The following is a 230,686-nucleotide window of genomic DNA, read 5'->3' as shown; positions in this document are numbered from 1 at the left end:
GGTTTTTGTGAAGAGTCATGCCCGGTCGATTCGATCGTTGAAACACATGTGCTTGAATATCATGGTGAGAAACGAGGCGATTTGTACTTTACAAAAGAAATGTTACTGGCCGTTGGTGATCGCTACGAGCCTCAAATCGCAGCAGCACGTGCTGCTGATGCCGCTTACCGCTAATTGGAACGATTTCGATATGGAATTTACCACCGTATTATTTTATGTTTTCTCAGCAATTCTCGTGCTTGCTGCTACTCAGGTGATTACAGCGCGCAACCCCGTTCATGCTGCTTTATTTCTGGTTTTGTCATTTTTTACTGCTGCGGGAATCTGGTTATTGTTGAAAGCTGAATTCCTGGCCATCGTACTGGTGTTGGTCTACGTTGGTGCAGTCATGGTGCTGTTCCTGTTCGTTGTGATGATGCTCGATATTAATCTGGATAAACTCCGTGCAGGTTTCTGGAGCCACTTTCCGTTGGCCGCGACTGTAGGCGTGGTGATTGTTCTTGAAATGTCTGCTGTATTGTGGAAAGGTTTTTTACGTCCGGAAAATCATATCCCTGCGTCAGCCGAGACAATCGGTAACACTAAAAATCTCGGTATCGTCATTTTTACTCACTATCAACTGGCATTTGAAGTTGCTGCTGCAATTTTGCTACTCGCAATTGTCGCTGCAGTGGCGCTGACATTACGGAAACGTAAAGACAGTAAATATATTGATCCCGCTCAAGCAGTGAAAGTGAAAAGCACGGATCGTATCCGTATCGTGAACATGAAGGCTGAGTCTGCGCGTAACTCAATCGTAGCAGCAGACAAGCAGGAGAGCTGATATGGCGTTGACATTGACACATTACCTGATTTTAGGGGCGATTTTATTCGCGATTTCTATCGTAGGTATTTTCCTGAATCGTAAGAACATTATTGTGCTGCTGATGGCAATCGAATTAATGCTATTAGCTGTGAATATGAATTTCATCGCATTTTCCCACTATCTGGGCGATGCAGCAGGACAGATTTTCGTATTTTTTATTCTGACTGTTGCTGCTGCTGAGTCCGCGATTGGTCTGGCGATTCTGGTTGTGTTGTTCCGTAATCTCGATACGATCAATGTCGAGGATCTGGACACACTCAAAGGATAAAATCGGCAGGCTGATGACAAATTGTCAGCCTGTGTATTGCTGGTGATGTAGAAAAAGTAATAAGCTAAAAAGGGTCATCATGGCGGGGCAACTTAACCCACAACTATTATTGGCAGTACCTCTGGCTCCATTGGCAGGATCTGCCATTGCAGGCTTGTTAGGCACTCGGTTTTTTGGTAACGTCGTCGGGCGAAAAGTCTCACACACTGCAACCATACTTGGCGTATTGATTGCTTTTGTGATTTCTTTCATGACCTTAATGGCACTTAAGGATGGTACCCCGGCATATAACGCTACCTTGTATCAATGGATGCAGGTGGCTGGTTTAAAACTGGAAGTTGGTTTTTTGGTCGATAATCTGACTGCCATGATGATGTGCGTGGTAACTTTCGTTTCGCTGATGGTGCACATTTATACGATTGGCTACATGGAAGAAGACGAGGGCTACAACCGCTTCTTCTCATATATTTCGCTGTTCACTTTCTCCATGCTGATGCTAGTCATGAGCAACAACTTCCTGCAACTGTTCTTCGGTTGGGAAGCGGTCGGCCTGGTGTCTTATCTGCTGATCGGTTTCTGGTACACCAGACCGACGGCCATCTACGCCAACATGAAAGCCTTTCTAGTCAACCGCGTTGGCGACTTCGGTTTCATTCTGGGCATAGGTCTGTTGTTAGCATATGCCGGTTCCATGAACTACATGGAAGTCTTCGCGAAAAAAGAAGAGCTGGCGAAACTGATGTTCCCGGGTACCGACTGGATGCTGATCACCGTAGCCTGTATCTGTCTGTTCATCGGCGCGATGGGTAAATCTGCGCAGTTCCCGTTGCACGTGTGGCTGCCTGATTCGATGGAAGGCCCGACCCCGATCTCCGCGCTGATTCACGCGGCGACCATGGTGACTGCCGGTATCTTCATGGTATCCCGTATGTCGCCGCTGTTTGAATTATCCGATACCGCCTTGTCCTTCATCATGGTCATCGGTGCGATTACCGCACTGTTCATGGGCTTCCTCGGCATCATCCAGAACGACATCAAACGCGTGGTGGCGTATTCGACGCTGTCGCAGCTCGGTTACATGACTGTTGCGCTCGGTGCCTCCGCTTACTCCGTTGCTGTGTTCCACCTGATGACGCATGCTTTCTTCAAAGCCTTGCTGTTCCTGGCGGCCGGCTCCGTTATTATCGGCATGCACCACGATCAGGATATTCGCAATATGGGTGGCCTGCGTAAATATATGCCGATTACCTGGATCACTTCCTTGCTCGGTTCGCTGGCACTGATTGGCACGCCTTTCTTCTCCGGTTTCTATTCGAAAGACAGCATCATTGAAGCTGTGATGGAAAGCCATCTGGCAGGCGCCGGCTTCGCTAAATTCGCCGTGCTGGCCGGTGTGTTCGTAACGGCTTTCTACTCCTTCCGCATGTACTTCCTGGTGTTCCACGGCGAAGAGCGTTTCGGTAAAGCTCATGCTCATCACGACCATCACGATCACCATGACGACGAAGAAGGCGACCATGGCCATCACGGTCTGGCGCCGGGACAAAAACCGCACGAGTCTCCGCTGGTCGTGACTCTGCCGCTGATCCTGCTGGCGATTCCTTCGGTGATTATCGGTTTCTTTGCGATTGAGCCAATGTTGTTTGGCAACTTCTTCAAAGGCGTGATTTTTGTCGATGAAACACATCATGCGATGGAAGCACTGAAAGAAGAATTCCACGGCGCCGTACCGATGGCAATCCATGCGCTGACGTCGTTGCCGTTCTGGCTGGCTCTGGCGGGTGTGGTAATTTCTTACGTGTTCTACATGGTCAAACCGGCGATTCCGGCTGCGATCAAGAAAAATGTCGGCATTATCTACAACGTGCTGGACAATAAGTATTACATGGACCGTTTTAATGAAATCGTCTTTGCTGGTGGCGCGCGCGTGCTCGGTACTGGCTTATGGAATGTTGGTGATAAGGGGCTGATTGATGGATTGATTGTGAATGGAAGCGCCACAGTGGTAGCCTGGTTCTCCCGTGCAATTCGTTTGTTCCAAAGCGGTTATATCTATCACTATGCTTTCGTAATGATTTTGGGTGTGCTGGCATTTCTTGTGTATTTCATGCCTTTCCCTTTTGCTAAATAAGTGACCTCGGCCATAAAAATATAATCATGATGCAGTCAACCTCCTCTTTACTCAGCCTGGCGATTTGGTGTCCGATCGCGTTTGGTATCTTTGTATTAGCCTTTGGTCGAGACAGTAATCCTGGCTTGGTGCGCGGAGTTTCATTAATTGGCTCATTAGCCAGTTTTCTGGTAACTATCCCTTTAATTCTGAATTTTGATAATGCTGCGCATGGCATGCAGTTTGTTGAGAAGCATGAGTGGATTGAAAAATTTAATATTTTTTATGCACTCGGCATTGACGGCATCTCTCTCTGGCTGGTTCCTCTGACTGCATTCATTACTGTCATCGTTGTGATCGCCGCGTGGGAAGTCATTGAAAGACAAGTTGCCCAATATATGGGCGCATTTCTGATTCTTTCCGGGCTCATGATCGGGGTGTTCTGTGCAACGGATGGTATGTTGTTCTATGTTTTCTTTGAGGCAACATTGATACCTATGTATATTATTGTAGGTATCTGGGGTGGTCCAAATCGCGTCTATGCTGCGTTTAAATTTTTCCTGTACACCTTGCTCGGATCATTACTGACCTTGGTGGCTATTATTTATCTGTATCTGAAGTCGGGGCACTCTTTCGATATCCTCACCTGGCATAAGCTCCCGCTGCCACTCTCAACACAGATTATGATTTTCTGTGCGTTCCTGATGGCTTTTGCTGTGAAGGTGCCAATGTGGCCTGTGCATACATGGTTACCAGATGCGCACGTTGAGGCGCCAACCGGCGGCTCGGTGGTGCTGGCGGCCATTATGCTGAAGCTCGGTGCTTATGGTTTTCTCCGTTTCTCATTGCCGATTGCACCTGATGCAAGCCATTACATGGGTGGTTTTATTATTACCTTGTCGTTGATTGCCGTTATCTATATTGGGCTTGTTGCATTGGTCCAGACAGATATGAAAAAGCTGGTTGCTTACTCTTCCATCGCACACATGGGGTTCGTGACGCTCGGTTTCTTCATGTTTAACGATATGTCAGTGCAGGGTGCAATCGTACAGATGATTTCTCACGGCTTTATCTCTGGCGCCATGTTCTTGTGTATCGGTGTTTTGTATGACCGCGTTCATTCCCGTCAGATTGCTGATTATGGTGGCGTTGTAAACAAGATGCCTAAATTTGCAGCCTTATTCGTTTTGTTTTCGATGGCGAACTGCGGGCTTCCTGCGACATCAGGTTTTGTCGGTGAATTTATGGTGATTCTGGGTGCTGTAAAATTCAACTTCTGGATAGGAATGCTTGCTGCAACAGCTTTGATTTTTGGCGCGGCATATTCGTTGTGGATGGTTAAGCGGGTTGTGTTTGGGAAAATTTCAAATGATCATGTCGCACATTTGAGTGATATCAACAAACGTGAGTTCTTTATGTTAGGTATTTTGGCAATTGCCGTGATTGCGATGGGCTTATATCCGGCACCATTTACCGACGCAATGCAAGTGTCTGTAACAGATCTTCTGAAACACGTGGCAACATCAAAGTTACCGCTCTGATTTAACAAATGAAAGCAGACCGTTGCTCATTTTTATCGAATAGCGCAACAGCAGATCAATGCTAGTAAACTGAATAATATGAACTTCACACCACTTTATCCTGAAATATTTTTGCTGCTGGCAACCTGTGTCATCTTGCTGGTCGACATGTTTATTGCAGACAGTAAACGCAATCTGACCTATGTGCTGACTATCATTACATTAGGTATTTCTGGGGTATTGACCGTTGTGACGGCTAGTGAGGGGACTTCCGCATATGTCAGTCATAATATGTTCGTGTCTGATCCGATGTCGATGGTTCTCAAGTTATTCTCTTATCTTGCGGTAGGTATGACACTGGTTTATTCCCGGCAATATGTTACTGATCGTGGCATGAGCAATGGTAAGTTGGGCGGAGAATTTTACGTTCTTGCCTTGTTCTCTTTATTAGGTCAGATGGTTATGATTTCGGGAAATAATTTCCTGATCATTTACCTCGGACTGGAGTTAATGTCTTTAGCATTATATGCATTGGTTGCATTGCGCCGTGATCATACGGTGTCTACAGAGGCCGCGATGAAGTATTTCATTCTCGGTGCATTGGCATCCGGGTTTATGTTGTACGGTATCTCTATGTTGTATGGTGCGACAGGGTCATTGGAATTGGCAGAAGTTGCCAAAGTCGCGTCCTCTCCTGCCGCGAATAAAACTATTCTGGTGTTTGGCATCGTATTTTTGGTGGCTGGTCTGGCATTTAAACTCGGTGTTGTGCCGTTCCACATGTGGGTTCCCGATGTGTATCAGGGGTCTCCAACGGCTGTGACTCTGTTATTAGGTGGTGCACCCAAATTAGCGGCGTTTGCGATTACTTTCCGCTTATTGGTTGAAGGTTTATTTCCTCAGGCTGTGGACTGGCAGCAAATGCTGGTCGTACTGGCCGTTCTTTCGATGGCAATCGGTAATCTGACGGCAATTGCACAGACGAATCTGAAGCGTATGCTGGCGTATTCAACAATTTCCCAGATGGGTTTTATGTTACTGGGAATGTTGTCCGGTGTGGCTCAGGGCAATGTCAGCTTTGCCGCAGACGCATATAGTTCTGCAATGTTTTACAGCATTACCTATGTTTTAACGACGCTGGGAACTTTTGGCGTCATTATGCTGATGGCGCGTTCCGGGTTTGAAGCTGAAAATCTGGAAGACTTGAAAGGACTGAATAAGCGTTCCCCTTGGTTTGCGTTTGTGATGCTGCTGCTCATGTTCTCATTGGCAGGTATTCCTCCAATGATGGGCTTTTATGCCAAATTATCCGTATTGCAAGCTGTCGTCGCAACTGGTCAAATCTGGCTGGCTGTTGTTGCAGTTTTGTTTTCTCTGATCGGTACTTTCTATTATCTGCGCGTTGTAAAACTGATGTACTTTGATGAAGCTGTGGATAATGCCGTCATTAATCCAAGTGCGGATGTACGTATCGTATTGAGTCTGAATGGTGCAGCGGTACTATTGTTGGGCTTGATGCCAGGCGGTCTGATGAACATATGTTTAAAAGCAATTGTTAAAACGCTGGCATCCTGAGGCTTAAATTTTTTGAGTAGCATGACTTCAATTTGGTTAATAGTGATATTGGCAGTGTTAGCTGCCAATACACCATTTATGAACGAACGCTGTTTCGCAATCATTGCGGTACAGCGTTTTTCTTTTAGTAAACCGTTATGGTGCCGGGCTTTAGAGTTACTGATACTTTATTTTGTCGTTGGTGGCATTGGGATGTTATTAGAAAGAAATGCCGGAAATAGATTTCAGCAAGGCTGGGAATTTTATGCCATAACATTGTGCTTGTTTTTGGTTCTGGCATTTCCAGGATTTGTATTTCGTTATCTGAGAAAAAGACATGGCTGACCTTTTATCAGATCGTCATTTACGAGAAACGAAAATTCATGGTGAACTGGTGTACGAAGGCGACTTTCTGCATATTCAGAAAGATATTATTACCTTACCTGATGGCAAAAAGGCATCAAGAGAATTCATCAGGCACCCTGGAGCTGTCGTTGTTATTCCCTTGTTATCCGATGGAACCGTTTTGATGGAGCGGCAATTCCGCTACCCACTGAATCGTGTATTTATTGAGTTTCCAGCCGGAAAAATTGATCCCGGTGAAGATCCCTTAATCTGCGCACAACGAGAACTGAAAGAAGAAACAGGATATAGTGCGGCTCAATGGCGCCATCTGTGCACAATTCATAATGCCATAGCATATTCAGACGAACATCTTGAAATTTATATTGCTGAAGAATTGACACAAGGAACGGCGACACTGGATGATGAGGAATTTCTCGAAACTTTTAGTGCATCTCATGCTGAATTGATGCAGTGGGTACGGGATGGAACAATCACTGATGTGAAAACGGTGATCGGAATATTCTGGCTGGAGAAAATTTTGAGTTCAATCTGGTAAAACAAGTACAAGACTAAAAAAGCCGCTGATATCAGCGGCTTTTTTTGCATTTACATATTGGGATAGTTTGGTCCGCCGCCACCTTCAGGTGTTACCCAGATGATGTTTTGAGTCGGGTCTTTGATGTCGCAGGTTTTGCAATGCACGCAGTTTTGTGCATTGATTTGCAACTTATCCTGACCATCGTCAGTTTTTATAAACTCATATACACCGGCTGGACAATAACGAGACTCAGGGCCTGCATACTTCGCCAGATTAATTGCCACCGGCGTATTGGCATTTTTTAAGGTCAGATGAATCGGCTGGTCTTCAGCATGATTTGTATTTGAAATAAATACTGAAGATAGCCGGTCAAATGTCAATTTTCCATCAGGCTTCGGATAGACGATCGGTTGAAATTCTGAGGCAGGCCGCAGACATTCATGATCAGCATGGGTATGCTTTAGCGTCCATGGTGCTTTTCCACCAAAAACTATCTGATCAATTCCAACCATCAGAGAACCAAAATACAGACCTTTACTCATCCACGGTTTAAAGTTGCGGGCACGGTGCAATTCGTCGTGTAACCATGATGCTTCAAAAGCTGTACTGTATGCAGTGACTTCATCGTGCTGACGGTTTTCACCCAATGCATTAAAGACGGCTGTTGCTGCCAGCATGCCAGTCTTAATTGCTGCGTGGCTGCCTTTAATGCGGCTGGCATTCAGAAAGCCGGCATCGCATCCAATTAAGGCTCCACCAGGGAAAGTGAGTTTGGGTAAGGATTGCAAGCCGCCGGCAGTAATGGCACGCGCTCCATAAGCAATTCGCTTGCCGCCTTCGAAAAATTTTCTGATTTCAGGATGCGTTTTATAGCGCTGAAATTCTTCATAAGGGGATAGGTACGGGTTTTCGTACGAAAGTCCGACAACATAACCGACTGCTACCTGATTATTTTCAAGGTGATAGAGGAAAGAGCCGCCATAAGTACTGCTGTCAAGCGGCCACCCTGCGGAATGAATAACCAGCCCCGGCTGGTGCTTGGCCGGATCAATTTCCCATAGTTCTTTAATTCCAATACCGTACGTTTGCGGGTTTTTGCCTTTGTTCAGATCAAATTGACTGATTAACTGTTTGCCAAGATGGCCTCTGGCACCTTCTGCAAACAAGGTATATTTGGCATGTAATTCCATTCCAAGCTGAAAAGCAGGTCCGGGTTCCCCTTCACGATTCACCCCCATATTGCCGGTGGCGACTCCTTTTACCGAGCCATCGTCGTTATAGAGAATTTCTGCGGCAGCAAATCCCGGAAATATCTCGATACCCAGCGATTCTGCCTGCTGACCCAGCCAGCGAACGACGTTGGCGAGCGAGATGACGTAATTACCGTGATTCTGAAAACAGCCGGGCAACATCCAGTTTGGTGTTTTGTAGGCTTTGGTTTCTGTTAAGAAAAGAAAACGGTCTTCTTTTACTTCTGTGTTTAACGGAGCACCTAATTCCTTCCAGTTCGGAAACAATTCCGTTAAAGCCTGCGGATCCATAACTGCCCCGGAAAGAATGTGCGCGCCCAGTTCGCCGCCTTTTTCCAGAACGCAGACAGAGACTTCGTTGCCTTTTTCCGCTGCCATCTGTTTTAATTTGATTGCGGCTGACAGACCGGCAGGACCGCCGCCAACGATAACGACATCGTATTCCATCGCATCGCGGGGACCGTACTGTTCAAAAATGTTTTGTGTCATGGCTGTAATCGCTTTCTGAAATTTTTCGAACGAACGTGCTAAATTATTTTCAGCATGTTATCTGTGGAACTGGCAATGTGCAAGCAGCCAATTAGACGAAGGTATCAATTGCTGAACAGGCAGATTCAGGTTGGATTATGGCAGACCGTCCGGTTAAACGCATCTGTTGCATGACCAAAGAGATTGAATTCCAGCTGGAATATTCGTTCGGTTTAAAAATCAATGCAACATTATCCTGCCGCTATGTCATGATAATGGATTAGATGATTAAAGCACATGGGCGTATAGCTAAATTCTGACGGAGATACAGATGGGAATAGAAGTTAACTTTGAGGGTAAGGTAGCGTTGATTACCGGTGCATCGAGTGGTCTGGGCGCACGGTTTGCCAAAGTGCTGGCACAAGCCGGGGCCCAGGTGGTACTGGCTTCGCGAAGGATCGACAGGCTTAAGGAGTTGCGTGCAGAGATTGAGGCTGAGGGTGGTGCTGCGCATGTCGTTGCTTTGGATGTCACTGATTATTCCAGCATTAAATCTGCAATCGCGCATGCTGAAACGGAGGCTGGACCGATTGATATTCTGATCAATAATTCAGGTGTCTCGACTACACAACGATTGGTAGATGTGACGCCTGATGACTATGCTTATGTGATGGACACGAATCAGCGTGGGGCATTTTTTGTTGCACAGGAAGCGGCAAAACGTATGATTGCTCGACATAAGGGCGATGTCCGCAAACAACACCGGATCATTAATATCGCTTCAGTTGCCGGCTTGCGAGTGCTTCCGCAGATTGGTATTTACTGCATGAGTAAAGCTGCTGTCATTCATATGACCAAGGCAATGGCAGTTGAGTGGGGGAAATACGGTATCAATGTCAATGCAATTTGCCCTGGTTATATTTCAACTGAAATTAATCAGGAATATTTTGATACTGAACAGGGTCAGAAACTGATTGATATGTTGCCCCGCAAACGGGTTGGTACACCGGAAGATCTGGATGGCTTATTGTTACTGCTGGCCGCGGAAGAGTCACGATTTATTAATGGCGCTATTGTGGCAGCAGATGATGGAATGAGTGTGCAATGATCGGGGAGAAGTTCGCCGATAAGAAGCTGGTTTACACCGTTACGATCCCTGTTCGCTGGGGGGATATGGATGCGATGAGCCACGTAAATAACACCATTTATTTTCGTTACATGGAGCAGGCTCGTATTGAGTGGCTGACTATGATGGGATGTGCGCCAGACATACAGGGAAACAGTGCAGTCATTGTTAATGCCCATTGCACTTTTAAAAAACCCTTAACTTACCCGGATCAGGTGGAAGTCTGCACTTATATCGCAGCATTGGGGCGCAGCAGCTTTGAAACCATACAGGAAATGCGTTCAGTCGGTGACGGCTATTCTTTGTATGCAGAGGGTGGTGCAAAGGTAGTGTGGGTCGATGCAAAGACTGGAAAGTCAACACCATTACCGGAGCCGATCCGGCTGAAGTTTAATGAGCTCAAGACGATGGCGCGGCGCCGGCGCTAATGTTCAGACACATCAACAGAGTGGTGTTACAACATGATGCCCAGCAGCTTATGCACCAGTTCGCTGGAAGTGGAGGCAGCAAATTTTTTCATTAATTTTGCCCGGTGCATTTCGACCGTTCTCGGACTTAAACTGATCTGGCGTGCGATGAGCTTACTCGTCTTGCCTTCGACCAGCAGAGCTGCAATTTCCCGTTCTCTGGGAGTCAGTTCAGCGGTGACCGAGCGTTTGGAACTCAGGTCTTCAAATGTCCAGATACCTGCTGCATGGGGATTGTCTTTTGCCAGGCCACGACCTGAAACGTGACACCAGAATAGCTCTTGATTGGCACGTTTCATAATCCGCTCGTCAGAGTAATAACCTTTCGCATTCATGATTGGGGTAATGCGAGCACCGGTTCTTTCAAATTCGTCATGGCTGGGATACAGAATCTGAAATGACTGGCCAATCAATTCTTCTTGCCGGTAACCAAACATTCTGGCGAGATCGTGATTGCAGGCATGAATGATACGATGCTGAGAAACACACATACCTATTGGCGCTTGTTGAAAAATGTTAGCAAAATCAATGGTCGGTTTTTCATTCATAGCGCTGTTTTTGATTGAGAATTTATATCAATTTGTTCAGGTAGTTTTACGGTATTGCGGAGTATAGCGCAGCATTTTATGCTGAATGCTTATTTAAAGAATAAACATTCAACGGCAGATTGTGCCGGAGTTTGCACAGATTTAACGATCTTCAGAAATGAATACAGGGGACAACAATGAATAAGGTTTTTCCAGATGCTGCCAGCGCGTTGGCAGGCATTGTCCAGGATGGGCAAACAATTGCAGTCGGCGGATTCGGTTTATGCGGGATTCCTGAGGCATTGATCCTTGCTTTACGCGATTCAGGGGTAAAGCAATTAACGGCTATCTCTAATAATGCAGGCGTCGATGGCTTCGGACTGGGGCAATTGTTGAGTACGCGTCAGATACGGAAAATGATTTCTTCCTATGTTGGTGAAAATAAGGAATTTGAGCGCCAGTATCTGGCCGGTGAGCTGGAACTGGAATTCACGCCACAAGGAACTTTGGCTGAAAAGTTGCGCGCTGGAGGCGCTGGTATTCCTGCATTTTTTACTAAAACAGGTGTGGGCACGATCGTTGCTGAAGGTAAGGAAATTCGTGAATTTGATGGACATAGTTATGTGATGGAGCGTTCCCTTGTTTCAGACGTGTCTCTGGTGAAAGCATGGAAGGCAGACAAAGCAGGCAATCTGGTTTATCGCAAAACAGCGCGCAACTTTAATCCGAATGTTGCCATGGCAGGCAAAATTACTGTCGCAGAGGTTGAGGTATTGGTTGAAACTGGTGAATTGGATCCCGATGAGATTCATACGCCCGGCATTTTCGTTCAGCGCATTGTTGTCAATGCTCATCCGGAAAAGCGCATTGAGCAGCGTACTACACGCCCTACAAAATAAACTGGCAGGAGACAAAACATGGCTTGGAATCGTGATGAAATGGCTGCGCGCGCAGCCCAGGAATTGCAGGATGGTTTTTATGTGAATCTGGGAATTGGTTTGCCGACTATGGTAGCGAACCATGTCCCTGCCGGAATGGAGGTTTGGCTGCAATCTGAAAATGGTTTGCTGGGAATCGGACCATTTCCGACCGAGGATGAAGTAGATCCTGACATGATTAATGCCGGCAAACAGACAGTGACTACATTACCTGGTTCTTCCATTTTCAGTTCTGCTGATTCGTTTGCGATGATACGGGGTGGCAAAATTAATCTGGCAATTCTGGGGGCGATGCAGGTGAGTGAGCATGGCGATCTTGCTAACTGGATGATCCCGGGTAAGATGGTCAAAGGGATGGGGGGCGCCATGGATCTCGTGGCAGGTGTCGGACGCGTGGTTGTTTTGATGGAGCATGTGGCAAAGGGTGATGCGCACAAGATTCTGAAAAAATGTGATTTGCCGTTGACCGGTGTTGGTGTCGTTAATCGGATTATTACCGATCTTGGTGTGATTGATGTCACGCCTCAAGGTTTAAAGCTGGTTGAGCTGGCTGGTGGAGTTTCTGTTGGTGAAATCGTGGTAAAAACAGGTACTATGCTGGATGTCAGCGCATTCAGTTAATTTGCTGGGTCGGCACTGAATAAGTGAATCAAGTGATCGGCACACAGTTTGCAAGGAGATAAAAAAGCCAGCTTAAGCTGGCTTTTTTTAACATCATCTGAATTATTGCGCAACCCAGCCGCCATCCATATTCCATGCAACACCGCGAATCTGGCTGGCCGCATCGCTGCAGAAAAATACCGCCAGAGCCCCCAGCTGTTCAGGTGTGACGAAATCCCCGGAAGGTTGTTTTTCCGCCAGTAGTGCTTTCTTTGCCTCGTCGTTCGTCAGGCCATCCTTGAGTGCTCTGGCATCTACTTGCTTTTGCACCAGCGGAGTCAGTACCCAACCAGGGCAGATGGCGTTGCATGTGATGCCTGTTTGTGCATTTTCAAGCGCAGTAGTTTTGGTCAGTCCTACCAGGCCGTGCTTGGCTGCAACATAGGCTGATTTTTGTGCTGAAGCGACCAGCCCATGCACGGATGCCAGATTAATGATGCGCCCCCAATTTTTTGATTTCATATAGGGTAGAGCCAGACGGGTGGTGTGGAAGCAAGAGGTCAGATTAATAGCGATGATGGCATCCCATTTCTCAGTCGGAAAATCTTCAATATTGGCGACATATTGAATTCCTGCGTTATTCACCAGGATATCGATGCCGCCGAACTCAGTGGCTGCAAAATTCATCATGGCTTCGATTTCCGATGCTTTGCTGATGTCTGCGTTGTGATAAGCCGTCTTTACCGCATATTCAGTCTCTACAGTTTGTCGGATCGCAGCGATATCGGCAGCGTCGCCAAATCCGTTGAAAACGATATTGGCACCCTGAGCAGCCAATGCCTTGGCGATTCCCAGACCGATACCGGAAGTCGAGCCCGTGACGAGTACTGTTTTTCCGGACAAAATAGATGCATGCATGCTGACTCCTGAGTTTGTTATTGAATAAATCATGCGGTAGAAAGCGAATATCAATGATTTTAAGCGTAACGCTCGGTAAAATGTGTGCTTATTCCAGTAGTAAAAATACTGTCCCAATATCCCCTTACAAGGACTCCTGATGCAGCCAAGACGCAAACAAGTTCAATGCTTATCTCCTTCGGGATTGCACTTCATGTCTTATAAGGAATGGGGAGATGAGGATAATCCGCGTGTGTTGATTTGTGTGCATGGTGTGACGCGTGTAGCGGATGATTTTGATGCAGTTGCAATGGTCATGCAGGATCATTATCGTGTCATTTGTCCGGATGTCGTCGGGCGTGGATTTTCGGGAAGATTGCGTAATCCCATGCATTACCAATTGCCACAATATGTCAGCGACATGGTGACTTTGCTGGCACGCGCGGATGCAGAAACGGTGGACTGGCTTGGTACCTCCATGGGAGGATTAATCGGTATGGGAATTGCATCTCTGGCAGATAACCCGGTGCGACAACTGATTCTCAACGATGTGGGGCCGACATTGAATGTGGATGCGCTGGCACGTATTGGTGACTATATCGGTGAAGAACTACAGTTTGATTCCTTTGAGCAGGCATCCGCATACATCCGTACGATATCCGCTTCTTTTGGGAGTCATACTGAAAGCCAGTGGGATAAGCTGGCACGGGATGTGCTGCGCCAGAATGATCAGGGTAAGTGGGTGAAGCATTACGACCTGGCGCTTGCTGAGGCCTTCAGGGCAACGACGCCGGAAATGATGGTCGCCGGGCAGAATCTTCTGTGGGCTGCTTATGAGTCAATCAAATGCAGAACGCTGTTGGTGCGCGGTGCGGATTCAGATCTGCTCTCTGCTGATACCGCACATAAAATGACGCAACAGGGACCACATGCGCAACTGGTCGAAATACCTGCCGTCGGGCATGCACCAACATTCGTGAATGATGATCAGATCAAAATTCTTCGGGATTTTTTGCTTAATCAATAAATAGATAGAAAGTTCGGCAGAGAGATGGAAATTAAAAGATTACATGTGGGTGCTCGCTTGTCAGAAGTAGCGATCCATAACGGGGTGGTGTATCTGGCCGGGCAGATTCCTGAAGATATCAGCCAGGGAATTACAGGACAAACCCGAGAGGTGCTGGACCATGTTGAGCGTTTGTTGCAAGAGGCCGGCAGTCATAAATCACGTATTTTGTCCTGTCAGATTTTTCTGAGTGATATCAGTCTGATTGCTGAAATGAATCTGGTTTGGGATGCCTGGGTGACTCCGGGAAATACGCCTCCGCGCGCCACAGTGGAAGCACGTCTGGCTAATCCGGACTGGTTGATTGAAGTGGTTGTTATCGCCGCGCAGAATTAAAGAGTACATATCGTTATGGTGTCTATATCCGTTGCCGCATCGGAATCCCAATTGCTGGAAGGCTTGTCAGATACCGAGAAAGAACGTCTGCTTTCTGCCCTGGAATTTGTGACGCCGTATTATTCAGAACGTCACGTCGTGACACAGCAGAATGCGCTGGAATTCGCACGTGCTGTGGTATCAACCTTGTCGATGTTACGTACTGATGTTGATTCCCGTATCGCTGGTTTGTTGTTTGAATTACCGGAATTATGTCCGCAGGCGGCTGAGCAGATTGAAGTTCGTTTCGGTAAAGAAATCGGTGATCTGGTCAGTGGTATCCGCCGGCTGATGAAGTTGCGCGAAGCCGCTTTGACCCAGCATGATATCGGCAGAAGTAAGGATGCTGCGGAAAAAGCAGCAGCGCAAATGGAAACCTTGCGCAAAATGGTACTTGCGATGGCGACGGATATGCGGGTTGTTCTGGTTCGCCTTGCCTCGCGGGTCACGACTTTGCGCTATTTTGCCGAATGCAAAAGAGAGGATGGCGCCGCACAGCAATATGCCAGTGAGACTATGGATTTATATGCCCCACTGGCCAACCGGCTGGGGGTCTGGCAATTAAAATGGGAGCTGGAAGATTTATCTTTCCGCTTTCTGGAGCCCGCGCAATATAAGCGTATCGCCAAAATGCTTGAAGAAAAGCGGGTTGAGCGTGAAAGTTTTGTTGTCAATGCGATTGCATTACTGAATTCAGAGTTAAAAGCTGCCGGAGTTAAAGCAGAAGTCAGTGGCCGGCCAAAGCACATTTTCAGTATCTGGAAGAAAATGAAAGGCAAAGCGGTTGATTTTGATGAATTATATGATGTTCGCGCTTTCCGTGTCGTAGTTGACGATATTAAAGATTGCTATACCGTACTCGGTATTGTTCATAATCTCTGGGCTCCGATTCCTAAGGAATTTGATGACTATATTTCCAGGCCAAAATCGAATGGTTATAAGTCACTGCACACGGTTGTCGTCGTCGAGGACGGGCGTCCGCTCGAGGTGCAGATACGTACCAGGGAGATGCATCAGTTTGCTGAGTATGGCGTTGCGGCGCACTGGCGATATAAGGAAAGCGGTGGCTCTAATTTCACAGCGCAGGAATACGACGAGAAAATTGCCTGGCTGAGGCAGCTGCTGGCCTGGAAAACCGATGTAACGGATGCAGTCGTTGAACAGGAGGCCGTGCAGCGTGAATGGGTGGAAAAACTGAAGTCTGCCAGTCTGGATGACAGAATTTATGTTTTAACTCCGCAAGCAAGAGTGATCGAATTACCTTCCAATGCCACTCCGGTGGACTTTGCTTATCAATTGCATACCGATGTCGGGCATCGGTGCCGTGGTGCGCGCGTGGATCATGTGATGGTGCCTCTCAATACCAGATTGAAAAATGGTCAGACAGTAGAGATCATTACTCTGAAAGCTGGATCTGCGCAAACAGGTCCGTCCCGGGACTGGCTTAATCCGGAGTATTCGGTCAGTACCCGCACGCGCAGCAAGATCCGTGCATGGTTCAATGCGATTGATCAGCAGGAAACTTTGGCTGCTGGTCGCGTGCTGGTAGAAAAAACGTTGCAGCGGGAGGGTAAGACTTCCGTCAATCTGGAGGATCTGGCGCGGAAGCTGGGATTTTCTGCGCTGGATGATCTTTTTCTGTCAGTAGGAAAAGAAGAATTCAGTTTGCGGCAGATAGAGGCCGTGTTGCGCGACCACGTTGTTCCTGAAGAAACTGATGAGGTGGCGATTACCAATAAAAGCCGGGCTTCCAGTGTTATTCAGGGAGCAAAGTCCGGTGTTCTGGTGGTCGGAACCGACGGTTTGATGACGCAATTGGCCAGATGCTGCAAACCCGCGCCACCTGATAACATCGTTGGTTTTGTGACCCGCGGTAAAGGCGTTTCTATACATAGGGCATCTTGTAAAAATTTCGCAGAAATGCGTGCGAAAGCGCCAGAGCGTGTGATCCAGACAACTTGGGGAGAGCACGGCAAAGATACTGTTTACCCGGTTGATATTTTTGTGTTGGCACAAGACAGGCAGGGGTTGTTACGGGATATTTCAGAGGTATTTTCAAGAGAGAAAATTAATGTCATCGGGGTGAATACGCAAAGTGCCAGATCTCAGGCAAAAATGTCGTTTACGGTGGAAATAGGTGGCACCACACAATTGCAAAAAGCGCTGTCAGTCATTCGTGAGGTGGGTGGGGTGGTTGAGGTCCGGAGGCAATAAGACTGGCAGAAATACGAGGTCGATTTTCTGCAGGATGTTGATGTGATCAAAAAGTTCGTTACCGGTACTAGCATTTTTATCCAGGCCTCTGCTATAATCTTGTTTCTTTAGACGCGTAGCTCAGCTGGTTAGAGCACTACCTTGACATGGTAGGGGTCGTTGGTTCGAGTCCAATCGTGTCTACCAAATTTCAGAAGTATTCAACTTCTTAGATAAGAGCGAGAAAGGCATCCTGGTTATGACACCGCGAACTACCACGAAAATGGTTTGGGAGCGACTCTAGTCGGGGATCTTTTTCGTCTGTATTGAATGAGAAAAGCACGGCTAGCCGTGCTTTTTTTTCGTCCAGATTTTTTCAAATTTTCAATTACACATTTTCGGCAAATTTCTGCCACTTTGGAGAGTGACATGGTCTCAGTAAAACTTCCTGATGGTTCGCAGCGTCAATTCGATGCGCCAGTCACGGTTGCGCAAGTGGCTGCCAGCATTGGTGCTGGACTGGCTAAAGCAGCGCTGGCCGGGCGTGTGGATGGTCAATTGGTGGATACCTCCTTTCTGATTGAAAAAGATGCGGAACTGGCGATTGTGACTGATAAAGATGCGGATGGTCTGGATGTGATTCGTCATTCGACTGCGCACTTGCTGGCTTACGCCGTGAAAGAATTGTTTCCAGAAGCGCAGGTAACTATTGGTCCTGTAATTGAAAACGGTTTTTATTATGACTTTTCCTACAAGCGTCCCTTTACCCCGGATGATCTGGTGGCTATTGAAAAGAAGATGCTGGAGCTTGCTAAAAAAGATGAGCAGGTTGTGCGTAAGGTATTGCCACGCGACGAGGCGGTTGCTTACTTTAAGTCGGTTGGTGAGGCTTACAAGGCTGAGATTATTGAATCCATTCCAGCCGATCAGGAAGTTTCCTTGTATTCGGAGGGTAATTTCACCGATCTGTGCCGCGGTCCGCACGTACCGTCGACTGGGAAGTTGAAGGTGTTTAAGCTGATGAAGCTGGCTGGAGCATATTGGCGCGGTGATTCAAAAAACGAAATGCTGCAGCGGATTTACGGGACGGCATTTGCAAAGAAGGAAGATCAGGAGCAATACCTGCACATGCTGGAAGAGGCGGAGAAGCGTGATCACCGTAAGTTAGGCAAAGCGTTGGACCTGTTTCATTTTCAGGATGAAGCTCCAGGTTTGGTGTTCTGGCATGCAAAGGGTTGGACGATATGGCAGCAGGTTGAGCAGTATATGCGCAGGGTTTATCAGGATTGCGGCTATCAGGAGGTAAAAGGGCCTCAGATTCTGGACAGCAGCCTGTGGGGTAAAACCGGTCACTGGGATAACTATAAAGACAATATGTTTGTCACTGAATCGGAAAATCGTACTTATGCGCTAAAGCCGATGAATTGCCCCGGTCATGTGCAAATATTTAACTCCGGTATGAAGAGCTATCGTGATCTGCCGCTGCGCTTCGGTGAATTCGGTCAGTGTCATCGCAACGAGCCATCTGGCGCTCTGCACGGCATCATGCGTGTGCGCGGTTTTACGCAGGACGATGGTCATATCTTCTGTACCGAAGAGCAGATTCAGTCAGAAGTAACTGCATTTCATCCGCAAGCGATGAAAGTGTATAAAGATTTTGGCTTTGAGAATATCGCGATCAAGCTCGCGCTGCGTCCGGAAAACCGGATTGGTACTGATGAGGTCTGGGATAGGGCGGAAGATACTTTGCGCGCCGGCCTGCGTGCTTGTGGTGTGGAGTCTTGGGAGGAGTTACCTGGAGAGGGAGCATTCTATGGCCCTAAGATTGAATATCATCTGAAAGATAGTTTGGGACGGCCATGGCAGGTCGGAACCATGCAGGTGGACTTCTTTATGCCCGGTCGTTTGGGCGCTGAGTATGTGACGGATGATAATAGTCGCAAGGTTCCTGTCATGTTGCATCGTGCGATCGTTGGCTCGATGGAACGTTTTATTGGTATTTTGATAGAAAATTTTGCCGGAGCGATGCCTTTGTGGTTGTCTCCGGTACAAGTTTCAGTCCTGAATATCTCTGAGTCGCAGGCTGAATATGCAAAAAATGTTGCAGAAATCCTGAAGAAACAAGGGTTTAGAGTCAATACTGATTTGCGCAATGAGAAAATAACCTATAAAATACGCGAGCATTCAATCCAGAAAATGCCTTATATCATTGTCGTAGGTGATAAAGAGCGGGATGCAAACACCGTGGCTGTGCGTACGCGTGGCAATCTGGATCTGGGGGTAATGCCTCTGGATACCTTCATTTCTCGTTTGCAAAACGAGACTGCAACTAAGGTTTAACAGATAAGCTCGGCAATCTTTCCTCAGGCAAGATCGCACGGTAAAGATTTTATTTTTTTAAAGGAAACTGCAATAGCTACCGAAAGAACACATCGTATCAACGGTGAAGTGACGGCACCAGAAGTGCGTCTGTCTGGTGTTGATAACGAACCTCTGGGTATCGTAAAACTGGGTGAGGCGTTTCGCTTAGCCGAAGAGGCTAATGTGGATTTGGTTGAAATTGCACCGAATGCACAACCACCAGTTTGTCGTTTGATGGATTACGGCAAGTTTAAGTATCAGGAGCAGAAAAAAGCTCATGAAGCCAAACTGAAGCAAAAAGTCATTTTGGTCAAAGAGGTTAAATTCCGCCCTGGTACCGACGATGGTGATTACAACATCAAGCTGCGTAATCTGGTCAAATTTCTTGATGATGGCGATAAAACCAAAATCACCCTGCGCTTTCGCGGACGTGAAATGGCGCATCAGGAAATCGGTATGCGTATGCTGGAACGTCTGAAGCTGGATCTGGAGCCGTACGGTCAGGTTGAGCAGTTTCCAAAAATGGAAGGTCGTCAGATGGTCATGATTCTGGCGCCAAAGAAAAAGAAATAAGTATTTTGCAGTACCTGCGTTGGCGGGAACTGCGATAGACAGGTTCAGTGATGAACCTGTCACAATAAGTGAGAAGTAGGCATCCAAGAGTAGCGATCGTTGCTGCCACCTACCATCATATAAAACTGGAGCTGTCTTAACAGACAGATAGTGTTATGCCAAAAATGAAGACGAAAAGCAGCGCAAAAAAGCGCTTCCGCGTCCGTCCAGGTGGTACCGTTAAACGCGGTCAGGCTTTTAAGCGTCACATCCTGACTAAGAAAACGACCAAAAACAAACGTCAATTGCGTGGTGCTGTAGGTGTTCATGACACCAACATGGTTTCCGTTATGCGCATGATGCCAAGTGCTTAACCTCATACTCATTATTTAAGGAGTTATTATGCCTAGAGTAAAACGTGGGGTTACAGCTCGTGCCCGTCATAAAAAAGTACTGAACCTTGCTAAAGGTTACCGTGGTCGTCGCAGTAAAGTATTCCGTATTGCCAAGCAAGCTGTTATGCGTGCTGGTCAGTACGCATACCGCGATCGCCGCAACAAGAAACGTGTATTCCGCGCGTTGTGGATCACGCGTATCAATGCAGCGACACGTCAACACGGTATGACTTACAGCGTATTCATGAACGGCCTGAAAAAAGCTGCGATTGAACTCGACCGTAAGGTATTGGCTGACATGGCAGTGACTGACAAACCAGCATTTGCTGCGATTGTTAATCAAGTCAAAGCCAACCTGGCAGCGTAATACAGCAAAATACTGAAGCAGTCTGCTTGCAGGCTGCTCTGGCAAGCGGGGCAGAGGTTGATTCCTATGCCCCGTTTTGTTTTCAGCTCATTATTTCAGCTTCTATGTAAGCGGGAACAACGCATGAACCCATTAGATCAAATCGTCAGCCAGGCATGTGCTGATTTTCTGGCGGCTGCCGATGCCGCAGCACTGGAAAATGCTAAAGCTTTATATCTGGGTAAAAGTGGCCAGATTACCGAACAGATGAAAAGCCTGGGGAAGCTTTCTCCGGATGAGCGTAAGACACAGGGTGCCGTCATCAACGCGGCTAAAGTACAGATTGAAAATGCCCTGACTGAGCGCCGTGAGGCCTTAGCCAATGCGCAGTTGCAGGCACGTCTGAGTGCGGAAGCAATTGATGTGACCTTGCCCGGCCGTGGTCGTGGTGTCGGCGGCATACACCCCGTCATGCGCACCTGGCAAAGAGTGGAAGAGATTTTCCGTTCTATCGGATTTGACGTGGCCGATGGCCCGGAAATTGAAACCGACTGGACCAACTTTACTGCTCTGAACAGTCCGGAAAACCATCCTGCGCGCTCCATGCAGGATACCTTCTATGTGGATGGTAGGGATAGTGAGGGTAAGCAGTTATTGTTGCGTACACATACCAGTCCGATGCAGGTGCGCTATGCGCGCATGAATCAGCCACCCATCAAAGTCATTGCTCCAGGACGCACTTACCGTGTCGACAGTGATGCAACTCATTCACCGATGTTTCATCAGGTTGAGGGACTATGGATTGCTGAGGATATCAGCTTCGCAGACCTGAAAGGGGTGTACCTGAATTTTGTAAAAGCTTTCTTCGAGACGAACGATTTACAGGTACGTTTCCGTCCATCTTATTTCCCATTCACAGAGCCGTCGGCTGAGATTGATATTGCCTTCGGCAGCGGTCCTCTGAAAGGGCGCTGGCTCGAAGTTTCTGGTTCCGGGCAGGTACATCCTGCGGTGATCCGTAATATGGGATTGGATCCTGAAAAATATATTGGCTTTGCATTTGGTTCAGGTTTGGAGCGTTTGACGATGCTGCGTTATGGCGTTAACGATCTGAGATTGTTTTATGAGGGCGATCTGCGCTTCCTGAAGCAATTTAACTGATAAATTCTGAATCAATCTGAACGCGGGGCGTTCAAATATCCAACATGAGACGGCTGAATTATGCAATTTTCTGAAAACTGGCTCCGTACTATGGTCGATCCGAAGATGACTTCGGATGAGCTATCCCATTTGTTGACCATGTCTGGTTTAGAGGTCGAAGAGGTGGAGCCGGTCGCTCCTCCGTTTTCTAATGTCGTGGTCGCCGAGATCCGGGAAATTAATAAACATCCTGATGCCGATCGCCTGAATGTATGTCAGGTCGATGTCGGTACCGGCACACTGCTCAGCATCGTATGCGGTGCACCGAATGTGCGTGTCGGTATGCGTGTGCCGTGCGCGATGGCGGGTGCAGTGCTCCCGCCTGGTCCGGATGGTAAGCCTTTTCTGATTAAAGTCGGCAAACTGCGTGGCGTCGAGTCTCAGGGTATGCTCTGCTCCGCGCGTGAACTGAAATTGTCTGAAGATCACGGCGGCTTGATGGACCTGCCATCGGATGCCCCGGTCGGGAAAAATTTCCGCGATTATTATCAACTCAATGACCTGAAGTTTACGATCAAGCTGACGCCGAATAAAGCAGACTGCCTGTCTGTTCTTGGTGTCGCACGCGAGGTTTCTGCGCTGACGGGTACACCGATACACCTTCCGACAACGAAGGCTTTGACGGTTGAATTGAATGAAAAACTTCCTGTCAACATATCCGCTCCAGATTTATGTGGCCGTTTCTGCGGTCGCGTAATCCGTGGCGTAAATGCAAAAGCGCCCACCCCCGAATGGATGAAGCAGCGCCTTGAGCGTAGCGGCCAGCGCCCGATCTCTGCTTTGGTCGACATTTCCAATTATGTGATGCTGGAGTTAGGCAGGCCAACCCATGTATTTGATCTGGATAAAATTCATGGCGGCCTTGACGTGCGCTGGGGAAGAGCCGGCGAGTCGCTCAAGTTATTAAATGGCAATACTGTTGATATTGACGAATGGGTCGGCGTGATTGCAGACGAGCGGGAAATCGAATCCCTGGCGGGCATTATGGGTGGTGATGCGACAGCTGTGACATTGAATACCCAGAATATTTATCTGGAAGCCGCATTCTGGTGGCCAAATGCGATTCAGGGACGTGCGCGCCGGTATAACTTCTCGACAGATGCTGCACATCGCTTTGAGCGGGGTGTTGATTTTGACAATATCGTTGAGCACATTGAACGTATCAGTGCGCTGATCGTAGAAATTTGTGGTGGTGCTGAGCAGGTCAGGCTGGGACCTGTTGATGATCAGATCGTTAATCTTCCGCAGCGTGCACCGGTCAGACTGCGTACCGCCCGTGCACAGAAAGTCATCGGTGTTCCACTGTCCGATGCGATGATTGCCGATATTTTTACACGCTTGAATTTACAGTTTACCCATCAGGAGGGGGAGTTCCTGGTGACGCCGCCATCCTATCGCTTCGACATTGAGATCGAAGAAGATCTGATTGAAGAAGTAGCCCGCGTATATGGTTTTGAAAATATTCCGGCATTACCCCCTGTTGCCGCTAATGCGATGCGGATTGCTCCCGAAAATCATCGCACATTGTTTGCCATCCGGCGTCTGATTGCTGACCGTGATTATCAGGAAGTGATTAATTACAGTTTTGTGGATGAGTCCTGGGAAGCTGATTTTGCCGGAAATGCTAAACCGGTACGCGTGGTTAATCCGATCGCCAGTCAGATGAGTGTTATGCGCACCAGCCTGCTTGGCAGTCTCATTGCAAATGCCCGATACAATCTGAATCGTAAGGTCAGCAGGGTTCGCGTATTTGAGATTGGTGCAGTTTATCTGCAGGATCCGACGGTGCAGGACGGTCCATTGACCGTTGCCGGCTATCACCAGCCTAAACATCTTGCTGCGCTTGCTTATGGAGCTGTTGTTGAAGAGCAGTGGGGTCAGGTAACGCGGAATGTAGATTTTTTCGATATTAAAGCAGATCTGGAAGCCTTGTTTGCACCTAAGATTTTGCGTTTCGTCAAAACTGAGCATGTTGCCTTGCACCCAGGGCGCAGTGCCCGGATTGAATGCGATGGTCAGATAGTCGGTTATATCGGTGAGCTTCATCCGCGTCTGCAGCAGAAATATGATTTGCCACTGGCGCCAGTGGTATTTGAGGTCAATGTGGATGCTTTGCAGAATGTGACTGTCCCTGTCTACGAAGAAATTTCCAAATTCCAGGCGGTGACCCGAGACTTGGCGCTGGTTGTGCGGCAAGATGTTCCTGCGCAGGAGTTATTGGATATCTTTCATGCAGAAGCTCAGGGAAATCCAGTTTGCCGTATCATGCAAGCCGTTGTTTTATTTGATGAATATCGTGGAAAGGGATTGAACGAGGATGAGAAAAGCCTTGCTTTCCGGTTTAGCTTGCAAGATACTCAAGCTACCTTACAGGATGAAAAAGTTGAAGCTGCAATGAGTGCATTAGCGCATGCAGCCTGTGCAAAATTTGCAGCCAGATTGCGATAAGTGTTGTGGCTGGAACAGTATAGATAAATGAGTTCGATCATGAATGATGTAAATTCTGCGGAATTTCAATCGGTATTGGATGCAGATCTGAATCGTGCAATGCAGGAGGCACGGGCTCGTTCTCAAGCAGAAAAAGAGTTGCCCACTTTAACTAAGGCGGAATTAGCCGAACTGTTATTTGAACAGGTCGGATTAAACAAACGCGAAGCGAAAGATATGGTGGAAACTTTTTTTGATGAAATCCGGGACGCATTGGAAAGAGGGTCTGCGGTGAAATTGTCCGGTTTTGGCAATTTTCAGCTACGGGACAAGCCACAGCGCCCGGGGCGCAATCCGAAAACAGGAGAAGAAATTCCGATTACAGCGCGCCGCGTCGTCACTTTTCATGCCAGTCAAAAATTGAAGGGTATGGTTGACGAGGCGGGCGGCCAAACACTTGCTCATGCCGCCTGAGTATGACTGATATCAAAATTGAGACCAGCAGCTTGCCAGCTATTCCTGCCAAGCGTTATTTCACAATCGGCGAGGTGAGCGAGTTGTGCGGTGTTAAACCGCATGTACTTCGCTATTGGGAGCAGGAGTTTTCTCAACTGAAGCCGGTCAAGCGTCGCGGAAACCGGCGCTATTATCAACATCATGAGGTTCTGCTGATTCGTCGTATACGTGAGTTATTGTATGAACAGGGATTTACGATTAATGGCGCAAGAAATAAGTTAGGTTCCCATTCTTCACGTGCTGTACAGGAGGTGTTTATCGTAGATCCGGCCATTAGTTTGCCGCAGATACGCGATGAATTACAGGCTGTGCTGACTTTACTGAAAATCTGAATTTATCCGGAGATGGTATTTACCATCGTCCCGGACAAATTTCCATAATGTTTTAACCGCGTAGGATTTTTTTCTGCGATTGCTTGAAAGCAGCGACTTGATGTGTCGCTGCTTTTTTCTTTTGGATTGCCTGGATCGAGATGACCGGTGCATTTTTTTCAGACACCGCACTGATCCTGAATATGCTGACCGCAGTACTCAGGGACATCGCCTGCTGCTCCAGCTTATTGGTGGATGCTGTTGCTTGCTCTACGAGGCTGGCGTTGTGCTGGGTGATTTCATCAATACGGGTAATGGCCTGATTTACACTGGAAATACCCTTACTTTGTTCCTGGCTTGCATCGCTGACGTGTTTGATCAGGTGTGTGACCTGTTTTACATTGGTTGCGATTTCCTGCATGGTTTTACCAGCAGAATTAATCATGTTGCTACCTTGTTCTATGGCTGTTCCTGAGGTCGTGATCAGGGCTTTGATTTCTTTGGCCGCATTTGCACTTCGCTGTGCCAGATTTCTCACCTCACTGGCAACAACCGCAAAGCCACGCCCCTCCTGACCTGCCCGTGCGGCTTCAACCGCGGCATTCAATGCAAGAATATTGGTCTGAAATGAAATGCTATCCATGACGCCGATAATTTCAGAAATCTTTTTCGAATTGTGAGTAACGGACTGCATGCTGTCGATGGCTTTTTCCATGACTTCCAGACCTTGATTCACATGGGTGGCCGAGCTATGAATCAAGCTGCTCGCCTGGGCCAGATTGGCGGCATTTTCCTGAATAGTGCCGGTCAGTTGCTCAACCGAGCTGGCGGTCTGTTGTAATGCTCCGGCCTGGTGATCCGTACGGCTCGCCAGATCAACGGTCTCTTCGTGAATTTCATGGGCAATGTCATTGACTGTGACGGCGTCTGAACGAATTCCTGCAATGAGTTGACTCAGGCTCTGATTCATTGTGGATACTGCATTCGTCAGTTGGGCAAATTCGTCTTTACCTGCATGCTGATGAATATTGGAAAAATCTCCGGAAGCTGTTTTTTCTATTGCTTCGGTCAGTACCTGAATTTCCTTAGATAAAGTCAGATAAATCGCCATCAGGAAATAACTGGCAATCAGTATCAGGACGATGATGGCTGAAAACATTTTAATGATTTTCAGATTTAACTGGCTGATCGATTCTCCCAAGCGTTGATCAATCAGGTGCGCTACATTAGTGCCTGCTGTATTCAGTTGCTGGATAGTGACATCACCAGCTTCGGAAAATGCTTTGCCAGAACTTTGATTCACAGATGCCAGCACTTCATCCTGAGCGCGGTCAAAATATTTTTGCACGTTCGTCAGCGCGGTCTGCAGATTGTCCAGCGGAGTTTTATACTCTATGTTTTCTTTTTTATACTGACTAACTGCGTTGCTTAACTGCCCAAGCTCAACTTTCACGCTCATTTGCAGTGAATTCAGCATGACATCTTCACCGGCCTCAAATAAACCCGTATCAATGTAAGCCGCCCCGCGGGATGCCATCACGGAGATTTTTTCCTCAATAGCGGGCAGGGATTTCAAATATAAAGAACTCAGTTCATTCGTCGTGAAATCACTGTCGAGAGACAATTTTGAATTGTTTGCCAGCTGAGCCGTTTTCAGATTAATCGAGTCCAGCAGTTGGGTGTGGGCTTTAAAGCTGTCAGGAGCTTTCATCGTCATGACCGCGCTGCTCAGATTGCCCCATTGTTTTTTCAGGTCGCTGTTTGGCGCTGCAGTATCAATTGCTTGAGTGATGGTGGTTTCAAGCGGTTTGATGCGGTCAGTGACTTGTTTATTACCCGTCAGCTGCAGGTGGAGCAAAGTGCGATGCTGGCGTATTAAGGTGGCGAGTGCCTGGTTTTGTTGAATCAACTGGAGGCTATGTTGTTTATTTTTTGCTGATGCAACCTCGATGCGAAGTTCACTGAACAACAGTGCCAGAACGATGAACAAAGGAATTGCAAAACCAGCGGAAATAAAGGCAATTTTCTGGCTGATGCGCAGGTTTTGCATCAGGCGGATAGCCGGAGAAAAGAGGGAGCGCATAAATAATGGGATATAAGAGGAAGAAAAACTTGATTTACGGAAATTTTATGCTCCGAATATGACCCGCCTATGACGTTTTATTCTTATTTATGGAGAGTTTGGGGTCGCAACCTTAATTGCGGTACCGGAAAGCGGCAGGGATTGCATATCTTTGTGCCACGCTGATAATGTGATGTGATCTACAAATCAAGTGTTGTCATGTAATCAATTTTATTGTATTGGGATACATGAATAAATAACGTAACGCTAATATCCCTGCTGAATTGAACTAAGCAACTGCCAGGTAGAATAGGGGAGGGGGGGCTGAACCGGGAGAATCTGTCACAGAAAAACGATGGCATGCTAGGCATTACAAATGGGGATGTATCTGCAGCTACATCGGCATTACGTAAAACTGGTTGCCGGTGACTTTCATCATGTTGACATCAGAGTTTTTTACGCACTGACAGCAGATTCAATCATCGTTAACGCACTCGGGGTCGTAATTGTTACGACCCCGTAAAAATGATCTATGAACGAATAATTCACAGTAATTACTTGGCTCCCCGACCTGGACTCGAACCAGGGACCTGCGGATTAACAGTCCGTCGCTCTACCGACTGAGCTATCAGGGAACAGAAGATATGAAGGTCTTCAAAAAACTTGATTTGCAGTGATTTTTTAATGAAGTTCACTGCCTACTTGAAATTCTTGGCTCCCCGACCTGGACTCGAACCAGGGACCTGCGGATTAACAGTCCGTCGCTCTACCGACTGAGCTATCAGGGAACAGAGACAAAGATTATATGCTTTGCCTCATTACCTGTCAATAACTTGGCAAACCAAAATTACAAGACACTGGCGATCGCATCAATGACGCCGTCAATATTTTTACTGTTTAAGGCAGCCACACAGATACGGCCGGTATCGACTGCATAGATGGAATGTTTGTCACGCAATTGCGCAACCTGCCCCTTGCTCAGTCCGGAGTAGGAGAACATACCGCGTTGCTGGATCACAAAATCAAAATTCTGTGCCGGTACTTTTGTTTTGAGTTTGCTGACAAAGGCATTGCGCATTTCACGGATACGAACACGCATTCCTGCCAACTCGTCCTCCCACAGCTGGCGCAACTCCGGTATTGCTAATACGGTTGCGACCACCTGGCCGCCATGCGATGGTGGATTCGAGTAATTCGTACGGATCACTCGCTTGAGCTGCGACATGATGCGTGATGCTTCTTCTGCGCTGGATGCTGCAATGCTCAGTGCACCAACCCGCTCACCATACAACGAGAAGGATTTGGAAAATGAATTTGAAACAAATAGCGCGCCGCCGGCTTCGGCAAAGCGCCGTACAACCTGGCCGTCAGCTTCAATACCATCGCCGAAGCCCTGATAAGCCATATCCAGGAACGGGATCAGTCCCCGGCTTGTAACAACTTCAATTACCTGTGTCCATTGTTCATCCGACAGGTCTGCACCGGTAGGGTTATGGCAGCAGGCATGCAGCAAGATGATGGAGCCAGCAGGCATGGTTTGCAGCGCATTTAACATACCTGCAAAATTGACGCCGCGTGTTGCTGCATCGTAGTAAGGATAAGCATTGACTTTGAAGCCCGCAGATTCAAACAGGGCGCGGTGGTTTTCCCAGCTTGGATCACTGATCCAGACTTCGGAATCAGGAGCGAACCGCTGTAAAAAGTCGGCTCCCAGCTTCAATGCTCCGGTGCCACCGATAGCCTGGGCTGTGACAGCCCGTTTTTCTTTGACAACGGCACTGTCTGCGCCAAATACCAGATCCTGTACTGCACGGTCGTAGGCCGCGAGCCCTTCAATTGGCAGATAGGTGCGCGGTGCATATTTTTCGATCAGGATCGCTTCTGCTTTTTTGACGCATTCAAGCAAAGGTACTTTGCCGTTGTCGTCGTAATAGACGCCGACGCCAAGGTTAACCTTAGCCGGATTCTGATCGGCATTATAGGCTTCCGTGATGCCAAGAATCGGATCGCGCGGTGCCATCTCGATGGCGGAAAACAGGGGGGAGGAGGCTGGAGCAGTCATCGTGATAATATGAAATTAAACAGTCGTCGCCGACAGTTACGGTTGGAATAAAGTAAAAATGCAAAAATCATAAGATTTACGTAAAATGACTTCAGCAAGGTATGCTGTGCAAGACTGTATGAAGCACGGATACGTACCAGGGCAGCGTAACGGATGATTGCGCCTTTAGTCTGTTGTTTTGCGTAAATCCTATTCAGCCTCACATTTTAACAAAGGTTCTGCACGATGGCAGTCGCACCAGTGAATTCAGTCCCTTTATCCGAGCAATTGGATGAAGACAAATTTATTTCTTTTCCGGATTCTCCCTATCAGCTCTATCAGATGTTTCCACCAGCAGGTGATCAGCCGGCAGCGATTGCACAATTGGTGGAGGGAATTCGGGACGGCTTATTTTTTCAGACCCTGCTGGGAGTGACCGGTTCAGGGAAAACCTACACTATGGCCAATGTGATCGCGCGCACAGGTCGCCCAGCTATCGTGTTTGCACCTAACAAGACGTTAGCAGCACAGTTGTATAGTGAATTCAGGGAATTTTTTCCGCGCAACGCCGTTGAATACTTTGTTTCTTACTACGACTATTATCAGCCTGAGGCTTATGTGCCGCAGCGTGACTTGTTTATTGAAAAAGATTCAGCGATCAATGAGCATATTGAGCAGATGCGCCTGTCCTGTACCAAATCGTTGATGGAACGCCGTGACGTGATTATCGTCGCAACGGTTTCAGCGATTTACGGTATTGGCAATCCGAATGAATATCATCAGATGATTCTGACTCTGCGTGCCAGGGACAAGGTCAGTCAGCGCGATATCATTGCGCGCCTGATTCAGATGCAATACACCAGAAATGAAATCGATTTTGGCCGTGGTACTTTTCGCGTCCGCGGCGATACGATTGACATTTTCCCTGCCGAACATGCTGAGCTGGCAGTCAGGGTCGAGATGTTTGATGATGAAATTGAAAATCTGCAGTTATTCGATCCGCTGACCGGGCGAATTAAACAAAAAATTCCGCGCTTTACCGTTTATCCTGGTTCTCATTATGTGACCCCCAGAGAAACGGTGTTGCGCGCCATCGAAACAATCAAGGAAGAGCTGCGTGAACGGCTGGATTTTTTCCGTCGCGAGAATAAGCTGATTGAAGAGCAGCGTATTGAACAGCGTACCCGCTTTGATCTGGAAATGATGGCCGAGATTGGATTCACTAAAGGAATTGAAAATTATTCACGGCACCTGAGCGGCGCCTTGCCGGGCGAGCCGCCACCGACTCTGGTGGATTATCTGCCACCGGATGCCTTGATGTTTCTGGATGAGTCCCATGTACTGACCGGTCAGCTCAATGGTATGTATAACGGTGACCGGGCACGTAAGACCAACCTGGTTGACTACGGATTTCGTTTGCCTTCGGCGTTGGACAACCGGCCACTGAAATTCGCCGAGTTTGAAAGCAAAATGCGGCAGACGGTTTTTGTTTCGGCAACGCCGGGCGATTACGAACATGCCCATGCCGATCAGACAGTTGAGCAGGTGGTGCGCCCGACCGGACTGGTTGATCCCGAAGTAGAGGTACGTCCTGCATTGACGCAGGTGGACGACCTGATCGGTGAAATCACGGAGCGGATCAAAAAGAATGAACGGGTGCTGGTGACAACACTGACCAAACGCATGGCTGAACAACTGACCGAATTTTTGGGAGATAACGGAATTAAAGTTCGTTATCTGCACAGCGATATCGATACGGTAGAGCGGGTCGAAATTATCCGGGATTTACGGCTCGGCACTTTTGACGTGCTGGTCGGTATCAACCTGTTACGCGAAGGTCTGGATATTCCTGAGGTGTCTCTGGTCGCCATTCTGGATGCGGATAAAGAGGGATTCCTGCGTTCGGAGCGCAGCCTGATCCAGACCATCGGGCGAGCGGCACGGAATCTGCATGGCAAAGCGATTTTGTATGCCGATAAAATCACCGATTCCATGCGCAGGGCAATGGGTGAAACCGAGCGTCGCCGCCAGAAACAACTGATTTTTAATTCGGAAAACAATATCACGCCGACCGGCATTCGTAAGCAGATTAAAGATATTATTGACGGCGTTTATCATCAGCAGGATGCGCGTGATAATCTGGTTGCTGCACAGGAGCAGGCCAAATATGAAGTCATGAGCGAGAAGCAGATCAGCCGTGAGATCAAGCGCCTGGAAAAACTCATGACGGAGCATGCGAAAAATCTGGAGTTTGAAAAAGCAGCTCAGGTACGTGATCAGTTGGCGCACCTGAAGCAGATGCTGTTTGGTGCGGGAGGGGCAGATTCGCTGCCATCCGCCTGACATCAGCTGAATCAGGATGAAACCGGATGGGCGACAAAGTTTCAGAATCACGAAATATCAGTCTCTCAATCCCCTGTTGTGCACGCATGATGCGAATGAAAATCAGGTTCATAATACAAGAACTGGTGCACTATATACCGGCTTCATGGAGCGGAACAAATGCATGACGAACCATGGTTTTCGAACGAACAACTGGCGACGATTCTCAAAGCGCTACCTGACCCCGCTTTCATCCTGACGCGCAGTGGTCGTTATGCGGCTATTTTTGGCGGCTCCGATTCACGCTACTATCATGATGGCAGTGTACTGATCGGAAAGTGGATTTCTGATGTGCTGAGTGATGAGAAAACCGCGTGGTTTATGCAGGAAATCGGCAAGGCGCTGGAATCCCGGAATCTTCATGTGGTGGAGTATGGTCTTTCCGGTCAGGATGTCCGTGGTTTGCCGCCTGGCGGCCCTTCCAGTGTGATTTGGTTCGAGGGACGGGTGCAGGCGCTGGCATTTCAGGTTCAGGGCGAGGATGCAGTGTTGTGGGTGGCAAGCAATATCACTGTACGCAATGATTATGAAGTCAGGTTACGTATTCAGAGCGAAACAGATCCGTTGACGGGCTTATTCAATCGTCGCAAATTAATGGAGGCACTGAGCGATCAGTATGAGATGTTTACACGTTACGGAACGCCAATGTCGCTCCTGATGTTTGATATCGATGACTTTAAGCGTGTGAACGATGAATACGGGCATCTGAATGGTGACCGTGCAATTCAGGTCGCTGCCGAAGTTTGCAGGAGTGAATTCCGCAGTACGGATATTCCTGCGCGTTTTGGCGGAGATGAATTCGTGATTCTGATGCCGCATACTGATCTGGCGCAGGCAGTTCCGATTGCCGGCCGTTTGCGATTGCGTATTGCCGAGGCATTGCGTCTGACGGGGGATTTGGGTGAGGGTGCAACGATCAGCGGTGGCCTGAGTCAACTGCTGCCGATGGATGTCTCCTGCCATGAAGTACTGAAACGCGCGGACGATGCTTTGTATCAGGCCAAACGTGCAGGGCGCAATTGCATCATCAGTCAATAGCAGAGTGACCCCGCGTACTCAAGAAAGATGGCGGTGTCGTAATGCGGATGTTAAGTAGCTGGAAGCTGGCTGCAGATCTGATTGCGTCCATGCTGCTTGGCTTCATACAGCATGGCATCCGCTCGCAAAAACAGGTCATTTTCTGATGCATAGTCCGGGAAACCTGCCATTCCGCCGCTGAAGCTGAAATATTTTTGTTCTCCTGGCTTGACCTCAAATGCAACCTTGGTGAAGCTTTCGCGCATGGCATCCAGTTTTTGCCGGCCTTGTTCCAAAGAACAGTTCCAGAAAATCATGACGAATTCTTCGCCGCCAAAACGGCTCAGTAGATCCTGCTCGCCGAGTTGCGCAGACAGTACCAGCGATAAGCGCTTGATCACAATATCGCCAAAGTAATGGCCCCACGTGTCATTAATCGTCTTGAATTTATCGATATCGATAATGCCGTAAGCAAGCGGAACACCACCCTGGCTGGCTTTGCGTATCCATTCTTGTGCTTTTTTCTGTAAGCCGATCTTGTTCAGTAAACCGGTTGCGCGGTCTCTGCTGATCAGGTCTTTGCTGGTCCTGATTTTTTCTATCCGATTGAGCAGTTGCCGGGTCAGGATATCCGGTTCAGTAAATGTCATCACTTCATCAAAACCGCTGTCGAGCGCGCGCCGGGTCATTGCCGGTGTGGGATGCCGCTGCAGCATGATAATTTCTTGGCCAGGATCAAACTCAATATTTTTTTTCAGTACCCTGACCAGCGCTTCGGTATTGAGGTAATGGTTTTCATCAATCAGTACAATATCTGGCCGGGTATCCCTGACTCTCAGGTGAAGTGCCCGCGGTTCATGCACCTGTAGCAGTTCGACCGTATTGCTGTTGAGCATCGGGATGTCTACCGGCAGGGTATCCCCCAGATACATGATGGCATTGCTTTCTCCCCGGCGATGCCGGCCGAACAGATTGAATAATTTTTCGACCAGTACCGTATTGCTGATGGGTTTTTCTGCGTATGCCAGGCAATTGCTGTCTACCAGTTTTTGCTGCAACAGGAAGCGCTCCCCCTGTCGTAAAGTTTGCAGATAGATGTACTGGCGGTGTGTGGGCAGGCGTTGCAGCAGGTCGCTCAGGAACATGGTCTGACGACGCTGTTGCTGCATATCGTCCTGCATGTTGTACAGCACATCAAGATCAATCACAAACAAGGTGCTGTCGCCAGAGAGTTCGACCGCTTGGACAAAATCCCGCATTTGGTCATAAAAGCGGATATCAAAATCGTATTTGTGTGCAGCCAGCAATAACTCGTCTTTATTATCTTTAATGAAAAAAGTCTGAGTAAGCAGCATGACCTGATTTTTATACAATGAACTTGCTTCCGCCATTCTTACTCCATATCCAATTGAGACAGCCAGTCTTTGTCGTTCCACACTGGAACAGGCCGCATTATTTTATCCGGGATCATTCTTGCACAGATTGCCTATCAGGAATAGTAAGCATGTCCCGGCGCCGGATCAGCATGATGATGTTAAATATTGTGCCTTCATGTTCAGCTTTGCAACAAAGCAATGGTGCTGATGTAGTAACTGGTCATTACCTCGGCTCCTCAAAACTGGTCAAGAATGGTCATTCCTTTATAACATGTTCAGGAGACATCATGGCAGGTAAAAAGATATTGATGCTGGTGGGTGATTTTGTGGAAGATTATGAAGCGATGGTGCCGTTCCAGACTTTGCAGGCAGTCGGACATCAGGTGCATGCCGTCTGCCCGAACAAAAAAGCGGGAGATTATGTCGCAACGGCGATTCATGACTTTGAGGGACAGCAGACTTACACAGAAAAACCGGGTCATCGTTTTACGGTGACGCATGATTTTACACAGGTGTGCGAACAGGATTACGATGCCCTGCTGATTCCCGGCGGACGCGCTCCGGAATATCTGCGTTTGAATCCGCGAGTGTTGGCGATCGTGCAGCATTTTGCGCAGAGCAATAAGCCGGTTGCGGCGGTTTGTCATGGAGCGCAGATACTGGCGGCTGCTAAGGTGCTGAACGGCGTGTCCTGTTCAGCTTATCCGGCCTGCCAGCCGGAAGTGGAAGCAGCCGGCGCGACTTATGCTGCAATTGCAGTCATAGAAGCCGTGACGGATAAAAATTTTGTGACGGCACCCGCCTGGCCTGCGCATCCTGCGTGGCTGTCACAATTTCTCGTGTTATTAGGTACAAAAATCCATTTGTAGGCCGGGTAATGACCGTATAATCGTGCATAAATTTTCTTGACGATGGGCGGGAAAACATGTGTGAAATTTTTGTGAAGGCCGATCCTGGCCTGTACGAATCCAAAGCGCGCTCTATACGCTTGCACGGCGTCGTCACATCGATACGTCTGGAAAAACTGTTTTGGCAAACGCTGGATGAAGTTGCAGCCCGGGATAGTATGAACACCATTCAGCTCATCACGAAACTGTATGATGAACTGATCAGCTATCGCGGACAAATAGATAATTTCAGTTCATTCCTGCGCGTCTGTTGTCTGCGCTATACTTCGCTGATGGCGGATGGTACTATTTCTTCTGACAAGCGGCTACCGCTGGCTGCCGTCAGGGAATTGCATACCGGAGCACAACGATTTTTCATTTGATTTTGATGTCTGTTAGCAGCAGCGCAAATTTGCCGGGTGCCGTTGGCCCGGCATTTTTTATGCGAACGTCATTTTCCTTATTTTTAGCATTTCTTTCCGGACGCTGATTTTTTCAGATACTCCCATCTTATCCAGTATTTTAGGGTTGGATACCATGGTCAAATAAGGGAATTAAAAATATACTCCCCTTCAGTATATGAGAACTGTGTTCCTCAGATAAGCAGATGAAATAAGAGCATGCCTGGAATTGAAAGGATTTTTTTCAGTTATGATCATTCTTTCTAACTTTTCCTGATACCACCATGAAAGCTGCACTCCTTGTGATTGATGTGCAACGTGGTTTGTTTGATGGTGAACCTCGCTCGTGGCAGGCCGATGCTGTGGTAGCCCGGATTAATGGACTGGCAGAGCGGGCGCGTCATGCCTGTGTACCGGTTGTGTTCATTCAGCATGAAACGGCAGACGGGGCGCTGACATTTGGCTCAGAGGGCTGGCAACTGGAACAGCATCTGATACTGGAAGACGGCGATACCATCCTCCGGAAGACTACGCCGGATTCTTTTTTGCGCACCGAGCTTCATGAGTTGTTGCAGAAATGGAAAACAGATCAGCTGGTCATCTGCGGTTATGCGACCGAGTTTTGTGTCGATACCACCACCCGCAGGGCAGCGGGGTTGGGTTATCCGGTCATCCTGGTGTCCGATGCGCATACCACACACGACAAAGCGCATGCCAGGGCAGCGGAAATCTGGACTCATCACAATGCGACTTTGCCGGAAATCTGCAGTTTCGGACCGATGATTCAGGCTTTGCCTGCCGAACGTGTGGTGTTTGGCCTGTAACCGGAGCAGCGGCAGTCAGATTGATGGGAGGACTATAGGTGACAACACGTCAGAGGGATCGCTGATCCGTCTGCGTCATGTGATTGATGCAAGTTATGGTAGGACTCGATTGACTGCCTGTACTTCTGATTGTTGCCAGGCAGTCAATGAGAAATCAACACTATTAACCGGCAGCGACGCGTTGACTGATGTGTGCCAACGCTTCTTCAACCTGATCAATCAGGATCAGACACAAGTCTCCTTCAGCGAGCCGGTTCATCGCCAGATCAATGGCAATGAATTCGCCGGTGATTTCATCAATTCGCTGTGTTTTGCTGGCATTTTGCAAGCCAGTACGCAACAGGGCAATGACCTCACCATCCTGTCGCCCACGCTGGCATTGATCCTGGTAGAGGATAACGTCATCGAACGCTTCACCGAGAATTTCAGTCTGCTGACGGATATCCTGATCCCGCCGGTCACCGGCACCACTAATGACCACCGAGCGGCGTCTGGCGGGCATAGTTTCCACGGCCTTGACCAGAGCCAGCATGGCATCCGGATTGTGACCGTAGTCGGCAATCACCGTTGCGCCGCGGAAGTTGAACATATTAAAGCGACCCGGTGCATTGTCATTTTCATTCGCAAAGCTTTTCAGGCCGGCACGGATATGGTTCCAGTCGATCGCCACGGCCCAGGCTGCTGCCACCGATGCCATGACATTCTCGACCTGAAAGCTAATGGTTCCGTTGCGTGTTATCGGCACTTCGCTCAGCGGGATTGTTTCGCGGAACTTGCCTTCGGCAGCAACCAGATGGCCGTTTTCAATGTAGACCACGCGCTTGCCCTGGGCTTTGTGCGCCGCCATGACCGGATATTGTTGTACGTCAGCAGCAAAGAAAATGACGGCGGAAGGGCAATTGGCGGCCATGTTAGCGACGATCGGGTCGGCTGCATTCAGCACGGCGTAACCATCGTCAGCAACGTTCTGGACGATCACACGTTTTAACACGGCCAGATCTTCCACGGTCGTAATGTAATTCAGGCCGAGATGGTCTCCGGAGCCGATATTCGTGACGACAGCGACCTGGCAGCGGTCATAAGCCAGACCTTCGCGCAAGACGCCACCACGCGCTGTTTCAAACACGGCGGCATCGACGTCAGGATGGGACAGCACATTCCGGGCGCTGCGCGGCCCGCTACAGTCACCGCTGTCGATCTGACGGCCATTGACGTAGACGCCGTCGGTGTTGGTCATGCCAGTGCGCAGGCCGCTGCTGGCAATCAGATGGGCAATCAAACGCACTGTGGTAGTTTTGCCGTTGGTGCCGGTGACCGCCACGATCGGGATACGGCCGTCTTCACCTTCGTCAAACATGGCATTGATAATGGCTTCACCAACTGCGCGACCTTTACCGAACGAGGGAGACAGATGCATCCGCAGACCCGGCGCGGCATTGACTTCCACGATCCCGCCGTTTTGCGCTTCGATCGGTTTCAATACGCTGTCGCATACCAGATCGACGCCACAGATATCCAGTCCGACCATTTGTGCGGCGGCCACGGCTCTTGCTGCTACTTCCGGATGGACGTCGTCTGTCACATCGGTAGCAGCGCCGCCAGTAGAAAGATTGGCATTATTGCGCAGAATGACACGCTGACCTTTAGGCGGAACCGAGTCGGCTTCAAAACCCTGTTTGGCCAGGCTCGCGAGAGCGATGTCGTCAAACCGGATTTTGGTGAGCGAGGTGGAGTGACCGCTGCCGCGGCGAGGATCTTTGTTGACCTGTTCAACCAGCTGACGCACAGTCTGCTTGCCATCGCCGACGACTTGCGGCGGATCACGGCGTGCTGCCGCAACCAGTTTATTGCCGATCACCAGTAACCGGAAATCGTTGCCCGGTAGGAAACGTTCCACCAGAATATCGTCACGGAATTCGCTGGCGGCATGAAATCCTGCTTCAAGCTGCTCGCGTGTCGTGACGTTTACTGTCACGCCTTTACCCTGATTGCCATCCTTGGGTTTGACAACTACCGGCAAGCCGATTTCGAGCGCAGCAGCCCAGGCATCATCCGGATTTTCAACGACTCGCCCTAAGGGAACCGGCACACCGGCGGCATGCAGTAATTTCTTTGTCAGCTCTTTATCCTGAGCGATGGCTTCTGCGATGGCGCTGGTACCATCCATTTCGGCTGCCTGAATTTTGCGTTGACGGGACCCCCAGCCGAAGGCGACCAGGCTGCCATCAGTCAGACGGCGGTAAGGAATATTGCGTGCTACCGCAGCATTGACGATGGAACCTGTTGAAGGCCCGAGACGAACATCTTCATCCAGTTCGCGCAATTGCTCTAACGCGGCGGCAAGATCAAAGCTGCTATTGCTCATGGCAGCTGCAATCAGTTTCTCTGCCAGCTCCAGTGCCAGGCGGCCGACAGCTTCTTCTGAATATTCCACGACGACCTGAAAGATGCCGGGTTCGAGCGTCTGCGTGGTGCGGCTGAAGGTGACTGGACATCCGGCCTGCGCCTGCAGTCCGAGGGTTGCCAGCTCATAGACGTGCGCCATCGGAATAGCATCGTTGTGACCCGTGGGCTGCAGAATACTCAGCTCAGGAAACAGGGCGCGCAGCCGGTCTTCAAACCCAGTCATCTCTGCAATCGAGCATTCTGCTTCGTTGCAGGTGACGATGGCTTCAACCGCCGTATGATGGCTCCAGAGATTCGGGCCGCGCAAGGCACGGATGCGTGATACTTCCATAAAACTTAGTCCTGTTGAAAAAGGCTTTTACCGGGTAATGCTGTGATGCAGATGGTGCAGTACCCGTCCGATATATGCTTTCTGACCTGCCCGAACAACGCGAAAGGCTCGTCAGGCGCCGTCAGATTGCATGGAATAAAACTGAAATTATCAGTGCGTCAATCAGTACGTTACCTTCTGACTTGAATCAAATGTCCGGAGACCGGCGCCAATCAGCTCGGGGCTGATATCCAGCGCCCAGGCCGCAGCGACTGCTGCCATGATTGTTTCAGGCTGCTGCGCTTTAGCCGGTTTCAGTGAGGAAAGGGGGAGCAGAGCCGTTTCTTCAGCACCGCTGGCCAGGACGATATGGTTATCCCTGACAAATACGACCCGCTCACCGATTGTCCGATGTTTCACAATGGTTTCCAGTCCTGCATCCAGCGCGTAGAAAATCACCTTGCCATCGCATAGCTCTGCCAGTTCCGCAACAGCTGGCTCAGCGGCATTTAACACTGCAACACCGTCAGGCAGCACAACATCAATCTGCGTTCGCATGATCTTGTACATTTGATCTGCATCGTTGATATAAAACTCGCCCAGACCAGCGTGACCGTCCAGATCAGTGACGACTCCGACCCGGCATTTATCATAGGCAAGCCCATCCGTCAGAATGGCTTTTGCATTGGTCTCAAAAACAGCAGCCTGTACTGAACGGTTAATCAGCAGGCGCTGACCAGACTCCCAGTCGGCACATTGACCTTCCGTGACCAGGCGTTTGTTCAGATAAAGTCCTTGAGCACTGGCAACACCCGTTTGTCGGCCGCTGATATGAATCAGGGCGCCGACCAGGCGTGCAATGAGACTGGTATTACGGGTACCTGCGACGCCGACAATATCAATGCGTCCGGTTTCTTCCGGACCGAATAAATGATCGATGATCGCTTTGCCGACATGACGACCTTCGCCATTAGCAGGTTTGATATGTGCGAGCAATCCAGGGCTGGCGTTGACTTCGATAATCGCTCCCTGATGTTTCTGGAGCGGTTCTGCGATGTTTTCCGTGACCAGATCGACACCGGCGATATCGAGTCCGACGATGCGTGCAGCCAGCGTTGCAGCTTCCGCTACTTCCGGGTGAATGGAATCGGTGACGTCCAGGGCAACATTGCCGTTGAGCTGGATCAGAACTTTTTGTTTATCGAGTGGAACTGAGCCGGCATGCATACCCTGTCTTTGCAGTTCCAGAATCACTTCGGCGGCAACCGCCGGGTCAATGATATTCAGCGGGAATTCTTCTGTGGTGCCGCGTCGCGGGTCGGTATTAATCTGGCTGTCAACCAGTTCTTTCACGGTGGAATGGCCATCGCCGGTTATCCAGAGTGACTCGCCTTTGCCGACTGCCACGACTTTGTTACCGACCACCAGAACTCGATGTTCATGACCGGTGATAAAACGTTCGACGATCACGCTCTTGCTTCCGCCTTTGCGGGCGGCAAGATGATACGCGGCCTCTACATCATCCTTTGTCATCAGATTCAGCGATACGCCACGACCGTGATTGCCGTCATACGGTTTGATGACGACTGGCAGGCCGATATCCTGCGCCTCTTCCCAGGCTTCTTCCGGACTGCGCACAATGCATCCTTCAGGCACCGGGACGCCGCAGGATTTTAATAAAGTTTTAGTCAGGTCTTTGTCGCAGGCGATACTCTCTGCAATTGCGCTGGTACGGTCAGTTTCTGCTGTCCAGATACGGCGCTGCGCAGCGCCATGCCCCAGCTGCACCAGATTGCCATCGGTGAGGCGAATGGATGGAATGCGTCTGTCGGTAGCGGCATCAACAATGCTGGCTGTGCTTGGTCCCAGGCAGCGGGCGTCAACCAGATCGCGCAATCCGGCCAGCTTTCCGTTCAGATCAAAAGGAGTGTCATTGATGGCGGCCATCAGCAAGTCGCGTCCGATCTCTAAAGCCACCCGGCCAACTTTTTCTTCCCGGGTGCGGAAGGCCATCTTATAAACGCCAGCCTGACTGGTGGAGCGTGTCTGCCCGAAACCGGTACGCATTCCTGCCAGATTTTGCAATTCCAGGACAACATGTTCCAGAATATGGCCGGCCCACGTGCCTTCACGCAGGCGCTCAAGAAAACCACCGCGCTCGCCAACACCGCAACGATGTTCGATCAGACCTGGCAGCCAGCTGGTCAGCCGTTCAAACAAGCCGGGCAATTGATTGGATGGTGAGTCTTCCAGCGCCCCGATATCCAGCCAGCTTTCAATCACCGGGCGATATGTCCAGATATTTGGTCCGCGTAAATGACTGACGCGCAATATGCTGATATCTTTCTTTTTTGTTGTCATGTAAGTAATTTCTTTTTTGAAGCCGGGTCCATGCCGGATCTTTTCAAATATAGTGCAATTTGCGTTTTCAGAATGGTTTCGCCAGTGGAATTGAATTTCAACCGGCAGGGCTGACTCACAGACCAGCTTATTTATTCATTATCCTGCCAGAAAGAAAGACGGCGTTGCTGGTATACTTGCGCCAGAGCGCAACAGCCGAACCCCCATGATCAGTTTTATCTGATGATTTTTCTTCCTATAGAATACCGTAAATTGTCGCTTCCGTGATATGGCACATGCCTCTGACGGGAATCAAGTTACCTCTTTTTTCAAAAAAAATGACTCCGGATTGATCCGGAGTTTGCCATTGAGCCGGAGTTTGCCTCACGATGACCACCTCACCGACCAGTTCTGATCAGCCTTTATTATCGCTTTCCGCATCGTGGAAAACTGCTCTTACCAGTCAGCTCGCTGAAAGCGAGAACGTTTTAAGTGTATTGGAGGTTGACCTCGATAACAGACTGCATTTCGTCAAAGGTCTGGTTGTCGTCACTGACTGCGGCATCAAGTCGCTGCCTGCCGGCGGTAAAGACTGGCAAAACTGGAATTTCCGGCCCGGCTTGCAGCTGTCGCACCATGATCATGCCGGTGTCGGCCATTTACAGCTGACGGATGAACAAGGCCTGTTGTCGGACTGGCGGTTTACGTTAGGGCAGAATCTGCATGCGATCCGTTTGCTGGATCACTTCAATGAGCAATTACAAAGCCATCTGACAGGACAGCCCGTGGTGCGTGCAGAGCAGAATATCTGTCCAAGCTGCAAAGCGATACTCGAACCGGATCAGGAAGAGTGCCCGGTCTGCACCAAAGTGATTTATACCCCGCCATCGACCTGGACATTATTCCGTCTCTGGCGGTTTGCGCATCCTTATCGTATCCAGCTGCTGATTGGTTTTACCCTGATGCTGCTCGGAACTGCAGCGCATATGATTCCGCGTTACCTGACCAAGCCGCTGACCGACGAAGTGCTGATTCCCTATCAGAACAGTCAGCATGTCGATCCGCATCTGGTTGTCCTGTACATTGGCGGACTGCTGGGGTCTGCTGTCATTGCCTGGCTGCTGAGCTGGGGAAAAACCTATATTCTGGCGCTGGTTTCGGAGCGGATCGGGGCAGATCTGCGAACCGCCACTTATGAGCATCTGTTGAAATTGTCACTGGAGTATTTCGGTGGCAAGCGTACCGGTGATCTGATGTCCCGTATTGGCAGCGAGAGTGACCGTATCTGTGTTTATTTATCTTTGCATCTGTTGGATTTCGCGACCGATGTGCTGATGTTTGTGATGACTGCAGTCGCTTTACTGCAGATCAATACCAAGCTGGCGCTGGTGACTTTGCTGCCTTTGCCATTCATCGCCTGGATGATCCATCTGGTCAGAGACAAATTACGCACCGGATTTGAAAAAATTGACCGTGTGTGGGGAGAAGTCACCAACGTGCTGGCTGACACCATTCCCGGTATCCGTGTGGTGAAAGCCTTTGCCCAGGAGCAGCGGGAAGCCAACCGTTTTCGCGTCGCTAACAAACACAATCTGGCAGTCAATGATCGTCTGAACAAGGTCTGGTCTTTGTTCTCGCCCACGGTATCTTTCCTGACCGATCTCGGGATTCTGGTGGTTTGGGGATTTGGGATCTGGCAGGTATCGCATAATGAAATCACGGTGGGTTCCCTCGTGGCTGCGGTCGCTTTCATCAGTAATTTCTATGGCCGGATTGATTCTATGAGTCGTATCGTTTCCGTGACGCAAAAATCAGCTTCCGCGGCCAAGCGTATTTTCGATATTCTGGATCATGTTTCCAGCGTTCCTGATCCGCAGCAGCCGGTTGCCATCAAGGAAGTGAAAGGTCAGATTGAATTGCGTGAAGTCGGATTCCGTTATGGCAACCGCGCCGTCAATCGTGGTATCAGCCTGAATATCCGTCCCGGAGAAATGATCGGCCTGGTTGGGCATAGTGGTTCGGGCAAAAGTACGCTGGTTAACCTGATTTGTCGTTTTTATGACGTGTCGGAAGGTGCGATCCTGCTTGATGGAGTGGATATCCGGTCGTTTGCCGTTGCTGATTACCGGAAAAACATCGGTCTGGTCTTGCAGGAGCCATTCCTGTTTTTCGGTACCATTGCCGAAAATATCGCCTATGGTAAGCCAGATGCAAGTCGCGACGAAATCATTGCTGCTGCACGTGCGGCGCATGCACATGAGTTTATCCTGCGTTTGCCGCAGGGCTATGATTCGATGGTCGGCGAGCGCGGCCAGGGATTATCCGGTGGTGAACGGCAACGTATTTCGATTGCCCGTGCCCTGCTGATTGACCCACGCATTCTGATTATGGATGAAGCGACTTCTTCCGTTGATTCCCAGACAGAAAAAGAAATTCAGAAAGCGCTCGATAATCTGGTTCAGGGGCGCACGACGATTGCCATTGCACACCGCTTATCCACATTGCATAAAGCCGACCGTCTGGTGGTGCTGGATCGTGGGCAGGTGGTGGAGGTCGGCGGACATGATGAACTGATGGCGAAGCAGGGTGCTTATTACGAGCTGTATCAGGCACAGGCGCGTCATGCTGAACTGATGGGAGAAGAATAATGAGTACAGCCGGGTTTGAATTACATCGCAATAGTTTCGGTAAACTGGTTTTGCGTAATGCCGGTGGCGAGGTATTTGAGGGCGTGAGTCCGGTACGGGCATTCCCGATTCAGTCTCCGATGTCTGGAATTTCGCTGGTGACAACGGATGGGCGTGAAGTGGCATGGATTGATGTTTTGACCGATCTGCCTCAAACCGCCCGCCAACTGGTGACCATTGAACTGGAGGGGCGGGAATTCATGCCTGAGATTCAGCGGATCAACGGTGTCAGCAGTTTCGCCCTGCCTTGTACCTGGAGCGTCAGCACTGACCGCGGGGAAACTGAATTTGTGCTGAAAGGAGATGAGGATATCCGGCGCATCGGGAAAACTTCACTGCTGATTACGGACAATCACGGCATTCAGTTTCTGATCCGAGATATGTTTGAGATTGACCGGCATAGCCGGAAAATTCTGGATCGTTTCTTGTAAAAAGCAGTGGCAATATTGGCTCAGATCACCTCGGCGGAACTCTGATTCAGGCGGAGAAATGATAAGTATACAGATTGGTTTCCCGCTCTTCTCCATCCAGTATCAATATTTGCTCAAGAGTAAAACCTAACTTGTACAATAGCTGATTGGAAGGCTGATTATCCGGTGAGGTAATGGCAGCCAGCTTTTTAAAGGCGAATTGCTGCTGCGCGTACTGCATTACCGCCTGAGCCGCCTCATACGCATATCCCTGGCCACAGAATTGCGGTAAAAATGCGTACCCCATATCAACATCCTGCAGCGTGGCGCGCTTGATCAGTCCACAGATGCCGACCGGCGTTTCCGTATCCTTTAACGTCACGACATAAAAGCTAAAACCATGCTGGCGCTGGCTTTCCAGTGGTCGTTCGCGTATCCACGCCCTGGCCTTGTCGAGATCATCAATCCCTTTATCCCCGATATACCTGATCCAGCTGGGATCATTCATCAGTTCAAATACAAATTCAGCATCATCAACGTTGAATATTCGCAACACTAAACGGTGCGTGTACAGAATGGTCATAGGTAGATTATCGGAAAATTCAGAGTAGATTCACATTGTTTGACATTGTGGTAGAAAAGGAAAGTGGAAATTGTTTGTACGCTGCCAAAATTCCAGCGTAATATGAATTTCTGGAATTCAGTTTTTTTGTTTCAGTTTCGGTATCTCTGAATTACTCAAGAAGAACGGGAGAGAACATGATGAAGTCGCTCAAAGGCAGGTTGATTTTTGTGATTGCGTTGCTGGTCACCATTTGTACGGTTTTTCTGACTATCGGCAGTTATCTGCGGATGAAATCGCAAATTGAGCATGATCTGAGTAATGAAATCCGCAGTGTTGCAGCCAGCTACAATGCTGTCCTGAGTAACTGGATACAAGTGAATACCTCAATGGTTGCCAGTTTGGCAGAGGCTGTGGGGAATGGAAATGATCTGACTTCCAGTCTGATAATGATCAGCAAAGGGGGAAACTTCCTGAGTGTCTATCTGGGGCAACCTGACAAGACATTTACTAATTTCCCAGCCAATCCACCGCCTGCCGGTTACGACCCAACCGTGCGTCCCTGGTACAAAGCAGCCATGGAGGCTAAAAAGCCGATCGTCACTTCTGCGTATATGGGCGTGAATCCGCCCGGACTCATGATTTCGTTTGCGGCCCCGGTCAAAGGAGGGGAAGGTGGTGTTGTTGCGGCGGATGTTTTCCTGACCAAAATTGTGGAGCAGATTCTGACGATCAAGCTGGCTGGCGATGGCTATGCATTTTTGCTGGATAAATCGGGACAGGTGCTGGCGCATGCTGATCAGAATAAAGTGTTGAAGCCGGCAAAGGAAATTGCTGCCGAGCTGGCGCTGGAAAATTTGACCAAGATGGATAAAAACACTGAGCCGACCCAGGTCAATATCGATGGCAAGGCGAGCTTCCTGTTCCTGCAGCAAATTACCGGTTCGGATATGTATCTGGCGCTGGTCGTGGATAAAAACAAAGCGCTGGCCGCACTGGATCAACTGCTGATGATTTCTGCTGCGGTTATGCTGATTCTGCTGGCGGTCATTGTTCCTATTTCTACCTGGCTGGTTGGGCACATGCTTTCCGGCTTGCAGCGCGTGCGTGATGCGATGTCGGAGATTGCTGCCGGCGGCGGGGATTTGAGCAGAAAAATCGAAGTAGAAGGCGAGGACGAGGTGGCACAGACGGCCGATGCATTTAACCGCTTTCTGGAGCAGTTGCGCGTCATGGTGACTGATGTGCGGAAGGCGACAGATTCCATTACTGTCGGGGCGACCGAAATTGCCACCGGCAATATGGATTTATCTGGACGAACCGAGCAACAGGCTTCTTCGCTGGAGGAAACTGCTGCCAGCATGGAGGAACTGACTGAGGCCGTCAGGAATAATGCTGACAATGCCCGGGAAGCCAATAAAATGGCAGTTAACGCTTCGGATGTGGCAACTCAGGGTGGAGATGTTGTCAGTAAGGTGGTCACGACAATGCAGGGCATATCCGACAGTTCCCGCAAAATTGTCGACATCATCAGCGTGATAGAAGGAATCGCTTTTCAGACCAATATTCTGGCCTTGAATGCGGCGGTTGAGGCAGCCAGAGCCGGGGAGCAGGGCAGAGGTTTCGCGGTGGTTGCCAGTGAAGTCCGTACGCTGGCCCAGCGCAGCGCAGCGGCAGCGCAGGAAATTAAAACGCTGATTGAGGACTCTGTCAGTAAAGTGAACGAGGGCTCAGAGCTGGTCGATAAAGCCGGTGCAGCCATGACCCGGATCGTGGCTGCCGTCGATCAGGTGGCTGCCATCATCAATGAAATTACTTCGGCATCAGCAGAGCAGAGCGATGGCATTCAGCAGGTCAATGTCGCATTAGCACATATGGATGAAGCGACACAGCAAAATGCAGCATTGGTGGAGCAGGCTGCTGCAGCTGCCGGGTCACTCGAAGAACAGGCGAACCTGTTAAAAACCGCCATGTCTGCATTCCGTACTGAGCACCAGCAGCCTGCAGTACGGATGGCTGCGGTCAAAAAGTCAGCCACCCCACAGGCGGCGCCAAGTCTGGAGTACGAGAATTAAATCAGTATCAGGGTGTCAGGGTAGCGACCACCGGTGCATGATCGGATGGTTGCTCCCATTTGCGTGGTACCCGGTCAATCATGCAGGCGGTGCAGCGTTGCGCCAGTGGCGTTGAGAGCAGAATGTGATCAATGCGCAGACCTTTGTTTAACCGGAAGCCCAGCGCTCTGTAATCCCACCAGCTGAAAGATTTTTCGGCCTGTTCAAATTGGCGAAAACTGTCTGATAAGCCCAGATTCAGCAAAGACTGCAGGGCACCGCGCTCTTCCGGAGACACCAGATTCTGACCTTCCCATGCTGTAGGATCATGAACGTCGCGGTCTTCAGGCGCGATATTGTAATCTCCCAGCAATGCCAGTTCCGGATAGCGATGCAGCTCTGAGCGTACCCAGTTTTCCAGCGATGCCAGCCATTTCAGTTTGTATTGAAATTTCTCGGAGTCTGGCGATTGTCCATTCGGGACATAAGCGCAGATGATACGCATGCCGTTAACTGTTGCTGCGATAATGCGCTGCTGTTCGTCTTCAAACTGCGGATTATTTTTCTGGATATCTGACATCGGATGGCGTGACAGAATCGCTACACCATTATATGTTTTCTGACCGGTAAATACGACGTGATAACCGGCAGCTTCAATCTCAGCCTGAGGAAATTTATCATCAGTCAGCTTCGTTTCCTGGATGCATAAAACATCGACCGGATTGGTTTCCAGCCATTGCAGCACTTGTGGCAGCCGGACTTTCAGGGAATTAACGTTCCAAGTACTTAATTTCATGGCAGGCAAGCATCGAGTTGAAAAAATAAGCCGTACTCTTTAGCACCAGAGCACGGCACGTTGTATCAAGACACCGGCATGCCGGTGAAGAGTCCTGACAGAGGTTAACCGGCTCGGTTGATCAGGAAGGTTGTCAGTAAAGGTACTGGCCGGCCCGTAGAACCTTTGGCTGGGCCAGATTTCCAGGCAGTACCGGCAATGTCCAGATGCGCCCAGGTATATTTCTTCGTGAAGCGCTCCAGGAAACATGCCGCAGTAATACTGCCGCCAGCCGGACCGCCGATATTTGCCATATCTGCAAAATTGGATTTCAGCTGCTCATTGTAAGCTTCTTCAATCGGCATACGCCATGCAGTGTCTCCGGTTTGTTTGCCGGCAGCCAGTAATTCTGCAGCCAGTTTGTCATGCGCGTCGTCATGACGTGTGAACAAACCTGAATTGTGATGACCCAGCGAAGTGACGCATGCACCGGTCAGCGTTGCGACATCCACCACGGCGGCAGGATTAAAGCGTTCAGCATAAGTCAGTGCATCGCACAGGATCAGACGGCCTTCCGCGTCGGTATTGAGGATTTCGATGGTCTGGCCAGACATCGATGTAACGATATCGCCAGGACGAGTTGCTGTGCCGGAAGGCATATTTTCGCAGGTAGGAATAATCGCGTAAACATTCAGCTTCAATTTCATCTCGCCAATGGCACGCATGGTACCGAGCACCGAGGCTGCACCACCCATATCGTATTTCATCTCATCCATGCCCACGCCGGGCTTCAGAGAGATGCCGCCTGAATCAAAGGTGATGCCTTTGCCGACCAGCACTACCGGGGCGTCCTTGGCCTTGCCGCCATTGTGTTTCAACACGATAAATTTAGGTGGCTCCGCAGTACCGTTGGTGACGGACAGAAAACTGCCCATTTTGAGCGCCTGTATTTGTTTTCGGTCGAGGATTTCTGCACCCATTTTATAGTTGTCAGCAATCGTCTTTGCAGTAGTTGCCAGATAGGTCGGCGTGCAGATATTCGGTGGCAGATTTCCGAGTTCTTTTGTGAGGTCCATCCCGTTGGCCAGCGCTACGCTTTGTGTCAAAGCTGTTTTAGCAAGCGCGCTGTCATCGGTAGTGACGGCAATAGCCACTTTCTTAACGCCGGTCGGCGATGTTTCCTTTTTGCTTTTCAGGCCGTCTGCACGGAAAATACTTTCGCGGAAAGCGATGACGGTTGTTCTGATCGACCAGGATACATCGCGGTCTTTGACTGCAGGCAGTGCAATCAGCGCATCACCTGCACCCAATATCGCCAGGTTGCGGGCGGCCGCCTGTATTGCGGACTGATAATTTTTTTCTGAGACGGAATTGGTTTCTTCACCGAGGCCAACCAAAAGAATACGTTCTGCAGCAATGTCTGTTATGCCGCGCAGTAATAGTGATGAGCCCGGTTTACCGGAGATATCACCGGATTTCAACGCGGCGGCAACTACCCCTTGTTTGTCCAGACCTGCGGCAATGGTGGAAAGTTTGTTTTTTTCAAACACGCCGACAACGATACATGCTGTCTTCAGAGCCTTGTGGGCTGTTGATGTACTTTTGGCGTCGATTATTTTTATGCTAAAGTCCACGTATTACTCCTCTTGGTAAGTCTCGTAAAACGGACATTATAATCCTTCTCATGATTTTTCAACGCGCGCTACGACGTGAATTGCTCAGTGCAGCAGGCGCAGTCTTTACGACATTATTCACCATCACGATCTCAGTGATGTTGATCAAAATACTTGGCCAGGCAGCCGATGGTAAGGTTGCTTCATCGGATCTGATGGCATTAATTGGCTTTACCTCTCTGATTAATATGCCGATTTTGCTGATCCTGACCGGATTCATTTCCGTGCTGCTGGTGGTGACCCGCTCTTATCAGGACTCAGAAATGGTCGTCTGGTTTGCATCCGGCCTCAGCCTGACTGAGTGGATCGGGCCAGTGTTAAGGTTTGGTGCACCCTGGATCATTCTGACTGGTCTTCTGAGTCTGGTTGTGACGCCATGGGCCAATCAGCAAAGCGTTGAATTCCGCGAGCGTTACGAAAAACGCTCGGATATTGCCAAAGTCTCGCCCGGCAAATTTCAGGAATCCTCTTCGTCCGACCGTGTGTTTTTCGTCGAGGAGGTGGCCGGTGATCTCAGTAAAGTGCAGAACATTTTCATCAATACAATCCGTGATGGCAAATCCAGCGTGGTGGTGGCCAAAGAAGGCAGGATAGAAATCGACAAACTGGGCGACAAATTTCTGGTCATGAGTCAGGGGCGTCGTTATGACGGATTGCCGACAGCGCCCGATTTTCAGATGATGCAATTTGAGAAATACGGTGTGCTGGTATCGAGTCAGAACGGTCCGCTTGATGGCGATCACTCTGCCAAATCCATGCCGCTGATGTTGCTGCTGGATAATCCGGATAATGGCAAACTGGCAGAGCTGTTGTGGCGCATTTCCCTGCCATTCATGAGTGTGTCTTTGATGTTGCTGGCCATTCCTATGGGATATGTCAATCCACGGGTGGGACGTTCTGCCAATCTGATCGTGGCTTTATTATCGGTAGTGATTTATCTCAATGGCATTAATATTTCTCAGGCACTGGTGGCGCAGGGGCGGAGTCAGTTTGCCATGGCATGGTGGCCCGTGCATGCGCTGGTGGTGTTTCTGATCGGCCTGTTATTTATGTGGCGGCTTGAGGTGAATCACCGCTGGCATCCGCTGGTTCTCTGGTCCAGGCTGAAAGCCGGTCTCCGGAAAAAGGAAGTAGTGGCATGAGAATTTTGCAAAAATATTTTGCGGTCGAGATTTTGCGGGCCGTCTTGTTTGTGATGGTGGCTTTGCTGGCGCTGTTTTCTTTTTTTGATCTGATGGGAGAATTGCAGACGGTAAATAAAGGTGGCTATCGCCTGCAGCATGCCATGTTGTATGTATTTCTGGGAATGCCTGGTTATATTTATGAATTCATGCCAATCGCCGTTCTGATCGGTACCATTTACGTGCTGGCACAGTTCGCTTCCAACTCAGAATTTACCATTATGCGCGCAGCCAGTATGTCGACGGGCATGGCAGGTACCATGCTGTTGAAAATTGGTTTGCTATTTGTATTACTCACTTTTTTATTTGGTGAAGTGATCGCACCGAATACCAGTAAACTGGCTGAACGGATGAAACTGACTGCATTGGGCGCCTCTGAGACCCAGGAATTCAGGACTGGTTTGTGGACCAAAGACCTGATTCGTGAACACGGTCTGAGCGGCGATATCACCGGATCACGCTTTCTGAACGTGAAGGAAATTCTGCCTAACCGGCAACTGAAAGATGTACGGATGTATGAGTTCGATAAAAATTTTCATCTGGCGCGCGAAGTCACCGCGAAAAATGCGGAATACATAGGGAAAAATATCTGGCATCTTTCTGACGTGTCAGAAACCTCGTTTCCCAAGACACTATCCAGCGAAGACATTGCAAATGTGAAAAGTCAGAAAGTCCCGGGTCTGGATGTGATCTCTGAAGTCACACCGGATATTTTGTCGGTACTTTTTGCCGACCCCGATCGCATGTCTGCTGTTGATCTGGCGACATATACGCAACATCTGAACGATAATAAACAGGATAGTGAACGTTACGAAATCGCTTTCTGGAAAAAGATGACTTATCCTTTCGTGACGTTGGTCATGATGGCTTTGGCATTACCTTTTGGATATCTGCATGTCAGAAGCGGTGGTATCAGCCTGAAAATTTTCAGCGGTATTATGATCGGAATGTTTTTTTACCTGATTAATCGTTTATTTTCCCACCTCGGGCTACTCAATACCTGGCCGCCGATGGTGACTGCACTGGTGCCGAGTATTTTATTTTTAGGAATCGCGCTGGCAGGTATCCGTTACTTTGAAAGGCATTGATGAGGCAATCTGCACTGATTCTGTTTGCGCATGGCGCCAGAGATCCCCGCTGGGCGCATCCATTTGAGCGTTTGCGGGAAATGACGCAGCACAATGCGGGGGGGGCGATTGTACGGCTGGCGTTTCTTGAATTCATGACACCGTCTTTGCCTGAGCTGGTGGCGCAACTGGTTGCCGATGGCGTCAGCACAATCAGCATCGTTCCGGTTTTTCTAGGACAGGGAGGGCATGTATTGCGTGACTTACCCCTGATGCTGGAGCGGCTTCGCACAGATTTTCCTGCCATACAGATACAGCAGGTGCAGGCAGTCGGGGAAGATGAAAGCGTACTCAACGCCATCAGCAATTATTGCCTGCAACAGCTACAAAATCGTTGATCTTTTTTTGGTCTCTTTCTGAGTTTTTACTGAACTGTCCTGGCGGATCATGAAAACAGTGAGAACCTTTTTTTCTGTGCTTCTTTTTGGATTGCTGAATTTTCAGCCGGCTTCCGGCACGGAACGGATTCTGGCTGTCGGTGCAGAGTTTGCCAACATCTTTGAGCAAACCAGGGAAGGAGAATATACCGGGTTTGCGATGAAGATTCTGAGATTGCTGGCTAAGCGGAATGGTGATCAGGTCAGTTTCGGAATTTATCCCTGGAGCCGGGTGCAGTGGATGGTCGAATACGGGCAGGCGCAAATTCTGATCGTGCCATATAAAAATCCGGAGCGCGAAGAGCGCTTCATTTTTGCGAGACGACCGTTTTACCGTGATTTTATGGTGTTCTATGCCAGACAAAATGACAGCAGATACTGGACCGGAAGTTATGCTGATTTGCATGACACAAAAATTGGCGTGATTCACGGATGGGCATACGGGGCGCAATTTGAGACGTCTAAAAATGCCTTGAAACCTGAGATGGTGAATTCCCTGCTGAATGGCCTCAATATGCTGGAAGCAAAGCATATAGATTTGCTGGCGACTAATCTGAGGAATACGGATACCATCATACGCAAGAGCAACGGGCGTTATCCAGTTTGCTGCCGCTGGAGCCAGTGATTGATATGCAGGACGGTTATCTTGCATACTGCCGGCAGCACTGCAAAAAACTGCAACTGCGTTACGACGAACTGTTCGAGCAGTTACTTGCTGAAGAAGATTTTCAACGTCTGGCATACAAATATGGCATCCGTGTTCCACATGACCGGTAAGTAGTATTTTTCGCCTTCAAGAGTTGAGATTTAGCCCTCCGAATTTGAAAATCCGGCTCTGGCGCGCATGGCTTCTCCCATCATCACCAGCACCGGTCCCTCGCTGACGGGCAGACCCTGAGCCAGTGCAGATAATGTGAGTGAGCGTGATTGCTGATTTGCACGGCTGCAGTTTTCAACTACCATCACAGGCAGGTCAGAAGAGAAACCGGCATTCAACATCCTTTGTGCCGTCAGCATCGCCTCACGGCCTCCCATGTACTGTACCAGCGTGTCGCAGTCAGGAATGCGGGTATCGGCATTTTCTCCCGGTGCAGTGCTGGATGTGAATAAGGCGACACTGCGGGCGATACCGCGCTTTGTCAGCGGCTGGCGCACGCTGGAAGCCGCTGCCAGTGCTGTCGTGATACCAGGTACGATATCGTAATCAATACCTGCACGTTCCAGTGCAGACATTTCCTCATCGGCGCGGCCAAATAACATTGGATCACCGCCCTTAAGCCTCACAACCAGTCGATACTGATGCGCGCATTCAATCATTTTCTGATTGATGTCTTCCTGCGCCGCGGAACGTTGTCCGCTGCGTTTCCCTACTGGAATTCTGACTGCCTGACTGCACAGTTCCAGCATTTCCGGCGTCACCAGTGCGTCGTACAGCACAGCATCTGCTTCCGCGAGTAAACGGGCACCGCGTACGGTAATCAGATCGGCGGCTCCGGGTCCGGCACCGACTAAATACACTTTTCCGGAAGGCGCCTTGATATCACTCATCTCGATTCAGTTTAGTTCGTCTCAATCCGGATCATACCTGCTGCAACTGTCTGATGGGTAACCTCATCAATCAGGATAAATGCGCCAGTGGAACGTAACTGGTCATACGCATCAGCAGCCAGCGGTTGCTGGACATTGATGGAGACCGTGGCAATATCATTGAGCTTCAGCGTATCGGCAGGTCGTCGTTCCTGGGTGTTGATGTCGAGCAGGGATTCGACGGCGGTGACCCTTGCGGAGACTTGTCGCGTAGTATGTTTCAACCAGTATTTACGACGGCCGTCGAGCGCATCTTCTGATAGCCAGCATAAATCGGCTTTGACGGTTTTCAGCAGGCTGGCAGGCCGTTCGGCACTGACCAACATATCGCCACGGGAAATGTCCAGATACTCGTTCAGCAAGATGGTGACGGACTGGCCAACGAATGCGCTGTCTAACGAACGGTCAAGCGTGAGAATGTCTTTGACGGTCGCGGTCTGCCCGCCCGGCTGGACCAGCAGCTGATCACCCTTGCTGACTTTGCCGGCTTCGATACGCCCCATATAACCGCGGAAATCATTGGCTTCATGACCATTGTGGCGTGCAACCAGCTGTACCGGAAAGCGGAAAGGTTCATCATGACAGGCGTCGTAGACACTGAGAGATTCGAGCAGGTCGATCAGTGTTGGTCCCTTGTACCACGGCATGTTATCTGTTGCGCTGACGACGTTGTCGCCTGCCAGTGCGGACAGCGGTACGGCATGAATATCTTTCAGACCCAGCCGGGCTGCAAAGTTCCGGTATTCCGCAACGATCCGGTCATAAACAGTCTGATCATAGTCGACCAGATCCATTTTGTTGACAGCGATTACCACATGTTCAATTTGCAGCAGATGCGCAATCGTGGAATGACGTTTGGTTTGCACTAACAGATCAACGCTGCCGTTGTCATTCAGTTTGACCTTGGAGACATCAATCAGAATAATGACGGCATCCGCAGTGGATGCGCCTGTGACCATATTGCGGGTATATTGCTCATGTCCCGGCGTGTCGGCAATGATGAATTTCCGTTTAGGAGTAGCAAAATAGCGATAGGCCACGTCGATCGTGATGCCCTGTTCGCGTTCTGCTTCCAGCCCGTCTGTCAGCAGCGACAGATCAATCGTATCGCCGACCGTACGCTTATGCTTGGCGCGTGAGATGGCATCGAGCTGATCTGCAAAAATACCCTTGCTGTCAAACAGCAGGCGACCGATCAGTGTGCTTTTGCCGTCATCCACGGAACCGGCAGTGATAAAGCGCAATAAGCCGCGTTCCTGGCTGAGCCCGGTATGGGTTTGTGCTACGGCTGTCATCAGAAATATCCTTCTTTTTTACGTTTTTCCATCGATGCTTCAGAGGTCTGATCATCCATGCGGGTTGCGCCGCGTTCTGTAATCTGCGTGATTGCGGTTTCCTCGATAATCGCTTCTACCGTTGCCGCATCAGAGGACACCGGGCAGGTACAGGAAATATCGCCAACAGTCCGGAAACGCACGATCTGCGTTTCTACGATTTCCCCTTCACGTGGCGGGGTCAGATCGGTCAGCGGCACCAGCAAGCCATTGCGTGGAATGACCTGGCGCTGATGAGCAAAGTAAATCGATGGCAGTTCGAGTTTTTCACGGGCGATGTATTGCCAGACATCCAGCTCGGTCCAGTTGGAAATCGGGAATACCCGCATGTTCTCACCCGGATGAACACGGGTATTGTAGAGGTCCCATAATTCCGGACGCTGCGCTTTGGGGTTCCATTGACCGAACTCATCACGGAAAGAAAATATTCTCTCCTTGGCACGCGCTTTTTCTTCATCCCGTCGGGCACCGCCGATACAGGCATCAAACTGATGTTCGGCAATTGTCTCCAGCAGGGTGACTGCCTGTGCCGCATTACGGGAATCCGTTGCCGGGTTACGCAAGCGCACCGTACCGCGTTTGATCGAATCTTCGACCGAGCCAATGATCAGGCGTTCACCCAGCTCGGCCACCCGCTTGTCGCGGAAAGCGATCACTTCGGAAAAATTGTGACCAGTATCGATGTGTACCAGAGGAAACGGGAATTTACCCGGACGGAATGCTTTTTCTGCCAGACGCAACAGGACGATAGAGTCTTTACCACCGGAAAAAAGCAGTGCCGGATTGCTGCATTCGGCCGCCACTTCGCGCATGATGTGAATTGCTTCCGATTCCAGCCAGTCCAGATGGCGATTGCTTGCCGCATCAATCGCGGGATGTTCCACAACTGTGTTCATAAATTTACTCAGTCTGTTTGTTTAATGCGTACCAGTTTGCCGTCAACAACGTGCAAACCACATTCTTTCGATTCAGGATTTTCCCACCACCAGCGGCCAGCACGGATGTCTTCACCTGGCTGGATGGCACGGGTGCATGGTTCGCAACCGATGGACGGATAACCTTTGTCGTGCAGGGGATTGTAGGGCACATTGTTACTGCGGAGATAGTGCCAGACATCTTCTTCAGACCAGTCAGCCAGCGGATTAAATTTTTGCATACCATGCGCAGCGTCATCTTCCTGCACGGCCAGTTCGGTTCTGGTGGCGGATTGCGCCCGGCGCTGACCGGTAATCCAGGCTTTTTTTCCGGTTAGCGCCCGCTTCAGCGGCTCTACTTTCCGGATGCGGCAACATTCTTTGCGCAGTTCTACGCTGTCGTAAAAAGCATTCAGTCCGTGCTGCTGCACATAGGTATCGACTGCTGCCGGATCTGGCTTGTACAACAGGATTTCTGTGCCGTAGGTGGTACGGATTTTATCCAGCATTCCCAGTGTTTCTGCATGCAGGCGGCCGGTTTCGAGTGAAAAAATACCGATATTTAACTGGCTTTTCAGAATCAGGTCAGTCAGCACCATGTCTTCTGCCGCCAGACTGGATGCAAATACTGCCGGCGCATATTCAGTAGCGATTTTTGCCAGCGTTGACCGGGTTGCCGCCAGACGGCTCTCGAAATCACTCATACCGTTGCTCCTGCACGTTCTGCACGGCGGAACAGGGGATTTTTTTCATCCCAGGAAGTCTGGTATTTTTCAGAAAAAACGCTCAATCCTTTCAGCGCATCTTCGATGCTTTTATCTTCACGGGTTGCAAAGGAATTAAAGCCGACACGCTGCATGTAAAACAGCTGATCGCGCAATACGTCACCAATGGCACGCAGCTCACCGCTGAAACCGAAGCGGTTGCGCAGATTGTAGGCGATCGAATAGCCGCGGCCATCGGTAAATTTGGGGAAGTCGACGGCCAGCAAAGCAAAATGCTGGATATCTTCTTTCAACTCTTTTGCCTGCTCGTCGCTGGCAAACCAGACGGCAAGATTGGTTCTGCTTTTTAAGTTTTCCCGTTGTGTCAGCCACACCTTCAGTGGAACAATTACTTTGCCAGCCGGCACCGCGACGGTAGCCGGATTGTCTTCAGCTGACGGACGCAGTACGCTCCAGTCGTCCTGCACGATCACTTTATTTTTAATAATTTGCCGCATGATGTTTTCTCTGTCATTAGCTTAATATGCGACGGCAGAACCGGCGTCTTCGCCATGATGTTCCGTCGTTTTGATTGGCGTGGCGTAGACGTACTCTTTAAATGGGGTAATGCCAATCCGTTGCGCGGTATCGATGAACCGCTCATCGTCGTGGCGGTCACGCACATACACCTGGATGATGCGCTCGATCACTTCCGGCATCTGACCGGCAGAAAAAGAGGGTCCGATGATTTTGCCTATTGCTGCATTGTTACCCTGAGCGCCGCCAATTGAAACCTGATACCACTCGCTGCCGTCTTTGTCTACACCGAGTACGCCGATATTGCCGACATGGTGATGACCGCAGGCGTTGATGCAACCCGACATATTGAGCTCAATGTCACCGATATCGTACAGATAGTCCAGATCGCTGAAGCGGTCTGTGATGTCCAGCGCAATCGGAATTGATTTTGCATTTGCCAGTGCGCAGAAATCACCACCGGGGCAGCAGATCATGTCGGTCAGCAAACCAATGTTTGGTGTCGCCAGTCCATGTGATTTGGCTTCCTGCCAGAGCGTGAACAAATCGGTAATCCGCACATCGGCCAGCACCAGGTTCTGCTCATGCGTGACGCGCAGTTCGCCAAAACTGTATTTGTCCGCCAGAGCAGCGATGAAATCCATCTGTTCTGCATTGGCATCACCCGGCGGCACACCCGGTTTTTTCAATGACAGAACAACGGAAGCATAGCCACTGACCTTGTGTGGCTTGACGTTACGTCTGACCCAGTTTCCGAATGCTTTGTTATCGGCCAGGTGTTGTTCATGCGTCGCATCCGTGGCGGGCAGGGTGGCATAGTCAGGCGTGCTGAAGAAGCTGGCAACGCGTTTCAGTTCGGCTTCGGTGAGCGTGGCAGGACCGTCTTTAATATCTTGCCATTCTTCTTCGACCTGCCGTGCAAATTCTTCAGCGCCGATTGCTTTGACCAGAATTTTGATACGGGCTTTATAGATGTTGTCGCGGCGGCCATACTGATTGTAAATACGCAGAATGGCTTCCAGATACGTCATCACATGCTGCCACGGCAGGAATTCCCGGATGACGCTGCCCAGGATCGGTGTGCGACCCATACCGCCGCCGACCATGACCTTAAAGCCGACTTCGCCTTGTTCGTTGTGGACGACAGTCAGGCCGATATCGTGGACAGCGATGGCTGCGCGGTCTTCTTTGGCGCCATTGATGGCAATTTTAAATTTGCGCGGCAGATAGGCAAATTCCGGATGAAACGTCGTCCACTGGCGCAGGATTTCTGCATAAGGGCGCGGATCAATGATCTCGTCGGCGGCGACCCCGGCAAATTCGTCGGAGGTGATGTTACGCATGCAGTTACCGGAGGTCTGCACTGCGTGCATTTCGACGGTAGCCAGCTCGGCCAGAATATCTGGTGTATCTTCCAGATTGATCCAGTTATATTGAATGTTCTGACGGGTGGTGAAATGACCGTAACCCCGGTCGTAGCGCCGGGCGATCTGGGCAAATTTGCGGATCTGGGCGGAAGACAGCATGCCATAAGGAACTGCCACCCGCAGCATGTAAGCATGACGCTGCATGTACAGGCCATTTTGCAAACGCAGGATGCGGAATTCATCTTCGCTTAATTCACCTGACAGACGGCGCTGCACCTGATCGCGGAATTGAGCGATCCGCTCCTGAATAATCTGGTGATCATGCTGGTCGTAACGATACATCTTTTATACCCTCAATAAGCGCTTTTCAGGGCGCTGAACAGACTGATAAGTCGATTAAAAATTAAAGAATCAATTTGGTTGCGACCAGTGTCAGTGTGGTCGCTAAAATTCCGCGTAAAAATTTTTCCGGAACCGCGCGGGCTGCCATGGAGCCCAGCGTGATTCCCGGCATGGAACCCAGCAATAACGCCCCCAGCAGTGCCCAGTCGATAGAACCCAGCCACCAGTGACCGAATGCGGCAATTGCGGTCAGCGGTACTGCATAGGCAATATCGGTTCCGGCGATGTGCGCAGCAGACATGCGGGGATACAGCATCACCAGCAAAGTGGCGCCGATTGCTCCGGCACCGATCGACGAAATGGTGACTAAGGTACCTAATAACAGTCCGGCAGCAATCGTCGCGATGTCCAGCTTGTGGCCATGCAGCTGTTTTTCCGGATGCCGGTTCAGCCAGTCCAGCATTTTACTTTTGAATAGCAGCGCAATCACCGTCAGCATGACAGAAATCGCGATTGAGTAACGGATGATCTGACCGATTTCTCTATTGAGACTGCCGATATATTTTAGCCCCAGTGTCGCTACCAGTGCCGCAGGCAAAGCACCGTAACACAACAAGCGGACGACGCGCCATTCGACGGTGCCGCGCAGCCGGTGCGTGAAGGTACCGGTTGCCTTGGTGATGGAAGCGAATGCAAGATCCGTCCCCACTGCAACCGAAGGAGAAACCCCGAACAGCAGTGTCAGTAAAGGTGTCATCAGCGAGCCACCACCAACACCAGTCAGTCCGACCAGTGTGCCTACGGCAAAGCCTGAAAATATATAAGTTAGGGTCATATTAATTCACTTTAAGTAAATGAAATCGTAATGACATCGGCCTATATTCCAAACTACTTAGTATTTATTTGCTTATATGTGTATTTGGTATATGTAAAATTGATCTTCGAAGATGAAACCCGAAGGCAGTTAAGATGTCAGACTGTTTGACAGAGCTTGTTTAATTTGCATTTCTGTATTTTTGCTAATTTATTATTTTATTGTTTCGGTTTGATTCGGTACACGATATTTATCTGTATATGCTGGCATCACTGATCCGTATCATTATTGGTTCTTTGCTGAGTTGCCTGATGACGGTGAGCGCACTGGCGGAGCCCGCCGCATGGTATCGCTGGAAGAGCCAGACTTCTGATGCCGAGGTCTGCTCCCAGACATCCCCTGGCGATGCCTGGGACAAAGTCGCGGGGCCGTTCAGCGATGCGCATTGTCAGAAAAGGAAGAAAACAATCTCTCAGGACTTATGCAAAGTTGTACCGGCAAGGCTAAAAATTTTTTCTGCTTTGGGAAACATCGCTGGTAAGCGATCTCCGTTTCGTCAGCAGGCAACATGTTGCCTGAAACCCCGGCTACACCATGGCGACGAAGACAGTACGAATAGTACGGTGAGGAGCCATAACGCCGCTGGGGCGGCTTTGCGTAAGTCCTCATGTTTTTAAAAATATGGACAAATGATAAGTCATCACATACGGTCATGTGTTTCTGTTATCGGGAGTATCCGCTGATGGGCAGAACCGCTTATCACCTGTTCTGTGATTACTTTACATCTGATCTGGAGTCTGAATATGCTGCCGTCTCGCACCGTTTCTGTTGTACCACATTCTTTGTTCCGGTTATTCGCGCACTGTTGCCGTGGTGCGTTGTATGCCGGAATCATGCTTTCCCCGCTGGCAATGGCCAGAGAGCTGCCGGTCAAGTCGAAGCTGATGATGGCTGATATTCTGAAGGCTTCTGCTGCAGCCGATTGGCGCAGTCTGAATCCGGATAACACGCTGTATCTGGAATTACCCAAAGGTCGTGTCGTGATTGAACTGGCGCCGGATTTTGCGCCAGGGAATGTCGCCAATATCAAAGCGCTGGTCAGGGAAAACTATTTCGACGGCCTGGCAATCGTCCGCTCCCAGGAAAATTATGTGGTGCAATGGGCTGATCCGGATGAAAAGCGGGAAATCAAGACCGCCAAAAAACTGATCGACGGTGAATTCACCGTACCTTATTCCAGCCGTTTGCCATTCACGCGTTTGCCAGATATGGATGGTTATGCGCCTGAAGTCGGACATGCCAATGGATTTCCGGCTGGTCGTGATCCGAAAAAAGGTACTGCCTGGCTGGCACACTGTTATGCCGCAGTCGGTGTGGCGCGCGGTACGGAATCTAACAGCGGTAATGGGAGCTCTCTGTACGTGGTGACCGGGCATGCGCCGCGCCAGCTGGACCGGAATATCACTCTGGTTGGCCGTGTGGTGGATGGCATGACGTTACTGACTACCTTGCCACGTGGTACCGGAGCGCTGGGTTTTTACGAAAAAGCCGAAGAGCGTACGCCGATCCGCACGATGCGGCTGGCGGCTGATGTACCGGAAAATGAGCGCAGCAAACTGGAAGTGTTCAGAACCGATACGGCGGCATTCAGAGCACTGGTGGCTGCGCAGCGTAACCGTGGCGGTGACTGGTATAAAGTGCCGGCAGGTTATATCGACCTGTGTAATGTTCCGGTGCCGGTACGTCCTCAGAAGTGAAGCGGCAATCCGCCGGCAGTACGTCTGCATCTGCGGGATGCCCCCCGTGAATGCGACGTTTGCCAGGCGCGCGTGTCAGGAGAATGGCAGCGGCTGATGAAAAAAGGGAGCGCAGATCCGCTCCCTTTTTGCCTGCCGGCGTTGAGTTTGTACTGATGCGCTTGATTGCCGTGTCGGCCGGGATGCTGACGAACATGTTCTGAGCACAGCCCGGTTCAGATCGCCTGAAACCTAGCGAATATAATAACCGGCTACATGCCAGGTGCCGTCTTTTTCTTTCATCGGCGTGATAGTTTCAATCGCCGCGGCCTTATTGGTGTAACGGGTTTCATACTGAATAACCACATACTCGCCGTCCGGTGCGCCTGGCAGGCTGGATCTGGCTTCGGCAGATTTGAGCTGGCGCGACATCACGGTGCCCAAACTGGTTCGGATGTTGTTCATGGCTTCCTGCCATTGATGTTGCGGGACCGACTGTTGCAGCAAGGTGGCAGACTGTTTCCAGCTTTCGGTAAACTGATCTTTATCCAGCAGCGCCAGCCACTGGCTGGCTATCGCTTGTGCCTGCGGGATCTGGCCGGCTGTGCCGGTTTCCCCGGCGTTTGCCAGCAAATGGGTGAACATACCTGCGATCAGGGTAAAAATAGCCAGCAGTTTCATATGATTCTCCATTGAGTAGGAAATGTTATTTTAACATTTGTTAAAATATTGTCTATTTTTTTAAGAAGGCGATGTATACCGGCAGGGCAGGTGCCTGCTGGCTGTGCCTGTCTTGCTGGCGGTGGAGTGCGCCGGTAACCGGATGGCCGGTACCGGCGGGATTTATTGCGCTGGGTTGGGATGGGTGGCATGAATCAGTTCGATTTCCCGCAAGATGTCCTCGTTTAATGTGACCTCCCAGGCATCGATATTTTCCTGCAACTGTGTCAAATTGGTGGCGCCGATGATGGTACTGGCGACAAACCAGCGCGAATAGCACCACGCCAGCGCCATCTGGGCCGGTGTCAGTCCGTGTCGTCGCGCCAGTGCGGCGTAGCGGCGGCTGATGTCGAGTACGGCAGGGCGGGTGTAGCGCGGACTCCAGCTTGGCGGGAAAATCGTCAGCCGACCATGTGCAGCAGGGTCATCGGCGTATTTGCCGCTCAGCTGACCAAATGCCAGCGGGCTGTATGCGAGCAGACTGACCTGTTCCCGGTAGCAGGTTTCATCGAGCCCTTGTTCAAATGCGCGGTTCATCAGATGATAGGCATTCTGGATCGATGCGATGCGTGGCGCCTGCAGACGGGATGCCTGATGCACAAATTCGCTGATTCCCCACGCGCTCTCGTTCGAGACGCCGAAAGCGCGGATTTTTCCTTCTTTCACCAGCGCCTGCAGCACTTCCAGTGTTTCGGCAATTGCCGTATGCGGACGCTCCAGCGCAGGGTCGAAACGGGTTTGTCCAAAGACCGGCACGTTCCGGCTTGGCCAGTGCAGCTGATACAGATCGATGTAATCCGTTTGCAGTCGTTGCAGGCTGGCGTCGAGCGCTGCACGGATATTTTTTTCATTCAGATCGTTGTCGCCGCCGCGAATCCAGTGCATGCCACGCGATGGCCCGGCCACTTTGCTGGCCAGTATCACGTTCTGACGCTGTCCTGAATGACGTAGCCAACTGCCGATATACGCTTCCGTTCGTCCCTGTGTTTCCGCACGCGGCATGACGGGATACATTTCTGCGGTATCGATAAAGTTGATGCCACGGCTGAACGCGTAGTCGAGTTGCTGATGCGCTTCGGTCTCGGAATTCTGCTCGCCAAAGGTCATGGTGCCGAGGCAGATTTTCGATACCTGTAATCCGCTGTTGCCGAGTGTGGTGGTAGCGATTTTCATCAGGCTGGCTCCTAGTAAGGCCGGACATTATGCAGTGCGTTGCCGCATTCCCTGACCAGGCCGGGACCTTGATAAATCAGGCCGGAATATAGTTGTACCAATGAGGCGCCTGCCTGTACCTTGGTGACGGCATCTGCTCCGGAGAAGATGCCGCCAACACCGATAATCGGCAACACATCACCGACTTCCGCCTTCAGCGCGCGAATGACCCGGTTCGATAATTCAAATACCGGTTTGCCGGAAAGACCACCGGCTTCTTCCGCATGGGGCAGCCCCTGCACTGCATCGCGGGTGATGGTGGTGTTGGTGGCGATCACGCCATCTATTTTGTGGCGCAGCAGTGCATCGGCAATCGTTTTGATTTGTTCGGCATCGATGTCGGGCGCAATTTTGAGTGCCACCGGAACATAGCGGCGGTGCTGGTCTGCCAGCCTTTGCTGCGCATTTTTCAATTGCGCCAGCAGGGCATCCAGTTCGCTGGCGCCTTGCAGCTGGCGCAGGTTCTTTGTATTAGGAGAGGAAATATTGACCGTGACATAGCTGGCATACGGATACACTTTTTCTAGGCAATGCAGGTAATCATCTGCTGCCCGCTCGATCGGCGTATCAGCATTTTTACCGATGTTCAGCCCCAGTACCCCTTGTTTGTCCTGATAAAAGCGGGAGGATTGCACATTGTGCACAAACGCATCCACTCCGCCATTATTGAAGCCCATCCGGTTGATGATGGCATCTGCTTTGGGCAATCGGAACATGCGTGGCTGGGGATTGCCGGGTTGGGCGCGCGGTGTGACGGTGCCGATTTCAATCGAGCCGAAACCGAGCGTCGCCAGACCGTCGATATATGCCCCGTCTTTATCCAGTCCTGCGGCCAGTCCGACCGGGTTGGGAAAGGTGATGCCCATGACTGTCCGCACATCATCCGCAGGTTTGCTGCACAGGCCGCCCAGTCCCATTCTGGCAATGCGCTGTAAAGCTGGCAGGGCGAAGTGGTGCGCTTTTTCCGGCTCCATCGAAAACAGCAGCGGCCGAGCCAGTGAATAAAGTAATTTATCAGTCATGGTAAATGTAGAAATAGGGGGTATAGAAGAAAAAACATTGATCGTCTAGGTAAATCAAGCGGCTTTTTATATACTGGATGGGAGTATATTCAATGCTTCATCAGGAAGTCAGTGCCTGCCATTGACCATGCATGAGTGCATCCAGAGGTTTAAAGTTGGTTTTATAGGCCATTTTAGGGCTTGCGGCAATCCAGTAGCCCAGATACAGGTAAGGCAGATTCAGTGCGGCGGTCTGCTGAATCTGCCACAGCACATTGTAAGTACCGTAAGACGCCGCAGCGTCATCCGGATCGAAATAGGTGTAAACCGATGACAGACCATCGGTCAGGATGTCAATGATGCTGACCATTCTCAGCACCAGATGCGCATCACGGAATTCTACCAGCCGGGTGTTGACCCGGCTCTGCAGCAGGAATTGGGCATACTGCTCCCGGCTGTCGTTATCCATGCCGCCACCGGCATGCCGGTGCGCCTGATAGCGTTGATACAGCTCATAGTGCTCATGGGAATAGGCCAGCGGAATCACGCGTGCCGTCAGGTCGTCATGCTTTCTGAAGGCGCGGCGCTGACTGCGGTTCGGCAGAAATTCAGCAACCCGCACACGTACCGGCGTGCAGGCGCGACAGCTGTCGCAGCACGGCCGGTAAATGAAAATGCCGCTACGCCGGAACCCACTTTTGACCAGTTCGGAATACGTATCTGCATTAATCAGATGCGCTGGCGTGGCAACCTGGGAGCGCGCCTGCAGACCATCCAGATAACTGCATGGATATGGCGCTGTCGCGTAAAACTGCACGCTGGCAAAAGGGAGGTCGTTAAGCTGCGTCACGAGTGAACAAGGCAATCAGAAGTCAGGGTTAGTCAGCGGATGCCAGCCGGTGATGACCGGCATCTGTGTGGCAAGCTGCAAGTGGCGTATAAATTCAGTGCGGGAAACCGGATGTGCCCCCAGTGACGCCAGATGCGAAGTCTCTTGCTGGCAGTCTATCATTTCCACCTGCTGTTCACGCAAGAAAAATACCAGATGCGCCAGGGCGACCTTGGAAGCGTTACTGACCCGGGTAAACATGGATTCACCATAAAACATGCGGCCAATTGCCACGCCGTACGCCCCGGCGACAAGCTCACCGTTGAACCAGACTTCGCTGGAGTGCGCGTGTCCCATGCGGTGCAATCCGCAGTATCCGGCAATGATTTCTTCCGAAATCCAGGTTCCGCCACCGTCCCTGCGCGGTTCGGCGCAGGCGCGCATCACTTGTTCGAATGCCGAATCAAACCGGATCTGCCAGTGTGAGTCATTGCTGATTTTACGCAAATGCTTGCGCAGACTGAGAGAGATTTTGAATTCCCGTGTATGAAGCACCATGCGCGGGTCGGTGGACCACCAGAGTATTGGCTGACCTTCTGAAAACCAGGGGAAAATTCCTTGCCGATAAGCCATCAACAGACGTTCAGGAGACAGATCTGCACCCGCCGCCAACAATCCCGCCGCACCTTGCGCCGCGTTTAATGCCTGCGACACATCGGGGAACGGGGTGTCGGCTTCCAGCCACGGAATCAAGATGCACTCCCGGTTTGCTCTAAAAAGGTGATCTTTTTTGGTGCATTATCCAAAAATGGTGCATATCCTGATTTTGAAATCATGCAATGAATCAATGCCTTACCGGTTTGCACTATATTGGAATAGTTTTTGCTTGATTGGTGCATTGTCGATGTGATTTGCACTTTTATTGGGAGAAAATAGTCATGAGTGTTCAAAACAGTGGCGCGGATGCATTGTTCATCTTGCTGGGCGCCATCATGATTCTGGCAATGCATGCCGGATTTGCTTTTCTGGAGCTCGGTACAGTCCGCAAAAAAAATCAAGTGAATGCGCTGGTCAAGATTTTAGTCGATTTTGCTGTTTCTACGATTGCTTACTTTTTTGTCGGCTACTGGGTGGCGTATGGCGTCCAGTTTTATTCCGGTGCCGAAGTGCTGGCTGCCAGAAATGGTTTTGAGCTGGTTAAATTCTTTTTTCTGCTGACTTTTGCGGCGGCGATTCCTGCAATTATTTCCGGCGGTATTGCGGAGCGTGCAAAGTTTTACCCCCAGATGATCGCGACAGCTTTGCTGGTTGGACTGGTGTACCCCTTGTTTGAGGGGATGGCCTGGAATCAGCATTTCGGTATGCAGGCTTGGTTGAAATCGGCATTTTCTGAAGAATTCCATGATTTTGCCGGTTCGGTGGTGGTGCATGCTTTTGGGGGATGGGTGGCGCTGCCGGCAGTATTGTTGCTGGGCGCGCGCCGCGGCCGATATATGAAAAATGGTGCTATTGCTGCACATCCTCCTTCCAGTATTCCTTTTCTGGCATTGGGCGCGTGGGTGCTGACGGTTGGTTGGTTTGGCTTTAACGTCATGAGTGCGCAGACGCTGGATAAGATGAATGGACTGGTGGCAATGAATTCATTGATGGCGATGGTGGGCGGCACTCTGGTGGCGCTGGTGATGGGAAAAAATGACCCCGGATTTGTCTATAACGGCCCCTTGGCAGGACTGGTGGCTGCGTGTGCCGGGTCGGACCTGATGCATCCACTTGGTGCGCTGGTGACGGGTGGTGTGGCAGGCGCTATTTTTGTTCAGATGTTCACCTGGACGCAAAATAAATGGAAGGTGGACGATGTACTGGGCGTCTGGCCTTTGCACGGTTTATGCGGCGCGTGGGGGGGGATTGCAGCTGGAATTTTTGGACTGCGTTCCCTGGGCGGTGTTGGTGGCGTCAGTTTTGCCTCGCAACTCATTGGCACTTTAATTGGTGTCGCGATTGCGGTGATTGGCGGTGTGGTGATTTATGGCTTGCTGAAAAAGCTGGTGGGAATCCGTCTTGATCCTGAGCAGGAATTTGAGGGAGCCGATTTATCGATTCATAAAATTTCCTCTACGGCGGAGCGTGAAACGAGCTGGTAAGGTAGTACCCATGCCGCCTTCAGCATCGGGATGGAGGTTGAAGGAGGGGGGCGGATGGCGGAGGCGATTGCTTTCCTGGCTTCAAAATAAAAAACGACCGCGATGTCTGGCGGTCGTTTTTTATTTGTAGTGCATGTTGTTTTCGTCTGCTCTGGCGTGAGCTTTATCCGTGACGCATGGGGTGCATGATGTCGTGGGCGTGCAGGTTGAATTGACCACCATGACGGATTGCGACAATATCTGCGAAAAAGAATTTCAACGTGTGACTAATTGTCGGAAATGCGATTTCATCCCAGGGAATTTCCTGTTCGCTGAACAATTGCACCTCCAGGCTTTCTGTTCCGGCCTGAAAATCCAGATCCAGCAAGGTTGCCCTGTAAAACAGATGTACTTGATGAACGTGAGGAACATTCAGAATGGAGAATAATTCATGCAGGGCAATGTGGGCGCCGGCTTCCTCCTCGGTTTCCCGCCTGGCTGCATCGGAGGTGGTTTCATTGTTTTCCATGAATCCGGCAGGCAGCGTCCAGTATCCGTAGCGCGGTTCAATTGCGCGCCGGCACAGCAGCACTTTGATTTCGCCGTTAGTTTCCCAGACCGGTATCGAGCCCACCACCATTTTCGGGTTGTGGTAATGAATGGTTCCGCATGATGTGCAGACGTGGCGTTCACGCGTATCGCCTTCAGGAATTTTGAGCATCACCGGAGCGGCGCATTCGGGGCAGAATTTCATGGTGGGCAGGGCGGTAATCAGTTGGTTATCGTATCAGTCGATAAGTGTAACATCAGCGGCTGGTGGCGTTTCTCTTCCCATGAAAACAGAAAGAATTTGCGCATGGCAGCAAAACAGTGTATAGTCTCATTCTTCAGACGCGGGGTGGAGCAGTCTGGCAGCTCGTCGGGCTCATAACCCGAAGGTCGTAGGTTCAAATCCTGCCCCCGCAACCAAGATTTTTAAAAAAGCCACGTTATTACGTGGCTTTTTTATTAGTCCGGAAATTTTTTTTGATTGTCACTGATATTCTGGAATACAATCCGGTATCTACTGATTTGACAGGCAAGGCCAGTAATCTGCGCCTACAGTCGCCTTGTTCCGCCTTCCGGGCGGATGTTGTCGCCAGAACGTGGCGGGCAACAGAATGATATGCATAACGGCGTGGGCTGAAATGCCGGACATACCCGGTTCTTCCCTCTGTGACATCAATTAAACCCGTGTAACTACTATTGCATGAATACTGCTGAGGCAAAACGAGTCCTCGAAACAGCCTTGTTGTGCGCACCTGAGCCGCTGTCGGTACACACCATTAAGAGACTGTTCCAGGATGCGGATGATCAAGACGCGCTGGTTGGTGCGGATACTATCAAAGTCATGCTGGAAGAGCTTCGTCAGGATTGGTCTGGCAAGGGAATTGAGCTGGTTGGGTTATCAACCGGATGGCGTTTTCAGAGCCGGCCGGAAATGCGCGCTTATATTGATCGACTGAATCCGGAAAAACCTCCCAGATATTCCCGGGCGACTCTGGAGACGCTCGCTATCATCGCATATCGTCAGCCGGTGACCCGCGGTGATATTGAAGAGATCCGTGGTGTGACTGTGGCTTCCCAGATGATTAAAACCCTTGAAGACCGGGGATGGATAGAGACGATCGGTCACAGGGATGTCCCCGGCAGGCCTGCGCTGTTTGCAACGACGCGCCAGTTTTTGAGTGATCTGGGTCTGGCGTCTCTTGATCAGCTGCCACCCTTGCAGCAATTGACGAAGGGTGATGCGGATGAGCGCGGACCGGAGCTGGCTGGATTGAATGAAGTTGCTGAAATGGCAGGTGTCATTCCGGTGCATGTCTCTGCAGAGAGTGAGGCTGAGCATCAAGGTTTGATTGCCGGTGTATCGCAAGAAATAGTAGTGGAACAAACAAGTCATCTGGCTGCGGAAATCTCTGCGTCAGAGAGTGATCCGGATGCTGAATCTGATCGGCAGCCTTAATAGAATAGAAGAATGAATCCAATGAATCCTGATGATGTAAGTGCAGAGCAAAAAGCAGTGGTTGTCGATAATGAAGGCGCTAAGCCAGTAAAGCGTGGTGTGCGCGGTCCGCGTAATATGCGCCGCTCCAGAAGGCCGGAGACGGTGAATGGTGCGGAACCGGGGGCAGCTTCGTCGGGTAATTCTGCTGCAGCACCGGCTGGTGAGGCGGCTGTCGGGCGTCAGGCGAAAGCACCGCGTCCGCGTCAGCAAAAACCGCAGCGCGATGCTGCTCAGAGTGTGGTGTCTCCAGATGGAAAGGATAGGGGCGGACGAGATCTGTATATCAAGCGCAGCAATGGAAGTAAGCGCCCTCAGCAGAACAAAGGCGGGCGTCGGGAGAGTCAGGTTGTTGATGATGTCTTTTCTTTTGTCACCTCGGATGCTTTCGATGCCCCGGAGGATGCAAAATTTCAAGGTAAGGGACGTCCGAACAAGGCTGTGCGTCGTGATCTGACGGCGGACGACGATGCACCTAAGCTGCATAAGGTGCTGGCTGAAGCCGGGCTGGGTTCCCGGCGTGATATGGAAGAGCTGATCGTTGCCGGACGGGTGTCTGTTAATGGTGAGCCGGCTCATATCGGTCAGCGTATTTTGCCGACCGACCAGGTTCGTATTAACGGTAAGCCAATTCAGCGCAAGATCAGCAAGAAGCCACCTCGGGTTTTGATTTATCATAAACCGGCGGGGGAGATTGTCAGTACCAATGATCCGGAGGGGCGTACTTCAGTGTTTGACAGTTTACCCAACATGAAAGTTGGTAAGTGGCTTGCGGTCGGTCGCTTGGATTACAACACAGAAGGCTTGCTGTTATTTACAACATCTGGCGATCTGGCAAACCGTCTCATGCATCCGCGCTATGGAATTGAGCGCGAGTATGCGGTACGAACGCTGGGTGAGTTGGAAGAAGGAATGCGGCAGCGTTTGCTGGCTGGCGTTGAGCTGGAAGACGGTCTGGCGCAATTCTCCAAAATATCGGATGGTGGTGGTGAGGGCGTGAATAAGTGGTATCGCGTGACAATTGGTGAGGGACGTAATCGCGAAGTCCGCCGTATGTTTGAGGCAGTCGGATTGACGGTGTCGCGTCTGATTCGTACTCGTTATGGCGCGCTCACCTTGCCTGCCAGTTTACGACGTGGTCGCTGGGATGAGCTCGATGAAGATGCTGTCCGTAGTCTGATGAAGTTGAGTGGGCTTGAAAAAGCGGCTGTCGATAAGGTTGGGAAGACAGCTGCGAACAAATCGGCGCAGGGACGTGCACCAATGCCTGCCAGTCCGTTTACGCAAAAACAGGTTTCTTTTCCTATGGCCGGTGGTCGTGCCGAGTTTGGTGCTGGACGGGCTGCGGTCAATGGAAATAAATCTGCAGGGTATGGTCAGGGGCAGGGCGGTAATGGTAAAAAGCGCAGCCGCCAGCCGGATCCTTTGCAAACGGCGCTCGGTTTCCCTGATGCTACGCAGCAGCGTCGGGGGCCTACCTTGCGTGGCAGCGGGCAAGCTATTGGTCAGGGAATCGCGGCGCGCCGCCGTACTCGTGGCGGATAGTATTTAATCTGGGGGTTTCCTTTGTTGCGCTTTATATGAAAAATGAAACTCGGATGAGGTAGCTTGATTAAATGACTTGATCGTATTTGCGATCAAGTCATTTTTTTTATTCTTGTAATAAAAAGAGTGTATTGTTTCCCAAGTTTTCGTTTGTGTAATGTTTGACGGGAATTTTTTACATTTTATATAAATTTTTTGCTTGATCAGAATGCATAAAAGTATTGTTTTGCATGAGGCGGGTATTGATGCTGGTTCATAAATGCCATGCTAAAATAAGTTAAAATAAATATAACTAAAGATCGTAAGCCTGAGGCTACTTTTCATTGTGTTATTTGCAGTTAAGTTGATGGGCGGATTAAATGATTGGGTATTTTTGACTCATGAGTTTGATATGCAACTATTTTTCATTTATGTCATTACTAAAAAAACAGATTGCTGCATTAAGCATATTTTGTTGTGCCCTGCAATTCGCCTATGCGGATGGTTTTTTGGATCCGCATTCACCCAAAATTGAGGATACGCCGGTTGAGCTCCGCTTTGGTTTTGAGAGACTTCAATTACCTCATGATGAAATGATGGGCATGGTTGGGGGAGGTTATCTGCTGCAGGCTATGCCTGGTCTTTATATTGGACCCGCCGCATATGGCGCAATAACCGGGCAGCGTGGCGGTTTTTTTACTGGAGGCGGTGAGGTGGCGATACGCAAGCCACTCTATGAGCGTTTGGATATTGAGGGTGGAATATATGTCGGCGGTGGCGGCGGTGGCTCTGCTTCTGTCGGCGGTGGTTTAATGTTGCGCCCACATCTTGATCTATTGTGGAGATTTAATCAATTTAGTGTCGGTATTTCTGCATCCCAAGTCCGTTTCCCTAATGGTCATATTGATAGTAAACAATTTGGCGTTAGTTTGGCGATGGATGGCGATTTCATGTATTCATCTCCCTTGGCGCAGGGAAGTGCTGTCATTACGAATGTTCGTGGTGGGCTTGGATTTGACCGCATTGCAGGAGTCATCGGAAATTATCATCCAGGATATGACGTTAAAGATTTAAATGGAAATCTTTATTCAGGTTCACTAGGCTATGCAGGATTCCGTGTAGACCAATTCGTTTCTGACTCTTTGTATTGGGGAATCGAGAGCGGCGCAGCTGTTAAAGGTGGCGCAGACGGCTACGCTGAAGTGCTTGGTTTGCTTGGCGTTGAATATCCTGCCATACAAAAAACTATCAAAGTTGGAGGGCGTGTTGCGTTCGGTATGGGGGGCGGTGGTCGCATTCCGGTAGGTGGCGGTGCCTTGGCTAAAGCGGGTTTGTATGCACGAACACAAATAACGCAGAATATTTTTGTGGCGCTCGAAGGGGGTGTTGTACGTGCCATGAATGGTGATTTCAAATCAAATTATGCGAATATGCAGCTGGGACTTGATTTGGATACACGTTCGGGGCAGGAAACGTCGCGTACGATACGAAAAATGGAATGGGCAGCCTCCGGTCAACAGTATCGGCATGCGATACGTTATGGTGGAAGTAAAAATAATCTGGAGTTAATGGGTTTTAAAATTGACCATTATCTTTCTCCAAATACCTACTTATCGGCTCAGGCGCATAGCGCTTTTGCCGGGAATGCAGGTGGATTTTCCGTTGGTCTGATTGGTCTCGGTGGGCGTACCAATCTATCTCCAGCCGGATTGTTTGCTGGCGCAGAGATGTTGATTGGCGCAGCTGGCGGCGGCGGTGTGGATGCCAAGGGCGGCGCTACTGCACAGGCAATGGTATATGGCGGTATCGATCTATATGGGAAATCACGCCTGAAGTTGGGAGTCGGACGTGTGCGTTCTGCTAAAGGTGCTTTGAACTCGAATGCAGTTGATGTGACTTTGAGTTTTCCTTTTGGTGTACCTGGCAAATAAAAAATGAATAGTATTATTAAAACAAAAAATGTAAAAAGTGATGGCGAAAATGCAGCAGTTCCAAAACATATCGCCATCATCATGGACGGTAATGGCCGTTGGGCAACCAAGCGATTTTTACCGAGATTTGCCGGACACGCAAAAGGCGTAAAAACAGTCAATAAAGTTGTTGAGGCCTGCGTTAACCGCGGTATCGAATATCTGACCTTATTTGCTTTCAGCTCTGAAAACTGGCGGCGGCCACAAGAAGAGGTCTCATTACTAATGCAGCTCTTCAGAAAAGTTCTGGTCGGCGAAATCAGGAAGATGGGTGAAAATAATATCCGGCTGAAAGTAATTGGCGACCTGAGCAAGTTTGATCAGGATTTGCAGGAACTGGTCAGAGTCGCAGAATCGGAAACTGCCGCGAATACCGGTCTGACCCTGACAATTTGTGCAAACTACGGCGGACATTGGGATATTGTAAATGCCTGCAATAAGCTGATCGCGAAAGGGATAGGGCAAGGCGAGATCACCGAAGACATGTTGTCGGCGCATTTGTCGATGGCCTACGCACCCGAGCCGGACATGTTAATCCGTACCGGCGGCGAAGCCAGGATATCCAATTTCCTGTTGTGGCAACTAGCGTACTCGGAATTCTATTTCACAGATACATTCTGGCCTGATTTCGACGTCCAAGCGCTGGACGACGCAATCACATCTTTCCAGAAAAGAGAGCGCCGTTTCGGTAAAACCAGCGAGCAAGTGCAGGTGCAATAGGCATGTTATGTAGCCAAGTTCTTCTTTGTTCAACTTGAAAAATCCAATAGTTGCTCATCTGGAAAACGTCAAAGTTTAGTTTAGAATTTATTGACGTATCTCGTGTACCTTAAAGATAGTTACGGAAAATTATTTTGACATGATTAAGATAGAAAATTCGAATAATTTTTCTCAGGCTTTCAGGGAACTGGCTTGGGAAATTTTTTTTACTACAAAGGGGCGAGGTATTTCGTTGCGACGCCACTTTCCATGCCTTTATGTATCGTCATCACGAGCGCAGTCTTTCGAAGCTAGAGAGTTTGGACAAGTGATTGGGGGCTTGGTGTTAAAAACAGAAGAATATTTTCTTGAAGAAAAGCAATATAAAGTTGGGTTAATAGGATTGGTATGTGTGCATCCTAATTTTCGAGGGCTTGGTGTAGGAAGGCAGTTATTAACTCAGGTAATTGAGTATGCGAAATTTAATTCCTTTGACTACCTCACGTTATGGACTAATCAACATGATATTTATTCTGGGTTAGGCTTTGAAGTTTCTGATAGATGGAATTATGGCTGGATTGAGCAACCTGAGATTGATATTTGTAAAGCCTCAATTCGTATGGATGACTTTCCTGGTGTCGAAGATAAGATTAAGCCTTTACCTCCTTTTGCTACTTCTAGATATGAGATTAATAATGAAAATGCAGCTATCGTCTACCTGTGCGATTTTGATGGAGTGATTGTTGCGGATTATTCAGGGGAACCAAGCCTTGTCGCCAAAATACTCTTTGATCAATTTCCAAAAAAGTGGCGACTAAATTTTATAGAGAACGATCCATTAGTTGACGCATTACGTAATTTAGGATTGAAGTTAAACGCAAGTCCGACAAATTTACAAATGTGGTTAGCATTGAGCGAGCGTGATCCACTTTTAGTTGTACCTAATTCAATGTTAATTTCAGTACTAGATAGAATTTGATAATATGATACCAATAGTTAAAGTTTCCTTTCCACCTAAAGAAGTATTGATGCCAGTGTTAGAGGCCGTGTTATATAGCGGTCAAGTAGCGGAAGGACAATATGTTTACGATTTTGAAGAGAAATTTGCTAAGCATTTCAATATGCCAAACGTATTGGGTATGAGCAGTGGAACAGCTGCTTTACATGCAGCTCTTGTCTTGGCGGGTGTTGGTGCTGGAGACGAAGTTATAAGCACGCCAATGACTGCCGAACCTACAAATACTTCAATCTTGTATTGTGGCGCAAAAGTTGTGTGGGCAGATGTTGATCCGTTATCCGGAAATATTGATCCAGAATCGGTTCGAGTAAACATTACTTCCAAAACAAAGGCAATTGTGGCTGTTCATTATGCGGGCTACCCAGTTCGCTTGGCAGAGTTGCGAGCTATTGCAGATGAATATGGAATAGCTTTGATTGAAGATTGTGCTCATGCTTTAGGCGCAACATATGCTGGCAAAGGTATTGGTGCCATTGGTGATTTTGGTTTGTTTTCATTCCAGGCCATTAAGCATATGACGACAATCGACGGCGGGGTATTGTCTATTGCAGATGAGAAGCATATTACTGCGGCAAAAAAATTCCGTTGGTTTGGCATGTTAAAAGGTGTCCCACGCACGGAAGTCGATATCCAATCCATCGGCTATAAATACAACATGAGTAACGTTACTGGCGCTATTGGTCTTGTTCAATTGGATCATATCAATTCTATATTGGATAAGCATAAGTCTAATGGCCATTATTACGATCAGCAATTCAGCTCGATTGCCGGAATAGACTTTGCTCGTTGTGATCCACAAGCTGGGCCAAGTTATTGGTTGTATACATTGCTTAGCGACCATTCAACTGACATAGAAAAAGCCCTGAATGAAGCTGGCGTTGCAGCGTCCAAATTGCATAAGCCTAATAATTTACACACAATATTTAGCGATTCAAAAAAACCATTACCTGGCTTGGATGCATTCTATAAGCGACTATTGCACATTCCTTGTGGCTGGTGGGTAAGCGACGAAGAACGCGAAAGAATTGTTGATATTATTAAGCGTGGTTAGGCCTTAGTCATGAGTTCATCAATTTTCTTATTTAGTACGTACCGCGATGCAAATATGGAGGCATTAGCGTCAGACGTTTTACGTTCAGGGCAGATCGCGTCTGGTTCTTTCGTTAAGCAATTTACAGACGGATTTGGTAAGTTGATACGGAATCCTAATGTAGTTACCGTGAATGATATGTCAAGTGCAATTCAGATCGCATTGCATTTATCCGGCGTTACAAAGGATGATGAAGTATTAACGACAGCTTTCGCTTGCATGTCAACGAATGCTCCAATAGCAATAGCCGGCGGTAAGCCGATTTGGGTTGATGTTGATCCGGAAACCGGGTTGATGGATCCCGACTCTTTGCGGAAAGCAATTACTTCAAGATCTAAGGCTGTTATTGTTTATCATGTCGCAGGCTATCCCGCGAAGATCAAAGAAATTGCAGAAATTTGCCGTGAGTTTGGATTAAAGCTAATTGAGGATTGTGACAATGCTTTATTGGCCAGCGTTGGTGGCGAGCTAGTCGGTAGTTTTGGAAATTTTGCGATTTATTCGTTTTATCCCAATCGACAAATAAATGCTATTGAAGGCGGTGCATTAGTTTGTCGTGATGAGAAAGATGTTGAAAGAGCCGTTAGATTAAGACGATTTGGAATCGACTTAAATAGATTTCGTGATAGAGATGGTGAAATCGACCCAGACTGCGATATTCCGGAAATTGGTTGGTCCGCAATGCTCAATAATTTGAATTCGGCAATGGGACACGCCCAAATATCAACGGTTGGCGAAAGAATTTCGAAAACAAGAGCAAATGTATTGCTCTTAACTGAGAAATTAAAAAATATAGATGAATTAAAAATTGTCACCCCAAATGCTGACTGTATCCCCGCTTACTGGGTCATGCTGCTTCGTCTGAAAAATCGAGACAAAGTGTTAAGAGAATTGAAAGCAAAAGGCATACACGTTTCAAAACTCCACCACAGAACAGACCTTTATTCAGGCTTCAGGACTGAAAGCGCTGATTTGCCATCGACAAAACAATTTACTGACGAAATATTGGCAGTGCCATGCGGTTGGTGGTTAGCCGACGATGATATTGAGATGATTGTAGTTCAATTGAGGAACTCAATCATATGATCAGTTTGATTGAGAAGAGTTGGGGGGCAGTATTTAATATGGCAATGCTCTATGTTGGCAAGGCTTCAGGTATTTTGGTAGCAGTCTTTTTTTTGCCGATGTATAGCAGGTTACTCGGCGCTCAGCAATTCGGTACGGTTGCAGTTATTTTATCGCTTCAATCATTGCTTGTCATGATGGATTTGGGAATGTCCAGTTTGATTAGCAGAGATTTTGCAGTCGCAGACACAAAGTCACGTGAGTTGACTTCGTTGATATGTACTGCAGAAAAAAGTTTAATAATTTTTTATGTTATTTTATTTTTGTTTGCTACCGGTCTCAAATTAATAGGCGGATTGGAGGATGTAGGTGGCACAGTAGTTTTTGGATCAATAATATTATTTTGTTTCATGGTTTTGCAAAATTTGTATTATTCCGCGTTAATTGCAAGTCGCTGCTATTCTATCGCCAGTTGGTTGCAGGTCGGTGGTGTTGCTGCACGTGCTGGTGCTACTGCGTTTGTCTTACTTGAGATTTCTTCAACTTTAACGGCTTTCGTTTTAATTCAGTGTTTATTTGGAGTACTACATTTCTTTGTAACGAGATTTTATTTTTTTAAATTATTTAAATTCACAGGATTAAATTTTAAAAACATTGCTATTTCAGACATAGTCAGTCTTTTGAAGCGAGGCAAATCATTGGCATTATTCTCGGTTGCTGGAGCTGCCGTTACCCAGCTTGATAAACCGATTGTTTCTGGTTTTATGTCAGCATCGGACGTTGCCCCATATTTTTTGGCAACAACCTTATGCATGGGAACTATTTCGGTACTTGCTAGCCCGGTTAGTCAGTTTTTTCAACCTAAGTTACTAAGCGCAATAGCTGAGCAAAATAAATTTAGAACACAAGTAGTGGTTGAACAATTTGTTTTTTCCTTGTTAATTGTCACGATTGTTCCTAGTGCCATTTTGTGGCTTTTTAGAGAACCAACAATTAACTTGTGGATGGGGAGCTCGCAGAAGAATGCAGTAATAGCCCAATATGTTGCAATACTACTACCGGGAATAGCATTTGGCTTGTTAGGTTTTATCCCCTATAGTCTATTGATTTCAGTGAAAGATTTTAAATTTCAAGCGAGGTTATCGATTGGTTTAACTGTTGTAACTTTAATTTTTGCGGGATTATTTGCAAGCATGAAAAGTATTAGTGGTGTGTGTTTTGTATATGCCGCTTATAACGTTGGATCAACTTTACTTTCCTGGTTGCGCGCAATGTATTTGCCAGCTGTCAAGGAATTAGGACAAAAATCTTTTCTCTTGGCAATGTTTGTTTTAAGCGGACTTACTAGTTTTAGTTTTCTTTTTAAGTATACTTTTTTATAAAAATTAATAATTGTATTGTAAGGATTTAAATGTTTAATAACAAAACCTTAATGATTACTGGTGGTACGGGTTCTTTTGGAAATACTGTACTGAACCGTTTTTTGAATACAGACGTTAAAGAAATTATTGTTTTCAGTCGCGATGAAAAAAAACAAGAAGACATGCGTATTGCTCTTAATAGCTCCAAAGTTAAGTTTTATATTGGCGACGTACGCAACTACGAAAGCATCCACCAGGCTATGGCTGGGGTCGACTATGTTTTCCATGCAGCCGCGCTGAAGCAAGTTCCATCTTGCGAGTTTTATCCAATGGAAGCCGTCAGAACTAATGTGCTTGGAACCGAAAATGTACTAAACGCGGCGATCGCCAATAACGTACAGAGAGTCGTATCGCTGAGCACTGACAAGGCTGTTTATCCTATCAATGCGATGGGAATTTCAAAGGCGATGGCCGAAAAAGTTCTGGTAGCTAAATCAAGAACAGTGAAAGGTGGCGGCACCGTATTATGTGCAACAAGGTATGGAAATGTCATGGCATCGAGAGGATCTGTTATTCCCCTTTTTGTAGAGAAAATTAAAGCTGGCTTGCCATTGACTGTGACAGATCCAAAAATGACTCGTTTTTTAATGTCTCTTGAAGAATCTGTTGACCTGGTTCTGCATGCATTTGAACATGGGCAGCAAGGAGATATTTTTGTGCAAAAGGCGCCAGCTTCAACTATTGAAGATTTGGCTCAGGCATTAAAAGAACTCTTCAATAGTGAAGCATTGGTTAAAGTAATTGGTACCCGTCATGGCGAAAAATTATATGAGTCACTTGTATCTCGTGAAGAAATGGCAAAAGCGGAGGATATGGGACGTTATTTCAGAATTCCTGCAGACAACCGAGATCTGAATTACGACAAATTTATTTTGGATGGACAACCAGAAGCAAATAATATTGATGATTACACTTCTCATAACACAACACGTTTAAGTGTGCAGGAGATAAAAATAATACTTAAAACACTCTCCTATATAGTCGAAGAATTGGAGATCTAACATGCCGATTTTGTCGGTCATTATTCCAACTCATAATCGTGCTCGGTATGCAATTCCATCGATTAAGGGCATTTTAGAAGCGTCTGCCGAGATAGAAGTCGTCGTATGTGATTCAAGTGAGATTGATTTAATATCCCCGGAATTTGAGAGTAGTTCTGAACGTAATAGAATCCGTTTTGTTAAGACGAACTCTTCTTTTTCCGTTGTCGATAATTTTAACGCTGCTTTGGAGATAGCAACTGGAGAGTACTTTGTCTTTCTTGGGGATGATGATTTCGTCAGCTCAAAAATTGTGGACGTTGCGTTATGGGCAAAATCAAATTGTATCGATGCAGTTAAATTCACTTTTCCTGTTTTGTATTATTGGAACGATTTTTCAAGCAACACAAGGTGGTGTGCAGATGGGAGCACTTTATCTATTTCAAATTATGCAGGTGTTGCCAATAAATATAATCCAATAGATGCGCTGGAAAATGCTATGGAAAATTTGGGGAGTGGTGTATTAGATATGCCTCGAGCCTACGCTGGGATGATCTCCCGTTCACTCGCAGATAGCATACGTAGAAAATATGGAAATTTATTTGGTGGAGTTAGTCCTGATATATATAGTGCGGCGTTGATTTCTGTTGAAGCGAAGAAGTGTGCTCGATTAGATTATCCAATTGTTATACCGGGAGCTTCTGGAGCGAGTACATCCGGTTTGAGTGCAAAAGGTAAGCACGTGGGTGGACTGCGTGATAACCCCCATATTGGTGCGTTTAAAAATTTGATTTGGGATCTTCGAATACCTGAATTTTACAGTGTTTATACCGTTTGGTCCTATTCATTGTTGAAGGCTGTTGAGTTGATGCCATCGTACTCGGAAAAATTAAATTTCTCTAGGCTATATATCAAATGCTTTCTGTATGAGCGAAGCTACACGAAATTTACATTGCAGTCATTTTCAAACTATAGAAAGCGTATTGGGTTGTGGTTCTGTTTGAAGCGTATGCTTGGTGCTTTGGCCTCAGAAGCAAAAGCTGTTTTCTTTAAATTATTAAGTCGCTCTAAATTTATAAGGAACGAAGAAAGTACAATTGTAATTTCTGATCTGCCGAATGCTTTTATCGCCCATCAAGCTTTGGAAAAGTATTTAAGAAGTGAACCCAAAAATCTTAAATTAGATCCAATATGAATATTGGTTGCGGCTATTGTTTGAAATCGAGATCTATTTTCAAATCAACTCAAGTCGATATAAACATACCCATTGCTTGAGTTTAATTAACACCTATATTAATGAAAATTGACCATGATCAATTTGGGATATCTGTCGTAATACCGACGTTTAATCGTAAAGAGCCGTTGATGCGTGCGGTTGAGTCAGTTAAAACAAATCGCCCAAATTGTGTAGAAATTATTGTTGTAGATGATGGTTCGGACACTTACCCGAAAGCATTTTTGCCAGAAATGAATGTTTCAGGAGTTCCTGTACGCGTTTATGGCTATAAAAAAAATGGTGGAGCTCAAAAGGCAAGAAATTTAGGTATTAGGCGTTCAAAATACCGATATATTGCTTTTTTAGATTCCGACGACGCTTTTTTTGAAAAAAAAATCGATATAGTGTTAGACAGTCTTTCTGAAAATCCAGTGGATATATTATTTCATTCTGTTAAAGGAATGGAGAAATATGCTCAATTGGTTGAGATTTGGTTGAAATTTTTTAGCTGGGTCATACCGTTACATTGGCTAATAACGGTATTCAACCCAGTGGTAACGCCTTCACTCGTTCTTAGACGTAAGCAAAAGCTGGGCCTGTCTCTCAGATTCTGCGAAGATTGGTCATATTTACTTCACTATATTGAACCAAATATGACCATGAAATATTTGCCCGAAAACCTAAGCGAAGTTTTTCGCGCAGTTGGTTCGAAGGGGGGGATTTCGTCGGCGATCTGGAACATGCGAAAGGGAGAGTTTTACGCTCGTTCTGTTTTGTTGAAAAAAAATACTTTCTCTAATGTTATTCGCTATCTTTTTGGAAGTATTTTTGGGGGAGCAAGAATATTGAACGATCTAATTCGTTTACGTTACTTGAAATAGAAATCAAATCTCTTTTTATTTTTTACGAGATCCCTCTTGCCGTAACTTTAAACTTAATTGAGTTGTTATTAGTAAATGAAAAATACAAAAAAAAAAATAGCTTTTATCGGAACAGTCGGCATACCAAACAGATATGGGGGCTTTGAGTCGTTTCTCGAACATTGCGCACCAATAATCGCTAAGTCTGTTGATGAAGTGATAGTTACGTGTGATGCGTCTGCATACGAAAACCAGGCTGAAATTTATAATGGCGTTAGTCGAATGTTTATTCCTTTGAAGGCAAATGGAATCTCTTCAATTTTTCATGATCTTTATGCCTTCATTAAAGTATTGCCACTTGTAAGTCACATTGTTGTTCTGGGAGTTTCGGGGGGCATTTGGTTTCCATTATTTAGATTGCTTTGTTGGATTATGAAAGTTCATCTTAGCGTGAATGTTGATGGAGTGGAGTGGAGGCGTTCAAAGTTTTCATGGGTAAAGAGAAAAATTTTGAAACTATTCGATTTCTTAGCGCAAAAATGTTCAAATAAAATCGTGTATGACAATGAAGCACTTCTACCTTTTGTATTGAATAGTTGTAAAAGTAAAGCCATATTAATCTCCTACTCAGGTGATCACGTACTTCGTTTGATGCCAAAGCCTTCTGTCATAACAAAGAGTGCCCTCACGATTTGCAGAGTTGAGCCTGAAAATCAAGTAGAAATGTTAATTGAGGGAATGCTAGCTTCCCATCTAACGAGCTATACCTTTGTAGGCAATTGGAATAATTCGTTATACGGGCGTTTGATGAAAGAGAGATATAAAAATGAAAAAAGGATAGTTTTTTCGGATCCGATTTATGATGCTGGAAAACTAGCGGAATTAAGAGAAACACACGAGTTCTATCTTCATGGTCATAGTGTCGGAGGTACAAACCCGTCACTTGTAGAAATGTTATTTTACGATAATAAAATTCTTTGTTTTGACTGCACTTTCAATCGAGCGACTGCCGGTTCTGCCGCTAGTTATTTTCAGAGCAGTAACCAGCTATCTCAGCTTATCAATACAACTATTGGTTTGGAAGTTAAGAGTCGCAATTCGTATATCAAAAATTACACTTCGCAAAGAATCGCGAAAGATTATCTTCAAATGCTTGATTTTATACATTAATGCGAAATTAATTATATTTTATTAATCAATTTGAGTGCTAATACAAAAGTGTCATATACAAAGTCGATTTTGACTTGATTTTTTTATCCAAAGGATCAAAGGCACATAGTTGAATTTTTTGTTCATTCAAAGTGTTGAAAATTCCAGTACTTATTATTTCCTTAAGCCATTTAATAGGTGAAAATGAATTCAAAATTTAAAGTTCTTGAATGGTTACTTTTCTTAATTTTAGCTACTTCATTTGCTTCCCTTCTCGCTTCACGCCCCATTCCTAGTATTGATAATCCTAGTGACACGGGGCGTTACGTTCATTACTTACATCAGTATTGCAATGACTATATCGATGAGCAAAATGAGGATAAGGAACTTTCATTTAAGTTATTTTATTCATTTTCGATAGGCGCTTGTGGTACTCAATTAGATTGGTTGTTTTTATTCCAGGTTGCAATGTTATTGCCACTTTTCTTTCTTCTTTTTTCTAAATGGAGAAATGGCACGTTTCTTTGGGCTTGCGCAATCATGTTTAGTATGTTCGGCTTAGAACTAATGACAAACGCAATGCGTCAGTGTTTTGGTACGTTACTATTTTTTGGTGCTATTGCAAATTTAAGAAAAAATAAATTCTTTGCTTTTGTTTTTGCTGCTTTGGCTGTTGTTGCCCATAATTCTACGTTGACTTACAGCCCTTTGCTACTTTGGTTATTGAATTTCAATTTTCCTAAAAAAGCACTCAAATTAGTTATTTTATTGATATTTTTAATTGGAGGATTTTTTTATGAATTATTTTATAATGAGATGATTGACTTTATAAATGTTGCAATGGATGTAAGTAAATTTTATGGCACTATCTATGTCAATGAGTTATCGTTATCATTTATTCTATACATTACCTTGCCGTTGTATTGGATCTATGTAGTTCGATATTTTCGCGATAAAGAATACATCACTAATGAAGAAAATAAATCTATTATTTTTTCTTCTATTTTACTATTTTTATGCTACTTATTTTTCCCGGCAATTACATACAGATATGCAATTTTTGCAGTTGTACTTCAATTATTCTTAGTTACAAGATCTGAAAGGCAAGGGGTAATTTCTGCATGCTATGTCTTGATTCCTTTATTAGCACATTTATTTTTTATGTTTTTTATGTCTAATAATTATCAGGTTCTTATATATGGGTAAGTTTCTTCTGATGAGGGAGCAGCTAGGGGGCAGTAATCCCCCAGCAATAAGCGGGATCGGAAGTAGAATTTTCACCCATCGAGGAAGAGAGTTCTGCAATGAAACAATCAAGGTTTTCTGACGGCCAAATCATGGCAATCCTGAAGTAACCTGAGAACGGTTTGACCGTTCCGGATGTGTGCCGCGAGCATGTGTATTAATCCCTAATGTTAGTGGCATTTCAATTTATGTCATTTTTCAGTAAAAAATAGCAAGCATACTATGGCGTGAAATTTGTGAAAGTCCAAACTCTATTTTTTGGGACTTGCAGATATTAATGATATTGTGCTTCGCGCAATTATTGGCATGAGTTAAGTTTTGCGGTTTTTTTTTGAAAAAAAATAATAAACTAATACTGACGGAATTTTTAAAAGGTTTTTATGATTAACGTATTGTCCGCCGCCCTATTTGTTTCGTGGCTAGCGTCTTTTGGACTCATTCTTTTTAAACACGTCCATCAACATTTAACGACGGATCATGTTGGTTCTGGCCCCCAAAAAATGCATCATGGCGCGACGCCGCGTATTGGTGGCTTGCCTGTAATTTGTGGTTTGCTAGCTGGTTTGCTCATGCTGTATTTCGGCGAGTCGCATTTAAATACACAGCTGTTCGTGCTGACGCTATTGCCAGTCTGGTTGGCTGGAATGATTGAAGATTTGACAAAAAAAGTTAGCCCTTTGAAGCGGTTGTTGGCTGCTTTTTTTTCCGCCTTGCTAGGCATGTATTTATTAGATGCTAAGCTGGTGCGTCTGGGGATGCCGTTGCTCGATCATCTGGTAACGAATTACATCGTTTTCAATGCGCTGTTGGTGATGTTGGCGGTTGGCGGAATCACGCATGCCACCAATATTATCGACGGCTTTAATGGCTTGTCAGGTGGCGTGGTGGTGTTAATTTTATCTGCTCTGGGCTTTGTGAGTCATCAGGTGAATGACACCTTGTTACTTGGCTTATGTGTTGCAATGATCGGCGCTACTATCGGTTTTTTGTGTTGGAATTATCCTAAAGGAACAATTTTCGCGGGTGATGGTGGAGCCTATTTGTGGGGATTTGTCATTGCTGAAATTTGTATGATGCTTGTGTACAGAAATCCCAGTGTTTCACCATGGTTTCCTTTGTTGCTGGTCATTTATCCAGTTTGGGAAACGGTGTTTTCTATCTACAGGCGCAAGGTGCTGCGTGGGGTGCCGGCTGGCTTACCGGATGCTTTGCATCTGCATTCCTTGATCTATAAGCGAGTGGTGCGATATCGCGTCGGTTCTAAAAAGCCCGAGCATATGATTAAGCGCAACTCGTTAACCGCACCATATTTATGGGGGATGGCTTCGCTGGCAATTATTCCTGGTTTGTTTTTCTGGTCAAATACCTCTATGGTATTGGCGTTGATTGCGATGTTTATTTTGTGCTATTGCACATTTTATGCAATGATTGTGCGTTTTAAAATTAAACGTTGGGTGACTGTGGGTGGCGATTTTGCGTTAGGCTCTGATAGGTCTGAAGCAAAATCGAATGTTTGACTTCAGCCACATAGTCGGGTTGTTATAGAGCGTTTTAACTGTTCGGCTCTTTGAAGCTGGCTATAAATTAAATTAATTAAAGTACTTATCTATGCATCGAATAATGAAGAGTGCGCTTCCCATTTTTGCTATTCTTGCTGCAAATACCGTTTTTGCGCAGCAAACTAATTTTCAAAATATTCAAGACTCAATGGCGGTTGGTGATAGCTCATTGAGTTCAACAGGAGTCAGCAAAGCTCCGCGCATTACTAATCAATCGCTTAATCAGAATAGTACTGCCGATAATGCCGCATTCAACTCCCGATCAGCCGCAGAAGACGCTCATTATTTTGTGAAAAATAAAAAGCAGGAAAGAAGCGAATTTCAGAATTTCGTCGAGTATGCAACTGGTAAGCAGTTACCCTTATTTGGCGAGGAGTTCTTTTCTCGTCCGCCATCTAGTTTTGCCCCGTTGCAAGATACGCCGATTCCTTCGGATTATGTGCTGGGTGCCGGTGATGAGGTGTTGATCCGAGCCTGGGGGAGTGTCGATATTGATTATCGCGCGACCGTGGATCGTAACGGTCTGATTAATATCCCGACGATAGGTGCCGTCCCCATGGTGGGAGTGAAAGCCGGCGAAGCAGATGCAGTCATCAAATCTTCCATTGGTAAGCTCTACCGTGATGTTGCTGTCAGCGTCAGTTTTGGTCGTCTGCGCGCTATTACCGTCTATGTGGTAGGGCAGGCGAGAAAGCCGGGCTCTTATACTGTATCTGGATTTTCAACTTTGGTGACAGCATTGCTGGTCAGCGGCGGACCGAATCTGACTGGTTCCATGCGTAATGTCCAGGTGAAGCGACAAGGGAAAATTGTTGGTAGTCTCGACTTATATTCTTTTATTGCCAAGGGCGACAAGAGTCATGACGTAAAACTGCAGGATGGCGATACGATTTATATTCCAGCGGCGGCAGGTTATGTCGCATTAACCGGTAAAGTAAATGTGCCGGCGATTTATGAGTTGAAATCTGCAAATGAGTCTGTTGCGAGTATTCTTGACCTTGCTGGTGGTGTGCCAGTAGTCGCAGATCCGCGCCGTGCATTTCTGGAGCGGATCGATCCAAACAAATCTCAGCCGCGTACGGTGGAGGAGTTTTCCTTGAATCAGGCTGGCTTGACCAAGACGTTTAAGAATGGTGATTTGCTGACTGTGGCATCGATTACGCCAGATTTTTCGAATGCTGTGACTTTACGTGGTAACGTCAATCAGGCATTGCGGGTGCCATTCAAAGCGGGTATGCGTATCCGTGATCTCATTCCGAATCGTGAAGCTTTAATAACACGGGCGTCGGTGCGACGTCAGAATGGCTCTGTGATTCATGGTGTTAACGGTGATATAGATGATAAAGGATTGATTAAGGAAAATGCAGCTTCAATTTCTGCGAATATCGGTAATCTGATTGATGATGTCAATTGGGAATATGCCGTCATTGAACGTGTTGACCGCGCTACCTTAAGCGTGAGTTTGTTGCCGTTTAATCTTGGTCGGGCAATGGATAATCCCGAAAGCGAAGATAATCTGCGTTTGCAGGCAGGTGATGCCGTGACGGTTTTTTCTCAAAACGATATTCAGGTGCCAGTTGCGAAACGTAAGGTTTTTGCGCGCGTTGAGGGAGAGGTGAATGTTCCCGGTGTGTATCAGATGGGGCCAGGAGAAACGATACAGTCTCTAATCGCGAAAGCGGGCGGCACAACTTCGAATGCTTATTTGTTTGGTACTGAGTTTTATCGTGAGAAGGTCCGCCAGGAGCAGCAGCTCAACCTGGAGAAAGCAGTACGCAGACTGGAATCGCAAAGTCGTACAGAAAATGCTAAAGCCGCAGCCAATCAATCCGGTGCAGTAGATGCACAGGTAATTGCGTTAAAACTGAAGGCGGAACAGGAAGCAAGTGCTCAGGTGCTGGCAAAAATGCGTGAGTTGAAAGCGACGGGTCGTATTTCGTTCGGTTTGGCGGCAAATGATGAGAATTTTGATAAATTGCCTGCACTTAAACTGGAAAATGGCGATCAGTTAGTGATTCCTAGTCGGCCAGATTTTGTTCATGTATTCGGTGCGGTCAATCAGGAAGCCTCGATTATTTGGCGTAAAGGCATGACTGTTGAAAAATATTTGGCTGATGCAGGGCCAACCTCCGAGGCGGACATGGATGGGGTATTTGTCTTGCGCCCTAACGGTACGGTAGCGTCTTCTGCTGGTCGTGGCTGGTTTTCCAGTATCAACTCTGTTGAAATCATGCCTGGAGATAGTATTGTTGTGCCGGATCGTCTGAATAAAGAAACTCCTTATAAAGTATTTACAAATGGCTTGAAAGATTGGGCGCAGATTCTATCGGGATTTGGCTTGGGTGCTGCAGCAATTAAGACTTTGAAATGATGAGTATGGTTACATTGAATCAAGAGCAACATGCTCAAATGGAAGATGATGATGGCATCAGCCTGATGGATATTTTGCTTATGCTGGCTAAGCATAAGAAAAAAATTATCTTATATCCCATCGGATTTGCTGTTGCTGGTTTGCTGGTGAGCCTGATATTACCGAATGCATATAAAGCAAATACGAAAATTTTACCTCCTCAGCAAAGTCAATCGACAGCATCGGCAATGTTGAGTCAGTTAGGTGGATTGGCTGGTGGTGCTGGAGTCGCTCTGGGATTAAAAAGTCCGAATGATTTATATATCGGCATGCTGAAGAGCCGGACGATCACAGATAAATTGATTCAGCGTTTCGACTTGCAAAAACGTTATGGGGCCAAATTTCTGGAGAGTGCAAGAAAACAGTTGGATGGAAATGCCTCGATTGTATCGGGGAAGGATAATATTATCTCCATTGATGTCGAGGATAAGGATCCTAAGATTGCTGCCGCTATTGCAAATGCATACGTTGAGGAATTGATGGCTTTGACCGGAAAATTTGCATTAACTGAGGCTTCTCAGCGCCGGATATTTTTTGAGAAGCAGCTGGAATTGACAAAAGATAAGATGATTTCTGCGGAAATGTCACTGGCAAATACGATGAGTAGTAAGGGAATGTTGAGTGTTGACGCCCAAAGTAAGGCGGTGTTGGAAACCGTAGCGAGATTGCGGGCGGGTATTTCTGCAAAAGAAATTCAATTGAAATCAATGCAGGCATTTGTGACGCAAAATAATAACGAATATAAGCGTGCGAATCAGGAATTGCTGGGTATGCGTCAAGAATTAGCCAAGCTTGAAAATGGCAGTCAGCCTGCCAATGAGTCCGACGCGGTTAAAGTAAAGGATGGTAGTGTCAATAATATGCAAACCTTGCGCGATGTGAAATATTATCAGATGCTATATGAGTTGCTTGTGAAACAGTATGAGGTGGCTCGCCTTGATGAGGCAAAAGATGCGCCCTTAATTCAGGTGCTGGATAAGGCGGTTGAGCCGGAGTATAAGGTTAAACCACAGCGGTCATTGATCACAATTGCGGCTGCATTTTTTGGGTTAATGCTGTCTTTTATAATTGCTTTTGTTTCGGAAGCACTGAATCGCTCAAAAAACTCGGAAGAGCAAGAAAAGTGGCGTTTGCTGAAGTCCTATTTCTGAACTATGCCGGGAAATTGTGTGTGCATTCGTCGTAAAATTTTAAAGACAAGATTTCCCTCAATGTGATATTTCTTTACTTTTAAGATAATTGTGTTTGCAATTAAGTGTTGTCAGGGCTTATTCGTTGCGGTGCGATGAATTTTCCTTTATAATGCAAAATTACACATTGCCTTGTGATTTTAATGCTGGGCGCTAAAAAAGATGGGCTGTTGCCCATTTTTTTTTGTTTTATCGCATGATGTTGTTTGTATTTGGCTGGTAATGGCATTAGCTTGTTTATTGGAGAGTGGTTTGGCTTTGTTGGAATTGATTGAAAAGACCGTCAATGGCACCGGGTATGATCTGGTCGATTTTGAGCAGGCCGAACGCGGTTTGCTCAGGGTTTACATTGATTTTTTACCTGAGGATCTGGAGAAAGGCAATATCACAGTCGAAGATTGTGAGAAGGTCAGTCATCAGTTGTCGCATGTACTAATGGTCGAAAACATTAATTACAGCCGCCTGGAGGTCTCTTCGCCCGGGCTTGACCGGCCATTGAAAAAAATGGCGGACTATGCGCGTTTTGCCGGCGAAAAGGTGACTGTTAAATTACGTATGCCGATACCGGGAACGCCAAATCGAAAAAATTTCGAAGGCATCTTGCATGCGCCGGAAAACGATACGCTGAAGCTCGAATTTGAAGTAAAAGATGGGTCGGCCATGCTGGAGTTTACGCTCGCCGATGTGGATAAGGCACGCCTGGTGCCGCAAGTGGATTTTAGGAGTCGCAAAGCATGAGTCGTGATTTGTTGTTATTAGTAGATGTGCTGGCACGCGAAAAAAACGTCGATGAAGAAGTTGTTTTTGGTGCGCTGGAGCATGCTTTGGCGCAGGCGACCAAGAAACGTTTTCCCGGCGAAGTGGATATTCGTGTAGAGATTGACCGGGATACCGGTGAGTTCCGCTCTTTCCGTCGCTGGCATGTCGTTCCGGATGAGGCAGGTCTGCAGTTGCCGGATCAGGAAATCCTGCACTTTGAGGCAGTCGAGGATGATTCTGAAATCCAGGTTGGCGACTATATCGAAGAAGAAATTGAGTCGATGGATTTTGGCCGCCGCTTTGCGCAGGATACCAAACAGGTGGTTTTGCAGCGTATCCGTGACGCGGAGCGCGAGCAGATTCTGGCGGATTTCCTGGCCCGTGGCGACTCCCTGGTGACCGGCACCATCAAACGTATGGAGCGCGGTGATGCCATCGTCGAATCCGGCAAGATCGAAGCGCGCCTGCCTCGCGATCAGATGATTCCAAAAGAGAATTTGCGTGTTGGTGATCGGGTGCGTGCCTATATTCTTCGGATTGATCGCAATGCCCGCGGGCCGCAGGTGATTTTGTCCCGTACGGCACCGGAATTCATCATGAAGCTGTTTGAGTTGGAGGTACCGGAAATCGAGCAGGGGTCGCTGGTTATTAAATCGGCGGCGCGTGACCCGGGCGTTCGCGCGAAAATTGCAGTCTACACAGCGGATAAACGTATCGATCCTATCGGTACGTGCGTCGGCATGCGGGGTTCGCGCGTGCAGGCAGTGACCGGTGAGCTCGGTGGTGAGCGTGTCGATATCGTGTTGTGGTCGGAAGATCCTGCACAGTTCGTGATCGGTGCTTTGGCGCCAGCAAATGTTTCATCGATTATGGTCGATGAAGAGAAGCATGGTATGGACGTGGTGGTCGATGAGGAAAATCTCGCGATTGCGATCGGCCGCAGTGGTCAGAATGTGCGTCTTGCTGCGGAGCTGACTGGCTGGCAGATCAATATCATGACGGCGGAAGAATCCGCCAGCAAAGCCGAACAGGAAACTGCAGGTATCCGTGCCCTGTTCATGGAAAAACTCGATGTCGATCAGGAAGTGGCTGAAATCCTCGTTGATGAAGGTTTCTCCAGCCTGGAAGAAATTGCTTATGTGCCTATCACCGAAATGCTCGAAATTGAAGCATTTGATGAAGACACTGTGAATGAATTGCGTAACCGTGCACGCGATGCACTTCTGACAGAGGCAATTGCTTCCGAAGAAGGACTGGAAGGCATGGAAGATCAACTGATCAACCTCGAAGGTATGACCCGCGTGACTGCTGGCAAACTGGGTTTGGCCGGTATTAAAACGCTGGCAGCATTTGCTGCTCTGGCATACGACGAATTTGGCGCGATCCTGGCATTACCAGCCGAACGTTCCCGCCATTTGATTAAAGAAGCATTTGAAGATGTGACCGATGATGAGATGAAACTCATCGACGCTAAATATGATGATCAGGCCAAGGCTTTGTTAGCCACCGCCTGGAAACTCGTAGAAGCTGAATAATTACGGGTTTCATATTCATAACGCGCACATAGAAAAAGAGGACTGAATGGCGAGTAACAACGTTGCCCAATTTGCCACCGAGCTGAAAATGTCAGCAGATTTACTGCTCACGCAACTGCGCGCTGCAGGTGTAAACAAAAATTCGACATCAGATTCGTTAACAAAGGAAGATAAAGACCGGCTGCTGGAACATCTGCGTCGTTCCCACGGATCTTCTGTTGACACTGAGAAGAAAAAGATCACCCTGACTCGTAAAGAGACTACGGAGATCAAGCAGGCGGATGCTACGGGTAAATCTCGCACCATTCAGGTTGAAGTGCGCAAGAAACGTACTTTTGTCAAACGTGATGAGGCCCTGGTGGATGAAGCCGGACGCTCTGCGGCAACGGTCGTGGATACTGCTGAAATAGCGCGCCAGGAAGAAGAGGCGCGCCGGGAGGCAGAGCTGATGGCACGCCAGGAAGCTGAACTGCGTGAAAAGCAGGAATATCTGGCAAAGCTCGAAGCGGAAAAAGAAGCTCAGGCGCAAGCAATGCGCGAGGCAGCTGAAGCTGAGGCGGCTAAAGCAAAGGCGGAAGCAGAGCGACTGAAGGCGGAACAGGCTGCAGCGGCGGCAAAATCGATCGAAGCTAAACCTTCTCAGTCTGATGAAGATAAGAAGCGTCTGGATGCGGAAGAAGCAAAGAAAAAATCTGCTCAGGATGCGAAGGAAGCGGCAGAACGTGCTGCTGCAACGGAAAAAGCCCGTAAGGCAGTTGCGGATGAAGTCGCTCAGATCAAAGAGATGATGAATGCGGCCCGTCGTCCGGCGAAACCGGCACCACCGGCGCCTGCTGCCGCACCTGCTTCTAAAGTGGCGGAAGGAACTTTGCATAAGCCTGCGGATAAGAAGCTGGCAGAGAAGAAGCCTGCTGCGGCTGCTGACAAAAAAGATGATAAAAAAGTTGTGGGCGATAAGAAGGCCATTAAATCGGCGAATGTCTCTTCCACCTGGCAGGACGATGCAGCGAAGAAGCGCAGCGGCGGTCTGAAAACCCGTGGTGATACATCGGGTGGGCGCGACGGCTGGAAAGGTGGACCAAAGGGTCGCCGGAATGCGCATCACGAAGATGCCCGTGAATCCAATTTCCAGGTTCCGGTAGAGGCGATTGTCAAAGACGTGTATGTGCCTGAGACGCTGACGGTGGCCGAACTGGCGCACAAAATGTCTGTGAAGGCATCGGAAGTGATTAAGCACCTCATGAAGCTGGGGCAGATGTGCACCATCAATCAAGTGCTGGATCAGGAAACGGCGATGATTCTGGTGGAGGAAATGGGGCACAAGGCATTTGCTGCCAAGCTCGATGATCCGGAGGCATTGTTGACGGATACTGCCGAGCATGCTGACTATGAGTCTTTCCCGCGAGCCCCTGTTGTTACGGTCATGGGGCACGTCGATCATGGTAAAACTTCGCTGCTCGATTATATCCGCCGTGCCAAAGTCGCTTCCGGTGAAGCGGGCGGTATTACTCAGCATATCGGTGCTTACCACGTAGAAACGCCGCGTGGCATGATCACTTTCCTGGACACGCCGGGTCACGAAGCCTTTACGGCAATGCGTGCACGTGGTGCGAAGGCAACTGACATTGTGATTCTGGTAGTGGCTGCAGATGACGGCGTCATGCCGCAAACCAAAGAAGCGATTGCACATGCGAAAGCAGCCGGTGTGCCTTTGGTTGTGGCAATCAATAAAATCGATAAGCCAGCAGCAAATCCTGATCGTGTAACGCAAGAGCTGGTGGCGGAAAGTGTTGTACCGGAAGAGTACGGTGGTGATTCTCCATTCGTTCCGGTTTCTGCGAAAACTGGTCAGGGTATTGATTCCCTCTTGGAAAACGTCCTGCTGCAGGCTGAAATTCTGGAGCTCACTGCACCGAAAGATGCGCCGGCGAAAGGTCTGGTTGTTGAGGCGCGTCTGGATAAAGGTCGCGGTACGGTGGCGACCATTCTGGTGCAGTCCGGTACATTGCGTCGTGGGGATGTTGTTCTGGCTGGTACTTCATACGGTCGTGTACGTGCGATGCTGGATGAAAACGGCAGTAATATTACCGAGGCCGGTCCTTCTATTCCTGTCGAAATTCAAGGCCTGACAGAAGTTCCGTCTGCCGGTGAGGAAGTGATGGTGATGGCGGATGAACGTAAGGCGCGTGAAATCGCGTTGTTCCGCCAAGGTAAATTCCGCGATGTCAAACTGGCCAAGCAACAAGCTGCCAAACTCGAAAACATGTTTGAAAACATGGGTGAGGGAGAAGTCAAAAACCTGCCTATCATCGTCAAGACCGATGTGCAGGGTTCGCAGGAAGCGCTGGTACAGTCGCTGCAAAAACTCTCCACCAGTGAAGTGCGCGTACAGGTGGTGCATGCAGCTGTGGGCGGTATTTCCGAAAACGACGTCAATCTGGCAGTTGCTTCGAAAGCAGTCATTATTGGTTTCAACACCCGTGCGGATGCATCTGCGCGTAAGCTGGCTGAATCAAATGGCGTAGATATCCGTTACTACAACATTATTTATGATGCTGTCGATGAAGTGAAGGCAGCCTTGTCCGGTATGCTGGCACCAGAGAAACGTGAGCAGATCATCGGTATGGTTGAAGTGAAGCAGGTTTTCATGGTCAGCAAAGTTGGCGCGATTGCCGGCTGTCTGGTGACTGATGGTGTGGTCAAGCGTACATCTTCTGTGCGTCTGCTGCGCAATAATGTTGTCGCCTGGACCGGGGAACTGGATTCGCTCAAACGCTACAAAGACGATGCGAAAGAGGTGCGCGCCGGTATGGAATGCGGCTTATCGCTCAAAGGCTACAACGACATTCAGGTTGGCGACAATCTTGAAATATTTGAAGTTCAGGAAATTGCCCGTACTCTGTAATGCAAGCCAACCCCGGCCAAGGCCGGGGTTCTGATTTATAGAGGGCAAAAGGATTTATGGCAAAACATAGTAAAAACATTCCCGGTCGCGGTTTGCGTGTGGCTGATCAGATTCAGAAAGACCTGGCTGAGATTATCTGGTCCGAACTGAAAGATCCACGGGTTGGTATGGTGACACTGACGGAAGTTCAGCTTACGCCTGATTACGCCCATGCTAAAGTGTATTTCACTACTTTGGCTGATGATGCGCAGGCAATTCAGGCAACACTGGAAGGTCTGACCAAGGCGGCGGGCTTTCTGCGTTCTCAACTGGGTTTGCGTCTGCGCATTCACACTTTACCGCAATTGCATTTTGTGCATGATACATCCACGATGCGCGGCATGGCGATGTCGAAACTGATTGACGAAGCCAATGCAAGCCGTGCCAGAGATGACGAAGAGCCTGCCTGATCAGGTAGCGCAACTGCCGCATGAGCATGCACTGCATGCATAAAGTCGATGAATATTCCACGTGTAAAAAAAATCCGTGTCCCGGTGCACGGAGTGCTGTTGCTGGATAAGCCGGTGGGCTGGTCCAGCAATGATGCGCTGATTAAGGCCAAGCGTTTGCTGAATGCCATGAAAGCGGGACATACCGGAACGCTGGATCCGTTTGCAACAGGGCTGTTGCCATTGTGCTTTGGTGAGGCCACCAAGTTTTCCCAGGATTTGCTGGAGGCTGACAAAACATACACCACAGTCGTTCATCTGGGCATCACGACCGATACCGGAGATACCGAGGGGCGGGTAGTCAGTACCCAGCCAGTACATTGCACGCTGGAGCAGATCCATACCGTGCTGGCGCAATTCCGGGGTGAGATACAGCAGATTCCGCCGATGTATTCTGCGCTGAAGCGTGACGGCAAGCCGCTGTATGAATATGCCCGTCAGGGAATCACGCTGGCGCGCGAGGCACGGCTGGTACGCATTGTATCGCTGGAATTGCTGGATTATCAGGCGCCTTACCTTACTCTGGAGGTGCGTTGCAGTAAAGGGACTTACATCCGGGTACTGGGGCAGGATATTGGCGCAGCACTTGGATGCGGAGCACATTTGAACGCCTTGCGCAGAACGGGAGTGGCGCATCTGGATTTGCAGCATACCTGTACATTAGAAACGCTGGAAACATTGCCGGAAGCAGAGCGCGCCAGTTTGCTGGCGCCGGTTGACAGCCTGCTTTCCACCTTCCCGCCGGTGCAGCTCACACAGGAGCTGACGCAGCGTTTTCTGCAGGGGCAGCGCCTGCCTTTGTATAAATTCGGGATCAGTGCTCCTGCAGCGGGCAGGGTCCGTGTATATGGCGCAGATCATAATCTGCTCGGAACGGGGCAGGTGCAGGACGGTCTGCTGGCACCGGAGCGAGTGATGGCCAGTACGCGCTGATAGCCCGCTGCAGTTCCTTCCATGCAAATCCAGGATGACGTTTCGCTGCAGAACGTCATCAAGCCGTAGCAACTCCTTGAAATAATAGGATTTTTCTGCTTTTGCGTTGCAGCATGATATAATCGCAGGTTATCCGATTTACCCCAAAAAACAAACGTTACCATGTCCAATACAAAACGCGCTATACGCAACATCGCCATTATCGCTCACGTTGATCACGGCAAAACCACGCTGGTTGATCAATTGCTGCGCCAGTCCGGTACTTTCCGCGAAAACCAGCAGGTCGATACCCGCGTGATGGATTCCAACGACATCGAAAAAGAACGTGGTATCACGATTCTCTCCAAAAACTGTGCAGTCGAATACAAGGGCACCCATATCAACATCGTTGATACACCGGGCCATGCTGACTTTGGTGGTGAAGTTGAGCGCGTATTGTCCATGGTGGACAGTGTTTTGCTGTTGGTTGATGCACAGGAAGGCCCGATGCCGCAAACGCGTTTTGTGACGCGTAAAGCCCTGGCATTGGGGCTGAAGCCTATCGTTGTCGTGAACAAGATTGACCGTGAAAACGCGGACCCACAAAAAGCAGTCAACGCGACTTTTGAATTGTTCGATAAACTCGGCGCAACGGACGAACAGCTCGATTTCCCTATCGTGTACGCATCCGGTTTCAAAGGTTATGCAGGTCTGGAAGATACAGTGCGCGAAGGTAACATGGAGCCGCTGTTTGATGCGATCCTGAAGCACGTTCCAGCGCGTGAAGATGATCCGAATGGTCCGCTCCAGTTGCAGATCACATCTCTCGAATATTCCTCCTACGTTGGTAAGATCGGCGTTGGCCGTATCCTGCGCGGTCGTGTGCGCGGCCTGCAGGATGTTGTCTGGATGAACGGTCCGGAAGACAAGCCAACCAAGGCGCGTATCAACCAGGTGCTGACGTTCAAAGGCCTGGATCGCGTACAGGTCGAAGAAGCTCAGGCTGGCGACATCGTGCTGATCAACGGTATCGAAGAAATCGGCATCGGCTCCACCATCTGTGCGCCAGATGCGCCGGATGCTTTGCCGATGCTGAAGATCGACGAGCCGACACTGACGATGAATTTTATGGTGAACAGCTCGCCACTGGCTGGCCGCGAAGGTAAATTCGTGACGACACGTCAGATCCGTGACCGTCTGGAACGTGAATTGAAATCCAATATGGCATTGCGCGTAGTGCAGGCTGAAGGCGATGATTCCTGCTACGAAGTGTCTGGCCGCGGTGAATTACATCTGACGATTCTGATCGAAAATATGCGTCGTGAAGGTTTTGAACTCGCAGTTTCCCGTCCGCGTGTTGTATTTAAAATGGTCGATGGCGTACGTCATGAACCGTATGAAAACCTGACGGTCGACGTGGAAGAAACCAACCAGGGTGGTGTGATGGAAGAACTGGGCCGTCGTCGTGGTGATCTGCAAAATATGGAACCGGATGGCAAAGGTCGTGTGCGTCTCGAATACCGTATTCCAGCACGTGGCCTGATTGGCTTCCAGGGCGAATTCATGACGTTGACACGTGGTACAGGGTTGATGAGTCACGTGTTTGATGATTACGCACCGGTTGATAACAGCAAAGGTGAACTGGCTGGTCGTCGCAATGGTGTGTTGATTTCTCAGGAAGATGGCGCAGCAGTGGCTTACGCTATCTGGAAACTGCAGGATCGCGGTCGTATGTTCGTCAGCCACAATGACCCGGTTTACGAAGGCATGATCATTGGCATTCACTCCCGTGACAATGATCTGGTCGTCAATCCGGTGAAAGGCAAGCAATTGACCAACGTGCGTGCTTCCGGTACGGATGAAGCCGTGCGTCTGGTTCCGCCGATTCAATTGTCATTGGAATACGCGGTCGAATTCATTGAAGACGATGAACTGGTTGAAGTCACGCCGAAGAGCATCCGTTTGCGCAAGCGCTTCCTGAAGGAGCATGAGCGTAAGAAAGCTTCCCGCGAAGCGTAATCGCCAGCATGATTCATGCGCTGCGGCGCATGAAAAACGACCCGTTTCGTTCTTGCCGTCAGGCAGGAGTCAAACGGGTTTTTTATTTTTCTCTTTTCATTTCACCGGATGCTTATTTTCCGGAGAATTCAGCGCTGGCTTTTAGGACGGACATTTGTCAGAAAGCGCAGTGCTGCAGGACTTCCTATGTCGAATAAATTAAGCCACCGCCGCGCCGTGATATGGATGATTTGCGCTGCCAGCCTGTGGAGTATTGCCGGGGTGTTCACCCGTCATCTGGACAGTGCGCGCGGTTTTGAGATTACGTTCTGGCGCAGTTTTTTTGCTGCTGTTTTTGTCGCTGGTGTGATGCTCAAACAATATGGCCGCGCTTTCGTGCCGCGCCTGCGTTTGCTCGGACGGCTGGGTTTTGTTTCCGGCTGTATGTGGGCGACCATGTATAGCTGCTTCATGATTTCGCTGACCATGACGACTGTGGCCAATACCTCGATCATGGAAAGTCTGTCGCCTTTATTTACGGCGTTTCTCGCCTGGCTGGTGTTGCGTGAGCGGATTGCGGTGCGCACCTGGTGGGCGATTGCCGCTGCAGCGATCGGTATGGGCTGGATGTTTGCAGGCAGTCTGTCCGCGGTTGATAGTCGCGGGTTACTGGGAATGTTGATCGGGCTGGGTGTACCGGTCGCATCCTCAATCAACACCATCGTGCTCAAGAAGCGTGCGCATACAGTTGATCTGATTCCGGCAGTGCTGGTGGGTGGGGGGATTTCTGCACTGGTCATGTTGCCTTTTGCTTTTCCGTTTCAGGCATCCTGGCATGATATTGGGATTCTGGCGATACTGGGGTTTTTCCAGCTGGGGTTGCCGTGCTCAATGCTGGTCCGGGCATCTGCCAGTCTCAGTGCACCGGAAATTGCCTTGTTGTCTTTGCTGGAGGTGCTGCTGGCGCCTGTCTGGGCCTGGCTGGGTGCGGGCGAGATACCGGCCGGAACGACATTGACGGGTGGCGCAATCGTGTTAATTTCTTTGATATTTAATGAATTAAGCATGGGACAGAAAGTACGTCCCCATTCTTGATCTGGCGCAAAAGCCGGCACCGGAACATTTGCGGGATTTTCCCGTTAATTATAAAATCGCGAACATTTTTCTTTATAGATTGCCTTGCCATGAGTACTTCGTCCCTTCGATCTCCCGAACTCTTGTTACCAGCCGGATCGCTGGAAAAAATGCATGCGGCGTTCGATTTCGGCGCGGATGCAGTCTATGCCGGTCAGCCGCGCTACAGTCTGCGCGCCCGCAATAATGAATTCTCAACGCTGGACGTTCTGCAGCAGGGAATAGAGGGCGCGCATGCGCGCGGCAAACTGTTTTTTGTGGCCTCAAATATTTTCCCGCATAACGCCAAGCTGAAAACCTATCTGCGCGATATGGAACCAGTGATCGCCATGAAACCGGATGCGCTGATCATGGCCGACCCCGGTCTGATCATGATGGTCCGCGAGAAATGGCCGGAAGTGCCGGTGCACCTGTCGGTACAGGCCAATGCCGTGAACTGGGCCGACGTGAAATTCTGGAGAAAAATGGGGCTGACGCGGGTCATCTTGTCGCGCGAGTTGTCGCTGGATGAGATCGAAGAAATCCGTCAGGAATGTCCGGACATGGAACTCGAAGTCTTCGTCCATGGCGCTTTGTGCATCGCGTATTCTGGCCGCTGCCTGTTGTCCGGCTACTTCAATCATCGTGATCCGAATCAGGGTACCTGCACCAATTCCTGCCGCTGGGATTATAAGGTTGAAAACGCGACTGAAAATGAAACCGGCGACCTGCAGCGGATTCCGGTTGAGACCATCAAGTTCGATTTCAATAAAGCGCTGGAAGAGGCGAACCAGTCATTCTCGGCAATGGGTGATATGCCGCGGCATCCGCTGGCCGACCGCCCGTATCTGATTGAAGAAGGCGGTAAGCCCGGCCAATTCATGCCGATTCTGGAAGATGAACATGGTACTTACATCATGAATTCCAAGGATTTGCGCGCCGTCGAACATGTCGAGCGGCTTGCCAAAATCGGCGTCGATTCGTTGAAGGTGGAAGGGCGCACCAAATCGCTGTACTACGTGGCGCGTACTGCGCAAGTATATCGCCGCGCCATCGACGACGCGGTGGCCGGTCGTCCGTTTAACCCGCAATTGCTGGGTGAGCTGAACGGTCTGGCGAATCGGGGTTATACCGACGGTTTTTATCAGCGTCATCACACGCAGGATCATCAGAACTACATGGAAGGCGTATCGCAGGCACATCGCAGCCAGTATGTCGGGCAGGTGTTGAATGTCGCTGACGGTTGGGCTGAAGTGGAAGTCAAAAACCGTTTCGCTGTCGGCGACCGGATCGAAATTATTTCCCCGAACGGCAATGAGATCGTGACGCTGGCGGAAATGCGCAATGCTGATAATCAGACGCTGAATATCATCGGTGGGGCCGGCCACAAAGTCCGCATTCCGCTGGATGCCAAATATGAAAAGGCCTTGCTGGCGCGCATGCTCTGATGCGATTGGCTTATTTTTTTGCCATACTCCCCCCGATTTCCAAAAAAATGTACTGATGTCCACGTTCGTGCTGGGCTTTTATAAATACTGGGGGGAGTATATTTTGGAGTGATTGAGGCGCTGATGCAGATGTTTCCCGGCTGGTTGCTGCTCCTGGGGTGGTATGGCGTGATCAGCGCATACTGCTTTCTGACATATGCCATCGATCAACGCGCTGCTGTCCGGCGCCAGTACCGGATCAGTGAGCGCCGCTTGCTGCTGTTGAGTCTGCTGGGCGGCTGGCCGGGCGCATGGCTGGCGCACCGGTTGCTGCGGCATAAAATCGCCAAGCAGTCTTTTCAACGGCGTTTTTCCTGGGTTTTGTTCCTGCATCTGATGCTGATATCGGTATTGTGGTTGGTGCTGTTGGCAGGCAACGTTTGCGATGGCATGTTTCCCGGCATTTGCTGAGACAGACTCTGCTCCGGGACGTCATATCGTCGGTATGGTAACCTGCAGGATTGCTCATTTCTCTGACTTCCCCGGACGGATTGCGCCGATAACGCGTTCCGGTGCGGGAAATGTTTTCAATTTCACTTTGCCTGTTATGGATTTACTCGCCACGGTTTCTGAAGACGAATTTCCCTTGTTATATGCGGCGGCTCTGTTTGATGCGCCGCTGAGTCAGGGGAGAATGCTGGAGCTGATGCAGATACGCGCACAAAAAACGGTGATGGGAAATCCTTATGATGCGCGGCTGATCCGTGATTTATCGCTGGATTTGTGCAAGCGGCAGCTGTTACGACAGGAAATCGGACTCGGATATGTGTTGCGCGATGATCTCCGCATGACTTTGTGGCTGCGCCTGCAACAGTGCGGCGAATTACGCCAATGGATTGCCCAGCTCCGCGAGCTGCTGAAAAAACAGGGTGAATACCAGCATTGGAAATCTTACGATGCGCAATTTTACCAGCGCGAAATGCTGTTTTCTGTACTGCTCGGCAGAACCGATGAAGCGCTGCTGTGGCGTGAAAAATTCTTCAGTGTCAGCCAGCATCACCAGTTGATTCCCGGTATGCAGTTTTTTCGCCATGAAGACGGCGTTACTCTGTTTGCGCAATTGCGCCTGATCGATCAGAGGATGCTGTTGACTGATATTTTTCAGCGTGCTAACTGGGATTTGCTGGACTGTCGCCGGGCTTACGATTATGCCTGCGAACAGATTGCGCAGCAATCCAATAGTTGGCCGCAGTTGATGGGTCTGCTGGCATGGCAGGCGCTGCTGCGCGGAGATTTTGTGCAGCTGGAGCAAATGCAGCGTCAGCTGCCACCCCAGGCGCAAGGAGAAATGCTGATCGCACTGGCGGTTCTGCAAAACAAAATGCAGGCCGCCGTCGGCATGGCGCAGACCTACGCCCAGATGCAGAAATCCGCAAGCGGAAGACGAAAGGCGTTTATCCCTGATCTGCCCGGATTATTCTGCACGGTGGCGATGTTGGCGAAGAACGATGCAGCTAGTCTGAAACTGGCCAAAGCTCAGGTGGATGAGGGCGCTAAACAGCGTTATGCCTACAGTTATTTTGTATTGCAACCACTGACCAACCATCTGGCACAGGGCGTCGTACTGCCGGTATCGCACTTTGCGGTACGGATGCCGAATGATATTGATATTCTGTTTGAAGCAGTTGCCGCATATTGGCAGGATGCGCCGCCGCATCCGCGCTTGCAACCTAAGCTGCATGAAATGCGGACGATGATGCTGGAGATGGGATATCACTGGGTGGCGGCCGAGCTGGATGTGCTGCTGACGCAGCAATTTCATGTGGAGGCAGCTTGCCCGGACTGGCACAGCCAGCATCAGATTCAGCCGCTGTTGCATGCTTTGCAGCGTGAAGAAAGCTGGAAGCGGGCGTTGACGGCGCTGACGCAGCTAAAGCCTGCCGGACCAGAAAAACAGGCGCAGCAGGCAGAAGAACTGCGTCTGGCATGGCTGCTGGATATACAGTTCAACGAGATCAAACTGGAACCAAGAGAGCAGAAGCGCAGCGCAAAAGGCAGCTGGAGCAAAGGGCGTCCGGTCGCCTTGCGTCGACTGATGCAGGACCCGGCCAGCATGCCATATCTGACTGAGCAGGATCGGCAATTGGCTGGCTGTGTGCGTAAATCCGGCGACAGCTATTTCGGCGGCAGCGAGTTCGATCTGAATCCGGATAAAGCCATGCTGGCATTGATCGGTCACCCTGCGGTGTATTGGTCTGATGCGCCCGACGTCCGCATCGATGTGCTGAAAGGTGAAATCGCTCTGCAGCTCAAAGAAAAAGGCGATCAGATCACCTTGCAGCTGGACCCTTATATTGCTGCCGATGCCGGTATGGTCTGGCAAAAGGAAACGCCAACCCGGGTGCTGGTTTATGCAGCCACACCGGAAATCCGCCAGATCACCGGCATTCTCGGTCGTGGCCTGACAGTGCCGGCGACAGCCAAGGGGCAGTTGGTCGATGTGATCGCTGCAATCGCTCCGCATCTGGCAATTCATTCCGATTTACCTGAGCTTGGTGCCCATCTCAGGACGATTCCTGCTGCCACCTGTCTGTACGCCCATTTGCTGCCTTTACAGCAGGGTTTGCGCTTGCAGTTTCTGGTGCGTCCGCTGCCGGAGGGAGGCTGGCTGACGCCGGGAAAAGGCCCAGCGCATGTGTTGGGCGAGCAGGACGGCAAGCCGGTGCAGGCCAGCCGCGATCTGGAGCGCGAAACTGCGCAGCTGCGACGGATTGTTCAGGCTTGCCCGGCATTGAGCGAGGCTGAGCAGCAAGCAGGGGAATGGCAGATTCCGCACCCTGAGCAATGCCTGGAGCTGCTTGAGCTGCTCAAAGCGCTGACCACCGAAGAGCTGGAGCTGGTGTGGCCGGAAGGCGAGCGGTTTCGGTTAAAAGGCAGTCGCTCTTTGTCTGATCTGCGGCTCAGTATCCGCAAGCAGGGCGAATGGTTTGTGGCGGGTGGTGGATTGACTCTGGATGATGGCAGGGTGCTGGCGCTGCGCGAATTGTTGCAGATGGCAGCCAGCGCACGCGGCCGTTTCCTGAAAATTGGCGAAGATGACTATCTGGCGCTCACCAACAGCTTCCGGCAACGGCTGGAAGAGTTGCGCGTGTTGAGTGAAGCGGCGGCGAAGGGTGAACTGCGCCTGAATGCGCTCGCGGCTCCGGTACTGGCTGAACTGGCAGCCGAAGCCGGTGAACTGGAGACGGATGCGGCCTGGCGCGAGCAGTTGCAAAAACTGGAAAAAATGGAAAACTTTCACCCGCAAGTACCTTCGACTTTACAAGCGGAATTGCGAGATTATCAGCTGGCCGGTTATCAGTGGCTGTCCCGATTGGCGCACTGGGGTGTCGGTGCCTGCCTGGCGGATGACATGGGTCTGGGAAAGACCATGCAGACTCTGGCATTGCTGTTGCAGCGCGCTCCGACCGGACCGGCGCTGGTCGTTGCACCAGTCTCGGTGGCAATGAACTGGCAGGCTGAAGCGCTGCGTTTTGCACCGACACTCTCTGTCAGGCTGTATCAGAGCCAGCGTTCTTTAGAAGGAGTGGGGGCATTCGATCTGGTGATCGTCAGTTACGGCATGCTGCAATCGGATGCCAAGCTGTTTGCTGCGCAGCACTGGCACAGTATCGTACTCGATGAGGCGCAGGTCATTAAAAACGCTGCTACCAAGCGTAGTCAGGCAGCCATGGCACTGCAGGCAGATTTTAAAATGATCGCCAGCGGCACGCCGGTTGAAAATCATCTGGGTGAACTCTGGAATTTATTCCGTTTCATTAATCCTGGCCTGCTGGGTTCCAAAGAACGGTTTGCCGAGCGATTCAGTACGCCGATTGAGCGCGGCGACCTGCAAGCGCGCCAGCATCTGAAGAAGCTGATCCAGCCATTTATTTTGCGCCGTACCAAAGCGCAGGTGCTGACGGAGCTGCCGCCCCGCACGGAAATCACCTTACAGGTTGAGCTCAGCGATGAAGAACGTCATCTCTACGAAGCATTGCGACAGGAAGCCATGGACAGCATTGCTGCGATGAGCCAGCAAGAGGGGCAATCTTTAAAAGTATTGGCAGAAATTACGAAGTTGCGCCGCTTCTGCTGCCACCCGCAACTCGTGTTCCGGCAGTCAGCGATTCAGGGCAGCAAACTGGCGGTCTTGCATGACACTATTACTGAGTTATTGGATAACCGGCACAAGGCGCTGGTGTTCAGCCAGTTCGTGGATCATCTGGCGATTGTGCGTGCCAGCCTGGATAGCCGGGGCATTGCTTATCAATATCTGGATGGCAGTACTCCGGCGACAGAACGCAAAAAACGGGTCGATGCCTTTCAGGCAGGCGAGGGCGATATTTTTCTCATCAGCCTCAAAGCTGGCGGTACCGGGCTGAACCTGACAGCGGCAGACTATGTGATACACCTCGACCCCTGGTGGAATCCTGCCGTGGAAGATCAGGCTTCCGACCGGGCGCACCGCATGGGGCAGCAGCGTCCGGTAACGATCTACCGGTTGGTGACGCAAAACACGATTGAAGAAAAAATTCTGGCATTGCATGTCGAAAAACGCGATCTCGCAGACAGCCTGTTGGATGAAGGTGATGTCGCCGCCCGACTGGATACGGCAGCGTTGCTGAATCTACTGAAAACGAGCGTCTGATCCGATATCTGCAGCCATGCCGGATTGCCACCGTAGCGAGCTATAACCACGGCATCAGGTAAGGGTACAATGTCGGGTTAATGAATGTCTGAAAATTGTGTATGAATACCGTTTTACCCCGCGTCACTGCATCGGATACAGCAACTGCGCCCCGCATTTTACCGCCGCGCCGCGTCTCTGTCGCCCCGATGCTGGAATGGAGTGATCGTCATTGCCGCCAGTTTCACCGTCATATCACCCGTCACACCTGGTTGTATACGGAAATGGTCACTACCGGTTCTCTGCTGCATGGTGATTTGCAGCGACACCTGGAATTTAATCCAGATGAGCATCCGCTTGCCCTGCAGCTTGGCGGTAGTGAGCCTGCCGATCTGGCGCATAGCGCCAGACTGGGGGAGCAATGGGGCTATGATGAAATTAATCTGAATTGCGGTTGCCCTTCCGAGCGTGTGCAGAAGGGCGCCTTTGGCGCCTGCCTGATGGCAGAACCGCAGCTGGTCGCGGATTGCGTGAAAGCGATGAAAGATGCTGTCTCGATTGATGTCACCGTTAAGCACCGGATTGGTATTGATGAGGTCGATTCTTATGAATTCATGCGCGATTTTGTCGGCAAGGTGGCTGAGGCAGGTTGCCGCACCTTTATCGTTCATGCCCGCAATGCTGTCCTGAAAGGCCTGACGCCACGTGAAAATCGCGAGATTCCCCCGTTGAAGTACGACTATGCCTATCGCCTGAAGAGAGAATTTCCTGAGCTTGAAATTATTCTTAACGGCGGCATCAAAACGGCAGATGAAATGGACTTGCATTTACAGCATGTGGATGGAGTCATGATAGGACGTGAGGCGTATCACAACCCGTATTTCATGGCGACCTTTGATGAGCGGTTTTACGGGGATGCCACGCCAGTTAAAACGCGGGAGGAAATCCTGCATTGCATGATCCCTTATATATACCGCCAGCTGGAGTTGTATGGAAACAATGGCAAAGGCCTGCGTTTAAACAGTGTGATCCGTCACATGCTGGGGCTGATGATGGGACTGGTCGGCGCGCGTGCGTTCCGGCAAACTTTGTCGGACAGCAAAAAACTGGCGCAGGGGAAACCGGAAATTCTGCTGGAAGCGTTCGAGCGTATGCAAAGTGTGACGGCGTATGACCGTAGTCCAAAAGAAACCGAGTAAACAGGAAAATTTTCAATCAGTTCAATCAATGAGTAATGAACCAATGGGAGTGATGATGAAGAAATTTTTGAAGGCAGTGACGCTAACCTGCATGATGTCAGCATTGACCGCGCATGCCGACGTCGTGATTAAAGACGCCTGGGTCAGGGCAACTGTGCCGCAGCAGCAGGCAACCGGTGCTTTCATGCAGATTCAGAGCCCCCGACATGTCAGGCTGGTTGAGGTGCAAACTGCGGTAGCTGGTGTGGCAGAAGTCCATGAAATGCAAATGGAAAATAATGTGATGAAAATGCGGGCAATGAACGCATTGGATATCCCTGCCGGAAAAAGCATTGAACTCAAGCCAGGTGCTTACCACATCATGCTGATGAATTTAAAAAATCAGGCACGTGCAGGTGAGACCGTGATTCTGAAGCTGACTTTTGAGGATGATGACAAAAAACGTGAAGTGCGGGAAGTGAAGGCATCGGTCAGAGAGATGACGGTGATGCAGCATAAAATGTAAATTCACACCAGAATTTGTGACTATCAGCGGGTAACGGTAAAAAAATGTAATAGCGGATGATGAAGCGTGTTGGCAAGGTTATATTGCAAACGTCTCACCGCACGCTCCTCATCTCACGAATATTGTGAGTTCATGCCTACGCTCTGCGTAGGCTTTTTTATGCCCGTTTCGGTTCTGATGGAGGAAAACAATTCAAATTCAGCTGAAATTAAAAGTTAAAAAACCAAATAAAAAAGCCCGCTTATGAACGGGCTTTTTTATTGAATCTCATGGGGTGGTCGATGGGACTCGAACCCACGACAACAGGAATCACAATCCTGGACTCTACCAACTGAGCTACGACCACCACTGGCTTGATGCCGGCTTTCGCCGCCAAGTGAGCTATGCATTATACAAGCTTTGCGTATTCCTAGCAAGTCCGCTGCGGCAGATATGCGGATTGTTTGTCCTGATTACGCTTCTGGCGTATGCAGAGTATCGCGGAGATTAAAACGCTGCTTAGATTTTGTCTGTAGGGCGGCATGATCTTGCTGGCAATGGCTGATGCTGTGTGAAGAATACATCCCGGGACTCCCGGTCAGATAATCGTATTAATTCGTCCGTATGATGTGAAGTTTAACAATTCTCTGGATTGACCTTCGGTACAATAAGATAGTTGCTATCCGGTAAAAAGTATGCTGACTGACATCGTTTGCTGTGCTGCCGGTCTGAGTCGTCTGCTTGGAGGCTGCGAATCGGGTTCCTTCATTTTATTGGCCTATTTTCACTATGAAACGTGCAAAAAAACATTTCAAGCAACAATTGCTGTTGTTATTTGTGTTGTTTCAGGTATTGATCTGGGGAGTAGCATATTACGAGTTAAATCGCAGTTATCAGTCGGTATTAAATGAGGCGAATATCCGTACCAGAGAACAAGCACAGATGTTTGCTGAATATTCTTCAGCGAATATCAAGCGTGTCAATGAGGTATTGCTGGATCTGCGGCGGCAATGGCACGGGGACTGGAAGGAGTTTTCTGAACTGGTGAAATACAGACAGGAGATCATCGATGATATTTCGTTTCAGGTCGCAGTCATTGATCAGAATGGCATCCTGCAGTTTTCTAATTTGTCCAAGCCGAATGACAGAACAGATCTGAGTGACCGTGAACATTTTAATGTGCACAAGCGGTCGCCCGGTAGTGACAGACTTTTTATCAGTAAACCTTTGTTGGGTAAAGTTTCCAAAAAGTGGTCAATTCAGTTTACCCGTCCCATTTTAAACAAGGGAGAGTTTGATGGAGTGCTGGTGATTTCTGTTAGTCCGGACATGTTCACCAGTTTTGCAAAAAAAATCAACGCGAACGGCTTGATTACAGTCACCCGGGATAATGGCACAGTTGTTGCAAGATTTCCTGCGACAAATTTTGAGAAAAATAAAACTGTCGATGTCAGTCCGTTTGCAGGAGAGGGCAAACCTCTTTCTGGAAACTATCAACGATTCTCACATATTGACGGTGTTGAGCGGTTATTGGGATATCAGCATCTGCCAGAATACGAAATGATATTTTTCAATGGCGAGACATTGGACAATATTTTATCGCCGTACTGGCAAAATAAAAAAAATATCATTATTTTTTCAATTCTGCTGACCGGGGTCAGTATTTTTTTGTTTCTGACACTGCTTCGCACATTCCTTGCAAAACATCAGATGCAGGAACGGCTGATTGAGCGTGACGAAATTCTGCGGCAATCTCAGGAGGTCGGGCGGATTGGCGGTTTCGTATTTGACTTTGAGACCGGCAGCTTTAACAATTCCACCAATATCAACAGTATTTTTGGCATATCGCCGGAGTACAGGCAGGATTATGAGGGCTGGCTTTCCCTGATTCATCCTGCCGATCAGCTGAGAGAATTCGAGGAAATGCGAGAAGTCGTGCAGTGTGGCTCGACTTTCAGATCTGAGTACCGGATTATCCGCCCTGTTGATGGAAAAATTTGCTGGGTGAACGCGATTGGCAAGATAGAGCGTTCGCAGGATGGCAAGGCCAGGCGCATGATTGGTATCGTTCAGGATATCAGTGACAGAAAAAATTACGAGGCGGAACTGACCAAGGCAAAAGAAGAGGCCGAAGCGGCCAGTGTGGCAAAGAGCCTGTTCCTTGCCTCGATGTCCCATGAAATCAGGACGCCGATGAATGGTGTGATCGGCATGACCGACCTGGTGCTCGATACCGAGCTGACACCTGAACAGCGCGACTATATTCATACCATCAAGACATCGGCTGATTCGCTGCTGATCATCATTAATGACATTCTGGATTCATCGAAAATTGAAGCCGGTAAAATGGAGCTGGAACATCTCAGTTTCGATTTGTCGCTGGCTTTGAATGAAGTTATTAAGCCGCTTGGGGTACAGGCTGAAAAGAAAGGCCTGGAGCTGATCATGGATATCTGGGCAGACAGATATCGCTTTGTGACTGGTGATGCTGGTCGGCTGAAACAGATCTTATTGAACATTATCGGCAATGCGATCAAGTTCACCGAGCGTGGTGAAATCCGGGTTCATTTGCATTGTGAGCCGGCACCGGATCAGAAAGTGCGTTTGCTGTTCCGGATCACCGATACCGGAATTGGTATTCCCGAAGAAAAATTACACAGTATTTTCGATCTGTTTTCGCAGGCAGATAATTCGATTACCCGAAAATTCGGCGGCACCGGGCTTGGCTTATCGATCTCTTCGCGGTTAGTGGAGTTAATGGGAGGACACCTGCATGTCGAGAGTCAGGTCGGCGTTGGCAGTACTTTTTCGTTCAACCTGTTATTGCAGCAAAGTACGGACAACAGAATACCGCTGGCAGACCAAACTTTACCCCCAGCGCGTGTCTTGATTGCGGATGACAATGCATCCCAGCGTCAGGTGCTGGCGTTGGCTATGCAGAAATGGCAATTACCTTATCTGGAGGTCGGGAGCGGCAATGAGGCATTGACAGTTTTAAAGCAGTCAAGGGAGCGTGGAGATCCGGTTGAACTGCTCCTGCTGGATGTGCATATGGCCGACATCAGCGGTTTTCAACTGATCGAGTCACTGCGGGTAGAAGGAACTGTATTGCCCAAACTTATTCTGATGATCTCCGGTAGTGCGATGGATGATATCAAAACCTGTCGCCGGATGAATTTGTCACATCTGAGTAAACCTTTCTCTATGGTTGAGTTGAAAAGAGCCATACAGAACACGCTGGAGACAAAGCCGGTCTTCACGGGGAATGGAGATTCAGGCGGAGAAACGACACAAGAAGGAGGTATTGCTTCGCTGCGCGGTTTGCAGATACTGCTGGTCGAGGATAATAAAATCAATCAGAGGATTGCCATCATGATTCTGGAAAAAGCCGGACATCAGGTGCAGGTCTGTGAAAACGGTGCACTGGCGCTCGAAATTCTCGGATCACAGACATTTGACCTGATCCTGATGGATATGCAAATGCCGGTCATGGGAGGCGTGGAGGCGACAATCAATATCCGGCACCGTGAAGAGCAGACCGGTCTGCATATTCCGATCATCGCCATGACGGCGAATGCCATGGATGACGATCGTGAACTTTGTCTTAGCTCCGGCATGGATGGCTATGTCTCTAAACCGGTCAAATCCGCTGTTCTGCTGCATACCATTACTGAAGTCATGCAGGTAAAAAACATCTGACAGCGTTCTGGTGTTGTGCCTTGTCATCTGCATTGACATTCGTCTTTACTAAATACCATCTGACCGGACTAGTTCTTTCAGCCAGATTTCCCATCCTTTTGCCTTTCCCTTGACGTCCGTCAGGAGAATTTTTAAATACCCCCACACTCCTTAAGCTTATATCACTGATAAAAGCAAAGGGGGTTTGTCATGGCAGGCGAAGGCAGGGCTTATTCCGTATTGGGTTCCAGTACGCTGGCATTTACCGTGTGTTTCACGATCTGGATGATGTTTGGTGTAATCGGCATTCCGATTAAAAATAACCTGCATCTGAATGAAACCGAATTTGGTCTGCTGACGGCCATGCCCGTGCTGACCGGTTCACTGATCCGGGTTCCGCTGGGTATCTGGACTGACCGTTTTGGTGGTCGCATCGTGCTGTTCCTGTTGATGTTGTCCACCGTGATTCCTATTTACCTGATCAGCTACGCGACGGTTTACTGGCATTTTCTGGTGCTGGGGCTGTTTGTCGGTCTGGCTGGCGGCTCTTTCTCGGTTGGTACACCTTATGTTGCCCGCTGGTTCAAAAAAGAACGGCAGGGACTGGCAATGGGAATTTTTGGGGCGGGAAATTCCGGTGCGGCAGTGAATAAATTTATTGCTCCGGCATTGATTGCAGCTGCAGGGTGGACATTCGTACCCAAAGTCTATGCGGGCATGATGCTGGCTGCAGCATTGATTTTCTGGGTATTTTCTGCCACCGACCCTACCCACAACGTTAAATCCAATGTCAGCTTTCTGGCGCAGCTCAAGATGCTGAAAGAACCTAAGGTCTGGCGCTATTGCCAGTACTACTCCGTGGTGTTTGGCGGTTATGTCGGCCTGAGCTTGTGGATGGTCAAATACTACGTGTCGGAATATGGTTTCGATATCAAGACTGCAGCTTTGCTGGCTGCCTGTTTTTCGCTGCCGGGAGGTGTTCTGCGTGCGTTCGGTGGCTGGTTATCTGACAAATACGGCGCTTATAAAGTTACATGGTGGGTTATGTGGGTATGCTGGGTAGCATTCTTTCTCCTTTCTTATCCGCAGACCGATTTCACAATTAAAACAGTTTCTGGCTTGCAGACATTTCATATCGGTCTCACCCCGACTGCATTCACATTGATTCTGTTTGTCGTCGGCATTTCCATGGCTGTCGGTAAGGCATCGGTCTTTAAATTTATCTCTGATGATTACTCCAGCAATATCGGCGCGGTTTCCGGCATCGTCGGCCTGGCAGGCGGGCTGGGGGGATTTGTGTTGCCGATTTTATTCGGTGCAGTGGTGGATGTGACGGGTGTTCGCAGTTCATGCTTTATGTTGTTGTACGGCACCGTGTGCGTGTCGCTGGTCTGGATGCATTTCCAGTTCCGCAGAGAGAGCATGCTGGCCGCGCAGGCTGCTTTGCCCGCCTCGGCATGAGTAGCTACGGTACTGGAACAGATTGAATTCATAACGGAAAAACGGGAGTAAGTGATGAGTTACGTATTAAGCCGGTGGGAGCCGGAAAACACCGAGTTCTGGAATAAAGAGGGGAGTGGTATCGCCAACCGTAATCTGTGGATTTCGATTCCTTGTCTCATGCTGGCGTTCTCGGTCTGGATGTTATGGAGTGTCGTGGCTGCCAATCTGGATAAGGCAGGTTTTCAGTTCACCAAGGATCAGTTGTTTTTTCTGACCGCATTACCAGCCTTGTCTGGTGCTACGCTCAGGATTTTTTATTCCTTCCTTGTCCCTGTCTTTGGTGGCCGGAAATGGACGGCCATTTCCACAGCGACCTTGTTGATCCCGGCCATTGGCATGGGATTTGCCCTGAAAGATCCGACCACTAGTTATTCCACCTTGCTGGTGCTGGCGTTGCTGTGTGGTTTTGGTGGTGGCAACTTCAGTTCCAGCATGGCGAATATCAGTTTCTTTTTTCCAAAGACCCGTAAAGGCTACGCGACCGGTATGAATGCAGGCATTGGCAATCTCGGTGTTTCAGTCGTGCAGTTTCTGACACCGCTGGTGATTTCTTCTGCGATGTTCGGCGCGGCTGTTTCGGGCGACGGCTTTCTGTTTCATAACGCCAAAACCGGTGCAGATAAAATGTTCTGGCTGGCAAATGCCGGATTCATCTGGGTTCCATTTATTACCGTGGCAACACTGGCTGCATGGTTCGGTATGAATGATATCGCCTCGGCAAAAGCCTCTTTTGCTGATCAGGCAGTCATTTTCAAACGCAAGCACAATTGGCTTATGTGCTGGTTATACATTGGCACTTTCGGTTCGTTTATCGGATTTTCGGCTGGCTTTGCGATGCTGATCAAAGCGCAGTTTCCTGAGATCGATGTCGCTAAATTTGCGTTTCTCGGCCCGTTGGCCGGGGCGCTGGCACGTCCCGTCGGCGGTATGATTTCCGACAAGATCGGTGGCGCACGGCTCACATTCTGGGTTTTTGTGGCAATGGCTGCAACGATTGTGCTGGGTATTTTGCCTGCTTTGCATGCGCATCAGTTCATGGTATTCCTGGCTTCCTTTATTGGCATGTTCATCCTGACCGGCCTTGGCAATGGCTCTACTTTCTGCATGATTCCGTTGATTTTTCAGATGGAAAGGGAGCGTGCTGTGAATGGTAAGGGCGAAGCTGCATTGAAGCAGGCGCGTCTGGATGCAGCCAAAGAGTCCGCTGCCGTACTGGGCTTTTCCGGCGCGATCGGTGCATATGGCGGATTTTTTATTCCCCAGAGTTTTGGCACCTCGATCAAAATGACCGGTACACCGGATATGGCGCTGTACACTTTCGTCGCTTTTTATGTCAGCTGCATGGTGATTACCTGGTGGTATTACTCACGCAAAGGTGCGGAAATGCCTTGTTAGGCGGATTCTGTTGTGAACAAAAACCTCCGCAGTGATCGCGGAGGTTTTTTTTTGAAGACCGCAACTCATGCGGGTTGTATCGCATCCAGCGGTAAACACCTAGTTCAAAAGGACTAGTGAGCCTAGTGCCAATGCAGACACGGATACACCGCACTGAAGAATGTCAGAAGCAGCGCTGAATTCATACACTCTTCCTGTAGAGAAATCGATGATGCGGGCAATTTGTCCGCCTGATATGGAGTGTACGATGAGTCATTTTCTGGATAGATTAAAGTTCATGTCGAAGGTGAAATCCACCTATGCCAATGGACATGGCGCGGTTGTTGACGAAGACCGTAAATGGGAGAACGCTTACCGCAGCCGCTGGCAGCATGACAAAATTGTCCGTTCCACCCATGGTGTGAACTGTACCGGTTCCTGTTCCTGGAAGGTCTACGTCAAAAACGGTCTGATCACCTGGGAAACCCAGCAGACCGATTATCCACGTACCCGTCCCGATCTGCCGAATCACGAACCACGTGGTTGTCCACGTGGCGCTTCTTACAGCTGGTATGTGTATTCGGCTCAGCGTGTCAAATACCCGATGATCCGTGGCCGCCTGATGGAAATGTGGCAGGAGGCACGTAAAACGATGGGACCTGTCGACGCCTGGGAATCCATCAGCCAGAATCCGGAAAAAGCCAAACGTTATAAATCGGTGCGCGGTCTGGGTGGTTTTGTACGTGCCGACTGGGATACCGCGCAGGAAATTATTGCTGCGGCAAATGCGTTCACCATCAAAAAATTTGGTCCTGATCGCGTGGTCGGTTTTTCTCCGATTCCGGCGATGTCGATGGTGTCATATGCTGCCGGTGCCCGTTACCTGAGTCTGATCGGTGGCGCTTGTCTGTCTTTCTACGATTGGTATTGCGACTTGCCGCCAGCCAGTCCGCAAGTCTGGGGCGAACAGACAGACGTACCGGAATCTGCTGACTGGTACAACTCCACTTACCTGATGGTCTGGGGTTCCAACGTGCCGCAAACACGCACGCCGGACGCTCACTTCTACACCGAAGTCCGCTACAAGGGTACCAAGACGGTTGCTGTGTCTTCCGATTTCGGCGAGATGGTGAAGTTCGGCGATATCTGGATGGCGCCCAAACAAGGTACCGATGCTGCGCTGGCGATGGCGATGGGGCATGTGATCCTGAAAGAATTCCATCTGAATGGGAAATCGGATTATTTCCGCCGCTATGTCAAACAATATACTGACATGCCTATGCTGGTGCGACTGGTGGAGCGCAACGGTGCGTATGTGCCGGACCAGATGCTGCGTGCTTCACAATTGCCCGGCAACCTGAATGAAGCGAATAATCCGGACTGGAAAACACTGGCGATCGATGAAGCCACGGGCGATATCGTGGCGCCGAATGGCTCGGTTGGCTTCCGATGGGGAGAAAATAAATTCAACGATGGCGAGAAAGTCGGACGCTGGAATCTGGAGCAGAAAGATGGCGGCTCTGGCCGTGTGATTGATCCGCAACTGAGTCTGATCACCGCTCATGACGAAGTGGTGGCCGTCGGATTCAGCTATTTCGGCGGTAATGATGCGAATGATCTGATCCTGCGGAATGTTCCGGCGAAAAAAATCGCCCTGGCCGATGGCAGCATTGCGCTGGTGGCGACGGTATATGACCTGTCGATGGCGAATTACGGTGTCGATCAGGGTCTGGGCGGTGCAGTGGCACATTCGTATGACGACGATATTCCTTACACCCCGGCCTGGCAGGAAAAACATACCGGCGTCAAGCGTGATCTGGTGATTCAGGTGGCGCGTGAATTTGCCCAGAATGCCCATGATACGCAAGGTAAGAGTATGGTGATTGTCGGTGCCGCCCTGAATCACTGGTACCACAACGATATGATTTACCGCGGCATCATCAATATGCTGATGATGTGCGGCTGTATCGGTCAGTCTGGCGGCGGCTGGGCGCATTATGTGGGGCAGGAAAAACTGCGTCCCCAATTCGGCTGGGCACCGCTGGCGTTTGCCAGCGACTGGACCCGTCCGCCACGCCAGATGAACGGCACCAGTTTCTTCTATGCGCACACCAGCCAGTGGCGCCATGAAAAACTGCATATCGATGAGATTCTGGCGCCGACTGCAGATAAATCCAAGATCAGTCATATGAGCATGATTGATATGAATGCGAAGTCTGAGCGTCTGGGTTGGTTGCCATCTGTGCCGCAGCTGGAAACTAATCCGCTGGATGTTTGTGATGCCGCTGCTGCGGCAGGTCAGGAACCACAGGAATACCTGAAAAACGGACTGAAATCCGGCAGTATCAACATGAGTTGCGATGATCCGGATAATCCGAAAAATTTCCCGCGCAATATGTTTGTCTGGCGCTCCAATATTCTGGGCAGCTCAGGCAAAGGTCATGAATACTTTCTGAAATATTTGCTTGGTACGCAGAATGCGTTGTTTGATGATCCTGATGAGGCGGTCAAGCCTTCCGAAGTGAAATTCCGTGCGGAAGCCGCTGAAGGCAAGCTCGATTTGCTGACTGTGCTTGATTTCCGCATGAGTACTACTTGTTTGTACGGTGATATCGTGCTGCCGACAGCGACCTGGTACGAAAAAGACGATCTGAACACCTCGGACATGCACCCTTTCATTCATCCATTGAGTGAGGCCGTGCAACCTTTATGGGAAAGCAAAACTGATTGGGAAATCTATAAAGGCATCGCCAAAAAATTTACCGAAATCGGCGGTGATTATCTGGGAACACGCAAAGACATCGTACTGCAACCGCTGATGCACGACACACCGGGCGAACTCGGTCAGGCGTTTGAACCTAAGGACTGGAAAAAAGGCGAATGCGATCTGATTCCCGGCAAAACTGCACCAAGCTTCGTTGTGGTCGAACGCAATTACAAAGATATCTACAAAAAATTTACCTCGATCGGGCCTTTGCTCGATAAGTTGGGTAATGGCGGTAAAGGCATTAACTGGAATACCGAACATGAAGTGCATGAAATCGGCGGTATTACCAAGGTTGTGACTGAGGACGGGGTCAGCAAAGGGCGGCCACGTCTGGAAACCGCGATTGATGCGGCTGAAATGATTCTGACCTTCGCGCCGGAAACCAATGGTCATGTGTCCGTCAAGGCCTGGGATGCATTGAGCAAGATCACAGGGCGCGATCATACTCATCTGGCTGTCGGTCGTGAACATGACAAGATCCGTTTCCGCGATGTGCAGGCGCAGCCGCGCAAAATCATTTCGGCACCGACCTGGTCCGGTCTGGAATCGGAAGAAGTCAGCTATAACGCCGGTTATACCAATGTGCATGAACTGATTCCATGGCGCACACTGACCGGTCGCCAGCAGTTCTATCAGGATCACCGCTGGATGCTGGACTTTGGCGAAGGTTTCTGCGTCTACAAACCGGCGATCGACACCAAAACCGTGGCGCCCATGCTGAACAGACATCCGAACGGTGAAAAAGAAATTGTGCTGAACTGGATTACGCCGCATCAGAAATGGGGTATTCACTCGACTTATTCGGACAACCTGCGCATGTTGACGCTGTCCCGTGGTGGTCCGCATGTCTGGGTTTCTGAAATTGAAGCCAAAGAAGCCGGGCTGGTGGACAACGACTGGGTAGAAGTCTTTAACAGCAACGGTACGCTGACAGCCCGTGTGGTGGTCAGCCAGCGCGTGCCCAAAGGTATGTGCCTGATGTACCACGCTCAGGAAAAAATCGTGAATACACCGGGCGCCGAATTATCCGGCAAACGTGGCGGCATTCATAACTCCGTAACCCGCGCGGTGCTGAAGCCAACCCATATGATCGGTGGCTATGCTCAACTGGCGTATGGTTTTAACTATTACGGTACGGTCGGCAGCAATCGTGATGAATTTGTGGTGTTGCGCAAGATGAAGAAAGTTGACTGGCTGGAAGGCAAATTAGAAGAATCCGAAGGAGCTGCATCATGAGAATTCGCGCACAAGTAGGCATGGTGCTGAATCTGGATAAATGTATTGGCTGCCATACCTGTTCCGTGACCTGCAAGAACGTCTGGACCAGCCGTGACGGTGTGGAATATGCGTGGTTTAACAATGTCGAAACCAAGCCCGGTATCGGTTATCCGAAAGAATGGGAAAATCAGAATAAATGGAAAGGCGGCTGGCAGCGCAACGCAGCAGGTAAACTGGAGCCAAAGCAAGGTGGCAAACTGAAAATTTTGGCCAATATTTTTGCGAATCCAAATCTGCCATCCATTGACGATTACTACGAGCCATTTACCTACGACTATGAGCGTCTGCAAAATGCGCCGTTGTCGCAGACTCCGCCGACCGCCCGTCCGGTGTCGGTGATTACCGGTAAAAAAATGGATAAGATCGTCTGGGGTCCGAACTGGGAAGACGATCTGGGCGGCGAGTTCAGCGCCCGCAGCAAGGACGCGCTGTTTGAAGGTATACAGAAAGAGATGTACAGCACTTTCGAGTCGACCTTCATGATGTATCTGCCGCGCTTGTGCGAACACTGCCTGAATCCTGCCTGCGTGGCTTCCTGTCCGTCCGGCTCGATCTATAAGCGCGAAGATGACGGCATCGTGCTGGTCGATCAGGACAAGTGCCGCGGCTGGCGCATGTGCATCTCCGGTTGTCCGTACAAAAAGATTTATTACAACTGGAGTTCCGGCAAGGCGGAAAAATGCACGTTCTGCTATCCGCGTATCGAAGCAGGGCAACCGACTGTTTGTTCGGAAACCTGCGTTGGCCGTATCCGTTACCTCGGCGTGCTGCTGTATGACGCCGATAAGATTGAAGCCGCCGCTTCGGTGGAAAACGAGCAGGATTTATATGAGGCACAGTTAGGTTGCTTCCTCAATCCGCATGATCCGGCAGTGATTGCAGAAGCGCGCAAGCACGGCATTCCTGACAGCTGGATCGAGTCGGCGCAGAAATCGCCGGTCTACAAAATGGCGATGGAATGGAAGGTAGCATTTCCACTACATCCTGAATACCGTACGTTGCCGATGGTCTGGTATATCCCGCCACTGTCGCCGATTCAGAAAGTGGCAGAGGCTGGCCACATGGGCATGAACGGAATTATTCCTGATGTGAAATCGTTGCGTATTCCTGTTCGTTATCTCGCCAATTTGTTGACTGCCGGTAAAGAAGAACCGGTACTGCGGGCATTGGATCGCATGTTGGCGATGCGGGCTTACAAGCGTGCCGAAGTGGTACATGGTGAAAAAGACAGCGCTGTTTTACAGCAGGTCGGACTGACTGAGGCGCAGGTGGAAGATATGTATCAGATCATGGCGATCGCAAATTATGAAGACCGCTTCGTGATCCCCTCCTCGCACAAGGAAATGGTCGAAGACAGTTTTAATGAAAAAGGCAGCTGCGGATTTACCTTTGGCAATGGCTGTTCCGGCGGTACGTCGGATGGCTCATTGTTCGGTAAAAAGCCACAGGGCAGTGTGATTTTCGTCGAAATGCCGAAATCACGCAAAAAAATGTCCACTGTGGATTAAGTATTCCGGGCGGTGTGGCATGCGCCATGTCGCCGGTATTCAATAAGGAAATCGTATGCAAATTTACCGCATTTTATCGGCCCTGCTGAGTTACCCGCAGGCTGATCTGATTGCTGCCTTGCCGGAGATTGAGCAGGCGCTGGCGGATGATCCTGATTCTCTGGAAAACCTGCGCACTTTGACAGATTATCTGAAACAGCATGACTTGATCAGTCTGCAAGAGAACTATGTGGCAACCTTTGATCGTACGCCGTCTGTGGCGCTGCATCTGTTTGAGCATATTCATGGCGAAAGCCGTGACCGTGGTCAGGCGATGGTGGATCTGATTGAAGAATACCGCCGTTATGGGTTTGAGCCGGAAGCCAGCGAGTTGCCGGATTATGTTCCGTTATTTCTGGAATTTTTAAGCCTGGTTGATGAGGCGATAGCCGAAAAACTGCTGGGCGAAGCGATTCATGTTCTGGCTGCCATCGGTATTCGCCTGCAGCGCAAGGAAAGTCCTTATGCCAATGCTTTCCTGATGTTGACCGGCTTTACCGATGTCGTGCCGCAGGAGCAGGGCGAGCCGCCGGTGCGGGATATGGACGATGCGATGGAAACCTTCGGCCCCGGTGCCGACGGCGTTGAGCCTTTGCTCAAGCCCAATCTGTCTGCAACCCAGACCTTACATTTTTATCCTAAGCAGTCTCCGGCTGGCGCCGCGCAGGGTGCTGCGGGGCGTTGTTCATAAGGGAGATCATCATGACTTATCTGCATCAATTCATTTACGGAATTTATCCGTATATCGCACTGGCGATTTTCCTGTTTGGCAGCCTGGCACGTTTTGAGCGTGAGCAGTACACCTGGAAAAGCGATTCTTCCCAGATGCTGCACCGGGGTAATCTGCGTACCGGAAATATCCTGTTCCATTTAGGAATTCTCGGACTATTTTTCGGGCATCTGGTCGGATTACTGACCCCGGTCATGGTGTGGGACACCATCGGTATTACCCACAGCTTCAAGCAGATGATTGCGATGGTGGCTGGTGGCGTGTTTGGCACGCTGTGTATGCTGGGGCTGCTGATCCTGCTGCACCGCCGTCTGACGGATCCGCGCATTTCTGCCGTCACCAAAACAGGGGACAAGGTGCTGTTGCTGTGGATTTTCATCACGCTGGGTCTGGGTTTGTCGACCATTTTTGAATCTGCCAACCACAGCGATGGCCACATGATGGTGTTGTTGATGACGTGGGCGCAGCATATCGTGACTTTCCGTGGTGATGCCGCAGAATTTATCGTGGCAGCACCCTTGCTGTTCAAGCTGCATCTGTTCATGGGTCTGAGCCTGTTTGTGATTTTCCCTTTCACCCGTCTGGTGCATGTCTGGAGCGGCTTTGCTTCAGTCACTTACATCAGCCGTGCGTGGCAGCTGGTTCGCCCACGCTGAAACGGACAGGAGAAAAATCATGCCAGTGATTGTGAATGGTGTTGAATTCACCGATGCCGATATGGAACGCGAATTACCGGATCATCAGGACGCACCCGATCCGGTCAAAAGTGCAATGACGGCATTAGTGCTGCGCCGGGTGTTGCTGGATGAGGCAAAGCAGCTTGCTTTGACAGCGGAAGATGATGAAGCGCTGATTGATGCCTTGTTGCAGCAGGAAGTCAGGGTGCCGGTACCGGGGCGGGAAGAATGTCTGCGCCAGTATCAGGCGCATCCTGAGCGGTTTACCGTCGGCGAGCTGACCGAAGCAAGTCATATTCTGTTTCAGGTCACACCCGGTGTTGATCTGGATACTCTGCGCCAGCATGCATCCGGCATTCTGACACATCTGCTGGATCATCCTCACGAGTTTGCGGAGATGGCAAAAACGAATTCAAATTGCCCGTCCGGTGAGGTTGGCGGCAGTCTGGGGCAGATCGGCAGAGGGCAGACGGTACCGGAATTCGAGCGCCCGCTGTTTGCTGCGGCTGCGGGCAGTGTGATTCCCCGGCTGGTGGAAACCCGCTTCGGATTTCACATTATTCAGGTTGGACGCAAGGCAGAAGGGCGCTTGTTACCATTTGAAGAGATACAGCATGATATAGCTGGCATGATGCAGAAGGCCAGCCGCGATCATGCCATGCGCCAGTATCTGCAGTTGCTGGTCGGACGTGCCAGTATTTCCGGGATTGATCTGCAAGGCGCAGACAGCCCATTAGTGCAGTAAAGCGTGTTTCGCTGCCTGCGTCTGGATGGCAAAGGCAGTCGGCAGGCAGCATCAGGTTGCCTGCCGGGTTTTTAAATAACAATAGATAGGTGAATTATGTCTCAGGCAGTCAAAGAACTGGTGCGTCAGCACCGTGAGTGCGATGATCAGCTCAATCGCGTGGAAGCGGCTTTACAAAAGGATGACCTTGCTTCCGCCGGAAGAAATTTCCGTTTGTTCCATGAAGAACTGGAAGGTCATTTTACGCTGGAAGAAAAAAAGCTGTTTCCGGCATTTGAAGAGGCAACTGGTATGAACAGCGGTCCGACCGTTGTCATGCGTAATGAACATGCAGAAATCCGTTCACTGAGCGACGAGGTGAATGCTGCAATCGAAGCCGGACAGACGGCGCAGGCGCTGGCTGCCATCGATACGCTGAATGTGCTGATTCAGCAGCATAATGTGAAGGAAGAAAATGTGCTGTATCCGATGTGCGGTAACAGTATCCAGAATCTCGAAGGCAAGCTCGGCATGGGGAGCGCCTGTTGCGGTGCCTGTTCCTGCGGTTGATGCTGATCTCAGCCTGATTTTTTGCGGAGTCCGTTTTGCCGGCAGCCCAAATCCTGAATTATGAGCTGGCGCCATCGCCGGCCACTATCTTCGGCTGTTTGCTGCCTGCACCCTGGCTGGGTGCGCTGGCCGGATTGCTGTTGGCCTGCGGGCCAGCAGCCGGACTGCCAGACCGTTTTGCCCCTCTGACGCTGGCGGTAACGCATGTGCTGGTGTTGGGAATGTTGGCGCCGGTTATGATTGGCGCTTTGTTTCAGTTAATGCCAGTGGTGGCGGGGCAGACGGTTGGTGCTGCGCGTTTTATATCTCCTTTTGTGGCGGCGGGTTCCGCGCTGATTGCTGCCGGTCTGGCAGTAGGATTTTTATCCGGCCATTCACATGGTTTTGCTTTGGCGGCAGGCGTCGCGATTCTGTTGTATGGCGCGATAGTGCTGGCGCTGGGACGCACGGCATGGAAAATCATTGCGCTCGATGCCACGACACGGACTTTGCGCTGGATTCCCCTGGCACTGCTGGCGGTCATCGGTTTCGGCGTCACGATGGCAGGAAATTTCGCTGGCTGGTGGCAATCGGATATTACTTACTGGCTTGATCTGCATGTAGCCTGGGGACTGGTCGGCTGGATTGCTGCACTGGTGCTTGGAATTGCCTCAACGACGGTGCCGATGTTCTGGCAGTCGCGTCGCCCTGGCTTACGCTGGCAGGCTGCGCTGCCGTTGGCTTTGTGGCTGCCGCTGCTGGCGGCATTCTGGACGCAATGGCGCTGGTTGACGATTGGCGGTGGTTGTCTGAGCGTTACGCTATTCGCTGCCATCGCAGCGCATGCGGTCTGGCATGCCAGACGCCGTTTTGACCCTTCCTGGGCTTTGTGGCTGTGCAGCGCAGTGAGCTGGCTGGCCGCTGCGGTGCTGGTTGCGATAGCCATGTTCGCACAGCAGGTTCCGGGGGTGTTTCCGGCATGGCTTTTGTCCGCTATTCCCTGGTGGGTTGGTGTGCTGGCGCTGGTTGGCGGTGCGATCATGCCGGTGAATGCAATGTTGGGGAAGATCATTCCTTTTCTGGTGTTTCTGCATTTGCGGCGCCAGCTTCCCCCACGGCAGCGGGTGCCCACCATGCAGGCAGTGTTGCCACCTGCACGCCTGTTGTGGCAGGCGCGTCTGTTATTGCTGGCCTATGTTGCTCTGCTATTACTGCCGTTGGCTCCGCGTGAACTGGCGCTGGCGGCGGGAATACTGTTTGCGGCTTCTCAGGCACTGATCGGGGTTTTGCTGCTGCAGACCTTGCTGCGTTACCGGTATGAATTGCGCAGCCTGTTGTTTAACAAGTCGGCTCTCCCCCAAAAGAACTAGCGGCGCATGGCTTGGCGGCGAATTGCCATCGACTGCGCTGACCACCACAATGCAGTCATGGATACGACTGTACCTCACTCTCAGAATCAAGTTCCCGCGTTGACTGACCGTTTTGGCCGGCAGGTGAGCTATTTGCGGCTGTCGGTCACAGACCGGTGCGACCTGCGTTGCAGCTACTGCATGCCGAAAGGGTTTTCGGGATTTGAGGAGCCGGAAAACTGGCTCCGTTTTGATGAAATTGAACGTGTCGTAGCGGCATTTTCCCGTATGGGTGTGGCGCGGGTACGCCTGACCGGCGGTGAGCCTTTATTGCGCCGCAATCTGCCGCAACTGGTGTCCCGGTTGTTCCAGTTACCGGGCTTGCAGGATATTTCTCTTTCCACCAATGCGACCCAGTTGCACAAGCATGCCCGCGCTTTGCGCGATGCAGGAGTGAGCCGCATCAACGTGAGTCTTGATAGTCTGGACAAAGCCTGTATGCAGCAGATTACCGGACGCGACAGTTTCGGCAGCATCATGGCGGGGTTGCAGGCAGGTAAACAGGCAGGTTTTATGCCGATCAAGCTGAACATGGTGGTGATGCGCGGCGTGAATGATCATGAAATCAGCCGCATGGCCCGGTTTTGCTTTGAGGAAGGGTTTATCCTGCGCCTGATTGAAACCATGCCGATGGGGGCGACCGGACGCGACAGTCAGTATCTGGATATCGGGCCGATCCGTGAGCAGTTAGTGCGCGAATTTGACCTGGTACCGGCAGCAGCCGAACTCGGCGGCGGTCCGGCGCGTTACTGGAGCACCCGCGACGGACGTGGCACGATAGGCTTTATTTCCCCGATCAGCCAGCATTTCTGCGCTACCTGTAACCGTGTGCGCTTGTCGGTAGATGGCACTTTGTATATGTGTCTGGGGCAGGATGAAAAGTTTGCATTACGCCCCTTGCTGCGTGCTGGAATCAGCGATGCCGGTCTGGATGCCGCAATCCGGAGTGCGATAGAATTGAAACCCGAACGGCATGAATTCACAGAGCAGCCGCTGAAAATCGTTCGCTTCATGTCACAGACCGGCGGTTGATGGTATCGCCACGGAGAAGGTAATGGAAGTCAGAAACATTGATCAGTTTATTGAGGGATTTCAACGTTTTCAAAGTAAATATTTCGCTGGTGATGACCCATTGTTCGATAAACTGAACCACGGTCAGAACCCAACCACGCTGCTGATCGGCTGCTGCGATTCCCGGGTTGATCCGGCATTGCTGCTTGATTGTGATCCCGGCGATATTTTTGTAGTCCGCAATGTTGCTAATCTGGTACCGCCCTGTAATGAATCCGAGTTCCAGCATGGTGTCAGCGCGGCAATTCAGTTTGCGGTTGAGGCGCTGAACGTCAAGCGGGTCATCGTCATGGGGCATGAAAAATGCGGTGGCATCCGCGCTTTGATGCAGGGTTATCAGCCGAGCCGCAAGATCGATTTCATCGCCGGCTGGATGCGGATTGTCGAGCCGGTCAAGCGCCAGGTGCTGCAGCAGCTGGGGCAGTATCCGCAGGCAGAGCAGGTCAGGGCTTGCGAACTGGGCGCAATCATCATGTCACTCAATAACCTGCGGACTTTCCCTTGGATATCCGAGCGCGAGGCGCGTGGTGAGCTGGCGTTGCATGGCTGGTATTTTGACATGACAAACGGTGCCTTACTGGCGTATTCTGAACGTTCTGATAATTTTCTACCGATGGTCTGCCCGCTGGGAATTCCCCATGAAACCGCAGAAAGTACAGTCATCAATCATGCAACAAACCCCGCACAAAGCAGTCCGGCAGGGTAATTTTCTGAAGCGATGGCATTACAATTGATGAAACAATTTCACCCGTAACCTGAATTTGCCAATATGACCTCTGCGAACAGTCTGCCCATGGGCAAGCGGCTGACCTTCCGGATTTTGCTGACTACACTGATTGGCCTTGCACTGACGCTGGCTGCGATCGGCTATACCCTGCTGCTTTCCTGGCAGCTGGAAGGGGGCGGTGCGGCGATTAACGAAGCAGGCAGTCTGCGGATGCGATCTTATAAACTGGCGGTCGAACTGGAGTATGCCGCCAGCAGTACTTCAGTCGAGCAGCAACTGAGCGAGTTCAACCGCACATTGGCAGATCTGCAGGCCGGTGACGCCAAACGGCCCTTGTTCTTACCCGTTACTCCCAGTATCCGCGCGCAGATGCGCAAGGTGCAGGATGAATGGCAAAAGCGGGTACAGGGCAATGCACGCCGGATATTACAGATGACTTCACCTGAAGAAAGGCAGGCTGCGATTCGCGTTTTCCGTGAAGAGTTACCGGAGTTCGTCAGTCAGATCAATACGCTGGTATCGCTGGTGGAGGTGGAGCTGGCAGAAAAAACCACCTGGTTGCGCTTGTGTCAGACTGCACTGATTTTCATGTCGCTGGCAGCCAGTGTTGCCTTGCTGTATTTACTGTATTTGTGGATTGTCGGACCGGTGACGCGGATGCAGGCTGGTATCGCACGGATGTCGAAAGACGATCTCAGCGTACGCTTACCGATAGAAACTGAGGATGAGTTCGGCGTGCTGGCACAGGCATTTAACCAGATGGCCGATCACGTACAGTCAGTGCACCGTACGCTGGAAGTCCGGGTACTGGAAAAAACTGCCAGATTACAGGCACAGAATCACGAAGTCAGCACGCTGTATGAAATTGCCGGTTTCCTCTCCGGGCCGCATGCGATTGAAGAACTGTGCCGTGGTTTTTTACACCGCATCATGCAAAGGATCGGAGCAGACGGCGGCACCGTCCGGATTCTCGACAGCCATAGCGACAATCTGCATATCACTGTGCATGAGGGCGTGTCGGAGCACATGATCGAAGAAGAGCATTGCATCAAAAAAGATGAGTGCCTGTGCGGTGCCGCGACTCAGCAGGGTATCGTCATCGTGCGCGATTTCCGGCTGCTGAATCAGGAAAAACGTTACCGCTGCCAGGAAGAAGGTTTCGTCTCGCTGGCGGTATTTCAGATACTGGCGCGTGATCAGGTGATTGGCAGTTTTTCGCTGCATTTTTCCACGGAACGTTCCATCTCCGGCGAAGAGCGCCGGTTGCTGGAAACCCTGGGGAAAAATCTGGGCGCCGCGATTGAAAATCAGCGCCTGATTGCCAAAGAAAAAGAATTTGCCGTTTCCCAGGAACGTAATCTGCTGGCGCAGGGATTGCATGACAGTATTGCGCAGGGGCTTAATTTCCTGAATCTGCAGGTGCAGATGCTGGAAGATTCATTACGGCGCAATGATATGGAAGAAATCAGTGATATTGCACCTTTGTTGCGTGCCGGTGTACAGGAAAGCTATGAGGATGTCAGGGAACTGCTGCTGAATTTCCGTACTCGTCTGCAAGACAGTAATCTGGAGTCACAGGTGCGCAATGTGGTGGCCAGATTTCAGCGTCAGACCGGGGTGCACGGTGAAATTACGTTTGAAGGAAATGGCGCGCCTCTGGCACCTGAGCAGCAGTTGCAGGTCCTGTTTATCCTGCAGGAAGCCTTATCGAATGTACGTAAGCATGCGCAGGCGAGCGAGGTCCGGGTACTGGTTCATAATGAGCGGGATTTTTCCATGACCGTGACAGATGACGGTGCCGGCTTCAACCTGGAGCAGGTACATGAAAAAGGCGAAGAACATGTCGGCCTGCGGATTATGAAAGAACGGGCTGAGCGACTGTCTGCCCGCTTCACCATTGAGAGCGCACCGGGCGCGGGAACCAGTATTGCATTGCATTTGCTGCGCCAGGAAAGGCTGGTTGCCTGACGGTGCGGGTTTGCCTGTGCTGTAAAAGACAATCCGGCGATGACGGACTAATGATATTAAACTGATTCAGAAAACAGAGATAGAGAAACGCATGCCCATCAAGATTTTACTGGTCGATGATCACACCCTGTTTCGCAGCGGCATTCGTTTGCTGTTACAGCGCAATCCGGAATTTGAGATTGTCGGCGAAGCCTCGGATGGACTCGAAGGGGTAAAAAGGGCGAAACAATTGCGCCCCGATGTGGTGTTGATGGATCTGAACATGACAGGCCTGTCCGGCCTGGAAGCCATGCAGCTGATCGTGGAAGACTTGCCCGATACCGCAGTGCTGATGCTGACTGTATCGGAAGAGGCGGAAGATCTCAGCACTGCGCTGAAAAACGGTGCGCGTGGCTATCTGTTGAAAAACATTGAGGCGGAATATCTGACGCAGGCGATTAAACGCGCTGCCGCCGGTGAACCCGTCATTGCCGAATCCATGACGGCAAAACTTGTGATGCAGTTTCGCGCCGGTCAGAATCAGGTCGCAGCGCCGGAACGCGAAAAACTGACTCCGCGTGAGCGCGAAACGATGATCTGCCTTGCCAGAGGCGAGAGCAATAAAGAAATCGCCCGGAATCTGGATGTGGCAGAGAGTACCGTCAAAATCCATGTTCAGAATATCCTGAAAAAACTCAACCTGACCAGCCGGGTGCAGATTGCTGTCTATGCCGTGGAGCACGGGCTGGACAAATAAATATCCTTCCACGAACGTCCTTCTCCGGAGCGGAGCACTAAAAAGATGTTGCTATGCAGCCATGTTGCTGTATGGGTCAAATCTTGTGCAGATGCCTGTGATGAATCCATCCGGCAATAAAAAAAACTTCCGTATCCAATAACATGCATTTATAATGCATCATATTATTCATTTGCATCAGCAGACTAGTCCGGTTGGCGGATAGGCATAGTCTCTTGACGCTTCTACACTTGATCTCTATCAGTTGGCCGGAGACATGAGATGACGAAATTAAATTTATTAGGTTTGCTCGAAAATCATGCGCTGTTTCGCAATATCTCACCAATTGACCTGGGCGAGTTGCAAAAAGAAGTGGTGAAAATCGAGCTGGAAAAAGGGTTCATGCTGTTTCGCAAAGGCGATATTGCGGAAGCGACGTATATCGTGGTGTATGGTTTGCTGAAGCTCAGCATTCCTTCTTCCCAGGGTAACGACAAGGTACTGGAGTTGATCCGTGCTGGGCAGAGTTTTGGCGAAGCCATGATGTTTCTGGACGAGCCTTATCCGTTCTATGCCGAAGCGCTGGAAAACACCTTGCTGCTGAAAATTCCGCGGGCAGCCTTATTGCAGTTACTGGACCGGTCGCCGCTGCTGTCGCGACAGATGATGGCAGGGTTGTCGTACCGGCTGCTGGGCTTTATCCGGAATGTCGAACGTTATTCGTTGCAAAACGCGACGCAACGTGTGATTGACTATTTACTGCAGACCTCCGCCATACAGTGCACCAATGAAGTCCGGCTGGAGCTGAAAAAACACTTGCTGGCCTCGCTGCTGAATTTGTCCCCGGAAACCTTATCCCGCGTGCTGCACCAGTTGATGGATGAAGATCTGATCCGGGTATCAGGTTCCATCATTCATATCGGTTCGGCAGAAGCGCTGAAAACCTATCAGCATGGCGGCATGCCCTTGCATTGAGGCAGTTTATGTCCGTGAGTCCTGCGGGCTGGCTATGAATTGTTGAGCCAGAACAAGGACATTGGAAACAAGTGTCATTACTATTTGCGGTTATGAATGCTATTGATCTGGTGGCTCCTGCCGGTAGTCTGGTTGCGTTAAAAGCGGCTATAGACAAAGGGGCAAATGCGGTTTACCTGGGCTTGCGCAATGCGACCAATGCCCGTAATTTCGGCGGACTCAATTTCAGCGACCACGATATCCGCCAGGGGGCGGATTATGCTCACAGCCGTGGTCGCCAGATTCTGTTTGCGATCAACACCTATCCGCAGGCGCGTGCTGTCAGTGAATGGCGTGCCGCGATTGATACGGCCGTGCAGATGGGGGCGGATGCCGTGATTCTGGCTGACCCCGGGCTGATGGCATATGCACGCGACCGGCATCCTGATTTGCGGCTGCACCTGTCGGTGCAGGGCTCGGCCACCACGCTCGACGCGATCGAGCTCATGCGTGAACAGTTCGGCATCCGGCGTGCTGTATTGCCGCGTGTGCTGACCCTGACCGAAATCGAAAAAATCATTCGCCAGACGACGGTCGAAATCGAAGTGTTCGGTTTTGGCAGTCTGTGCGTGATGGCAGAAGGCCGCTGCCTGCTGTCGAGTTATGTTACGGGTGATTCGCCGAATAACAAAGGCGTTTGTTCGCCCGCTCATGCCGTGAGCTGGGAAGAAAAAGACCGCACGATGTATGCACGCCTCAATGGAACGCTGATTGACCGCTATGCACCGGACGAAGCCGCAGGCTATCCGACGTTATGCAAAGGTCGTTTTGAAGTCGAGGGTGAAATCGATTACGCGCTGGAAGAACCGACCAGCCTGAACGCAGTCGGCCTGTTGCCCAAGCTGGTGAATATGGGGGTCTCGGCGATCAAGATCGAGGGGCGTCAGCGCAGCCCGAGTTATGTGGCGCAGGTCGTGGGAACGCTGCGTGCAGCGCTCGATGCGGCGCAGCGCGACCCGGAGCGGTATTCCCCGCGTCCTGACTGGCAGGCAACGCTGGCAAGACATGCAGAGGGCGCGCAGGTCACGCAAGGGGCGTTTGAGCGGCCCTGGAAATAACCGGAAGAGTATCTATGCATGAATTTAAAATTTCTCTGGCGCCGCTGGCCTATTACTGGTCGAAAGAAGCAACCCTGAGTTTCTATGCCGATGCCATGCAGTGGCCGGTCGATATTGTGTATCTGGGAGAGGTGACCTGTTCCCGGCGCCATCTGATGAAGCTGGACGACTGGGTTGCCGTTGGACAGGCTTTGCACGAGGCGGGCAAGGAGGTGGTTTTTTCCAGCCTGACGCTGATCGATAGCGAAGCCGATCGCCGCAATATGCACCGCATGGCAGAGCACGCACTGGAAGAGGGGTTTGGCGTGGAAGCCAATGATTTCAGCGCAGTGCGTGCCATGCAGGGGCAGCCATTTGTGGCTGGCCCGCATCTCAATATTTACCATGCCGATACGCTAGCCTGGTTGTCCGGACTGGGAGCGCAGCGCTTTCTGCCACCGATCGAATTGCCGCGTGACGATCTGGCGAGCCTGCAGCAGCACAAGCCAGCCGCGATGCAGACGGAAGTGCAGGTCTGGGGGCGACTGGCGCTGGCGTTTTCTTCCCGCTGCTTTACCGCGCGGCACCATCGTCTGCGTAAAGACAGTTGTGAATTCCGCTGCGAGCAGTATCCTGATGGCTTGCCGCTGGCAACCCGCGACGGTAAAGAATTTTTGACCATTAACGGTATCCAGACTCAGAGCGGTAGTTGTCTTGATCTGGGAGCGCAGGTGCCCGATCTGGCGGCGATGCAGGTCGATATTTTGCGTTTGCAGCCGCAATCGCAGGGTATGGCTGAAGTGGTCGCCGCATTTGATCTGGCACGCAAGAATCACAGCACCGCGCAGGTGGACAGCCGTTACCTGCCGGCTCAGGCGCAACGCAGCAATGGCTACTGGAGCGCCAAACCGGGCATGCAGTGGCTGATGGCAGAATCAATCTGACCGGAGTTTTTATGGATTTGTCCCAATTTCGCTTTCCTGCCGTGTTTCAGACGATTGGCCGGCGTATGCCTGCGCCGCTGACCACCGCACCGCTGATGCTGATGCTGGAGCTGGCACGGCGGCGCGAACTGCTGGTTGCACCCGATACCTTATTTGGAAAAAAATTCAGCATCCACGTCGAAGACCTGGGCATGTCACTTTATTTTGAATGCGATCAGGGGCGTTTTCGCTCCCTGAGTCGCCAGGTCCAGGTGGATGTCAGCCTGTCTGCCAATGCGGTGGATTTTTTTAAAATGGCGTCGGGTATGGAAGATGCTGATACCTTGTTTTTCCGGCGGCGTTTGCGCATGGAGGGTGATACTGAACTGGGTGTCGCGGTGAAATACTGGATTGATGCGAGCGAGCGTCCGGCATGGCTGAGTAGTTTTGCGCAAAAACTCAGTCAGCAATTTGAATCGCAGCCGGCTTCAGCGCATGGGACAGCGCAGCACGGAGCCGGGAGGCACTGATGGACGATGCGCCGGAGCCTTCGCAATTGCCGCTGGTGTACGCCTGTTCCGGCTGTTCCAGCGTGGCGCAGCTGGCGAATGATGTGGCTGTGCGGCTGGATAGGGAAGGGCAGGCGCAGATGTCTTGTATCAGTGGCGTCGGTGGCGGCGTGAAACCACTGGTCAGGCTGGCGCAGTCCGGGCGGCCGATACTGGCGCTGGATGGCTGTGCGCTGGCCTGCGTGAAAGCTTGCCTGCAGCAGGCCGGAGTAGAGCCTGACCGGCATCTGATCCTGAATCAGGAGGGTGCCCGCAAGCGTTTTCATGCCGATGCCAGTACAGAAGAAATGCAGCTGGCCTGGCAGGCAGTACAGCATCAGCTGGCCGGGATGCAGATTGAACAGCCGCTTGCAAAGAATGATCCAGAATCCGTGACGTTAGACTAAATGCAGCATACTCCCCCATCATTTTTAAAAAAATACACTCACATCAAGAAAATATAAGGGCTTATAAATATACTGGGTAGGAGTATATTTTGGATCCTGAACAGGCGATGCACGGCTGTTTCCTGTATTTCTTGTTATACAAATGTTTGCCTGCCGATACTTACCGGATACTTCATCATGAAACGTCTTGCTACCGCTCCTCACCGGTTATATTTTTTTCTCGGCGCACTGGCTGTGTTAATCCTGTTTTTCTGGTGGTGGCTGCAGGTGCAGCACCCGGACAAGATGGCGGTTCCGCTGCATGCCTTGCTGATGCCGCTGGGTGTATTTCCCTTGTTTATCCTGGGTTTCACGTTCACCGCCGGGCCGCGCTGGCTCTCGGTGGAAACCCGGGATGATTACTTTTTATTGCACGGCGGGACATACTTCGGCGGCTTATTGCTGACTATATTCGCGTCCGGTATCGGCTGGTATCCGTTGCGCTCATCCGGTTTCATGCTGATGCTGAGCGCCTGGTGCGCCGTGACATGGCGCTGGGGAAGTCTGATTCTGCTCAGTAAAGCGCTGGATAAAAAACATGCCTGGGCAATTCTGCTGGCGATGTGCGGCGGCGCATTGGCGTTGGCGGCTACCCTGTGCTGGAGTGCCGGTGTTGATGCTGCCTGGGGCGTGGCGCGCCAGCTGGCCTTCTTTACTTTTTTGTTACCCGTATTTCTGACCGTCTGTCACCGCATGCTGCCGTTTTTCAGCAGCAATGTACTGAAACCCTATACGGTCTGGCGTCCTGTGTGGCTGCTGGCATTCTGGCTCGGCGGATGCCTGCTGCTGGCACTGACCGGCATTGCCGGCTGGCATTTGCCGGAAGCCATCGTCGCAGCGGCGCTGAGTCTGAGTTTTGCCGTCACCAGCTGGCGCTGGGGGCTGGTACGCAGCCTGGCAAACCGCCTGCTGGCCATGCTGCACTTGTCGTTTGCCTGGCTCACAATCGTGTTTGCGCTGCAGGCTGCCGGCGCGCTTGACGTGAACACCGGCTCGGCGGCGGTACATGCGCTGGGGCTGGGTTTTATGGCAACCATGATGGTCGGTTTTGTCAGCCGGGTATCGTTTGGCCACAGCGGCAGACCGCTGCAGGCATCTAACATTTTATGGGGACTGTATCTGGGGTTGCATCTTGCGGCATTGCTCCGTATTCTGGCCAGCCTGCTGGTTTTGCCGTGGCTGATTTCGGTATCGGCAACGGCCTGGCTGATTTTGCTGGCCTGCTGGATCGCCATGATGCTGCCCGTGTATCTGCGGGCACGCGTGGACGGGCAACCTGGCTGAGTCGGGCGGACAAAAGCGGTCGTGTGCGCTGCATCCGGAAGTTTTTGATGGAGAGCAGGGTTTTGATAAAGAAATTGATATAGATCGACCCGGCATATAATGGCTTGATTACAATGGTGCCATCAACCAAACAGAATATCCCGGTATGCCGGGCAGAAAGAACACGATGAATACCGTCACAGATCAGATCGATTTATCCGAAGCGCTGATACGTAAATTCGACAAATCGGGGCCCCGTTATACCTCGTATCCGACCGCCGACCGTTTTCATAAAGACTTTACAGAGCAAAGCTATGTCAGCTATCTGGAGCAGCGTGCCGGGAAGAAAAATAACCCGCCATTGTCGGTCTATATTCATCTGCCTTTCTGCGAATCGCTCTGCTACTTCTGCGCCTGTAACAAAATCATCACCAAGGATCACAGCCGCACCACGGAATACCTGCGCTATCTGGAAAAAGAAATGGAAATGGTGGCAGCGCATCTGGGGCCGGATCGCCAGACGGTGCAACTGCATCTGGGCGGCGGCACTCCGACCTTTTTCAATTCGGATGAACTGGGGCAACTGATGGCGATGGTACGGCGGCATTTCACGTTTACTGCCGATGCCGAACTCGGTGTCGAGATCGATCCGCGCACCGTCAGGCCGGAAACCCTGCAATCCCTTGCGGCGCTGGGCTTTAACCGCAACAGTTTTGGCGTGCAGGATTTTGACCCTGCTGTACAGCAGGCAGTCAACCGCATCCAGCCATTCAGCATGGTTGAAGCCGCTGTCAAGCAAAGCCGGGAGACGCATTTTGAATCGATCAATGCCGATCTGATTTATGGCCTGCCTAAACAAAACATGGAAAGTTTCGGCCGCACGCTGGATAGTCTGATTGCGCTGGCGCCGGATCGCATCGCCCTGTACAACTACGCCCATTTGCCGAGCCGTTTCAAGGCACAGCGCCAGATCATCGAGGCTGATCTGCCGAGCGCCGAAGACCGCCTGCAGATATTCATGATGTCCACTCGTCGCTTACTGGACGCGGGTTACATCTACATCGGACTGGACCATTTTGCCAAACCCGATGACGAACTGAACAAAGCCCGTGAAAACCAGACCCTGCACCGGAATTTTCAGGGATACACCACCCGGGCGGAATGCGATCTGGTTGGTTTCGGTGTTTCCGCGATCGGGAAAGTCGGTGATTCCTACAGCCAGTCTGTGCGCACCATCAAGGAGTATTACCAGCATCTGGATGCCGGCCATCTGCCGGTAGAAAAAGGTATTGCCCTGAGTCAGGACGATCTGTTGCGGCGTGAAGTCATCATGACGCTGATGTGCAGCATGCCCTTGTCGATACGTGCGATTGAGCAGAAATACCAGATCAGTTTTGCCAGTTATTTTGCTGCTGAACTGGCCCAGCTAGGACAATATGAAGAAGCCGGTTTCCTGATCACTGATCCGGACATGATCCGCGTCACTACCAAGGGACGGTTATTTGTCCGTGCGATTGCCATGACGTTTGACCATTATCTGAAAAAAGTCACGACGGCGACGTATTCCAAACTCATCTGAATCCCGATTCAGACGCCGCCATTGTTTTTCCTCAGTATGAAATGCGGAAAAAGCCGGCGCAGCTGTTCGACGAATGACGGTGCCGGAAATGCCGGGAACGCACCGGCGGCAGATGGCGCAAACTGCTCATCCCGGCATCCCTGCTGTCGCACCACCTGCAAGGCGTAGCGGGTGACGCCTTGCTGAGCCAGCTGCTGCGCGAGCAGCAACAGCTCATCCGTGCTGAACAGGGATGGATGCGCCGTGGTCCGGCATTCATACTCCTTGCCGCTGTCGAGCAGCAGACGCAGGCTGGCGGTATTCAGCGCTGCACTGCCGGTACTGCGGGTGATCTCGTCAAAACGGTGCGGCGGCGCCTTGACATCCAGACCGATCCAGTCCGCCAGTGGCAGCACTGCCGCAAGCTGGCGCGGATAAATCCCCGCCGTATGCAGGCCGATATGAAACCCCAGTTCACGCACTGTCCGCATGGCGTCGGGCAGCGCCGGATCCATGGTCGGTTCGCCGCCGCTGAAGACAACGGCATCAATCAGCCCGGTGCGCCTTTGCAGCCAGGACAAAATGTCGCTCCATACCAGAGGGCTGGCAGAAGTTCTTTCCTGCAGATGCGGATTGTGACAATAAGTACAGCGCCACGGGCAACCCTGCACAAAAATCACCGCTGCCAGTTTTCCCGGATAGTCACCAGTACTGAATGGCGTCAGTCCACCCGTTTTCAGCACGAGGACTGACCGTGGTTGAGCTTGCCGGTGTTGGTGTGTACTGGTTCTGTGAAGTAGCGGCGCTCATGGAATTCCCCTTTTTTTCCGATATTGAAAGAACTCATCGGGCGGTGATAACCCATGACGCGGGTCCAGATTTCACAAGGCTGGCGTTCTTCATCCGACAACATGAAGCTGTCATTGTCAGCAGCAGAAACATGGGCGCAGGGTGTGGTGGTTGGTGTTGTCAAAGCAGGCATCATTATTTCCTGTCAGGTTGAAAAAATTGTCCGGTAATGTTCAGGCTACCAGCCGTTTGCGTGCGAGCAGTTCTTCATCGCATTTCGGGCAGAAGCGGTGACTGCCGCCAAGGTAACCATGTTTGGGGCAGATCGAAAAAGTCGGTGTCACCGTCAGATACGGCAACGAAAAGCGCGACAAGGCCCGCTGCACCAGTGTCCGGCAGGCATCTGCGCTGGTCAGTGGCTCGGTCATGTACAGATGCAGCACAGTACCGCCGGTATATTTGCGCTGTAACGCATCCTGCCTTTCCAGCGCCTCAAACGGATCATCAGTGAAGCCCACCGGTAGCTGCGAGGAATTCGTGTAATACGGCATGTCTGCCGTTCCCGCCTGCAAAATACCGGGAAAGCGCTTGCGGTCTTCTTTGGCGAAACGGTAAGTTGTTCCTTCTGCCGGTGTCGCTTCCAGGTTGTACATGTGGCCGGTTTCTTCCTGAAATTCCAGCATGCGGCTTCGTATATGATCGAGCATCCGGATTGCCATCGCGTAACCGGTTTCGGTCGTGATATCTTCCCGGTCATCATAGAAATTGCGCAGCATTTCATGGATGCCGTTCACACCCAGCGTGGAAAAATGGTTGCGCAGCGTTCCCAGATAGCGTTTGGTGTAGGGAAACAGACCGTTGTCCATGTGACGCTGGATCACTTTTCGTTTGATCTCCAGACTGTTTTTACCGAGCGTCAGCAGATGGTCCAGTGCTGCCAGCAATCCGGCTTCATCGCCGCGGTGCAGATGGCCGAGCCGGGCGCAATTGATGGTCACCACGCCGAGCGAGCCGGTCTGCTCGGCAGAACCAAACAGACCATTGCCGCGTTTCAGCAGCTCGCGCAGATCGAGCTGCAGGCGGCAGCACATCGAGCGGATCATATTTGGCTTTAATTCGGAATTGATGAAGTTCTGGAAGTAGGGCAGGCCGTATCTGGCCGTCATTTCAAACAGACGCTCTGCATTCGGACTGTGCCAGTCGAAATCGGCAGTGATGTTATAGGTCGGAATGGGAAAGGTGAACACGCGACCTTTGCTATCACCGGCCATCATCACCTCGATGTAGGCGCGGTTGATCATGTCCATTTCTTCCTGCAGTTCACCGTAGCAGAAGGGCATTTCCTGACCGGCGATATGCGGTATCTGTGTTCGCAGATCTTCCGGGCAAACCCAGTCAAAGGTCAGATTGGTAAAGGGAGTCTGGGTACCCCAGCGCGAGGGAACGTTCAGGTTGTAGATCAGCTCCTGCATGGCCTGGCGGACTGCTGCATAGTCCAATCCGTCATGCCGCACATACGGGGCCATATAGGTATCGAAAGAGCTGAAGGCCTGTGCTCCGGCCCATTCATTTTGTAAGGTGCCGAGAAAATTCACGATCTGTCCGGCAGCGCTGGAGAAATGATGTGGAGCACCGGATTCAATTTTCCCCGGGACGCCATTGAGTCCCTCATTCAGCAAGGTTCGCAACGACCAGCCAGCGCAATAACCTGACAGCATATCGAGATCGTGAATGTGCAGATCGGCAGCGCGGTGTGCAGCGCCGATTTCCGGCGGATAAACATGGTTCAGCCAATAGTTGGCAATGACTTTGCCCGAGACATTCAGAATCAGGCCGCCCAGCGAATAGCCCTGATTGGCGTTGGCATTGACTCGCCAGTCCTGCTGCTGCAGATATTCGTTGACGGAGGACTCCACATCCACCATGGTCTGCCGGTCCTGCCGCAACTGCTGGTGCTGCGTCCGGTACACCACATAGGCGCGCAGGGTAATACGCCAACCAGCATCAAACAACGTTGCCTCGACTTCATCCTGAATCTGTTCGACTGTGACCGCCGCCGGTTCTGGCAAGACCATAAGCCTGTCGATGACTTGTGCGGTCAGTGTGGCTGCTGCGGAGGCATCCAGTTCTCCACATGCCTGGCCAGCACGCAAAATAGCAGAATGAATTTTGCCGGCATCAAAAACCTGGGACGCGCCATTGCGCTTGATGACATGTTGCAGGCTGTGGTGACGGGTGGAGGCAGGGATGGAAGTGAGCGTCATGTTAATCTCTGAAAACACTATATGTTGTGTATTTCAGAGATTAATCACTAAATATGGTGTGGTCAATGTCGGTGGAAAGTATTTCTTCATTCATTGACTGTCATCAAGTAGCGCAGGTGACTCAAGTGGAAACAGTGCCGGATAGCGCTGAATCGGTGTCGCCAAGGCGGCCACGGTACAGTGCGGCAATCAGGTCTGACTGCGTCAGCATGCCGGTCAGGCGGTGTTCGTGATCGACAATCGGGATATGGTGTAAGCCCTGGTCGGATAATAGTGGCACCAGCTCGACAATATGCATGTCTTCGATTGCCGTCCTGACAGGCTTGGTCATGATCTGGCCGACAACTTCCGGTTTGTTGGAGTGCATGTCACGGGCGCGCCGTATCAGCTGGCGCAATTTTTCATCGAATTTTTCATAGACATCCAGATTCGCATGTTTCATGAAATCGACCAGCGTCACAATGCCAATCACGCGCCGGGCGCGGTCAGTGACTGGTAGCGCCTTGATACGGTGCTGACGCAGCAAGCCCCAGGCTTCTTCCAGCGTTGTGCCAAATTCGGCAGTGACTACATCGCGCGACATCACGTCGCCGCAGCTGATTTCTCCGAAGCGGCGGCGGTAGGCATGCATTTCTGTTTGCTGGAACAGGGCTTCAAGGTCGTCGCGGCTGACGTCCAGCACCTGATTATATTGCTGCAGCACTTCATCCAGATCGCTGGACTTAAAACCAAGCCGGTCAATCGGGCGCGCATCGCGCGTGCCGTGTTTGCCGCTGTGGTCAGGATGCGAAGCGTGTGGGTAGCGGCGTCCGGTGACATTGTTGTACGCCAGCGCAAACAACATCAGTAGCAGGGAGTTGATCAATACCGGAAATACGGGAAACTGATAGCCTAGTTCGTGAATCACCGGCCCGCCGAGTACTGCCGTCAGTGCGACTGCCCCGCCGGGCGGATGCAGGCAGCGCATGAAAAACATGGCTGCCACGGCAGCCGCACTGGCTATGGCGGCCGACAGCAGCGATACCCCGAAAAAGTGGACGCAGGTGACGCCGATCAGCGCGGAAATCAGATTGCCACCGATGATGGACCACGGTTGCGCCAGCGGACTGGCGGGAACGCCGAACAACAGCACGGCAGAAGCGCCGATCGGGCCGATCAGCATCGGTATGTGCTCCACTGGGCCCAGCATCAGTCTGGTGGACAGTCCGGTCAGCAACAGACCGCCGGCAATGCCGCCGCAGGCGCGCAACCGCTCGGTATAGTCAACATGGAGTTGTGCTGGCAGAAAGGTTTTCAGCCAGGAGATGAAATCTTCAATCAGGGACCATTTTCTACGCATACATGCACAGCAGTAACACATCAAGGCCGCAAGTGTACCTTGTCTTGCGTTATTGTGGTGCAGACTGGATTGCCGGACGATGCGTGAGATGTCCGTGAAATCAGATAAAGGGAATCGCCTGTCTGCTCAGGGCAACACTGACGATATAGGCAAACACGGCGAACGCTGCCAGCAGCGCCCTGAGGCGAATAGTTCTGGTCTTGCCCCGTTTCAGGGCGATGGTGCCGAGTACAATGTACAGAATCAGTGCAACGACTTTGGCGGTCAGCCAGTTTTGTACGAAGGGGTATTGTCCGCTCCAGAACACCATCACCAGCGCGGAACCGAGCAGCAGCGTGTCGATCAGGTGCGGCGCAATCCTGACCCAGCGCTGCTGCAGCATAGGTGAGGCATTCCACATCCAGAAGCCGCGTAACAGAAACAGGCTTCCGCTGAGTGCCGCGCAGGTGATGTGCAGATGTTTGACACTCAGGTAGTCCATTTCTGTTGCGCTTTCTGAAAAAAGCTGGTCTTACTCCATGACCAGAAAATCGATAATCACTTCGCCTGGCTCATTCGACACGTAGGCGATCCTGACGGCATTACCGAAATGATGCTCTATCTGTGCCAGTAAAGGCAAGGGGTTGTGGTCATTGCAGAAACGCATGGTTTCGCCGCGTTCGAGTGCGGAGAGGGCGCCGAAAATGGCGGCATGACGGAAGCGCTTGGCAATGCCGCGTGCATCAAATGCATAAACGCCTTCGGCGATCAGAGGAATGGAACAATCGTGAGACATGATGAAACTCCTGAATTCAAACGTTGAATAAACAGTGGCTGAAACGGTGTCAGACAGCATTTCAGCTATTGTTGCTGCAGATACTGGGGTGCGCTGCTGACTGCAGCGCAGATGCAGATTGCCGGGTAAATCGGGGGAGTGTCTCCCGGCAATCTGCGGTGATACTGGTTCAGGCGCGTTTTGCCGCACCGGCAGCTTCACCGGTCAGGCTGGCTTGTGTTGTCTGCTTGCCTGTCAGCAGGCGAATGGCAAACAGCGCCAGACATAAGGTGCCGACCGCAAACACGACGTCACCAGGCACACGCAACCAGACCGCCGTTTCCATGAAATGCGAGTGGATGACTTCTGGCGAGCGGGCGTACCACATACCTTTGGTGATGCTGGCAGCAGCCTGATAGATACCGGCAGGGACCAGCGAGATAAACACCATCATGGCAAGGCCGATATTGAGCAGCCAGAAGGTTGCCTGCAACAGCTTGTCTGACCATGCCAGTCTTGAAGACAGTCCACGCAGGCAGAACAGCAGCAGGCCGATACCGAGCATGCCATAGACGCCGAACAGCGCTGCATGACCATGTGCCGCAGTCATGTTCAGACCTTGCATGTAGTACAGGGCAATCGGTGTATTGATCGAGAAACCGAGCAGACCTGCACCGACAGTGTTCCAGAAACCAACGGCGATAAAGCACAGGATCGACCATTTGTACGACTGTACCCAAGGGGCAGCTTTAGAACGCTGGTAGTTGCGATAGGCTTCCATACCGATCATTGCCAGTGGTACGACTTCCAGTGCAGAGAACATCGCACCGATGGCAATCACAAAGGTGGGTGTACCGGTGAAATACAGGTGATGCAATGTACCCAGAATACCGCCGAACAGGAACACGATGGTTTCGAGAACGATCGCGCTGTTCGCAGTCGCTGCGTGAATCAGGCCCAGGCGGGTGAACAGCAACGCAATAACGGCGGTCGCAAACACTTCAAAGAAGCCTTCGACCCACAGATGAACCAGCCACCAGCGCCAGTATTCGATCATCGAATAGTGGGTATGCGGACCCCAGGTCAGGGAAGTGGCATAAAAACCGCCAATACACACGGCTGACAGGAACACCATGGCGATCAGGCCGCGGCTGTCTGATGGTGTTTTCAGCGCAGGCATCAGACCACGGCCAAGCAGAGTGACCCAGAACAGCAGACCGACGAACAGCAGCAACTGCCATACCCGGCCCATGCTGGTGAATTCCAGACCCTGATTGCCGAGCCAGAAGGCGAATTCATTGCCTTTGTGCTGCAGGCTGCCTAACCAGCCCATCGCGGTCGAGCCGACCACGATGAACAGCAGCGCATAAAACAGCAGATCGACGCCGAGTTTCTGGTACTTCGGCTCATGACCGGAAATGGCCGGTGCAATGTACAGGCCGGTTGCCAGCCATGCTGTGGCAATCCATAACACCGCGAACTGCGTATGAATCGTGCGGCTGACGGTGAATGGCAGGATGTCTGCCAATGGGAAGCCGAAGAAACTGTGGCCTTCCACCGCATAGTGCGCCGTAATCACGCCGAATCCGACCTGCGCCAGAATCAGTCCGATCACCACGTAAAAATACTTTCTGGTTGCCCGCATGGAAGGTGTTGGCTTCAGGCTGAATAAAGGATCGGCTTTTGGCGGGGTGGGATCAGACGCTTCTTTGCTGGTCGAATGGACGAACAGCATGGCGGCAATCGCACCGATCATCAGAATCACACTGGCAATCGACCAGATGCCGGCACCGGCTGTCGGTGTGTTATTCACCAGCGGTTCATGCGGCCAGTTACTGGTGTAGCTCAGTTCTGCCGCGCCTGGACGGTCAGTGGCAGCAGCCCATGAAGACCAGAAGAAAAAGGCAGGAAGTGATTGCAAATCCTGCACATCCGGCAAGGTGCCTTTATTCATCGCATACTGTTCGCGCAGTTTTTCCAGTGCCGGATCATTGCCGAACAGAGCGATGTAGTGCTGTGCCACCTGCTGGACAGCCGTTGCGCGTTCTGGTGACAGGATGATCTTGCCCGACTGTTCATCGTATGTATTGCGACGCATTTCATCTTTCAGACGACCCTTCAGCTCGGCCTGACGGCCGGTGCTCAACTGTTCAAAGGTTTGCTGAAACTCTTTCTGTGCCCAGATATCGAGCAATGCCAGAGATTCGCGGTGCAGCCAGTCGGCTGACCAGTCCGGTGCGACATAACTGCCGTGGCCCCAGACCGTACCCAATTGCTGACCGCCTGCAGCGAGCCAGGATTCCTGGCCGCGGTCGACTTGTCCTTCGGTGAATAAGATTTTGCCGTCAGTGCTGACGACCTGTTTTGGAATAGGGGGTGCTGTGAGGTAAATCTCTGTTCCTACCCAACCGAGAACGGCAAAGGATAGGACACAGATCACGGCGAGCCAGGTCCAGAGTTTGCGCGTGGCATGCATGGCGTGGTTCCTTATGAATGATTAAAAATACGGTAAAAACAGTGAAGCAGCGAACACAAAACAATTGATAAGAGTCCGGCATGTTTTCCTGAAAAATACTTCATATCCATCGGGTTATTGCAGGAAACGGGTACGCCGGCTTTTATTAAGATGCATTTTATATGCATCTATTGTAAGATGCAAATAAAATGTATGTTTAATTGCGATGAAATGCACATTTTTTAATATCGAGTGTTTAGGTCATGCAGTATCGCCGCCTTTTCATCCTTGCTTGTATTCAGTCTGGTAGCGCAGGTCGGTGAGGAAAGGCACAACACGGTATACTGCCTTTAGAGCATGTTGGCAGCGCAAGAGAGCTTGTTTGAACTCTGTTGTGCGCATTAATTCCGGATAATTTTTTATGAGACTCACTGCTTACACTGACTATACTTTGCGCACGCTGATCTACCTTGCGATCCACCGCGACCGCCTGGTGACCATTCAGGAGATCGCGGAGCTGCATAATATTTCAAAAAACCATCTGACCAAGGTTGTGCACCAACTGGGTTTGTCCAATATGGTCGATACCATACGCGGCAGAAATGGCGGCCTGAGACTTCACAGCGCGCCTGTTGACATCAATATCGGCGAAGTTGTACGGAATACGGAAACCGATTTCTACATGGCAGAATGTTTTGACAAAGCCAGTAACACTTGTGCTTATGCACCTGCCTGCCACCTGAAAAAAGTGTTGAATGATGCGACCCACGCTTATCTGGATGTGCTGGATCATGTCACACTCGAAGACCTGATTGGCAAAAAGACCGGCATTACCAAAATTCATTTCCATGGCGCTGATTTGACTCAGGACTGATTGGTATTGCTGCTACAGTGGTACAAGCCCCTGTCAGCCTTGCCTTCATTTAATTAGCATCGAAAGCAGTATGGGTGAGCTGCTGCCAGAAGTTCCTGTTTGATACGTGTTCTTCGCGCTGGGTGATTACTGTACTCAGAGTCGCTGTTATGCTGTTATTCTTCCGTTTCCGTTTCCGCTTCTGTTTTGGAAGTCTGTTGTTTCCGATGGGGCAGTATTTAAGATATTTACTTAAAATTGAAAAACGCCTGTCAGTGATTGATTGACAGGCGTTTTATTGTTTGACTAACATTGTTGATGGTAAGTCAGATGGGGGCAATCAGTCCCGGATTTCCAGTGCCCGGTTCAGGCTCAGCGCAGCCATGGAGCAGCCAGCGCCTGACAGCAGATACAGGCTGACATAGGCAAGACCGAAATGGGCTGACAGACCTAAGGCGACCAGTGGGGCAAATCCGGCACCGACCAGCCAGGACAGATCCGAAGTCAGCGCTGCGCCGGTATAGCGGAAGCGGGATGCGAAGTTGGCTGTCACAGCGCCCGCAGCCTGACCGTAAGACAATCCCAGCAGCGAAAATCCGGTGAGAATGAATACATTCTGACCAAACTCTCCTCCATCCATCAGTATGGGAACAAAGCCGCTCAGAATCGCAATTAACAAGGCCAGGGTTCCCAGTGTATTGCGGCGGCCAAACCGGTCTGCAATCAAGCCTGATGCAATGACGCCGGCAGCCATGAATCCCGCTCCTGTGATCTGAATGTAAAGTACATCCGTCAGCGAACGGGAGGAGTACAGGGTGATCCAGGATAAAGGAAACACGGTCACCAGATGGAACAGCGCATAACTGGCCAGTGCAGCCAGTGCACCGATCAGGACGTTGCGGCCCTGCGTGCCGAGCAGTTCGGTGATCCGGGTTGGCTCCAGTTCACGTTCGTCGAGCAAGTGCGCATATTCATTGGTAGAGACCAGTCTCAGCCGTGCAAACAGCGCGACCACATTAATGGCAAAGGCAACGTAAAACGGATAGCGCCAGCCCCAGTCAAGAAAATCTTCCGGCGACAGATTTGCCAGCAGATACGCAAACAGGCTGCCGGCAATCATGAAGCCAACTGGTGCGCCAAGCTGTCCAAGCATGGCATACCACCCTCGCTTGTCCTGTGGCGCATTCAGTGCCAGTAACGAGGGGAGACCATCCCAGGAGCCGCCCAGCGCCAGCCCCTGACCGACGCGCAGAATGGACAGCAAAATAATGGAGGCATACCCCAAATGTGAGTAGGTAGGTAAAAAAGCAATTCCGGCAGTCGAAATGCCGAGCAATACGAGTGCGCTGGTCAGCTTGGCTTCCCTGCCAAGATGGCGTTGAATTGCCATGAACACAACCGTTCCTATCGGTCGCGCCAGGAAGGCGAATGAGAAGATGACGAAAGAGTACAGGGTTCCTTCCAGTCTTTGTTCAAATGGAAAGAATACGGCAGGAAACACCAGCACAGAAGCAATGGCATAGACAAAGAAATCAAAATACTCAGAGGCCCGGCCGATTACCACGCCGATGGCAATTTCACCTGGCGCAATCGTTGTATGATCAGCATGAGTATTTTTAGCGGCAGGCGCAGAATGGCGTGCAGAAATAGCGGTGATGTGATCACCTTGATGGCTGATACTTGGCATAGTCGTCTCTCGTAGTTATGTTTTCTGACCGATGGACGCCTTGTGCCCTTCCGGGTATAGCTATGGCAGGGTAGGACAAAACGTCCAATCGCTAATGCTAGTCAGTCCGTGTACATTATCACGATTTCCCTTAATTTGGACTTTTCCCACATGATTTCCCTACTAGCCCGACGCGGACTTTTGCTCCTGTGCGTTGCACTGTTGGCTGGATGTGACACTATTGTGTTGAATCCTTCAGGCGATATCGCCGCTCAACAGAGCAAACTGATTGTGGTTTCCACTCTCCTGATGTTGTTGATCATTATTCCTGTCATTTTGCTGACTTTGTTTTTTGCATGGCGATACAGGCAGTCCAACACCACTGCGAAGTACGATCCGGAATGGGATCACTCCACGATGCTGGAGCTGATCATCTGGGGTGCGCCATTGTTAATTATCATCGCTTTGGGTATGTTGACATGGATTTCCACACATACTCTTGATCCATATCGAAAGTTGTCGCGATTGGATGAAAATCGTGCGATTCCTGCCGGTACCAAACCGCTGGTCGTCGAAGTCGTCGCGCTGGACTGGAAATGGTTGTTTATTTATCCAGAACAGGGCGTGGCAACGGTGAATGAACTGGTGACGCCGGTCGATGTACCGGTCAGTTTCAAAATCACGGCTTCCACCTATATGAATTCGCTGTACATCCCGGCGCTTGCCGGTCAGATCTATGCGATGCCGGGTATGCAGACTGAATTGAATGCGGTCATTAATAAGGCAGGTACTTACGATGGCTTTTCCGCGAATTACAGCGGTGCCGGTTTTTCTGACATGCGCTTTAAGTTTTACGGTAAGTCACGTGCCGGGTTTGATGCCTGGGTACAGTCAGCCAAGAGCAGCAAGCTGAGCCTGAACCGCACGGATTATCTGGAGCTGGAAAAGCCAAGTATCAAAAACCCTGTGCGCCTTTATGGTTCGGTGGATAGTGACCTGTATCACGCGATTCTGAATCGTTGCGTAGGGCCGGATCAGGTGTGCATGGACAAACTGATGAGTACCGATATGAATGTCAAGCCGGAGCAGAGTGCCCGCGGTAAAGTTGTTTCTATTCTCGCCCAGAACCAGCAGTCTGGTTTGCCCGGTGAAGTGTGTACAACTCCTCCAGTTACGAATGGAAAATAAAGATGTTAGACCATATTGATTTAACTAAGCTGATTTTCGGCCGTCTGAGCTGGGAGGCGATTCCCTTTCATGAGCCGATTCTTCTTGCCACTTTTGCCGGTGTTGTGCTGGGTGGCGCAGTATTGCTGGGGGCGCTGACGTACTTCCGCCTGTGGGGCATGTTATGGCGTGACTGGCTCACCAGTATCGATCACAAACGCATCGGCATCATGTATATGATTCTCGGTCTCGTGATGCTACTGCGTGGTTTTGCCGATGCACTGATGATGCGTGCGCAACAGGCGCTGGCATTCGGGGATTCAGCAGGTTTCCTGCCGCCGCATCATTACGATCAGGTATTTACTGCACACGGTGTGATCATGATTTTCTTTGTCGCCATGCCTTTGGTGACGGGACTGATGAACTATGTAGTGCCGCTGCAGATCGGTGCCCGCGACGTTGCATTTCCTTTCCTGAATAATTTCAGTTTCTGGATGACAGCTTTCGGTGCTGTGCTGGTAATGGCGTCACTTTTTGTCGGCGAGTTTGCCCGTACCGGCTGGCTGGCCTATCCGCCGTTATCAGGTATTCTGGGCAGTCCGGACGTCGGGGTCGATTACTATATCTGGTCATTGCAGATCGCCGGTGTCGGTACGCTGTTATCAGGGGTAAACCTGATTGTCACAATTGTGAAAATGCGTGCGCCAGGCATGTCGCTGATGAAGATGCCGGTATTCACCTGGACTGCGCTGTGTACCAACGTGCTGATTGTGGCGGCTTTCCCTGTGCTGACGGCAGTACTCGCAATGCTGTCGCTGGATCGTATCTTTGGAACCAATTTCTTCACGAACGACATGGGTGGCAATTCCATGATGTACGTGAACCTGATCTGGATCTGGGGTCATCCTGAAGTGTATATTCTGATCCTGCCTTGCTTTGGTGTGTATTCGGAAATCGTGTCCACTTTCTGTGGCAAGCGCCTGTTTGGTTATACCTCGATGGTCTATGCAACCGTCGTGATCACTATTTTGTCTTACCTGGTCTGGCTGCATCACTTCTTCACCATGGGTTCCGGCGCCAGTGTCAACTCCTTCTTCGGTATCACGACAATGATCATCTCGATTCCGACCGGAGCGAAGATGTTCAACTGGCTGTTCACCATGTATCGCGGCCGCATCCGTTTTGAAGTGCCGATGCTGTGGACAATCGGCTTCATGATCACATTCGTCATCGGTGGTATGACCGGCGTGCTGCTGGCGGTTCCGCCTGCGGATTTTGTCTTGCACAACAGTCTGTTCCTGATTGCGCACTTCCATAATGTGATTATCGGTGGTGTGGTGTTCGGCGCGATGGCGGCGATCAATTTCTGGTTCCCGAAAGCCTTTGGTTACAAGCTCGATTCGTTCTGGGGCAAGTGCTCCTTCTGGTTCTGGTTCATCGGTTTCTACTTTGCATTCATGCCGCTGTATGTGCTGGGTCTGATGGGTGTGACACGCCGCCTGAGTCACTTTGACGATCCTTCGCTGCATATCTGGTTCCAGGTAGCTGCATTTGGTGCAGTATTGATTGCGCTGGGTATTGCGTCTTTCATTATCCAGATGGTGATCAGTTTCCTGCGTCGCCACGAAAACCTTGACCTGACTGGTGATCCGTGGGATGGACGTACTCTGGAATGGTCGACTTCATCACCGCCACCAGCGTACAACTTCCCGTTCACGCCACGTATCCATGATAACGATGCATGGGCTGATATGAAGAAAAACGGTTTTATCCGTCCGACTGAAGGTTTTGTCTCGATTCACATGCCGAAAAATACCGGTGCGGGTTTCATCATCGCCGCACTGAGTGCAGCCTGTGGTTTTGCACTGATCTGGCAGATGTGGATTCCTGCTGTGGCAGCGTTTATTGTCATGCTGGCGGCGATCATTATTCATACCTTTAATTACAACCGCGATTACTACATTCCTGCGGACGAAGTTGTCCGTACTGAAAATGCACGTACCCGCCTGTTAGCGAGTCAAGCCTGATATGTCTACTACTCATACTACGATGAGCCAGGATGCTGGTTCCCGATTCTTCGTCCGGGAGCATCATCCGGAAAATGGCACCCTGCTGGGGTTCTGGCTGTACCTGATGAGCGACTGCCTGATTTTTGCGTGCCTGTTTGCCGCCTATGCGGTGCTGGGACGCAATTATGCCGGCGGCCCGACCGGTGCTGAACTGTTTGATTTGCCCCTGGTGGCACTCAACACCTCCTTGCTGCTGCTGTCATCAATTACTTACGGTTTTGCAATGCTGGAATCCCAGAAAAAGCATCTGGGCACGGCAATGACATGGCTGGTCGTGACCGGTCTGTTTGGCGCCGGATTCATCTGTCTGGAATTGTATGAATTTATCCATCTGATTCATGAGGGCGCTGGTCCCCAGCGCAGCGGTTTCCTGACTTCCTTCTTCGCGCTGGTGGCGACGCACGGTCTGCACGTGACTTTCGGTATCGTCTGGCTGGTGACATTGCTGTTCCAGTTAAAGCGTCACGGACTGACAACTGAAAACAAGCGTCGCCTGATGTGCCTGTCGATGTTCTGGCACTTTCTGGACGTAGTCTGGATCGGTGTATTTACCTTTGTTTACCTGATGGGAGTTTTGCCATGAGTGCACATCACGAACATTTGAATCATGGCGACACTCACCATGATCATCACGATCATCATGGACATGGCGATCACGCAGATCATGGCAGTTTGAAGACTTATACGATCGGTTTTATCCTGTCCGTTTTTCTGACTGCAGTGCCATTCTGGCTGGTCATGGGCAAGGTCATTCCTGATTCCCGCAACCTCGGTTTTGTGCTGTTATTTTTTGCTGCGATTCAGATTGTGGTACATATGATTTATTTCCTGCACATGAATTCAAAAGCAGAAGGCGGCTGGTCCATGTTGGCGCTGTTGTTTACCTGTATACTGGTGGTGATTATGCTGGCAGGTTCGCTGTGGGTCATGTATCACCTGAATCACAATATGATGCCAGGTATGAATCATGAAACAGTACCTGAATCATTTAATCAGCCCTCAACCAACGAAATGAATAACATGCGCAATATGCCATGACCGATGGTGCCGATGTGGTGAGAGCGGATGCATCTGCATCAGCTGGCGCACCTGAGCAACCCCGTTCAGCGATCGTGACCTGGATTGTCACGATTTGTGCGGGGTTGTTTTTTTTCAGCTTTACGGCTTTGGGATGCTGGCAATTGTGGCGGCTGCAGTGGAAGCTGGATCTGATCTCCCGGGTTGAACAGCGGGTGCATACTGCTGCCGTCATGCCACCCGCACAGGCAGCATGGCCGGCGGTCAGTGCTGCTTCGGATGAGTATCGCCATGTCCGTCTGCAGGGGTGTTTTCTGTTCAGGCAGACGGTGTATGTGAAGGCAGCGACCGAACTGGGAGGCGGATTCTGGATGCTGGTACCGTTGCAGCAGGAAGATGGCAGTGTGGTACTGGTGAATCGCGGTTTTGTGAAGCAAAAAAAAGATGCTGACGTACGCACCCCGCAATCTGGCAGTGTCCGGTATACGGTAACCGGTTTACTGAGAATGAGCGAGCCCGGCGGTGGTTTTCTGCGTAACAATGATCCGCGCCATGGTAACTGGTTTTCAAGAGATATCGGCGCGATTGCACAGGCACAGCAAATCAGCCGCGTTGCTCCTTTTTTTGTGGATGCCGACGCTGCCGCGCAGCAGCCTGATGCGACTTACCGGGCGTTGCTGGCAGGTGAGGATCCTGCGCCTGCAGGCGGGCTGACGGTGATTTCTTTCCACAACAATCATCTGGTTTATGCGCTGACATGGTATGCACTCGCATTGATGGTGGCTGGCGGGTATTATCTGGTGTTCCGGGAGCGCTGCAGGCAGCTGCGCTCATCTGTTGCAAAGCAGGATGGTACGCAAGGGGAATGTCAGCATGACAGGCAGGGCAGAAAATCTTAACACAATGACTTTGCTGAATATCGCGGCTGATTACGAGCACTCAGCCGGGCATCACAATATGCTGCAGCTGATCCATCTGCGCTGGATCGCTGTGTTTGGCCAGATTGCAACGATTGCGCTGGTCGTGGTGGGATTCGATATCCATCTGCCGATATTGTCGATGGCATTTGTGCTGGCCGGGCTGATTGCATTCAATCTCGCCAGTCATCTGCGCTGGCATGAAGAAACCCGGGTATCGAACCGGGAATTATTTTTTGCGCTGCTGGTGGACGTTGGTATCCTGACGGCACAGCTGTATCTGAGTGGCGGCGCCTCGAATCCGTTTGCTTTTCTGTATCTGTTACAGGTTATTCTCAGTGCCGTATTGCTGGAAGTATGGTCCACCTGGGTGATTGTGGCGATGACCAGTGCCTGTCTGTTTGGTCTTTCGCTGTTTTCCCGACCGTTAATCCTGCCGCCTGAGCATATCAACGGCATGCCGTCTCTGTACCGGGATGGGATCATCATCTGTTTCCTGATTAATGCATCTTTGCTGGTATTTTTTCTCACCAGGATCAGCAATAACCTGCGCCGCAGGGATGCGCAGCTGGCGGATTTCCGTCAACGCACTGTCGAAGAAGAGCACATCGTCAGAATGGGCTTGCTGGCATCCGGAGCGGCGCATGAGCTCGGCACACCGATGGCGACAATGTCTGTTATCCTTGGCGACTGGCGGCGCATACCGGAACTGCAGAGAAATCCTGAATTGCTGGAGGATCTGACTGAGATGGAGCGGCAGTTGCAGCGCTGTAAATCGATTGTCAGCAGCATTCTCTTGTCCGCAGGCGAGGCGAGAGGGGAATCGGCGACCAAAACCACGATCAGCACTTTCCTGAATGCGCTGGCAGAGGAGTTCAGAAATACCCGGACAGTGGAAAATTTCCAGTTTCAGAATCATATGGAACATGACGTACAGGTAGTTTCTGATTCAGTGCTGAAGCAGATGATCTGCAATGTGCTCGATAATGCGCTGGAGGCATCGCCGCACTGGCTGGCATTGGAGGTGAGCAGTGATGCTGACCGGCTGACGCTACAGATTACGGATCGCGGTCCCGGTTTCCTGCCCTCGATACTGGAAAATTTTGGACAGCCTTATCAGTCTACCAAAAGACGTCCCGGGAGTGGGTTGGGGATTTTTTTCGTGGTGAATGTAGTGCGTAAGCTGGGCGGAGTCGTGGCTGCGCGTAATCTGGCGGAGGGTGGTGCGCTGGTCAGGATTGAGTTGCCGCTATCCGCATTAGTGGTTTAGAAAGATAATGGTTTAAAAGGTTGGAATTATGTCGGACAATCGTCTGCTGCTGATTATCGAAGACGATACTGCATTTGCCCGCACGCTGTCGCGCTCGTTTGAGCGTCGGAACTACACGGTTCTGCATGCCGACAGCCTGGATGCGGCAGAAAATTTACTGAAACAGCATGCTCCGCGCTATGCCGTCGTAGACCTGAAGTTGAACGGCAATGCTTCTGGTCTGGCCTGTGTCCAGCTGCTGCGTCAACATGTCCCCGATATGCTGATCGTGGTGCTGACGGGGTTTGCCAGCATTGCCACGGCGGTCGAAGCCGTCAAGCTGGGTGCCTGTCAGTATCTCGCCAAACCTTCTAATACCGATGATATTGAAGCTGCATTCGGACACATTGCAGGAGTTGCCGAGCCTGAGCTGACGGCTCGCTCCACCTCGATCAAAACCCTGGAGTGGGAAAGGATTCATGAAGTGCTGGTTGAATCCGATTTCAATATTTCCGAAGCGGCACGTCGTTTGGGAATGCATCGTCGCACGCTCGCCCGCAAACTCAGCAAACAGCAGGTCAGATAAACACTCCTTTCTGATTTTTCCAATCCGGCGTTCAGTCTGGTGCTGCACCCCTTTCCTGCACAAATCGACTGGTCATGTCTGTTAACTCTGGCATTACAATTTCTATTTTTTTGTTTTAATAACTTATGTGACAATACCGGCCAGATGGCAGCGTATTCTGATGCCTGTCCGTATTGTCTGGTGTTTCGGGTGTGATGACTCATGCCAGGCTGCTGATCCGTTTATTCAAGGTTTATTTATGTCTGCAACGATCAAGCCGGGTCTGATTATTTTGCATAGCAATCAGCTGGAACAATTGAGTTCTGCGGTGTTTGAGTGGATTGGAAGAAATCCTTTGTCACCGCTGGAAAAAGAGATTTTCCTGGTGCAGTCAAACGGGGTTGCTGAATGGCTCAAGATCGCTCTGGCAGAACACTTCGATATTTGCGCCGCCAGCCGCATCGAATTACCAGGACGATTTTTGTGGACAATCTACCGGGCCATGCTGGGACGGGAACAGATTCCGCAAACCGCTTCACTGGATAAAGTGCCGCTGACCTGGCGACTGATGCGCCTGATTCCTGAATTGCTGGCGCTGCCGGACTTTGCGGGATTAAAGCAGTTTCTGGCAATAGGCGATGCCGAACGTCGTTACCAGCTTGTCTCGCGGATTGCAGACCTGATGGATTTATATCAGGTTTACCGCACCGACTGGTTACATGACTGGTCGCAGGGACTGGATCAGCTGCGCCGCGCGAATGGTGAAACCCAGCCGCTGACGAAGGATCAGCGTTGGCAGAGTGCGTTGTGGCGGGCTATCTTGCAGGACTTACCACCGGAGCAGCGTTTGCTGGGGCGGGTGAATGTGCATCAGCGTTTCATCGAAGCGGCACTCCGCCATGATACCCCGCACGGAACTTTGCCAAGACGTGTTGTTCTGTTTGGCATTTCTGCCTTGTCACGTCAGACTTTGGAGGCATTATCCGCCTTGTCGACGTATACCCAGGTGATTCTCGGTATTCCGAATCCCTGTCAGTATTTTTGGGGCGACATCATTGATGGACGCGAACTGTTCAAGTCGCAGATGAAGCGGCAGGCATACCGGAATCAACAGGATTTATCGCTGATTCCGCTGGAAGACCTGCATGCGCATGCGCATCCTTTATTGGCAAGCTGGGGAAGGATGGGGCGTGATTTTATCCGTATGCTGGATGATTTTGATCACGCTGGCGAAACCCGTGCCGGATTTCCGCAATTAAAAATAGATTTATTTTCAGAAGGCAGTGGTCATACCCTGCTGGAACAGGTACAGGCTGCGGTCAGGGATTTGCTGCCGATGGCAGAGCATCCCCGCTCCGGTGTCGCTGAAAATGATCGGTCTATCGAGTTTCACATCGCACACAGCGCGCAGCGTGAAATTGAAATTTTGCATGACCGTTTATTGTCCGTGTTCGGCAGTCAGAATATTCCAGCAATCCGCCCACGGGATGTGATTGTCATGGTGCCTGATATTACACAGTTCACGCCATCGATCCGGGCGGTATTTGATCAATATAAACACAGTGATGCCCGTTATATACCTTATGAAATCGGCGATTTGTCTGAGCGCAAAACACATCCGCTGATGGCCGCACTGGAATGGCTGCTGCGCTTGCCGCAACAGCGCTGCCAGCAGACAGAAATCATGGATTTGCTGGAAGTACCGGCTCTGGCCGGACGCTTTGGGCTGAAAGCGGAAGATGTCGCATTGCTGAAGCGCTGGATTGCCGGTGCAGGCATACGCTGGGGACTGAATCTGGCGCATCGTGCAGAACTGGGGCTCGGCGCTGCCGGCGAGCAGAATTCCTGGATGTTCGGCTTAAGACGAATGCTGTTGGGATATGCCAGCGGTGCAGCGATGCCTTATCAGGGGATTGAGCCGTATGCAGAAATTGCCGGTCTGGATTCCGCGCAGGCAGGTTGTTTAGCCGAACTGGTGACAGCACTGATCGACTGGCAGCTCAGGCTGACGCAATCGTGGCGACCGGAAGAGTGGGCAGTGCAGGCGCGGCAATTGCTGCAGGATTTTTTTACAGCGACCGGCGAGGCAGACCGCGCTTTGCTGGTCAGACTGGAAGATGCATTGGAAGACTGGCTGCATGCCTGTGAGCAGTCGGGCTTTGATGAGCCGGTTCCGCTGGCGGTGTTTCGTGAACCCTGGCTGTCTGGGGTGGACGAATCCACACTGACGCATCGCTTTATTTCCGGTGGCGTGACGTTCTGCACTTTCATGCCTATGCGTTCCATGCCGTTTCAGATGGTCTGCCTGTTGGGGATGAATGAAGGGGATTTCCCGCGTCACGCCAGTCAGATGGATTTCGATTTGCTGGCGTTGCCGGGCATGGCGCGACCGGGTGACCGTTCCCGGCGTGATGATGACCGCTATCTGATGCTGGAAGCGATTTTGTCTGCCCGCCAGAAGCTTTACATCAGCTGGGTTGGCAAGCATATCCGCGATAATTCAGAACAACCGCCTTCCGTGCTGGTTTCCCAGTTCAGAGAATATCTCGCTACTGGCTGGGCAATGAATTTGTCCGGGCACACGATGGAATATCCTATGCAGGCATTCAGCCGCCAATATTTTATGGCGAACGAAACACGTCCCCTGACTTATGCCCGGGAGTGGGGTGCAGCTTATCAGGCGGTACCTTCTGAAATGCTGCTGTCCGTGCTTCAGGACCGTCCAGACCTGACGGTTGATATTGACCCTGAATTTATTCTCAAAGTCGATGAACTGGGGCGGTTTCTGAAGCAGCCGGTCGCCTATTTTTTTCAGAAACGCCTGGGTGTGATCTTCGATCAGCATGTGCAGGAGACCGAGGCCGATGAGCCGCTCTGTCTGGATGCATTGCAGGAATATTTTCTCAATGAACGAATGATTGATAGCAGCATGTTGCCATCAGAGCCGGCAGAACTGGAGGTGCATTTGCAGCAGAAAGCAATGCAACTGAAGCGGGAAGGCGTACTGCCGGTTGGATGGGCCGGTCAGGCATGGCAGCGAAAGCTGGTGCAGGATGCCTTGCCTGTGCAGCTGGCATGGCTCAGTCTGATGCAGCAGTTTCCTGATCCGGCTGAAAAACGGGCTGCAGATTTTTTCTGGCAGGGGATACATTTGTCAGACTGGCTGCACAATTTGCGCACAGATCAGCAGCAGGTCGTTTTCTTAAAACAGATAGCCGGAAAAATCTGTCTGAAAGATGGCAGTCTGCGTATCGAAAAATTGATTGATATCTGGTTGTCCCTGTTATTGGGGGCAGCGGCAGACACACCACCGGGTGCGTATCTGATCGCCAGCGACGCTGTGTTGTATATGGCGCCGGTACCTGCGGAACAGGCGGCTTCTGTATTGCAGCAGCTGATCACTTACTGGAAACGCGGAATGAATGAGGTGTTGCCAGTTGCCTGTAAAACTGCGCTCGCATATATCGCAGAAGCAAACCCGCGTGATGTGTACGACGGTAGCATGCAGATACGGGGGGAGGTGAACAACCCTTATCTCGCCAGAATCTGGCCGGACTATGCTGCTATCAGTCATTGTGCCGACTGGGATCAGGTCAGCCGCGCTTTGTATGAACCGCTTTTTTTATGGGCAAAAGAAATCATCGTGGCGCCAATTGATGCGGATCAGGCCGGACAGGAGACTGTATGACGCATCGCCTCAATCCCGTCTGTTTTCCTTTGCATGGCAGTCGCCTGATTGAAGCCAGCGCCGGAACCGGAAAGACCTGGACCATCGCCGCCTTGTATCTGCGTCTGGTGCTGGGACATGGCGGAGCGGAGGGATTTTATCGTCCTTTGCACCCCTCAGAGATTCTGGTGATGACGTTCACTCGTGCAGCGACCCGGGAATTATCCGATCGTATCCGGCAACGTCTGGCTGCAGCAGCCTCCTATTTCCGTGAGGATGTACATCAAATAACGGATGATTTTCTGGAGCAGTTGCTGGCAACGTATTCGCAGACCCAGCGGCAGCAGGCTGCCTATCAGCTGCAGATGGCGGCAGATTCGATGGACAGTGCCGCCGTGTTCACGATTGATGCGTGGTGTCAGCGTATGCTGCGAGAGCATGCGTTCGATAGCGGCTGCCTGTTTGACGAAGAATTATTGAGTGACGAAACGGATCTGCTGAATAATGCAGTGCGTGATTACTGGCGCCAGCAGGTTTATCCGCTGGATAGCAAGGATTTTTCTGCGATCAGCAAGGTTTGGGAGGACGTTAGTGCATTGATGAAAATGGTGCGTCAGTTGATGCCTCATGCGGCAATGCTGAATGTCCCGGGAAATCTTTCATTGCAGGTATTTCTTCGCGAAACTCAGAATCGGCAAAGGGAAAAACTGCAGGTGCTGAAGCAGGGCTGGGAGCATATCGCCACTGAAATGCAGGCATGGTTTCTGGCACAGAGAGAGGTCGCCCCCAAACAATTCAATGGCAGGATGCTGAAGCCGGAAACGGTAGACCAGTGGCTGACCAATCTCCGGATATGGGCGCTTGATCCGGATCTGCATTTGCCGGAAGGATTTGACAAGGCCGCCGCTAAACTGACGCCGGAAGCGTTGCTGGCTGCGTGCAATAAAAATTATAGTCCGCAGATTCCGGATAACTTCGCCAGAATCGCTTCTCTTGCACAGGATTTGCAGCAGCTGGAGCCTTTGCGGCACGCCTTATGCCGTCATGCGGTGACTGTCATTCAGCAAAGACTGGAACTGTTAAAGAGCCACCGGCGACAATTCGGTTTCAGCGATATGCTGGAACGCTTAAAGCAGGCATTGACGGGGCTGCATGGCGCGTCATTGCAACAGCGTATCGCGCAACAGTATCCGGTTGCCATGATTGACGAATTTCAGGATACCTCGCCATCGCAATATACGATTTTTGATGCGATTTACCAGGTGCATAATAATCTGCCGGAGCGTGGCTTATTCCTGATTGGAGATCCCAAGCAATCGATTTATGGGTTCCGGGGGGCGGATATTCACAGTTATCTGGCAGCACGGCGTGCGACAGCCGGTCGGCATTACCTTTTAGGGACGAATTTTCGTTCCACGCAGGCGCTGGTGACGGCGGTCAACCATTTGTTCCTGCATGCTGAACGACATACCGATCCTGCGTTTGGTGCCGGCGCTTTTCGCTTCAGAACCGGAAACGACGATCCGTTACCGTTTGAAGCTGTTAAAGCGTCCGGAAAAAGCGAGACCCTGCTGGATGATGGGCAGACAGTACATGCCCTGAATTTTTTCGTCACGGAAAATGCAGAGCTGAAACGGGATGAATACCTGTCGTTTTTTGCGGAGCACTGCGCCGAACACATTGTGCAGCGCCTGAATTGCGCTGCGACCGGCTTTCACCGTGACGGTCATTTCCAGCGGTTGCAGGCTGCGGACATCGCGATTCTGGTCCGGGACCGGAATGAGGCAGAAGCGATACGCGCAGCGCTGCAGAAACGTCGGGTTGCCAGTGTGTATTTATCGGATCAGGATTCGGTGCTTAACAGCCAGGAGGCTAGTGATGTCCTGCGCTGGCTGCGTGCATTTGCTTATCCTTTGGATACCGGAACCGGACGGGCCGCCTATGCGACCCGGACCGTCGGGTTGAGCGTATCCGAACTGATACACCTGGCTTCCGATGACGAAGCCTGGGATCTCCGGACAGAGCAGTTGAAAACCTTGCAGGGCATCTGGCAGCGCCAGGGTGTTCTGGCTGCGATCCGGCATTTCATTCATGACCTGGAATTGCCGGCAAAGTTATTGAACCAGCCGGGCGGCGAGCGCAGCATGACGAATCTGCTGCATCTGGCGGAATTACTGGAAAGCGCCAGCCTGCAGCTCGATGGCGAGCTGGCGCTGATCCGCTGGCTGGCCGAGCAGATTGCCGCTGAACATACTGCTTCTGATGAACATATTCTGCGTCTGGAAAGTGATGCGCGCCTGGTCAAGGTCATCACAGTACACAAGTCAAAAGGCTTGCAGTATCCGTTGGTATATCTGCCGTTTGCGGTTTCCACCAGGACGGTGACGAGGATGAACCGCAGTTTTATTGATTACACTGATGCAGATGGCATTCGGAAAATTGATCTGCATTTGTCAGACGAAGCCTTGTCCGCCGCCAACCAGCGCCGCAAGGAGGAAGATCTGCGTTTGTTGTATGTCGCACTGACCCGTTCCGTGCATACGGTGTGGCTCGGCGTGGCGTCCAACCAGAATAAAATCCATGAGTCAGCATTAGGTTATTTGCTGGCTGGCGAGGCTGCATTGCCTGCTGCACATCTGGTTGAAAGATTGCGGAACATGCAGGGCGATTGTCGGGAGATCGCGATTGTCGTTGAGGAATCCATGCCGGAGCTGAGTTTGCTGAAGGATGTGGATGCGCAGCCAACTTATGTCACGTTGGCAGCCTATGCCGGTAATGTCGAAAAGGATTGGATGATTGGCAGTTTTTCCGCCATGACCAGGGCTCTGGCGGGTGGTACAGGTAATGCCCCGCTGCGTCATCAGGATCGCAGGTTGCTGGAGGATGAAGAGGTGCCGCTGCAGATTGAAACATCGCCCGCCGCCTGGCATCGTTTTCCTCGCGGTGTCCTGCCCGGACAGTTTTTGCATGCGCAGCTGGAATGGATGGGCAACGATGGGTTCGGCAACGTTGCAGCAAGTGATTTCGATGCCAGGCTGACGGACCGCTGCCAGCGTGCAGGATGGGCTCACCATGCCGATGATCTTTCTGAGTGGCTCAAAGCAGTCATGCAGACAAAGCTGGGTCCAACAAATACCTGTCTGGCGGAATTGACGACCTATATACCGGAAATGGAGTTCTGGTTTCCGTGCGAGAAATTCAATACCCGGGAAATGGATGCACTTTGCCGGGATTTTTTCCTGTCAGGGGTGACAAGAGAAGCGTTGAGTGAAAAACGCATGCAGGGTTTGCTGATGGGCTTTGCCGATCTGGTATTTGAGTATCAAGGAAAGTATTGGGTGCTGGATTATAAGTCCAATCAGCTGGGCGGTAATGATGGCAGCTATACGCAGGCTGCGCTGGCAGGTGCCATGGCTGCACATCGCTATGATGTGCAGGGAGTGATCTACATGCTGGCGCTGCACCGTTTGCTGCGCTCACGTCTTGGTGATGCTTATGCGCCGGAACAGCATCTGGGCGGGGCACTGTTTTTCTTTTTGCGCGGACTCGGCAATCAGGAAACACGTGGCTGCTACTGCCTGTCTGCGGATAATGGACTGCCGGAGAGACTGGACCAACTGATGCGTCATGGATAAAAACAGAATGGATTTGAATCGTATGCCGCTTTCCTCCAGTGATTTATTGATCCGTTTCCGATATCAGAGTACTCAAGGGACGGTGCGTCATCTGACAGCCGCTTTTGTCCAATTCCTGATGGATCTTGGTTTGCACGACACCAGGTTGCTGCTGGCGGCAGCTGTCTTAAGCGAAATGGAAGCACATGGACACAGCTGTGTGCCGCTGGACGTGATCTCCGCTACTTCCCCCGGTCTGCTGGGGTGGAGTGATGCCGTCTGGCATACCATCACGGAGGGCTTGGATTTTCCTGATGGGGTTGACGCATGGCGGGAGCTTGCGCTCCAGTGTGAGCAGATTTTTGTGACTGATGTACAGCAGGACCGGCAGCAGCCGCTGGTGCTGGATCAGGGGCGTTTGTATCTGCGTCGTTACTGGCGTTACGAGATGGCGATTGCTGCCGCGGTAAAGCAACGTGTTTCCAGCCAGCTGCCAGTGCCACCAGAAAAAGTGCGGAAATGGCTGGATCTGTTGTTTGATGTTTCCGGGAATGCCGGAGGAGAGACCGACTGGCAGAAGGTGGCTTGCGCGGTTGCCGTGCGTAGTCGTTTTGCCATCATTACAGGCGGGCCAGGCACCGGAAAAACCTACACAGTGGCGCGTTTGCTGGCATTGTTATCTGCGATTTCCGATGCGCCGGATCAATTGCGCATTGCGCTGGCAGCGCCGACCGGGAAAGCAGCCGCCCGACTGAAGCAGTCTATTGACGGTGCTCTGGCAGAACTGGTGTTCAAACTGGGCGATACACTTCCGCTGCCGGAGATAGCCCGTAAGATCGGTCCTGCACGTACCTTGCACAGTCTGCTTGGCGCGCGCCCCGATACACGTGCATTTCGCCATCACGCGGGTAATCCGCTGGATATTGACCTCCTGATTGTAGATGAGGCATCCATGGTGCACCTGGAAATGATGACCAGCCTGTTGGACGCGCTGCCGGCAAATGCAACACTGATTTTGCTGGGAGACAAAGACCAGCTCGCATCGGTTGAAGCCGGTGCTGTGCTGGGGGATTTATGCGGTGAAGCAGGCGCTGGAGCGTATCGACCTGAAACCATCGCTTATATTGCTGCCGCCAGTGGCCAGCACCTGACATTGAACGATGCAGGTCAGGGTAGTCCGCTGGCGCAGCAGACAGTCATGCTGAAACACAGCAGGCGCTTCAGCGGTGCGATCGGTGCGCTGGCGCAGGCGGTGAACCGGAGCGGCGCAGGAACAACGCTGGCATGTCTGCGGCAAAAACCTGATCAGGAGTTGTGCTGGAAAGAACATTTGCCACCGCAAGGTATTGCAGAACTCGCTTTCGCCGGAAGAGAGGGAGCATCTGGCAGCTATCAGGAATATCTGTCGCTGCTGGCACAACAGCCACATTCTGATAATGAAATGGTCAGTGAAGCAGAATTCCATGCATGGGTGGTAGCTGTTATCCGGGCATTTGAATCGTTTCGCCTGTTATGCGCCGTCAGGGACGGGGAATGGGGTGTATCCGGTCTGAATCAGGTGGTTGAAAAATATCTGGATGCCAAAGGACTGATTCGCCGCCGTCATGAATGGTATGTCGGCAGGCCCGTGATGGTGATGCAGAATGATTACAGCATCGGCGTATTTAACGGTGATATCGGCATGACCCTGCCGGACAGGGTCAAGCCAGAGGTGATGCGGGTATATTTTCTGGACGGGGAACGGGTCCGACAGGTTTTGACATCCAGGTTGCGTCATGTGGAGACGGCATTTGCGATGACGATTCACAAATCTCAGGGGTCAGAGTTCACTCATGCAGCCATGGTATTGCCGGCAGAAGTCAATCCTGTCATGACCCGTGAACTGGTGTACACCGGAATTACCCGCGCCAGAAAATATTTTACTCTGGTTGCCGCATCTGCCGCTGTGTTACGTTACGCCATAGAACATCAGACGCACCGGATCGGCGGATTGCAGGAAATGCTGCATGGGTAGTAAGCTTGTTTCTGCCGGATCAGGAATGCTTACTCCTTGAGAGTGGGATTGCGGGACAATCGGGCAGATTCTGTCCAGATTCTGATATGGGGCCGGTTGAAAGTCTTTATAATTTCAGGGGGCTTGAAAGTTACTTCCAAAGCAACTAAAGTCGCACCGGACACAGGATTTTGGTCTGCCTGTCCGGACCGCAGAAATATTATTTCCCCGACTTACCTGATTTGCTCAGGCAGATTGGATCAGGAAAAGAAATCAATTAATTCATTGTCTTTAAGGTAATCATGATCGATCAGATAGTGAATGCAAATATGAATAGTATGAGTAAACAGAAACAGGAATTCACCGTGATCGCAGGGCAAAACATTCCCCGGCACATCGCCATTATTATGGATGGTAACGGACGCTGGGCTAAGAAACGGTTTTTGCCCCGTTTTGCCGGACATGCCAAAGGTGTCAAAGCAGTTGGTAAAGTCGCGAAGGCTTGCGTGGATCGTGGTGTCGAGTATCTGACCCTGTTTGCGTTCAGCTCCGAAAACTGGCGCAGGCCTCCGGATGAAGTGTCTTTGTTAATGAAGCTGTTCCGCAAGGTTTTGGTCGGTGAAGTCAAGAATATGTGTGCGAATAATATCCGGCTCAAAGTGATCGGGGATATCGGGCGCTTCGATGAGGATTTGCAAAAACTGATTCATGATACAGAAGAGAAAACTGCCGCCAACACCCGGCTGACGTTGACGATCTGTGCCAATTACGGTGGGCGCTGGGATATCGTGAATGCCTGCAATGCCTTGCTCAGGTCCGGTGTGCAGCCGGGTGAGATTACGGAAGAGATCCTGTCTGAACATTTGTCCATGTCGTATGCACCTCCTCCGGACATGCTGATCCGCACTGGCGGAGAGGCACGGATATCGAATTTTCTGTTATGGCAAATGGCCTATTCCGAGTTCTTTTTCACGGATACCTATTGGCCGGATTTTGATACAGATTCACTTGATGAAGCTATCCTCTCCTACCAGAAAAGAGAACGCCGGTTCGGTCGTACCAGTGAGCAATTGGTCAAAGAGGGGTTGGCTGCCGGCCAGTAGTGTGATTTGAAAAGTCAGTTGTTCTCATATTCAGACAAAACGTCAGCTTTCATTTTATTGGGAATTTGATCAATGATTAAAGTTGTTCCGGTTGTTCTTTGCGGCGGTTCTGGTACCCGTCTGTGGCCTTTATCCCGGGGTGGATTTCCTAAGCAGTTTCTGGTGTTATCCGGAAAAGACAGCCTGTTCCAGCAAGCGGTGCAGCGAGTGAATGATATTGCTGCACAGGATGTGCAGATTGGACAGACGCTGATTGTGACCAATGAAGAACATCGTTTTCTGGCGCTCGATCAGCTGCGTGAATTGAAGAATGTATCTGCCAGCTTGCTGTTGGAACCTGTTGGAAAAAACACCGCTCCGGCACTGACGCTGGCGGCACTGGCATCGATGGCGGAGGGGGACGATCCGGTACTGGTTGTTACGCCGGCAGATCAGACGGTCGGTGATCCGGATGCTTTCAGGGAAGCGCTGCGGCAGAGTGTGCGGGTGGCTCAATCGGGAGATATCGTCATTCTGGGAGTCACGCCTGACAGGCCGGAAACTGGCTACGGGTATATCCGGCACGATGGCGCGGCTGGCTTGTACGGTGAATACACGGTCAGGCAGTTTGCCGAAAAACCGGATGTAATCACTGCCCGGCATTATCTCGACAGCGGTGAATATGTCTGGAACAGCGGCATGTTTATCTTGCGTGCCAGTACCTGGCTGAAGGCATTGCAGCAATTCCGTCCGGATATTGCTGAGACAACGCAGATTTCCTGGCAGGAGCGCAGTACCGATGCGCAGTTCATACGGCCGGCAGAGGCAGCTTTCCGGCAGATTCCTGCCGAGTCGATTGACTATGCGGTCATGGAGCAGTGTCCTGTGTCTGCGTTACCAATTCGCATGATTCCCCTGAATGCTGGCTGGAATGACCTGGGAGCCTGGGATGCGGTCTGGCAGACCGGGAACCAGGATGCGCAAGGGAATGTCTGCCACGGCGACGTGTTGCAGACGGATACCGGAAATAGTCTGATTTATTCTTCCGGCAGACTGGTCAGCACGGTTGGCGTCAGTAATCTTATTGTGATTGAAACGCCGGATGCCGTACTGGTGGCAGACCGCAGCCGGAGTCAGGATGTGAAAGCGATTGTATCCATGCTTGGGGAGCAGAAAAGAACCGAGCATACGTTGCACCGGAAAGTGCATCGTCCATGGGGGTGGTATGACAGCATTGATGAAGAAGAGCGTTTCAAGGTCAAGCGTATTCAGGTCAAGCCGGGTGCCAGCCTGAGTCTGCAGAAACACCATCACCGTGCGGAACACTGGATCGTCGTGCGCGGTACGGCAGAAGTCACTTGCGGTGACAAGGTCAGTCTGGTGACTGAAAACCAGTCAACCTATATCCCGCTCGGAGAAATGCACAGACTCGCTAATCCGGGAACCATCCCGCTGGAAATCATTGAAGTACAGTCGGGCAGTTATCTTGGCGAAGACGATATTGTGCGCTTTGATGATTTTTATGGCAGGACAAAAAAATAATCGCCGGTTGATGTATGTCATTGCGGCGTCATGATCGTTTGATATGATCTATCCCAGCTGCTGTACATACAACCGATATGTATGACGGCAGTGAGGTGAGTCGGGTCTGCTAACGCGGACTGACCACCGTCCTGAATTAACGATACGGAGCAAGGCAATTGTCCTTGCTCCGTATTTTTTTGTGATGTGGTATCGGGAAAGACAGAGGTACAGGTCTTTGAGCACCTGCGTTTATTTGTCTGGTTTACTGCGAAAGGCTCTGGGGGTAACGCCCGTCCATTCGCGAAATGCGTGTTGAAAAGCACTTTGTTCCTGATAACCCAGCAAAAAAGCAATTTCGGCCAGGCTCAGATGGTGCTGGCGCAGATAATTTTCAGCCAGCGACTGACGGGTCTGATCCAGTAGTTGTTGATAAGGGATGCCAGCCTGGGTCAGTTTGCGCTGCAGGGTACGCTGGCTCATATTCAGTTCCACGGCAATATCTGCCAATCTCGCCTGATCCTGCGCCAGATGACGCAGGATGACCGAACGTACCTGGCTGACGATGTCCTCTCTTTGCGCTGCCTGCTGTTTTTGCAGCAACAGCAATTCTGCATGCTGTTGCAAGACAGGGTACATGCTGGCATCGGCATTGGGTACGGGCCAGCTTAACAGGTCCGATGGCAGGCTGGCATGATTCATCGGGGCATCGAAATAGACCAACTCACCAAACAAACGATGATGCTCACTCAGGTCGTCGGGTGCCGCATGGGAAAAATACACAGGAACAGGCGGCAGGTCCGTGCCTGCAAACCACTGACCGAACACGCGTATTCCGGCAAACACACTTTCCACCAGATGGCGGGAGGCATCCGGAAAATGGCTGTGCCACTGGTATTGGGCAATCTCACCGCGGATATCCAGCGATGAACGCCCCAGATCATGCGCGAGCCCTTCGTAACGCATGGTTTGCTGAAATGCCTGTCCGAAATTTTTGCAGCACATCAGAATCATGCCGTACACATTATAGGTTCCCAGCCGGAAGCGTTCCCCTGCATGCAAGCCAAAGTGTGGATCGTTGCAAAGCGCTGCTCCGCTGTCGAGCAGGCGCAGATAAGTGCCGGTGCTGATGCTGTCCGGTGCGGTATCAAGCCAGTTGCCCGGCAAACCAGCCATCCCGGCAAGTGCCGCCAGGTCGCAACTGCGCTCATGCAGCAATTCCAGGATTGGCTGCACATAAGCAATGGCAACACGCCCCTCAGATCGGGCGGGTGCTGTCGGGATAGATGGCAGTGGCATGTTTCAGCAATTTTCCTGTCATGAAAACACAATACAAAATCCGGCAATTTTTTTAATCTTGGCGGCAAGTATAACAAGAGAGTTATGCCGGGATGGTTCCCGATGTGCATTCAAAGGAGAGGGTATGCGGCGCTGGAATGGTTGGGGGGATGATTCTGTGGAGCAGAAACTGAGTCCGGAAGCCTTGTTTTTTCTTGCAGAACAAATTGGTGAGGGAAAGCCGGTGCCGGATGCGGATTTACAGCAAGTCTGTCGCCGGGTTCCGGACAGTCGTCTGGCACCGCACGACCTGATCAGCACCGATCCGGCAGAGCGGATTCGTCATAGTCTGGGGCAGAGTCTGCCGGATTGGCTGCAGCTGCGTTACGGACGTATTGAACGGGTGCCGGATGGGGTCGCGTTTCCGGAAAACGCAGAACAGGTCAGGGAGCTGCTCAGTTATGCGACTCGTCATCAGGTGATCGTGATTCCCTATGGAGGCGGGACCAGTGTGGCGGGACATCTGACGGTACCGGCTGCAACGCAGCCGGTATTGAGCATCAGTATCCGGCGTATGCGGCGTATGCTGCATCTGGAACGGGAGTCGCAATTAGCGACGTTCGAGGCCGGTGTGTTCGGGCCAGACCTGGAAGCGCAATTGCGTGCCCAGGGTTATACGCTCGGGCATTTTCCGCAATCGTTTGAATATTCCACACTAGGCGGCTGGGTGGTGACCCGCTCATCGGGGCAACAGTCTTTGCGTTATGGCCGGATTGAGCAGTTATTTGCCGGGGGCCGTCTGGAAACACCGGCGGGAAGCTGGTACCTGCCTGCTTTTCCTGCCTCGGCGGCGGGTCCTGACTTGCGAGAACTGGTGTTGGGATCGGAAGGACGCTTAGGTCTGTTGACGGAAGCGACTATACGGGTCAGTCGCCTGCCGGAATGCGAAGAGTTTCACGGTGTGTTTTTTCCGGATTGGGATTCTGCTCAGGTTGCGGTCCGGAGCATGGTGCAGGAAAAATTCCCGCTGTCGATGTTGCGTCTGTCAAATCCGCTGGAAACCACGACCAGTCTGGCACTGGCTGGTCATGCGGGTCTGATTGGCTGGCTGGAGAAATACCTGCGCTGGCGCGGCTGCGGTCAGCAGAAATGCCTGTTGTTGCTGGGTGCCAGTGGAAATCGTGCCACAGTCCGGCAGACAGTGCGCCGGGCAATGAAGCTGGTGCGTGAGCAAGGCGGCGTGACGGTTGGTCAATACATGGGTAAGAAATGGAAGCAGGGGCGATTTCAGAATGTTTATCTGCGCAATACGCTCTGGCAGCATGGGTACGCCATCGATACCGTGGAAACAGCTTGTAACTGGACTGCCGTCAAACAAATGATACAGGCGGTTGAACAGGCCGCGACTGATGCGCTGGCAGAGGACGATGAACGGATTCACGCCTATACCCATTTGTCGCATTTGTATGCGCAAGGTGCCAGCGTTTACACCACATTTGTGTTCCGGTTGAGCGGCGATTATGCAACCGATCTGGCGCGCTGGAAAAAAATGAAGCATGCCGTTTCGCAAACGATCGTCATGCATGGCGGAACCATCAGCCATCAGCATGGAGTCGGCAGCGATCATGCGCCTTATCTGCAGGCAGAAAAGGGCGCGGCAGGAATGGCGGCGTTACGTCAGGTATTTTCGACAGTTGATCCGCAGGGACTGATGAACCCGGGTAAATTGCTGACTGCCCCCGTTTCCGACGGAGTTATCGTATGAATCCAGATCATTGGCAGGCAAGACGGCAGGCTGTGCTGGGCAGCAGCCTGACGACACCGGAATCACAGTGGGATATGCTGGTGATTGGCGGCGGTATTACCGGAGCCGGAATCTGCCTGGAAGCGGCACGTCGCGGGTTGAAAGTATTGCTGGTGGAACAGCGTGATTTTGCCTGGGGCACTTCCAGTCGTTCTTCTAAACTGGTGCACGGCGGCCTGCGTTATCTGAGCGAAGGCAAATGGTCATTGACGCGTGACGCGGTGCAGGAGCGGCAGCGTCTACTGCATGACATGCCGGGACTGGTTGAAATGCAGAGTTTTGCTTTTGCTGATTATGCAGGCCGGAAGCCCGGGCGCTGGCTGTTTTCGCTGGGGCTGGCGCTGTATGATCGCATGGCGGGGCAGCGCGGGCGGCACTATTATCCAGCCAGTGAATTTCTGATGCTGGTGCCGGGGATAGGCAGAGATCAATTAAAAGGCGGTCTGTGCTATGACGATGCAAAGACCGATGATGCAAGGCTGGTGCTGCGGGTGTTGCAGGAAGCCCGTGAAGCCGGAGCCTGTACGATGAATTATCTCGCGGTAGAGGAAATCTGCTATACCGGTCAGCAAGCCAGCGGCGCGTTGCTGAAAGACACGCTCGACGGAAAGAGTTACCGGATTCAGGCAAGGGCAGTGGTGAATGCAACCGGCGTCTGGGCTGACCGTTTGCGGCTTCCGGCTGCTGATAAACATATCCGCCCTCTGCGCGGCAGCCATCTGGTCTTTCCGTCATGGCGGCTGCCGGTGGCGCAAGCGGTCAGTCTCATGCATCCGCGCGATGGTAGACCGGTATTCATGTTCCCGTGGGAAGGCGCGACACTGGTCGGTACCACGGATGTCGATCACTGTGAGGATTTACAGCAGGAGGCATCGATTACCAAAGACGAAGTGCTGTATCTAATGGAGGCGTTGCAATGGCAGTTTCCGGCGCTTCAAATCGGCACCGGGGATATTATCTCGACGTATGCCGGGGTGCGTCCGGTAATCGGTAGTGGTAAGGTAGACCCATCCAGGGAAGGGCGCGATCATACCGTCTGGCAGGAGCAGGGCTTAATCAGCGTTGCCGGCGGTAAGCTGACTACTTTCCGGCTGATAGCGCTGGATGTGCTGCGTCATGTGGCAACTCTGCTGCCAGACTGGCGTTATGTGGAAAATATGCAGGGGAACGCATCAGCGGCAGAATTACGACCGATTGCCGCGCAAGGTGTCAGTGAATCTGTCTGGCAACGTCTGCAAGGCCGCTACGGCCGACAGGCCAAATATATTCTGGACTGCATGCAGAATGGGGAGCTGGAGCGGATTTCCGGAAGCGATACCCTGTGGGTGGAATTACGTTGGGCGGCGCGGCATGAATCGGTGATGCGCCTGGAGGATCTGATGCTGCGCCGTACCCGGCTTGGTTTATTGTTGCCGGCAGGCGGTATGGGGCACATGCCGCGCATCCGACGGATTTGCCAGCCTGAATTGGGTTGGGGGGATACGCAATGGGAAACTCAACAGCATGCTTATCAGGAGTTGTGGCAAAGGAATTATTCCCTGCCACCGGATTTACCAGCGCTGCCAGAGGCAGACTGACTCGGTGGATCAGTGGAAAGCGCATGATGGTTGGCGGCAGACTTAGTACTATCTCGCGGGCCAGTGCAGGAAAAAAATAATTAAAACGATTACAGACAATCACCGACAATAACAAAAAGACTGACGCAACAGCGTGCTCATAGACGGCGCGCCGTGGGCAGCACAAACCTGATACGGCACGACGGGAGCGCAACGTCAGGTCGCAACACCAGATTGGTTGTGCGTCAGTTCTGACGATACAGGAGCATCATGTCCGGACAATACATCCTCTCGATTGATAACGGCACGCAAAGTGTACGGGCAATTCTGTTTGATTTGCAGGGAAATATTGTGGCCCGTTCCCAGGTTCATCTCGAGGCCTATTTTTCGGATCATCCTGGCTGGGCGGAGCATCATCCGGAAGATTACTGGCAGGCGGTATGCACGGCATGTCAGCGTTTGTGGATAAACCATCAGATATCTCCGGCACTGGTCAGCGGGGTGGCGATCACTACGCAGCGCGGCACAGTGGTGAATCTGGATCAGCATGGGCAGCCGTTACGCCCCGCGATCACCTGGCTGGATCAGCGCCGTACGGATACTGTACCGCCAGTGCATCCGGTGTGGCTGGCAGCGTTTCGGCTGGCGGGGGTGTCCAGTACCATCAATTATTTCAGGGGCGAGGCAGAGGTGAACTGGATCAAGGCCCATCAGCCGGATATCTGGGACAAGACTGCGCATGTGCTGTTGCTGTCTGGCTATCTGAATTACCGGCTCAGTGGTGAATTGACGGACTCGACCGGTTCGCAGGTGGCTTATCTGCCATTTGATTATAAAAAATTGCAATGGGCTGGCAAGCTGGACTGGAAATGGCAGGCACTGGCAATCCGCGCATCGACGTTGCCAAAACTGGTGGCGCCCGGCAGCCTGATCGGGCATATCCACGGTGATGCTGCTGCCGCAACCGGCATACCGGTCGGGACGCCATTGCTGGCTGCAGCGGCAGACAACGCCTGCGAGGTGATCGGTGCCGGATGCCTGCAGCCGCATATCGGTTGCCTCAGTTATGGCACCACCGCCACCATCAATACCACCAGCCGGAAATATCTGGAGGTGACCTCGTTCATTCCGCCGTATCCGGCTGCCATTCCCGGTTACTACAGCACAGAGGTACAGATTTTTCGCGGTTACTGGATGGTTAACTGGTTCAAGGAACAATTTGGCCATCACGAGCAATCTCAGGCAGCGCAGCAGGGTGTCCTGGCAGAGGAATTATTTGATGAACTGGTCAACGCAGTGCCGCCAGGCTCCATGGGGTTGATGCTGCAGCCGTACTGGACGCCGGGCATTAAGATACCGGGTGCCGAAGCCAAAGGCGCGATTATCGGGTTTGGCGATGTCCACACCAGAGCGCATGTCTACCGGGCGATTCTGGAAGGTCTGGCTTACGCCTTGCGGGATGGTAAAGAGCGCATAGAAAAACGCAGCGGAGTACCAGTGACAGAGTTGCGCGTATCCGGAGGCGGCTCACAAAGTGATGCGGCCATGCAGCTGACTGCCGATATCTTTGGTTTGCCGACAGCGCGCCCGCATCTTTATGAAACATCCGGTCTGGGGGCGGCGATTGATGCGGCAGTGGGACTGGGGTTTTATCCGGATTTTGATTCAGCCATCCGCGCGATGACCCGCATCGGCAAGACTTTTGAACCGATTGCGCATCATCACCAGATTTACAACGAGCTGTATCACCGCGTGTATCAGAAAATGTATGCCCGGTTGCAGCCCTTATACAAGGAAATCCAGCAGATCACCGGTTATCCGAAAATGCATTGAGCGGATGATTGCTTGCAGTTGCCGTGACTCAGGCGACTACCGGAATCAGCAGGCCCGGATGTGTCGCCGCCAGCTGGTTCCATGCTTCAAAGCCACCTTCCAGCGGACGCACATCGGTGAACCCAAGTTTTTGCAGCGTATGGGCCGCCTGGATCGCGCCGGCATCGGCCGGACAAGCGCAAAAAGTCACGATGGCTTGTCCTTGATCCAGCTGGCTGGCAAGCTCGCCGACATGGCTGGCATGAGTGACCAGCGCGTCAGGAAAAGCGCCTGTTTCGCGGATCAGCGCATGACTGCGCAGATCAATCACCTGCGGCATCTGTCCGAGCAGCTTTAATTGCAGTAATTCATTGGCGCTGATATGCGGAATGCTGGCCAATGTTTCAAAGCGGCGTTTTTGCCAGATTTTCCAGACCAGCCAGCCTGCCAGAATCAGCACGAACACTGCGATGATCTTGATTCCGTGGGCGGACAGCAAGGCGATGCCGGCATCAATCTGCGTCTGCAGCGCGTAACCGGCAAACAGCGCCAGCCCGGCCCACAGAGCGGCACCGATGGCCGATGCCAGCAAAAATCTGGCACGCGACATGCCAATGGCGCCGGCTACCGGCGGCGCCACGGTGGAAAAACCTGGTATAAATTTACCCACCACCAGCGACCACATGCCCCAACGTGCAAAACGGATTTCTGTCTGATTGACGCAGGAGCCGGGATTAATCGACATCTTGCACAGAAATTTCAATACCCGGTAACCGAATATCTTACCCGCCTGATACCAGACCAGATCCGCCAGCAAGGACGCCGCGACAGCTGCACCGAGCAGCGATGCCAGTCCATACAACGATGACATGCGACTCGCATTCAGCATCATGGTAGGAACGGCCGGCACCGGCAGCCCCAACTGCTGTAACAGCACATTGCCGAACACCAGTAACTGGTGATTGTGCAGCAGCAAATCATTGAACCAGCCGGGAGTCATCGTGGAATGGGCTTTCAACTAAGGGAAAAGCATTTATTTTAACAGCGCCTGCAGGCCGTTCAACACGACATAGAAGCCCACTGCCAGCATCAGTGCACCTGAAAAATAGGGCGCGCGCCGGGCAAGCTGGCCAAAACCACTCCAGTGCCGCGAAACATGTCGCACACTCAGCGCCGCAATCACGCCGGACATCACCATGGTCAGCGCCAGTCCGATGCTGAAGCACAACACCAGTGTAGCGCCCAGTGCAATTTTTTTCAGCTGCAGGCAGAGCAACAAAACGGTGATCGACGCCGGGCAGGGCACCAGCCCGCCAGTCAGTCCAAACATCACGATTTGCCCGGTAGTGACGCTGCGATTGCTGAAGCGGCGTTCAATATCCCGGACATGGGCCCGTTCATGCGCATCCTGATAATCGTCATGATTCAGCTTTACAGTATGCACATGGCGACTACCATCCTGATGGTCGTGGTCGTGGTCGTGGTCGTGGTCGGGGTCGTGGTCGTGGTCGGGGTCGTGGTCGTGGTCGGGGTCGTGGTCGTGGTCGGGGTCGTGGTCGTGGTCGGGGTCGTGGTCGTGGTCGGGGTCGTGGTCGTGGTCGTGGTCGTGGTCGTGATGATGATGCTGGTCACGCCAGGTGCGCCAGATCATCCACAATGCGACGCCGATGATCAAAACGCCGGACAGCGTCTGAAAATACGATTCCGTGGTTTCGAGATTGCCGTGTTGACCGAAATACAGCCCAGCCAGTGCAATCACCCACACCACCAGCGTATGGGAAAAAGTAGCTGCCAGTCCCAGCAAAACCGCCTGAGTCACGGTGCCGCGTATCGCAATGATGAACGCGGCCATCATAGTTTTGGAGTGCCCTGGTTCGAGTCCGTGCAATGCGCCAAGCAGGATGGCACTCGGAATAAACAGCCAGGCATTCGCTGCACCTTGTTGCAGCAGTGTGGAAAATTCAGTCATTGTCTTGTGTAAGGATTAAATAGCAGGGAATACGGCTCTACTGTTTTTGGAATATCGCTGGGATTATTTGAAATAGCTGTTCACTACATCAATCAGAATCTCTTTCGCATCGCTGCCATGGACAGCATCTTCCTGCACGGTTTCAGTCAGGTGGGCGCGGATATGGTCTTCCAGCACGACAGCCAGCAAACCGTTCATCGCACCGCGACAGCTGCTGATCTGCTGCAACACCTCCATGCAGCCTTTGTCTTCTTCCAGTGTTCTTTCGATGGCATCAATTTGTCCCCGTATCCGACGGACACGGTTCAGCAGTTTTTGTTTATCTTTACTGATATGGCTCATATAACGGTGAATATAGTATAGGGGGGTACCCTATATTTTACCTTACCCGAGAAAGTTTGTCTGCTGCCGGTTTGAATGCGCGGCATCCCGGACGGGAAGTGTCCGTTACCGTGCGGATAACAGGAGTTTCATTTTTTGGACTATGCCGATTTCTATGATTGCATCGCTTACAGATGTCAAGACGCAAGACTGTTTCGATCTCTACAATATCTTTCCATCCAGTCTGGTTGCTGTGTCCGTCGAAGCTGCGACTGGCGCAACGCATCGGGTGGCAATAAGCTGATGGCTGGAGTGCTGGTCTGAATAACATTCACACGCCGGAATACCGGAGAAAGCAGGGCAAAAATATGTGGCAAGGAGTCATTCCCGCGGTAACCACCAAATTCACTCCGGACGATGCGCTGGATTTGAAAGAGATGGAACGTTGTTATGATGGTCTGATGCAGGCGGGCTGTGACGGTCTGATTGCCTGCGGCTCTCTGGGCGAGGGGCCGTTGCTTTCTCATGCGGAACGGATTGAAGTCTTGAAGCTGGCAAAGCAAGTTGCAGGACATCGTCCCGCCCTGCTGACCGTCGCAGAGGCCGCAACCCGGGATGCCTGTGTGCTGGCGGAGAAGGCGGCGCACGCCGGTGCTGATGGGTTGATGGTCGTTCCCGGTACGATTTATCACAGTAATCACCGGGAAACGGTCACCGCATTGCGCGCGATTGCAGCCGCGGGTGATCTGCCGGTCATGATTTATTCAAACCGGCTGGCTTACCGGGTCGATGTCACGACCGATATGCTGGAAGAGCTGGCTGACGATGCGCGCTTTGTGGCAGTCAAAGAATCTTCGGATGATATCCGTCGTACTACGGAAATTATCCGTCGCCTCGGGCGGCGTTACGATGTGCTGACCGGCGTGGATAATCTGGCATTTGAAGCCTTGACGGCTGGTGCGACAGGTTGGGTGGCGGGGCTGGCGGTTGCCTTTCCGCATGAGACGGTGGCGATTTTCCGCCTGATCCGGGCCGGACGTTATGCAGAAGCGCTGGATATCTACCGCTGGTTCAGACCATTGCTCGATCTGGATGTATCCACTTACCTGGTGCAGAACATTAAGCTGGTCGAGGCACTGGTGACACAATCCAATGAGCGCGTCCGGGCGCCGCGTCTGCCGCTCGACGGTGCGCAGCGGGAACGGGTGCTGGCTGTGGTATCTGAAGCGTTGCGAGAACGTCCGCAATTGCCGGATGTCATCTGAATACGGTAATCAGAATGAATATGGATTAACGCTCGTGTTCAGCGTTACTGTGCCGGTCTGGCGGGACATGTCGCGGTCTCTCAGGGGGCCGTGGCAAGTTGGATCACGCGGTTGCGTAAAGCACTGAACACCGACCGCATTTCCGTTTTCTGCGCGTGGCGATGATAGCGAAACAGCATGATGCCTTCTACCTGCGCGACGATCAGCACTGCCCGCTGCATGTATTCCTCATCACCGATATCCGGATTCATGCCGCGGATCAGCTTGTAGATGGCTTTGCGCTCACGGCCGATCATGGTGTCCATCAGTTCCGAAGCAAAATCATTGCGCGCGGCCAGCGCCCACAGTTCAAAAAAAAGGCCATGCGTCAGCGGGTCGGTTAATTCTTCCAGAAACATATCAATCGCTGAGCCCAGCTGCATCACGCGTGAAGTGGCGGCTGCGGGATGGGTGATGTGATCGAGCTTCTCCTGAAAGGTATTCATCGTCATCAGCAGTACGGCTTCAATCAGCAGGTCTTTGCTCTGGTAGTAATGCTGAACATTGCTTAAGCTGATGCCAACCTGCGTGGCGACCTTACGCATGGACAATCCGGCATATCCTTCTGTAGCAAAAATCGTACGTGCGGCAGACAGAATGGCATGAACTCTTTCCATCCCTTTTTCTGTGGTGTTGGACAGCTTGCTTTTCAGCGAGGTTTGCAGAACATCAGGCATGGTGGTTGCCAGTGATTGTGAAGGCTGAAATTATCCCACAGTTGTTGACAAATAGTACGAGTGACCTATAATTTTTGCTTGTCGGTCATTTGACCTATTAAAAATTACGGAGACATCATGAGTCAGCGAGTTTATGTGTGCGGGGTCGGCATGATCCCTTTCGCCAAGCCGGGCACTAGCGCCAGTTACGACCAGATGGGGGCCAGCGCAGCACGGCTGGCGCTCCAGGATGCCGGACTCACTTATGCTTCGATTCAGCAGGCGTATGCCGGTTATGTATATGGCGACTCGACGGCCGGACAAAAGGCTTTGTATCAGGTTGGTATGACCGGCATTCCGGTCGTGAATGTGAACAATAACTGCTCGACCGGATCGACGGCGCTGTTTCTGGCGCGTCAGGCGGTTGCCAGCGGTGCGGCAGATTGTGTGCTGGTGCTCGGTTTTGAACAGATGAGTCCGGGGGCGCTGGGATCGGTATTCCAGGACCGGCCCAGTCCGTTTGACGCGTTTGATGCGGTGACCGACAAGTTGGTTGGTATGTCGCAGATTCCGCTGGCATTGCGTTATTTCGGCGGTGCGGGTTTATCACATATGCAGAAATTCGGTACGCCGCTGACCTCTTTTGCCAAAATCCGCGCGAAAGCCAGCCGCCATGCGGCGAATAATCCGCTGGCCTTATTCCGCAAAGTTGTCAGCACCGAAGAAGTGTTGGATGCACCGGTGATCTGGCCCGGGGTCATGACCCGGCTGATGGCATGTCCGCCGACCTGTGGCGCCGCTGCCGCTGTGCTGGTGTCTGAACAATTCGCGCAGGCGCATCAGCTGAACCGGCAGGTGTATATCGCCGGGCAGGCGATGACGACCGACACCCCGGAAACCTTTGAATCGGACGATATGATGCAGGTCGTCGGTTATGGCATGAGTCAGCGCGCCGCAGCGCAGGTCTATGCGCAAACCGGCATCGGGCCGGATGCACTGGATGTGGTCGAGTTGCACGACTGTTTTGCGCACAATGAGCTGATTACTTATGAAGCGCTCGGATTATGCGCCGAAGGCGGCGCCGAGAAATTTATTGATGATGGTGACAATACCTATGGCGGCAGGGTAGTGACCAACCCGTCCGGCGGACTGCTGTCGAAAGGACATCCGCTGGGTGCGACCGGACTGGCGCAATGCTACGAACTGACCCATCAGCTGCGTGGCACGGCAGAGGCGCGCCAGGTCAGAGGCGCAAAGATCGCGTTGCAGCACAATCTTGGTCTTGGCGGCGCCTGCGTCGTCACCATGTACCGTCAGTCCTGAGCAGAAAGGGAGTACGTCATGCACTACACATCTCCATGGATGAATGCTGAATTGGATACCTTCCGCGATGCGATACGACGGTTTGTCGCGGCGGAAGTCGCTCCGCATCAGGAACGCTGGAGTCAGCAACAGCATGTAGACCGCGAACTCTGGCACAAAGGCGGTGAAATGGGCATGCTGCTGGCCGATATTCCTGTTGAGTACGGCGGTTCCGGCGGCAGTTTCGCCCATCAGGCTGTCGTTTTTGAAGAGCTGATCTATGCTGGCGATATGGCTTTCGGCATTCATGTCCATGCGATCGTGGCGCATTACATCCTGAATCAGGGAACCGAAGCGCAGAAACAAAAATACCTGCCTCTGCTGGCCAGTGGGGAGATGGTAGCGGCGATTGCGATGTCAGAGCCGGGTGCCGGATCGGACCTGAAAGGTATCCGCAGCACAGCCTTGCGCAATGAAACCGGTTACCGGATCAATGGCTCGAAAATTTTTATTTCCAACGGTTATCTGGCAGACCTGATTGTCGTGGTTGCCAAGACTTCACCCGATGCCGGTGCCAAAGGCATTTCGCTGATGCTGGTGGAAACCCGGAATTGTCCAGGCTTTAAAGTAGGCCGGATTCTGGAAAAAATCGGACAAAAAGGCCAGGATACCTGCGAGCTGTTTTTTGACGATGTACTGGTACCGGCAGATGCCGTGCTCGGCGGTATTGAGGGAGAGGGCTTTCGCCAGTTGATGACGGAATTACCCTATGAGCGCACGATACTCGGCGTTTCCGCCGTGGCGGCGATCGAGCGCGCCTTGCAGCTCACCGTCGAGCATGTCCGCCAGCGCAAAGCATTCGGACAGGCGCTGATCGAGATGCAGAATACCCGCTTTGTACTGGCAGAAATCAAGACCGAGGCGACAATTGCACGTACTTTCATCGACCGCTGCATCACCGACATGATGGAAGGTCGTATGGATACCGAGCTGGCGTCGATGGCGAAATACTGGCTGTCCGATCTGCAGTGCAAAGTGATCGACCAGTGCCTGCAATTGTTCGGTGGCTACGGTTATATGCTGGAATACCCGATTGCCCGCATGTATGCTGATGCCCGTGTACAACGCATTTACGGCGGAGCGAATGAAATCATGAAAGAGATCATTGCCCGTTCGCTGTAAGTTGGTTTGCGGATAAGCAGATGAATCAGTGCAGTTGCCAATGAATGGAGATCAGGCATGAGTGGGCCATTAAGCGGAATCCGGATTATTGAAATGGTCGGGCTGGGGCCTTGCCCGTTTGCCGGCATGATGCTGGCTGACATGGGGGCGGAAGTGATCCGCATTGACCGTCCGGTACGTCCGGGGGAAAACAATCCATTTCCGATGTTGGGCACTGCCTGCGATGTGATGGCACGCGGGCGGCGCTCGCTGGCACTGGATCTGAAACAGCCGGAATCGGTACAGGTGCTGCTGGAGCTGGTGACGAAAGCGGATGCGCTGATCGAGGGATTCCGTCCCGGTGTGATGGAACGCCTGAGCCTGGGGCCGGATGTCTGTCAGCAGCATAATCCGCGTCTGGTTTATGGTCGCATTACCGGTTGGGGACAGAATGGACCGCTGGCGCAGGCTGCCGGACATGATCTGAACTATATCGCGCTCAGCGGCATGCTGCATGCCATGGGTCGGCCAGACGGGCCGCCGCCGCCGCCGCTGAATCTGGTCGGTGATTTTGGCGGCGGTGCGATGATGCTGGCCTTCGGCGTGGTCTGCGCATTGCTGGAGGCCAGACAATCCGGCAAAGGACAGGTGATTGATGCTGCCATGGTTGATGGCACGGCGCTGCTGGGCGCGATGCTGTACGGCTTTCGTGCTTATGGCGCATGGAACGATCAGCGTGGTGCCAATCTGCTGGATGGCGGCGCCCATTTTTACGATACCTATACCTGCGCGGATGGCAAATTCATTTCGGTCGGCGCGATCGAGCCGCAGTTTTACGCACTGCTGCTGAAATCGGCCGGAGTAAGCGACCCGGCTTTTCAACAGCAGATGTCGGTCGCAGCCTGGCCTGAATTAAAACAAAAGCTGGGCGCAATTTTTGCCAGCCGCAGCCGCGCCGAATGGTGTTCCATCATGGAAGGAACTGACATCTGTTTCGCGCCGGTGCTGGATATGGGCGAGGCGCCATCCCATCCGCATAATCAGCAGCGGCAGAACTTCACTGAAGTTGCGGGCGTGGTTCAGCCGGCGCCGGCGCCACGCTTCAGCCGGACACCGGCACAGATCAGCAGACCGCCGGCCAGGCCGGGTGAGCAGAGTGCAGAAATCCTGCATGACTGGGGTATCCCCGCTGCGTTGGCGGCGGCGGTTTTGCGTTGAGCGTTGACCGGGAGTGCAGGGGAGTATCCGCTAAAAATGCCTGATTTCCCAGAACAATGAAGGCTGATGAAATATACTCCCGGAGAGTATTTTTTTATGTGATTTTAAATTCCAAGCCGTCTCGTGGCCAGAGCGCGGCGCAGCGTGCCCTGGCAGGTAAAATGTCGTTGCGTGCAATCTTTGGTGACATGCCGTTTGCACATGATAATTTCCTGTGACGGTTTGGAAATCTTGAATATTCTCCGGAATTTTGATGGTGAGGAACTTTAGCTGTCCCGCATCAGACTAAATCATTTCATGCAATTCTGGCCGGGTTCTTTGCGCGGGACTGACAAACTGGCCCGGAAAATCATACTTCATACAATTAAAACAGGGAGAAAACTCATGCGTATATCCATACTCATGCCAGTCGCTATAGCGGTGATGTTATGCTTTCCGGTGTTTGCAGCGACAACCGTGAAGGATGCGCAGGAGGTAGCAGGCAGCGATAAAAAAGCCGACAACGAAAAAAAGAAATGGGATGTGAATCACCCACCCGGTGAGGTGCAAACCGTACAAATCGATACCCATACCGGCACCTGGATGAGCGTGGACATCAGCCCTGACGGAAAGCAGATCGTGTTTGATCTGCTGGGTGACATTTACATCTTGCCTGTCAGCGGCGGTGAGGCGAAGCCACTGACCCATTCGATTGCCTGGGAAATGCAGCCGCGTTTTTCTCCTGACGGCAAGCACATTGCGTTTATGTCGGATGCTGCTGGTGGCGATAATGTCTGGGTCATGAATGCCGACGGCAGTGATGCCCATGCCGTGACCAAAGAAGATTTCCGCCTGTTGAATAATCCGGTCTGGCATCCCGACGGCAATTATATTGCGGCACGCAAGCATTACAGTGGCACGCGTTCGCTGGGCTCCGGTGAAATCTGGCTGTACCACACCAGCGGTGGCGCTGGCGTGCAGCTGAATGAAAAACCGAACTGGCAGAAAGACCTGGGTGAACCTGCATTTTCTCCCGATGGTCGTTATGTGTATTATTCGCAGGACACCACGGGTGGTACGGTGTTCGAGTACAACAAAAATTCCAACGGCCAGATTTATCAGATTTTCCGCAAGGATTTGCAGGACGGTAAAGTCAAAGCCATTGTCAGCGGCCCCGGTGGCGCGGTAAGGCCCGTGCCATCGCCGGATGGAAAGTATCTGGCCTTTGTGCGGCGAGTCCGCAATCAGTCAACCTTGTTCCTGAAAAATCTGCAGACCGGCGAAGAGCGCGCCGCCTGGCCGGAACTGGAACGCGATATGCAAGAAGCCTGGGCGATTCACGGTGTCTATCCGGCATTTGCCTGGCTGCCGGGCAGTAAGGAAATCGTTGTCTGGGCCAAGGGGAAAATCTGGCGGCTTGATCCGTTTTCAGGAAAGGCAACCGATATTCCGTTTCATGTGAAAGACACACGTGAAGTGCGGCCCGCATTGCGCTTCCCGCATGAAGTTGCGCCGGATAAGTTTGACGTGCACCAATTACGCTGGGTGAATGTGTCTCCGGCAGGTGACCGTGTGGTGTACTCGGCGTTGGGACATTTGTATATCCGCGATCTGCCGTCCGGCACACCGCGCCGGCTCACACGGCAGAATACGCATTTTGAATATTTTCCAAGCTTTTCACGGGATGGCAAACAGCTCGTATTTTCTACCTGGGACGATACCCAGTTGGGGGCGGTGCGTTTGCTGGATATCGCCAGCGGTAAAGAAACGATGCTGACCAGGACGCCCGGCAAATACACGCAGGCCAGAATCTCGCCCGATGGTAAACAGGTAGCGTTCGTGAAAGTAAAAGGCGGTTACCTGACAACACCATGGTATGGCATGGATACCGGCGTTTATGTCGTCAGCACGGATGGCAAGCAGGTGCCGAAGCTGCTGACGGAAGAAGGCAACGCACCGCAATTCGGCAAAGACAATTCTGCCGTTTACGTCAGTCGTACCAAGTATTCCGGTGAGGTGGACTGGACCACCTCTCTGGTCAGGATACCGCTGGACGGAACGCCGGAACAAGCAGTCGCTAAAAGCGAGTTTGCCGGTGAATTTGCACTTTCTCCTGACGGTGAATGGCTGGCATTCGGTGAGCGCTTTCATGCGTATGTGACGCCGCTGCCGCTCGCAGGTAAACCTATTACCATCGGTCAGAAAATGGATGCATTGCCGGTGAAACAGCTGGACGTCAATGCCGGCCAGTATCTGCATTGGTCTGGTGACAGCAAGAAAATTTATTTCTCTCTGGGTGATGAGTTATTTACCCGTGATCTGAAAGAGGCCTTTTCCTTTGTGTCCGGTGCTCCGGCAGAGTTGCCTAAATTCAGTGAAAACGGATTGAAGATCGGTTTTGCGGAAAAAGCGGATCAGCCACACGGCGTTACCGTCATTTCCGGCGCCAGAATCGTGACCATGAAAGGTGATGAGGTGATTGAAAATGGCCGCATCCTGATCAAAGGCAACCGGATTCAGCAAGTCGGCGCTGCCACGGCCATCACGATCCCGGTGGGTGCGACAGTGGTCGATGTGAAAGGAAAAACCGTTTTACCGGGGTTGGTCGATGTGCACTGGCATGGCGGTATGGGCGAGAGCGGCATCATTCCGCAGCAGAGCTGGATTGACTATGCCTCGCTGGCATTCGGCATCACGACTTTGCACGATCCGTCGAATGATACCAACGAGATTTTCAGTCATAGCGAAATGCAGAAAGCCGGACTGGTGGTGGCGCCGAGAATTTTTTCCACCGGTACGATTCTGTACGGTGCGAAGGGAAATTTCAGCGCAGTCGTGAATAGCCTGGATGATGCCCTGACCCACCTGAAACGCTTGAAGGCGGCCGGCGCGATTTCGGTCAAGAGTTATAACCAGCCGCGCCGCGAACAGCGTCAGCAGATTCTGGAAGCCGCGCGTCAGACCGGCATGATGGTGGTGCCGGAGGGTGGTTCGCTGTTTGAACACAATATGACCATGGTGGTCGATGGCCACACCGGTGTGGAACACGCGCTGCCGGTAGAAAAAGTGTATGACGACGTGACGCAGCTGTGGTCGCAGACCAAGGTCGGCTACACACCGACGCTGGGCGTGGCGTATGGCGGGCTGGATGGCGAGCACTACTGGTATGCGCGTACCGATGTGTGGAAGCATCCGCTGTTGTCGCGTTATGTGCCGCGCTCAGTGCTGATTCCACGCAGTGTCCGCCGCGAAACGGCACCGGAAGAAGACTTCAATGTATTCCGTGCGGCTGCTGTGGCGAATGTGCTGCAGCAAGCCGGCGTACCGGTCAATCTGGGGGCGCATGGTCAGCGTGAAGGGCTGGCTGCGCACTGGGAGATGTGGACCATGGTGCGCGGCGGTATGACACCGCTGCAGGCTATCCGCAGTGCCACGCTCAATGGTGCCCGCTATCTGGGGCTGGACAAGGACATCGGTTCACTCGAAGCAGGTAAACTGGCTGATCTGATGATCATCGATGGTGACGTGCTGAACGATATTCGCCAGTCTGATCGCGTGACGCAGGTGATGCTCAATGGTCGTTTATACGATACCGTCAGCATGAATGAAACCGGCTCTCATGAGAAAAAGCGCAAGCCTTTCTTTTTTGAAGGTTTGAATGGCAGCGATGTGCCGGTAGATGCTAATGAATATTCCCATGGACATGGCGGTGACTGAACCGGGGCGCCGCTGATTCCCCCGCCTGCCGGTCAATGTCAATGGTAATGTTAATGACTGTTGGCAGGCACCGGAAAACAATGAAAAGAAAAAAGCCCTGCATCAGATGTCTGACGCAGGGCTTTTTCAACGATGTGTATTTACAGATTGTGCCGTTACGGATTTTGAAGGGCTTTTCTGACTTGCTTCAGGAAAGCAGGATCAGCCACGCCGATTTTCTGTGTGCGTGCCACAATCTTGCCATTACCATCCAGCAGGATTATGGTCGTGGTGTGATTGAATTCGCCATCTTCCAGCAGACGGTACTGAATGCCCAGTGCTGCCGCAATCTTGCGGACGCTGGCAGGGTCGGTACGGGCAATGGTCCAGTATTTCGGATTCAGTTCATGCTTGCTGGCGACCGATTGCAGCGCCGCTGTATCGTCGCGTGCCGGATCGAAGGTAATCAGCATCATCGATAGGTTGTCGCGCTCCGCCGGGGTCAGGTCTTTTTCCACCAGACGCATCGATTCGATCAGCATTGGGCAGACGAATTCACATGAGTTATAAAACATGCTGACCAGAACGGGTTTGCCACGCTTGTCTGCCAGCGTGAAGGATTCGTTATTCTGATTGCTCAGTGTGGCAGCAATCTTATAAACCGAATTTCCTGGCAAAGGTTTGGCATTTGCTGTGGCAGCGAGGCTGGCGCTGGAAGCGGAACTCTCAGATGTTTGCGCCAGCACGGACGTGGCTGATGCCAGCAAAAGACAGCTTGCCGAAAACAGCAGGCCGTTTGTTAAAGGGTGTAGTCGTTTCATGGTTTTTCCTGAGGCAGGTTTTTCGCACAGCGAAATCCCAGTTGTCGCGTTGTGTTGGCGCCATTCATGGCGGACAGCAAGGCAACGCGCATGAGTACGGCAAAATTATCCCTGTCCTGCAGGCTGATCGCTCCGGCTCCGCAGTACTGTAACTGATCAGGGTCGCCCTGATTGCGGCTGTCTGCGCTGACCAGCAGTGCGTTGAAATCATCCACCCACTCCCAGATCAGGCCATGCATGTCGCGCACGCCGTAGTAATTCGCGATTCCGCCGACTTTGGCCGGACTTGCATTACCCGGTTGTGAATACCAGGACAGAATCTTTGCCCGCCATTTCGGGTCTTTGCGTGCATCTGCATGGGTTTCGTCTGCCGCTGCGACATATTCCCATTCATACCAGGAAGGCAGTCGTCCGCCTTCGGATTCGCAGTATGCCTGGGCGGCAAACCAGCTGACTTGTGTTACAGGAGTGTCTGTCTGACTGACTTCGGGACCGGTATCAGGGATCTGGCTGAGATAGCTCTCATCCGCAAAAATACTGGGGATATTATTTTTCCTCCATTCAGGATGCGCTTTGGTAAATGCAAAAAACTCTGCCGTTGTCACTGGCAATGTGCGCAGATAAAACGCATTGATTTTGACGGGAAGATTGTCGAGGCCGCGTCCGGCAGACAGCACGCTATCGATGCTGCCTGCCGGGATCATCCGATAATCCGCTGCGTGAGACGTGCCACCGGCGAACAGCATGATGGCTATCAGCAGGTTTGCCAGTATCATCTTGTTTCCAGTTTTGGACAGGTCGCGCAACGGATTCTCCTATCGATCCTCAATGATGCGGTAATCAGTGTTCAGCGGCTGCTTTCACTGTGGTTTTTGCACGGATGGCCTTCACATCATCGCTCTTGATCTGGCCGCCTTTGTTATCCCAGCTATTGAGGACATAAGTCAGAATATTTGCCACTTCATCGTCGTTCAACTGATTCATCGGCGGCATGACAGAGTTAAACTCGTTGCCATTGACTGCGACCTTGCCATTCAACCCCTGCAACACGACTTTGATGGCGCGCTGGTGATCTGCATTCAGATAATCTGATTTTGCCAGAGGAGGGAAGACACCTGGCAAACCGGCACCATTGGATTGATGGCAGACCGAGCAGGTTCCTTCAAACAGCGCTTTCCCTGCGAGTACCTGATCTTGCAGTGTCAGCGTGCCGCTGGCTGCATTGGCGGTTGCTTTGGTGACAGCGGCCAGATTAGGAGCGGCACGGTCACCCAGGTAAACCGCATCGACTTCCTTACCGGAATAAATGGCTTTATTTTCCGTGCCATCGACTTTGATGATCGCCAGCGCACCTTTGTTGAATGCACGGAAGATAGAGTGATCCACCATCACGAAGCTGCCAGGTACTTTGGTTGTATATTCCACGACTGCAGCACCGCCAGCCGGAATCAGCGTAGTTTGTACATTTTTCTGGAAATTCGTACCACCTTCAAAACGTACCTTGTCGAAAATCGCACCAATCACATGGAAGCTCGACACCAGGTTGGGACCGCCATTACCGACGAACAGGCGAATTTTTTCATTGGTCTTGGCTTTCAGTGCCTTGTCGCCAGTCAGCGCGCCTTCTGCGCCGTTAAACAGCACATAGGTTGGTTTTTCGTCGATGGCTTTTTCCATGTCGAATGGCTGTAAGCCTTTTTCACGGTATTTGCCAGTGGTGTAGAAATCACCTTGCATGACGTAGTATTCGTGATCAACAGCAGGCAAGCCTTCTGGCGGCTCTACCAGGATCAGACCATACATGCCGTTGCCAATGTGCATGCCGACCGGAGCGGTTGCGCAGTGATAGACGTAAATACCCTCGTTGAGCGCTTTAAAAGAGAACTGGGATTCATGTCCAGGTGCAGTAAAGCTGGAAGCCGCACCACCACCAGGGCCTGTTACGCCGTGCAGGTCGATATTGTGCGGCATCTTGTTGGCAGGATGATTTTTCAGATGGAATTCCACGGTGTCGCCCTGACGAACGCGGATAAAGCTGCCTGGGACTGTGCCGCCAAATGTCCAGAAGGTGTAGGTTACGCCTTCTGAAATCGGCATTTCTTTTTCGATGACTTCCAGATTCACAATCACTTTGGCCGGATATTTCCGGTTGACTGGTGGCGGAACGTTCGGCGGGCTGGTTAATACTGCCTGAATCGGGGCACCTTGTGGTGGGCCGAAATCGCCTGCGGATTTTATCCCGGCTTTGTTGTTGCCCGCTGCGCCGGCGGTCATTGGTGCAGAGACCAGGACTGTGGCCATCGCTAACATTGCGCAAGCCGTTTTAATCATGAGCTTCATAGAAATACCTCTCAAAGTATGATGGGACGTGCTGCAAAGTTTTCCGGGGAGCCGCCATTCCTGTACTGCTCTGGAAAACTGGTGTCGACATCGGTGTTGGTATAAAAAGTACTGCCCGGAATGGTTACCGGTCTGATCCAGCTGAATCTCAGAGTAAAGCAAAGTGATTGCTGCAGCTATACGCCGTTAGGAGGATGTCGGGCTATAGAGCGGGGAATGAAGCATATCTTTGATGTGCCTCAAAGGTGGCATGCGGACAGATAACAGACTGCATACCCACAGATACAGTTCTCCCTCGTAAAAACACGATGTGTATCCTGTTTCGCGACGCATTTATGTCAAAATGACGCCTGACTGCATTGTCTTGTTTTGCGCAACCGCATCACTGCAATGTCGTACTTATTGATAACTATCCGGAGTCATACCATGTTTCAGCACGTTGAAGCCTATCCTGGCGATCCTATCTTATCTTTGAATGAAGCATTCGGTAAAGATCCGCGGCCAAATAAAATCAATTTATCTATTGGTATTTATTTTGACGATGCAGGAAAAATTCCTATGCTGCCCTCAGTACGCGCGGCGGAGCTGAAAGTAGTGGCCGAAGCGGGCGCCCGTCCCTATCTGCCGATGGAAGGCGCGGCAAATTTCCGTACGGCAGTTCAGCATTTGTTATTTGGTGCTGACCATGTTGCTGTCAAGAAAGGTCGCATTGTTACTTTGCAGATGGTTGGCTCCAGCGGTGGTCTTAAGATTGGCGGCGATTTCATCAAGCGCTATTTTCCGACGTCCTCGATGCTGGTCAGTGATCCGACCTGGGATAATCACCGCGCAGTTTTTGAGGGTTCCGGCATCACGGTCAAGACCTATCCTTACTATGATGCAGCGACAGGCGGCTTGCGTTTCGATGCCATGTTGGACGCATTGAAAGCTGCAGACAAGAAAAGCATCGTTCTGCTACACGCATGCTGTCACAATCCGACCGGTGTTGACCTGACGCAGGCGCAATGGCAGGCACTGGTGCCCGTACTGAAGGAGCGTGAATTGATTCCTTTCCTTGATCTGGCTTATCAGGGCTACGGTGATGGTATCGAGCAAGACGCGTATGCAGTGCGCTTGCTGGCGACGGAAGGCTTGAGTTTTTTCGTGGCAAATTCGTTTTCCAAGAGCATGAGTCTGTATGGTGAGCGTTGTGGCGCACTGAGCGTGGTGTGCCCGGATGCTGCGCAGGCAGTGAATGTGTTGGGTCAGATGAAAGCGACGATTCGCCGCAATTATTCCAATCCACCGATGCATGGCGGCCAGCTGGTGGCACGTGTTCTGTCTGATCCTGAATTGCGTCCGATGTGGGAAGCTGAGGTCGTGGCAATGCGGGATCGGATTCAGTCCATGCGCCGTCAGTTGCACGATGTGCTGAGCGCCAAATTGCCGGGCCGTGATTTCAGTTATTTCCTGACCCAGCGCGGTATGTTCAGTTATACCGGTTTGTCGCCAGAGCAGTGTGATCGGTTGAAAGAAGAATTCGGTGTGTATCTGGTGCGTTCTGGCCGGATGTGTGTGGCGGGGCTCAATAGCGGCAATGTTGAGGCAACTGCGAATGCAATGGCCGCTGTGCTGGCTTGATTTATCTTCTCGTTATAATGAAAACGCCGGTGCTGCAGCCGGCGTTTTTTTATGAAAATTCAGATCCGGGATAACTATCCGCAACCGGTGTTTTTCCGGCCGCCGAACGAACGCTGACCGGCGTATGCAAATGCGGTAAAAGCTGCGTCAGCGCTGCTTCCAGATGTTGTATGGTGCCGGTGGTGAATGCCGTTATGCCGGGTATCGCTGCATCAATGGCAAGTAAACCGTGATCCTGCAACTGTGTTTGCAGGTATCTGGCAACGGCCAGTCCCGTGTCGATCAACTCTATTTGTGGTCCGCTGCGGTGTTTTTCCCGGATGAGTTCCCTGATCTGCTGCTCTACAAACGGATAGTGAGTACATCCCAGAACGATGGTGTCGGCCCCGGATTCCAATAGCGGGGTCAGATATTGTTCCAGCATGGCAAGGGTTTTCGGTGAGCTGAATTCTGCTTTTTCGATCTGATCCGCCAGCCCCGTACATGCCTGCTGCACAAATCTGACCTGATGCACGTCACTGAGTTGATCGCGTAAATTTCGGAACTTCAGACTGTTCAGCGTTCCCTGTGTCGCCATCACCCCGACCACGCCTGAGCGGGTGTGCTGGCAGGCGGGTTTCAGGCCCGGTTCCATGCCAATCAGAATTTGTGCAGGATATTGGGGGCGTAGCACCCGGGCGGCGGCAGCCGTTGCGGTATTGCAGGCGATCACAATGGCTTTGCAGTGCAGCTGCAACAGGAACTCCGTGATCGACTGACAGCGTGCGACGATCGTCTGTTCGCTTTTTTCCCCGTAGGGGGCAAAACCGGAATCTGCGAAATAAATCAGTTTTTCATGCGGTAGCAGTTGGCGAATATGCTGAAGTACGGACAATCCGCCAATGCCAGAATCAAAAATGCCTACCGGGGCGGAAGGTGAATGCTGCATACCTGGGATTTATCTGGGTAAAATGAATAAGAAAATGATTCTGCCAGACATCAATGAAACATGCTCTGATCTGCGAACAGAACAGAGCATGTCAGCTATCGCCATCAGGGCGACGAAACTAATGGGGCGTTATCAGTTTACCGGAATGATGCCGATCTTTGCCTGCCATTCTCTCGGGCCGGTGTTGTGCACGGAGGTGCCTTGCGCATCCACTGCGACCGTGACCGGCATGTCTGTTACATCAAACTCATAGATCGCTTCCATGCCGAGGTCTTCAAAGCCAACCACTTTCGCGGATTTAATCGCTTTCGACACCAGGTAAGCCGCACCGCCGACCGCCATCAGATAGGCGGACTGATGTTTTTTGATGGATTCGATTGCAACCGGACCGCGCTCCGCTTTGCCGATCATTGAGATCAGGCCGGTTTTTTCCAGCATCATGTCGGTAAATTTATCCATGCGGGTTGCCGTAGTGGGGCCTGCTGGTCCAACAGCTTCATCACGCACCGGATCAACCGGGCCCACATAATAAATAACGCGGTTGGTGAAATCGACCGGTAAGGATTCGCCTTTCGCCAGCATGTCCTGAATGCGCTTGTGGGCTGCATCACGACCAGTCAGCATTTTGCCGTTCAACAGCAGGGTTTGCCCTGGTTTCCAGGAGGCGACCTCTTCTTTGGTTAGGGTGTTCAGGTCGATGCGTTTGGATTTTTCGGTATCCGGTGTCCAGTGCACTTCTGGCCAGTCAGACAGTTTTGGTGGTTCGATATAACTAGGGCCGGAACCGTCGAGTACGAAGTGGGCATGACGTGTTGCTGCGCAGTTGGGGATCATCGCAACTGGTTTAGATGCAGCATGCGTAGGATACATATTGATCTTCACGTCGAGCACTGTCGTCAGCCCCCCCAGGCCCTGCGCGCCAATACCGAGTGCATTCACTTTATCGCACAATTCGATACGCAGTTCTTCCAGTTTGTTTTGCGGACCGCGTTGCTTCAGCTCGTACATGTCGATGTCGTCCATCAGGGATTCTTTCGCCATCAGCATTGCTTTCTCTGCTGTACCGCCGATGCCGATGCCCAACATACCTGGCGGGCACCAGCCTGCGCCCATCGTAGGCACTGTTTTCATGACCCAGTCCACCAGTGAATCGGAAGGATTCAGCATCACGAATTTAGTTTTATTTTCAGAGCCGCCGCCTTTCGCTGCGACTTTGACATCAACGGTATTGCCCGGCACCAGTTCCATGTGTACGACAGCCGGAGTATTGTCCTTGGTGTTTTTTCGTTCGAATTGCGGGTCGGCCACGATGGAGGCGCGTAATTTGTTGTCGGGGAAATTGTAGCCCCGGCGCACACCTTCATTGACGGCATCGACGATCGAACCGCTGAAGCCTTCAAAACGTACACTCATCCCGATTTTAAGGAACACGTTGACGATCCCGGTGTCCTGGCAGATCGGACGCTTGCCTTCAGCGCACATGCGGGAATTGGTCAGGATCTGCGCAATGGCATCTTTCGCAGCCGGGCTCTGTTCTGCTTCATAGGCGCGTGCGAGGTGGGCGATGTAATCTGCCGGATGGTAGTAACTGATGTATTGCAGCGCAGCTGCAACGGATTCAATCAGATCGTCTTGTTTGATGACTGTCATGATATGGCTCTTGGCTGGTTGAAAGGAAATCGGAAATTCCCTGCAGAGATCGGTGCAGGAAGAAAAAATACATCATGCCGTTTCATTTTTCTCCAGGGGCGTGATTCATCTGCAGCATTTTTTTTGCTGTGGATGGCGATGGAGAAAAAGGGCGATGACATCATTTCAGTGGTGATTCGTATCTGCAATTTGTTGTGTGGTGGTCATGATCCGGTCGCAATATGCAATTGCCCAGTGCCGCACAGATCAGGTCCACCAGTTCAACCCAGAAATGATAAACATAGACGTATTGCGCCAGAATCAGATCGAGATACAGCGGCAACTGCAGCCAGCGGCTCAGGAAAATGAGGTTGGCGAGCGGGGGCAGCTTGTGCGGGGAACGTGATTGAGACATGAGCAGCTGAAAATAAGCAGGGAAGTGCGAATTGAATCACTCCCTATTTTACATCCTGCCGCGGGCTCGTGTGCACAGGTTTTTCCTGCCTGGTACTTTGTTCAGGAGAGGATTTTCCGATATTTGTCTGGTATTGTTTATTCTTGTCTTTCCGCAAATAAACCGTAAGGCTTGAGTAAGTCTCCCGGTTTAAGGTTTGTACCATTCCTTGTTGGTGATTTCAATCAGATTATAAAAACTGGAGACAATCATGTCAGACCATGACACTGCAACTTCCGAAGTAAAAGCTGAATCCCGTGTTTTTCCTCCTCCTGCCGAATTTGCAGCGAATGCCACGATTTCCGGTATGGATGCCTATCATGCCTTGTGCCAAGAGGCTGAAGCCGACTACGAAGGGTTCTGGGCGAAACTGGCACGGGAAAATCTGCATTGGCACAAACCATTTGAAACAGTGCTGGATGAATCGGATGCACCTCTGTACAAATGGTTTGACGATGGCCTGATGAATGTCTCCTACAATTGTCTTGATGTAAATTTACAGAAAGGGCTGGGCGACAAGGTTGCCGTGATTTTCGAGGCAGATGGTGGCGAAGTCACACGGGTTACTTACAAGGAGTTGCACCAGAAGGTCTGTCAGTTTGCCAACGGACTGAAATCACTTGGTGTCGGTAAAGGTGATCGCGTAGTCATTTATATGCCGATGTCAGTCGAAGGTGTGGTCGCGATGCAGGCATGCGCCCGTATCGGCGCAACGCATTCTGTCGTATTCGGCGGGTTTTCTGCGAAATCCCTGCATGAGCGCATCGTGGATGTGGGCGCAGTGGCTGTTATTACCGCCGACGAACAAGTGCGCGGCGGAAAGCATCTTCCGCTGAAGGCGATTGTTGATGAAGCGCTTGCTCTGGGCGGTTGTGACAAGGTGAAAGATGTCGTGATCTACCGGCGTACAGGTGGCGCTATCAATCTGGTGACAGGACGGGACCGGTGGATGGATCAACTGGTCAGCGGACAGTCTGACCAATGCGAGCCTACCTGGGTCAATGCCGAACATCCTCTGTTTATCCTTTACACATCCGGCTCCACCGGAAAGCCAAAAGGCGTTCAGCATTCTTCCGGCGGTTATCTGCTGTGGGCGATCCTGACCATGAAGTGGACCTTTGATATCAAGCCTGCCGATATTTTCTGGTGTACTGCAGATATCGGCTGGGTAACTGGTCATACTTACATTACGTATGGTCCGCTGGCAGCAGGCGCAACGGAAATTGTCTTCGAGGGCATTCCTACCTTCCCGAATGCAGGTCGTTTCTGGAGCATGATAGAAAAGCACAAGGCAACGATTTTCTATACAGCACCGACAGCTATCCGTTCCCTGATCAAGGCAGCCGATGGCGATGCGAATGTTCATCCGGATAAATTTGATCTGTCCTCATTGCGCCTGCTGGGCTCTGTTGGTGAACCCATTAATCCTGAAGCATGGATGTGGTACTACAACAATATTGGTCGCGGTCAATGTCCGATTGTAGATACCTTCTGGCAGACCGAAACCGGTGGTCACATGATGACGCCGTTGCCGGGTGCGACACCATTGGTGCCAGGCTCCTGTACCTTGCCTTTGCCTGGCATTATGGCTGCGATTGTGGATGAAACCGGACATGATCTGCCAAACGGGCAGGGCGGCATCCTGGTTGTCAAGCGCCCCTGGCCTTCCATGATCCGCACGATCTGGGGTGATCCTGAACGCTTTAAAAAAAGTTATTTCCCGGAGGAGTTTGGCGGCAAGGTTTACCTGGCCGGGGATGGCGCAATCCGGAACAAGGATACTGGTTATTTCACAATTACAGGCCGGATTGACGATGTTCTGAATGTGTCAGGACATCGCATGGGAACGATGGAAATCGAATCTGCTCTGGTGGCCAATCCACTGGTTGCAGAAGCAGCGGTGGTTGGTAAACCAGATGACACAACAGGCGAAGCGATCTGCGCATTTGTCGTGTTGAAGCGCAGCCGTCCGACTGGCGATGAAGCAAAGCAGATTGCGACGGAGTTGCGTAACTGGGTGGCTAAAGAAATTGGCCCGATTGCTAAACCAAAAGAAATCCGTTTTGGCGATAATCTGCCAAAAACACGTTCAGGCAAGATTATGCGTCGTCTGCTGCGTGTTCTGGCGAAAGGCGAGGCGATTACTCAGGACGTCTCTACACTGGAAAATCCAGCAATCCTGGAGCAGTTGAAACAGACGCAGTAAATCTCGTTAAAGGAGCGTTTTTAGCGAAGAAGAATGCGGACAGCATTGAAAGATAATGGTGTCCGTATCATTACCGGTAAATGAAAAAGCACTGCATGGCAGTGCTTTTTTATGTAGCGTTTGTTTTGCTCAGCGGTTGGTGCGTGACATAAATACCAGACGTTCAAACAGGTGGACATCCTGCTCATTTTTCAGCAGGGCGCCATGCAGGGGAGGCACGATGGTCTTGTTATCCTTGCTGCGCAACGCTTCGGCTGGAATGTCTTCTGCCAGTAGCAATTTCAGCCAGTCAATAAATTCTGACGTCGAAGGTTTCTTTTTCAGACCAGCGACATCACGTACCTCATAAAAAGTTTGCAGTGCATGAGTCAGCAAGTCTGCTTTCAGGCGTGGAAAGTGTACATCCACGATTTTTTGCATCGTTTCCTTATCCGGGAATTTAATGTAATGGAAGAAGCAGCGCCGTAAAAAAGCATCCGGTAATTCTTTTTCATTGTTGGAGGTGATAATGACTAATGGCCGATGTTTCGCGCGAACCATTTCCCGTGTTTCATAAACGTAGAACTCCATCCGGTCCAGTTCGCGCAGCAAATCATTGGGAAATTCAATGTCTGCTTTGTCGATTTCGTCAATCAGCAGAACAACTGGCTGCTCAGAAGTAAATGCCTGCCACAAGACGCCTTTTACAATGTAATTGTGAATATCTTTCACCCGCTCGTCGCCCAGTTGTGAATCTCTGAGCCGGGAGACAGCATCGTATTCATACAGTCCCTGCTGTGCTTTTGTCGTGGATTTAATATGCCACTGCAGTAAAGGCATGTTCAGCGCAGCAGCGACCTCTTCCGCGAGCATGGTTTTGCCGGTCCCGGGCTCACCCTTGATCAGCAAAGGGCGTTGCAGTTTCAAAGCAGCATTCACGGCAAGTTTTAAATCATCGGTAGCAACGTAGTTGTCTGCTCCGTCAAAGCGTGGTGAGTGTGTAGTCTGCGTCATGGATCAGAATCAGGACAGGTTGATCAAAGTTTTCTGCGTATTTTCTAAGTATTTCCTGAGTATAAGCGAGAATTCCGGATCAGATGAACGGATGTTCTTTTTTTTGTCGGGCAGGGTAGAGATATGTGTTCTGAATGGCCGGACGAAGTGTGTCTGAACTGCAAATACTTGTCATCATTCCGCCTTTTTTTTACGCTATTTTAATCTTGATCAGATAGAATGATGCGTTATATCAAAGTGTTGTCTTCGTTGATCTGTTTGTTTAATCTCTACTCGCTCCTATGAAAAAACTGTTTGCAATTCTCGCTATGGCGAGCCTCTCGCATGCTGCAGTAGCGGCAGAAGTTGTTGGCAATGCGAAAGATGCAGCCGAAAAGAAAATCGCGATGTGTATCGGCTGTCACGCGATTCCCGGCTACAAGTCCACTTTTCCAGAGGTCTACCAGGTGCCGATGATTGGCGGCCAGTCGGCAAAGTACATTGAAGGTGCACTCAGGGCCTATCAGAAAGGTGAGCGCAAGCACCCGACAATGCGTGGCATTGCCGGCAGTCTGTCCGATCAGGATATGGCTGATCTTGCTGCATATTATTCACAACAAAAATAAAAATACAGGGGACTCATGATGAAAAAAATCTTGTTGCCGGCATTGCTTTTGTCAATATTGGTTTCCCCGGCATTTGCTGCGGGTAATATTGAAGCTGGTAAGGCTGTTGCAGAAAAAAATAACTGTGCTTCCTGCCATGGTAAGGATTTCAGCTCACCGATCGACCCAGGTTATCCGAAAATAGCGGGGCAGCATGCGGATTACATTGCAGAAGCGCTGAAAGCTTATCAGCGTGGAACGGACGGACCAAATGGTCGCGGAAATGCCATTATGGGTGCTCAGGCGAAAGTCTTGTCCAATACAGACATTCAGGATGTCGCAGCTTATCTTCACAGTCTGCCTGGCAGTCTGGTGCTGAAAAAATAAGTCATTCTGACCAGCATAAAAAAGCCACGTTTAACGTGGCTTTTTTATTTTTAGCGGCAACGCATTTGCAGCGCCTCGATATATGACTGCCCATCCGGGGGGTGTCCGGTGCGTTGAGATGTCCAGATCATTTCTCCTAACGCTTCCATGATCTGGTGATGTGCTTCATGCTCAGAGTTGAACTGATGCGCCAGTTGCTGAAAAGCTGCCCTGACTCCCTTGGGTTGATCCACTGAAATCTGTTCGGCAATAGTCAGATGCATTGACAAATGTAAGAATGGATTGGTTTTTCCCTGATCTACGCTGTAATCCGCCTGAAGAGCGGCCTCTGTATCAGCGAGCGCATCATGATACTCTGGATGTTGCACTATCCAGCCTGATGCAATGGTTTCCAGTGGCGTCAGAATTCCGTGTTTCTGTGTTTTTTGATAGATCTCACAGAAAAAGCGTCTGACGTCGTGCTGACTTGGGGTGAACATAAAATAATGACTGTAAAAAGTAAAACCGGTTGGTATTGTAAAAGGAAATCGAATTCAGGGCATGATATCCGCCGCTAATCTGTTATATTCGCCCCGGATGGATGATCCCTGTGATGAGTTTGAGAGAGGAAATGATATGCTGACTAAAGATGCGCTGGATACATTGTTTAATGCTGCACGTACCCACAATGACTGGCTTGATAAACCGGTAACGGATGCGCAACTGCACCAGCTATATGATCTGATGAAATGGGGCGCCACATCGGCGAATACTTCGCCAGCCCGCATCGTATTTGTCCGTTCCGCAGAAGAAAAACAGAAATTACTGTCTTGTATGGCAGAAGGGAATGTAGAAAAAACAAAAGCTGCGCCAGTGACGGCAATCATCGGGATGGATATGGCGTTTTATGACAAACTGCCAGTGCTCTTTCCGCATGCGGATGCGCGCTCATGGTTTGTGGGGAATGCGGGGCTGATTGAGGCCACTGCTTTTCGTAATTCTTCCCTGCAAGGCGCTTACATGATGCTTGCTGCACGCGCGGTCGGGCTGGATTGCGGGCCGATGTCCGGCTTTGATCCTGAAAAAGTGAATGCCACTTTTTTTGCCGGCAGCACAGTAAAGGTGAATTTCATTTGCAATTTGGGTTACGGTAATCCTGAAAAACTCTATCCGCGCTCCCCACGCCTGAGTTTTGATGAGGCTTGCCGTATTATCTGAGCAGTTGCCGATCGTTTTTTATTCGTCGCCCCTACGCATTATCCGGCAGGGGCGTTTTCTGTTTGAATTCACATAAATCTGCAATCATGCAGTTCCAGCATTTGGGTTTCCGGGCAATGCAGGTATAGCGACCATGTAAAATCAGCCAGTGATGCGCATCCTGTCTGAATTCTTTGGGAACGAATTTCATCAATTTTTCTTCGACGATATCCACATTTTTACCCGGTGCCAGACCCGTGCGGTTGGCGACGCGGAAGATGTGAGTATCAACCGCAATCGTCGGTTCTCCGAATGCGGTATTCATGACGACGTTAGCAGTTTTCCTGCCAACTCCGGGCAGAGTTTCCAGCGCTTCGCGGTTGCGAGGTATCTCGCTGTGGTATTCCGTGATCAGCAGCCTGCATGTTTCAATGACGTTCTTTGCTTTGGTTCGGAACAGGCCAATCGTCTGTATATATGGAATCAACCCGTCTACGCCGAGTGCATAAATGCTTTCCGGTGTATTGGCAACCGGATACAGCAGTCGGGTGGCTTTGTTGACCGAAACATCGGTTGCCTGTGCCGAAAGTAAAACAGCAATCAGTAATTCAAATGGCGAGCTATATTCGAGTTCGGTGGTCGGATGCGGGTTGGCTTGCTGCAAGCGTGCAAAAATGGCGTGACGTTTTTCCGCATTCATGGCTCAGTTTTTCCGGATTCTGCTGCGATTTTTTTGAGACGGGCGCGTTCAATAGCTGCCGTAATAATATTTTTTTTACGTTCTTTCGCCAGGCGTTCCATCTCATTGGATGTTGTTTCGTCCTCGAGGGCTTTTAATTTAGCAGCAGCTTTGGCGGCCAGTCGCTCTTCATTCTCGGCTTTTTCCCTTACAAGGCGCCGGTTGCGTGCTTCAAATTGACGACGGCTCTGATCTGCCAATGGCTGAGACCACGCAGCCCAACCGGTTTGTCCGCCCGTCACTGGTACCATGGTGATGCAATCAACAGGGCACGGGGCAACACACAGGTCACATCCCGTACACAGCTCCGGAATGACGCTGTGCATTTGTTTCGGTGCACCGATGATCGCATCTACCGGACAGGCCTGAATGCAGAGCGTGCATCCTATGCAGTAAGCTTCTTCAATCACCGCCAGTGGCCGTTCTCGTTCTTCTCCGTGGTGGATGTTCAGCGGAATAATGGGTTGTTGCAATAATGTCGCCAGCCGGACCACGCCTTCCTGTCCACCTGGAGGACATTGATTGTAACTAGCCGCACCGTGCACAATGGCTGAGGCATATTCATGACAGGAGGGAAAACCGCATTTGGTACATTGAGTCTGCGGTAGCAGATGTTCAATTTGTGTAACGAGGGGAATAAACACAGCGATGACGATCACAACTGAAGGAGGACAGATTATCCACTCAAATGCAGTGAATCACAAATAAAAAGCCACCGTTTTTGCACGGTGGCTTTGCTGAAGCGGTACAGATCAGGCGTGTTGCTTGATGAATTCTCCGATTTTCGGGCAGATAATTTCACGCCAGCGACGACCTGAGAAAATTCCATAATGTCCACAGCCGGGGGCGACGAAATCCTGCTTCATGCTAGCTGGCAGGCTGGTGCAAAGCTCATGAGCCGCCTGCGTTTGACCTGGTCCTGAAATATCGTCCAGTTCACCCTCAACAGTAAATAGCGCGACGGTTTTGATATCTTGCGGACGAACCAGTCTGCCCTCGACTTCCCAGGTACCTTTCGGTAAGTGAAATTCCTGGAAAACAGTTTTAATTGTCTCCAGATAATAGTCTGCCGGCATGTCCAGAACCGCATTGTATTCATCATAAAATTTGCGATGCTGTTCTGCTGACTGATCATCACCTTGCACCAGATGCTGATAATAATCCCAGTGGCTTTGCGCGTGGCGATCAGGATTCATCGCCACGAAACCGGCATGTTGTAAAAAGCCGGGGTAAACTTTGCGACCATAACCCGGGTAATTGGCCGGTACGCTGTAGATGACGGTATTTTCAAACCAGGAATATTTTTTTTCTGTGGCGAGATTATTAACCTGAGTGGGGGACTTGCGCGGATCAATCGGTCCTCCCATCATCGTCATGGTCTTCGGCAGCTTGGGGTCATTGTCTGTTGCCATCAGGGCGATTGCGGCAAGTACCGGTACAGTCGGCTGGCACACAGAAATTACGTGAACATCTGGCCCGAGTTCCCGGATGAAGTCCTGTACGTAGTAAATGTAGTCATGCAGGTGGAATTCACCTTCGGATAGCGGCACCATGCGCGCATCGGTCCAGTCGGTGATGTACACATCATGCTGCGGCAGCAAACCTCTCACGGTATCGCGCAGCAATGTTGCATGATGCCCCGATAATGGCGCTACTACCAATACTTTGGGTTGCTTGAGTTTTTCGAAATCCTTGTCGTTCAAGACCTTTTTAAAGTGTAATAACTTGCAAAAAGGTTTAATGACCGCACTGATCTGGGTGACTTCGACTGTTTGTTTATCTATTGTCGTCGAAGTAATGCCAAATTCAGGTTTTTCGTAATCTTTTCCCAAACGAAACATCAGTTCATATCCGGCCGCAATTCTCTGCGCATACGGAGTGTGCGCAAGCGGGGAAATCGGGTTCGTGAATAATTTAGAAGACGCTTCCGCCCATTGGGTTAATGGGTTCAGAAAAGCACGATTCAATTCATGGAGTTGATAGAGCATGATGATATCTTCCTGGGAAACACGAAAATTCCATTGAGTAACAGATTAATATGACAACCATGTCGTATGCTGTACTTTTACGATACGGGTGAATGCCGACCTGTATTGCAATGCATCATAAACCAGATTTTATATTTTTGTGCTTGTGGATGTTGCAGATCGTTACCTTCATGCAAATTAATGTTAAATAATTGGTTAAAATATAATTTTTGTCAGATACAGGCAAACTGGCAAATACCGTTCTGAATAAAGGACTCGCGAAGTATGAGTAATGATTTTGAACTTTCTGATGCTCAGATGCGTGAGAGTTGTTTTACCGCATTTGATCTGATGCGGGACTCGCCGGAGGAAGGACGCATCGTCGCATCCCGGCTGCGGCAAAGCGCCGCGAGTCACCGCTTGCCCGTTATGGGGACTTTTGCCGAGTTGTTGTTTGCTTTTGCGGATTTCTTTGATGGACGTCTGGCTCAGGCTGAACCTGAATTTGAACGGACATCAGTAATGTTTGAGCTGGTCGGCGATAAAGAAGGGCTGGCATTCTCCATGCTGGGTACGGTAGCTGTCTGGCGCCGGCACGGCATGTCAGAGCAGGCATATTCCTTATGCCACAGCAAAATTCTGCCTCTCTTACCAGAAGGGGATCACCGACTGTCCGTGCTGGTTTTTAATCTTCTTGGCATCTTATCGCAGGAACTGGGTTTTACCGAAGAGGGCATCCGACATTTCTATACGGCTCTTGAACAGGCACAGCGCCTGAATATCCCGAACCGGGCTTCTCAGGTCATGGCCAATCTGGGAGAGATTTTTTATATCTCCGGTAATGCTGAAGATGCAGAGCCACTGTTGCAGGAAGCGCGGGCGATCGCGATTGTGTCAAATGAGCGCTGGCTGGCACCATTTATTTCAACCATGTATGCATTATGCAAAATTGCATTGGATAAATATGAGGAAGCCTACCTCGGAATTGTCGAGTACATCGGAGAAAGCAGCCAGGCGCATTATCCGGATGCAGCCAGTCGTGCTTTCTGCTTTTCGATTGCCGCCTATACGCTGGCGATGCGCGGACAACTCGACGAGGCGGATCGTTTAAATGCCATTGCCCAGAGTTTGAGTGACAGCTATGAGGATAAACCTCTGAAACCTTATACGCGCTGGGTCAGCGGGCATTTGCACTGGCGCCACAAGCGTTTTCCTGAAGCCATTCATGATTTACGTCGCGCCATTGATGAAAATGGCATTCAGGGATACATCTATATTCCATTGCGCGCTATCCGGGAGTTAATCGATATTTTTGCTGAGCTCGGGCAGTGGGAAGAAGGTTTTAAGGAGCAACAGCGTTATCTGGAATTATTTGCCAAAGTACAAGGACAGGCCACGCGCGTGCATGTGCAGACTTTGCGCATTAAAAATGAACTGAAGCAGGCTGAGTTGGCACGCCGCTTGGCTGAAGATGCGATGGTGGAGCGCAGGGCGCTGGACGTTGAGTTGAAGAGAATGCTGTCCGAGCGCGAAACGATTCTGGAAAATTCGATTGTCGGAATGGTGTTCCTGAACAATCAGGGACGAGTGCAATGGGCCAATACGCCGCTTTGCCAAATTTTTCGCGTGGACCGCGGGCAGATTCTGGGAGCATCACTGGAACCTTATTACCCTTCAAGGATATCGTATCTTGAATCGGAAGAGGCGGTCAGTGCTGCGGTACTCAGAGGTGAGTCGTTTCAGGCTGAATTACAGATGTGTCGTGCAGATGGCGATTTGTTCTGGGCACACTTTTCCGGACGGGCTGTTGATCAAAATGATCTTTCGCATGGCACGGTATGGGTTGTCATGGATATTTCTGCACGTCGTCAGCTCGAAGCAGATTTGAACAGGTCTGAGAAGCATTACCGCCAACTGGTGAATCATGCGTCTGAAGGCATTATTGTTGTGCAGAATCAGAAAATTGTTTTTGCTAATCCTCAGATATACAAACTCACGGCACGCCAACCGGATTCTTTACTGGCATTCAATTTTACTGATTTAATTGACGAAGCTGATCGGCTGATCGTACAGGATTACGAGCAGCGTTGCTTACAGGGGGAAATGGTTGCTCCGTATTTTCAATGCCGGATTACCAATTCTGTCGCCGGAAAAATCAACTGGGTAGAACTTTCTTCTGTGTTGATCGATTGGGAAGGGCAGCCCGCCAATTTATCCTTCATTTCCGATGTCACCGAACGCAAATATCTGGAGCAGCAATTGCAGCAAAGTATGGCTGAACAGATGCGTTTGCAAACCATACAGATGCAGAATGAGTTAAAAGAGGCAGAGCGGGCACGCCGTCATGCAGAGGAAAGCACGGAGGCAAAGTCCATCTTCCTGGCTAATATGAGTCATGAAATCCGCACTCCGATGAATGCCATCATCGGCATGGCACATCTGGCGCTCAGAACCGAATTAAGCCCGAAGCAAAAAGATTATCTGGAGAAGATTCATCAGGCCGGTTTATCGCTGATGGGCGTCATTAACGACATTCTGGATTTTTCCAAAGTCGAAGCGGGAAAGCTGCATATTGAAAATGCCGTATTTAACCTCGATGAGACTCTGGAAAATGTATGTGCAATCACCGCAGATAAAGCTTATGAAAAAGGACTAGAGCTGATTTTCGATGTACCGCAGCAAATTCCGCGGGCCTTATGTGGTGATGCATTGCGTCTGGGGCAGGTCCTGATCAACCTGATCAATAATGCGGTCAAATTTACTGAACATGGTGAAGTGTATGTCGGATGCCGGCATCAGGTGGTGAGTGAAAATCAGGTGCAGCTTCAATTTGAAGTGCGCGATACCGGTATCGGCATGACGCCGGAACAAATGCAGCGCTTATTTCAACCATTCAGCCAGGCTGATGAATCCACCACCCGAAAATTTGGTGGTACAGGTCTTGGGCTGTCAATTTCCAGGCGTGTCGTTGAATTGATGGGTGGCCAGATTGCTTTGGAAAGTGAATCCGGGGTGGGAACCTGTGTCCGTTTCCAGCTTGATTTTGGTCTGTCCCCCGATGTCAGGACTCCGGCGCATCCTGAGTTGATCCGTCATAAACGGATACTGATTGTTGATGATAATGCGCTTGCTGCCAACGTGTTGCGTGATGCATTGAGCTTGGCGGTCGCACGCGTTGATGTAATGCAGGATACTGTGCTGGCGATTCAACGGATGCTGCACATGGATAATGACGATCCTTATGATCTGGTGTTGGTGGATTTGAATATGCCAGAAATAGATGGTCTGACATGGATTGATACTTTGAAGCGCGGGCAGCTAATCAGGAATATCCCTGCATTTGTTCTGATGGGAATGCATGGACGAGAAGAAGCGAGCCATAGAGCTGATGTGATGATGCCCGATGCATTTTTACCTAAACCGGTTCGATTTATCCAAGCCTTGGATTGCATAACGGCTTTGTACTCGAAGTCGCTGGAAAAAAACGGGCACAAACAGACGTTCAGGATTCCTCAATATGCGGGATTGCACGTTTTGCTGGCTGAGGACAATCAGATGAATCAGCAGATTGCCTGTGAACTGATGGAGGCAGGCGGTATTCAAGTGGATGTTGCAGAAAATGGCGAGACTGCGCTGGAAATGCTGCTACAGAAACAGCCAGATTATTACGGGATGGTATTCATGGATGTGCAGATGCCGGTGCTGGATGGTCATGATGCCACACGAATGATCCGCAGCCGGCCTGTCTATGAGGGGCTGCCGATTGTTGCCATGACGGCACATGCCATGCTGGATGAGATTGCACGCTGCAAAGAGTCCGGCATGAGCGCACATCTTGCCAAGCCGATTACCCCTGCGGCGCTGTACGACATGATTTCGTATTGGTGTCCCCAGTTTGTCACAGAAAATACAATGTTGGCTACTGAAGATGTTGCGCTAAATCGTGTACTGTCCATCGACATGGTCGATGTAGATGAAGGCTTGCAGCGTACATTGGGAAATGAAGATTTATACATGGAATTGCTGAGGCGTTTTTCTGATGATCAGCATGACGTTGTTGTGAAGGCAGCCCAGATGCATCGGGCGGGTGATCAGGAGCAGGCTGAACGGCTGATTCATACCTTAAAAGGTGTTGCTGCATTGATTGCTGCCGCAATTGTGCGGCAGGAAGCGGACATACTGGAACAGTATTTGCGGGCGCGGGAATATGGTTCGCATGTCGATCGGCAGTTTGAATTATGTGATTTGCAGCTGCAGAAGACCCGTGCTTCAATTCAATGTTTTTTAGAAAAACAATACCGCGAAGCGGTGACGCAGGATGTATCAGGCTCTCCGCCGGTTTATCAGCGCCAGATTCTCTCGAGTACTTTGCGGCAATGTGAACAGTTGTTAAGTGAATACGATGGGGAGGCGGTCGATTTTCTGGTGGAATCTTCGGATGTGATTGTTCAGGCGCTTGGTGCAGAGCTACATAAACAGATCATGCGGGCAGCGAAACAATTTGATTTTGATCTTGCACTGGATTATCTAAGGCAAGGAATCGCGCAACATAGCTTCGACGAGCCAGCAGTACGTGACAAATAACGTGCCACGAGTAAAAAATCACATATTTTGAAAATAACAAAAACATGGACCATCCAATATCTACGGCGGTAACTGGAGATAGTCGACCAGTAATTTTGATTGTTGACGATACGCCCGATAATATTTCCCTGTTATCTGGTTTATTGAAGGAGCAGTACAAGGTCAGGATCGCTACCAGTGGCGTGAAGGCCTTGCAGATCGCAAGTCAGGAGCCTCATCCAGATCTGATTCTGCTGGATGTGATGATGCCGGAAATGGATGGTTATGAAACTTGCCGACGCTTGAAATCTGACTTGATGACAGCAGACATTCCGGTAATTTTCCTGACGGCGCGCAGTCAGGTCAAGGATGAGGAATTAGGGCTGCGTCTGGGGGCTGTGGATTATATCGGTAAGCCGATCAGTCCTGCAATTGTTCAGGCGCGGGTGGCAACGCAGCTCAACCTGATTCGTGCGCGCCAATTATTGCGCAATCAGAATGTTTATCTGGAGCGTCTGGTAGAAGAGCGGACGGAAGAGTTGGGACGTTTGCAAGATGCCATTATCATGGCAATGGCGCTGTTGGGTGAGGCGCGCGATAATGAAACTGCTAATCATATCCGGCGCACTCAGGCCTATGTGGCATTGCTGGCGCGTCAGCTGAGCCAGCATCCGCGCTTTTGTCATGAGCTGTCCGAAGCCAATATCACCCTGTTGTATAAGTCAGCGCCCTTGCATGACATTGGAAAAATCGGTATTCCGGATAGCGTCTTGTTGAAAGAGGGAAAATTAACGCCGGAAGAATTCGATCTGATGAAGCAGCATACCTGGCATGGTCGTGAAACGATTTTATCGGTCGAAAAGTATCTGGGGGGCAGCAATGAATTTTTAAGATTTGCCCGTGAAATTACGTATTCGCATCAGGAAAAATGGGATGGTACAGGTTATCCGGAAGGCTTGCGTGGTGAGCAGATTCCGGTTTCAGCACGCATTATGGCAGTGGCCGATGCTTATGATGCCCTGATTTCCGAGCGAGATTACGATGGCACTTACACGCATGCCGAAGCCATCGTTCAGATCCACAAGGCGCGCGGACTGCACTTTGATCCTGATGTGGTCGATGCTTTTCTGGTGGTTGCTGACGACTTTGCGGAAATCGCAAAAACTCATCGCGATTCTCAACCGGACTGACGATGTGTAAATAGTCTGCTTGATCAGTCGTAAAAAAAAGCGCGAAGGATGCTTCGCGCTTTTTTTAGGTTCAGAAACAGGACTTAATCAAATACTGGCGTATCGACACCCAGAATCTTATGCAGCTTCGGAGAAGTGGTGGTGTACTGCATGTGAATTTTCTTTTCAGGGAAAATATACGGTGCGGCACCAAATGCGGCCAGTGCGGCTTCGTGGAAGCCGGACAGGATCAGTTTTTTCTTACCGGGGTAAGTGTTGATGTCGCCGACGGCGAAAATACCTGGCACATTGGTTTCAAATTTTTCAGTGTCCATGACTTTCAATTGCTTGCGTTCAATCTCCAGACCCCATTCTGCGATTGGGCCTAGTTTTGGAGACAGGCCGAAGAAGACCAGCAAAGTATCCAATGGCATGCGACGTGTTACACCGTCAGCACCAGTTACCTTGATTTCTGAAAGCTGGTCATCCTTTGTTTCAATGCCGGTTACCTGGCCGATGGTCAGTTGCATTTCATAGTTATCGCACAATTCTTTCATCTTGGCGACGGATGCAGGTGCAGCACGGAAATCTTCGCGGCGATGAAGCAGAACCACAGACTCAGCCTTGCCAACCAGATTCAGCGCCCAGTCCAGTGCGGAATCACCGCCACCGCAGATCACCAGATTTTTACCATGGAACTGGCTTGGATCCTTGACGCGGTAAAAAACCTGCTTGCCTTCAAATGCTTCAATGCCTTCCACTTTCAAAGTACGTGGCTGGAAAGAGCCAACGCCGGCAGCGATAAAGATCGTTTTTGTGATGAAACGCGTACCGGTGGATGTTTCCACGTCAAAGCGCGAATCTTCACGGCGTTGTACCAGGGTAACTTCCTGACCAAGATGGAATGTTGGTTCAAATGGCTCAATTTGTTTGAGCAGGTTGTCGGTCAATTCCTGACCTGTACATACCGGAACGGCCGGGATATCGTAAATCGGCTTGTCCGGATACAGTTCCACACATTGTCCGCCGACTACAGGCAAGGAGTCGATGACGTGAGCTTTGATTTCGAGCAGGCCAAGTTCGAATACCTGAAACAGGCCAACCGGACCTGCGCCAATGATGACGGCATCCGCTTCGATCACGCCATTTGCCTGAGTAGTTTGTTTATTTTCCATACGACGAGTCATTTCTGATAATGCTTAAATTGAATGCGCCAGAGTTACGCCGCTGGCGACAGCGGCACAGATGATCAGCGTTCCAGATATTGCAGCTTATCTTTCACGTCTTTCCAGTCATCCGCGTCCGGTAACGGGGCAACGGTTTTGGTAATGGATGGCCAGTTGCGCGTCAGTTCGGCATTGATCTTGATGAACTTGATCTGATCAGATGGCACATCTTCTTCTGCAAAAATAGCATTTACCGGGCACTCGGCCACACAGACGGCGCAATCGATGCATTCATCGGGATCGATAATGAGAAAATTAGGGCCAGCACGGAAGCAGTCCACTGGGCAGACATCCACGCAATCGGTATAGCGGCAGCGGATGCAGGATTCGGTCACAACGTGGGTCATAACAGTCCAATCTAAAAAATTCGGGGTTTCGGTGCAGCCGGATGGCAGAAAAAGCCGACCAAGGCTGCAAAGCCTTGTATTTTAAGGCAATTTAACCGTTCTCACAAATCAGGCTTATATCATTTGCGCATAAGCAAATGCGGACTGATCTGTCGGATGAGTGCCTGCTTTCTGCGGGAAGGGTTATTCAGCGTGAAATTGTAATCAAAATTTCCTGATCAGACTTTGATGTGTGTCACTACCGATGAAATTCATCATGCAGAATAATGACAGAGATGAAATTTTTGATCTCAGTGGCAGAAACGCGGAAAAATTCCTTTTCAGCGTTAATATCATTTGCCAGTTTATTTTTTTTGCTCAGGGATTATGTATGAAACCAGCTATCTTGGTAGCGCGTGCCGTTTTTCCACAGGTACTGGAGCGTTTGCACCAGTATTTTGAAGTTGAATCCAATCAGGATGATCACATTTTTACGCCAGCAGAGCTGGCTAGCCGGTTGCAGGGAAAGCAGGGCGCTTTAACAACGGCCAGCGCACGGATTAATGAAGACCTGTTGCAGCAAGTGTCTGGTCTGAAAATGGTCGCCAACATGGCGGTCGGCTATGACAACATTGATCTGGCCGCCTGTCATGCACACGGTGTGATGGCCAGTAATACGCCGGATGTGCTGAATGAGACGACGGCGGATTTCGGGTGGGCGCTGATGATGGCCGCAGCACGCCGGATTACTGAGGCTGAGCACTGGTTGCGGGAGGGGAAATGGACGAAGTGGCGTTATGATTATTTTCTCGGTCCCGATTTGCATGGCGCCACGTTAGGCATTATCGGCATGGGACGTATCGGTCAGGCGATTGCCCGCCGTTCGATGGGGTTTAATATGAAAGTCCTGTATCACAACCGTTCCCGTCTGAGTCCGGAACAGGAGTTGGCCGCTAATCATGCCGTTTATACCGGGAAAGAGGAGTTGTTACGTCAGGCTGACCATGTGATCCTGGTGTTACCTTACTCAGCGGCATCGCACCATGCCATTGGTGCAGCCGAATTGGGAATGATGAAACGAACGGCAACCCTGACCAATCTGGCGCGTGGCGGAATTGTGGATGATGTTGCCCTGATTGCCGCGTTAAAAGTAAAGCAGATCGCTTCGGCTGGTCTGGATGTCTTTGAAAATGAGCCGAAGTTTCATCCGGAGTTTTTAACCCTGGATAATGTGGTCTTGACGCCCCATATTGCCAGCGCATCGGAAAAAACCCGGCTGGCTATGGCGCAATGTGCTGCAGATAATCTGATTGCCGGATTGACAGGTGACATGCCTCCGAACCTGCTGACACTGAAATAATCAATGGCCGGCCCGGCTGGTCCGGGCGGCGTTTTCTGAATCTGTTATTTGAGCGATTCAATCAGATCCACATACTGCTGCATCGCGGCTTCCTGAGTGGTGCCTTTCAGATTTGCCCAGGCATCGAATTTGGCTCTTCCGACAAAGTCAGTCATGCCCGGGCGGTCTCCATTGGCATCACCGCTGCTGCCCTGTTTGTATAAGGCATAAATCTTCAGCAGTGTCATATTATCAGGACGTTCAGGTAAATTTTTGGAGTCGGCCAATGCCTGAGTAAACTGGTCTTGCAAGCTCATGAGAACCACCGGAAAGAAGAAAATAAAAGTGGAAAATACCATGTGCAGAAGTCGCTGAACAGGATTGTGCTAGAGTTTTCCCTCAGAAACGGCAAACCTGTTACCGGCAAATGAATGTACTGATAATGAGGGTGTTTATGCCTGATGGATAATCTGAATCTGACCCAGTTCCCGAACCAGCGCTGCAATCAGTCGTCCAGCGCAGGCATGTCCTTCCTCGTGGAGTATGTGCAAAGTCAAACCGTTGCTGGTCAGGCGTGCCGTGGCGGCAGGCATTTGCCCAGAGACGGTGGGCGACAAAAAATCATAACGCAGTGCTTCAGCCTGTTGCACTGGCATACCGCCTTCACTGGCCAGTAAGTGATGCAGGCGGGGAACTGCGGTGTCCGGGAATGAGATGGTGTATTCAGCTTTCATCATGTCGCGCCCCTGAGTCATCAGCTGGTCTGTGTTGTACGCCTTGTTTAGTGCAGGGTTGGTTCTGCGCCGCAGCAGGCTTTGAATTTTTTGCCGCTGCCGCATGGGCAGGGATCATTGCGACCTGTTTTCGGTGCATCTCGTTTTACTGTCGTAACGCCGGATTTACGCAATGGCGCCCAGAAACGGCGGATTGCCGGAATTGAAGTTTCAACATTCAGCGCCAGGGCATGGCATTTTTCCGGTGTATCGACGAATTTTAATTCGTCTTCTTTGATTTCTTCTGCGCCCAGTAGATAAATCGGCTGCAACAGCGGGCCGATTTCAGTAGATTCCCAGGCGGCTTCCCAGGCGTCGGCGCGTAATTGCATGCCTTCCCAGAAGCCCCACGCCCAGGTTTCGCCGTCAATCAGTTCCTTGCCATTTTGCTCCATGATGCAAAACAAAGGCTCATATTCCTGGGGTGCCACTTCAAAGGTGATCTGGATTTCGTTCATGAAACGTGCGATCAGGTTGATGATGCGCTGCATTTCTTTATCGTTTTTAAATTGTGGTTGCGCTTGATCCGGCAAGCCCCACACCAATGGCAACCACTCGGCCATCGGTATCATTTCCGGTCCAAGCGCGATGGCCGTCAGATAGCCATGCAGGGCATCCATCGTCATGCCGTCATCCCCCACTTTGTCGGACATGAGGAATTTGTCGAGTTCGTTGAATTCTTTGTCGCTGAGAGGTTCGTCGAGATGCATGGTCATACCTGAATGGAAATCAAAATACCGGCAGTGTAGCGCTTTGTGTGGATGCTGTGCAGCAGTTTTGTGTGCAAATGAAACGTTGCTGGCAGCAGCTAAGATGCGGTTTGCCATTGAGAAGCACGTACAATAATGCGCATGGATAAAGAAAATCAGATTGTCAGTCAGGCCGGTTCTTTCAGCGGATTGACGCCCGAGTGTGTGCTTGACGCGGTGGAGTATTGTGGCTTTCGCTGCGATGGCCGTTTGCTGGCATTGAACAGTTATGAAAACCGGGTGTACCAGATTGCACTGGAGGAGGGGGCGCCGCTGATTGCGAAGTTTTACCGGCCGCAACGGTGGACGGATCAGGCCATTCTGGAGGAGCATCAGTTTGTGCAGGAGCTGGTCGCGCAGGAAATTCCGGTGGTGCCGGCAATCCGCGACCGTCATGGTCAGGGACTGCATCATTATCAGCATTACCGCTTTTCGCTGTTTGCGCGTCAGAGCGGGCGGGCGCCGGAAACCGGCGATGCCGCCACGTTATCATGGATAGGACGCCTGATCGGACGTATTCATGCCTGCGGCGCGACCCATTCCTACGTGCATCGCCCGTCGATTGACCCGCATCATTTCGGTGTGATGCCGCGCACATGGTTATTGCAGCATGATTTCATTCCTGCGGATTTGCAGGAGGCTTACCGCAGTGTTTCGCAACAGGCGCTGGATGGCGTGGTGCGCTGTTATGAGCGGGCTGGCGATGTGCCGTTATTGCGTCTGCATGGGGATTGTCATCTGGGGAATATTTTATGGGTTAGCGACGGAGAGCAGGCCGGGCCGCATTTTGTCGATTTTGATGACAGTCGTATGGGACCCGGAATACAGGATTTATGGATGCTGCTATCCGGTTCGCGTGCTGAGATGCAGGCTCAGTTGACGGATATTCTGACTGGTTATGAAGATTTTTATGAGTTTGACAGTCGCCAGCTTTATCTGATTGAAGCACTTCGTACCCTGCGTCTGTTGCATTATTCAGCCTGGCTGGCGCAGCGCTGGAATGACCCCGCATTTCCTGTTGCTTTTCCATGGTTCAATACCCAGCACTACTGGCAGGACAGGATACTGGAATTGCGTGAACAGATTGCATTGATGGATGAGGCGCCGTTGTGGCCGGTATGAACTCAGTCGGCGTACGATCCGGTACAATGCCGCACATTTGATGAATCCGGACTGCGAAGTCCATGCACGATTGGAAATAACATGACTCAGGATGAACTGAAACGCGCTGTCGCTCAGGCTGCCATTGCCTATGTGGTGGAAAATGAAATTGTCGGCGTCGGCACCGGTTCGACCGCCAACTTTTTTATCGATGAACTGGCGAAAATTAAACATAAAATCAAGGCAGCCGTCGCCTCTTCTGAAGTAACGGCTGCGCGGCTGCGCGGTCATGGCATTACCGTACTGGATTTGAACGAAGTCACTTCCATGCCCGTGTATATTGATGGCGCAGATGAAATCACGCCGCAAGGAGCAATGATTAAGGGTGGGGGGGCTGCACTGACCCGCGAGAAAATCGTCGCCTCGGTCGCTGACAAGTTTATCTGTATTGCGGATGGCTCCAAGCTGGTTGATCAGCTGGGACGTTTTCCGTTACCGGTGGAAGTGATTCCGATGGCGCATGCTGTGGTGGCTCGCAAGCTGAACGCGATTGGCGGAGAAGCCCGTCTGCGCCTGAAAGATGGACAACCCCTGATTACTGATAACGGCAATATGATTCTCGATGTGCACGGTTTGCAGATTGCTGATCCGGTAGGGTTGGAAGCGGTGATGAATAATATCGTCGGAGTGGTCACGGTAGGTCTGTTTGCACGTCAGGGGGCGAATGTTTGCCTGCTGGGGACGGAAACCGGCGTGAAGACGCTGCAGTTCTGAAGCAGGCTCAAGACTTGGAGCACGCTTTTTTGAGGTTGAATTACTGCATACTCCCCCCTTATTTTTTGAAAAAACTCTGATCCCCTTATCAAATAAGGAGAATTTTGGGTACTGAGGGGAGTATATTTGAGCAGTATTCCACTCCAAGTGATGCAGGTGCTTAATTTCCGTAAAATTTATTGCGTAACAGCAGTGGCAGACTTGCAAAAAAACCCGCATTGGCGGGCTTTTTTTTTTACGATATGCCTGATCAGGTTCAGGCTGATGGCGGCACGTATCCGGCGGCGGCATCAGCGCCTTCGCCAAAAAAGTGTTTTTCCATTTGAGTGGCAAGGTATTTGCGTGCGCGTACGTCGGCCAGATTCAGACGGTTTTCATTGACCAGCATGGTCTGGTGCTTCATCCAGCCAGCCCAGGCTTCCTTGGAGACGCTTTCAAAAATGCGCTTGCCTAATTCGCCGGGATAAGGTGGAAAGTCGAGACCTTCGGCTTCTTTATCTAATTTGATGCAGTGGACCATACGGGCCATGGTGTTACTCCTCAGAAAAACTCAGAACGATCACATGATGTCTGCCGGATTGCCGGCATGACTTGTCAGTGACCGATTATAAAACGATCAGATCAGAGCTGCTTGATCAGAACCAGAGATTTGCGTTGCCAGTTGTACATTTTTTGGCGGTCTTTAGGCAGGTCGTCAACGCTGGCTTTGACGAAGCCCCGCTTCAGGAACCAGTGCTCGGTGCGGGTGGTCAGCACAAACAGCGAGTGAAAACCGGCGCGCCGTGCGCGTTTTTCCATGTGTTTCAGTATGCGCTCGCCATCTCCCTGGCTCTGTACGTCAGGATTGACGGTGAGGCAGGCCATTTCTGCCATTTTGTCGAACGGGAAAGGATACAGTGCGGCACAGCCAAAAATCACCCCGTCATGCTCAATCACCGAGAAGTAGTTGATTTCGCGCTCAATCAGTTCACGTCCGCGCTTGACCAGCGTGCCATCGGCTTCTAATGGTTCTATGAGCTTAATGATGCCACCGACGTCTTCAATCGTGGCCTCGCGCAGACTCTCCAGATTTTCCGATGTCACCATGGTGCCGACGCCATCGTGCGTGAACAGTTCCAGCAAGGCTGAACCGTCCATTTTGTATGGCACGATGTGAATGCGTCCAACCCCGCCGCGGGAAGCCTTGACGGCATGTTCCAGATAGAACGCGGAGTCCGGTGGCAAATAACCGGCATTTAATTCCTGTTCGGCCTGCATAAATGACAGCTCGCGGATTTCATCGCCATCCTGATCTGCCATCATGGGAGTTTCTGTGATGAATATCAGCTTATCGGCACGTAATGCAGTGGCGGTGGAAACTGCCACGTCTTCCATCGTCAGATTAAATGCTTCTCCCGTCGGGGAGAACCCCAGCGGTCCCAGTAACACGAGGTTCCCTGCTTCCAGAATTCTGTCAATGGTGTCATAGGCCACTTTGCGCGCAGTACCAGTCAGACCAAAGTCAATGCCATTGACAATGCCAATCGGTTTTGCAGTCACAAAATTTCCGGAAATAATCCGTATTGCCGAATGCGCCATCGGCGTATTTGGCAAGCCCTGACTGAACGCGGCTTCGATATCAAGGCGTAACTCGCCAGCGGCTTCTTTGGAGCATTCCAGGGCTGCGGTATCAGTAATGCGGATACCGTTGTGGAAGCGACCCTCGACATTACGCAGCGCAAGTTGCTCGGCCACTTGTGGCCGGGAGCCGTGAACGATCACAATCTTGATACCCAGTGCATGCAACAGGGACAGATCCTGCGCGAGTACAGGCAAAGCGCCCGCCATCACCAGCTCGCCAGGGAAGGCGACAACAAAGGTTTTGCCACGGAATGCATGAATGTAAGGTGCGACTGAGCGCAGCCATTGTACGAATTGAATGGGATTTTCCATCCGTAAATTATAAGCGGAGACAGATTCTTTTAAAAACTTATCTATATGCTAGCGTATAGACGATCATTAAAAAAGAATTGAAAATTTTCTTTTACGGAAAAATATATTTGTTATTTTATTAAAAATTGACTATTTAAATAATTCAGTTTCGCACTATATAAGTCATAGTTTTTGCGGGTAATGCTATTGTTTCTCGCTAACATGAGCTGTTCAGCCGTTTCCTGAAACTCTCCTAGTCGATAATGGACGATAGCAAGCCAAAAGTGGCATTCATCGTTATTTGGATTGTGTACTATCTCTTCATGGAGTAAATTTTTAGCATTAATCAAATCGTTGTTTTGAATTGCAAGTTTTGCCTGGTTTAAGAAATAAAATGGTTCATAGGGTTGTAGATTTTTTAGCTTTAATCCAATTTTATTCGCTGAGTCTGTATCGCCTAATTTCATTAGTGTTTCGTGCAAGTTACTTAATGCAATGATATTTTCCGGATGTTGCCTTGTAATTTGTGTAAATATTTGTTTTGCAAGGATCAGATCGCCATGTCTTCTATAAATGACGCCCAAGGTATTGAATGAAGTTAAGAAGTTAACATCCTGAAGTATTGCTGCGCGTGCATACCAATAGGCATCATCAATACGATCTTTTGATAATAATTCTGCGGCTCTGTTATTTAAATACATTGCAATGACACGTTTTTCTGATATCTGGCTTGAGCGTTGCCTGAGAGCTTGTTCTGGTGGAATGAAGTCAATAATCAACGTATCTGTCTGATCGATTCTGGATCTGTCGAATGCCGCTTTCTTGCCAAGCACGATATTGACGTGCCCTGCAGAAAAATATATTTCCCCCATTCTTTTCCATGCTTCCTCGTCAAATTCGACATTTTGATATTCAACATACATATCTAATTTTTTAGCTAATGCTGCAGTCATTAGCACCAGCGACAGGCAATTACCAGTTTGGGTTTTAAATGTTTCTGCTGCATTTTTTGTCATCTCAGCATCATATTCAATGGAGATTTTTCCGCTTTTTGTGATAGCGTTAAATAATGCTCGCTTCGGATCATTGCCTCGACGAATGTAATATTTCACCTGGTTGGAAAGAAAGTCTTGCATTTCATTGCTGACATCCAAAATTTCTTCAACATGAATTGATTTTTCCGGAGGGGTAAAGAGATCATCATGAAAAGATTTTGATATATTCAGAGGAATGATAGTGTCACATCCTGATATCAGGCAGATGATGCATAGTAATATCCATGCCTTCATTTTTATCTCCACTTTGTGATTTTCCTCTGAGAAGTATAGCTGTACAAAAAATAAACAACTGAGAAGTTGTTGTATTAGAGTTATATTGTTTGGATTAGAAGAAGTCAGTTCCTTGTGCGGAAGTTATGCCAGAAATCTGGGATAATGCGTCCCGCTATGTCTTCAAACCCATCTACTAAAAAAAATACATCAAAAGCGGTGCCTGTCTCTGAGGGCTTGTCCGGGCTGCGTGATTTACGTCAGCAGTTGCGCCAGCAGGCGCAAGTGGTGGATCAGCAACAAAAAAAGCCGGCCAAATTACAATCTGCCCCTGATTCCGCCTATGTTGGCGATCAGTCACCTGTTCCGCGAGGGGCTGGGGGACAGTCAAAATCTACCATGCAAAATGGACGTGAAAAGGAACCCATTGCGCTTGTCCGCAATCCTTTACCTGCGATCACCTTTCCGGAGGAATTGCCCGTTTCCGGCAAGCGCGAAGAAATCGCGGCTGCTTTACGCCAGCATCAGGTCATTATCGTTTGTGGTGAGACTGGCTCCGGTAAAACTACCCAGTTACCAAAAATCTGTCTGGAACTGGGGCGCGGTTTGCATGGGCTGATCGGCCACACTCAGCCGCGCCGGATTGCAGCTTCCTCCACCGCGAAGCGTATAGCGCAAGAGTTGAATTCGCCGCTGGGTGAACATGTGGGTTTTAAAGTGCGCTTCACCGATACCCTGAGTCAGGGCGCATCGGTCAAGCTGATGACGGATGGGATATTGCTGGCCGAAACCCAGACCGATCCGCTGCTGCGTCAATACGACACCATCATTATCGATGAGGCCCATGAACGCAGCCTCAATATTGACTTTCTGCTCGGCTATCTGAAGCAATTGCTGCCTAAGCGTCCTGATCTGAAGCTCATCATCACTTCCGCCACCATCGATGCCCAGCGCTTTGCGCGGCATTTCGCTGAACCGGCTGCGACTGGGCAAGAAGTCAGGCCCGCGCCAGTGATCGAGGTATCGGGGCGTTTGTACCCGGTTGAATTACGTTATCGCCCGGTGCAGCAGTCAGAGAAGGATAAAGAGCGTGACCTGATGACCGCGATCACCGATGCGGTCGATGAGTTATGCCGTATCGGTTCCGGCGACGTGTTGGTGTTTCTGCCCGGCGAGCGCGAGATCCGTGATGCAGCAGAAGCCTTGCGTAAGCATCATCCGCCGCATGTGGAAATTCTGCCGCTGTTTGCGCGACTCTCGGCGCAAGAGCAGGAAAAGGTGTTTAAAACGTCGAATACGCGCCGTATCGTATTAGCCACCAATGTGGCGGAAACCTCGCTGACGGTGCCTGGCATACGCTTCGTGGTCGATACCGGACTGGCACGTGTCAAGCGCTACAGTTACCGCAATAAAGTCGAGCAGCTACAGGTCGAGGCGATTGCGCAGTCGGCTGCCAATCAGCGTGCTGGTCGTTGCGGCCGGGTTGCGGCAGGTGTGTGTATCCGCTTGTTCGATGAGCAGGATTTTCAGCAGCGTCCGCCATTTACTGAGCCTGAGATTTTGCGTTCCTCGCTGGCCGCAGTCATCTTGCGTATGAAGTCGTTGCGTCTGACCGATGTGGAGACTTTCCCATTCATCGAGCCGCCATTGGGCCGCGCGATCGCAGACGGCTACCAGTTATTGCAAGAGCTGGGCGCGATGGATGAAAGTAATCAGCTCACACCGGTGGGCCGTCAACTGGCGAAACTGCCACTGGACCCGCGGGTAGGGCGCATGATTCTGGCGGCGCGCGATCATCAGGCCTTGCAAGAGGTGTTGATCATCGCTTCCGCCTTATCGGTGCAAGACCCGCGTGACCGGCCTATGGAAGCGCAGGCGGCGGCGGATCAGGCGCATAAGAAATTTGCTGATGAAAAATCGGAATTCCTGTCGTATCTGAAAATCTGGACCTGGTTTGAAGAAGCGATTGAGCATAAAAAAACTAACCGCCAGTTGCAGGATAATTGCCGCTCCCATTTCCTGAGCCAGATGCGCTTGCGCGAATGGCGCGAGGTGTATTCGCAATTGCTGACCATAGTTAAAGAGCAGGGTTGGCGGTTGAATGAAACTCCGGCTACTTATGAGCAATTACACCTGTCGCTGCTGACGGGTTTGCTCGGCAATATAGGATATAAATCCGACGAAGAGGCGCATTATCTGGGGGCACGCGGCATCCGCTTTTATATCTGGCCCGGTTCCAGTCTGGCTAAAAAAGCCGGACGCTGGATTATGTCGGCTGAGCTGGTCGATACCTCGCGTCTGTATGGCCGCTGCATCGCGCAGATCCAGCCGGAATGGCTGGAAAAAATCGGTGGTCATCTGCTCAAAAAATCCTATGGTGAACCGCGCTGGGAAAAGCGCAGCGGGCAAGTCAGTGCATTTGAGCGCGCCACGCTGTATGGTCTGGTGGTCTACAGCCAGCGCCGCATTCAGTATGGACTGTATCACCCGGCTGAGGCGCGCGACATCTTTATCCGTGAAGCGCTGGTCGGTGGCGAATTCGATACGCGTGCACCATTTTTTGCCTACAACCAGAAACTGGTGCGCGAAATTGAAAATCTGGAGCATAAATCGCGCAGGCTGGATGTACTGGTGGATGATGAATTAATCGTCGCGTTTTACGATCAGCATCTCCCGGCCGATGTCTGGAATGCGGTCTTGTTTGAACAGTGGCATAAAGAGGCGACCAGCAGCAATCCCAAACTGCTGTATCTGAATAAAGATGAGCTGATGCGGCATGAAGCGGCCGGCGTTACGACCGACCTGTTCCCCAAAACCATGCAGGTATCGGGTGTCGCTTTGCAGCTCAGTTACCACTTTGAACCTGGCAGTGCGCGCGACGGTGTGACGCTCACGATACCCTTGTTTTCGCTGAACCAGGTCTCGGCTGATCGTGCGGAATGGCTGGTGCCGGGTATGCTGAAAGCAAAGGTACATCTGCTGATTAAGTCACTGCCGCAAAAAATCCGGCGCCACTGCGTGCCTTTGCCTGATTATGCGGCGGGTTTCTGTGAGCGCGTTGATTTTGGTAAAGGTAATTTTCTGGATGCGGTGATTGCTGATATCCGCGAGCAAACCGGCTTGATGTGTAAAACGACCGATTTTAAATTTGAATTACTGCCCGCCCACCTGACCATGAATTTCAAGGTGGTGGATGAGCATGGCCGCCAGCTTGAGATGGGACGTAGTCTCGCGCATTTACGCGCAGAGTTCGGCACCCAGGCACGCGAAAGTTTTCAAAAGTTGGCGAGTGCCGAAAAACTGGCTTTGTTAGAAGGCGGCGCATCACAAGCAGTGGCTGGTACTGGTAAGGGCGCAGTTAAGAGTACGGGCACACCAGCGCTGCAGTCAGCGGCGCCATCCGGCAAGCAAGGCACAGCAAGCAGCGCGCCGTCCGCTGCACCGGCCTTATATCAGCAAGAAAATCTGACTGCCTGGACCTTTGATAGCCTGCCGGAATTGCTGGAGGTACAGCAAGGCAAGCAAACCCTGATCGGGTATCCTGCGCTGGTCGATAAGCTCACGCATTGCCATATTGAGGTATTTGACGATCCGGATGAGGCCGCGCGCTATCATCGTATCGGCCTGCGTCGCCTGTTCGCCTTGCAACTCAAAGAGCAGGTGAAGTTTTTAGAAAAAAATATCCCGGGCTTACAGCAAATGGGCATGCAATTCATGGCACTGGGTTCGCAGGAGGAATTGCGTGAGCAGATTATCCAGACCGCAATCGAACGCGCCTGTCTGCAGGCGCCTTTGCCTGCCAATTCCGGTGAATTCAATATCCGGCGTGAAGAAGGTAAGGCCAGACTGAATTTGCTGGCCAATGAAATCGCACGCCTGGCGGGCTTGATCCTGGCGGAGTATTACACCCTGCCTAAAAAATTGCAGGGCTTGAAAGCGCATCCGCAAGCTATGGCAGATATTCAAAGTCAGTTGCAGTCGCTGATCACCAAGCGTTTCATCGCCGAAAATGAATTCAGCCAGCTTGCGCATTTCCCGCGCTATCTGAAAGCCATCAATGTGCGTATCGACAAGCTGCGCGCTGATCCGGCACGCGATGCGCGGCAACAGGCAGAGTGGAATAGTGCAGCCCAGGGCTGGCAGCGTACACCGCGCAAAGCAGGCTTTGGTTCAGATATCGATCCGAAAATGCTGGAATACCGCTGGCTGCTGGAAGAGTTACGCGTTTCGCTGTTTGCACAGGAGTTAAAGACGCCGATGCCGGTTTCGGTCAAGCGCCTGCAAAAAATCTGGGAGAGCATGCAGCGCTGACAGCGATCAGGTTGCAGAAATAGGATGAGATGAATCATAAACTGACGTCATCAATCATCGCCTTACTGGTGGTTCCTCCTTTGCTATGGGCAGGAAATGCCGTAGTAGGACGCATGGTCAATGATTTGCTGCCGCCGGCAACCCTGAATTTTTTTCGCTGGCTGATTGCGTTCTGCATTCTGCTCCCGGCTGGTTTTCGGATTTACCGGCGCGGCAGTTTATTCTGGCGAAACTGGCACCGTTATGCGGTGCTGGGTTTGCTGGGAGTTGGAATGTACAACACATTGCAATATCTGGCACTGCGCAGTTCCACGCCGATCAACGTCACTCTGGTGGCGGCCAGTATGCCAGTATGGATGTTGCTGATCGGGCGCCTGTTTTTTTCAGCACCGATTTCACGCTCGGCAGTGATGGGAGTGTTGGTGTCGATCAGCGGGGTATTGCTCGTATTGAGTCGTGGCGATCTGACGCATCTCATGGGGTTGCGGCTGGTCCTGGGTGATTTACTGATGCTGGTGGCTGCAATTGCCTGGTCGCTTTACAGCTGGTTGCTGATGCATGGTAATGATGGTGATCTGCGGGACCACTGGGCGACATTTTTACTGGCGCAGGTCAGTTTTGGTGTACTTTGGTCAGGCATGTTTGCCCTTGCCGAATGGACGCTGACCACGCCAGTTATTCACTGGAACTTTGCATTGGCAGCAGCTCTGGTGTTTGTCGCCGTGGGGCCGGCATTAATTGCTTTTCGTTGCTGGGGCGCCGGGGTACGGCAGGTCGGGCCAAATGTTGCGGCATTTTTCAGTAATCTGACGCCTTTATTTGCAGCGTTGTTATCGGCATTATTTCTGGGAGATACGCCACAGCTCTTTCATGCTGCAGCATTTGTACTGATCGTGACAGGTATTTTTCTGTCTTCGCGTCGCAATTGACAGCAAGTGTTGCTGATGATTCAGAGTGGGTCTGCGACGCCGATGGGTGTCGGGCTGATTTGCACGATTTGGGAAAATAGCTGCTCATAGCGGTAACGTTCTCCCGCGTCGTCCAGACGGTGGCGATTTTCCAGAAATGCCTGATCTACTTCATGCCAGTCGAGTACATTCAATACTTGCCGCGCGACCGGAATGATGACTTCTTCTTCGGTGTGCATATGGGAGTAGTAAAAGTGGGCATATTGTTCCACCAGATCGCGAAAATGGGGAAAGGCTTCTGCGCCCCGAAATTCATAGTGTAAGAGTGCATCCAGCAATTTATGCACCAGATAGTCGCCCTTGCTGTGCTGTTCAGTTAAAGCATCGAGTTCATTATCGAGCTGGTGCGTACGTTCCTTGATTTTGGCAAAAAGAAACTGATCCTCTTTGGGGTGATGCACTTTTTCCGGATATTCGGAGATGTAATACAGCATGGCACGGAAGACCTTGATATCCGGTGACGAACCACCTTGTCCGATTGAACGGACGAAATACAGCATGCCTTGAATGACTGCGGAGAGATGTTCATGTTCCTGACGGATGATGTCCAGTGATACAGGGTGAAAATTTCGGGCTGCCATAGTGATCTCCGGATATTTTTTTTACTCTACCTCAGCATGTAAAAACACTATTGATGCTGCTCAAACCGTATGCGGATAATGCTGGCAGGGCAATGTGCTCCCCCTTGTTTTCTGATACGGAGACAAAAAAGTGCTGACATGAAGTCAGCACCTGAACTGGTCAATATTGCTAAAGGAAAATCACCGTTTAGCAAGTATGCTTTCGATCTGATCCATGATGCTGTTCATCCGTTTGAAGACCGCCTGATAAGGCGCCGGGCTGGCGAGGTCAACGCCGGCTTGTTTGACCAGATCATAAGGGTAGGCAGACCCTCCCGCTTTCAGTATGCCAAGATATTTGTCGCGTGCACCGGGTTCCATCTTCAGGATTTCATCTGCGAACATGGAGCCGGCAGCGATGGAGGTGGCGTACTGGAAGACATAAAAACGGGTATAGAAATGCGGGATATATGCCCATTCTGTCGTATAGGTATCATCGATTTTCATGATGCCTTCGCGGTCGCCATGATAGCGTTTCAGAATGTCGCCATAAATCTGGCTTAACGCTGTTCCGGTCAGGGATTCTCCACGATCGACTTTGGCATGTACTTCCCGTTCAAAATCTGCAAACATCGCTTGCCGGAAAAATGTGCCGCGCAGATTTTCCAGCGCTGACCCCAGGTACAGCAGCCGTTCATCGTCGCTCTTTGCTATCTTGAGCATGTGATCGAGTAAAAATACTTCGTTTGTCGTGGATGCGATTTCTGCCGTGAAGATCGGATAATCTGCTGTGATAAAAGGCTGGTGCTTATTTGCCAGATACGAATGCATCGCATGGCCCCATTCATGTCCCAGCGTGGACACTGACTCATAATCGTCGTTGTAGTTCAACAGCAGGTAAGGATGCACATCATAAGCGATACCTGACATATAGGCGCCGGATCGCTTACGCGGACGGGGATACACATCCATCCAGCGCTCACCGGTGGCTTTGCGCATGGCGTTGGCATAGTCTTGCCCCAGAGGCTGGACGGAATCAAGCATGAGTTGGATCCCATCATGGATGGGATATTTAAAATCACCGGAAACCAGAGGCGGGTAAATGTCGTAATAAGCAAGGTCTTTGACGCCTAACATTCGGGCGCGCAGCTTGAAATAACGGTGCAGCACCGGCAGGTTGGCGCGGGTTTGTTCCACCAGCGTGTCATAGACTGCACGCGGTATATGGTTTGCATCAAGCGCACTGGTGAGTGAATCAGGATAGTTTCTGACTTTTGCATACACAGCATCCTTTTTCAGCTGTTCATAGAAAAGCACACCATAACTGCGTTCAAATTCCTTCCACTTTCCCCAGAAAGCATCAAACACCAGCTTCCTATCTGCCCGGCTGGAAGATGCCCGGTATTTGGTATAAGCAGCCTGGTCAATGACGACCTCCTCGCCATTGGACAAGCGGATTTTTGGCCATGGCATATCCGCATTGGATAACGTGGAATACACGGCGCTTGCTGTGCCGGTAGCCATGCTGAAACCGGAGATCAGTTCCTCTCCTTTTTTGTCCAGCGTATGCGGTGCTCCGCGCAGAATATCGTGCAACTGAAAACGGTACTGGGACAGTGCCGGTATTTTGGTCAGCAGACGATCTGTTTTCGCTGTACCCATCTGCAATATTTCCGGGCGCAGAAAAGAGGTCGATTCCTCCAGTTTGCTTCCCAGAATATCCGATCTTTGCTGAATATCCTGTCCGGTATTATTGCCCGTATCCTGATCGCGCAATTGTGCAGCATAAGTGGATAAACGCGCGTAGCGTTTCAGCAAGTCTGCATATAAATCCAGGCAACGTTGAAATTGTTTTTCATTATCAGCCAGATGACCGCTGCATTTTTGTATGTCCGGAAACTGTTGTTCCAGCATTGCGGCATCTTTATCCCAGGCAGCCTGATTCTGATACAAATCCTGCAGATTCCAGCGCCAGCTTTCAGTGTCATTTGCATGGGCGGCATAACTGACAAAAGGGGAGGCGGTGGCGAGGACAAATAAGCTGCGGATAAGGTATTTATGCATGATTCAGCGTCCGGGTTGGGGATGGATGAGACTGGAGAGTGAGCATCAAAAGAAAGCGATTAGAGCGGAAATCATATAAAAAGTTCTTAAAAAGACAAAAGCAGGAGCGCTCATGCGTTTTTTTTGCATGATATTTCAAAATATATTCGTCTTGATAATTGTTGTAAATAATAGTGATTCTCATTTATAATATAACCCTCCCGCAGCCAGCTATGTCAATTTATCTACCCGCCAGCCAGCCTTTGAAATCTGATTTCCGAATTACAAAAGGACCTGGAAATGATAAAACTGAGCCGTCTGACACCTCTGGCAATATTATTAAATAGCGTCGTGTTTCCCGTCTGGGCGCAGACGGCATCTGCTGAAGGTGCCTTACCCGAAGTCAAAGTGACTGGTACTGCCGATAAAGGTTACACAGTTAACCGCAGTCGCACCGCGATGAAAACCGATATGCTGCTGCGCGATACGCCACAGGCAGTCACAGTTATCAGCAAAGAGTTGATCCGCGATCAGAGTATGCAGAGTCTGTCTGACGTCATCCGTTATGTACCGGGTATCGTTGCTGCGCAAGGCGAGGGCAATCGTGACACTGCGGTATTTCGTGGCAATAGTTCGACCGGCGATTTCTATGTGGATGGTATCCGTGACGATGTGCAGTATTACCGGGATTTCTACAATATTGAAAGCGTCGAGGCACTCAAAGGTTCCAATGCCATGATCTTTGGACGTGGCGGTTCTGGTGGCGTGATCAACCGTGTGACTAAACAGCCTGACTGGCGCACTATCAGGGATGCCAGTATCACACTTGGCTCATGGAATCAGCGTCGCGTGACAATTGACGCCGGCCAGGCCTTGAGCGAGAGTGCAGCGGCGCGTGTCGCTGCTGTCAGCGAAGACAGCGACAGTTACCGCAACGGATTTCATCTGAAACGTTCAGGCATTAACCCTACGCTGACATTGCGGGCGGGCAACGATACCAGCGTTGTTATCGGTTATGAATACTTCAAGGATCAGCGGACTGCCGATCGTGGTATTCCGTCTTTTCAGGGGCGTCCATTGAACACGGATGCATCGGCATTTTTCGGTAATCCTGAAATCAATACGACCTGGGCGAAAGTCAATGCTCTGACGACATTGATCGAACATGATTTCGGACAGGGCGTGAATCTGACTAACCGGACCCGTTATGCAGAATACGACAAGTTTTATCAAAATATCGTACCGGGAGCGGTGAATGCCGCCGGCACCATGGTCGCCCTATCTGGCTACAACAATGCAACTCAGAGAAATAATTTCTTTAATCAGACCGATGTCAGCTGGGGCCTGAATACAGGCAGCGTCCGGCATAAACTGTTGGGCGGCGTTGAGCTTGGCAGGCAGGAAACGGATAATTTCCGCAATACTGCGTATTTTCAGACCGGCGGCGGATTACTTACTTCCATCAATGCGGCTTTAGCCAATCCTGTTGCCAGTACGCCGGTGATTTTCCGGCAGTCAGCAACGGATGCCAATAATCACGGTACGGTGACGACAAAAGCGATTTATCTGCAGGATCAGATCGAGTTGTCATCGCAATGGCAGTTCATTGCGGGTTTACGCCGCGATAGCTTCGATGTTGATTTTACGAACAACCGTACCGGTGACCGTATCAGGACGACAGATACACCCGTGTCGCCGCGTGCCGGACTGGTGTTTAAGCCGCTGACCGAAGTTTCCCTGTACCTGAGTTACAGCAAGGCATTTGTGCCGCGTGCAGGTGATCAGCTCTCGTCCCTGACTCTGACCAATCAGGTTCTGGATCCGGAAGAATTCAAAAATCTGGAGCTGGGTGCCAAGTGGGACATCAACCCTGGATTGTCTGCAACAGCGGCACTGTATCAGCTCGATCGCAGCAATATTGCAGTCAGCGATCCGTCTGACCCCAGCAAATCGATCCTGGTGGACGGTCAGCGCAGTCGCGGGCTGGAGCTAGGGTTGAGCGGCAAACTGAGCCGCGACTGGAGCATGATGGCCGGATATGCCTATCAGGATGCGAAAATCACCAAAACACAGTCGGCAACGGCGCTGGCAGGTGCAACACTGGCCCAGGTGCCGCGCCATAGTGCATCACTCTGGAATCGCTATGATTTCAGCCCGGTTGTGGGTGCTGGTTTGGGGATTGTTTATCGCAGCGCGTTGTACGCATCGACGGATAATACGGTCACGATTTCCGGCTTCACACGTCTGGATGCGGCTTTGTTTTATACCATCAGTAAAAATCTGAAGATGCAGCTGAATATCGAGAATCTGTTGGATAAAAAATATTATGCTTTCGCGAACAGCAATAACAACATCACTCCCGGCTCACCGCGCGCCTTGCGAGTCAGTCTGAATGCCAGTTTTTAACTGAATCAGATTTTGTTGGTCGTACTGATGCCCCGGTTCCGGGGCATTTTTTATTTTTCCTGCATTCGTCCGGTGATTGAAATCACCGGTGAATCCGCTATTAACGCTTTTCTGGTTAAAGATACTTTGTATTTCTCCACCAGAATGTCGTGTTATTGCAGATCGAGCGATCAGCATTCCTCTAGTACAATCGGGACAGGCATGGGTGCTGCCATTTTTTGCAGCCCCATCATTTTCGATATATTTCACTGATGAGCATGAAACGACCTCGCTTTTTACCTGACAACATGACGCTGTTGTTGCTGACGATGGTGATACTGGCCAGCATTTTCCCCGCACGGGGAAGCGTCGCCACTGGTTTTGATTATTTATCGACAGGCATGATTGCATTGCTGTTTTTCATGCATGGAGCAAAATTGTCGCGTCAGGCGGTGATTGCAGGGATTACACACTGGCGCCTGCACTTGCTGGTATTGCTGATGACTTTTGCTGCCTTTCCGCTGATCGGCATGTTGCTGAAACCCATGATGTTGTGGCTGGTCACACCGGAACTGTATATCGGGATTTTATTTTTATGCGTGTTGCCTTCGACGGTTCAGTCATCTATTGCTTTTACCGCTTTGGCAAGAGGTAATGTGCCTGCTGCGGTTTGCAGTGCATCGGCCAGTAATCTGCTGGGAATTTTTCTGACTCCGCTATTGGTCAGTATGATGATAGTAACCCAGGGAGAAAATCATTCTTCGTTGCAGGCCATGCTGAAAATCGTTTATCAATTGCTGCTGCCGTTTGTTGCCGGTCAGATTGCACGACCGTGGTTGCAGAGCTGGATGGAAAAACGTGCCAGCAGTCTGAAAATGCTGGATCAGAGTTCCATCCTCATGGTGGTGTATGTCGCTTTCAGTGAGGCTGTGAGTGAAGGATTGTGGCAGCAATTGCCATTGACAATGTTGTTGAGCCTGCTGGTGATCAGCGTTGTCATGCTGGGGATGATTATGTTCCTGACGACGTTTGCCAGCAGGCGTCTGGGATTTAGCAAGGAAGATGAAATCACGATCTTTTTTTGCGGCTCCAAAAAAAGTCTTGCCAGTGGGGTTCCGATGGCAAAAGTGCTGTTTGCCAGTCATACTGTCGGCATGGTGTTATTGCCGCTGATGTTATTTCATCAGTTGCAGTTAATGGTTTGCGCGGTCATGGCTCAGCGCTACGCTAAAAGATAAGGAGAAATGATGCCTCGTTTTGCAGCCAATCTCAGCATGATGTACACCGAACTGGATTTTACCGACCGTTTCGAAGCGGCGGCGAAAGATGGTTTTCGCGGAATTGAATACCTGTTCCCCTATGATTATCCGGCACGACAATTGCGCGGACTGCTTGATGCGAATGGGTTGCAGCAGGTGCTGTTTAATGCGCCGCCGGGTGACTGGGCTGCCGGTGAGCGCGGGATTGCGTCTTTGCCCGGGCGTGAAGAAGAGTTTCGTCGCGGTTTTGAACAGGCGCTGGAATATGCCGCCATATTGGGAAACCGTCATATTCATGTAATGGCAGGGCTGGCAGTTCCTGACATTGAGCAGGCAAAACAGCATGCCGTATATTTGAGCAATCTGGCGCATGTGGCATTGCTGGCATCCAGGGAAGGAGTGACCGTCCTGATCGAGCCTATCAATACCAGAGATATGCCCGGCTACTTCCTGCACTATCAGCAGCAGGCACAGGATATCTGTGATGAGCTTGCAACGGCGCATCTGCAGGCGCAGTTTGATATTTATCATTGCCAGATCATGGAAGGAGATATTTTGCGTAAGCTGGAGCGCTACTTGCACCGGCCACAGGCCGGGATAGGGCATATCCAGATTGCCGGTGTGCCAGACAGGCATGAGCCGTCCGAAGGAGAGGTGAATTACCCCTACCTGTTCAGTCAGCTTGATCGTATGGGATATACCGGCTGGATTGGCTGTGAATACCGTCCGCGGGCTGGTACTTCAGAAGGGCTGGGCTGGCTGCAGCAATGGCGCTGAAGCAGCTGATGGAACCGTAATAGAAAAAGGACAGCCAGTGGTTGTCCCTTTTTGTCTGCGCGCGGTTGGGGGAGAGCTGATTATTCGTCGGCAACCTGCAGAATCAGTTTGCCAAAATTTTTTCCTTCAAACAGCATCATCAGGGTGTCCGGGAAGGTCTCGATACCTTTGACGATATCTTCACGCGTATGAAACTGGCCTTGCGCCATCCATTGGCCCATCTGTGCCACCGCTTCGCCGTAGCGGGCTGCATAATCAAAAACAACAATCCCTTCCATCCGTGCCCGGTTTACCAGCAGTGAGAGGTAATTTGCAGGGCCTTTGACCGGGGTGGTATTGTTGTACTGAGAAATCGCACCGCAGATCACAATGCGTGCTTTCATGTTGATGCGGGTTAAGACCGTATCGAGAATATCGCCGCCCACATTGTCAAAATAAATATCTACGCCATTCGGGCAATGCTGCTTCAGTCCGTCTTTGACGGAATCATTTTTATAGTCTATGCAGGCGTCAAAACCTAATTCATTCACGACGAAATCGCATTTATCCTTACCGCCAGCAATGCCAACGACACGACAGCCTTTTTGTTTGGCGACCTGACCAACTGTCTGGCCAACGGCGCCAGCGGCACCGGAAACTACGACAGTTTCCCCGGCTTTAGGCTGCCCGACATCAAGCAATCCGAAATACGCCGTCATACCGGGCATACCCAGCGCGTTCAGATACTTGGGTAAAGGGGCGAGGCGAGGATCAATTTTGTAGAACGCTGCTGTTTTATCTTCTGCTGCGCCAACCCAGTACTGCTGTACGCCGGTACCGCCGGAAACATAGTCACCCACAGCAAACCGGGATGATCTGGACGCAATGACTTTACCAACGCCGCCAGCACGCATCACTTCATCAATCGCAACCGGGCGGATATAGGATTTTCCTTCATTCATCCAGCCTCGCATTGCCGGGTCGAGTGAAATATAAATGGTCTGTACCAGAATTTCACCTTCATTGATTTCCCGCACTGGTTCGCTGACGAATTTCCAGTCACTGTGTTTGGGATTGCCGACAGGGCGTGCGGCGAGGCGATATTGCTGATTGCGATAACTGCTCATGTTGTCTCCGAAAAGGTAAGGCAAAACTTGGTCAGGTTAGTATGCATGTTTTGCTGTGAATGACTATACACTAATTAGAACGATCGTGCTTTTTATTTTGATTTCCAGAAAATATCAACGTCTGATTGTCTCTGAGATTTATATCCGGCCATTGCGTTAAAACATCCCCAGTTCATTTGGTGATTGATCCGGTACAGCTTGTCCGACATCCCATAATTCGATAATTTTTCCTTCATAAAAACGAAACAGGTGGACAACCGCCATCACCTGTGAGGCATCCAGGAAGCGTATTCTGGAGTGCACGGCTACTAGTTCGCCATCTTGTAATGCTCTCTGGACTTCGAAAATCTTATCCGGGTGCGCAACGGCATTTTGCTGCATCGCTGCCATCAGAGACTTCCCATCGCTGTTGAAAAAAGGATTGTGATGGCAGAAGCCGGGCGCGCAATACTGACTGAATGCCTGTTCGGCATGACCGGTAGCAGCCAGTTGTAGAAATGAAATAGCGGATTCTTTCAATGCGTACCTCACAGGGGAGCTTGTTTTTTGCTGGGAAGGATATATTGGCTGCAGGATGCATTGCACTACACCTGCAGCTTTTCATCATACTCAAAATAAACGATGACACAAAAAAATATCCGAAACATGCGCTCGAAGCCGGTATTCCCGCTGAATTGAACTGCTGATCGTGCGACAATACGGCGTTCATTTTTATTTTATCTGACCAAATTTAATTTGCCAGGGTGCCTGTCTTTCATCAGTGCATCCGTTTTTTCAGAATCATGACTTTACGACCTGAATACATTCTTACTTTATCTTGCCCGGATCAGCGCGGCATTGTGCATAGCGTTTCCGGATTTCTGGCGCAACACGGCTGCAATATTATTGATTCTGCACAATTTGGCGATGCGCAGTCTGCCAGTTTTTTTATGCGGGTACATTTTGCTGTCGAAGACAGTGCGGTCGGTGAAACTGTATTGCGTGCCGAATTTGCGATACTGGGAAGCCAGCTGCAGATGGAATGGCAATTGCATGATGCGCACCACAAACCCCGCGTGATGCTGATGGTATCGAAAATCGGTCATTGCTTAAATGATCTGCTGTTCCGTTATAAGAGTGGCCTGCTGCCGGTAGAAATCAAAGCGATCGTTTCCAATCACACGGATTTTTATCAGCTTGCCGCCAGCTACAATATTCCGTTTCATCACCTGCCGCTGGTAGCAGGAGCCTCGGCAGAGGCAAAGCAAGTGCAGGAAGATAAGATTCTTGACATCGTCAGCAGCAACGAGATCGAGCTTGTCGTGCTGGCGCGTTATATGCAAATCCTGTCTCCTGCGCTGTGCACTGCATTGAAAGGCCGGGCAATCAATATCCACCATTCTTTTTTACCGAGCTTTAAAGGCGCGAAGCCTTACTACCAGGCGCATGAACGTGGTGTGAAGCTGATCGGTGCAACAGCGCACTTTGTCACCAGTGATCTGGATGAAGGACCGATCATTGAGCAGGATGTCGAACGGGTGGACCATGCGATGGACCCGGAAACACTGACGGCGATTGGCCGGGATGTGGAGTGTGTGGTGCTGGCAAGGGCTGTGAAATGGTTTGTTGAGCACCGGATTTTGTTAAATGGACATAAAACAGTGGTGTTCCGGTAATGGCACTGAAATCGATTATTTATAAAGCCGATCTGAACATTTCAGATATGGATCGCGGTTATTATGCCGACCATCAGTTGACGATTGCCCGTCATCCATCCGAAACGGATGAGCGGATGATGATTCGTGTGCTGGCATATGCGATGTATGCATCGGAGCGACTGGAGTTTGGAAAAGGTATTTCAGATACGGAGGAGCCGGATGTATGGGAAAAAGACTATACCGGTGCGATCCGTCTCTGGGTAGAGGCCGGCCAGCCGGATGACCGGCGTTTGCTCAAGGCCTGCGGCCGTTCGGAGCAGGTGCTGGTGATCAGTTATGCCAGCGCCAGCGATGTCTGGTGGAAACAGATGAACAGCCGTCTTGACCGTGCCAAAAATCTCAAGGTGCTGAATGTGCCGGCTGCGCAAAGCCAGGCGCTGGAAAAGCTTGCGCAGCGCACGATGCAACTGCAATGCACCATACAGGACGGCCAGATATGGATGTCGGCAGGAGATATGTCGGTGCAGATTGATCCGGAAACGCTGAAAGATTTCGGCTAATGAAAGTGCCTGCCGGCTGGTATCTGCAGCATTAAAAAAGGGTTGCTGTGCGCAACCCTTTTTGATTGAATCGGGGGGCAAACCAGTCAGGCGATACCTGCTGCATCAAAGTAACCTTCGAACAAAATTGAGCTCAGATAACGCTCACCAGAGTCCGGTAATATCACCACGATTGTTTTTCCCGCATTCTCCGGCAGGAATGCCAGACGGGTAGCCGCAGCAACGGCAGCGCCGCAGGAAATGCCTGCCAGGATGCCTTCTTCCTTTGCCAGTCTCTGGGCAAACAGCACAGCATCTTCATTGCTGACCTGTTGAATCTGATCGATCAGCGATACGTCCAGCACATCCGGTATAAAACCGGCGCCGATGCCCTGAATTTTATGCGGCCCGGGCTGTATGGGTTGCCCCGCTCTTTGCTGGCTCAGCACAGGACTGCCAACAGGCTCTACCGCGACTGACTCGAGAGCCTTTCCCCGTGTGTGTTTCAGGTAGCGTGATACGCCGGTAATGGTGCCGCCGGTACCGACGCCTGACACAAAAATGTCGATATTTCCACCGGTATCTTCCCAGATTTCAGGGCCGGTAGTTTGTTCGTGAATGGCAGGATTGGCAGGATTTTTGAATTGCTGAAGCAGAATATAGCGTTCCGGTGCGCTGGCGCGGATTTCCTCAGCTTTGGCAATGGCGCCGTTCATTCCTTTGCTTCCTTCCGTCAGTACCAGATTCGCACCGAATGCTGCAAGCAGCTTTCTGCGTTCGATGCTCATGGTTTCCGGCATAGTCAGCGTCAGCGGTATGCCTTTGGCTGCAGCGACAAAGGCCAGCGCGATACCGGTGTTACCACTGGTCGGTTCGATCAATTCCTTGCCCGGAGTCAGCAGGCCGCGTTGTTCTGCATCGGCGACCATCGCTGCGCCGACACGGCATTTGACCGAGTACGCCGGATTCCGTCCTTCAATTTTTGCCAGTACAGTCGCACCGGCACCGGCCGTGATGCGATTGAGTCTGACCAGCGGAGTGCGGCCAATAGATTCTGCATTATTAGAAAAGATCGCCATGATGTACTTTCAAAAAACAGAGACAAATATGAAATGAAGGTGTCCGTATAACTGTTAGTGTTCTTCAGGCTTTATTGCCGGTCAGCACCCGATGGAGCCAGTGGCTGATATCGTCAATTTCTTCCGCGCAGACGGAGTGTGGCATCATGTATTCATGCCATTCAACCGGATAGCCGAGTTCCATTAATAAATCACGCGATTGTTCGGCACGCTGGATAGCGATGACCGGATCGCCACGGCCATGTACCAGGAAAACCGGCGTCTGCTGATTGGCCGCACTGCGTTCTGCGGCGACCTGGTCACGCAGCGGAACATAACCGGAGAGACACAACAATCCCGCCAGCTTTTCCGGGTAACGCAGACCGGTCTGCAAGGTCATGGCGCATCCCTGAGAAAAACCGGCCAGGAAAATACGGTGTGCAGGGATGCCACGGGCGATTTCCCGGGCAATCAGTTTCTCGATTTCGCCTTGCGATTTACGCAAACCCGCCTCATCCTCACGGCGTGCGATATCTGTACCCAGAATGTCGTACCAGGCACGCATGACATAGCCGCCATTGATGGTGACGGGAATCGCCGGTGCATTGGGGAAAACGAAACGGATGCCTGGCAGCCCTTGCAGATTCAACTCTTTAACAATGGGCACAAAATCATTGGCATCAGCACCCAGTCCATGCATCCAGATAATGGCAAAGGCAGGATTCGGGCTGCTTTCAATTTCTACTGTATCGAGTAACTGATTCATAGTGTCATGCAGGTGATGGTAAATGGGGGGAGAAGTGGCTTTTAAAATAGTGGGTGTTCCGGCGGATCCGCCAGCCGACAGCATTACACTTGTCATCAGGGCGATCCGGCGGCAGGATTGTTTGGATAACGGCACGCCACGCTTTCGGATTGCATGGAGATATCAGCTTTTGGGACGGACGGCTGATTTGGGGCGGAAAGCTTTACACACTGTCTCATGCGTTTCAATATAAGGGCCGCCAATCAGGTCAATGCAGTATGGGACTGCCGCAAAAATTCCCGAAACAATCTGCTGACCAGCGGCATCTTTCAGACCTTCCAGTGTTTCCTTGATCGATTTGGGTTGTCCCGGCAAATTCAGGATCAGCGCGGCATGATCCGTCGTTTCACGGATCACGGCTACCTGTCGCGATAAAATGGCCGTAGGAACGAACTGCAGACTGATCTGGCGCATTTGTTCGCCAAAACCTGGCATTTCTTTGGTGGCGACGGCCAATGTTGCCTCGGGTGTCACATCTCGCCTGGCAGGCCCTGTGCCGCCAGTGGTAATGACCAGGTCACAGCGGGCATCATCCACCAATTCGATCAGTGCTTGTTCGATAGATGCCCGGTCATCCGGAATCAACCTGGTTTCCATGATCCAGGCACTGCTGAGTGCTGTACTGAACCAGCTTTGCAGGGCCGGCAATCCCTGATCCTGATAAACGCCGGCCGATGCCCGGTCTGACACGGATACCATGCCAATGCGCAGCGCACGCTCAGGATCAGCAGGATTATTCATGTTCATCATCCTCTTCATTTTCCTGATCCATATCATCCGTGTCGCTGCTTTGGGAGGCGGAGCGTTGCACCTGTTTCAGTATCTGGAAAATTTCACGATAAGCCTTTGGCGGCTTGTTGTCTGCCTGTTCTTTGCGTGCATTACGGATCAGGGTACGCAATTGCTGCACGTCAAGTTCCGGATGTTCAGCCGTTAACTCGGTCAGCGCATTATCATCGGCCAGCAGTTTTTCACGGCGCCGTTCAAGGGCGTGCATGGCGGCAGTCTCTGCTTTAGATGCACCTTTCCAGCTATCGATGGTTTTTTGGATTATGGCGACTTCTTCTTCATTCAGGCTGCGCATTTTCTTACCGACAAACTGCAACTGGCGACGGCGCCCTTCGTGATTTTTGATCTGTTGGCATTCGAGAATAGCTTCGCGCACATCTTCTGGCATCGGTACCCGTTTAACGCGGTCGCGCGGCTGTTCCACCAGTTCTTCGCCCAGTTTCTGCAAAGCGGTCATTTCACGTTTGAGCTGGGATTTGGATGGACGATCGTATTCTTGTTCAAACTCATTGGATTGGTAGCCACATGAGCCGCGATTGGGATTTGGCATAATTCTGCGCCTTTACTGTAAACTAAATGAGGTGGGTAGGAACAGGCTATTGCTAGCCCA

Annotated in this window: 187 protein-coding genes, 5 tRNA genes and 1 pseudogene (1 of these 193 cut by a window edge); 126 read left to right on the top strand and 67 right to left on the bottom strand. The window is 50.8% G+C overall.

Going from position 1 to position 230,686, the window contains the following annotated elements:
• The 8 genes from nuoI to HV832_RS04005 form a co-directional block, all read left to right on the top strand.
• Positions 1 to 174, top strand: the 3' portion of a protein-coding gene (nuoI, locus tag HV832_RS04040; RefSeq protein WP_176802276.1) for an NADH-quinone oxidoreductase subunit NuoI. The gene continues 315 nt to the left of window position 1, outside the view; 174 of the gene's 489 nt are visible here — the last part of the coding sequence; the start codon falls outside the window, past its left edge; it ends in the stop codon at positions 172 to 174.
• A gap of 16 nt (positions 175 to 190) precedes the next feature.
• A complete protein-coding gene (locus HV832_RS04035; protein WP_176802514.1) occupies positions 191 to 823 on the top strand; it encodes an NADH-quinone oxidoreductase subunit J in 633 nt (210 codons plus the stop codon).
• Between the two features lies 1 nt (position 824).
• Positions 825 to 1,133, top strand: a complete 309-nt coding sequence (gene nuoK, locus HV832_RS04030; RefSeq protein ID WP_176802275.1) for an NADH-quinone oxidoreductase subunit NuoK — start codon at positions 825 to 827, stop codon at positions 1,131 to 1,133.
• Positions 1,134 to 1,212: 79 nt separating this feature from the next.
• A complete protein-coding gene (gene nuoL / locus HV832_RS04025; protein ID WP_176802274.1) occupies positions 1,213 to 3,264 on the top strand; it encodes an NADH-quinone oxidoreductase subunit L in 2,052 nt (683 codons plus the stop codon).
• Positions 3,265 to 3,290: 26 nt separating this feature from the next.
• On the top strand, positions 3,291 to 4,784 hold the full coding sequence (locus tag HV832_RS04020) for an NADH-quinone oxidoreductase subunit M (RefSeq protein WP_176802273.1): 1,494 nt from the start codon (positions 3,291 to 3,293) through the stop codon (positions 4,782 to 4,784).
• Between the two features lie 78 nt (positions 4,785 to 4,862).
• Positions 4,863 to 6,338 carry an NADH-quinone oxidoreductase subunit NuoN gene (gene nuoN / locus HV832_RS04015; protein WP_176802272.1) on the top strand — a complete coding sequence of 492 codons (1,476 nt, stop codon included), beginning with the start codon at positions 4,863 to 4,865 and terminating at the stop codon, positions 6,336 to 6,338.
• A gap of 21 nt (positions 6,339 to 6,359) precedes the next feature.
• Positions 6,360 to 6,662 (top strand): DUF2818 family protein, encoded by a 303-nt coding sequence (locus HV832_RS04010; RefSeq protein ID WP_176802271.1) that lies wholly within the window; start codon positions 6,360 to 6,362, stop codon positions 6,660 to 6,662.
• A complete protein-coding gene (locus tag HV832_RS04005) occupies positions 6,655 to 7,218 on the top strand; it encodes an NUDIX domain-containing protein (RefSeq protein WP_176802270.1) in 564 nt (187 codons plus the stop codon). Before HV832_RS04010 ends, HV832_RS04005 begins: the two co-directional genes overlap by 8 nt.
• A 50-nt stretch (positions 7,219 to 7,268) precedes the next feature.
• Here HV832_RS04005 and HV832_RS04000 read toward each other — a convergent pair whose 3' ends face one another.
• A complete protein-coding gene (locus HV832_RS04000) occupies positions 7,269 to 8,897 on the bottom strand; it encodes an electron transfer flavoprotein-ubiquinone oxidoreductase (protein ID WP_176802513.1) in 1,629 nt (542 codons plus the stop codon).
• Positions 8,898 to 9,249: 352 nt separating this feature from the next.
• Here HV832_RS04000 and HV832_RS03995 point away from each other — a divergent pair, with 352 nt between their 5' ends.
• Both HV832_RS03995 and HV832_RS03990 read left to right on the top strand, forming a co-directional pair.
• Positions 9,250 to 10,026, top strand: a complete 777-nt coding sequence (locus HV832_RS03995) for an SDR family oxidoreductase (RefSeq protein ID WP_176802269.1) — start codon at positions 9,250 to 9,252, stop codon at positions 10,024 to 10,026.
• Positions 10,023 to 10,472 carry an acyl-CoA thioesterase gene (locus HV832_RS03990; RefSeq protein ID WP_176802268.1) on the top strand — a complete coding sequence of 150 codons (450 nt, stop codon included), beginning with the start codon at positions 10,023 to 10,025 and terminating at the stop codon, positions 10,470 to 10,472. Before HV832_RS03995 ends, HV832_RS03990 begins: the two co-directional genes overlap by 4 nt.
• Positions 10,473 to 10,498: 26 nt before the next feature.
• Here the strand turns inward: HV832_RS03990 and HV832_RS03985 are convergent, their stop codons facing one another.
• Positions 10,499 to 11,059: a PAS and helix-turn-helix domain-containing protein gene (locus HV832_RS03985; protein ID WP_176802267.1), complete on the bottom strand. Its 561-nt coding sequence runs from the start codon at positions 11,057 to 11,059 to the stop codon at positions 10,499 to 10,501.
• A gap of 176 nt (positions 11,060 to 11,235) precedes the next feature.
• On the opposite strand from HV832_RS03985, the gene HV832_RS03980 reads away from it, so the two are divergent.
• Positions 11,236 to 11,937, top strand: a complete 702-nt coding sequence (locus HV832_RS03980; protein ID WP_176802266.1) for a CoA transferase subunit A — start codon at positions 11,236 to 11,238, stop codon at positions 11,935 to 11,937.
• Positions 11,938 to 11,955: 18 nt separating this feature from the next.
• Positions 11,956 to 12,597: a CoA transferase subunit B gene (locus HV832_RS03975; protein WP_176802265.1), complete on the top strand. Its 642-nt coding sequence runs from the start codon at positions 11,956 to 11,958 to the stop codon at positions 12,595 to 12,597.
• Between the two features lie 102 nt (positions 12,598 to 12,699).
• Here the strand turns inward: HV832_RS03975 and HV832_RS03970 are convergent, their stop codons facing one another.
• On the bottom strand, positions 12,700 to 13,494 hold the full coding sequence (locus HV832_RS03970) for a 3-hydroxybutyrate dehydrogenase (RefSeq protein ID WP_176802264.1): 795 nt from the start codon (positions 13,492 to 13,494) through the stop codon (positions 12,700 to 12,702).
• Positions 13,495 to 13,687: 193 nt separating this feature from the next.
• On the opposite strand from HV832_RS03970, the gene HV832_RS03965 reads away from it, so the two are divergent.
• The 12 genes from HV832_RS03965 to HV832_RS03910 all read left to right on the top strand — a co-directional run bounded on the left by HV832_RS03965 (position 13,688) and on the right by HV832_RS03910 (position 25,236).
• Entirely contained in the window at positions 13,688 to 14,500 is an 813-nt protein-coding gene (locus tag HV832_RS03965) for an alpha/beta fold hydrolase (protein WP_223827132.1), read from the top strand.
• A gap of 24 nt (positions 14,501 to 14,524) precedes the next feature.
• Positions 14,525 to 14,875: a RidA family protein gene (locus tag HV832_RS03960; protein ID WP_176802262.1), complete on the top strand. Its 351-nt coding sequence runs from the start codon at positions 14,525 to 14,527 to the stop codon at positions 14,873 to 14,875.
• 15 nt (positions 14,876 to 14,890) lie between these two features.
• Positions 14,891 to 17,128, top strand: a complete 2,238-nt coding sequence (locus HV832_RS03955) for a RelA/SpoT family protein (RefSeq protein WP_176802261.1) — start codon at positions 14,891 to 14,893, stop codon at positions 17,126 to 17,128.
• A 109-nt stretch (positions 17,129 to 17,237) separates the two neighbouring features.
• A tRNA-Val gene (locus tag HV832_RS03950) sits at positions 17,238 to 17,314 on the top strand.
• Between the two features lie 222 nt (positions 17,315 to 17,536).
• Positions 17,537 to 19,447: a threonine--tRNA ligase gene (thrS, locus tag HV832_RS03945; RefSeq protein ID WP_176802512.1), complete on the top strand. Its 1,911-nt coding sequence runs from the start codon at positions 17,537 to 17,539 to the stop codon at positions 19,445 to 19,447.
• 51 nt (positions 19,448 to 19,498) lie between these two features.
• Positions 19,499 to 20,041, top strand: a complete 543-nt coding sequence (gene infC, locus HV832_RS03940; RefSeq protein ID WP_317889298.1) for a translation initiation factor IF-3 — start codon at positions 19,499 to 19,501, stop codon at positions 20,039 to 20,041.
• A gap of 155 nt (positions 20,042 to 20,196) precedes the next feature.
• Complete coding sequence (gene rpmI / locus HV832_RS03935; protein WP_176802260.1) at positions 20,197 to 20,394, top strand: 50S ribosomal protein L35; 198 nt, start codon at positions 20,197 to 20,199, stop codon at positions 20,392 to 20,394.
• Between the two features lie 28 nt (positions 20,395 to 20,422).
• Entirely contained in the window at positions 20,423 to 20,782 is a 360-nt protein-coding gene (gene rplT, locus HV832_RS03930; protein WP_162020099.1) for a 50S ribosomal protein L20, read from the top strand.
• A 123-nt stretch (positions 20,783 to 20,905) separates the two neighbouring features.
• Positions 20,906 to 21,922, top strand: coding sequence for a phenylalanine--tRNA ligase subunit alpha (gene pheS, locus HV832_RS03925; protein ID WP_176802259.1), 1,017 nt, complete (start codon positions 20,906 to 20,908; stop codon positions 21,920 to 21,922).
• Between the two features lie 60 nt (positions 21,923 to 21,982).
• Complete coding sequence (gene pheT, locus HV832_RS03920) at positions 21,983 to 24,409, top strand: phenylalanine--tRNA ligase subunit beta (protein ID WP_176802258.1); 2,427 nt, start codon at positions 21,983 to 21,985, stop codon at positions 24,407 to 24,409.
• Positions 24,410 to 24,508: 99 nt separating this feature from the next.
• The gene (locus tag HV832_RS03915) at positions 24,509 to 24,862 is read left to right on the top strand and encodes an integration host factor subunit alpha (protein ID WP_455431985.1); all 354 of its coding nucleotides are present in this window, start codon (positions 24,509 to 24,511) and stop codon (positions 24,860 to 24,862) included.
• A gap of 2 nt (positions 24,863 to 24,864) precedes the next feature.
• Positions 24,865 to 25,236: a MerR family transcriptional regulator gene (locus HV832_RS03910; RefSeq protein WP_176802256.1), complete on the top strand. Its 372-nt coding sequence runs from the start codon at positions 24,865 to 24,867 to the stop codon at positions 25,234 to 25,236.
• Positions 25,237 to 25,288: 52 nt separating this feature from the next.
• Here HV832_RS03910 and HV832_RS03905 read toward each other — a convergent pair whose 3' ends face one another.
• The 4 genes from HV832_RS03905 to HV832_RS03890 form a co-directional block, all read right to left on the bottom strand.
• The gene (locus tag HV832_RS03905; protein ID WP_176802255.1) at positions 25,289 to 27,298 is read right to left on the bottom strand and encodes a methyl-accepting chemotaxis protein; all 2,010 of its coding nucleotides are present in this window, start codon (positions 27,296 to 27,298) and stop codon (positions 25,289 to 25,291) included.
• Positions 27,299 to 27,836: 538 nt separating this feature from the next.
• A tRNA-Asn gene (locus HV832_RS03900) sits at positions 27,837 to 27,912 on the bottom strand.
• A 77-nt stretch (positions 27,913 to 27,989) separates the two neighbouring features.
• A tRNA-Asn gene (locus tag HV832_RS03895) sits at positions 27,990 to 28,065 on the bottom strand.
• 59 nt (positions 28,066 to 28,124) lie between these two features.
• Positions 28,125 to 29,339 (bottom strand): amino acid aminotransferase, encoded by a 1,215-nt coding sequence (locus tag HV832_RS03890; RefSeq protein WP_176802254.1) that lies wholly within the window; start codon positions 29,337 to 29,339, stop codon positions 28,125 to 28,127.
• 225 nt (positions 29,340 to 29,564) lie between these two features.
• Between HV832_RS03890 and uvrB the strand changes: the two genes are divergently transcribed.
• Complete coding sequence (gene uvrB, locus HV832_RS03885; RefSeq protein ID WP_176802253.1) at positions 29,565 to 31,661, top strand: excinuclease ABC subunit UvrB; 2,097 nt, start codon at positions 29,565 to 29,567, stop codon at positions 31,659 to 31,661.
• A 159-nt stretch (positions 31,662 to 31,820) separates the two neighbouring features.
• Positions 31,821 to 32,738 carry a GGDEF domain-containing protein gene (locus tag HV832_RS03880; RefSeq protein ID WP_176802252.1) on the top strand — a complete coding sequence of 306 codons (918 nt, stop codon included), beginning with the start codon at positions 31,821 to 31,823 and terminating at the stop codon, positions 32,736 to 32,738.
• A 50-nt stretch (positions 32,739 to 32,788) separates the two neighbouring features.
• On the opposite strand, the gene HV832_RS03875 is transcribed toward HV832_RS03880, so the two are convergent.
• Positions 32,789 to 34,108: a GGDEF domain-containing protein gene (locus tag HV832_RS03875; RefSeq protein ID WP_176802251.1), complete on the bottom strand. Its 1,320-nt coding sequence runs from the start codon at positions 34,106 to 34,108 to the stop codon at positions 32,789 to 32,791.
• A gap of 272 nt (positions 34,109 to 34,380) precedes the next feature.
• On the opposite strand from HV832_RS03875, the gene HV832_RS03870 reads away from it, so the two are divergent.
• The 3 genes from HV832_RS03870 to HV832_RS03860 all read left to right on the top strand — a co-directional run bounded on the left by HV832_RS03870 (position 34,381) and on the right by HV832_RS03860 (position 36,205).
• Entirely contained in the window at positions 34,381 to 34,962 is a 582-nt protein-coding gene (locus HV832_RS03870) for a DJ-1/PfpI family protein (protein ID WP_176802250.1), read from the top strand.
• Between the two features lie 56 nt (positions 34,963 to 35,018).
• The gene (locus HV832_RS03865; RefSeq protein ID WP_176802249.1) at positions 35,019 to 35,363 is read left to right on the top strand and encodes a ribbon-helix-helix domain-containing protein; all 345 of its coding nucleotides are present in this window, start codon (positions 35,019 to 35,021) and stop codon (positions 35,361 to 35,363) included.
• A 302-nt stretch (positions 35,364 to 35,665) separates the two neighbouring features.
• On the top strand, positions 35,666 to 36,205 hold the full coding sequence (locus HV832_RS03860) for a cysteine hydrolase family protein (protein WP_176802248.1): 540 nt from the start codon (positions 35,666 to 35,668) through the stop codon (positions 36,203 to 36,205).
• Positions 36,206 to 36,368: 163 nt separating this feature from the next.
• Here HV832_RS03860 and cphA read toward each other — a convergent pair whose 3' ends face one another.
• Together cphA and HV832_RS03850 are read right to left on the bottom strand one after the other, a co-directional pair.
• A complete protein-coding gene (gene cphA / locus HV832_RS03855; RefSeq protein WP_176802247.1) occupies positions 36,369 to 38,942 on the bottom strand; it encodes a cyanophycin synthetase in 2,574 nt (857 codons plus the stop codon).
• Between the two features lie 162 nt (positions 38,943 to 39,104).
• Positions 39,105 to 41,282, bottom strand: a complete 2,178-nt coding sequence (locus HV832_RS03850) for a cyanophycin synthetase (RefSeq protein ID WP_176802246.1) — start codon at positions 41,280 to 41,282, stop codon at positions 39,105 to 39,107.
• A 368-nt stretch (positions 41,283 to 41,650) separates the two neighbouring features.
• Here HV832_RS03850 and HV832_RS03845 point away from each other — a divergent pair, with 368 nt between their 5' ends.
• A complete protein-coding gene (locus tag HV832_RS03845) occupies positions 41,651 to 43,909 on the top strand; it encodes a cyanophycin metabolism-associated ABC transporter (RefSeq protein WP_176802245.1) in 2,259 nt (752 codons plus the stop codon).
• On the top strand, positions 43,909 to 44,379 hold the full coding sequence (locus HV832_RS03840) for a cyanophycin metabolism-associated DUF1854 family protein (protein WP_176802244.1): 471 nt from the start codon (positions 43,909 to 43,911) through the stop codon (positions 44,377 to 44,379). Before HV832_RS03845 ends, HV832_RS03840 begins: the two co-directional genes overlap by 1 nt.
• 46 nt (positions 44,380 to 44,425) lie before the next feature.
• Here HV832_RS03840 and HV832_RS03835 read toward each other — a convergent pair whose 3' ends face one another.
• Positions 44,426 to 44,941: a GNAT family N-acetyltransferase gene (locus HV832_RS03835; RefSeq protein WP_176802243.1), complete on the bottom strand. Its 516-nt coding sequence runs from the start codon at positions 44,939 to 44,941 to the stop codon at positions 44,426 to 44,428.
• 176 nt (positions 44,942 to 45,117) lie between these two features.
• Between HV832_RS03835 and HV832_RS17465 the strand changes: the two genes are divergently transcribed.
• On the top strand, positions 45,118 to 46,995 hold the full coding sequence (locus HV832_RS17465; protein WP_176802242.1) for a methyl-accepting chemotaxis protein: 1,878 nt from the start codon (positions 45,118 to 45,120) through the stop codon (positions 46,993 to 46,995).
• Positions 46,996 to 47,002: 7 nt separating this feature from the next.
• Here the strand turns inward: HV832_RS17465 and xth are convergent, their stop codons facing one another.
• A complete protein-coding gene (xth, locus tag HV832_RS03825) occupies positions 47,003 to 47,770 on the bottom strand; it encodes an exodeoxyribonuclease III (protein ID WP_176802241.1) in 768 nt (255 codons plus the stop codon).
• A gap of 104 nt (positions 47,771 to 47,874) precedes the next feature.
• Positions 47,875 to 49,383, bottom strand: coding sequence for a leucyl aminopeptidase (locus HV832_RS03820; protein WP_176802240.1), 1,509 nt, complete (start codon positions 49,381 to 49,383; stop codon positions 47,875 to 47,877).
• A gap of 50 nt (positions 49,384 to 49,433) precedes the next feature.
• Between HV832_RS03820 and lptF the strand changes: the two genes are divergently transcribed.
• Genes lptF through HV832_RS03800 form a run of 4 tightly spaced genes read left to right on the top strand, consistent with a single transcriptional unit; the run spans position 49,434 to position 52,732 of the window.
• On the top strand, positions 49,434 to 50,564 hold the full coding sequence (gene lptF, locus HV832_RS03815) for an LPS export ABC transporter permease LptF (RefSeq protein WP_176802239.1): 1,131 nt from the start codon (positions 49,434 to 49,436) through the stop codon (positions 50,562 to 50,564).
• Positions 50,561 to 51,691, top strand: coding sequence for an LPS export ABC transporter permease LptG (gene lptG, locus HV832_RS03810; RefSeq protein WP_176802238.1), 1,131 nt, complete (start codon positions 50,561 to 50,563; stop codon positions 51,689 to 51,691). The genes lptF and lptG overlap by 4 nt, the downstream gene beginning before the upstream one ends.
• On the top strand, positions 51,691 to 52,068 hold the full coding sequence (locus HV832_RS03805; protein ID WP_176802237.1) for a sirohydrochlorin chelatase: 378 nt from the start codon (positions 51,691 to 51,693) through the stop codon (positions 52,066 to 52,068). Before lptG ends, HV832_RS03805 begins: the two co-directional genes overlap by 1 nt.
• 49 nt (positions 52,069 to 52,117) lie before the next feature.
• Positions 52,118 to 52,732 (top strand): substrate-binding periplasmic protein, encoded by a 615-nt coding sequence (locus tag HV832_RS03800; RefSeq protein WP_176802236.1) that lies wholly within the window; start codon positions 52,118 to 52,120, stop codon positions 52,730 to 52,732.
• Positions 52,733 to 52,914: 182 nt separating this feature from the next.
• On the opposite strand, the gene cobA is transcribed toward HV832_RS03800, so the two are convergent.
• From cobA to HV832_RS03765, 7 genes are all read right to left on the bottom strand, one after another.
• Entirely contained in the window at positions 52,915 to 53,655 is a 741-nt protein-coding gene (gene cobA, locus HV832_RS03795) for a uroporphyrinogen-III C-methyltransferase (RefSeq protein WP_176802235.1), read from the bottom strand.
• A gap of 11 nt (positions 53,656 to 53,666) precedes the next feature.
• Positions 53,667 to 54,989 carry a sulfate adenylyltransferase subunit 1 gene (locus HV832_RS03790; RefSeq protein ID WP_176802234.1) on the bottom strand — a complete coding sequence of 441 codons (1,323 nt, stop codon included), beginning with the start codon at positions 54,987 to 54,989 and terminating at the stop codon, positions 53,667 to 53,669.
• Complete coding sequence (cysD, locus tag HV832_RS03785) at positions 54,989 to 55,924, bottom strand: sulfate adenylyltransferase subunit CysD (RefSeq protein WP_176802233.1); 936 nt, start codon at positions 55,922 to 55,924, stop codon at positions 54,989 to 54,991. The genes HV832_RS03790 and cysD overlap by 1 nt, the downstream gene beginning before the upstream one ends.
• Positions 55,925 to 55,932: 8 nt before the next feature.
• Positions 55,933 to 56,646, bottom strand: a complete 714-nt coding sequence (locus HV832_RS03780; protein ID WP_176802232.1) for a phosphoadenylyl-sulfate reductase — start codon at positions 56,644 to 56,646, stop codon at positions 55,933 to 55,935.
• Complete coding sequence (locus tag HV832_RS03775) at positions 56,643 to 57,164, bottom strand: DUF934 domain-containing protein (RefSeq protein ID WP_176802231.1); 522 nt, start codon at positions 57,162 to 57,164, stop codon at positions 56,643 to 56,645. Before HV832_RS03775 ends, HV832_RS03780 begins: the two co-directional genes overlap by 4 nt.
• Before the next feature lie 21 nt (positions 57,165 to 57,185).
• Entirely contained in the window at positions 57,186 to 58,892 is a 1,707-nt protein-coding gene (locus tag HV832_RS03770; RefSeq protein ID WP_176802230.1) for a nitrite/sulfite reductase, read from the bottom strand.
• Positions 58,893 to 58,953: 61 nt separating this feature from the next.
• Positions 58,954 to 59,727: a sulfite exporter TauE/SafE family protein gene (locus HV832_RS03765; protein WP_176802229.1), complete on the bottom strand. Its 774-nt coding sequence runs from the start codon at positions 59,725 to 59,727 to the stop codon at positions 58,954 to 58,956.
• Positions 59,728 to 60,509: 782 nt separating this feature from the next.
• On the opposite strand from HV832_RS03765, the gene HV832_RS03760 reads away from it, so the two are divergent.
• Positions 60,510 to 61,463: a peptidylprolyl isomerase gene (locus HV832_RS03760; RefSeq protein ID WP_176802228.1), complete on the top strand. Its 954-nt coding sequence runs from the start codon at positions 60,510 to 60,512 to the stop codon at positions 61,461 to 61,463.
• Positions 61,464 to 61,694: 231 nt separating this feature from the next.
• Here the strand turns inward: HV832_RS03760 and HV832_RS03755 are convergent, their stop codons facing one another.
• From HV832_RS03755 to aat, 5 genes are all read right to left on the bottom strand, one after another.
• Positions 61,695 to 62,123 carry a DUF4019 domain-containing protein gene (locus HV832_RS03755; protein ID WP_176802227.1) on the bottom strand — a complete coding sequence of 143 codons (429 nt, stop codon included), beginning with the start codon at positions 62,121 to 62,123 and terminating at the stop codon, positions 61,695 to 61,697.
• Positions 62,124 to 62,285: 162 nt separating this feature from the next.
• The gene (locus HV832_RS03750) at positions 62,286 to 63,329 is read right to left on the bottom strand and encodes an aldo/keto reductase (protein ID WP_176802510.1); all 1,044 of its coding nucleotides are present in this window, start codon (positions 63,327 to 63,329) and stop codon (positions 62,286 to 62,288) included.
• 17 nt (positions 63,330 to 63,346) lie between these two features.
• Positions 63,347 to 64,396, bottom strand: a complete 1,050-nt coding sequence (locus tag HV832_RS03745) for a quinone-dependent dihydroorotate dehydrogenase (RefSeq protein WP_176802226.1) — start codon at positions 64,394 to 64,396, stop codon at positions 63,347 to 63,349.
• Positions 64,397 to 64,496: 100 nt separating this feature from the next.
• Positions 64,497 to 65,225 (bottom strand): arginyltransferase, encoded by a 729-nt coding sequence (locus tag HV832_RS03740; RefSeq protein WP_176802509.1) that lies wholly within the window; start codon positions 65,223 to 65,225, stop codon positions 64,497 to 64,499.
• Positions 65,226 to 65,240: 15 nt separating this feature from the next.
• Complete coding sequence (gene aat, locus HV832_RS03735) at positions 65,241 to 65,957, bottom strand: leucyl/phenylalanyl-tRNA--protein transferase (RefSeq protein WP_176802225.1); 717 nt, start codon at positions 65,955 to 65,957, stop codon at positions 65,241 to 65,243.
• A 185-nt stretch (positions 65,958 to 66,142) separates the two neighbouring features.
• Here aat and HV832_RS03730 point away from each other — a divergent pair, with 185 nt between their 5' ends.
• Positions 66,143 to 67,345: an ammonium transporter gene (locus tag HV832_RS03730; RefSeq protein WP_176802224.1), complete on the top strand. Its 1,203-nt coding sequence runs from the start codon at positions 66,143 to 66,145 to the stop codon at positions 67,343 to 67,345.
• A 163-nt stretch (positions 67,346 to 67,508) separates the two neighbouring features.
• On the opposite strand, the gene HV832_RS03725 is transcribed toward HV832_RS03730, so the two are convergent.
• Complete coding sequence (locus tag HV832_RS03725; protein ID WP_176802223.1) at positions 67,509 to 68,078, bottom strand: NUDIX hydrolase; 570 nt, start codon at positions 68,076 to 68,078, stop codon at positions 67,509 to 67,511.
• Between the two features lie 138 nt (positions 68,079 to 68,216).
• Between HV832_RS03725 and HV832_RS03720 the strand changes: the two genes are divergently transcribed.
• The 29 genes from HV832_RS03720 (at position 68,217) to HV832_RS03580 (ending at position 106,274) form a co-directional block, all read left to right on the top strand.
• Positions 68,217 to 68,293, top strand: a tRNA-Met gene (locus tag HV832_RS03720).
• A 280-nt stretch (positions 68,294 to 68,573) separates the two neighbouring features.
• A complete protein-coding gene (scpB, locus tag HV832_RS03715; protein WP_176802222.1) occupies positions 68,574 to 69,329 on the top strand; it encodes an SMC-Scp complex subunit ScpB in 756 nt (251 codons plus the stop codon).
• A 21-nt stretch (positions 69,330 to 69,350) separates the two neighbouring features.
• On the top strand, positions 69,351 to 70,913 hold the full coding sequence (rluB, locus tag HV832_RS03710) for a 23S rRNA pseudouridine(2605) synthase RluB (protein ID WP_223827153.1): 1,563 nt from the start codon (positions 69,351 to 69,353) through the stop codon (positions 70,911 to 70,913).
• A gap of 410 nt (positions 70,914 to 71,323) precedes the next feature.
• On the top strand, positions 71,324 to 72,823 hold the full coding sequence (locus HV832_RS03705) for a hypothetical protein (RefSeq protein WP_176802220.1): 1,500 nt from the start codon (positions 71,324 to 71,326) through the stop codon (positions 72,821 to 72,823).
• Positions 72,824 to 72,826: 3 nt separating this feature from the next.
• A complete protein-coding gene (locus HV832_RS03700; protein ID WP_176802219.1) occupies positions 72,827 to 73,582 on the top strand; it encodes an undecaprenyl pyrophosphate synthase in 756 nt (251 codons plus the stop codon).
• A gap of 139 nt (positions 73,583 to 73,721) precedes the next feature.
• Positions 73,722 to 74,540 carry a GNAT family N-acetyltransferase gene (locus HV832_RS03695; RefSeq protein ID WP_176802218.1) on the top strand — a complete coding sequence of 273 codons (819 nt, stop codon included), beginning with the start codon at positions 73,722 to 73,724 and terminating at the stop codon, positions 74,538 to 74,540.
• Between the two features lie 4 nt (positions 74,541 to 74,544).
• Positions 74,545 to 75,630, top strand: coding sequence for a DegT/DnrJ/EryC1/StrS family aminotransferase (locus tag HV832_RS03690; RefSeq protein ID WP_176802217.1), 1,086 nt, complete (start codon positions 74,545 to 74,547; stop codon positions 75,628 to 75,630).
• Positions 75,631 to 75,639: 9 nt separating this feature from the next.
• Positions 75,640 to 76,755, top strand: coding sequence for a DegT/DnrJ/EryC1/StrS family aminotransferase (locus tag HV832_RS03685; RefSeq protein ID WP_176802216.1), 1,116 nt, complete (start codon positions 75,640 to 75,642; stop codon positions 76,753 to 76,755).
• On the top strand, positions 76,752 to 78,116 hold the full coding sequence (locus tag HV832_RS03680) for a lipopolysaccharide biosynthesis protein (RefSeq protein WP_176802215.1): 1,365 nt from the start codon (positions 76,752 to 76,754) through the stop codon (positions 78,114 to 78,116). The genes HV832_RS03685 and HV832_RS03680 overlap by 4 nt, the downstream gene beginning before the upstream one ends.
• A 29-nt stretch (positions 78,117 to 78,145) precedes the next feature.
• Positions 78,146 to 79,156, top strand: a complete 1,011-nt coding sequence (locus HV832_RS03675; RefSeq protein WP_176802214.1) for a polysaccharide biosynthesis protein — start codon at positions 78,146 to 78,148, stop codon at positions 79,154 to 79,156.
• A gap of 1 nt (position 79,157) precedes the next feature.
• Positions 79,158 to 80,330: a glycosyltransferase family 2 protein gene (locus tag HV832_RS03670; protein ID WP_176802213.1), complete on the top strand. Its 1,173-nt coding sequence runs from the start codon at positions 79,158 to 79,160 to the stop codon at positions 80,328 to 80,330.
• A gap of 101 nt (positions 80,331 to 80,431) precedes the next feature.
• On the top strand, positions 80,432 to 81,232 hold the full coding sequence (locus HV832_RS03665; protein ID WP_223827131.1) for a glycosyltransferase family 2 protein: 801 nt from the start codon (positions 80,432 to 80,434) through the stop codon (positions 81,230 to 81,232).
• A gap of 75 nt (positions 81,233 to 81,307) precedes the next feature.
• Positions 81,308 to 82,381, top strand: coding sequence for a DUF1972 domain-containing protein (locus HV832_RS03660; protein WP_176802211.1), 1,074 nt, complete (start codon positions 81,308 to 81,310; stop codon positions 82,379 to 82,381).
• 183 nt (positions 82,382 to 82,564) lie between these two features.
• On the top strand, positions 82,565 to 83,566 hold the full coding sequence (locus tag HV832_RS03655) for an EpsG family protein (protein WP_176802210.1): 1,002 nt from the start codon (positions 82,565 to 82,567) through the stop codon (positions 83,564 to 83,566).
• A gap of 419 nt (positions 83,567 to 83,985) precedes the next feature.
• Positions 83,986 to 85,122, top strand: coding sequence for an MraY family glycosyltransferase (locus HV832_RS03650; RefSeq protein WP_176802209.1), 1,137 nt, complete (start codon positions 83,986 to 83,988; stop codon positions 85,120 to 85,122).
• A gap of 103 nt (positions 85,123 to 85,225) precedes the next feature.
• Positions 85,226 to 87,535, top strand: coding sequence for a polysaccharide biosynthesis/export family protein (locus tag HV832_RS03645; protein ID WP_223827130.1), 2,310 nt, complete (start codon positions 85,226 to 85,228; stop codon positions 87,533 to 87,535).
• Positions 87,532 to 88,725, top strand: coding sequence for a GumC family protein (locus tag HV832_RS03640; protein ID WP_223827129.1), 1,194 nt, complete (start codon positions 87,532 to 87,534; stop codon positions 88,723 to 88,725). The genes HV832_RS03645 and HV832_RS03640 overlap by 4 nt, the downstream gene beginning before the upstream one ends.
• A 291-nt stretch (positions 88,726 to 89,016) precedes the next feature.
• Positions 89,017 to 89,502: a ribosome maturation factor RimP gene (gene rimP / locus HV832_RS03635; protein WP_176802208.1), complete on the top strand. Its 486-nt coding sequence runs from the start codon at positions 89,017 to 89,019 to the stop codon at positions 89,500 to 89,502.
• Entirely contained in the window at positions 89,499 to 91,058 is a 1,560-nt protein-coding gene (gene nusA, locus HV832_RS03630; RefSeq protein ID WP_176802207.1) for a transcription termination factor NusA, read from the top strand. The genes rimP and nusA overlap by 4 nt, the downstream gene beginning before the upstream one ends.
• A 46-nt stretch (positions 91,059 to 91,104) precedes the next feature.
• Positions 91,105 to 93,963, top strand: a complete 2,859-nt coding sequence (gene infB / locus HV832_RS03625) for a translation initiation factor IF-2 (protein WP_176802206.1) — start codon at positions 91,105 to 91,107, stop codon at positions 93,961 to 93,963.
• A 56-nt stretch (positions 93,964 to 94,019) separates the two neighbouring features.
• Positions 94,020 to 94,412, top strand: coding sequence for a 30S ribosome-binding factor RbfA (gene rbfA, locus HV832_RS03620; protein ID WP_176802205.1), 393 nt, complete (start codon positions 94,020 to 94,022; stop codon positions 94,410 to 94,412).
• A gap of 48 nt (positions 94,413 to 94,460) precedes the next feature.
• A complete protein-coding gene (truB, locus tag HV832_RS03615) occupies positions 94,461 to 95,384 on the top strand; it encodes a tRNA pseudouridine(55) synthase TruB (RefSeq protein ID WP_176802204.1) in 924 nt (307 codons plus the stop codon).
• A gap of 162 nt (positions 95,385 to 95,546) precedes the next feature.
• The gene (typA, locus tag HV832_RS03610; protein WP_176802203.1) at positions 95,547 to 97,382 is read left to right on the top strand and encodes a translational GTPase TypA; all 1,836 of its coding nucleotides are present in this window, start codon (positions 95,547 to 95,549) and stop codon (positions 97,380 to 97,382) included.
• 186 nt (positions 97,383 to 97,568) lie between these two features.
• Positions 97,569 to 98,456 (top strand): DMT family transporter, encoded by an 888-nt coding sequence (locus HV832_RS03605; protein WP_176802202.1) that lies wholly within the window; start codon positions 97,569 to 97,571, stop codon positions 98,454 to 98,456.
• Positions 98,457 to 98,545: 89 nt separating this feature from the next.
• On the top strand, positions 98,546 to 99,922 hold the full coding sequence (trhP, locus tag HV832_RS03600) for a prephenate-dependent tRNA uridine(34) hydroxylase TrhP (RefSeq protein WP_176802201.1): 1,377 nt from the start codon (positions 98,546 to 98,548) through the stop codon (positions 99,920 to 99,922).
• Positions 99,923 to 100,045: 123 nt separating this feature from the next.
• On the top strand, positions 100,046 to 100,372 hold the full coding sequence (locus HV832_RS03595) for a DUF1294 domain-containing protein (RefSeq protein ID WP_223827128.1): 327 nt from the start codon (positions 100,046 to 100,048) through the stop codon (positions 100,370 to 100,372).
• Between the two features lie 136 nt (positions 100,373 to 100,508).
• Entirely contained in the window at positions 100,509 to 104,591 is a 4,083-nt protein-coding gene (locus HV832_RS03590; protein ID WP_176802200.1) for a DEAD/DEAH box helicase, read from the top strand.
• Between the two features lie 101 nt (positions 104,592 to 104,692).
• Positions 104,693 to 105,769 carry a tRNA dihydrouridine(20/20a) synthase DusA gene (dusA, locus tag HV832_RS03585; RefSeq protein WP_176802199.1) on the top strand — a complete coding sequence of 359 codons (1,077 nt, stop codon included), beginning with the start codon at positions 104,693 to 104,695 and terminating at the stop codon, positions 105,767 to 105,769.
• A gap of 28 nt (positions 105,770 to 105,797) precedes the next feature.
• On the top strand, positions 105,798 to 106,274 hold the full coding sequence (locus HV832_RS03580) for a copper chaperone PCu(A)C (RefSeq protein ID WP_223827127.1): 477 nt from the start codon (positions 105,798 to 105,800) through the stop codon (positions 106,272 to 106,274).
• A gap of 270 nt (positions 106,275 to 106,544) precedes the next feature.
• On the opposite strand, the gene HV832_RS03575 is transcribed toward HV832_RS03580, so the two are convergent.
• Positions 106,545 to 106,620, bottom strand: a tRNA-His gene (locus HV832_RS03575).
• A gap of 422 nt (positions 106,621 to 107,042) precedes the next feature.
• Between HV832_RS03575 and HV832_RS03570 the strand changes: the two genes are divergently transcribed.
• The 21 genes from HV832_RS03570 (at position 107,043) to hemN (ending at position 133,780) form a co-directional block, all read left to right on the top strand.
• A complete protein-coding gene (locus HV832_RS03570; RefSeq protein ID WP_176802198.1) occupies positions 107,043 to 109,952 on the top strand; it encodes a response regulator in 2,910 nt (969 codons plus the stop codon).
• Positions 109,953 to 110,141: 189 nt separating this feature from the next.
• Positions 110,142 to 111,392 (top strand): MFS transporter, encoded by a 1,251-nt coding sequence (locus HV832_RS03565; protein WP_176802197.1) that lies wholly within the window; start codon positions 110,142 to 110,144, stop codon positions 111,390 to 111,392.
• Positions 111,393 to 111,446: 54 nt separating this feature from the next.
• Positions 111,447 to 112,829 (top strand): NarK family nitrate/nitrite MFS transporter, encoded by a 1,383-nt coding sequence (locus HV832_RS03560; protein ID WP_176802196.1) that lies wholly within the window; start codon positions 111,447 to 111,449, stop codon positions 112,827 to 112,829.
• Between the two features lie 247 nt (positions 112,830 to 113,076).
• A complete protein-coding gene (locus HV832_RS03555) occupies positions 113,077 to 116,811 on the top strand; it encodes a nitrate reductase subunit alpha (protein ID WP_176802195.1) in 3,735 nt (1,244 codons plus the stop codon).
• Positions 116,808 to 118,361, top strand: coding sequence for a nitrate reductase subunit beta (gene narH / locus HV832_RS03550; RefSeq protein ID WP_176802194.1), 1,554 nt, complete (start codon positions 116,808 to 116,810; stop codon positions 118,359 to 118,361). The genes HV832_RS03555 and narH overlap by 4 nt, the downstream gene beginning before the upstream one ends.
• 55 nt (positions 118,362 to 118,416) lie before the next feature.
• The gene (narJ, locus tag HV832_RS03545; RefSeq protein ID WP_176802193.1) at positions 118,417 to 119,091 is read left to right on the top strand and encodes a nitrate reductase molybdenum cofactor assembly chaperone; all 675 of its coding nucleotides are present in this window, start codon (positions 118,417 to 118,419) and stop codon (positions 119,089 to 119,091) included.
• 11 nt (positions 119,092 to 119,102) lie between these two features.
• Positions 119,103 to 119,786: a respiratory nitrate reductase subunit gamma gene (gene narI / locus HV832_RS03540; protein ID WP_176802192.1), complete on the top strand. Its 684-nt coding sequence runs from the start codon at positions 119,103 to 119,105 to the stop codon at positions 119,784 to 119,786.
• Between the two features lie 19 nt (positions 119,787 to 119,805).
• A complete protein-coding gene (locus HV832_RS03535) occupies positions 119,806 to 120,552 on the top strand; it encodes a peptidylprolyl isomerase (RefSeq protein WP_176802191.1) in 747 nt (248 codons plus the stop codon).
• A gap of 96 nt (positions 120,553 to 120,648) precedes the next feature.
• Complete coding sequence (locus tag HV832_RS03530) at positions 120,649 to 121,101, top strand: hemerythrin domain-containing protein (RefSeq protein ID WP_176802190.1); 453 nt, start codon at positions 120,649 to 120,651, stop codon at positions 121,099 to 121,101.
• Between the two features lie 35 nt (positions 121,102 to 121,136).
• Positions 121,137 to 122,450, top strand: a complete 1,314-nt coding sequence (locus HV832_RS03525) for a hypothetical protein (RefSeq protein ID WP_223827126.1) — start codon at positions 121,137 to 121,139, stop codon at positions 122,448 to 122,450.
• A gap of 57 nt (positions 122,451 to 122,507) precedes the next feature.
• Complete coding sequence (moaA, locus tag HV832_RS03520; protein WP_176802189.1) at positions 122,508 to 123,521, top strand: GTP 3',8-cyclase MoaA; 1,014 nt, start codon at positions 122,508 to 122,510, stop codon at positions 123,519 to 123,521.
• A 22-nt stretch (positions 123,522 to 123,543) separates the two neighbouring features.
• Positions 123,544 to 124,266, top strand: coding sequence for a carbonic anhydrase (locus HV832_RS03515; RefSeq protein WP_176802188.1), 723 nt, complete (start codon positions 123,544 to 123,546; stop codon positions 124,264 to 124,266).
• A 63-nt stretch (positions 124,267 to 124,329) separates the two neighbouring features.
• Positions 124,330 to 126,255 carry a type IV pili methyl-accepting chemotaxis transducer N-terminal domain-containing protein gene (locus tag HV832_RS03510; protein ID WP_176802187.1) on the top strand — a complete coding sequence of 642 codons (1,926 nt, stop codon included), beginning with the start codon at positions 124,330 to 124,332 and terminating at the stop codon, positions 126,253 to 126,255.
• 91 nt (positions 126,256 to 126,346) lie between these two features.
• Entirely contained in the window at positions 126,347 to 126,991 is a 645-nt protein-coding gene (locus HV832_RS03505) for a response regulator (protein ID WP_176802186.1), read from the top strand.
• A 261-nt stretch (positions 126,992 to 127,252) separates the two neighbouring features.
• On the top strand, positions 127,253 to 127,945 hold the full coding sequence (locus HV832_RS03500) for a Crp/Fnr family transcriptional regulator (RefSeq protein WP_176802185.1): 693 nt from the start codon (positions 127,253 to 127,255) through the stop codon (positions 127,943 to 127,945).
• Positions 127,946 to 128,037: 92 nt separating this feature from the next.
• Positions 128,038 to 129,042, top strand: a complete 1,005-nt coding sequence (gene ubiU, locus HV832_RS03495; protein WP_176802503.1) for a ubiquinone anaerobic biosynthesis protein UbiU — start codon at positions 128,038 to 128,040, stop codon at positions 129,040 to 129,042.
• 14 nt (positions 129,043 to 129,056) lie between these two features.
• Positions 129,057 to 129,965: a ubiquinone anaerobic biosynthesis protein UbiV gene (gene ubiV / locus HV832_RS03490; RefSeq protein WP_176802184.1), complete on the top strand. Its 909-nt coding sequence runs from the start codon at positions 129,057 to 129,059 to the stop codon at positions 129,963 to 129,965.
• A gap of 11 nt (positions 129,966 to 129,976) precedes the next feature.
• On the top strand, positions 129,977 to 130,474 hold the full coding sequence (gene ubiT / locus HV832_RS03485) for a ubiquinone anaerobic biosynthesis accessory factor UbiT (RefSeq protein WP_176802183.1): 498 nt from the start codon (positions 129,977 to 129,979) through the stop codon (positions 130,472 to 130,474).
• Positions 130,474 to 130,899, top strand: a complete 426-nt coding sequence (locus HV832_RS03480; RefSeq protein WP_176802182.1) for a putative zinc-binding protein — start codon at positions 130,474 to 130,476, stop codon at positions 130,897 to 130,899. The genes ubiT and HV832_RS03480 overlap by 1 nt, the downstream gene beginning before the upstream one ends.
• 177 nt (positions 130,900 to 131,076) lie before the next feature.
• Complete coding sequence (locus HV832_RS03475; protein WP_176802181.1) at positions 131,077 to 132,222, top strand: NnrS family protein; 1,146 nt, start codon at positions 131,077 to 131,079, stop codon at positions 132,220 to 132,222.
• Positions 132,223 to 132,388: 166 nt separating this feature from the next.
• Positions 132,389 to 133,780, top strand: a complete 1,392-nt coding sequence (hemN, locus tag HV832_RS03470; RefSeq protein ID WP_317889290.1) for an oxygen-independent coproporphyrinogen III oxidase — start codon at positions 132,389 to 132,391, stop codon at positions 133,778 to 133,780.
• A gap of 8 nt (positions 133,781 to 133,788) precedes the next feature.
• On the opposite strand, the gene HV832_RS03465 is transcribed toward hemN, so the two are convergent.
• The 7 genes from HV832_RS03465 to HV832_RS03435 form a co-directional block, all read right to left on the bottom strand.
• Positions 133,789 to 134,502 (bottom strand): anaerobic ribonucleoside-triphosphate reductase activating protein, encoded by a 714-nt coding sequence (locus HV832_RS03465; RefSeq protein ID WP_176802179.1) that lies wholly within the window; start codon positions 134,500 to 134,502, stop codon positions 133,789 to 133,791.
• Positions 134,496 to 134,672 carry an anaerobic ribonucleoside-triphosphate reductase gene (gene nrdD, locus HV832_RS03460; protein ID WP_176802502.1) on the bottom strand — a complete coding sequence of 59 codons (177 nt, stop codon included), beginning with the start codon at positions 134,670 to 134,672 and terminating at the stop codon, positions 134,496 to 134,498. The genes HV832_RS03465 and nrdD overlap by 7 nt, the downstream gene beginning before the upstream one ends.
• Positions 134,673 to 134,781: 109 nt before the next feature.
• Positions 134,782 to 136,812, bottom strand: a complete 2,031-nt coding sequence (locus HV832_RS03455) for a ribonucleoside triphosphate reductase (RefSeq protein ID WP_176802178.1) — start codon at positions 136,810 to 136,812, stop codon at positions 134,782 to 134,784.
• Between the two features lie 121 nt (positions 136,813 to 136,933).
• Complete coding sequence (locus tag HV832_RS03450) at positions 136,934 to 138,151, bottom strand: HPP family protein (RefSeq protein WP_176802177.1); 1,218 nt, start codon at positions 138,149 to 138,151, stop codon at positions 136,934 to 136,936.
• A gap of 100 nt (positions 138,152 to 138,251) precedes the next feature.
• On the bottom strand, positions 138,252 to 138,632 hold the full coding sequence (locus HV832_RS03445) for a SirB2 family protein (RefSeq protein WP_176802176.1): 381 nt from the start codon (positions 138,630 to 138,632) through the stop codon (positions 138,252 to 138,254).
• A gap of 30 nt (positions 138,633 to 138,662) precedes the next feature.
• A complete protein-coding gene (locus tag HV832_RS03440; protein WP_176802175.1) occupies positions 138,663 to 138,926 on the bottom strand; it encodes a DUF2249 domain-containing protein in 264 nt (87 codons plus the stop codon).
• A 169-nt stretch (positions 138,927 to 139,095) separates the two neighbouring features.
• Complete coding sequence (locus tag HV832_RS03435) at positions 139,096 to 141,381, bottom strand: nitric-oxide reductase large subunit (RefSeq protein WP_176802174.1); 2,286 nt, start codon at positions 141,379 to 141,381, stop codon at positions 139,096 to 139,098.
• Positions 141,382 to 141,781: 400 nt separating this feature from the next.
• Between HV832_RS03435 and HV832_RS03430 the strand changes: the two genes are divergently transcribed.
• Positions 141,782 to 142,234 (top strand): RrF2 family transcriptional regulator, encoded by a 453-nt coding sequence (locus HV832_RS03430; protein WP_176802173.1) that lies wholly within the window; start codon positions 141,782 to 141,784, stop codon positions 142,232 to 142,234.
• A gap of 319 nt (positions 142,235 to 142,553) precedes the next feature.
• Here the strand turns inward: HV832_RS03430 and HV832_RS03425 are convergent, their stop codons facing one another.
• Positions 142,554 to 143,900, bottom strand: a complete 1,347-nt coding sequence (locus HV832_RS03425; protein WP_176802172.1) for an MFS transporter — start codon at positions 143,898 to 143,900, stop codon at positions 142,554 to 142,556.
• A gap of 150 nt (positions 143,901 to 144,050) precedes the next feature.
• On the opposite strand from HV832_RS03425, the gene cyoA reads away from it, so the two are divergent.
• The 12 genes from cyoA (at position 144,051) to HV832_RS03365 (ending at position 162,761) form a co-directional block, all read left to right on the top strand.
• Positions 144,051 to 145,067, top strand: a complete 1,017-nt coding sequence (cyoA, locus tag HV832_RS03420; RefSeq protein ID WP_176802171.1) for a ubiquinol oxidase subunit II — start codon at positions 144,051 to 144,053, stop codon at positions 145,065 to 145,067.
• 2 nt (positions 145,068 to 145,069) lie between these two features.
• Positions 145,070 to 147,073, top strand: coding sequence for a cytochrome o ubiquinol oxidase subunit I (gene cyoB / locus HV832_RS03415; RefSeq protein ID WP_176802170.1), 2,004 nt, complete (start codon positions 145,070 to 145,072; stop codon positions 147,071 to 147,073).
• Position 147,074: 1 nt separating this feature from the next.
• A complete protein-coding gene (cyoC, locus tag HV832_RS03410; protein WP_223827125.1) occupies positions 147,075 to 147,698 on the top strand; it encodes a cytochrome o ubiquinol oxidase subunit III in 624 nt (207 codons plus the stop codon).
• Positions 147,695 to 148,153, top strand: coding sequence for a cytochrome o ubiquinol oxidase subunit IV (gene cyoD / locus HV832_RS03405; protein WP_176802169.1), 459 nt, complete (start codon positions 147,695 to 147,697; stop codon positions 148,151 to 148,153). Before cyoC ends, cyoD begins: the two co-directional genes overlap by 4 nt.
• Positions 148,150 to 149,031, top strand: coding sequence for an SURF1 family protein (locus HV832_RS03400; protein WP_176802168.1), 882 nt, complete (start codon positions 148,150 to 148,152; stop codon positions 149,029 to 149,031). Before cyoD ends, HV832_RS03400 begins: the two co-directional genes overlap by 4 nt.
• Positions 149,032 to 149,035: 4 nt before the next feature.
• Entirely contained in the window at positions 149,036 to 150,319 is a 1,284-nt protein-coding gene (locus HV832_RS03395) for an ATP-binding protein (RefSeq protein WP_223827124.1), read from the top strand.
• Between the two features lie 28 nt (positions 150,320 to 150,347).
• Positions 150,348 to 150,884 carry a response regulator transcription factor gene (locus HV832_RS03390; RefSeq protein WP_176802166.1) on the top strand — a complete coding sequence of 179 codons (537 nt, stop codon included), beginning with the start codon at positions 150,348 to 150,350 and terminating at the stop codon, positions 150,882 to 150,884.
• Between the two features lie 238 nt (positions 150,885 to 151,122).
• Positions 151,123 to 154,551 (top strand): exodeoxyribonuclease V subunit gamma, encoded by a 3,429-nt coding sequence (recC, locus tag HV832_RS03385; RefSeq protein ID WP_176802165.1) that lies wholly within the window; start codon positions 151,123 to 151,125, stop codon positions 154,549 to 154,551.
• A complete protein-coding gene (gene recB, locus HV832_RS03380) occupies positions 154,548 to 158,165 on the top strand; it encodes an exodeoxyribonuclease V subunit beta (RefSeq protein WP_176802164.1) in 3,618 nt (1,205 codons plus the stop codon). The genes recC and recB overlap by 4 nt, the downstream gene beginning before the upstream one ends.
• A 7-nt stretch (positions 158,166 to 158,172) precedes the next feature.
• Complete coding sequence (gene recD, locus HV832_RS03375) at positions 158,173 to 160,158, top strand: exodeoxyribonuclease V subunit alpha (RefSeq protein ID WP_223827123.1); 1,986 nt, start codon at positions 158,173 to 158,175, stop codon at positions 160,156 to 160,158.
• 317 nt (positions 160,159 to 160,475) lie between these two features.
• Positions 160,476 to 161,240: an undecaprenyl pyrophosphate synthase gene (locus HV832_RS03370; protein ID WP_176802163.1), complete on the top strand. Its 765-nt coding sequence runs from the start codon at positions 160,476 to 160,478 to the stop codon at positions 161,238 to 161,240.
• A gap of 72 nt (positions 161,241 to 161,312) precedes the next feature.
• Entirely contained in the window at positions 161,313 to 162,761 is a 1,449-nt protein-coding gene (locus HV832_RS03365; protein ID WP_176802162.1) for a mannose-1-phosphate guanylyltransferase/mannose-6-phosphate isomerase, read from the top strand.
• Between the two features lie 231 nt (positions 162,762 to 162,992).
• On the opposite strand, the gene HV832_RS03360 is transcribed toward HV832_RS03365, so the two are convergent.
• Positions 162,993 to 164,039, bottom strand: a complete 1,047-nt coding sequence (locus tag HV832_RS03360) for an AraC family transcriptional regulator (protein ID WP_176802161.1) — start codon at positions 164,037 to 164,039, stop codon at positions 162,993 to 162,995.
• 124 nt (positions 164,040 to 164,163) lie between these two features.
• On the opposite strand from HV832_RS03360, the gene HV832_RS03355 reads away from it, so the two are divergent.
• The 3 genes from HV832_RS03355 to HV832_RS03345 all read left to right on the top strand — a co-directional run bounded on the left by HV832_RS03355 (position 164,164) and on the right by HV832_RS03345 (position 169,211).
• Positions 164,164 to 165,783: an FAD-binding oxidoreductase gene (locus HV832_RS03355; protein WP_176802160.1), complete on the top strand. Its 1,620-nt coding sequence runs from the start codon at positions 164,164 to 164,166 to the stop codon at positions 165,781 to 165,783.
• On the top strand, positions 165,780 to 167,399 hold the full coding sequence (locus HV832_RS03350) for a glycerol-3-phosphate dehydrogenase/oxidase (RefSeq protein ID WP_176802159.1): 1,620 nt from the start codon (positions 165,780 to 165,782) through the stop codon (positions 167,397 to 167,399). The genes HV832_RS03355 and HV832_RS03350 overlap by 4 nt, the downstream gene beginning before the upstream one ends.
• Before the next feature lie 249 nt (positions 167,400 to 167,648).
• Positions 167,649 to 169,211, top strand: coding sequence for an FGGY-family carbohydrate kinase (locus tag HV832_RS03345; protein WP_176802158.1), 1,563 nt, complete (start codon positions 167,649 to 167,651; stop codon positions 169,209 to 169,211).
• Positions 169,212 to 169,239: 28 nt separating this feature from the next.
• Here the strand turns inward: HV832_RS03345 and HV832_RS03340 are convergent, their stop codons facing one another.
• The 3 genes from HV832_RS03340 to HV832_RS03330 all read right to left on the bottom strand — a co-directional run bounded on the left by HV832_RS03340 (position 169,240) and on the right by HV832_RS03330 (position 171,501).
• Positions 169,240 to 170,190: a VTT domain-containing protein gene (locus HV832_RS03340; protein ID WP_176802157.1), complete on the bottom strand. Its 951-nt coding sequence runs from the start codon at positions 170,188 to 170,190 to the stop codon at positions 169,240 to 169,242.
• A 33-nt stretch (positions 170,191 to 170,223) separates the two neighbouring features.
• On the bottom strand, positions 170,224 to 171,159 hold the full coding sequence (locus tag HV832_RS03335) for a nickel/cobalt efflux transporter (protein ID WP_176802156.1): 936 nt from the start codon (positions 171,157 to 171,159) through the stop codon (positions 170,224 to 170,226).
• A 63-nt stretch (positions 171,160 to 171,222) separates the two neighbouring features.
• Positions 171,223 to 171,501: a metal/formaldehyde-sensitive transcriptional repressor gene (locus HV832_RS03330; protein WP_176802155.1), complete on the bottom strand. Its 279-nt coding sequence runs from the start codon at positions 171,499 to 171,501 to the stop codon at positions 171,223 to 171,225.
• A 347-nt stretch (positions 171,502 to 171,848) separates the two neighbouring features.
• Here HV832_RS03330 and HV832_RS03325 point away from each other — a divergent pair, with 347 nt between their 5' ends.
• Entirely contained in the window at positions 171,849 to 172,745 is an 897-nt protein-coding gene (locus HV832_RS03325; protein ID WP_176802154.1) for a dihydrodipicolinate synthase family protein, read from the top strand.
• A gap of 80 nt (positions 172,746 to 172,825) precedes the next feature.
• Here the strand turns inward: HV832_RS03325 and HV832_RS03320 are convergent, their stop codons facing one another.
• Positions 172,826 to 173,461, bottom strand: a complete 636-nt coding sequence (locus HV832_RS03320; RefSeq protein ID WP_176802153.1) for a TetR/AcrR family transcriptional regulator — start codon at positions 173,459 to 173,461, stop codon at positions 172,826 to 172,828.
• Positions 173,462 to 173,578: 117 nt separating this feature from the next.
• On the opposite strand from HV832_RS03320, the gene HV832_RS03315 reads away from it, so the two are divergent.
• From HV832_RS03315 to HV832_RS03300, 4 genes are all read left to right on the top strand, one after another.
• Positions 173,579 to 174,763 (top strand): lipid-transfer protein, encoded by a 1,185-nt coding sequence (locus tag HV832_RS03315; protein WP_176802152.1) that lies wholly within the window; start codon positions 173,579 to 173,581, stop codon positions 174,761 to 174,763.
• 18 nt (positions 174,764 to 174,781) lie between these two features.
• Positions 174,782 to 175,924: an acyl-CoA dehydrogenase family protein gene (locus HV832_RS03310; RefSeq protein WP_223827122.1), complete on the top strand. Its 1,143-nt coding sequence runs from the start codon at positions 174,782 to 174,784 to the stop codon at positions 175,922 to 175,924.
• Positions 175,925 to 175,981: 57 nt separating this feature from the next.
• Positions 175,982 to 177,121, top strand: a complete 1,140-nt coding sequence (locus tag HV832_RS03305; protein WP_176802151.1) for a CaiB/BaiF CoA transferase family protein — start codon at positions 175,982 to 175,984, stop codon at positions 177,119 to 177,121.
• 384 nt (positions 177,122 to 177,505) lie between these two features.
• Positions 177,506 to 180,817: an amidohydrolase family protein gene (locus HV832_RS03300; RefSeq protein ID WP_176802150.1), complete on the top strand. Its 3,312-nt coding sequence runs from the start codon at positions 177,506 to 177,508 to the stop codon at positions 180,815 to 180,817.
• A 155-nt stretch (positions 180,818 to 180,972) separates the two neighbouring features.
• Here HV832_RS03300 and HV832_RS03295 read toward each other — a convergent pair whose 3' ends face one another.
• Genes HV832_RS03295 through nirK form a run of 3 tightly spaced genes read right to left on the bottom strand, consistent with a single transcriptional unit; the run spans position 180,973 to position 183,891 of the window.
• The gene (locus HV832_RS03295; protein ID WP_176802149.1) at positions 180,973 to 181,617 is read right to left on the bottom strand and encodes an SCO family protein; all 645 of its coding nucleotides are present in this window, start codon (positions 181,615 to 181,617) and stop codon (positions 180,973 to 180,975) included.
• A complete protein-coding gene (locus HV832_RS03290; protein ID WP_399309824.1) occupies positions 181,614 to 182,423 on the bottom strand; it encodes a formylglycine-generating enzyme family protein in 810 nt (269 codons plus the stop codon). Before HV832_RS03290 ends, HV832_RS03295 begins: the two co-directional genes overlap by 4 nt.
• A 34-nt stretch (positions 182,424 to 182,457) precedes the next feature.
• Positions 182,458 to 183,891 (bottom strand): copper-containing nitrite reductase, encoded by a 1,434-nt coding sequence (gene nirK, locus HV832_RS03285; protein WP_223827152.1) that lies wholly within the window; start codon positions 183,889 to 183,891, stop codon positions 182,458 to 182,460.
• A 492-nt stretch (positions 183,892 to 184,383) separates the two neighbouring features.
• On the opposite strand from nirK, the gene HV832_RS03280 reads away from it, so the two are divergent.
• Positions 184,384 to 185,577, top strand: coding sequence for an amino acid aminotransferase (locus tag HV832_RS03280; RefSeq protein WP_176802147.1), 1,194 nt, complete (start codon positions 184,384 to 184,386; stop codon positions 185,575 to 185,577).
• A 49-nt stretch (positions 185,578 to 185,626) separates the two neighbouring features.
• Here HV832_RS03280 and murI read toward each other — a convergent pair whose 3' ends face one another.
• From murI to HV832_RS03265, 3 genes and pseudogenes are all read right to left on the bottom strand, one after another.
• Positions 185,627 to 186,505, bottom strand: a complete 879-nt coding sequence (murI, locus tag HV832_RS03275) for a glutamate racemase (protein WP_176802146.1) — start codon at positions 186,503 to 186,505, stop codon at positions 185,627 to 185,629.
• A gap of 132 nt (positions 186,506 to 186,637) precedes the next feature.
• A complete protein-coding gene (locus tag HV832_RS03270) occupies positions 186,638 to 188,155 on the bottom strand; it encodes a fumarate hydratase (RefSeq protein WP_176802145.1) in 1,518 nt (505 codons plus the stop codon).
• A gap of 226 nt (positions 188,156 to 188,381) precedes the next feature.
• Positions 188,382 to 188,549, bottom strand: a pseudogene (locus tag HV832_RS03265) (YqhA family protein); the annotation flags it as partial.
• 250 nt (positions 188,550 to 188,799) lie between these two features.
• On the opposite strand from HV832_RS03265, the gene acs reads away from it, so the two are divergent.
• Complete coding sequence (gene acs, locus HV832_RS03260) at positions 188,800 to 190,794, top strand: acetate--CoA ligase (RefSeq protein ID WP_176802144.1); 1,995 nt, start codon at positions 188,800 to 188,802, stop codon at positions 190,792 to 190,794.
• A 129-nt stretch (positions 190,795 to 190,923) separates the two neighbouring features.
• Here acs and HV832_RS03255 read toward each other — a convergent pair whose 3' ends face one another.
• The gene (locus HV832_RS03255; RefSeq protein WP_176802143.1) at positions 190,924 to 191,787 is read right to left on the bottom strand and encodes an AAA family ATPase; all 864 of its coding nucleotides are present in this window, start codon (positions 191,785 to 191,787) and stop codon (positions 190,924 to 190,926) included.
• Between the two features lie 281 nt (positions 191,788 to 192,068).
• On the opposite strand from HV832_RS03255, the gene HV832_RS03250 reads away from it, so the two are divergent.
• Together HV832_RS03250 and HV832_RS03245 are read left to right on the top strand one after the other, a co-directional pair.
• Positions 192,069 to 192,392 (top strand): c-type cytochrome, encoded by a 324-nt coding sequence (locus tag HV832_RS03250; protein WP_176802142.1) that lies wholly within the window; start codon positions 192,069 to 192,071, stop codon positions 192,390 to 192,392.
• 18 nt (positions 192,393 to 192,410) lie between these two features.
• Entirely contained in the window at positions 192,411 to 192,758 is a 348-nt protein-coding gene (locus HV832_RS03245) for a c-type cytochrome (protein WP_176802497.1), read from the top strand.
• Between the two features lie 50 nt (positions 192,759 to 192,808).
• Here HV832_RS03245 and HV832_RS03240 read toward each other — a convergent pair whose 3' ends face one another.
• The gene (locus HV832_RS03240; protein ID WP_176802141.1) at positions 192,809 to 193,237 is read right to left on the bottom strand and encodes a DUF1841 family protein; all 429 of its coding nucleotides are present in this window, start codon (positions 193,235 to 193,237) and stop codon (positions 192,809 to 192,811) included.
• A gap of 136 nt (positions 193,238 to 193,373) precedes the next feature.
• Between HV832_RS03240 and HV832_RS03235 the strand changes: the two genes are divergently transcribed.
• Positions 193,374 to 193,955 carry a malonic semialdehyde reductase gene (locus HV832_RS03235; RefSeq protein ID WP_176802140.1) on the top strand — a complete coding sequence of 194 codons (582 nt, stop codon included), beginning with the start codon at positions 193,374 to 193,376 and terminating at the stop codon, positions 193,953 to 193,955.
• A gap of 31 nt (positions 193,956 to 193,986) precedes the next feature.
• Here HV832_RS03235 and nth read toward each other — a convergent pair whose 3' ends face one another.
• The 3 genes from nth to HV832_RS03220 form a co-directional block, all read right to left on the bottom strand.
• On the bottom strand, positions 193,987 to 194,634 hold the full coding sequence (gene nth / locus HV832_RS03230) for an endonuclease III (RefSeq protein WP_176802139.1): 648 nt from the start codon (positions 194,632 to 194,634) through the stop codon (positions 193,987 to 193,989).
• Positions 194,631 to 195,332, bottom strand: coding sequence for an electron transport complex subunit RsxB (gene rsxB, locus HV832_RS03225; RefSeq protein ID WP_342354536.1), 702 nt, complete (start codon positions 195,330 to 195,332; stop codon positions 194,631 to 194,633). The genes nth and rsxB overlap by 4 nt, the downstream gene beginning before the upstream one ends.
• 93 nt (positions 195,333 to 195,425) lie before the next feature.
• Complete coding sequence (locus tag HV832_RS03220) at positions 195,426 to 196,661, bottom strand: polyhydroxyalkanoate depolymerase (RefSeq protein ID WP_176802138.1); 1,236 nt, start codon at positions 196,659 to 196,661, stop codon at positions 195,426 to 195,428.
• Positions 196,662 to 196,925: 264 nt separating this feature from the next.
• Here HV832_RS03220 and HV832_RS03215 point away from each other — a divergent pair, with 264 nt between their 5' ends.
• Both HV832_RS03215 and HV832_RS03210 read left to right on the top strand, forming a co-directional pair.
• Complete coding sequence (locus tag HV832_RS03215) at positions 196,926 to 201,224, top strand: response regulator (RefSeq protein WP_176802137.1); 4,299 nt, start codon at positions 196,926 to 196,928, stop codon at positions 201,222 to 201,224.
• A 44-nt stretch (positions 201,225 to 201,268) separates the two neighbouring features.
• A complete protein-coding gene (locus HV832_RS03210) occupies positions 201,269 to 202,393 on the top strand; it encodes a response regulator (RefSeq protein ID WP_176802136.1) in 1,125 nt (374 codons plus the stop codon).
• A gap of 83 nt (positions 202,394 to 202,476) precedes the next feature.
• Here HV832_RS03210 and HV832_RS03205 read toward each other — a convergent pair whose 3' ends face one another.
• Both HV832_RS03205 and fdxA read right to left on the bottom strand, forming a co-directional pair.
• Positions 202,477 to 203,547, bottom strand: coding sequence for an NAD(P)/FAD-dependent oxidoreductase (locus HV832_RS03205; protein WP_176802135.1), 1,071 nt, complete (start codon positions 203,545 to 203,547; stop codon positions 202,477 to 202,479).
• 74 nt (positions 203,548 to 203,621) lie between these two features.
• On the bottom strand, positions 203,622 to 203,945 hold the full coding sequence (gene fdxA / locus HV832_RS03200) for a ferredoxin FdxA (RefSeq protein ID WP_176802134.1): 324 nt from the start codon (positions 203,943 to 203,945) through the stop codon (positions 203,622 to 203,624).
• Between the two features lie 370 nt (positions 203,946 to 204,315).
• On the opposite strand from fdxA, the gene HV832_RS03195 reads away from it, so the two are divergent.
• Positions 204,316 to 205,284 (top strand): 2-hydroxyacid dehydrogenase, encoded by a 969-nt coding sequence (locus HV832_RS03195; protein ID WP_176802133.1) that lies wholly within the window; start codon positions 204,316 to 204,318, stop codon positions 205,282 to 205,284.
• 44 nt (positions 205,285 to 205,328) lie between these two features.
• On the opposite strand, the gene HV832_RS03190 is transcribed toward HV832_RS03195, so the two are convergent.
• From HV832_RS03190 to HV832_RS03180, 3 genes are all read right to left on the bottom strand, one after another.
• Entirely contained in the window at positions 205,329 to 205,580 is a 252-nt protein-coding gene (locus HV832_RS03190) for an acyl-CoA-binding protein (RefSeq protein WP_176802132.1), read from the bottom strand.
• Between the two features lie 135 nt (positions 205,581 to 205,715).
• Positions 205,716 to 206,000 (bottom strand): hypothetical protein, encoded by a 285-nt coding sequence (locus tag HV832_RS03185; protein ID WP_176802131.1) that lies wholly within the window; start codon positions 205,998 to 206,000, stop codon positions 205,716 to 205,718.
• A gap of 44 nt (positions 206,001 to 206,044) precedes the next feature.
• Positions 206,045 to 206,746, bottom strand: a complete 702-nt coding sequence (locus HV832_RS03180) for a UPF0149 family protein (RefSeq protein WP_176802130.1) — start codon at positions 206,744 to 206,746, stop codon at positions 206,045 to 206,047.
• A gap of 141 nt (positions 206,747 to 206,887) precedes the next feature.
• On the opposite strand from HV832_RS03180, the gene HV832_RS03175 reads away from it, so the two are divergent.
• Both HV832_RS03175 and rpiA read left to right on the top strand, forming a co-directional pair.
• Entirely contained in the window at positions 206,888 to 207,907 is a 1,020-nt protein-coding gene (locus HV832_RS03175) for a serine/threonine protein kinase (RefSeq protein WP_176802129.1), read from the top strand.
• A gap of 81 nt (positions 207,908 to 207,988) precedes the next feature.
• A complete protein-coding gene (rpiA, locus tag HV832_RS03170; protein ID WP_176802128.1) occupies positions 207,989 to 208,660 on the top strand; it encodes a ribose-5-phosphate isomerase RpiA in 672 nt (223 codons plus the stop codon).
• Between the two features lie 256 nt (positions 208,661 to 208,916).
• Here rpiA and HV832_RS03165 read toward each other — a convergent pair whose 3' ends face one another.
• The 3 genes from HV832_RS03165 to HV832_RS03155 all read right to left on the bottom strand — a co-directional run bounded on the left by HV832_RS03165 (position 208,917) and on the right by HV832_RS03155 (position 211,860).
• Positions 208,917 to 209,189, bottom strand: a complete 273-nt coding sequence (locus HV832_RS03165; protein WP_176802127.1) for an oxidative damage protection protein — start codon at positions 209,187 to 209,189, stop codon at positions 208,917 to 208,919.
• Positions 209,190 to 209,281: 92 nt separating this feature from the next.
• Positions 209,282 to 210,592, bottom strand: coding sequence for an amino-acid N-acetyltransferase (gene argA, locus HV832_RS03160; protein ID WP_176802126.1), 1,311 nt, complete (start codon positions 210,590 to 210,592; stop codon positions 209,282 to 209,284).
• 110 nt (positions 210,593 to 210,702) lie between these two features.
• Entirely contained in the window at positions 210,703 to 211,860 is a 1,158-nt protein-coding gene (locus HV832_RS03155) for a tetratricopeptide repeat protein (protein WP_176802125.1), read from the bottom strand.
• A gap of 156 nt (positions 211,861 to 212,016) precedes the next feature.
• Between HV832_RS03155 and hrpA the strand changes: the two genes are divergently transcribed.
• On the top strand, positions 212,017 to 216,150 hold the full coding sequence (gene hrpA, locus HV832_RS03150) for an ATP-dependent RNA helicase HrpA (protein WP_176802124.1): 4,134 nt from the start codon (positions 212,017 to 212,019) through the stop codon (positions 216,148 to 216,150).
• A 29-nt stretch (positions 216,151 to 216,179) separates the two neighbouring features.
• A complete protein-coding gene (locus HV832_RS03145; RefSeq protein WP_176802123.1) occupies positions 216,180 to 217,079 on the top strand; it encodes a DMT family transporter in 900 nt (299 codons plus the stop codon).
• Positions 217,080 to 217,099: 20 nt separating this feature from the next.
• On the opposite strand, the gene HV832_RS03140 is transcribed toward HV832_RS03145, so the two are convergent.
• Together HV832_RS03140 and pepF are read right to left on the bottom strand one after the other, a co-directional pair.
• On the bottom strand, positions 217,100 to 217,699 hold the full coding sequence (locus HV832_RS03140) for a hemerythrin domain-containing protein (RefSeq protein WP_176802122.1): 600 nt from the start codon (positions 217,697 to 217,699) through the stop codon (positions 217,100 to 217,102).
• Positions 217,700 to 217,879: 180 nt separating this feature from the next.
• Positions 217,880 to 219,742 (bottom strand): oligoendopeptidase F, encoded by a 1,863-nt coding sequence (gene pepF, locus HV832_RS03135; protein WP_176802121.1) that lies wholly within the window; start codon positions 219,740 to 219,742, stop codon positions 217,880 to 217,882.
• 279 nt (positions 219,743 to 220,021) lie between these two features.
• On the opposite strand from pepF, the gene HV832_RS03130 reads away from it, so the two are divergent.
• From HV832_RS03130 to otnI, 3 genes are all read left to right on the top strand, one after another.
• A complete protein-coding gene (locus tag HV832_RS03130) occupies positions 220,022 to 222,127 on the top strand; it encodes a TonB-dependent receptor (RefSeq protein ID WP_176802120.1) in 2,106 nt (701 codons plus the stop codon).
• A 257-nt stretch (positions 222,128 to 222,384) separates the two neighbouring features.
• On the top strand, positions 222,385 to 223,344 hold the full coding sequence (locus HV832_RS03125; RefSeq protein ID WP_176802119.1) for a bile acid:sodium symporter family protein: 960 nt from the start codon (positions 222,385 to 222,387) through the stop codon (positions 223,342 to 223,344).
• Positions 223,345 to 223,353: 9 nt separating this feature from the next.
• Entirely contained in the window at positions 223,354 to 224,142 is a 789-nt protein-coding gene (otnI, locus tag HV832_RS03120) for a 2-oxo-tetronate isomerase (protein WP_176802495.1), read from the top strand.
• A gap of 80 nt (positions 224,143 to 224,222) precedes the next feature.
• On the opposite strand, the gene HV832_RS03115 is transcribed toward otnI, so the two are convergent.
• The gene (locus HV832_RS03115; protein ID WP_176802118.1) at positions 224,223 to 225,248 is read right to left on the bottom strand and encodes an NADP-dependent oxidoreductase; all 1,026 of its coding nucleotides are present in this window, start codon (positions 225,246 to 225,248) and stop codon (positions 224,223 to 224,225) included.
• Between the two features lie 156 nt (positions 225,249 to 225,404).
• Complete coding sequence (locus HV832_RS03110) at positions 225,405 to 225,767, bottom strand: nuclear transport factor 2 family protein (protein ID WP_218131951.1); 363 nt, start codon at positions 225,765 to 225,767, stop codon at positions 225,405 to 225,407.
• A 263-nt stretch (positions 225,768 to 226,030) separates the two neighbouring features.
• On the opposite strand from HV832_RS03110, the gene purU reads away from it, so the two are divergent.
• Both purU and HV832_RS03100 read left to right on the top strand, forming a co-directional pair.
• Positions 226,031 to 226,903, top strand: coding sequence for a formyltetrahydrofolate deformylase (gene purU / locus HV832_RS03105; protein WP_176802116.1), 873 nt, complete (start codon positions 226,031 to 226,033; stop codon positions 226,901 to 226,903).
• Entirely contained in the window at positions 226,903 to 227,445 is a 543-nt protein-coding gene (locus tag HV832_RS03100; RefSeq protein WP_176802115.1) for a YaeQ family protein, read from the top strand. Before purU ends, HV832_RS03100 begins: the two co-directional genes overlap by 1 nt.
• An 86-nt stretch (positions 227,446 to 227,531) precedes the next feature.
• On the opposite strand, the gene cysK is transcribed toward HV832_RS03100, so the two are convergent.
• From cysK to yjgA, 4 genes are all read right to left on the bottom strand, one after another.
• A complete protein-coding gene (cysK, locus tag HV832_RS03095) occupies positions 227,532 to 228,503 on the bottom strand; it encodes a cysteine synthase A (RefSeq protein ID WP_190431982.1) in 972 nt (323 codons plus the stop codon).
• A gap of 64 nt (positions 228,504 to 228,567) precedes the next feature.
• Positions 228,568 to 229,248 (bottom strand): alpha/beta hydrolase, encoded by a 681-nt coding sequence (locus tag HV832_RS03090; protein WP_176802493.1) that lies wholly within the window; start codon positions 229,246 to 229,248, stop codon positions 228,568 to 228,570.
• Positions 229,249 to 229,410: 162 nt separating this feature from the next.
• Positions 229,411 to 230,028: a molybdopterin adenylyltransferase gene (gene mog / locus HV832_RS03085; protein WP_176802114.1), complete on the bottom strand. Its 618-nt coding sequence runs from the start codon at positions 230,026 to 230,028 to the stop codon at positions 229,411 to 229,413.
• Positions 230,021 to 230,626, bottom strand: a complete 606-nt coding sequence (gene yjgA, locus HV832_RS03080) for a ribosome biogenesis factor YjgA (RefSeq protein ID WP_176802113.1) — start codon at positions 230,624 to 230,626, stop codon at positions 230,021 to 230,023. The genes mog and yjgA overlap by 8 nt, the downstream gene beginning before the upstream one ends.
• Between the last annotated feature and the right edge of the window lie 60 nt (positions 230,627 to 230,686).

Source organism: Cognatundibacterium oligocarboniphilum, assembly GCF_013377855.1.
GTDB lineage: Bacteria > Pseudomonadota > Gammaproteobacteria > Burkholderiales > Burkholderiaceae_D > Undibacterium > Undibacterium oligocarboniphilum.
The sequence above is the reverse complement of the archived record's forward strand: the minus strand, read 5'-3'. Positions and strand labels throughout refer to the sequence as shown.

Bases quoted from the DNA above. Each gene is read 5' to 3' on its own strand.
- HV832_RS03205 (WP_176802135.1), bottom strand. From the start codon at position 203,547: ATGGAAAATAAACAAACTACTCAGGCAAATGGCGTGATCGAAGCGGAT.
- cyoA (WP_176802171.1), top strand. From the start codon at position 144,051: ATGATTTCCCTACTAGCCCGACGCGGACTTTTGCTCCTGTGCGTTGCA.
- yjgA (WP_176802113.1), bottom strand. From the start codon at position 230,626: ATGCCAAATCCCAATCGCGGCTCATGTGGCTACCAATCCAATGAGTTT.
- ubiT (WP_176802183.1), top strand. From the start codon at position 129,977: ATGGATTTGTCCCAATTTCGCTTTCCTGCCGTGTTTCAGACGATTGGC.
- HV832_RS03595 (WP_223827128.1), top strand. From the start codon at position 100,046: ATGCAGATGTTTCCCGGCTGGTTGCTGCTCCTGGGGTGGTATGGCGTG.
- HV832_RS03670 (WP_176802213.1), top strand. From the start codon at position 79,158: ATGCCGATTTTGTCGGTCATTATTCCAACTCATAATCGTGCTCGGTAT.
- HV832_RS03990 (WP_176802268.1), top strand. From the start codon at position 10,023: ATGATCGGGGAGAAGTTCGCCGATAAGAAGCTGGTTTACACCGTTACG.
- trhP (WP_176802201.1), top strand. From the start codon at position 98,546: ATGAGTACTTCGTCCCTTCGATCTCCCGAACTCTTGTTACCAGCCGGA.
- ubiU (WP_176802503.1), top strand. From the start codon at position 128,038: ATGAATGCTATTGATCTGGTGGCTCCTGCCGGTAGTCTGGTTGCGTTA.
- truB (WP_176802204.1), top strand. From the start codon at position 94,461: ATGAATATTCCACGTGTAAAAAAAATCCGTGTCCCGGTGCACGGAGTG.
- HV832_RS17465 (WP_176802242.1), top strand. From the start codon at position 45,118: ATGATGAAGTCGCTCAAAGGCAGGTTGATTTTTGTGATTGCGTTGCTG.
- HV832_RS03445 (WP_176802176.1), bottom strand. From the start codon at position 138,632: ATGGACTACCTGAGTGTCAAACATCTGCACATCACCTGCGCGGCACTC.
- HV832_RS03850 (WP_176802246.1), bottom strand. From the start codon at position 41,282: ATGACAACAAAAAAGAAAGATATCAGCATATTGCGCGTCAGTCATTTA.
- recB (WP_176802164.1), top strand. From the start codon at position 154,548: ATGACGCATCGCCTCAATCCCGTCTGTTTTCCTTTGCATGGCAGTCGC.
- HV832_RS03535 (WP_176802191.1), top strand. From the start codon at position 119,806: ATGCCAGTGATTGTGAATGGTGTTGAATTCACCGATGCCGATATGGAA.
- rluB (WP_223827153.1), top strand. From the start codon at position 69,351: ATGAATCCTGATGATGTAAGTGCAGAGCAAAAAGCAGTGGTTGTCGAT.
- HV832_RS03250 (WP_176802142.1), top strand. From the start codon at position 192,069: ATGAAAAAACTGTTTGCAATTCTCGCTATGGCGAGCCTCTCGCATGCT.
- HV832_RS03330 (WP_176802155.1), bottom strand. From the start codon at position 171,501: ATGAGCCATATCAGTAAAGATAAACAAAAACTGCTGAACCGTGTCCGT.
- HV832_RS03745 (WP_176802226.1), bottom strand. From the start codon at position 64,396: ATGACTGATAAATTACTTTATTCACTGGCTCGGCCGCTGCTGTTTTCG.
- recC (WP_176802165.1), top strand. From the start codon at position 151,123: ATGTCTGCAACGATCAAGCCGGGTCTGATTATTTTGCATAGCAATCAG.
- HV832_RS03965 (WP_223827132.1), top strand. From the start codon at position 13,688: ATGTCTTATAAGGAATGGGGAGATGAGGATAATCCGCGTGTGTTGATT.
- HV832_RS03845 (WP_176802245.1), top strand. From the start codon at position 41,651: ATGACCACCTCACCGACCAGTTCTGATCAGCCTTTATTATCGCTTTCC.
- HV832_RS03325 (WP_176802154.1), top strand. From the start codon at position 171,849: ATGTGGCAAGGAGTCATTCCCGCGGTAACCACCAAATTCACTCCGGAC.
- HV832_RS03220 (WP_176802138.1), bottom strand. From the start codon at position 196,661: ATGCTCTATCAACTCCATGAATTGAATCGTGCTTTTCTGAACCCATTA.
- dusA (WP_176802199.1), top strand. From the start codon at position 104,693: ATGAATACCGTTTTACCCCGCGTCACTGCATCGGATACAGCAACTGCG.
- HV832_RS03775 (WP_176802231.1), bottom strand. From the start codon at position 57,164: ATGCGGCAAATTATTAAAAATAAAGTGATCGTGCAGGACGACTGGAGC.
- HV832_RS04005 (WP_176802270.1), top strand. From the start codon at position 6,655: ATGGCTGACCTTTTATCAGATCGTCATTTACGAGAAACGAAAATTCAT.
- HV832_RS03700 (WP_176802219.1), top strand. From the start codon at position 72,827: ATGAATAGTATTATTAAAACAAAAAATGTAAAAAGTGATGGCGAAAAT.
- narI (WP_176802192.1), top strand. From the start codon at position 119,103: ATGACTTATCTGCATCAATTCATTTACGGAATTTATCCGTATATCGCA.
- HV832_RS03355 (WP_176802160.1), top strand. From the start codon at position 164,164: ATGCGGCGCTGGAATGGTTGGGGGGATGATTCTGTGGAGCAGAAACTG.
- HV832_RS03390 (WP_176802166.1), top strand. From the start codon at position 150,348: ATGTCGGACAATCGTCTGCTGCTGATTATCGAAGACGATACTGCATTT.
- HV832_RS03640 (WP_223827129.1), top strand. From the start codon at position 87,532: ATGATGAGTATGGTTACATTGAATCAAGAGCAACATGCTCAAATGGAA.
- cyoD (WP_176802169.1), top strand. From the start codon at position 147,695: ATGAGTGCACATCACGAACATTTGAATCATGGCGACACTCACCATGAT.
- HV832_RS03685 (WP_176802216.1), top strand. From the start codon at position 75,640: ATGAGTTCATCAATTTTCTTATTTAGTACGTACCGCGATGCAAATATG.
- HV832_RS03305 (WP_176802151.1), top strand. From the start codon at position 175,982: ATGAGTGGGCCATTAAGCGGAATCCGGATTATTGAAATGGTCGGGCTG.
- nuoK (WP_176802275.1), top strand. From the start codon at position 825: ATGGCGTTGACATTGACACATTACCTGATTTTAGGGGCGATTTTATTC.
- HV832_RS03435 (WP_176802174.1), bottom strand. From the start codon at position 141,381: ATGCATGCCACGCGCAAACTCTGGACCTGGCTCGCCGTGATCTGTGTC.
- nuoL (WP_176802274.1), top strand. From the start codon at position 1,213: ATGGCGGGGCAACTTAACCCACAACTATTATTGGCAGTACCTCTGGCT.
- HV832_RS03350 (WP_176802159.1), top strand. From the start codon at position 165,780: ATGAATCCAGATCATTGGCAGGCAAGACGGCAGGCTGTGCTGGGCAGC.
- infB (WP_176802206.1), top strand. From the start codon at position 91,105: ATGGCGAGTAACAACGTTGCCCAATTTGCCACCGAGCTGAAAATGTCA.
- HV832_RS03155 (WP_176802125.1), bottom strand. From the start codon at position 211,860: ATGAAGGCATGGATATTACTATGCATCATCTGCCTGATATCAGGATGT.
- HV832_RS03295 (WP_176802149.1), bottom strand. From the start codon at position 181,617: ATGAAACGACTACACCCTTTAACAAACGGCCTGCTGTTTTCGGCAAGC.
- HV832_RS03310 (WP_223827122.1), top strand. From the start codon at position 174,782: ATGCACTACACATCTCCATGGATGAATGCTGAATTGGATACCTTCCGC.
- HV832_RS03400 (WP_176802168.1), top strand. From the start codon at position 148,150: ATGACCGATGGTGCCGATGTGGTGAGAGCGGATGCATCTGCATCAGCT.
- HV832_RS03115 (WP_176802118.1), bottom strand. From the start codon at position 225,248: ATGAGCAGTTATCGCAATCAGCAATATCGCCTCGCCGCACGCCCTGTC.
- cphA (WP_176802247.1), bottom strand. From the start codon at position 38,942: ATGGAAGTATCACGCATCCGTGCCTTGCGCGGCCCGAATCTCTGGAGC.
- HV832_RS03910 (WP_176802256.1), top strand. From the start codon at position 24,865: ATGACTGATATCAAAATTGAGACCAGCAGCTTGCCAGCTATTCCTGCC.
- HV832_RS03270 (WP_176802145.1), bottom strand. From the start codon at position 188,155: ATGACAGTCATCAAACAAGACGATCTGATTGAATCCGTTGCAGCTGCG.
- HV832_RS03590 (WP_176802200.1), top strand. From the start codon at position 100,509: ATGGATTTACTCGCCACGGTTTCTGAAGACGAATTTCCCTTGTTATAT.
- recD (WP_223827123.1), top strand. From the start codon at position 158,173: ATGGATTTGAATCGTATGCCGCTTTCCTCCAGTGATTTATTGATCCGT.
- HV832_RS03680 (WP_176802215.1), top strand. From the start codon at position 76,752: ATGATCAGTTTGATTGAGAAGAGTTGGGGGGCAGTATTTAATATGGCA.
- rplT (WP_162020099.1), top strand. From the start codon at position 20,423: ATGCCTAGAGTAAAACGTGGGGTTACAGCTCGTGCCCGTCATAAAAAA.
- HV832_RS03565 (WP_176802197.1), top strand. From the start codon at position 110,142: ATGGCAGGCGAAGGCAGGGCTTATTCCGTATTGGGTTCCAGTACGCTG.
- rpmI (WP_176802260.1), top strand. From the start codon at position 20,197: ATGCCAAAAATGAAGACGAAAAGCAGCGCAAAAAAGCGCTTCCGCGTC.
- HV832_RS03705 (WP_176802220.1), top strand. From the start codon at position 71,324: ATGTCATTACTAAAAAAACAGATTGCTGCATTAAGCATATTTTGTTGT.
- HV832_RS03175 (WP_176802129.1), top strand. From the start codon at position 206,888: ATGGATAAAGAAAATCAGATTGTCAGTCAGGCCGGTTCTTTCAGCGGA.
- lptF (WP_176802239.1), top strand. From the start codon at position 49,434: ATGATTTTTCAACGCGCGCTACGACGTGAATTGCTCAGTGCAGCAGGC.
- cyoB (WP_176802170.1), top strand. From the start codon at position 145,070: ATGTTAGACCATATTGATTTAACTAAGCTGATTTTCGGCCGTCTGAGC.
- HV832_RS03240 (WP_176802141.1), bottom strand. From the start codon at position 193,237: ATGTTCACCCCAAGTCAGCACGACGTCAGACGCTTTTTCTGTGAGATC.
- hrpA (WP_176802124.1), top strand. From the start codon at position 212,017: ATGTCTTCAAACCCATCTACTAAAAAAAATACATCAAAAGCGGTGCCT.
- HV832_RS03185 (WP_176802131.1), bottom strand. From the start codon at position 206,000: ATGATGAAAGCTGAATACACCATCTCATTCCCGGACACCGCAGTTCCC.
- HV832_RS03780 (WP_176802232.1), bottom strand. From the start codon at position 56,646: ATGAGTGATTTCGAGAGCCGTCTGGCGGCAACCCGGTCAACGCTGGCA.
- HV832_RS03245 (WP_176802497.1), top strand. From the start codon at position 192,411: ATGAAAAAAATCTTGTTGCCGGCATTGCTTTTGTCAATATTGGTTTCC.
- HV832_RS03690 (WP_176802217.1), top strand. From the start codon at position 74,545: ATGATACCAATAGTTAAAGTTTCCTTTCCACCTAAAGAAGTATTGATG.
- fdxA (WP_176802134.1), bottom strand. From the start codon at position 203,945: ATGACCCACGTTGTGACCGAATCCTGCATCCGCTGCCGCTATACCGAT.
- HV832_RS03475 (WP_176802181.1), top strand. From the start codon at position 131,077: ATGAAACGTCTTGCTACCGCTCCTCACCGGTTATATTTTTTTCTCGGC.
- HV832_RS03995 (WP_176802269.1), top strand. From the start codon at position 9,250: ATGGGAATAGAAGTTAACTTTGAGGGTAAGGTAGCGTTGATTACCGGT.
- cysK (WP_190431982.1), bottom strand. From the start codon at position 228,503: ATGGCGATCTTTTCTAATAATGCAGAATCTATTGGCCGCACTCCGCTG.
- HV832_RS03755 (WP_176802227.1), bottom strand. From the start codon at position 62,123: ATGAAACTGCTGGCTATTTTTACCCTGATCGCAGGTATGTTCACCCAT.
- HV832_RS03970 (WP_176802264.1), bottom strand. From the start codon at position 13,494: ATGCATGCATCTATTTTGTCCGGAAAAACAGTACTCGTCACGGGCTCG.
- HV832_RS03165 (WP_176802127.1), bottom strand. From the start codon at position 209,189: ATGGCCCGTATGGTCCACTGCATCAAATTAGATAAAGAAGCCGAAGGT.
- HV832_RS03500 (WP_176802185.1), top strand. From the start codon at position 127,253: ATGACGAAATTAAATTTATTAGGTTTGCTCGAAAATCATGCGCTGTTT.
- nusA (WP_176802207.1), top strand. From the start codon at position 89,499: ATGAGTCGTGATTTGTTGTTATTAGTAGATGTGCTGGCACGCGAAAAA.
- HV832_RS03650 (WP_176802209.1), top strand. From the start codon at position 83,986: ATGATTAACGTATTGTCCGCCGCCCTATTTGTTTCGTGGCTAGCGTCT.
- HV832_RS03725 (WP_176802223.1), bottom strand. From the start codon at position 68,078: ATGAAATTCTGCCCCGAATGCGCCGCTCCGGTGATGCTCAAAATTCCT.
- HV832_RS03955 (WP_176802261.1), top strand. From the start codon at position 14,891: ATGGTGTCTATATCCGTTGCCGCATCGGAATCCCAATTGCTGGAAGGC.
- typA (WP_176802203.1), top strand. From the start codon at position 95,547: ATGTCCAATACAAAACGCGCTATACGCAACATCGCCATTATCGCTCAC.
- nrdD (WP_176802502.1), bottom strand. From the start codon at position 134,672: ATGTTGTCGGATGAAGAACGCCAGCCTTGTGAAATCTGGACCCGCGTC.
- HV832_RS04035 (WP_176802514.1), top strand. From the start codon at position 191: ATGGAATTTACCACCGTATTATTTTATGTTTTCTCAGCAATTCTCGTG.
- HV832_RS03840 (WP_176802244.1), top strand. From the start codon at position 43,909: ATGAGTACAGCCGGGTTTGAATTACATCGCAATAGTTTCGGTAAACTG.
- cysD (WP_176802233.1), bottom strand. From the start codon at position 55,924: ATGAACACAGTTGTGGAACATCCCGCGATTGATGCGGCAAGCAATCGC.
- HV832_RS03440 (WP_176802175.1), bottom strand. From the start codon at position 138,926: ATGTCTCACGATTGTTCCATTCCTCTGATCGCCGAAGGCGTTTATGCA.
- HV832_RS03395 (WP_223827124.1), top strand. From the start codon at position 149,036: ATGACTTTGCTGAATATCGCGGCTGATTACGAGCACTCAGCCGGGCAT.
- rbfA (WP_176802205.1), top strand. From the start codon at position 94,020: ATGGCAAAACATAGTAAAAACATTCCCGGTCGCGGTTTGCGTGTGGCT.
- HV832_RS03890 (WP_176802254.1), bottom strand. From the start codon at position 29,339: ATGACTGCTCCAGCCTCCTCCCCCCTGTTTTCCGCCATCGAGATGGCA.
- nuoN (WP_176802272.1), top strand. From the start codon at position 4,863: ATGAACTTCACACCACTTTATCCTGAAATATTTTTGCTGCTGGCAACC.
- HV832_RS03090 (WP_176802493.1), bottom strand. From the start codon at position 229,248: ATGAATCAGTTACTCGATACAGTAGAAATTGAAAGCAGCCCGAATCCT.
- acs (WP_176802144.1), top strand. From the start codon at position 188,800: ATGTCAGACCATGACACTGCAACTTCCGAAGTAAAAGCTGAATCCCGT.
- HV832_RS03695 (WP_176802218.1), top strand. From the start codon at position 73,722: ATGATTAAGATAGAAAATTCGAATAATTTTTCTCAGGCTTTCAGGGAA.
- HV832_RS03580 (WP_223827127.1), top strand. From the start codon at position 105,798: ATGAGTAATGAACCAATGGGAGTGATGATGAAGAAATTTTTGAAGGCA.
- narH (WP_176802194.1), top strand. From the start codon at position 116,808: ATGAGAATTCGCGCACAAGTAGGCATGGTGCTGAATCTGGATAAATGT.
- HV832_RS03315 (WP_176802152.1), top strand. From the start codon at position 173,579: ATGAGTCAGCGAGTTTATGTGTGCGGGGTCGGCATGATCCCTTTCGCC.
- ubiV (WP_176802184.1), top strand. From the start codon at position 129,057: ATGCATGAATTTAAAATTTCTCTGGCGCCGCTGGCCTATTACTGGTCG.
- cobA (WP_176802235.1), bottom strand. From the start codon at position 53,655: ATGAGTGATATCAAGGCGCCTTCCGGAAAAGTGTATTTAGTCGGTGCC.
- HV832_RS03430 (WP_176802173.1), top strand. From the start codon at position 141,782: ATGAGACTCACTGCTTACACTGACTATACTTTGCGCACGCTGATCTAC.
- mog (WP_176802114.1), bottom strand. From the start codon at position 230,028: ATGAATAATCCTGCTGATCCTGAGCGTGCGCTGCGCATTGGCATGGTA.
- nirK (WP_223827152.1), bottom strand. From the start codon at position 183,891: ATGACCGCCGGCGCAGCGGGCAACAACAAAGCCGGGATAAAATCCGCA.
- HV832_RS03865 (WP_176802249.1), top strand. From the start codon at position 35,019: ATGTGTGAAATTTTTGTGAAGGCCGATCCTGGCCTGTACGAATCCAAA.
- HV832_RS03765 (WP_176802229.1), bottom strand. From the start codon at position 59,727: ATGACCCTAACTTATATATTTTCAGGCTTTGCCGTAGGCACACTGGTC.
- rpiA (WP_176802128.1), top strand. From the start codon at position 207,989: ATGACTCAGGATGAACTGAAACGCGCTGTCGCTCAGGCTGCCATTGCC.
- HV832_RS03100 (WP_176802115.1), top strand. From the start codon at position 226,903: ATGGCACTGAAATCGATTATTTATAAAGCCGATCTGAACATTTCAGAT.
- HV832_RS03760 (WP_176802228.1), top strand. From the start codon at position 60,510: ATGCTGCCGTCTCGCACCGTTTCTGTTGTACCACATTCTTTGTTCCGG.
- HV832_RS03875 (WP_176802251.1), bottom strand. From the start codon at position 34,108: ATGGCGGAAGCAAGTTCATTGTATAAAAATCAGGTCATGCTGCTTACT.
- HV832_RS03340 (WP_176802157.1), bottom strand. From the start codon at position 170,190: ATGACTCCCGGCTGGTTCAATGATTTGCTGCTGCACAATCACCAGTTA.
- HV832_RS03560 (WP_176802196.1), top strand. From the start codon at position 111,447: ATGAGTTACGTATTAAGCCGGTGGGAGCCGGAAAACACCGAGTTCTGG.
- HV832_RS03915 (WP_455431985.1), top strand. From the start codon at position 24,509: ATGCAGGAGGCACGGGCTCGTTCTCAAGCAGAAAAAGAGTTGCCCACT.
- HV832_RS03335 (WP_176802156.1), bottom strand. From the start codon at position 171,159: ATGACTGAATTTTCCACACTGCTGCAACAAGGTGCAGCGAATGCCTGG.
- HV832_RS03530 (WP_176802190.1), top strand. From the start codon at position 120,649: ATGTCTCAGGCAGTCAAAGAACTGGTGCGTCAGCACCGTGAGTGCGAT.
- HV832_RS03320 (WP_176802153.1), bottom strand. From the start codon at position 173,461: ATGCCTGATGTTCTGCAAACCTCGCTGAAAAGCAAGCTGTCCAACACC.
- thrS (WP_176802512.1), top strand. From the start codon at position 17,537: ATGGTCTCAGTAAAACTTCCTGATGGTTCGCAGCGTCAATTCGATGCG.
- scpB (WP_176802222.1), top strand. From the start codon at position 68,574: ATGAATACTGCTGAGGCAAAACGAGTCCTCGAAACAGCCTTGTTGTGC.
- HV832_RS03215 (WP_176802137.1), top strand. From the start codon at position 196,926: ATGAGTAATGATTTTGAACTTTCTGATGCTCAGATGCGTGAGAGTTGT.
- HV832_RS04010 (WP_176802271.1), top strand. From the start codon at position 6,360: ATGACTTCAATTTGGTTAATAGTGATATTGGCAGTGTTAGCTGCCAAT.
- HV832_RS03235 (WP_176802140.1), top strand. From the start codon at position 193,374: ATGCTGACTAAAGATGCGCTGGATACATTGTTTAATGCTGCACGTACC.
- HV832_RS04000 (WP_176802513.1), bottom strand. From the start codon at position 8,897: ATGGAATACGATGTCGTTATCGTTGGCGGCGGTCCTGCCGGTCTGTCA.
- HV832_RS03280 (WP_176802147.1), top strand. From the start codon at position 184,384: ATGTTTCAGCACGTTGAAGCCTATCCTGGCGATCCTATCTTATCTTTG.
- HV832_RS03510 (WP_176802187.1), top strand. From the start codon at position 124,330: ATGACCTCTGCGAACAGTCTGCCCATGGGCAAGCGGCTGACCTTCCGG.
- HV832_RS03425 (WP_176802172.1), bottom strand. From the start codon at position 143,900: ATGCCAAGTATCAGCCATCAAGGTGATCACATCACCGCTATTTCTGCA.
- HV832_RS03800 (WP_176802236.1), top strand. From the start codon at position 52,118: ATGAAAACAGTGAGAACCTTTTTTTCTGTGCTTCTTTTTGGATTGCTG.
- HV832_RS03455 (WP_176802178.1), bottom strand. From the start codon at position 136,812: ATGACGCTCACTTCCATCCCTGCCTCCACCCGTCACCACAGCCTGCAA.
- HV832_RS03480 (WP_176802182.1), top strand. From the start codon at position 130,474: ATGGACGATGCGCCGGAGCCTTCGCAATTGCCGCTGGTGTACGCCTGT.
- HV832_RS03365 (WP_176802162.1), top strand. From the start codon at position 161,313: ATGATTAAAGTTGTTCCGGTTGTTCTTTGCGGCGGTTCTGGTACCCGT.
- HV832_RS03960 (WP_176802262.1), top strand. From the start codon at position 14,525: ATGGAAATTAAAAGATTACATGTGGGTGCTCGCTTGTCAGAAGTAGCG.
- HV832_RS03370 (WP_176802163.1), top strand. From the start codon at position 160,476: ATGAGTAAACAGAAACAGGAATTCACCGTGATCGCAGGGCAAAACATT.
- lptG (WP_176802238.1), top strand. From the start codon at position 50,561: ATGAGAATTTTGCAAAAATATTTTGCGGTCGAGATTTTGCGGGCCGTC.
- otnI (WP_176802495.1), top strand. From the start codon at position 223,354: ATGCCTCGTTTTGCAGCCAATCTCAGCATGATGTACACCGAACTGGAT.
- HV832_RS03730 (WP_176802224.1), top strand. From the start codon at position 66,143: ATGAGTGTTCAAAACAGTGGCGCGGATGCATTGTTCATCTTGCTGGGC.
- hemN (WP_317889290.1), top strand. From the start codon at position 132,389: ATGAATACCGTCACAGATCAGATCGATTTATCCGAAGCGCTGATACGT.
- pheS (WP_176802259.1), top strand. From the start codon at position 20,906: ATGAACCCATTAGATCAAATCGTCAGCCAGGCATGTGCTGATTTTCTG.
- HV832_RS03255 (WP_176802143.1), bottom strand. From the start codon at position 191,787: ATGACGCAGACTACACACTCACCACGCTTTGACGGAGCAGACAACTAC.
- HV832_RS03145 (WP_176802123.1), top strand. From the start codon at position 216,180: ATGAATCATAAACTGACGTCATCAATCATCGCCTTACTGGTGGTTCCT.
- HV832_RS03140 (WP_176802122.1), bottom strand. From the start codon at position 217,699: ATGGCAGCCCGAAATTTTCACCCTGTATCACTGGACATCATCCGTCAG.
- HV832_RS03605 (WP_176802202.1), top strand. From the start codon at position 97,569: ATGTCGAATAAATTAAGCCACCGCCGCGCCGTGATATGGATGATTTGC.
- uvrB (WP_176802253.1), top strand. From the start codon at position 29,565: ATGGCAGTCGCACCAGTGAATTCAGTCCCTTTATCCGAGCAATTGGAT.
- HV832_RS03805 (WP_176802237.1), top strand. From the start codon at position 51,691: ATGAGGCAATCTGCACTGATTCTGTTTGCGCATGGCGCCAGAGATCCC.
- HV832_RS03835 (WP_176802243.1), bottom strand. From the start codon at position 44,941: ATGACCATTCTGTACACGCACCGTTTAGTGTTGCGAATATTCAACGTT.
- HV832_RS03555 (WP_176802195.1), top strand. From the start codon at position 113,077: ATGAGTCATTTTCTGGATAGATTAAAGTTCATGTCGAAGGTGAAATCC.
- cyoC (WP_223827125.1), top strand. From the start codon at position 147,075: ATGTCTACTACTCATACTACGATGAGCCAGGATGCTGGTTCCCGATTC.
- HV832_RS03450 (WP_176802177.1), bottom strand. From the start codon at position 138,151: ATGCGTAGAAAATGGTCCCTGATTGAAGATTTCATCTCCTGGCTGAAA.
- HV832_RS03645 (WP_223827130.1), top strand. From the start codon at position 85,226: ATGAAGAGTGCGCTTCCCATTTTTGCTATTCTTGCTGCAAATACCGTT.
- HV832_RS03180 (WP_176802130.1), bottom strand. From the start codon at position 206,746: ATGCATCTCGACGAACCTCTCAGCGACAAAGAATTCAACGAACTCGAC.
- HV832_RS03675 (WP_176802214.1), top strand. From the start codon at position 78,146: ATGTTTAATAACAAAACCTTAATGATTACTGGTGGTACGGGTTCTTTT.
- HV832_RS03975 (WP_176802265.1), top strand. From the start codon at position 11,956: ATGGCTTGGAATCGTGATGAAATGGCTGCGCGCGCAGCCCAGGAATTG.
- pheT (WP_176802258.1), top strand. From the start codon at position 21,983: ATGCAATTTTCTGAAAACTGGCTCCGTACTATGGTCGATCCGAAGATG.
- HV832_RS03660 (WP_176802211.1), top strand. From the start codon at position 81,308: ATGAAAAATACAAAAAAAAAAATAGCTTTTATCGGAACAGTCGGCATA.
- purU (WP_176802116.1), top strand. From the start codon at position 226,031: ATGACTTTACGACCTGAATACATTCTTACTTTATCTTGCCCGGATCAG.
- xth (WP_176802241.1), bottom strand. From the start codon at position 47,770: ATGAAATTAAGTACTTGGAACGTTAATTCCCTGAAAGTCCGGCTGCCA.
- murI (WP_176802146.1), bottom strand. From the start codon at position 186,505: ATGCAGCATTCACCTTCCGCCCCGGTAGGCATTTTTGATTCTGGCATT.
- HV832_RS03360 (WP_176802161.1), bottom strand. From the start codon at position 164,039: ATGCCACTGCCATCTATCCCGACAGCACCCGCCCGATCTGAGGGGCGT.
- HV832_RS04020 (WP_176802273.1), top strand. From the start codon at position 3,291: ATGATGCAGTCAACCTCCTCTTTACTCAGCCTGGCGATTTGGTGTCCG.
- HV832_RS03195 (WP_176802133.1), top strand. From the start codon at position 204,316: ATGAAACCAGCTATCTTGGTAGCGCGTGCCGTTTTTCCACAGGTACTG.
- HV832_RS03505 (WP_176802186.1), top strand. From the start codon at position 126,347: ATGCCCATCAAGATTTTACTGGTCGATGATCACACCCTGTTTCGCAGC.
- HV832_RS03985 (WP_176802267.1), bottom strand. From the start codon at position 11,059: ATGAATGAAAAACCGACCATTGATTTTGCTAACATTTTTCAACAAGCG.
- HV832_RS03980 (WP_176802266.1), top strand. From the start codon at position 11,236: ATGAATAAGGTTTTTCCAGATGCTGCCAGCGCGTTGGCAGGCATTGTC.
- narJ (WP_176802193.1), top strand. From the start codon at position 118,417: ATGCAAATTTACCGCATTTTATCGGCCCTGCTGAGTTACCCGCAGGCT.
- HV832_RS03570 (WP_176802198.1), top strand. From the start codon at position 107,043: ATGAAACGTGCAAAAAAACATTTCAAGCAACAATTGCTGTTGTTATTT.
- moaA (WP_176802189.1), top strand. From the start codon at position 122,508: ATGGATACGACTGTACCTCACTCTCAGAATCAAGTTCCCGCGTTGACT.
- argA (WP_176802126.1), bottom strand. From the start codon at position 210,592: ATGGAAAATCCCATTCAATTCGTACAATGGCTGCGCTCAGTCGCACCT.
- HV832_RS03130 (WP_176802120.1), top strand. From the start codon at position 220,022: ATGATAAAACTGAGCCGTCTGACACCTCTGGCAATATTATTAAATAGC.
- HV832_RS03125 (WP_176802119.1), top strand. From the start codon at position 222,385: ATGAAACGACCTCGCTTTTTACCTGACAACATGACGCTGTTGTTGCTG.
- HV832_RS03790 (WP_176802234.1), bottom strand. From the start codon at position 54,989: ATGACAGCCGTAGCACAAACCCATACCGGGCTCAGCCAGGAACGCGGC.
- HV832_RS03655 (WP_176802210.1), top strand. From the start codon at position 82,565: ATGAATTCAAAATTTAAAGTTCTTGAATGGTTACTTTTCTTAATTTTA.
- HV832_RS03770 (WP_176802230.1), bottom strand. From the start codon at position 58,892: ATGTATCGTTACGACCAGCATGATCACCAGATTATTCAGGAGCGGATC.
- nth (WP_176802139.1), bottom strand. From the start codon at position 194,634: ATGAATGCGGAAAAACGTCACGCCATTTTTGCACGCTTGCAGCAAGCC.
- pepF (WP_176802121.1), bottom strand. From the start codon at position 219,742: ATGCATAAATACCTTATCCGCAGCTTATTTGTCCTCGCCACCGCCTCC.
- HV832_RS03345 (WP_176802158.1), top strand. From the start codon at position 167,649: ATGTCCGGACAATACATCCTCTCGATTGATAACGGCACGCAAAGTGTA.
- HV832_RS03210 (WP_176802136.1), top strand. From the start codon at position 201,269: ATGGACCATCCAATATCTACGGCGGTAACTGGAGATAGTCGACCAGTA.
- HV832_RS03870 (WP_176802250.1), top strand. From the start codon at position 34,381: ATGGCAGGTAAAAAGATATTGATGCTGGTGGGTGATTTTGTGGAAGAT.
- HV832_RS03515 (WP_176802188.1), top strand. From the start codon at position 123,544: ATGGAAGTCAGAAACATTGATCAGTTTATTGAGGGATTTCAACGTTTT.
- HV832_RS03300 (WP_176802150.1), top strand. From the start codon at position 177,506: ATGCGTATATCCATACTCATGCCAGTCGCTATAGCGGTGATGTTATGC.
- HV832_RS03905 (WP_176802255.1), bottom strand. From the start codon at position 27,298: ATGCGCTCCCTCTTTTCTCCGGCTATCCGCCTGATGCAAAACCTGCGC.
- HV832_RS03880 (WP_176802252.1), top strand. From the start codon at position 31,821: ATGCATGACGAACCATGGTTTTCGAACGAACAACTGGCGACGATTCTC.
- HV832_RS03190 (WP_176802132.1), bottom strand. From the start codon at position 205,580: ATGAGCTTGCAAGACCAGTTTACTCAGGCATTGGCCGACTCCAAAAAT.
- HV832_RS03665 (WP_223827131.1), top strand. From the start codon at position 80,432: ATGAAAATTGACCATGATCAATTTGGGATATCTGTCGTAATACCGACG.
- HV832_RS03860 (WP_176802248.1), top strand. From the start codon at position 35,666: ATGAAAGCTGCACTCCTTGTGATTGATGTGCAACGTGGTTTGTTTGAT.